The sequence below is a fragment of the Pantoea sp. genome, assembly GCF_028283705.1.
Classification (GTDB): domain Bacteria; phylum Pseudomonadota; class Gammaproteobacteria; order Enterobacterales; family Enterobacteriaceae; genus Pantoea.
In genome coordinates this window covers 230341-461026 of sequence record NZ_JAPWKD010000015.1, presented here as the reverse complement: position 1 = coordinate 461026, position 230686 = coordinate 230341, and the positions used below count along the sequence as shown (strand labels likewise).

197 protein-coding genes and 2 pseudogenes (2 of these 199 running past the window's edge) are annotated in these 230686 nt (G+C 54.7%); 93 read left to right on the top strand and 106 right to left on the bottom strand.

Annotated features, from left to right (window positions below):
* From araC (PW844_RS14840) to PW844_RS14820, 5 genes are all read right to left on the bottom strand, one after another.
* Positions 1-232 carry the 5' portion of an arabinose operon transcriptional regulator AraC gene (gene araC, locus PW844_RS14840; protein ID WP_299453102.1) on the bottom strand. The gene continues 647 nt to the left of window position 1, outside the view, so 232 of the gene's 879 nt are visible here — the first part of the coding sequence; its start codon is at positions 230-232; its stop codon lies beyond the left edge, outside the window.
* 94 nt (positions 233-326) lie between these two features.
* Positions 327-1742 (bottom strand): MFS transporter, encoded by a 1416-nt coding sequence (locus tag PW844_RS14835; RefSeq protein WP_299453099.1) that lies wholly within the window; start codon positions 1740-1742, stop codon positions 327-329.
* On the bottom strand, positions 1739-3778 hold the full coding sequence (locus PW844_RS14830) for a beta-galactosidase (protein ID WP_299453096.1): 2040 nt from the start codon (positions 3776-3778) through the stop codon (positions 1739-1741). The genes PW844_RS14835 and PW844_RS14830 overlap by 4 nt, the downstream gene beginning before the upstream one ends.
* A gap of 189 nt (positions 3779-3967) precedes the next feature.
* Complete coding sequence (locus tag PW844_RS14825; protein ID WP_299453087.1) at positions 3968-4804, bottom strand: alpha/beta hydrolase; 837 nt, start codon at positions 4802-4804, stop codon at positions 3968-3970.
* A gap of 117 nt (positions 4805-4921) precedes the next feature.
* Complete coding sequence (locus PW844_RS14820) at positions 4922-5134, bottom strand: DUF1471 domain-containing protein (RefSeq protein ID WP_299453084.1); 213 nt, start codon at positions 5132-5134, stop codon at positions 4922-4924.
* A 258-nt stretch (positions 5135-5392) separates the two neighbouring features.
* On the opposite strand from PW844_RS14820, the gene PW844_RS14815 reads away from it, so the two are divergent.
* From PW844_RS14815 to PW844_RS14795, 5 genes are all read left to right on the top strand, one after another.
* Complete coding sequence (locus PW844_RS14815) at positions 5393-5944, top strand: NADPH-dependent FMN reductase (RefSeq protein ID WP_299453081.1); 552 nt, start codon at positions 5393-5395, stop codon at positions 5942-5944.
* 188 nt (positions 5945-6132) lie between these two features.
* Positions 6133-6948 carry an ABC transporter substrate-binding protein gene (locus PW844_RS14810; RefSeq protein ID WP_208715070.1) on the top strand — a complete coding sequence of 272 codons (816 nt, stop codon included), beginning with the start codon at positions 6133-6135 and terminating at the stop codon, positions 6946-6948.
* Positions 6949-6972: 24 nt separating this feature from the next.
* Positions 6973-8481, top strand: coding sequence for an amino acid ABC transporter permease/ATP-binding protein (locus PW844_RS14805; protein WP_299453076.1), 1509 nt, complete (start codon positions 6973-6975; stop codon positions 8479-8481).
* Positions 8482-8490: 9 nt separating this feature from the next.
* A complete protein-coding gene (locus tag PW844_RS14800; RefSeq protein ID WP_299453074.1) occupies positions 8491-9213 on the top strand; it encodes a GntR family transcriptional regulator in 723 nt (240 codons plus the stop codon).
* Positions 9213-10049 (top strand): DUF1989 domain-containing protein, encoded by an 837-nt coding sequence (locus tag PW844_RS14795; RefSeq protein ID WP_299453072.1) that lies wholly within the window; start codon positions 9213-9215, stop codon positions 10047-10049. The genes PW844_RS14800 and PW844_RS14795 overlap by 1 nt, the downstream gene beginning before the upstream one ends.
* A 54-nt stretch (positions 10050-10103) precedes the next feature.
* On the opposite strand, the gene PW844_RS14790 is transcribed toward PW844_RS14795, so the two are convergent.
* From PW844_RS14790 to PW844_RS14755, 8 genes are all read right to left on the bottom strand, one after another.
* Positions 10104-10376: a hypothetical protein gene (locus PW844_RS14790; protein ID WP_299453070.1), complete on the bottom strand. Its 273-nt coding sequence runs from the start codon at positions 10374-10376 to the stop codon at positions 10104-10106.
* A 343-nt stretch (positions 10377-10719) separates the two neighbouring features.
* A complete protein-coding gene (locus PW844_RS14785) occupies positions 10720-12060 on the bottom strand; it encodes a hypothetical protein (protein ID WP_299453068.1) in 1341 nt (446 codons plus the stop codon).
* A gap of 171 nt (positions 12061-12231) precedes the next feature.
* Positions 12232-14910: a hypothetical protein gene (locus PW844_RS14780; RefSeq protein ID WP_299453066.1), complete on the bottom strand. Its 2679-nt coding sequence runs from the start codon at positions 14908-14910 to the stop codon at positions 12232-12234.
* A 303-nt stretch (positions 14911-15213) separates the two neighbouring features.
* Positions 15214-15897, bottom strand: coding sequence for a GntR family transcriptional regulator (locus PW844_RS14775; protein ID WP_084874797.1), 684 nt, complete (start codon positions 15895-15897; stop codon positions 15214-15216).
* A gap of 45 nt (positions 15898-15942) precedes the next feature.
* Complete coding sequence (hydA, locus tag PW844_RS14770; protein ID WP_299453063.1) at positions 15943-17358, bottom strand: dihydropyrimidinase; 1416 nt, start codon at positions 17356-17358, stop codon at positions 15943-15945.
* Complete coding sequence (locus PW844_RS14765) at positions 17355-18104, bottom strand: amino acid ABC transporter permease (RefSeq protein ID WP_299453060.1); 750 nt, start codon at positions 18102-18104, stop codon at positions 17355-17357. The genes hydA and PW844_RS14765 overlap by 4 nt, the downstream gene beginning before the upstream one ends.
* A 17-nt stretch (positions 18105-18121) precedes the next feature.
* Complete coding sequence (locus PW844_RS14760; RefSeq protein WP_217621302.1) at positions 18122-18952, bottom strand: ABC transporter substrate-binding protein; 831 nt, start codon at positions 18950-18952, stop codon at positions 18122-18124.
* A gap of 34 nt (positions 18953-18986) precedes the next feature.
* Positions 18987-19883, bottom strand: coding sequence for a dihydrodipicolinate synthase family protein (locus PW844_RS14755; protein WP_299453030.1), 897 nt, complete (start codon positions 19881-19883; stop codon positions 18987-18989).
* A 90-nt stretch (positions 19884-19973) separates the two neighbouring features.
* Here PW844_RS14755 and PW844_RS14750 point away from each other — a divergent pair, with 90 nt between their 5' ends.
* From PW844_RS14750 to PW844_RS14715, 8 genes are all read left to right on the top strand, one after another.
* Entirely contained in the window at positions 19974-22931 is a 2958-nt protein-coding gene (locus tag PW844_RS14750; RefSeq protein ID WP_299453028.1) for an FAD-dependent oxidoreductase, read from the top strand.
* Positions 22924-24156: a M20/M25/M40 family metallo-hydrolase gene (locus PW844_RS14745; RefSeq protein ID WP_299453025.1), complete on the top strand. Its 1233-nt coding sequence runs from the start codon at positions 22924-22926 to the stop codon at positions 24154-24156. Before PW844_RS14750 ends, PW844_RS14745 begins: the two co-directional genes overlap by 8 nt.
* Complete coding sequence (locus PW844_RS14740; protein WP_084874777.1) at positions 24153-24881, top strand: amino acid ABC transporter ATP-binding protein; 729 nt, start codon at positions 24153-24155, stop codon at positions 24879-24881. Before PW844_RS14745 ends, PW844_RS14740 begins: the two co-directional genes overlap by 4 nt.
* Positions 24882-24898: 17 nt before the next feature.
* A complete protein-coding gene (locus PW844_RS14735; protein WP_299452998.1) occupies positions 24899-25831 on the top strand; it encodes a LysR family transcriptional regulator in 933 nt (310 codons plus the stop codon).
* A gap of 200 nt (positions 25832-26031) precedes the next feature.
* Positions 26032-27261: an MFS transporter gene (locus tag PW844_RS14730; RefSeq protein ID WP_299452995.1), complete on the top strand. Its 1230-nt coding sequence runs from the start codon at positions 26032-26034 to the stop codon at positions 27259-27261.
* Positions 27262-27265: 4 nt separating this feature from the next.
* Positions 27266-28765: an amidase gene (locus PW844_RS14725; protein ID WP_299452991.1), complete on the top strand. Its 1500-nt coding sequence runs from the start codon at positions 27266-27268 to the stop codon at positions 28763-28765.
* Positions 28766-28780: 15 nt separating this feature from the next.
* Positions 28781-29128, top strand: a complete 348-nt coding sequence (locus tag PW844_RS14720) for a RidA family protein (RefSeq protein WP_084874769.1) — start codon at positions 28781-28783, stop codon at positions 29126-29128.
* A 4-nt stretch (positions 29129-29132) separates the two neighbouring features.
* Positions 29133-30380, top strand: a complete 1248-nt coding sequence (locus tag PW844_RS14715; protein WP_299452987.1) for an FAD-binding oxidoreductase — start codon at positions 29133-29135, stop codon at positions 30378-30380.
* A 2-nt stretch (positions 30381-30382) separates the two neighbouring features.
* Here the strand turns inward: PW844_RS14715 and PW844_RS14710 are convergent, their stop codons facing one another.
* A complete protein-coding gene (locus PW844_RS14710; protein WP_299452985.1) occupies positions 30383-31297 on the bottom strand; it encodes a LysR family transcriptional regulator in 915 nt (304 codons plus the stop codon).
* Positions 31298-31383: 86 nt separating this feature from the next.
* Here PW844_RS14710 and PW844_RS14705 point away from each other — a divergent pair, with 86 nt between their 5' ends.
* Complete coding sequence (locus PW844_RS14705; protein WP_299452983.1) at positions 31384-32304, top strand: carbon-nitrogen hydrolase family protein; 921 nt, start codon at positions 31384-31386, stop codon at positions 32302-32304.
* 49 nt (positions 32305-32353) lie between these two features.
* On the opposite strand, the gene PW844_RS14700 is transcribed toward PW844_RS14705, so the two are convergent.
* Positions 32354-32722 carry a hypothetical protein gene (locus PW844_RS14700; protein ID WP_299452981.1) on the bottom strand — a complete coding sequence of 123 codons (369 nt, stop codon included), beginning with the start codon at positions 32720-32722 and terminating at the stop codon, positions 32354-32356.
* A 178-nt stretch (positions 32723-32900) separates the two neighbouring features.
* Between PW844_RS14700 and PW844_RS14695 the strand changes: the two genes are divergently transcribed.
* Positions 32901-33518: a DUF3313 domain-containing protein gene (locus PW844_RS14695; RefSeq protein ID WP_299453209.1), complete on the top strand. Its 618-nt coding sequence runs from the start codon at positions 32901-32903 to the stop codon at positions 33516-33518.
* Between the two features lie 63 nt (positions 33519-33581).
* On the opposite strand, the gene PW844_RS14690 is transcribed toward PW844_RS14695, so the two are convergent.
* A complete protein-coding gene (locus PW844_RS14690) occupies positions 33582-34202 on the bottom strand; it encodes a TetR/AcrR family transcriptional regulator (RefSeq protein WP_299452978.1) in 621 nt (206 codons plus the stop codon).
* A 63-nt stretch (positions 34203-34265) separates the two neighbouring features.
* Positions 34266-35936 (bottom strand): DUF4091 domain-containing protein, encoded by a 1671-nt coding sequence (locus PW844_RS14685; RefSeq protein WP_299452976.1) that lies wholly within the window; start codon positions 35934-35936, stop codon positions 34266-34268.
* A 453-nt stretch (positions 35937-36389) separates the two neighbouring features.
* Here PW844_RS14685 and PW844_RS14680 point away from each other — a divergent pair, with 453 nt between their 5' ends.
* From PW844_RS14680 to PW844_RS14650, 7 genes are all read left to right on the top strand, one after another.
* Positions 36390-37655: a sugar ABC transporter substrate-binding protein gene (locus PW844_RS14680; RefSeq protein WP_299452974.1), complete on the top strand. Its 1266-nt coding sequence runs from the start codon at positions 36390-36392 to the stop codon at positions 37653-37655.
* Positions 37656-37730: 75 nt separating this feature from the next.
* Positions 37731-38663 carry a carbohydrate ABC transporter permease gene (locus PW844_RS14675; protein WP_299452972.1) on the top strand — a complete coding sequence of 311 codons (933 nt, stop codon included), beginning with the start codon at positions 37731-37733 and terminating at the stop codon, positions 38661-38663.
* 98 nt (positions 38664-38761) lie between these two features.
* Positions 38762-39544 carry a carbohydrate ABC transporter permease gene (locus PW844_RS14670; protein WP_299453206.1) on the top strand — a complete coding sequence of 261 codons (783 nt, stop codon included), beginning with the start codon at positions 38762-38764 and terminating at the stop codon, positions 39542-39544.
* Positions 39545-39570: 26 nt separating this feature from the next.
* Positions 39571-40695, top strand: a complete 1125-nt coding sequence (locus PW844_RS14665) for an ABC transporter ATP-binding protein (RefSeq protein ID WP_299452970.1) — start codon at positions 39571-39573, stop codon at positions 40693-40695.
* A 15-nt stretch (positions 40696-40710) separates the two neighbouring features.
* Positions 40711-41628, top strand: coding sequence for an ROK family protein (locus tag PW844_RS14660; RefSeq protein WP_299452968.1), 918 nt, complete (start codon positions 40711-40713; stop codon positions 41626-41628).
* Complete coding sequence (gene agaR, locus PW844_RS14655; protein WP_084874739.1) at positions 41625-42395, top strand: transcriptional repressor AgaR; 771 nt, start codon at positions 41625-41627, stop codon at positions 42393-42395. The genes PW844_RS14660 and agaR overlap by 4 nt, the downstream gene beginning before the upstream one ends.
* A 20-nt stretch (positions 42396-42415) precedes the next feature.
* The gene (locus PW844_RS14650; RefSeq protein WP_299452965.1) at positions 42416-43579 is read left to right on the top strand and encodes a Gfo/Idh/MocA family oxidoreductase; all 1164 of its coding nucleotides are present in this window, start codon (positions 42416-42418) and stop codon (positions 43577-43579) included.
* 33 nt (positions 43580-43612) lie between these two features.
* Here the strand turns inward: PW844_RS14650 and PW844_RS14645 are convergent, their stop codons facing one another.
* Positions 43613-44422, bottom strand: a complete 810-nt coding sequence (locus PW844_RS14645) for a DeoR family transcriptional regulator (protein WP_299452958.1) — start codon at positions 44420-44422, stop codon at positions 43613-43615.
* A 248-nt stretch (positions 44423-44670) separates the two neighbouring features.
* Between PW844_RS14645 and kbaZ the strand changes: the two genes are divergently transcribed.
* From kbaZ to kbaY, 5 genes are all read left to right on the top strand, one after another.
* Positions 44671-45951 carry a tagatose-bisphosphate aldolase subunit KbaZ gene (gene kbaZ, locus PW844_RS14640; RefSeq protein WP_299452956.1) on the top strand — a complete coding sequence of 427 codons (1281 nt, stop codon included), beginning with the start codon at positions 44671-44673 and terminating at the stop codon, positions 45949-45951.
* Positions 45952-45964: 13 nt separating this feature from the next.
* On the top strand, positions 45965-47122 hold the full coding sequence (gene nagA / locus PW844_RS14635; RefSeq protein WP_299452953.1) for an N-acetylglucosamine-6-phosphate deacetylase: 1158 nt from the start codon (positions 45965-45967) through the stop codon (positions 47120-47122).
* Between the two features lie 87 nt (positions 47123-47209).
* Complete coding sequence (locus PW844_RS14630) at positions 47210-47446, top strand: hypothetical protein (protein WP_299452950.1); 237 nt, start codon at positions 47210-47212, stop codon at positions 47444-47446.
* A 296-nt stretch (positions 47447-47742) separates the two neighbouring features.
* On the top strand, positions 47743-48912 hold the full coding sequence (locus PW844_RS14625) for an SIS domain-containing protein (protein ID WP_299452948.1): 1170 nt from the start codon (positions 47743-47745) through the stop codon (positions 48910-48912).
* A complete protein-coding gene (gene kbaY, locus PW844_RS14620; protein ID WP_299452945.1) occupies positions 48912-49769 on the top strand; it encodes a tagatose-bisphosphate aldolase subunit KbaY in 858 nt (285 codons plus the stop codon). Before PW844_RS14625 ends, kbaY begins: the two co-directional genes overlap by 1 nt.
* Positions 49770-49842: 73 nt before the next feature.
* Here kbaY and PW844_RS14615 read toward each other — a convergent pair whose 3' ends face one another.
* The 13 genes from PW844_RS14615 to PW844_RS14555 all read right to left on the bottom strand — a co-directional run bounded on the left by PW844_RS14615 (position 49843) and on the right by PW844_RS14555 (position 67399).
* Positions 49843-50625 (bottom strand): CHAP domain-containing protein, encoded by a 783-nt coding sequence (locus tag PW844_RS14615; RefSeq protein WP_299452943.1) that lies wholly within the window; start codon positions 50623-50625, stop codon positions 49843-49845.
* Positions 50626-50657: 32 nt separating this feature from the next.
* The gene (locus PW844_RS14610; RefSeq protein ID WP_299452941.1) at positions 50658-55919 is read right to left on the bottom strand and encodes a CHAT domain-containing protein; all 5262 of its coding nucleotides are present in this window, start codon (positions 55917-55919) and stop codon (positions 50658-50660) included.
* Positions 55920-56056: 137 nt separating this feature from the next.
* Positions 56057-56755, bottom strand: a complete 699-nt coding sequence (gene araD, locus PW844_RS14605) for an L-ribulose-5-phosphate 4-epimerase (RefSeq protein WP_299452939.1) — start codon at positions 56753-56755, stop codon at positions 56057-56059.
* Positions 56752-57612, bottom strand: a complete 861-nt coding sequence (locus tag PW844_RS14600; protein ID WP_299452937.1) for an L-ribulose-5-phosphate 3-epimerase — start codon at positions 57610-57612, stop codon at positions 56752-56754. Before PW844_RS14600 ends, araD begins: the two co-directional genes overlap by 4 nt.
* Complete coding sequence (ulaD, locus tag PW844_RS14595; RefSeq protein WP_299452934.1) at positions 57609-58265, bottom strand: 3-keto-L-gulonate-6-phosphate decarboxylase UlaD; 657 nt, start codon at positions 58263-58265, stop codon at positions 57609-57611. The genes PW844_RS14600 and ulaD overlap by 4 nt, the downstream gene beginning before the upstream one ends.
* Complete coding sequence (locus PW844_RS14590; RefSeq protein ID WP_299452932.1) at positions 58262-59743, bottom strand: FGGY-family carbohydrate kinase; 1482 nt, start codon at positions 59741-59743, stop codon at positions 58262-58264. The genes ulaD and PW844_RS14590 overlap by 4 nt, the downstream gene beginning before the upstream one ends.
* Positions 59740-61035: an MFS transporter gene (locus tag PW844_RS14585; protein WP_299452929.1), complete on the bottom strand. Its 1296-nt coding sequence runs from the start codon at positions 61033-61035 to the stop codon at positions 59740-59742. The genes PW844_RS14590 and PW844_RS14585 overlap by 4 nt, the downstream gene beginning before the upstream one ends.
* Positions 61032-61508 (bottom strand): YhcH/YjgK/YiaL family protein, encoded by a 477-nt coding sequence (locus PW844_RS14580; protein WP_299452928.1) that lies wholly within the window; start codon positions 61506-61508, stop codon positions 61032-61034. Before PW844_RS14580 ends, PW844_RS14585 begins: the two co-directional genes overlap by 4 nt.
* A gap of 14 nt (positions 61509-61522) precedes the next feature.
* A complete protein-coding gene (yiaK, locus tag PW844_RS14575; RefSeq protein WP_299452926.1) occupies positions 61523-62521 on the bottom strand; it encodes a 3-dehydro-L-gulonate 2-dehydrogenase in 999 nt (332 codons plus the stop codon).
* A 283-nt stretch (positions 62522-62804) separates the two neighbouring features.
* On the bottom strand, positions 62805-63638 hold the full coding sequence (locus tag PW844_RS14570) for an SMP-30/gluconolactonase/LRE family protein (RefSeq protein WP_299452924.1): 834 nt from the start codon (positions 63636-63638) through the stop codon (positions 62805-62807).
* Positions 63639-63652: 14 nt separating this feature from the next.
* Complete coding sequence (locus PW844_RS14565) at positions 63653-64753, bottom strand: substrate-binding domain-containing protein (RefSeq protein WP_299452922.1); 1101 nt, start codon at positions 64751-64753, stop codon at positions 63653-63655.
* Entirely contained in the window at positions 64750-65850 is a 1101-nt protein-coding gene (locus tag PW844_RS14560) for an ABC transporter permease (RefSeq protein ID WP_299452921.1), read from the bottom strand. The genes PW844_RS14565 and PW844_RS14560 overlap by 4 nt, the downstream gene beginning before the upstream one ends.
* 22 nt (positions 65851-65872) lie before the next feature.
* Positions 65873-67399 (bottom strand): sugar ABC transporter ATP-binding protein, encoded by a 1527-nt coding sequence (locus PW844_RS14555; RefSeq protein ID WP_299452920.1) that lies wholly within the window; start codon positions 67397-67399, stop codon positions 65873-65875.
* A 325-nt stretch (positions 67400-67724) separates the two neighbouring features.
* Between PW844_RS14555 and PW844_RS14550 the strand changes: the two genes are divergently transcribed.
* Entirely contained in the window at positions 67725-68537 is an 813-nt protein-coding gene (locus tag PW844_RS14550) for an IclR family transcriptional regulator (protein ID WP_084874699.1), read from the top strand.
* Positions 68538-68594: 57 nt separating this feature from the next.
* Here the strand turns inward: PW844_RS14550 and PW844_RS14545 are convergent, their stop codons facing one another.
* The gene (locus PW844_RS14545) at positions 68595-69140 is read right to left on the bottom strand and encodes a YbhB/YbcL family Raf kinase inhibitor-like protein (RefSeq protein ID WP_299453203.1); all 546 of its coding nucleotides are present in this window, start codon (positions 69138-69140) and stop codon (positions 68595-68597) included.
* Between the two features lie 120 nt (positions 69141-69260).
* Here PW844_RS14545 and PW844_RS14540 point away from each other — a divergent pair, with 120 nt between their 5' ends.
* Positions 69261-73829, top strand: a complete 4569-nt coding sequence (locus PW844_RS14540; protein ID WP_299452918.1) for an ATP-dependent helicase — start codon at positions 69261-69263, stop codon at positions 73827-73829.
* Positions 73830-73979: 150 nt separating this feature from the next.
* A complete protein-coding gene (locus PW844_RS14535; RefSeq protein ID WP_299452916.1) occupies positions 73980-79502 on the top strand; it encodes a hypothetical protein in 5523 nt (1840 codons plus the stop codon).
* A 65-nt stretch (positions 79503-79567) separates the two neighbouring features.
* On the opposite strand, the gene PW844_RS14530 is transcribed toward PW844_RS14535, so the two are convergent.
* Complete coding sequence (locus PW844_RS14530; protein WP_299452913.1) at positions 79568-80680, bottom strand: beta-propeller fold lactonase family protein; 1113 nt, start codon at positions 80678-80680, stop codon at positions 79568-79570.
* Positions 80681-80944: 264 nt separating this feature from the next.
* Here PW844_RS14530 and PW844_RS14525 point away from each other — a divergent pair, with 264 nt between their 5' ends.
* Positions 80945-81388: an antitoxin Xre/MbcA/ParS toxin-binding domain-containing protein gene (locus PW844_RS14525; RefSeq protein WP_299452910.1), complete on the top strand. Its 444-nt coding sequence runs from the start codon at positions 80945-80947 to the stop codon at positions 81386-81388.
* Positions 81385-81846 carry an RES family NAD+ phosphorylase gene (locus tag PW844_RS14520; protein WP_299452907.1) on the top strand — a complete coding sequence of 154 codons (462 nt, stop codon included), beginning with the start codon at positions 81385-81387 and terminating at the stop codon, positions 81844-81846. Before PW844_RS14525 ends, PW844_RS14520 begins: the two co-directional genes overlap by 4 nt.
* Before the next feature lie 13 nt (positions 81847-81859).
* Here the strand turns inward: PW844_RS14520 and PW844_RS14515 are convergent, their stop codons facing one another.
* Positions 81860-82759 carry a diguanylate cyclase gene (locus tag PW844_RS14515; RefSeq protein ID WP_299452904.1) on the bottom strand — a complete coding sequence of 300 codons (900 nt, stop codon included), beginning with the start codon at positions 82757-82759 and terminating at the stop codon, positions 81860-81862.
* Between the two features lie 262 nt (positions 82760-83021).
* Positions 83022-83927, bottom strand: coding sequence for a LysR family transcriptional regulator (locus PW844_RS14510; protein ID WP_299452901.1), 906 nt, complete (start codon positions 83925-83927; stop codon positions 83022-83024).
* A 106-nt stretch (positions 83928-84033) separates the two neighbouring features.
* Between PW844_RS14510 and PW844_RS14505 the strand changes: the two genes are divergently transcribed.
* Positions 84034-85455, top strand: coding sequence for an aldehyde dehydrogenase family protein (locus PW844_RS14505; protein WP_299452898.1), 1422 nt, complete (start codon positions 84034-84036; stop codon positions 85453-85455).
* A gap of 36 nt (positions 85456-85491) precedes the next feature.
* Here the strand turns inward: PW844_RS14505 and PW844_RS14500 are convergent, their stop codons facing one another.
* The 5 genes from PW844_RS14500 to PW844_RS14480 form a co-directional block, all read right to left on the bottom strand.
* A complete protein-coding gene (locus PW844_RS14500) occupies positions 85492-86679 on the bottom strand; it encodes a cytochrome c biogenesis protein DipZ (RefSeq protein WP_299452896.1) in 1188 nt (395 codons plus the stop codon).
* Positions 86680-86699: 20 nt separating this feature from the next.
* Entirely contained in the window at positions 86700-87470 is a 771-nt protein-coding gene (locus PW844_RS14495) for an alpha/beta hydrolase (RefSeq protein ID WP_299452893.1), read from the bottom strand.
* Between the two features lie 167 nt (positions 87471-87637).
* Positions 87638-88933: an ATP-binding protein gene (locus tag PW844_RS14490; protein ID WP_299452890.1), complete on the bottom strand. Its 1296-nt coding sequence runs from the start codon at positions 88931-88933 to the stop codon at positions 87638-87640.
* Entirely contained in the window at positions 88930-89670 is a 741-nt protein-coding gene (locus PW844_RS14485) for a response regulator (protein WP_299452887.1), read from the bottom strand. The genes PW844_RS14490 and PW844_RS14485 overlap by 4 nt, the downstream gene beginning before the upstream one ends.
* 91 nt (positions 89671-89761) lie before the next feature.
* Positions 89762-90760: an alpha/beta hydrolase gene (locus PW844_RS14480; protein WP_299452884.1), complete on the bottom strand. Its 999-nt coding sequence runs from the start codon at positions 90758-90760 to the stop codon at positions 89762-89764.
* A 324-nt stretch (positions 90761-91084) separates the two neighbouring features.
* Between PW844_RS14480 and hpaD the strand changes: the two genes are divergently transcribed.
* From hpaD to hpaI, 7 genes and pseudogenes are all read left to right on the top strand, one after another.
* Complete coding sequence (hpaD, locus tag PW844_RS14475; RefSeq protein WP_299452882.1) at positions 91085-92098, top strand: 3,4-dihydroxyphenylacetate 2,3-dioxygenase; 1014 nt, start codon at positions 91085-91087, stop codon at positions 92096-92098.
* Between the two features lie 64 nt (positions 92099-92162).
* The gene (locus PW844_RS14470; RefSeq protein WP_299452879.1) at positions 92163-93389 is read left to right on the top strand and encodes a nitrate/nitrite transporter; all 1227 of its coding nucleotides are present in this window, start codon (positions 92163-92165) and stop codon (positions 93387-93389) included.
* A gap of 26 nt (positions 93390-93415) precedes the next feature.
* A complete protein-coding gene (locus PW844_RS14465) occupies positions 93416-94702 on the top strand; it encodes an FAD-dependent monooxygenase (RefSeq protein ID WP_299452876.1) in 1287 nt (428 codons plus the stop codon).
* A 22-nt stretch (positions 94703-94724) separates the two neighbouring features.
* A complete protein-coding gene (locus PW844_RS14460) occupies positions 94725-95771 on the top strand; it encodes an amidohydrolase family protein (RefSeq protein ID WP_299452873.1) in 1047 nt (348 codons plus the stop codon).
* A 120-nt stretch (positions 95772-95891) separates the two neighbouring features.
* Positions 95892-96767, top strand: a complete 876-nt coding sequence (locus PW844_RS14455) for a fumarylacetoacetate hydrolase family protein (RefSeq protein WP_299452870.1) — start codon at positions 95892-95894, stop codon at positions 96765-96767.
* 2 nt (positions 96768-96769) lie between these two features.
* A complete protein-coding gene (gene hpaH / locus PW844_RS14450) occupies positions 96770-97573 on the top strand; it encodes a 2-oxo-hept-4-ene-1,7-dioate hydratase (RefSeq protein ID WP_299453201.1) in 804 nt (267 codons plus the stop codon).
* A 34-nt stretch (positions 97574-97607) separates the two neighbouring features.
* Positions 97608-98345, top strand: a pseudogene (hpaI, locus tag PW844_RS14445) (4-hydroxy-2-oxoheptanedioate aldolase); the annotation flags it as partial.
* A 108-nt stretch (positions 98346-98453) separates the two neighbouring features.
* Here hpaI and PW844_RS14440 read toward each other — a convergent pair.
* The 8 genes from PW844_RS14440 to PW844_RS14405 all read right to left on the bottom strand — a co-directional run bounded on the left by PW844_RS14440 (position 98454) and on the right by PW844_RS14405 (position 105495).
* On the bottom strand, positions 98454-99275 hold the full coding sequence (locus PW844_RS14440) for a DUF2218 domain-containing protein (RefSeq protein WP_299452864.1): 822 nt from the start codon (positions 99273-99275) through the stop codon (positions 98454-98456).
* Positions 99276-99424: 149 nt separating this feature from the next.
* Positions 99425-99811, bottom strand: a complete 387-nt coding sequence (locus PW844_RS14435) for a RidA family protein (RefSeq protein WP_299452861.1) — start codon at positions 99809-99811, stop codon at positions 99425-99427.
* Between the two features lie 12 nt (positions 99812-99823).
* A complete protein-coding gene (locus tag PW844_RS14430; RefSeq protein WP_299452858.1) occupies positions 99824-101158 on the bottom strand; it encodes a hypothetical protein in 1335 nt (444 codons plus the stop codon).
* A 153-nt stretch (positions 101159-101311) separates the two neighbouring features.
* Positions 101312-102538, bottom strand: a complete 1227-nt coding sequence (locus tag PW844_RS14425) for a DUF3500 domain-containing protein (protein WP_299452855.1) — start codon at positions 102536-102538, stop codon at positions 101312-101314.
* Positions 102535-103395, bottom strand: coding sequence for a fumarylacetoacetate hydrolase family protein (locus PW844_RS14420; RefSeq protein ID WP_299452852.1), 861 nt, complete (start codon positions 103393-103395; stop codon positions 102535-102537). Before PW844_RS14420 ends, PW844_RS14425 begins: the two co-directional genes overlap by 4 nt.
* Positions 103396-103412: 17 nt before the next feature.
* A complete protein-coding gene (locus tag PW844_RS14415; protein WP_299452850.1) occupies positions 103413-103790 on the bottom strand; it encodes a nuclear transport factor 2 family protein in 378 nt (125 codons plus the stop codon).
* Positions 103790-104572: an SDR family oxidoreductase gene (locus tag PW844_RS14410; RefSeq protein WP_299452847.1), complete on the bottom strand. Its 783-nt coding sequence runs from the start codon at positions 104570-104572 to the stop codon at positions 103790-103792. Before PW844_RS14410 ends, PW844_RS14415 begins: the two co-directional genes overlap by 1 nt.
* A gap of 218 nt (positions 104573-104790) precedes the next feature.
* On the bottom strand, positions 104791-105495 hold the full coding sequence (locus PW844_RS14405) for a pirin family protein (RefSeq protein WP_299452845.1): 705 nt from the start codon (positions 105493-105495) through the stop codon (positions 104791-104793).
* 166 nt (positions 105496-105661) lie between these two features.
* On the opposite strand from PW844_RS14405, the pseudogene PW844_RS14400 reads away from it, so the two are divergent.
* Positions 105662-105808, top strand: a pseudogene (locus PW844_RS14400) (helix-turn-helix domain-containing protein); the annotation flags it as partial.
* A 12-nt stretch (positions 105809-105820) separates the two neighbouring features.
* A complete protein-coding gene (locus PW844_RS14395) occupies positions 105821-106237 on the top strand; it encodes a TetR/AcrR family transcriptional regulator (RefSeq protein WP_299453214.1) in 417 nt (138 codons plus the stop codon).
* Between the two features lies 1 nt (position 106238).
* Here PW844_RS14395 and PW844_RS14390 read toward each other — a convergent pair whose 3' ends face one another.
* From PW844_RS14390 to PW844_RS14370, 5 genes are all read right to left on the bottom strand, one after another.
* Positions 106239-106820: a TetR/AcrR family transcriptional regulator gene (locus PW844_RS14390; protein ID WP_299452843.1), complete on the bottom strand. Its 582-nt coding sequence runs from the start codon at positions 106818-106820 to the stop codon at positions 106239-106241.
* Positions 106821-106890: 70 nt separating this feature from the next.
* Entirely contained in the window at positions 106891-108318 is a 1428-nt protein-coding gene (locus PW844_RS14385; RefSeq protein WP_299452840.1) for an efflux transporter outer membrane subunit, read from the bottom strand.
* A gap of 1 nt (position 108319) precedes the next feature.
* On the bottom strand, positions 108320-111481 hold the full coding sequence (locus PW844_RS14380) for an efflux RND transporter permease subunit (RefSeq protein ID WP_299452838.1): 3162 nt from the start codon (positions 111479-111481) through the stop codon (positions 108320-108322).
* A gap of 2 nt (positions 111482-111483) precedes the next feature.
* Entirely contained in the window at positions 111484-112641 is a 1158-nt protein-coding gene (locus PW844_RS14375; protein ID WP_299452835.1) for an efflux RND transporter periplasmic adaptor subunit, read from the bottom strand.
* A 255-nt stretch (positions 112642-112896) separates the two neighbouring features.
* Positions 112897-113556 carry a glutamate racemase gene (locus PW844_RS14370; RefSeq protein WP_299452833.1) on the bottom strand — a complete coding sequence of 220 codons (660 nt, stop codon included), beginning with the start codon at positions 113554-113556 and terminating at the stop codon, positions 112897-112899.
* Between the two features lie 130 nt (positions 113557-113686).
* On the opposite strand from PW844_RS14370, the gene PW844_RS14365 reads away from it, so the two are divergent.
* Together PW844_RS14365 and PW844_RS14360 are read left to right on the top strand one after the other, a co-directional pair.
* The gene (locus tag PW844_RS14365) at positions 113687-114316 is read left to right on the top strand and encodes a LysE family translocator (RefSeq protein ID WP_299452831.1); all 630 of its coding nucleotides are present in this window, start codon (positions 113687-113689) and stop codon (positions 114314-114316) included.
* Between the two features lie 306 nt (positions 114317-114622).
* Complete coding sequence (locus PW844_RS14360; protein ID WP_299453198.1) at positions 114623-115591, top strand: GT-D fold domain-containing glycosyltransferase; 969 nt, start codon at positions 114623-114625, stop codon at positions 115589-115591.
* 84 nt (positions 115592-115675) lie between these two features.
* Here the strand turns inward: PW844_RS14360 and PW844_RS14355 are convergent, their stop codons facing one another.
* The 3 genes from PW844_RS14355 to PW844_RS14345 form a co-directional block, all read right to left on the bottom strand.
* Positions 115676-116308, bottom strand: a complete 633-nt coding sequence (locus PW844_RS14355; RefSeq protein WP_299452829.1) for a DapH/DapD/GlmU-related protein — start codon at positions 116306-116308, stop codon at positions 115676-115678.
* 137 nt (positions 116309-116445) lie between these two features.
* Positions 116446-117699 (bottom strand): enolase C-terminal domain-like protein, encoded by a 1254-nt coding sequence (locus tag PW844_RS14350; protein WP_299452826.1) that lies wholly within the window; start codon positions 117697-117699, stop codon positions 116446-116448.
* A 70-nt stretch (positions 117700-117769) separates the two neighbouring features.
* Positions 117770-118474 (bottom strand): FadR/GntR family transcriptional regulator, encoded by a 705-nt coding sequence (locus PW844_RS14345; RefSeq protein WP_299452824.1) that lies wholly within the window; start codon positions 118472-118474, stop codon positions 117770-117772.
* 284 nt (positions 118475-118758) lie between these two features.
* Between PW844_RS14345 and PW844_RS14340 the strand changes: the two genes are divergently transcribed.
* Genes PW844_RS14340 through idnD form a run of 3 tightly spaced genes read left to right on the top strand, consistent with a single transcriptional unit; the run spans position 118759 to position 121985 of the window.
* Complete coding sequence (locus PW844_RS14340; protein ID WP_299452821.1) at positions 118759-119526, top strand: SDR family oxidoreductase; 768 nt, start codon at positions 118759-118761, stop codon at positions 119524-119526.
* A gap of 48 nt (positions 119527-119574) precedes the next feature.
* On the top strand, positions 119575-120945 hold the full coding sequence (locus tag PW844_RS14335; protein WP_299452818.1) for an MFS transporter: 1371 nt from the start codon (positions 119575-119577) through the stop codon (positions 120943-120945).
* Positions 120945-121985: an L-idonate 5-dehydrogenase gene (gene idnD / locus PW844_RS14330; protein ID WP_299453195.1), complete on the top strand. Its 1041-nt coding sequence runs from the start codon at positions 120945-120947 to the stop codon at positions 121983-121985. The genes PW844_RS14335 and idnD overlap by 1 nt, the downstream gene beginning before the upstream one ends.
* 62 nt (positions 121986-122047) lie before the next feature.
* On the opposite strand, the gene PW844_RS14325 is transcribed toward idnD, so the two are convergent.
* From PW844_RS14325 to PW844_RS14300, 6 genes are all read right to left on the bottom strand, one after another.
* Positions 122048-123454, bottom strand: a complete 1407-nt coding sequence (locus tag PW844_RS14325; protein WP_299452816.1) for an MFS transporter — start codon at positions 123452-123454, stop codon at positions 122048-122050.
* Between the two features lie 149 nt (positions 123455-123603).
* Positions 123604-124830, bottom strand: a complete 1227-nt coding sequence (locus PW844_RS14320) for a M20 family metallo-hydrolase (protein WP_299452813.1) — start codon at positions 124828-124830, stop codon at positions 123604-123606.
* A gap of 18 nt (positions 124831-124848) precedes the next feature.
* Entirely contained in the window at positions 124849-125727 is an 879-nt protein-coding gene (locus tag PW844_RS14315; protein ID WP_299452811.1) for an alpha/beta hydrolase, read from the bottom strand.
* A 10-nt stretch (positions 125728-125737) separates the two neighbouring features.
* Positions 125738-126871 carry a pyridoxal phosphate-dependent aminotransferase gene (locus PW844_RS14310; RefSeq protein WP_299452808.1) on the bottom strand — a complete coding sequence of 378 codons (1134 nt, stop codon included), beginning with the start codon at positions 126869-126871 and terminating at the stop codon, positions 125738-125740.
* A 13-nt stretch (positions 126872-126884) separates the two neighbouring features.
* On the bottom strand, positions 126885-127667 hold the full coding sequence (locus PW844_RS14305) for an SDR family oxidoreductase (RefSeq protein WP_021183342.1): 783 nt from the start codon (positions 127665-127667) through the stop codon (positions 126885-126887).
* A gap of 63 nt (positions 127668-127730) precedes the next feature.
* A complete protein-coding gene (locus PW844_RS14300) occupies positions 127731-128408 on the bottom strand; it encodes a GntR family transcriptional regulator (RefSeq protein WP_299452802.1) in 678 nt (225 codons plus the stop codon).
* Positions 128409-128671: 263 nt separating this feature from the next.
* Between PW844_RS14300 and PW844_RS14295 the strand changes: the two genes are divergently transcribed.
* The 7 genes from PW844_RS14295 to PW844_RS14265 are packed head-to-tail and all read left to right on the top strand — an operon-like array spanning position 128672 to position 134901.
* Entirely contained in the window at positions 128672-129682 is a 1011-nt protein-coding gene (locus tag PW844_RS14295) for an ABC transporter substrate-binding protein (protein WP_299452800.1), read from the top strand.
* A gap of 20 nt (positions 129683-129702) precedes the next feature.
* Complete coding sequence (locus PW844_RS14290) at positions 129703-130533, top strand: ABC transporter ATP-binding protein (RefSeq protein ID WP_299452798.1); 831 nt, start codon at positions 129703-129705, stop codon at positions 130531-130533.
* A complete protein-coding gene (locus PW844_RS14285) occupies positions 130530-131276 on the top strand; it encodes an ABC transporter permease (protein WP_299452796.1) in 747 nt (248 codons plus the stop codon). Before PW844_RS14290 ends, PW844_RS14285 begins: the two co-directional genes overlap by 4 nt.
* A gap of 2 nt (positions 131277-131278) precedes the next feature.
* Positions 131279-132016, top strand: a complete 738-nt coding sequence (locus tag PW844_RS14280; RefSeq protein ID WP_299452794.1) for an ABC transporter permease — start codon at positions 131279-131281, stop codon at positions 132014-132016.
* A 2-nt stretch (positions 132017-132018) separates the two neighbouring features.
* Positions 132019-132756, top strand: coding sequence for a class II aldolase/adducin family protein (locus tag PW844_RS14275; RefSeq protein WP_299452792.1), 738 nt, complete (start codon positions 132019-132021; stop codon positions 132754-132756).
* A gap of 18 nt (positions 132757-132774) precedes the next feature.
* Positions 132775-133629 carry a TauD/TfdA family dioxygenase gene (locus PW844_RS14270; protein WP_299452790.1) on the top strand — a complete coding sequence of 285 codons (855 nt, stop codon included), beginning with the start codon at positions 132775-132777 and terminating at the stop codon, positions 133627-133629.
* A gap of 3 nt (positions 133630-133632) precedes the next feature.
* Positions 133633-134901: an amidase family protein gene (locus tag PW844_RS14265; RefSeq protein ID WP_299452787.1), complete on the top strand. Its 1269-nt coding sequence runs from the start codon at positions 133633-133635 to the stop codon at positions 134899-134901.
* A gap of 521 nt (positions 134902-135422) precedes the next feature.
* Here the strand turns inward: PW844_RS14265 and PW844_RS14260 are convergent.
* The gene (locus PW844_RS14260; RefSeq protein WP_299452784.1) at positions 135423-136538 is read right to left on the bottom strand and encodes an ABC transporter substrate-binding protein; all 1116 of its coding nucleotides are present in this window, start codon (positions 136536-136538) and stop codon (positions 135423-135425) included.
* Positions 136539-136859: 321 nt separating this feature from the next.
* Here PW844_RS14260 and PW844_RS14255 point away from each other — a divergent pair, with 321 nt between their 5' ends.
* From PW844_RS14255 to PW844_RS14230, 6 genes are read left to right on the top strand one after another with little or no spacing between them, the layout of a single operon-like run.
* Positions 136860-138014, top strand: coding sequence for a mandelate racemase family protein (locus tag PW844_RS14255; protein WP_299452781.1), 1155 nt, complete (start codon positions 136860-136862; stop codon positions 138012-138014).
* Between the two features lie 60 nt (positions 138015-138074).
* The gene (locus tag PW844_RS14250; RefSeq protein WP_299452778.1) at positions 138075-139706 is read left to right on the top strand and encodes an ABC transporter substrate-binding protein; all 1632 of its coding nucleotides are present in this window, start codon (positions 138075-138077) and stop codon (positions 139704-139706) included.
* Positions 139703-140728, top strand: coding sequence for an ABC transporter permease (locus PW844_RS14245; protein ID WP_299452775.1), 1026 nt, complete (start codon positions 139703-139705; stop codon positions 140726-140728). The genes PW844_RS14250 and PW844_RS14245 overlap by 4 nt, the downstream gene beginning before the upstream one ends.
* Positions 140725-141630: an ABC transporter permease gene (locus tag PW844_RS14240; protein WP_299452773.1), complete on the top strand. Its 906-nt coding sequence runs from the start codon at positions 140725-140727 to the stop codon at positions 141628-141630. The genes PW844_RS14245 and PW844_RS14240 overlap by 4 nt, the downstream gene beginning before the upstream one ends.
* Positions 141602-142468 carry an ABC transporter ATP-binding protein gene (locus PW844_RS14235; RefSeq protein WP_299452770.1) on the top strand — a complete coding sequence of 289 codons (867 nt, stop codon included), beginning with the start codon at positions 141602-141604 and terminating at the stop codon, positions 142466-142468. Before PW844_RS14240 ends, PW844_RS14235 begins: the two co-directional genes overlap by 29 nt.
* A gap of 19 nt (positions 142469-142487) precedes the next feature.
* Positions 142488-143249 (top strand): ABC transporter ATP-binding protein, encoded by a 762-nt coding sequence (locus tag PW844_RS14230; protein WP_299453192.1) that lies wholly within the window; start codon positions 142488-142490, stop codon positions 143247-143249.
* A gap of 87 nt (positions 143250-143336) precedes the next feature.
* Here PW844_RS14230 and PW844_RS14225 read toward each other — a convergent pair whose 3' ends face one another.
* The gene (locus PW844_RS14225; RefSeq protein WP_299452767.1) at positions 143337-143975 is read right to left on the bottom strand and encodes an RpiB/LacA/LacB family sugar-phosphate isomerase; all 639 of its coding nucleotides are present in this window, start codon (positions 143973-143975) and stop codon (positions 143337-143339) included.
* A gap of 129 nt (positions 143976-144104) precedes the next feature.
* Between PW844_RS14225 and PW844_RS14220 the strand changes: the two genes are divergently transcribed.
* Complete coding sequence (locus PW844_RS14220) at positions 144105-144428, top strand: cupin domain-containing protein (RefSeq protein WP_299452764.1); 324 nt, start codon at positions 144105-144107, stop codon at positions 144426-144428.
* A 42-nt stretch (positions 144429-144470) separates the two neighbouring features.
* Here PW844_RS14220 and PW844_RS14215 read toward each other — a convergent pair whose 3' ends face one another.
* A complete protein-coding gene (locus tag PW844_RS14215; RefSeq protein ID WP_299452761.1) occupies positions 144471-145265 on the bottom strand; it encodes an SDR family NAD(P)-dependent oxidoreductase in 795 nt (264 codons plus the stop codon).
* Positions 145266-145435: 170 nt separating this feature from the next.
* Here PW844_RS14215 and PW844_RS14210 point away from each other — a divergent pair, with 170 nt between their 5' ends.
* Positions 145436-146299 (top strand): NAD(P)-dependent oxidoreductase, encoded by an 864-nt coding sequence (locus PW844_RS14210; RefSeq protein WP_299452758.1) that lies wholly within the window; start codon positions 145436-145438, stop codon positions 146297-146299.
* Here the strand turns inward: PW844_RS14210 and PW844_RS14205 are convergent.
* From PW844_RS14205 to PW844_RS14175, 7 genes are read right to left on the bottom strand one after another with little or no spacing between them, the layout of a single operon-like run.
* On the bottom strand, positions 146266-146844 hold the full coding sequence (locus PW844_RS14205; protein ID WP_299452756.1) for an AAA family ATPase: 579 nt from the start codon (positions 146842-146844) through the stop codon (positions 146266-146268). The genes PW844_RS14210 and PW844_RS14205 overlap by 34 nt on opposite strands.
* Complete coding sequence (locus PW844_RS14200) at positions 146841-147278, bottom strand: PTS sugar transporter subunit IIA (RefSeq protein ID WP_299452753.1); 438 nt, start codon at positions 147276-147278, stop codon at positions 146841-146843. Before PW844_RS14200 ends, PW844_RS14205 begins: the two co-directional genes overlap by 4 nt.
* A gap of 9 nt (positions 147279-147287) precedes the next feature.
* Positions 147288-147557: a hypothetical protein gene (locus PW844_RS14195; RefSeq protein WP_299452751.1), complete on the bottom strand. Its 270-nt coding sequence runs from the start codon at positions 147555-147557 to the stop codon at positions 147288-147290.
* Positions 147558-147616: 59 nt separating this feature from the next.
* Positions 147617-148459 (bottom strand): class II fructose-bisphosphate aldolase, encoded by an 843-nt coding sequence (locus PW844_RS14190; protein WP_299452748.1) that lies wholly within the window; start codon positions 148457-148459, stop codon positions 147617-147619.
* Positions 148446-149813: a PTS sugar transporter subunit IIC gene (locus tag PW844_RS14185; protein WP_208714967.1), complete on the bottom strand. Its 1368-nt coding sequence runs from the start codon at positions 149811-149813 to the stop codon at positions 148446-148448. Before PW844_RS14185 ends, PW844_RS14190 begins: the two co-directional genes overlap by 14 nt.
* The gene (locus tag PW844_RS14180; RefSeq protein WP_084874535.1) at positions 149806-150120 is read right to left on the bottom strand and encodes a PTS sugar transporter subunit IIB; all 315 of its coding nucleotides are present in this window, start codon (positions 150118-150120) and stop codon (positions 149806-149808) included. The genes PW844_RS14185 and PW844_RS14180 overlap by 8 nt, the downstream gene beginning before the upstream one ends.
* A 10-nt stretch (positions 150121-150130) precedes the next feature.
* Positions 150131-151111: a 6-phosphofructokinase gene (locus tag PW844_RS14175; protein WP_299452741.1), complete on the bottom strand. Its 981-nt coding sequence runs from the start codon at positions 151109-151111 to the stop codon at positions 150131-150133.
* A 436-nt stretch (positions 151112-151547) separates the two neighbouring features.
* Here PW844_RS14175 and dld point away from each other — a divergent pair, with 436 nt between their 5' ends.
* Positions 151548-153245, top strand: coding sequence for a D-lactate dehydrogenase (dld, locus tag PW844_RS14170; RefSeq protein ID WP_299452738.1), 1698 nt, complete (start codon positions 151548-151550; stop codon positions 153243-153245).
* A 51-nt stretch (positions 153246-153296) separates the two neighbouring features.
* Here dld and PW844_RS14165 read toward each other — a convergent pair whose 3' ends face one another.
* From PW844_RS14165 to PW844_RS14130, 8 genes are all read right to left on the bottom strand, one after another.
* The gene (locus PW844_RS14165; RefSeq protein WP_299452736.1) at positions 153297-153881 is read right to left on the bottom strand and encodes a YceI family protein; all 585 of its coding nucleotides are present in this window, start codon (positions 153879-153881) and stop codon (positions 153297-153299) included.
* 136 nt (positions 153882-154017) lie between these two features.
* The gene (gene pqqF / locus PW844_RS14160; RefSeq protein ID WP_299453189.1) at positions 154018-156324 is read right to left on the bottom strand and encodes a pyrroloquinoline quinone biosynthesis protein PqqF; all 2307 of its coding nucleotides are present in this window, start codon (positions 156322-156324) and stop codon (positions 154018-154020) included.
* Complete coding sequence (gene pqqE, locus PW844_RS14155) at positions 156324-157466, bottom strand: pyrroloquinoline quinone biosynthesis protein PqqE (protein ID WP_299452735.1); 1143 nt, start codon at positions 157464-157466, stop codon at positions 156324-156326. Before pqqE ends, pqqF begins: the two co-directional genes overlap by 1 nt.
* Complete coding sequence (gene pqqD, locus PW844_RS14150; protein ID WP_084874521.1) at positions 157453-157731, bottom strand: pyrroloquinoline quinone biosynthesis peptide chaperone PqqD; 279 nt, start codon at positions 157729-157731, stop codon at positions 157453-157455. The genes pqqE and pqqD overlap by 14 nt, the downstream gene beginning before the upstream one ends.
* A gap of 5 nt (positions 157732-157736) precedes the next feature.
* Positions 157737-158492, bottom strand: coding sequence for a pyrroloquinoline-quinone synthase PqqC (gene pqqC / locus PW844_RS14145; protein WP_299452729.1), 756 nt, complete (start codon positions 158490-158492; stop codon positions 157737-157739).
* Positions 158489-159415 (bottom strand): pyrroloquinoline quinone biosynthesis protein PqqB, encoded by a 927-nt coding sequence (pqqB, locus tag PW844_RS14140; RefSeq protein WP_084874515.1) that lies wholly within the window; start codon positions 159413-159415, stop codon positions 158489-158491. The genes pqqC and pqqB overlap by 4 nt, the downstream gene beginning before the upstream one ends.
* Positions 159416-159470: 55 nt before the next feature.
* A complete protein-coding gene (pqqA, locus tag PW844_RS14135) occupies positions 159471-159542 on the bottom strand; it encodes a pyrroloquinoline quinone precursor peptide PqqA (RefSeq protein WP_010617686.1) in 72 nt (23 codons plus the stop codon).
* Between the two features lie 150 nt (positions 159543-159692).
* Positions 159693-160718, bottom strand: coding sequence for a dipeptidase (locus PW844_RS14130; RefSeq protein WP_299452727.1), 1026 nt, complete (start codon positions 160716-160718; stop codon positions 159693-159695).
* 178 nt (positions 160719-160896) lie between these two features.
* Between PW844_RS14130 and leuA the strand changes: the two genes are divergently transcribed.
* Positions 160897-162582 (top strand): 2-isopropylmalate synthase, encoded by a 1686-nt coding sequence (gene leuA / locus PW844_RS14125; RefSeq protein WP_299452725.1) that lies wholly within the window; start codon positions 160897-160899, stop codon positions 162580-162582.
* Here leuA and PW844_RS14120 read toward each other — a convergent pair.
* Together PW844_RS14120 and PW844_RS14115 are read right to left on the bottom strand one after the other, a co-directional pair.
* Complete coding sequence (locus PW844_RS14120; RefSeq protein ID WP_299452724.1) at positions 162533-163315, bottom strand: helix-turn-helix transcriptional regulator; 783 nt, start codon at positions 163313-163315, stop codon at positions 162533-162535. The two genes, leuA and PW844_RS14120, sit on opposite strands and share 50 nt — an antisense overlap.
* 4 nt (positions 163316-163319) lie before the next feature.
* Positions 163320-164183, bottom strand: coding sequence for an NAD(P)-dependent oxidoreductase (locus tag PW844_RS14115; protein ID WP_299452722.1), 864 nt, complete (start codon positions 164181-164183; stop codon positions 163320-163322).
* Positions 164184-164402: 219 nt separating this feature from the next.
* Here PW844_RS14115 and pqqU point away from each other — a divergent pair, with 219 nt between their 5' ends.
* Entirely contained in the window at positions 164403-166529 is a 2127-nt protein-coding gene (gene pqqU, locus PW844_RS14110) for a TonB-dependent receptor PqqU (RefSeq protein ID WP_299452719.1), read from the top strand.
* Between the two features lie 85 nt (positions 166530-166614).
* On the opposite strand, the gene PW844_RS14105 is transcribed toward pqqU, so the two are convergent.
* The 3 genes from PW844_RS14105 to PW844_RS14095 all read right to left on the bottom strand — a co-directional run bounded on the left by PW844_RS14105 (position 166615) and on the right by PW844_RS14095 (position 168236).
* Entirely contained in the window at positions 166615-167166 is a 552-nt protein-coding gene (locus PW844_RS14105) for an isochorismatase family protein (RefSeq protein WP_299452716.1), read from the bottom strand.
* Between the two features lie 20 nt (positions 167167-167186).
* Positions 167187-167606: a MarR family transcriptional regulator gene (locus tag PW844_RS14100; RefSeq protein WP_299452714.1), complete on the bottom strand. Its 420-nt coding sequence runs from the start codon at positions 167604-167606 to the stop codon at positions 167187-167189.
* Between the two features lie 84 nt (positions 167607-167690).
* Entirely contained in the window at positions 167691-168236 is a 546-nt protein-coding gene (locus tag PW844_RS14095) for a helix-turn-helix domain-containing protein (RefSeq protein ID WP_299452711.1), read from the bottom strand.
* Between the two features lie 95 nt (positions 168237-168331).
* Here PW844_RS14095 and PW844_RS14090 point away from each other — a divergent pair, with 95 nt between their 5' ends.
* From PW844_RS14090 to PW844_RS14075, 4 genes are all read left to right on the top strand, one after another.
* Positions 168332-169510: a benzoate/H(+) symporter BenE family transporter gene (locus PW844_RS14090; RefSeq protein ID WP_299452709.1), complete on the top strand. Its 1179-nt coding sequence runs from the start codon at positions 168332-168334 to the stop codon at positions 169508-169510.
* Positions 169511-169662: 152 nt separating this feature from the next.
* Positions 169663-170985, top strand: a complete 1323-nt coding sequence (locus PW844_RS14085) for an SrfA family protein (RefSeq protein ID WP_299452707.1) — start codon at positions 169663-169665, stop codon at positions 170983-170985.
* A gap of 2 nt (positions 170986-170987) precedes the next feature.
* Positions 170988-173960 (top strand): virulence factor SrfB, encoded by a 2973-nt coding sequence (locus tag PW844_RS14080; protein WP_299452704.1) that lies wholly within the window; start codon positions 170988-170990, stop codon positions 173958-173960.
* The gene (locus PW844_RS14075) at positions 173957-176320 is read left to right on the top strand and encodes a virulence factor SrfC family protein (protein WP_299452701.1); all 2364 of its coding nucleotides are present in this window, start codon (positions 173957-173959) and stop codon (positions 176318-176320) included. Before PW844_RS14080 ends, PW844_RS14075 begins: the two co-directional genes overlap by 4 nt.
* On the opposite strand, the gene PW844_RS14070 is transcribed toward PW844_RS14075, so the two are convergent.
* The 3 genes from PW844_RS14070 to PW844_RS14060 all read right to left on the bottom strand — a co-directional run bounded on the left by PW844_RS14070 (position 176317) and on the right by PW844_RS14060 (position 177443).
* Complete coding sequence (locus PW844_RS14070) at positions 176317-176580, bottom strand: barstar family protein (protein ID WP_299452698.1); 264 nt, start codon at positions 176578-176580, stop codon at positions 176317-176319. The two genes, PW844_RS14075 and PW844_RS14070, sit on opposite strands and share 4 nt — an antisense overlap.
* A 2-nt stretch (positions 176581-176582) precedes the next feature.
* Positions 176583-177008, bottom strand: coding sequence for a ribonuclease domain-containing protein (locus PW844_RS14065; protein ID WP_084874467.1), 426 nt, complete (start codon positions 177006-177008; stop codon positions 176583-176585).
* A gap of 87 nt (positions 177009-177095) precedes the next feature.
* Complete coding sequence (locus PW844_RS14060) at positions 177096-177443, bottom strand: helix-turn-helix domain-containing protein (RefSeq protein ID WP_084874465.1); 348 nt, start codon at positions 177441-177443, stop codon at positions 177096-177098.
* Between the two features lie 295 nt (positions 177444-177738).
* On the opposite strand from PW844_RS14060, the gene PW844_RS14055 reads away from it, so the two are divergent.
* Both PW844_RS14055 and oqxB read left to right on the top strand, forming a co-directional pair.
* Complete coding sequence (locus PW844_RS14055; protein WP_299452691.1) at positions 177739-178893, top strand: efflux RND transporter periplasmic adaptor subunit; 1155 nt, start codon at positions 177739-177741, stop codon at positions 178891-178893.
* A gap of 18 nt (positions 178894-178911) precedes the next feature.
* Complete coding sequence (gene oqxB / locus PW844_RS14050; protein WP_299452689.1) at positions 178912-182064, top strand: multidrug efflux RND transporter permease subunit OqxB; 3153 nt, start codon at positions 178912-178914, stop codon at positions 182062-182064.
* 102 nt (positions 182065-182166) lie between these two features.
* Here oqxB and PW844_RS14045 read toward each other — a convergent pair whose 3' ends face one another.
* Positions 182167-182652 (bottom strand): Rrf2 family transcriptional regulator, encoded by a 486-nt coding sequence (locus PW844_RS14045; protein ID WP_299452686.1) that lies wholly within the window; start codon positions 182650-182652, stop codon positions 182167-182169.
* 160 nt (positions 182653-182812) lie between these two features.
* Complete coding sequence (locus PW844_RS14040) at positions 182813-184012, bottom strand: MFS transporter (protein ID WP_299452684.1); 1200 nt, start codon at positions 184010-184012, stop codon at positions 182813-182815.
* Between the two features lie 211 nt (positions 184013-184223).
* Between PW844_RS14040 and tus the strand changes: the two genes are divergently transcribed.
* Positions 184224-185153 (top strand): DNA replication terminus site-binding protein, encoded by a 930-nt coding sequence (gene tus / locus PW844_RS14035; protein ID WP_299452681.1) that lies wholly within the window; start codon positions 184224-184226, stop codon positions 185151-185153.
* 38 nt (positions 185154-185191) lie between these two features.
* Here tus and fumC read toward each other — a convergent pair whose 3' ends face one another.
* The gene (fumC, locus tag PW844_RS14030) at positions 185192-186589 is read right to left on the bottom strand and encodes a class II fumarate hydratase (protein ID WP_299452678.1); all 1398 of its coding nucleotides are present in this window, start codon (positions 186587-186589) and stop codon (positions 185192-185194) included.
* A 200-nt stretch (positions 186590-186789) separates the two neighbouring features.
* Here fumC and manA point away from each other — a divergent pair, with 200 nt between their 5' ends.
* The 4 genes from manA (at position 186790) to PW844_RS14010 (ending at position 192693) form a co-directional block, all read left to right on the top strand.
* Positions 186790-187965, top strand: coding sequence for a mannose-6-phosphate isomerase (gene manA / locus PW844_RS14025; protein WP_299453185.1), 1176 nt, complete (start codon positions 186790-186792; stop codon positions 187963-187965).
* A 133-nt stretch (positions 187966-188098) separates the two neighbouring features.
* On the top strand, positions 188099-189598 hold the full coding sequence (locus tag PW844_RS14020; RefSeq protein WP_299452676.1) for a YdgA family protein: 1500 nt from the start codon (positions 188099-188101) through the stop codon (positions 189596-189598).
* A 206-nt stretch (positions 189599-189804) separates the two neighbouring features.
* Positions 189805-190803 (top strand): adenosine deaminase, encoded by a 999-nt coding sequence (gene add, locus PW844_RS14015; RefSeq protein WP_299452673.1) that lies wholly within the window; start codon positions 189805-189807, stop codon positions 190801-190803.
* Between the two features lie 291 nt (positions 190804-191094).
* Positions 191095-192693: a glycoside hydrolase family 19 protein gene (locus tag PW844_RS14010; protein ID WP_299452670.1), complete on the top strand. Its 1599-nt coding sequence runs from the start codon at positions 191095-191097 to the stop codon at positions 192691-192693.
* 47 nt (positions 192694-192740) lie between these two features.
* Here PW844_RS14010 and PW844_RS14005 read toward each other — a convergent pair whose 3' ends face one another.
* The 5 genes from PW844_RS14005 to PW844_RS13985 all read right to left on the bottom strand — a co-directional run bounded on the left by PW844_RS14005 (position 192741) and on the right by PW844_RS13985 (position 198422).
* Positions 192741-193781 (bottom strand): oxidoreductase, encoded by a 1041-nt coding sequence (locus PW844_RS14005; protein ID WP_299452668.1) that lies wholly within the window; start codon positions 193779-193781, stop codon positions 192741-192743.
* 77 nt (positions 193782-193858) lie between these two features.
* The gene (gene araC, locus PW844_RS14000) at positions 193859-194776 is read right to left on the bottom strand and encodes an arabinose operon transcriptional regulator AraC (protein ID WP_299452665.1); all 918 of its coding nucleotides are present in this window, start codon (positions 194774-194776) and stop codon (positions 193859-193861) included.
* 71 nt (positions 194777-194847) lie between these two features.
* A complete protein-coding gene (gene araH, locus PW844_RS13995) occupies positions 194848-195834 on the bottom strand; it encodes an L-arabinose ABC transporter permease AraH (protein ID WP_299452663.1) in 987 nt (328 codons plus the stop codon).
* Positions 195835-195851: 17 nt separating this feature from the next.
* On the bottom strand, positions 195852-197372 hold the full coding sequence (gene araG, locus PW844_RS13990; RefSeq protein ID WP_299452661.1) for an L-arabinose ABC transporter ATP-binding protein AraG: 1521 nt from the start codon (positions 197370-197372) through the stop codon (positions 195852-195854).
* A 66-nt stretch (positions 197373-197438) separates the two neighbouring features.
* Positions 197439-198422, bottom strand: coding sequence for an arabinose ABC transporter substrate-binding protein (locus PW844_RS13985; protein ID WP_208714885.1), 984 nt, complete (start codon positions 198420-198422; stop codon positions 197439-197441).
* 367 nt (positions 198423-198789) lie between these two features.
* On the opposite strand from PW844_RS13985, the gene PW844_RS13980 reads away from it, so the two are divergent.
* From PW844_RS13980 to PW844_RS13965, 4 genes are all read left to right on the top strand, one after another.
* Positions 198790-200475, top strand: coding sequence for a ribulokinase (locus PW844_RS13980; protein WP_299452650.1), 1686 nt, complete (start codon positions 198790-198792; stop codon positions 200473-200475).
* A 12-nt stretch (positions 200476-200487) separates the two neighbouring features.
* The gene (gene araA, locus PW844_RS13975) at positions 200488-201990 is read left to right on the top strand and encodes an L-arabinose isomerase (protein WP_299452648.1); all 1503 of its coding nucleotides are present in this window, start codon (positions 200488-200490) and stop codon (positions 201988-201990) included.
* Positions 201991-202185: 195 nt separating this feature from the next.
* Entirely contained in the window at positions 202186-203964 is a 1779-nt protein-coding gene (locus PW844_RS13970) for a hypothetical protein (RefSeq protein ID WP_299452645.1), read from the top strand.
* A gap of 110 nt (positions 203965-204074) precedes the next feature.
* Positions 204075-205871, top strand: a complete 1797-nt coding sequence (locus tag PW844_RS13965) for a hypothetical protein (RefSeq protein ID WP_299452643.1) — start codon at positions 204075-204077, stop codon at positions 205869-205871.
* A 137-nt stretch (positions 205872-206008) separates the two neighbouring features.
* Here the strand turns inward: PW844_RS13965 and yjfF are convergent, their stop codons facing one another.
* From yjfF to ytfQ, 4 genes are read right to left on the bottom strand one after another with little or no spacing between them, the layout of a single operon-like run.
* Positions 206009-206998, bottom strand: a complete 990-nt coding sequence (gene yjfF / locus PW844_RS13960) for a galactofuranose ABC transporter, permease protein YjfF (RefSeq protein ID WP_299452640.1) — start codon at positions 206996-206998, stop codon at positions 206009-206011.
* A complete protein-coding gene (gene ytfT, locus PW844_RS13955) occupies positions 206995-208011 on the bottom strand; it encodes a galactofuranose ABC transporter, ATP-binding protein YtfT (protein WP_299452638.1) in 1017 nt (338 codons plus the stop codon). The genes yjfF and ytfT overlap by 4 nt, the downstream gene beginning before the upstream one ends.
* Positions 208004-209524 (bottom strand): sugar ABC transporter ATP-binding protein, encoded by a 1521-nt coding sequence (locus PW844_RS13950; RefSeq protein WP_299452634.1) that lies wholly within the window; start codon positions 209522-209524, stop codon positions 208004-208006. Before PW844_RS13950 ends, ytfT begins: the two co-directional genes overlap by 8 nt.
* A gap of 54 nt (positions 209525-209578) precedes the next feature.
* Entirely contained in the window at positions 209579-210535 is a 957-nt protein-coding gene (gene ytfQ, locus PW844_RS13945; RefSeq protein ID WP_299452632.1) for a galactofuranose ABC transporter, galactofuranose-binding protein YtfQ, read from the bottom strand.
* A 672-nt stretch (positions 210536-211207) separates the two neighbouring features.
* On the opposite strand from ytfQ, the gene ydgT reads away from it, so the two are divergent.
* From ydgT to PW844_RS13890, 11 genes are all read left to right on the top strand, one after another.
* Complete coding sequence (gene ydgT, locus PW844_RS13940) at positions 211208-211423, top strand: transcription modulator YdgT (protein ID WP_041525780.1); 216 nt, start codon at positions 211208-211210, stop codon at positions 211421-211423.
* Positions 211424-211531: 108 nt separating this feature from the next.
* Positions 211532-211975 (top strand): DUF2569 domain-containing protein, encoded by a 444-nt coding sequence (locus PW844_RS13935; protein ID WP_299452625.1) that lies wholly within the window; start codon positions 211532-211534, stop codon positions 211973-211975.
* 123 nt (positions 211976-212098) lie between these two features.
* Positions 212099-212680, top strand: a complete 582-nt coding sequence (gene rsxA / locus PW844_RS13930) for an electron transport complex subunit RsxA (RefSeq protein WP_021185190.1) — start codon at positions 212099-212101, stop codon at positions 212678-212680.
* Entirely contained in the window at positions 212680-213258 is a 579-nt protein-coding gene (gene rsxB / locus PW844_RS13925; RefSeq protein ID WP_208714868.1) for an electron transport complex subunit RsxB, read from the top strand. Before rsxA ends, rsxB begins: the two co-directional genes overlap by 1 nt.
* Positions 213251-215317, top strand: a complete 2067-nt coding sequence (rsxC, locus tag PW844_RS13920) for an electron transport complex subunit RsxC (RefSeq protein WP_299452618.1) — start codon at positions 213251-213253, stop codon at positions 215315-215317. The genes rsxB and rsxC overlap by 8 nt, the downstream gene beginning before the upstream one ends.
* Positions 215318-216376 (top strand): electron transport complex subunit RsxD, encoded by a 1059-nt coding sequence (gene rsxD, locus PW844_RS13915; RefSeq protein WP_299452615.1) that lies wholly within the window; start codon positions 215318-215320, stop codon positions 216374-216376.
* Between the two features lie 3 nt (positions 216377-216379).
* Positions 216380-217009 carry an electron transport complex subunit RsxG gene (rsxG, locus tag PW844_RS13910; RefSeq protein WP_299452613.1) on the top strand — a complete coding sequence of 210 codons (630 nt, stop codon included), beginning with the start codon at positions 216380-216382 and terminating at the stop codon, positions 217007-217009.
* Entirely contained in the window at positions 217006-217707 is a 702-nt protein-coding gene (locus tag PW844_RS13905) for an electron transport complex subunit E (protein WP_084874389.1), read from the top strand. Before rsxG ends, PW844_RS13905 begins: the two co-directional genes overlap by 4 nt.
* The gene (nth, locus tag PW844_RS13900) at positions 217704-218336 is read left to right on the top strand and encodes an endonuclease III (protein WP_299452610.1); all 633 of its coding nucleotides are present in this window, start codon (positions 217704-217706) and stop codon (positions 218334-218336) included. Before PW844_RS13905 ends, nth begins: the two co-directional genes overlap by 4 nt.
* Positions 218337-218344: 8 nt before the next feature.
* Entirely contained in the window at positions 218345-219304 is a 960-nt protein-coding gene (locus tag PW844_RS13895) for a zinc-dependent alcohol dehydrogenase family protein (RefSeq protein WP_299452608.1), read from the top strand.
* A gap of 49 nt (positions 219305-219353) precedes the next feature.
* Entirely contained in the window at positions 219354-220991 is a 1638-nt protein-coding gene (locus PW844_RS13890; RefSeq protein WP_299452605.1) for a membrane-targeted effector domain-containing toxin, read from the top strand.
* A 45-nt stretch (positions 220992-221036) separates the two neighbouring features.
* Here the strand turns inward: PW844_RS13890 and PW844_RS13885 are convergent, their stop codons facing one another.
* From PW844_RS13885 to betI, 5 genes are all read right to left on the bottom strand, one after another.
* Positions 221037-221726, bottom strand: coding sequence for a CTP synthase (locus tag PW844_RS13885; RefSeq protein ID WP_299452603.1), 690 nt, complete (start codon positions 221724-221726; stop codon positions 221037-221039).
* Between the two features lie 131 nt (positions 221727-221857).
* Entirely contained in the window at positions 221858-222412 is a 555-nt protein-coding gene (locus PW844_RS13880; protein WP_299452600.1) for a hypothetical protein, read from the bottom strand.
* Between the two features lie 194 nt (positions 222413-222606).
* The gene (betA, locus tag PW844_RS13875; protein WP_299452597.1) at positions 222607-224271 is read right to left on the bottom strand and encodes a choline dehydrogenase; all 1665 of its coding nucleotides are present in this window, start codon (positions 224269-224271) and stop codon (positions 222607-222609) included.
* A 42-nt stretch (positions 224272-224313) separates the two neighbouring features.
* Complete coding sequence (gene betB / locus PW844_RS13870) at positions 224314-225780, bottom strand: betaine-aldehyde dehydrogenase (RefSeq protein ID WP_299452594.1); 1467 nt, start codon at positions 225778-225780, stop codon at positions 224314-224316.
* Between the two features lie 9 nt (positions 225781-225789).
* Entirely contained in the window at positions 225790-226395 is a 606-nt protein-coding gene (betI, locus tag PW844_RS13865) for a transcriptional regulator BetI (protein ID WP_299453183.1), read from the bottom strand.
* Between the two features lie 161 nt (positions 226396-226556).
* Here betI and betT point away from each other — a divergent pair, with 161 nt between their 5' ends.
* Together betT and dtpA are read left to right on the top strand one after the other, a co-directional pair.
* On the top strand, positions 226557-228572 hold the full coding sequence (gene betT, locus PW844_RS13860; protein ID WP_299452592.1) for a choline BCCT transporter BetT: 2016 nt from the start codon (positions 226557-226559) through the stop codon (positions 228570-228572).
* A 544-nt stretch (positions 228573-229116) separates the two neighbouring features.
* Positions 229117-230622, top strand: a complete 1506-nt coding sequence (gene dtpA, locus PW844_RS13855) for a dipeptide/tripeptide permease DtpA (RefSeq protein WP_208714849.1) — start codon at positions 229117-229119, stop codon at positions 230620-230622.
* Between the two features lie 57 nt (positions 230623-230679).
* Here the strand turns inward: dtpA and PW844_RS13850 are convergent, their stop codons facing one another.
* A protein-coding gene (locus PW844_RS13850) for a pyridoxamine 5'-phosphate oxidase family protein (protein ID WP_299452587.1) crosses the window boundary here: on the bottom strand, positions 230680-230686 show its end. The gene runs 833 nt beyond the window's last position; 7 of the gene's 840 nt are visible here — the last part of the coding sequence; its start codon lies beyond the right edge, outside the window; the stop codon is at positions 230680-230682.

Genomic DNA, 230686 nt, shown 5'->3' with positions numbered 1-230686 from the left:
GCATCTCTCCCTGCTGGCAACGGAATTCTCCGTCAGCGTGATGAATAATACCTTCACCTTTTAGCGTGATATTGAGCAGATAACCTTTCATCCCCTGGGGTCGGTGAATAAAGAAGTCGAGCTTGCTGCCGGGGCTGATTGGCGTATATCCCGACACCATAAAGGCGTTAAAGGTGAAACTTTTCACCAGCGGGGAGAAATTCATCATGTCGGCATCGCTCAACTCAACCATCTGCATCATTCCTGCGAATTAGAGTGCGGGAAGTATAACGACGCCCCCCGTCAGAATCGCTGAGCAGAGGGCGCTTTTGCGGCGTGGCGCAACTTTAGTGTTGTAGCGGCTCCCGAACCACCGGCGTCATGACCGGGTTATTTTGCTGATAGCGGCCCGCTGCCAGGTCCTGTGCCACCTGGTGATAGAAATCATCCAGTTTGTAGAAATAAAGCAGGCCGAAGTTGAGTAGCGCCAGCAAGAGCGGGAAAAAGATAAACAGAAACTCGATAGTGTTCAGCACTGACGCTGATTGTACGGCATTGCCGCCGCTGACAAATCCGACTGCGCCAAGCACCCAGCCGACACTGGCGGTACCTAACCCCATGCCCAGCGTCTGCCCGAGGGTACCGGCACTGAACAAAATGCCCTCAATACGTAACCCGGTACGCCATTCGCCGTAGTCAATGGTATCGGCCAGCAAGGCAAACATGGTGGCCCCGATGCCACAGAAGCCGACGCTGCGCACGGCAGTGGCGATGATCACAAACAACGCATCCTGTTTATTCAGCAACGGAATCAGATAGGCGACCGAGCAGACCAGTAAACCCAGCATCGCCAGACGCCGCTTACCCAGTTTTTTCAGTAACAGCGGGATGATCATCAGGGTCAGCAGACCAGGGATGTATTGCGCCATGCTGATATAAGCAATCAGGGAGACATCGCGCAGAATGTATTTCGAATAATATACCCCCACGGCGGAGAGTGCGGTCAGGCTGGTAAAGGTAATCAGCAGATAGAAAAAGATCATCAGCCAGTAACGGTTCGCCAGCATGGAACTCACCACCTGACGTGCATTGATACGCTGGCTGTTGTCACTGCGCACCGGCTGGACACGTTCACGCGTGCCCAACGCCGTCAGGAACAGACAGAGCGCGGTAAAGAAGCCAAAGATGGCAAACACGATGATCCAGGAGGTACTGCTGTTGCCGAAGTGCGCGACCAGCGGCAGGGTGAACACGCCGACTGTCAGCGAGCCACAGGTCGATAGCCCTTTACGGAACACACTCAGGATGCCGCGTTGGTACGCATCACGGGTGATCAACGCCAACAGTGAACCATAGGCGATGTTATTGGCGGTAAAACAAATGTTTGCCAGCAGGTAGGTGATACACACATAAGTCACCTTCAGGCTATCGCTGACGTTCGGCACCGTCGCCATCAAAAAGGCCGACAAACCAAAAGGCAGTGCGGTCCACAGTACCCAGGGACGCGCTTTGCCGAGACGCGAACGGGTTTTATCGATGCGGATACCGACAAAGATACAGATCACCCCATCCAGCACCCGGGCGAAGAACATCAGCGAGCCAATCAGCAGGGCGGAAATTCCAACGACATCGGTATAAAAATAGGCGAGGAAGGTCACCATCAGGGTGTAAGTCAGGTTGGTGCCATAATCACCGATGCCAAAGGCCAGGCGTTCAGCGAGGCCAATGCGTTGCAAGTCATCCGTCGGGGTAGCGGTTTTCATTGTGCCTCCTCCAGTTCAACAATCGCTACATCCCAGTCGGCCAGCGTGAGTGTCTCGCCGCGTTGCCAGTGCCGCTGACGCAACAATTCCCGTCCACGCGTGAATGACAGAGTGACCTGTTGCGGCTGGCTGCTAAAGTTGAGATAAAACAGCACGGTGTTACCGGCACGATTGGTGCCGCGTTTAACCACCACCGGGAAGCGGTGGCCTTCAGCGTCATCGGCCAATCCCAGTCGCTGGCGCAGCGTACATAACACGCTCTTCAGCGCGCCCTCGCTGATGCAGCATCCGATATAGGTGGCGCTGCCACGGCCAAATCGATTGTGAACGATGGCGGCATATTTGCCCCAGTAAGGATGCTGATAACGCGCCCATATTTCCGCATTCGGGTTCTCCGTTTCCAGTAGCTCCATCCAGTGATCAACCCGGGTTGCCTGCGGGGGCAGGTCCAGCACATCCGACTGCAAGGTGACGTCATGCGGTTCGACAAACAACTGATAGCTGGCCCCAATCGCTTCGCGAATCACGCCCGGCTGGCGTTCATGACGCACTTTCAGGTGCTGATTGGCAAAACCTGACTTAAACGAATACAGCACATGACCGCCGTCAGCCACGAACCGGTTTAATCGTTGCAGCACGTCATCAGACACGGCGTACATCAGTGGCGCGATCAGTAACTGATATCGGCTGATGCGCGGGTCGTCAACGGTGAGAATATCTACCTCGATATTCAGCCGGTAAAGGGCATCATAATAGCTGCGGAACAGATCGTTGTACTGATGCTCTTTGTGACGGCCAAACTGGTGTCCCTGATACGGGTGCCAGTCAATGGCGGTCAGGCAGGTGTTGCTGACCAGCAGCGCCACCCGATTCTGTTTCTTTAATCCGGCCAGTTGCGGCGACAGCCGGGACAGTGTCTGACCAATCTGTTGCGCCTCATGGTAAATCGGGTTGGGTTGCAGATCATGGCTGAGCAAGCCCTTCCAGTAGGTTTCATAGGCGTTGTGGAGAGAATGCCAGTGCCAGTAACCGATCATCGCCGCACCCGAGGCAATATGGCTGAACGCCTGTAGGCGCAGCTGCCCGGGATAAGGGGTCCAGTTTTTGAAGGCCTGCGCCTGGGTTTCCAGCACCAGATAATTGTTATCTTTGGTGGTGCGGGCGATATCACCGGCGAAGCCGATTTCAGCGCCGGTCAGCTGATGCTGGCTGGGATGATAGATATCGACGCCGGTAATATCGAGCGCGGCAGAAGCGGCGAAATGATCGACCTCGCCACGCAGTCCATAAGACCAGGTGCGCCATTCAAAATCGAAGTTATGGGTGATGAACTGCTCTGGCCGCCGGTATTCGCTGACAAGTTCAGCCTGCCAGGCAAGGAATTGTTCAACCAGCTGACGCTGATATTGCTGGAAAGCCGCGCCGAGACTGGCATTGATGGTACTCTCCAGCGGCGGGAAGTCTTCCCAGGCGTCGATACGGTTGCTCCAGTAATCCAGCCCGAACTCCGCATTGAGGCGGTCGAGATCGCCAGCAAACCGCTGCTGCAAATGCTGCACAAAATCACGCTGTACATGCGCACCGCAGGTATCGTAATACTTGGTTTCGTTGTCGATTTGAAAACCAATCACTGCGGGGTGCTGCGCCGTGGCGCGCAGTAATGCGCGGATAATCCGTTCGGCGTAACGCAGATAGATGGGGCTGGTAATATCCATCTTCTGGCGATGACCATATTTGTTCACGCCCTGGGGTGTGGTCGCCATCACGGACGGGTGTTTCTTTGCCAGCCATCCCGGTATCGCATAGGTGGGGGTGCCGACAATCACCGCAATCTGGCTGGCATGCATGCGGTCCAGCACGGTGAGCACGCTGGAGAAATCAAATTCCCCGTCGTGCCGTTCGAAAGTGCTCCAGGTACTCTCGGCAATGCGCACCACATTGATACCGGCAGCCTTCATCAGGCGGATGTCTTCATCCAGCCGTTCCTCAGGCAAGTATTCGCGATAATAGGCCACACCATACAACAGCTTATCCATCTCATTTCCTCCACTGCATGCGTTATGGCGCTACGTTAGCGGAATCAGATGGGCCAAAGATAAAATTTGCTGTCACGAACATAGAGAAACTCGCTCCCGCCTTAAGTCCATGAACTGCATCACAAAATGGCAGAAGGGTCGGGAAGGATAAACCAGCCCGGAACGGACTGGTTCAGGAGAGAAGGTCAATCAGGCACGTATAAAGGCAAGCAAATCAGCGTTGATCACATCCGCATGGGTGGTGTGCATCCCGTGGGGAAAGCCGGGATAAATTTTCAATGTGCTGTCCTGCAGTAGTTCATCCTGTAGCAATGCGGCATCTTTATAGGGCACCACCTGATCGTCATCGCCCTGCATCACCAGCGTCGGGACGGTTATCGCCTTTAAATCTTCCGTTTGATCGGTTTCCGAGAAGGCTTTGATACCATCGTAATGTGCTTTAGCCCCGCCAATCATCCCCTGACGCCACCAGTTCTGAATCGTGCCCTGGGAAACCTGCGCGCCTTCACGGTTGAAGCCATAGAACGGACCAGAAGCCACATCCAGATAGAACTGCGCGCGATTCGCCGCCAGCCCAGCACGAAAGCCATCAAACACCTCTAATGGTGTACCCTCGGGATTATCCGGTGTTTTCAACATCAGAGGCGGTACCGCGCTAATCAGCACCGCTTTGGCGACGCGGCCCTGTGGCTGTCCATATTGGGCGACATAACGTGCGACCTGGCCGCCACCGGTGGAATGTCCGATATGCACCGCATTATGCAGGTCAAGATGTTCAGCTACAGCTGAGGCATCTGCCGCGTAATGGTCCATATCATGTCCTTCACTGACCTGATCCGACCGGCCATGACCGCGCCGATCAATCGCGATAACCCGGAATCCTTCTGCCAGAAAGAACAACATCTGATTGTCCCAGTCATCGGCGCTTAATGGCCAGCCGTGATGGAAGACAATCGGTTGAGCTTCTTTAGGTCCCCAGTCTTTAAAGAAGATATTCACGCCATCTTTCGTCGTTACAAAAGCCATAGAACAGACTCCTATCAGTTAAGGATTGTTTTGAGCTGATGAGTAGCGGCACTGAGGGTGTTAACCCCCGCAACAGTATAGTCGCAGGCACGCAGAAACGACGGCGTATGGCGGGGGTTATTCGAGGGTGTAGCTGATCAGTTCAGCAGCAGGCTCGATGTGGTTCACATAACGTGCGCTGTCGATTTTATACGATGCGCCAGCCTCTTTAGACTGCATTACCACGCGAGCCTGGGCATCATCCAACGGTGTGCCGTGGGCTTGTGCAAAGCTTGAGAATGAAAGGAATAGCAGCGTCATGCTGGTGGCAAAAATGTTGATATATTTCATGATAATTTCCTGTGTCGCTCAATTCATGGGAAGCTGATGCTTCGATTGGGTAAATTGTAAGCACATGGCAGGGGGAACTGAATACCTGATCTCTGGCGGAGTCTTTCAGATAATTTGAATGAGGTGTGAGGTAGCGGGTGTGACTTTTTGCTGAAGGATCCATTATATCTTTGTATAGCTATCCATCTGTATAACTTACTTTTTTTTTAATTCCTGCTGATAATCGCTTAGATTTCCCCATTACATAGCGAGTGAACCATGAATAATCACCCTCTGAAGTTTGTCACCCTGACCTGTAGCCTGCGTAGCGGATCGGTCAATGCGGCGATTGCCAGCACATTACCGGAACTGGCTCCCGAGGGCGTGGTTTTTACCGCGCTGGGGTCGCCGGGGGAATTCCCGCATTACAGCATGGACACGGAACTGGAAGGGTTTCCTGCGGCCGTGGTCGCCATGGCAGAACATATCGCCGAGGCTGATGGCCTGGTGATCATCACCCCGGAATATAACCATTCTATTCCGGGCTTGCTAAAGAATGCCCTCGACTGGCTGTCTCGTGTCAATCCGCAACCGCTGGCCGGAAAGCCCGTGCTGATTCAGTCTGCCTCGCCGGGTAAATTAGGTGGGGTGCGCGCGCAGCTGCATCTGCGACAGATCCTCGCCTATTTCGATGCCAAAGTGCTGAATAAGCCGGAAGCGATGATTGGCGATGTCGGCCATAAGGTGGTGGATGGCATGCTGGTCGATGCGGACACCAAACGTTTCCTCGCGCGCCAGTTAGTGGCCTTTGCGGAATTTGCCGGCAAATAACCTGATCCTTTCCTTCCCCGAGCGGGCGATGCTGGTGCATCGCCCGTTTTTTTTGCCCCATTCTGGTTCAATCCATCGTAACAAGATCCTCCCTGCGGCATGTGATCCACTGGAAAATCACAAAACATAATATTGGCACATTTAATGCTTATACATTGTTGAACAAACAACACCAGAGGCTTTCCACTATGAAAACGATGTTACGCATGGCCTGTCTTGCAGCACCTGTGTTCTTCAGCGTCGCGCAGGCTGCCACCCTTGTGCCTGGCAGCCTGACCATTGGCTCGGACCTGACGTATCCGCCGTATAACTTCTTAAAACAGGATAAACCTGCCGGTTTTGATGCCGAGTTTATTGATCTGATCGCCGCGCCGCTGAAACTGAAACCGGTGGTGAAGGACACCCGTTTTGCCAGCCTGATCCTCGGCTTAAAGAGCGATAAGTTCGACGTTGTCGCTTCAACACTCTATGTCACACCAGAGCGTGCACAGCAGGTGGATTTTCTGCCGTATATGAAAACCGGGGGTTCTTTGCTGGTCACCGCCAGTTCCAGCTTTGCGCCTGAAAAGCCGGAAGATCTGTGCGGCAAACGCGTCGCTTCGATCAAAGGCGGTGCCTGGATTGCGCGTCTGAATAAAGTGTCAACGGACTATTGCCAGCCGAAAGGGCTGGGTGCCATTTCGGTACGCGAGTTCCCGACTTCACCGGAAGCCACTCAGGCGCTGCTGTCGTCAGCGGTGGATGTGCAATATGAAGATGCTGCGGTGGCAAAAGCGACGGTCGAAAAGACCGGGCAGCGTCTGAAAATCTCTTCCCACCAGATGATTTATCCGGTAGTGGTCGGCCTGGCGGTAAATAAGGACAACCCGCAGCTGCTGAACGAACTGAAAACCTCATTCGCGCAGAAGGTGAGTGATGGCAGCTATCGTGCGCTGTTGCAAAAGTACAACCTGCAAATGCCGGACGCGGATGAAATCACCAAAGCATTGGCTGGCACGCTGTAAATAACGGATCGCCCTGGAGGAAGCATGCAATTTGACTGGCCTTACCTGATAAGTTTATTTCATTACGCGGACTTCTGGCGGGCCAGTTGGCTGGTGGTACAACTCAGCGTGCTGACCTGGCTGGGAGGGATCGTTCTGGGGCTGGGTGTGGCACTGGCAAAGCAGTCGCGCCATGCGCTGCTACGCAATGTTGCTGGCTGTTATATCTGGCTGTTCCGCAGCCTGCCACTGCTGGTGCTGCTGATTTTTATCTTTAACCTGCCACAAATTTTTCCGGCGACCAGCAGCGTGCTGTCCAACCCGTTTGCCGCTGGCCTGCTGGCCCTGATCATCAGTGAGACCGCCTATATTGCGGAGATCCATCGCGGTGGTTTGTTATCAGTCCAGCGCGGGCAGTTTGAAGCGGGAAGGGCGTTAGGATTAAACACCACCCAGATCCGCCTCAGCATCATTATTCCGCAGGCGTTGCGTATCTCGCTGCCCACCCTGGTGAATGAATTTATTACCATCGTGAAGATGACGTCACTGGTATCGGTGATTTCGCTGTCCGAGATTTTGATGGTGGGCGAGCGTCTGTACACCGACAACTTCAAGGTGATGGAAACCATGCTCGCGGTGGCCTGCTATTACGTGCTGATTGTCACCGTGTTTGAGCGTCTGTTTGGCTGGCTCGAACGCCGCTGGGATGTACAAAATCGGACTCCGGCCGCGTTTGATGCCGAGCAGGCACGCGCCAGCTTACCGACACCTCAGGCACTGACGCGCAAAAGCCACAGCGCATCGGCCAAACCGATTCTGCAATTACGCGGGATCAGCAAAGCGTTTAACGATAAACCGGTGCTGCGCGATATCAACCTCAGCGTGAAACCTGGCGAGGTGATCTCGATTATTGGTCCTTCCGGCTCGGGCAAAACGACGCTTATCCGTACGGTGAACGGGCTGGAGAAACTCGACCAGGGCAGCGTAGAGCTGCTGGGTCAGGCGTTTATCGAGGCAGGACAGCGTGAGAATGCCTTACCTTACCGTTCGCAGATTACCCGTCTCGGCATGGTGTTCCAGGGGTTTAATCTGTTCCCGCATAAAACGGTGCTGGAAAATTTGCTGCTGGCACCGCGTCTGCACAATCTGGACAGCCGTGAGGACCTGCATCAACGCAGCCTGGCGATGCTGGATAAAGTGGGAATGCTGGAACATGCCACCAAATATCCGCATCAGTTATCCGGTGGTCAGCAACAACGCGTGGCCATTGCCCGTACGCTGGTCATGAAGCCTGCGGTGGTGCTGTTTGATGAACCGACATCGGCACTTGATCCCGAGCGCGTCAGCGAAGTCCTGCAGGTGATTGAAAAGCTGGCAGAGGAGGGGATCACCATGTTGATCGTCACCCATGAGATGAAGTTTGCTTTCGCCATTTCAGACCGGGTGGTGTTTATGGAGCAGGGGCGTATTCAGATCGATGCCTCACCCGCAGAGATTCGCCAGATGCGCGATCACCGGATTTCGCGCTTTATCGATGATATGGCCACGGCCTGAGGTCAGCATATGAAAGGAATATCCGGGGAAACCCGAACCTTAACCATTGAAATACCTGAACATATTGATTTATCTGGCTTGCCCGCGTTCGAGCGCATTTCGATTCTGCTGCGGGAAAATATTATCAGCGGCAACCTGGTGGCCGGGCAGGCGCTGGGTGAAATCGAACTGGCGGCGTTATGTGACAGTTCCCGCAATACGCTGCGGGAAGCGCTGCGTTTCTTACACGGCGAAGGGTTGGTGAATTATCACCAGAATCGCGGGGTGTTTGTTCGCCAGCTGGATAAGCGTGATGTACGCGATATTTTCAAAGCGCGCCGCCATCTGGAAGTACTGGCGCTGACCGTGAACAGCCCAGTTAGTGACTTTCATCTGACGCGCATGGCACAGCATCTGGACAAGGCTGCCCAGGCGGCGGCCGGGGAGCAGTGGCGCAGCGTGGGTACCCATAGCCTGCGTTTTCATCAAAGCATCGTACAGATGTTGGGTTGCTCCAGATTTAACGATTTTTTCAGCGTCTTGCTGGCGCAATTACGTCTGCTGTTTTGCAGCGGTGCTGGCGAGCGTGATTTTCAGCTGCCGTGGATTGCCCGTGATCGTCAGATCCTGACATTGCTGGGCGAGCATCAAACCGCAGCCGCATGCCAGGCGCTCATTGATTACCTCGACTATTCCGAACGCCAGCTGACCACCACTTTTAGTCATCCTATTTCTCATGGAGAATCATACTGATGTCGAATTATCCTGCCGCTTACCAGAGCACATCCGGCTCTGCATTAGATGTTGATCGCCAGTTTTATCAGGCACTGGCCGAGGGACCGCGTGAGCTTACCGCCTCCCATTTGATCCCGATTCGTACCGGTTTTGCCTGGGAAGTGCCAGCCGGGCATCTGTTCCGTATTACCACGCCGGAAGGTCCGCAGGTCGGGGATTTGAATATCTGGAACCGCCGCGATCCACGCGAGAGAATGTGGGTGTCCCGCACACGGCAGCTACAACGCGCGCATCTTTCGACTTACGATCGCCTGTGGTCCAATTTACCGTTTATCCGCCCGATGGCGACCATTACCGCCGATTCGCTGGCGGATTATGGCATCGACAGCGATGGTGGCCGGGTGCATGATTTGCTGGGAACGCGTTGCGATCCTTACGTCAACAAGCTGCTAACCGGTGAAGATTTCGATTTCCATTGCCATTCCAATCTGGTGCGTGCAGTGCAGCCGTATGGTCTGACTGAGTTTGATGTTCACGATGTGATGAATGTCTTCCAGTGCACCGGCCTGAACGACAATGACCAATACTTTATGAAAGCCTGTCCGGCGAAAAAGGGCGATTACCTGGAGTTCTTCGCTGAGATTGACCTGCTGTGTGCGTTATCCACCTGTCCGGGCGGCGATCTGTCATTACCGATGTGGGGCGACGAAGCGGAAGATACGCTGAAAGTTTGCCGTCCGCTGGGGGTAGAAATTTACAAACCGCAGGCTGAGTTGCTGGCTAACTGGACATCGCCGGTATCACCGGATTACCGGGGTAACCATGGTATGCAGCTGAAGCCCGTCAGCTGGTAATTGTCAGATAAAAAAACCAGCTGCATCAGCTGGTTTTTTATTACCGGGTCAAAATCAGCTGGCGGTGGCGGCGATTGCCAGCTCATCAGCTTCAATGTTCATGACTTCGCCTGAGGGAAAGGTCAGTGAGAGTTTGGCGTTTCCGGTGAATTTGTCCGCTTGTTGTTTATCTGCCGAGATCTCAATTTTAGTGTTGGCAGGAACCTTAAAGGACGCAACGGATTTGCCATGGCTGATGACGGAGATGGTTTGAGGTGTTGTGCCAGCCAGCGCTGACATGCTCAGCACAAACAGAGAGAATGCTGCCAGGTTTTTGAAGATACTCATTTGTTCATCCTTAATATAAATTGATTTCCACGTTTCGATGCCCATTGCAGGCTTGATGCCTGACACGAAAGGCCAGGCATTGGCTTAAAGACAATCTGTGGTGAGAATAGTTTCCCCTGGTTATCGTTCTTTTCTGTTGCCATACAAAAGTACCTACAATGTATATTATGTTAAATACGTTATCCGCACACGCCCCGGACCGCACCTCACCCGTAGCGGCGTGATTTATCACGCGTGTTTTCCCTCATCATGGCTGGACAATGCGCGATAAATCACGCCGCTACGAAAGCCCCATAATAATTAATCTGGGATTAACGTCGCGACGCCTGTTCGGCGTTGCGGATCAAGCCAGGGACTCATCCTCCACGGCATCCCGGTAGACATAAACTTCCTCGACCATTTCATGCGGGAATGTTTGCACCGATAAAAGCTCATAGCTTTCAGTTTCTTCGCATTTCATCTGTTTAAAAGCATTACGCGCGACTTCATGATTCCCGCCATCATCGTCACAAAACGCGACAAAGAAATCACTCGATTTAACGCCGTGCTGGATGGCGAGTTTATTCACAATATCATTGATGATATCAATCTTAGGTGTTTGAGATGTCAGGTAGACTCTATCTTTATAGCACCACGAACGGGTCTTGCCATCCGGTAACAAAGTAACGTCTTTTTTTGCTGTGCCATCAAAATCAACGCAGCTGTCAGTAAGATCTGCTTTTTCATGCCATAAAGCGCCCGCAATTTCTTTCGTGAATAAAAACTCGACCAACTTGATAAGTGCACCATCAATGAAAGAACGCGATGAAATAAAACCAACATAGGCTCGCCCATCACAAACCGAGAGAAAAATGTCCCGTATGTGTGCTTCTTTATTCTCCGCCGTCTTGTCGAATTCCCTGTCAGCCCACTCTTTGTTGGATATCCCCATAAACCGATGGCTCGCAATACTGATGGTATCGTCGAAATCGAAAAGCAGCACCACCGGTTTATTTTCAGGATTGTAATTCTTAATCAGGTCTTTAATTTCCAGCAGGGTTTGATCCAAAGGGGAATTGCAAAGACCAATAGCATAGGCATCAGGGGTATAGTCTTTCGTTTCGACGCGCAGAAAGTTATCCAGGCAACGGCTTTCCAGATCCCTTAACACTTGCGCAATGGTCTGATCGTCACTCTGACTCAGTGCACGCTTTATCGACTCGATATTAAGCGAGCCTGAACCATAGGAAATAATTTTTTGCATCGTAACGAATAAAGCCACTTCTAGACTCGTTGCATTATCTTTGAACTCTTTTTCATAGTCATTAAACGCATGCAATATTTGAGCAAAGTGTTTTTTAGCTTTATAGTCTGCATAGGTTATTTTTTGGCAGGCTTTTTCAAAACATATCCTGAAGGCTTCGCTGTTTTTATACTGTTGTTCCAGTAAATGAATCGTGGTCAAAAAGGGTGTTTTATGCGTTTCAATGTGGAGAACATTAAGCATAGAGAAGAAAGAAATGACTTTTTTAAAACAATCATTGGGGGAAATGATGGAAGCTGTGGTGGCGACCTGACTAAGAGGTTCAACAACCTCATTTGATATCTCCCTTACTGAAACCTGATTGCCTTTACTACTATCAATTTTCATGGGCGCAATGATGGGATTACCACTGCCAACGACTTTAGCTGTACTGGTTTCCAAGTGTTCACCTCATAACATGATAAATAAATTAGCCGATTTTTTTGTGTAAAGTGCTACCATAGCATATATATACTGATTGAAATTCATCATCATAAAAAACTCATAAAATACACCGGAAATGTTAACATTGCGACGAAATTTATTACGCCACAATGTTACGCTGTATCCGTGCTATTCTTTCCCGTATTTATCAAACTCTCCCTTCCAAATCACAGCGCTTTTTGCATTAGTTGCTGTTTTAATTGGATCAATTCTGAGAGATTTATCAAGACTAGGCGTTTCAACTATAAATACATCCTTGCTATAAGAAACTCGCCAAATATTAGTCCCTTCAGGTAATCTGCTGGTATCAATTTGATAGAGTTTTTTAGCTCTATTTGAACGGCCGCCAAAGCTGTTTGTTCCTATGACTTGTCTGATGATTTCTTCCTCGGTGCTATTTTCTGGTGTGAGAGTCGTAGCGAAAAAACCACCTACTTTGTCAGTATTATGCCCTCTCACTTTATTTGATGCGTTAATATAATTATCGCTGTTTATCATTACCGATGAATCATGCGTTGTGAAATGGATAACTTTCTCAGGCCATTCATGTTTTTGAAGTTTATACTTGATAAATTCCTCCCCTGATTTATTCTTTGCCATAATGACCTGTTCCGGTGCAGATGCAACTGGCTCACCACGTGTGGAGCTTGCACTTGCTCGCGGCCTTCCACTGAACGGAGCATTTAATGCACCTGATGTAGATGTTTTTGATCTTGGTAGTACAGAATGTGATCCACCCTCAGTTAATGCTATCTTTTTCTTTTTCGTTGACGGACCAGCCTCAGAATCAACTTCTATCTTATCCCTTCTGATCTTAGGTTGAACTTGAGATATAGTGTCATGTCCAACAGTTTCCTTAACCGGCTGATATTCTTTTACCCAACTGGCTTCTTTGCCATTTTTCGCGCGGGTCAAAAATGCCCTCATATTTGAAAAAGAATCAGCGCTAGCAGAGGGGATGCTATCAATATATTTATCTAATTGATCATTATCCAGTTTTGCAAAACTCGCGTTATCCTTTTTCATATATTCGCGAAGTTGTTGTTTCTGATAAGGTAACAGATTAAACCCACCCGGAAGGCGCATAGCTCTCCCCGAGGTACGATCAACATGATTGCCATCCCGAAGAAACTGTCCCGTTTCCTCATTAAATTTATAGGTCGGAACACTCTCGTCATTTGTCAAGCCAACATAGATGGTTTTTTTCCCACCTTGTTCGTCATCAACGATCATCGGCCTGACATGGGCTTTTTGCAAATCTTCTGCCGTGGGTTCCAATCGTACAATTTCGGTATCACTATCATCATCCGTAGCAGATTCCAGGGTGAGGCTTGAAATTGCTGCATTAATCTCCTCCTGCTTCTCAAATTCGTTCTGTATATTTTCTGGTAGCTCTTCGATAGGTTCATCACTGACTTTTTTTTCCTCTCTTAATTTCTGTGGATCCTCCATCGCTATTACCAGAGTATTGGAATTTTTAATGGCACCTACGACTATTTCTCTTAAGCCTATAAGTCGGGATAACCCATGAAGTTTAAGTCCTTTTTTCAAGGCGCTATCAATTTCACTCACAACTTTCTCTAATTTTTTTATATCATTTTTAATATTTATTATTTGTATTCCCCTGGTCTTTTCTCGTTCTTTTTCCTGCATCCTTTCCTGTTTTTCTGATTTCATTTCATGATCCATTGATTGTTTAAGTTGGCCTTCAGCAATCAACGTTTCAATATTACATTCTTTAACAAAGGATGTGATTGACGTTACTATGTCAACAAGACCCGCAACATCTCCAGCAAGTTCCATTATGTTAAACGTTTCCTGAGATTCACGATATGCAATTTTGGCTGCATAATCGGCAGCTTTCTCATCCGCCAATGCAGCGTCTCTTGCCGTGCTCTCAAGGTTCTTTAGCCCATGCTCATATAAACCTTCATGCATAATCGTATTAACACAACCCGCTATCGCGCTTGATAATGCTCCTGGTCTCTGCTTGTCAACCTGTCGGTTAATAAGAGATTGCTGATAAATTAATCCTGCTGCCTGATCAATACCTCTCCTTCTCTCGGACATTCTATCTGCATATTTATGAATCTTTTCTTTATACTTCATAAATTCATCAGCCATTTTTTCAGGAGCGCTGTACTTGTCTTGAATGCTTACTCTTTTTGTTGAAGATTTTTTTGCAAAGTTATCTTTCATTAACCCATTAGTAACCAGGATATTGTTGGCATTATTTGCGTGCATTGAGGAATTGGCGCTTCGCTCGGAAATCCTTTGATACGCGGTCATTTTCCTCTGCAAATCAATCACAGCATTAGTTGCATCTGGCATTTCCTCACTTAATTTTTTTATCATGTCTTTTATTGCAATAGGGGAACTTTCTAAACTATCCACCAATAACTTCGCAAACAACTCTGACATAGGCTCATTCCAGCCAGTAAAAACCTCAGGAAGTAATTTTATCAAATGAGATTGCACTTCCATCCCGGAGATTACTTTAGATTGATACATGCTTGCCAAAATATTAACGTAACTCTCAGAAAGTTTAGCCATCGCTGCAGGAAAAGGTGTTCTGATTTCCTTTAGTCCATTTTCAATACGGTTATAACGATTTTGCTCTCCATAAGAAGATAATTCCTCATCCAAGTACTGATAGGCTTGTCGGGGATCAGGTTGTAATTTTTCAATAGCGCTACCAATATCTGTCAGAAGAATATTTAGTTTCTGCTCTTGCTTGGTTGGTGCTGTGATTGTCTGAATATGATCAGCCACAGTAATTAAAGATAAATTCGGTGTGTTAATTGGCATAAATTTAACCTGTTAATAACATGTTGTTTACTGGGTTTTAAAATGCAACGGTTAATCGTTGCAAATGTCCAATGAGCAAGTTACCAGGTTGAGGGAATATTTCTTTTGAAAAACGACAAAAACTTATGCAATTCATCCTAAACACCGAACGACTGGTGACTTTCTCTATCAGGCACGGGGATGAAGACTTTCTTTTGGTACAGGAAATAGGATAGAAGTCATAATCGAACGGTTATGACTTCTATCTTAAAATGGCGGTAAATCCGCGCGATAAATCGCGCCGCTACGGGTGTAAAACAGGGATTACAGCGAAGAAATCACATCATTACGCAGATTAATAATGTGTTTACGAATGGAAGCCAGGCTTTTTTCCCGATCGCCTTCACGCATCGCATTGAGCAAATCAAGATGCTCGGCGTGGTTTTCCTGCTGGCGATGCAGCGGGCTATGCAAACGGAACAAACGTACGTTAACGCGCAAACCTTTTAGCACCTGCGCCAGCACCAGGTTACCGCTGGCTTCGGCAATGGTGTTGTGCAGCTTTTCATCGAAACGCCAGAAAAGATGCTCCTGCGCCTCACCGGCATCAATCAATTCACGCAGCTCTTTAAGCAGGTCATCCAGCGTAGCGGCGCTGATTTTATCCAGTGCTTTACCCACCGCTTCCGCTTCCAGCACTTCCCGCAGCGCCATGGTATCAAGATACTCTTTGATATCGATGGTGCGCACGGTGTAGGAACGTGCGCCACGTCGTTCCAGCAGGTTTTCACCCGCCAGTCTCACCAGTGCCTCACGCATTGGCGTACGGGAAACCTGCAACTCTTCCGCCAGCCGCGATTCCAGCATTTCACTACTTCCGGGAATTTTACGTTCGAGGATTAACTCCTTCAGTAACGTATAAACCTGCTCAGACAGACTGGCTGATTTCATATACAACGGCTTGGCAGCCATAATCGCAGCAAGGGTGTGATCCTGATAGTCAGTCATCTTCACGCAGTGTCCAAAAGTAAAATGGCTAATGAGTTTACCGGATTATCCGCTTATTGGGAAAGGCACCGCACAGGTAAGAAACGCACCATTCCCCGCCCTTCCCTGATATTCACCCTCCGCCCAGACCTTTTCACCGCGCGACAGAGTGATGGCAGGCCATGCCTGAACCTGTTTACCTTCATAAGGCGTGTGATCGGCATTGGTGTGCAAATCGCGATTGTTGATGGTTTTATCGATATCGGTATCCCAGATCACCAGATCGGCATCCGAACCCACCGCAATGCTGCCTTTTTGCGGATACAGACCATAGAGCTTCGCCGGTGCCGTGGCAGTCAAATCGACAAAACGCTGGGCGGAAATACGCTTCTTCAGTACCCCTTCACTCATCAATAACGGCAGACGTGTTTCCAGTCCGGCGATGCCGTTAGGCACCAGATCAAACGAGGCATTGTCGCCATGCAGCTTCTTACCTTGCGGATCATCGAAGTTAAACGGGCAATGATCTGAGGAAAAAATGGTAAAGGTGCCGTTCGCTAACGCATTCCATACTGCATTCTGGCTGTCAGTATCGCGTGGCGGCGGGCTACAAATGCATTTTGCGCCGTGGAAGCTGTCATCGATGCCCAAATCCTCGGCGGTGAGAAACAGATATTGCGGACAGGTTTCAGAGAAGATATTGATGCCCTGACCACGCGCCCAGTAAATCTGCTCAATCGCCGCACGGCTGGATACATGGACCAGCAAAATCGGCACATCGACCAGTTCCGCCAGAGAAATCGCCCGGTGCGTGGCTTCACGCTCGCCAATCGGTGAATGGGCCAGCGCATGATAACGCGGCGCGATTTTTCCCTGCTTTTTCAGCCGCTCAGTTAACCAACTGATGCAGTCATCATTTTCTGCGTGAATCATGGAGATCGCCCCGGCTGCACGCGTCGCTTCCAGCACATTCAGAATATGGTGATCGGTCAGTTTTAACGCGTCATAGGTCATATAGATCTTAAATGACGTGTAGCCCTGCTGGATAACCTGCGGAATCTCGTCAATCACTGCGGTGCTGGCGTCAGTAATAATCACGTGAAACGCGTAATCAATGCAGGCTTTCCCTTCAGCACGCTGATGGTAATCGGCGATCGCATCGTGCAGGCTTTGCCCTTTGAATTGCATGGCAAAAGGAATAATGGTGGTGGTACCGCCACAGGCAGCCGAACGCGTGCCGCTGATAAAGTCATCCGCCCCGACAGAGCCATCAGTGGAAGGCTGGTCGAGGTGACAATGGGCATCAACACCACCCGGCGTGACCATGCGACCTTTGGCATCGATCACCTGCTGCGCCAGCGTTTCATCAAGGACCGCTGCGATGACGCTAATACGCCCCTCACTGATGCCAATATCACCATGATAACGATCGGCAGCCGTCACAATGTCCGCATTTTTAATAATCAGATCAAAGGATTTCATGGTTGCGTCTCCCGGGTGTAAGCGCTGGAAACTTCCTTAAAGCTGGGTTTGACCGGTTCACTGCTGTGCGTGGTGTTTTGATACGCTTTAGCGTAGTGACGTTCGATTTTACGCTGGATAAAGTCCCACAAGGTGGTGAGGAGCAGATAATAGGTGGCGGCCACCATAAACAGTTCCAACACCATAAATTGTTCCTGCATCAATATCTGGGTACGACGCAGTAACTCCTCCATGGAAATGACCGAAGCGATGGAGGTGGTTTTTAATAATCCATTAAAGCTGTTGCCTAACGACGGCAGGATTAGACGCATGGTCTGCGGGAAAATCACGTAACGCGCCACATTCAGCTGGTTAAAGCCCAACGCTTTGGCCGCATTAATTTGCCCTTTCGGCAAGGCCTGCACACCACCGCGAATAATTTCCGCCAGGTAAGCCGCTTCATTTAATACCAGCCCCATCACCACCGCTTCAATCACGCTAAAGCGAATGCCAATCTGCGGCAGACCGGTATAGATAATAATTAGCTGCACCAGTAACGGCGTGCCGCGAAAAATCCAGATATAAGTGCGGGCAATCTGGTTAATCCATGACCAGGGAGAGAGTCTGGCAAAGGCGAGTAATATTCCCAATACCAGCCCGCCAGCCATACCCGCAAGGGTTAACAGGACGGTATTCACCGCCCCCATGAAAATGAAATAGTTGGTGAGATAATGGAAGTACCCTTCCCAGCTCCAGCCCTGAATCATAATTCGCTTTCCTACAGTTACGAGTGGGGACCCTGAACACTAAAGGTTCCGGTGATCATTTTTGCGCCGTACTTGTTAAACAGCGCCGGTAAGCTGCCATCGGCATTCATCTGGTTCAGCACTTTCGCGGTGGCATCAGCCAGATGTGCGTCTTTGAATGCAATAGCAACCGGTGTCGGGTCGATGCCAGAGAGCACCTGCTTAAACATCCCTTTGTGCTGATAATCCGCCGCAACGGCGTCGATGCTGATCACCGCGCTTACCTGCTGCGCGCGTAATGCCTGGAAGGCCACGGTAAAGTTATCAAAGGTATGGATATCAACCGGCTTAAGGCCTTTGGCTTCCAGCTCTTTGCTGATCTTACGGATGGTGGTTTCTTCAAAACCGCCGATTTCCACTCCGACACTTTTACCCGCCAGATCTTCAACTTTGGCAATTTTGCCGCTGTCGGCAGGAGCCACGGAAACACTGATGGCCTGGCTCTCATAGGGGATCAGATACATGATTTTGGCGCGTGCCGGGGTGAAGAAAATGCCGGTGTTGATCATGTCCCAGCGTCCGCCCTGCAAACCCGGTACCATCGCGGAAAATTCAATACGGGTATAGTCCGGTTTCAGGCAAAGACGTTTGGCAATTTCCTCGCCCAGCTCGATGCGCATGCCTTTTAACTGGCCCTCACCATCGACATATTGCAGTGGCGGTAAGGTCGGGTTAGTGGACATCTTTAACTCACCCGCCGTCACCAGGTTTGCACCCTCAATCGGGGTACAGGCCGCGAAGCTGGCTTGCATAAACAGGCTACCCGTAAGAAGACATGCAGCTGCTATCAACGTTTTTTTGGTCATCATTTACATTCTCCGAATAAGCAAAATAGGACGGGTATCAATGCTGAATGCTGTTCAGCACTGCGAGCTTTTCTAATTCATGACGCAGAACCTGGTGCAAATCGCTGGCAAGCGGCAGACGTGGTGCACGCGGGATGCCCACCTCCAGCCCCATCATCGACAGGCCCGCTTTGCTGGCGGCAACATAATGTGGTCCGCCAACCGCACGCACTACCGGCAGGATTTTGTGATACAGCACCAGGGCTTCATTGCGATCAAGGCGGTCCACTGCGGCTTCAAACATTTGCGCACACTGCGATGGCAACAGGTTAGACGCCACCGCCACCCAGCCGCAGGCACCGAGCCAGAAGGATTCGTAGCCGAGGATGCCGGCGAACACATTCATGCGGTCGCCGCACAATTCAATGATGTCGCGCACACGAGTGACTTCCAGCGTGGATTCTTTGATATAGCTGACGGTGTCGATTTCCGATAAACGCGCCACGGTTTTCGGCAGCAAATCGACGTTGGCGGTGGCCGGGTTGTTGTAAATCATGATCGGAATGGAAAGCGCTTCGCCCACCGCACGGTAATGGGCAAACAATTCGTCTTCGTTCGGGCAGCTGTAAAATGGCGGGATGATCATCACGCCATCTGCACCCATCGCTTCGGCTTCTTTACTCAGTTCCACGCATTCCGGCGTCCATTCTGCACCGGTTCCCATCAGCACCGGTACACGCCCTCTTGCGGTGCGAATCACCGTTTCGGTGACCAGCTGGCGCTCCTCGCGAGTCATCGATAAAAATTCACCGGTACTGCCCAATGGGATAAGCCCATGAATACCTTGTTCAATTTGCCAATCAACCAATTTTTCCAGAGCTGGCACGTCAATTGCTAAACCATCCTGGGTGAAAGGAGTAATTAACACCGTATAAGTACCGCGAAACTGCGCCATGTTTTGAGTTCCTTAAGAAATTGCTTGATGCATACCGTTTGTATACCGTATACATAATGTATACACAAGCGTTGTCGGATCACAAGCGTTATGGAACTCAAATCTCCCAACATCATTCCTGCCAGCAAAACTCTGACCATCTGGTTTGATGGCAAAGCCGTCCAGGCCCTGTCCGGCGAAACCATTGCGGCTGCACTCGCGCGGCAAAACATCGTGACTATCCGTGAGACCGATCAGGGCGACAAACGCGGGTTATGGTGCGGCATGGGGGCCTGCTACGAGTGTGTGGTGCAGGTGGACGGCAAAGGATCGCAACGCAGCTGCATGACTCTGGTGCAGGACGGTATGCAAGTGCAGACTCAGCGCGCTCCGCAACCACCGGCCCAACCTCTCGCCCCAACCCCACACAATTTTGCCCCAGAAACACGCGAGTGCGATCTGCTGGTGCTGGGTGCAGGTCCGGCGGGGCTTTCTGCCGCGCGCATCGCCGCCAGAGCGGGTGCGAATGTCATGGTGATCGATGAACGCCCGCAGAGTGGCGGTCAGTTTTTTAAGCCGCTGGCCCCTTCTCATACCCTGCATGGCAAAGTGCCGCAGCAATGGCGTGATGGCGACAGCCTGCTGAAAGAAACCCAGGCTGCCGGGGTAGACATTCTGCAACAGGCCACGGTCTGGGCGGCTTTTTCTGCCCAGGAAATTGGCGTGATCTGGCGCGATCAGACGTTGCTGATTCGCCCGCAACAGCTGATCATCGCCACCGGTGCCTATGAGCGCCCGGTGCCTTTTCCTGGCTGGACCCTGCCCGGCGTGATGACTACCGGCGCAGGCCAGACGCTGGCGAAAGCGTATCGGGTCATTCCCGGTGAGCGAGTGGTCGTCAGCGGCAATGGTCCATTGAATTTGCAGTTTGCCGCCGAGCTGGTCGACAGCGCGGGCAAGGTGGTTGAGGTGCTGGAACGCGCCGCTAAACCAGGGATCAAAATGCTGCGGCAGATCCTGACCATGGCAAAAGTTGCACCCGAGCTGTTGTTCAAGGGACGTCATTACCTGTCGATGCTGAAAAAAAATCGTGTGGCGGTGCGCTGGGGTTATGAAGTGGTTGCTGCGCACGGACAGGATCGGTTAGAACGCATTACCGTTATGGCGGTGGATCAGCACGGGCAGCGCATTCCCGGTTCAAGCCGCGAGATTGCGTGTGATGTGCTTTGTCTCGGCCATGGTTTTATTCCCTCCACCGATCTGGCTCGCTCGCTGGGCTGCAAACAGCAACTTGCTGCCACCCCGTTCAGCACCCCAACGATTAAAACCGATGCAGACGGCGCAACCAGCATCGCTGGCGTTTATGTGATCGGTGATGGTGCCCGGCTCGGCGGCGCGCAGATTGCCCAGACGCGCGGTCAGCTGGCTGGCATCCGTGCGCTCCAGGCGCTCGGCAAAACGGCTGAGGGCATTGATATCCATCAGTTGAAAACACGCCTCGCCAAAGCGGAAGATTTTCAACAGGCGCTGTGGCAGGTCTATCAGGCTCCACCGGTGAGCCTGCAATCGCTGGCGGACGAGACGGTGATTTGCCGTTGTGAAAACATCACTCTTGGCAGCTTGCGCAGCGCCATCAGCGCAGGCATGGATACCCCGGCCGCACTGAAACGTAATCTGCGCACTGGCATGGGGTTATGTCAGGGACGAACCTGTTCTGGCATGGTGGCGCAGCTGGTGACGGAGATGACCGGACGCCAAAAGCAAACCAGCGGATTCTATGCGCCCCGCTTCCCGGTGCGTCCGGTTCCCATCGCCGCGTTGACCTTTGAGAAACAGGAATGGGGCGGCCATAAACCCGCCATCACCCCTAATCTGGCGCGCCCGGTGGAATCAACACCCTTACCCCCGCAGAAGACCGACGTACTGGTGATCGGTGGCGGCGTGATGGGCAACTGCCTCGGTTATTACCTGGCCGAGGGTGGCGCTGATGTGCTGGTGGTGGAGCGCGACGATATCAATTTACAGGCTTCCGGGGCCAACGCGGGTAGCCTGCATGTGCAACTGCTGTCGTTCGATTTTGGTGCCAAAGCCGAACAAGGTGGTGGTCCGGCGGCGCAAACGCTGCCGCTGGGGCCGGTTTCGGTCCGGCTGTGGCAGGAACTGGAAGCCGCCAGCGGTGAGTCGCTGGAAATCAAGATCACCGGCGGGCTGATGGTGGCGGAAACCGAACAGGAGATGCGTTTCCTCGAACAGAAAATGTTGCTGGAGCGCCGCTACGGTATCGAAGCCAGCTTGCTGGATGCGCGTGAATTAGCGCAATTATCCCCCAACCTTTCCCCGCAGCTTATTGGTGCCGAATTTTGCCCGATGGAAGGCAAGATCAACCCACTGCGTGCCACTTATGTGGTGAACCAGCTGGCGCGCGCTCAGGGTGCACGTTTCCAGCGCGGCACCGATGTGATAGCCATTGAGCGGCTTTCCCACGGTGGCTACCGGGTACAAACCAGCCGCGGCGTGATTGAGGCGCAGCGAGTGATCAATGCTGCCGGTGCCTGGGCCGCTAAAGTGGGTGAAATGGTGGGGATCAACGTGCCGGTCAAAGGCGCGCCGCTACAGATGATTGTCACCGAACGTGCCGCGCCGCTGGTGGATCACTTGATTGCACACGCGGGCCGCCATCTCAGCCTGAAACAGACGGCGCACGGCAGCTTATTAATCGGCGGTGGCTGGAGTGCGCAATTTAACCCGGCGATGCGCATGAATCAGCCCTCGCGCGAAAGTATTGAAGGCAATCTGTGGGTGGCAAATAAAGTGCTGCCCGCCCTGAGTGGCCTGCATATGGTACGTAGCTGGGCCGGGATGAATATCAATATCGACGGCGCGCCGATTATTGGCGAAGTGCCCGGCATCCCCGGTTTCTACAACGCCGTGACCTCCAATGGTTATACCCTGTCGCCGGTGGTGGCCCGCAGCCTGGCGCAACTTATTCTTCGTGGCAGCAGTGAGATCAATCTGTCGCCTTACCATATTTCCCGTTTCGATAATCACAGGACTGCTGTCAATGAGTAAACAACGTGTCGCCACATGGATTGAACACCATTTTCCCGACCAGGTTGAGATGCTGAAAATTCTGGTGCAAACCCCGTCGGATAACCCGGCAGGTGATTGCACGCCCCATGCCTTAGTCACGGCGCAGCAGTTACGCGCGCTGGGGCTGGATGTCGAAACCTTCACTGTGCCGGATGAGGTGGTACAGGCTGCCGGGATGCGCAGTGCGACCAACCTGGTGGTGCGTCATCGCTTTGGACCTGGTCCAACGGTAGCGCTCAATGCGCACGGTGATGTGGTGCCACCCGGTGGCGGCTGGAGCAAAGACCCTTACGGTGCCGAAATCGAAGATGGCTGGTTATATGGTCGTGGGGCTGCGGTGTCGAAATCAGACATCACCACTTATGCTTACGCGCTGCTGGCGCTGATCCACAGTGAAGCAAGGCTAAATGGCACTATCGAGCTGCACATTACTTACGATGAAGAAACCGGTGGCGCGACCGGACCTGGCTGGCTGCTGGAGAATGGCATCAGCAAGCCGGATTACGTGGTCTGTGCTGCGCTAAGTTACTTTGTCGTCACCGCGCATAATGGTTGTCTGCATCTGGAAATCGACGTGCAGGGTAAATCGGCGCACGCCGCTTTTCCTGCCAGCGGCCACGATGCCATCGAAGCCGGGAACCGTGTCATGAGCGCGCTATATCACTATCGCGACTCGCTGGCAGCAACACATTCGCAGGTTCCGGGCATTGATTCCCCTACGCTGGTGATTGGTCTGGTGTCGGGCGGCATTAATACCAATGTGGTGGGCGATAACATGGTGATTCGTCTCGACCGTCGCATTATCCCGGAGGAAAACCCGGAGGTGGTGGAACAGGAATTAATCGCGTTGATTGCCAGCGTAGAAAAACAGCTGACCGGCATTACCTGCAAGGTAAAACGCATTTTGCTGGCGCGCCCGTTCACCTCATCCGCCGCGAGCATCGCCCTGGCTAATATCTTCAGCCAGCAGGCAGAAAAAATCCTGCAGGAACCGATCCCGTTAGTCGGGCTGCCGTTGTATACCGATGCCCGTCTGTACAGTGCCGCAGGCATTCCCACCATTATGTACGGTGCCGGACCACGCAGCTTCCTCGAGGCCAATGGGCACCGCGCCGATGAGCGTGTGCATCTTGATGATTTACAGCGTGCCACCAAAATCGTCGCCAATAGTCTGCTTACTCTTTTGCAGGAGAAAAACGCATGATCGCCATTAATAATTTGTCGAAATATTATGGTCAGCTGCCGGTGCTGAAAAACTGCACGCTGAATATTCAAAAAGGCGAAGTGGTGGTGATTTGTGGCCCGTCCGGTTCCGGGAAATCCACCTTAATTAAATGCATCAATGCGCTGGAGCCGTTTCAGCGTGGCGAAATTGATGTGGATGGCATGAAGCTCAGTGATAAGAAAACCAATCTTACCGCCCTGCGTCAGCAGGTGGGCATGGTGTTTCAGTCCTTTGAATTATTCCCGCATATGACGGTGCTGGAAAACCTGATTGTGCCGCAGATGCGTAACCTGAAACGCCCGCGTGCGGCGGCATTAGATAAAGCGCAGGAACTGCTGCAACGTGTGGGCATGGAACGTCACGGGCATAAATATCCGGCTCAGTTGTCGGGCGGCCAGCAGCAACGTGTCGCCATCGCCCGTGCACTGGCGATGAATCCCAAAGTGATGTTATTTGACGAACCCACTTCGGCACTGGATCCTGAAATGGTGGCAGAGGTGCTGGCGGTGATGGCGGAACTGGCTGCCGAAGGCATGACCATGTGTTGCGTCACGCACGAACTGGGTTTTGCCCGTAAGATTGCTGACCGCATCATTTTTATGGATGCCGGGGAAATTATCGAAGACGCCGAGACGGAAACCTTTTTCACCACCCCGGCCTCACCGCGCGCACGAAATTTCCTCGACCAGATTATTCATCATTAAGGTAAAAAAGGCTGAGTATGAAAGCACGCCACCTGCAGGAAAATGCCGTCCGCTACTTTCTGGAAGTGGTTCGCTCGGGTTCACTCAGCCTGGCGGCACAGAAACTGAATGTTGCCGCCTCCGCTATCAGCCGTCAGATTAGCGGCCTGGAAGATCGGCTGGGGGAAACCCTGTTCGAACGGCGTAAGGAAGGGATGATCCCCACCGCCGCCGGGGAGTTGCTGGCGGCCTGGGCGATCCGCACCCAGCTGGAAAGTGAAAAGGTGGTGCATGAACTGGCTGAACTGAGCGGGCTGCGGAAAGGCGAAGTTCGCATCGACAGCTCGGCTGGCTTCAGTGTCGATTTTTTACCGATGATGATCGCCTCCTTTCGTCGTCATTATCCCGATATCCATTTTCGCCTGCATGTCACCCATGCCGAAGAGGTGGTGCGTCGGCTGCGTGAAGGGGAAAGTGACCTCGGGCTGACTTTCAGCCAGATTCCCGGGGAGAATATTCATGTCGCCTGGCGTTTGCAGTCCCGTCTGGTGGCGGTGATGCCGCCCGAACATGTGCTTGCCCGGCGCAGCGGTTTACAGCTTTCGCAGCTGAGTGGCTATCCTCTCGGGCTGCCGGAACGGCCAATTATGTTGCGCCGCCTGTTCGATGCCTGCTGTAGCCGTCAGGGGATCGTCATTTCTCCGGTGTTTGTCACCAACTCCATCAGTGCGTTGCTGGCCTTTGTACGCTACGAACAGGGCGTGGTGGTGGCGTCCGAAATGACGGTGCGGGAATATATTCGTGCACATAATTTGTGCGCCGTCCCGCTGGTGGGACAGGATCTGCACGGCATCAATATCGAACTGAATACGCTGGCGGGCCGCAGCTTACCCAAAGCGGTGACAGCGTTTATTGACCATTTTATTCGTGAAATGGAGTCCACGCCGTTTATTTCCGCTGTCACATCATAATATTCGCTTATTACCCAACACCTGAATCGGTCCCTTTTTCGTCGTTTATGACGGCGCGAAATAATAATGCCTTATCACAACGTGATCTTTGCTGTTTTGCTATGGATAACGTGAAAAAGTTGAAATGGTGATAACCCTGAGCGCATGGCAGGATGAATTTCTGCTGAGAAATTTAATCCTCCGGCTAATAAGGAACTGCCATGCAACCTTCATCGTTTTACCGGCATTGGGTGGTTATTTTGCTGTATATCGCCTGGTGTATCGCCTTTATTGATCGCGTAGTGCTGAGCATGGGTGCACCGGCGCTGACGGCGGAAATGCACCTCAGCCCCACCGAACTCGGCCTGGTGTTAAGCGTGTTCTATTTTGGCTTCTGGCTGATGCAGTTGCCGGGTGGCTGGCTCGCCGACCGCTTTGGCGCGAAGTCAGTGGTGATTATGGCGATCGGTTTTTGGTCATTGTTCACCCTGCTTACCGGCCTGGCATGGTCGCTGGCGTCATTGTTATTTATCCGCCTGTTGTTCGGTCTGGGTGAAGGCGCGTTCCCCTCGGCAGCCATTAAGAATGCGGCGGAAAATTACCGCACGGAACAGAAACCTAAAATTACCTCGCTGCTGGTGTCATCAAATTATATCGGCAGCATGCTCGCCCCGCTGTTAATTGCCCCACTGCTGCTGCATTTCCACTGGCGTCACACCTTTATGCTAATTGGGATTTTGGGATTGGTGTTTGTGCTGATATATAGCCTGACAGTACGCAACACTCCGGCCAGTGACAACGAACAGCGGCAACGTATTAATTTGCAGGACGTGAAAAGCGTCATGAAACATCCGCTGCTGTGGAAGATCGCGGCGGTGTGGTTTGGCCTGAGCCTAATCAACAAAGGGCTGGATTCCTGGATGCCGGTTTATCTGATGACCGAGCGTCACCTCGACCTGAAAGCCGTCGGCGTGCTGCTGCCGATCCCCTATCTGATGGCCGGGATCGCAACCGCCATCGGCGGCTGGGTAATGGTGAAATTCTTTAATGGCCGGGAAAACCTGATGCTGCTGTTCAGCGCCCTGTTTACCGCCATCTCCATCGGTTGCATGTACCGCGCAGAAACGCTGACCGGCGTGATTGTGGCGCAGGCATTCACCTATTTCTTTAAATCGTTTGTGCTGGCGGTGGCCGTGGCACTGCCGACCAAAATCCTCGCGCCGCGTATGGTGGGTTCCGGTATTGGTGTGATCAACTTTGGTGGTCAGGCGGCGGGCTTTATTGCCCCGCTGGCGATTGGTCTGATGGTGCAACACTTCAGCTTTGGCTCCGCGTTCCTGTTCCTGATGGGGGCCGCCGCGTTCTCAACCCTGATGAGCCTGACCATCCGCACGGAAAAAACCGGCACAGCGGCGGTGCCCCCGCTGAAATCATTAACCAAAGAAGGATGATGCGATGGATACGTTATGCGATCTCCCCGCGACTGAAGCCCGTCGTCTGATTGGCGAAAAGAGTATCGCCCCGAGTGAGCTGCTGGAAAGCTGCATCAACCGGATTGAACAGGTTAATCCGGCGGTGAATGCGCTGGTGGCCTGCGATTTTGCTGCGGCGCGCGCCGTCGCCAAACAGCAGGATAATGCGGTGCTGCGCGGCGAACCACTCGGCCCGTTACACGGTTTACCGCTCGGCGTGAAGGATATGATCGACGCCGCCGGCTTGCCGACCACCTACGGCAGCGTGGCAAAACGCAACAACGTGCCACAGCAGGATGAGCGGCTGGTGGCGGTGTTGCGCGCAGCGGGCGCGAACGTTGTCGGCAAAACCAACGTACCGGAATGGGGTGCCGGGGGGAATTCCCGCAACGCGGTGTATGGCACCACCGGTAACCCGTTTGATCCCAGCCGTTCCGCCGCAGGATCCTCTGGCGGATCTGCGGCGGCACTGGCCTGCGGCATGGTGTCGCTGGCGACCGGTTCCGATACCGGCGGTTCGCTGCGTAATCCGGCGGCCTTTAACGGCGTGGTCGGTTTCCGCCCGACGGCGGGTCTTATCCCGGCAGAAAAACGCGGCTGCGCGTGGTTGCAAATTTCCACTCTGGGTCCGATGGGACGCACGGTGGATGACGCCGCCTTAATGTTCAGCGTGATTCAGGGAGAAGATGCGCGTGATCCGCTGTCACATGTGGTGCCGGGACGCCAGTTGCGCCAGCCGCAGGAGTTCTTCCCGCTGGCAGCGATGGACCTCTCCTCGCAACGCCTGGCGTGGAGCCACGACTTCGGCTTCGCCCCGACCGAGCAAGGTGTGGTGGATTGCTTTCACGGCAAAATGCAGCATATCGCCCCGCTGTTCGCCAGCGCTGAACAGGCGACGCCGGATTGTCAGGGGGCGAATGAAGCCTTCGAAACCCTGCGATCGCTGTTGTTCCTCACCGCGACGCGTGAACTGTATCAGCAGCATCCGCAGTCAGTCGGTGAAAACGTGCGCATGAATATTGAAGAAGGCTTGCGCTACAGCGCACTGGATATTGCACGCGGACTGGATTTACAAACCCAGCTGTATCGGCGCTGGGAAGCGTTTTTTCACGACTATGATTATATGGTGTCACCGGCGGTCACCATCAGCCCACGTCCGTGGACCGAACTTTATCCACGTGAAATCAACGGCCAGCCGACACGTACCTATTATCACTGGCTGGCGCTGGCGTATGTTACCTCGCTGGCCGGGCTGCCCTCCCTTTCCTTACCCCTGGGGCGGGATGCGCAGGGCATGCCGTTTGGTTTGCAGATCATCGGCAAGCGTGGTGACGACATTGGCGTGCTGCGGGTGGCAAAAGCGCTGGAACAGAAATTTAGCCAGCATCCGCAACTGGCACGCCCGCAGCCGGACATTGCCGAGCTGCGCCAGGCACCGCCCATCGCCAGCATGGCGGATTTTTATCTCCCTTTAGGTCAGTAAACGAACGAGGACAACATGAATTTACCTTTTTCCAAAGTGCGTCTGGTCGGTGATCAGGTATGGCTCTCGGGTGTGATTGGATTTGAAGAAGATGGCACGCTGGCGGCAGAAGTCAGCCGTCAGACCGAACGCGTGATGCAGACCATTCAGGCCACGCTGGCAGAACAGGGTTGCACCCTGGCAGATATTTTCTCCTGTACCGTGTATCTCACCGACGCCGATTTGTTCGCCCCGTTTAATCAGGCGTATGCCAAATGGTTCAGCGATCCTTTGCCGGTGAGAACCACGGTGCTGGCGGGCCTGGTGTTGCAGGAGGCGTTGCTGGAGATCACCGTGGTCGCGCAAAAACCCACTGCGGAGTAAAGCGATGGCGCATGATGTGTTAGTGCTGGGAGCCGGGATGGTTGGGGTGAGCTGCGCCCTGCATCTGCAGCAGCGTGGTTACGATGTCGCGCTGCTGGACCGCCGCGCCCCTGGCGAAGAAACCTCGTATGGCAATGCGGGTATTATCCAGCGCGAGGCGGTCAATCCTTACGCCTTTCCGCGTGAGCTCAGTACGCTGCTGAGCGTGGCGGGTAACCGTCGGCTGGATGTACGTTATCACCCGCGCGCGCTACCTTCCCTTGCCTCGCCGCTGCTGCGCTACTACGCCAATTCGGCACCGCAGGCTTATGCGCCGATTGCAGCGGCCTATGCTTCGTTGATCGCCCTGTCGATTGATACCCATGAGGCGCTGCTGGATGCGGCGAATGCCCGCCATTTACTCGGTGAACGTGGCTGGTTGATGCTGTTTCGCAGCGATAAACAACGCGATGCAGCCTTTGCCGATGCCGACAAACTGCTGGCGATGGGAGTGAATCATCGCAAGCTGGACGCGGCCCAGTTACAGGCTACTGAACCGGCGTTACGCGCGCAGCTGAGCGGTGCGGTTTACTGGAGTGACCCACTGACGGTGCGTGATCCCGGCGAGCTGGTGAAAGCCTATGCGGCATTGTTGCTGGCTCGCGGAGCCGCCTGGTATCAGGGCAACGCCCAGACGCTGCGCCCGACGGCGGACGGTGGCTGGCAGGTGCAAACCCGGAACGACGAATGGGTGCAGGCACATCAGGTGGTGGTGGCGCTCGGTCCCTGGAGTTCGCAGCTGACCGGTGATTTTGGCTATCGTCCGCCGTTGTTTGTGAAACGTGGCTACCATCAGCATTTCCAGCCGGTGCCAGGCGCTACGCCGCGTCACTGGATGCTGGATGAAGAACGGGGCTACCTGATTGCTCCGATGGCGCGCGGTTTACGCATCACCACCGGGGCGGAACTGGCCGATATTGATGCACCTGCCACTCCTGTTCAGCTTAAGGCGGTGGAACAGGTCGCGCGCCAGCTGGTGCCGCTGGGCGCAGCGGTGGAAGCCGAGCCCTGGAAAGGTGCCCGTCCCTGTATGCCGGATATGAAACCGGTGATCGGAGCGGTCCCCGGTCAGCCGGGCATGTGGTGCGCGTTTGGTCATGGTCATCAGGGATTTACCCTCGGCCCGGCCACCGGAATGTTGCTGGCCGAAATGATGCACGGCGAGCGCAGCAGCATTGCGATGGAGGCGTTTAGCCCGTCACGACGTTTTTAACGTTACGGCTTGCACATCACTTTCAACAACTCACGCAAAATATTCCTCACCCCGGCGACTGCCGGGTCCCTGAGACTGTCGGCTCGCCAGGCCAGTTCTACCGAATATTCTGGTAATTCAATCGGGCAACACAACAGGTGTAAATCGAACATCTCTGCCATCGCGCGGGCGGCGTGGCTGGGCAGCGTCACAATTGACCGTGAACCTTTAATCAACCAGGGCACGGCGGAAAAGTGTGTCGCGGCGGCTTCAACCGTGCGTTTCAGTCCCAGTTCAGCCAATGCTTCGTCGACAATCCCCACCATGCCCCCTGATGAAATCAGAATATGTTGCAGCGTGTTGTAGTCATCGATAGTCAGTTCCGGCGTGGTCGGCACAAAATCCACTACGCAGGCGTAGTCATTCACCCCCACTAACTCTTTACTCAGCGCCGCTGAGTGGCCGCTCCCTGAGGTGACCGCCAAATCGACCATGCGGTTCATCAGCATCCCGGCGGCAATCCGGCTGTGAATTTGCCGGAATATCAGCCGCAGTCCCGGGTATTCCTGCGCCACGCGATTAATCAGTTTGCGCGCCAGCGCGATTTCATAATCATCAGACCAGCCCAGCACCACACTGCGGCCATCGAACGCGGCCTGATCCAGCTGCACCAGTGAAAGACTCTGGCGACAGCGATCCAGCGCTTCACTGACAATCGGTTTTAACTCCTCGGCGCGACGACTCGGTCGCAGACCTCGCCCGGTGCGATCAAACAGATGGTCACCATAAATTTTGCGCAATCTGCCCAGCGCAGCACTCACCGCTGACTGGGTAATCCCCAGCCGTAAAGCCGCCCTGCTGGCGCTGCCTTCTTCGTACAGGGCTTCAAACACTTTGAAGAGATTCAGATCGAGCGCTTCGATATTTATATTGTTCATATCAGATATACGGCTAAGGCGATTGATTCATATCACTATAGCGGGGAGTATCAGTGGTTCATATCTTCGGCAACAGGTAATTAACCATGGCCTCCTCAACTGTGGCAGTGCTGCAAATGGGTTCCGCCCCTGCAGGCAAAGCACAAACCTTAGAAAAGATTCTGTCTTATGAAGAGCAGATCATGGCCAGCGGCGCCCGTCTGGTGGTGATGCCTGAAGCCCTGCTCGGCGGCTATCCCAAAGGGGAAACCTTCGGTACTCAGCTGGGTTATCGTCTGCCAGAGGGACGGGAAACCTGGGCAGAATACTTTGCCAACGCCATTGATGTGCCGGACAAAGAAACCGAGGCGCTGGCGGATCTGGCACGCAGAACCCAGGCGGCGTTAGTGATTGGCGTGATTGAACGCGAAGGCAGCACCTTATATTGCAGCGCGTTATTTTTCGAACCCGAAATCGGACTGGCGGCGAAACATCGCAAACTGATGCCAACCGGCACCGAACGTTTGATCTGGGGTCAGGGCGACGGTTCCACCCTGCCGGTGCTGGACACGCAAGCCGGGCGCATCGGTGCCGCGATTTGCTGGGAAAATCATATGCCGCTGCTGCGTACCGCCATGTACGCCAAAGGCGTACAAATCTGGTGCGCGCCAACGGTGGATGAGCGCGATGTGTGGCAGGCATCAATGCGGCATATCGCCCATGAGGGACGCTGCTTTGTCCTCAGTGCCTGCCAGATCCAACCGTCACCGGCAGAGCTCGGCATTGAAATTCCCGGCTGGGACAGTCAGCGTCCGTTGATTCAGGGTGGCAGCGTCATTATCGGTCCATTGGGTGATGTGCTGGCTGGCCCGTTACGCGGCAGCGAAGGGTTGCTGTGTGCACAGATTGATACCGATGAACTGATTCGCGCCCGCTATGACTTTGATGTGGTTGGACATTATGCCCGCCCGGATGTTTTCTCTTTATCGGTTGACCAAAAACCAAAAAAAACCGTGACTTTCCAGTAAGATAACAGCCAACGCCAGGGCCATGGTAACGGTGCGAAAAATCGCACCGTTACAACACCGGCAACCCCCTATTTTCCGCCATAAACCGTTTCACGGCGGCGCGCACGGCGGCACGTAACGGCATCGCCCGGCTAACCTGGTACTCATAAAGCAGCTGCAAAAACGTCGTGACCATGATTTCTGGCCTGCGGTAGCGCAGTTCACCCTTTAGCATCGCGCCATTGACGACCCACATCACCTGTTCTTCCACTTCTGGCGGGCAACGCGATGCCAGTGCCAGTCTCAGCCCTAATCGATTCAATCTTTTACCTAACGGCAAGCTGGCGTAGCGCAAAGGAAGCGCCATGTTTCCGGCCAGTAATAAATCTGCCTCGTTGCGGCATATGCCATTTTCACCACTGATGATCGTTCTGTGCATCCCCCGTCCCCCCAAAAACCTGCCGCAATATCTGCTTGACAGAAACAGCATAAAACAAGATAACTATACCGTACAGTTTAATTATAGCGTTTTTATACACATTTTTACTTTTTAAGAGGATCGGACAGTGGGGAAATCATTGAAGGGAATTTGTGCGGGATTGACGGGGCTGGTCCTGATGGCGGGCGTGACCGGATGCTCCAGTACCGCGCCGGTAAAATACACCGGGCTGGAGTCATCTTCCCGGCTGAGCGCCAACGCCGGGGATGACAGCGACAGAATCCCCTTTCGCTACAGCGCGCCAGTGGACTGGAAGAAATATGGCAAGGTCATCATTGAACCGGTCAGCATTTATCAGGGCAGTGACGGCCAGTTTAACGATATGGATCAAGCCGATCGCCGCCATCTCGCCGATTATATGCAACAGAAGTTTGGTCAGGAGTTAACCACGCGCTTTCAGAGCGCCACGTCCCCTTCCCCGAATACTCTGCGTCTTAAACTGACGCTGACCGGTGCCGATACCACTACGCAGTTTGCCGGGACAGTCACCAAATTCGACCTTGCCGGCGGACCCTATAATATTGTCCAGTCGATCCGCGGCGGGCGCGGCATGCTCAGCGGCTACGTGAACTATGCGGTTGAAATTCATGATGCCGAAACCGGTGAACTGCTGCTGGCCTATGTCGCAGAACAATACCCTAACGCGATGAATATCGGTGCCACCTTCGGCTCGCTCAGCGCCGCAGAAACCGGCATTGATAAGGGCGCGGAGGAACTGCTGAAAAAATTACAGTAACAGCTCGATTGATGTAGCGGTGCGATAAATCGCACCGCTACCCGTCCGTGCAGCTTTCAAGCGTTACGTGCGGCGGCAGGCACCGACCAGAAACAGGTTCACTGCCGCTGCCACCATCTCGGTGACGCGGCTTTCAGAAAAAGTACCCATCTCTTTTTTCAGCAGCAATTCATCCACTTCGGCTTTCAGCAACGCGGAAAACTGGCGCGCGCGCAGCATCGGGCAAGTTTCCGCCAGATCGCCCTGCTCCATATGGCTTTTCATCAGGCTGGAGAGCATTTCCATACTTTCCCGCACGCCGGATTCATAAAACAACGCGCCGATATCCGAATGACCGGCTTCACCGACCACCACGCGATAAAGTTGCAGTGCCTGGCTGTCGCTCATCAGCACGCTCAGCATACCTTTACCAAAACGGTGGAGTTTGTTTTCCAGGCTGAGTTCGCTGCCATCGTCGTTGAAAATATCCCCGGCGGCTTCGGTCAGATAATGGGTGCTGTAAGTTCTGACTACCGCCTCAAACAGGGCTTCTTTGGAAGGAAAATAGTTGTATAACGTGGCCTTAGAACCGCCGGCACGGCGGGCAACTTCATTCATTGAGGCCCGCTCGTAGCCGTGTTCCTGAAACACGGCAGAGGCGGCGGTCATAATGGCCTGTCTTTTTTCATCGGTAAGTGTGCGCATAACATCCTCTTTGCGGCTGAACGGGCAGCATAACAAAACCGACCGGTTCATTAAACCGCAAGGTTATGCCTTGTTGCTGGCAATGCGCCGGTTGACCTCGTGGCGCAGCCGCAGCAATTTCTCCGCATCAGCAGGCCAGACCTTAAAGGTGATGCGCATTCCCATCATCTCATCCACTAAAGCTTCTACCGCTGCACGTCCCTGCAACCTTTCCAGTAATTGTAACGCCCGCAGATCCTGTAACGCTTCCAGCAGCACCTTCAGACGAATCGAGGGTAAAGGCGTGAAGTCTTTACCAGGATAGACCAGGAAAGGATCGCCTGCCGGAAACGCCTGCAAGCCATCGGTGACCGCGAAGGGATCAATCGCTTCGCGTGACAGCTCGCTGTTATAGAAGTTAAAACCCCAATGTAAAAAACCTTCAATGCGATACAACCACAGCTGCACCCCAAGGATACGGTTGCGCACCGACGGCTGCGCCATAAAACGGTTGGCAACGTCCTGATACTGGGCGCAGCAATAGTAGGTCCATTGGCCGGGCACCTGATTCTCCAGAAAAGGTTCCAGATGATCAGAGGCGGTAACGGGTTTCTCCACCAGGCCGAGTCGATAGAAATCGTAATCGGACAAGGCATCCAGCGTGCGATAGCCGGAGATTAACGGGCGCAGCAGGTCGCTGGCTTTACGATAGTTTTCCAGATGCTGATCGGTCGGCTCATCGGAAATATGGAACCACACACGATCCTGCAATCCCTGCTGAGTAAACCAGGCGGTCAACTGCGGCAGGAAGGCAGTGAGAAAGTGACGCCACTGTTCGCCAAACGCATCGGTATGCCAGCCAAAACGCGCTTCCTGGCTACCGTCCGGCAATTGCACCGCCACATGCGGCGCATGAGCTGCTCCCCATTGGGTGAAAAAGTGGGCGATCTCAAAGTCACGTATCCCCTCTTCCCGGCATAAAGACACCCAGCGCGCCAGGCGTTCAAAACCAAAGCGGTAACCCCCTTGCCCATCATCCGCCACATCAACCAGCTGCACCTCTGTGCGCACCGTGCCCGGTGCGGTATCGAGCGGCGGCGTAAACAGCGGGGTCAGCATCATATTGACGCCATGCGCCACTGCGCTTTGTACAAAGTTTCGCACTGCCTGCCAGTACTCCTCACTGAATACCGGCAGTTGATAGTAATTCGCCAGGCAATCGGTATGAATCCATTCGGTATGGTAAAGCTGCTGCTCTGGCAGCGCATCAGGTAACACCGTCAGCGTCAGTGCGCTTTCGCTTACCAGGCTGCTGTCCTCTTTATCCTGCAAGCACAGGGTAATATTGTGCTGTCCCGGCGGCAAACCGGTGGCCGGAGGTGTCAGGCAGAGCCACAGTGCCCCCTGATAGTTGCAAGTAATTTGCAGCGCAGGCGTAGTCAGCGGCATCAGCAGGTCCGGAAACAGGCCCGGTTCGGTGGTCAGATAATGTTCATCCACGGTGTTGTAACAAGGCAGATGGCCCGGCACTGAGGTGACCTGATACAGCTGCAACCATGGTAGCAACTCACTCTCCACTGACCAGGACAAAGTGCGGCGGGTTTTACGTTCCTGCGAGGGCAGAAAATATTGCGCCTGAAAGGAAAATGTTTCATTGGAAAGAATACTGGCTACCGTCAGTTGCTTTACATCGGTAATTGTTTTTTGGTGGAACATTTTTTCCAGCGACGAAGTCAGCCGCAGATGTAACGTCATGGTTCATCCCTTATAGCGTCAGAAGTTGGGCAATTTAATAGCACGCATACTGAAAAGAAAAAATAGAAAAAAAAGGTAATAAGAAAATAAGATGACGCAGCTCGCAAATCATAATATTTTCCTGCAAACACTGAAAGCCGGGCAGAAATAATGTCAGGACTTAAGTTTTAATTAGCGTTATTAATGTCATATGAACTCTGCCAATCCGTGCAGAAAAAAGCCTTGCTAATTAGATCATTACCGCCTTTCCATTCTTTCGTTTCACTGCTTGTGTTACGAAATGATGCGTAAAACCCTGTCGAAAACCTTTCGATTCCGAAAGATCGAAAGGAAAATCGCCACTCACACTTACACTTTTTCGTTGTTGACAGCCAGATTACGGATGGTTTACAAAATCATTCACCAACACCGGGTCTTTCCAGCGAAATACTTTTTATTGATGAGGGTTGTGTCATGCTGTCTGCAAAAAACAATAAGTCTCATATCAGGCCAGTAATTTCCGGAATCACATTAGCTGTCGCACTTTTAATTCCTGCACTCAGCCAGGCAGCCGATAAAATAACGTTGCGTTACGCTATTTGGGATCGAAATCAACTTCCTGCTGAGCAAAAAATTGCTCAGTCATTCGAAAAGGCTAACCCGGATATCAATATTGATATAGAAGTGGTACCGGCTTCACAGTATTTCGTCAAACTGGATTCTGCCGTCGCCGGTGGTGTGGCACCGGATATCTTTTGGGTGAATATGCCCTACTTTATCCAGTATGCGCAGAACCATGTGCTGGCCCCGCTGAATGGCTACCTGAACGATAAATCGGTCGATCTGAACAACATCGTCGCCAGTTCAGTGAAAGCCTACCAGTTTGATGGCAACCAGCTGGCTATCCCGCGTGATGTGGATGCGATTGCCGTCTGGTACAACAAAAAACTGTTTGATCAGGCTGGTGTCAGCTATCCGAAAAAAGGCTGGACCTGGGATGACCTGAAAACCACCGCCACCGCGCTGAAAACGAAACTGAAAGGCGACGCCTTCCCGCTGTATATGGATCTCAGCAATGACGGCCAGGAAAGCTACCTGAACCTGCTGTATCAGAAAGGTGTGCATATCGTACCAACCAACGGCCAGCCGACCGATATCGCCAGCGATAACGCGATCTGGGTGTATCAGCAATTGCAGCAAATGATGAAAGGTGGCCTGCTGCCGACCGCCAATCAGATGAGTGAACTGAAAACCGACTCGGTGTTTACCTCGAATCGAGCCGCGATGGTGTACGCCGGTTCCTGGCAGGCGGCACCCTTCGCCAGCAACCCACAAATTAACGATCATATTGGCGTGATTGAAATGCCGCGCATCGATAAAGAAGCCGGTGTGGCACACAGTCTGGGCTTTGCCTTGTACGCCAATGGTAAACATAAAGATGCTGCCTGGCGTTATGTCTCCTTTATGGCGCAGAAATCATCGCAGGAGGAGTTGGCAGCTGCGGTCATTCCGGCCAACAAACAGGCGATGCCAGCCTGGGCTGCCAATGTGAAGCAGGTTGACGTCACCGCCTATCTGACTGCACTGGATCACGCCACCGCTTACCCCACCGCCGGGACCAATACACCGAAGTGGCAAAATATGTGGATCAGCAGCCTGAAGAAAATCTTTATGGGCGCAGATGCCAAAGAAGAAATGGATAAGTCGGTGAAGAAAATCAGCCGTGTGATGGAAAAATAATTTTGTAGCAGCGCGATTGATCGCGCTGCTATCCGTTCCCGCGCGATAAATTGCGCCACTTCGGAGCCGATAAAGATGGAAAATATCTCCCCTGCTACCGTTATCCCGCGCGTGAAAACGGTAAAAAATGTCAGTAGTCTGGAACGAGCCGAGCGTTTCTGGGGCTGGATAATGATCGCTCCGCTGGTTATCGGCTTACTGGTATTTTATTTCATTCCTTTTCTCCAGACATTTTTTTATAGCTTTACCGATCTCAATCAGTTTATGAACTGGACCGAGGTCAGTCTGGATAATTATCGTGACCTGTTCACGGATGATGATTTTTATACCGCTACGCTCAATACCCTGTTCTATGTGGTGGTGTGCGTGCCGGTCAGCCTTGCCCTTTCGCTGCTGCTGGCAATCGGTCTGAACCAGCCGATTCGCGGTAAGACGCTGTTCCGCACCCTGCTTTTTCTCCCTGCTATCACCATGCCCGCAGCGGTGGCGATGGTGTGGCAATGGCTGTTTAACGGTGATTTCGGTCTGGTTAACCATATGCTGGGATTTATTGGTATTTCGCAGGTTGACTGGCTCTCCGATCCCAAAGTGGTGCACCTCAGCGTTTCCATCATTATCATCTGGTCATCGCTGGCGTTAAAAATCATTATCCTGCTGGCCGGATTACAAAATATTCCCCGTCAGGTGTATGAAGCCGCCGATATTGATGGCATTGGCACCCTGCGCCGCTTCTTCTTTATTACGTTACCGCTGATGTTGCCGACATTATTTTTCGTGTCGATCATGAGTTTCATTGAAGTGATACAAATATTCGACGTTATCTTTTTAATGTTCGACCGTTCGATGATTGAAAGTGATGCCATGACGGTGACGTTCCTGTTCTATAAATACGCCTTTTATTTACAGGAAAAAGGTTATGCCTCTGCTATCGCTGTGATGCTGTTTTTCGTGACCCTGGTGATCAGCCTGGTGCAGATGTTTATTGGTAAAAAAATCAAGGTTACCTGAGGAAATCCGCCATGAGCACATTCCCCCAATCAGAAGAACTGGCGTGGTTTCGTCGTCAGCATCAGGAAAAAATCCGCCGTCTGACGGTATACGCGTTGATGACGCTGGCAAGCCTTATCTCGCTGGTGCCGTTTATCTGGATGTTGCTGACCTCACTGAAAACCCAGCCGGAAAGCATCCAGATTCCGCTGGCGATTCTGCCTCAGCATCCTTCGTTACAGGCTTATCACCGTATTCTGACTGAGATCCCCTTCACCACCTTTTATATCAACTCGTTTCTTTACACCTTTTTCACCGTCACACTGCAAATGTTGATTGCGGCAATGGCCGCCTATGGCTTCTCGCGCCTGACATTTCGTGGTCGCGACACGGTGTTCATGTTGTGCGTCTCGATTCTGATGGTGCCCGCCCAGGCCTTCCTGATTCCGCAGTTTCTTATCGTGCAGAAACTCGGTCTGGTAAACACCCTGAGTGGTCTGATCCTGCCCGGCATCTTCAGTATTTACGCCACCTTTCTGTTGAGACAGTTCTTCCTTGGCGTGCCGCGCGAGCTGGAAGAAGCCGCATTGCTTGATGGCTACAACCATTTCGCGATTTTCTGGCGCATTCTGCTGCCGCTGATTCGTCCGGGATTGATTGCCTGCATCATTATTAATGGCCTGTGGGCCTGGAATAACCTGATGTGGCCATTAATCGTTAATACCAGCGTCGATAAGTTAACCCTGCCGGTGGGACTGGCGTCACTCGCCAGTCGGGCAGGCGTGCCCTATCCAATGCTAATGGCTGGCGCGCTGATGGCGGTGCTGCCGATGCTGATTTTATTCATCTTTTTCCAGCGCTATTTCATCCAGGGAATCGCCAGCGCCGGAGTTAAAGGGTAATTGCCCCCCAACATGAGGAAGCAGCTATGTCTGGCATTCAACTACATGATGTGAAGAAAATTTATCCCAACGGCTTCCAGGCGCTGCACGGTATTGAGCTTTCGATTCAGGAAGGTGAATTCATGGTGTTTGTCGGGCCATCCGGCTGCGCAAAATCAACCTTGCTGCGCATGATTGCCGGGCTGGAAAGCATCAGTGCAGGTGAAATCATGATTCAAAATCGGTGCGTCAATCAGGTACTACCTAAAGATCGGGAAGTGGCAATGGTGTTCCAGAACTACGCGTTGTACCCACATATGACGGTATATAAAAATATGGCGTTTAGCCTGAGCGGCAAAATGCCACGCGAGGAGATTGACCGCCGGGTACGCGAAGCGGCAGAGAACCTGGAAATCAGCCACTTACTGGAGCGCAAGCCGGGTCAGCTTTCAGGTGGTCAGTGCCAGCGTGTGGCGCTGGGCCGCGCGATTGTGCGTCGTCCACGCGTGTTTTTGTTTGATGAACCGCTATCCAATCTCGATGCGAAATTGCGTGTCTCGATGCGCCTGCAACTGATCAATCTGCATCAGCAACTCAAAGCGGAAGGCTTACCTTCAACCATGATTTATGTCACCCACGATCAGGTGGAAGCTATGACCATGGGCGATCGCATCTGCGTGCTGGATCGTGGCGTGATTCAACAGGTGGACAAGCCGGTGACCCTCTATCATCAGCCAGCAAACAAATTCGTGGCCGCGTTTATCGGCAGTCCGGCTATGAACCTGCATGATGTAACTATTACCACGAATAACGGCCAACCTGCCTTGTCATTTGACGATGCCGGCAAGCTGGTGCTGCCTGCCAGCGTGGCGGCGCGTCTGAACGGCTACAGTGAAGCGCAAATCTGCCTCGGTATCCGCCCGGAGCATGTGCTGATCACCACGGCGGATGCGCCGGGGGCGTTACCGGCGACGGTGCAGACGGTCGAACATATGGGCAATGAAGAGATCGTGCATTGCGATGTGGCAGGCCGCCATTTTGTGGCGCGCTTCCCTTCTTCCCCTGGCTGGGCGTCACAACCGGGCGAGCGCATCGGGCTGCAACTGGCGCTGGACCATGCTCATTTGTTTGATATCACCCATGGGCGTGTGCTGCGCCCGGCAGGCCTCTAATCCCAGGACAACCCTATGCGTTACGGATTTGATATCGGCGGAACCAAAATTGAAATTGCCGCCTATGACGACAGGATGCAGCAGCTGTTTCGCCAGCGGGTGGCAACCCCCGGGGAAGATTACACCGCCTTTCTCAACTGCCTGGTGGAACTCACCCTGGAGGCCGATCAGCAGTTTGGTGGCAAAGGAAAAGTAGGCATCGGCCTGCCCGGTATCACCGATCCGCGCACGCAGCAGCAGTTATCGGCCAATGTCCCCTGCCTTACCGGTCGTAACCTGAAGCGGGATATCGAAACCCTGCTCAACCGGCCGGTGGCGATAGGCAATGATTGCCACTGCTTTGCGCTATCCGAAGCACACTCGCCGCAAACGCTGGATTATTCGGTGGTGTTTGGCGTGATCATCGGCACCGGCGCAGGGGGTGGTCTGGTGGTGAATAAACAACTGTTCAGCGGAAAGCATGGCATGGCGGGCGAATGGGGCCATTTACCGGTGCCTGCACGCCTGATTCAGCGCTATCAGCTGCCCTCATTTGCCTGTAACTGTGGTCTGAAAGATTGCTACGAACGTTATGTTTCCGGACGCGGTCTGCTGGCGCTAAGCCAGCATTTTGGTCATCCGGCCCGCGATCTGCCTGCGTTGATGGTCAGTTTCCGGCAACAGGACCCGCTGGCCCAGCAGCTGTTCAGCATGTTTATCGCGATCCTCGCCAGTGCGCTGGCAGGGTTGCAGATGATGCTGGACATTGACGCCTTTGTACTGGGTGGCGGTTTGTCCAACATTCCTGAAATCTATCCGCGCCTGCCGGATGCCATGCGTGAAGGGTTATTTGCCGTCAGCCCACCGGCGGTGATTCTGCCACCGGTGTTTGGTGACAGCAGCGGCGTGCGTGGTGCTGCGCTACTCAACTCTGTTCAGGAGGAGTCTTTATGATCAATACCGAGCAACGCCGTGAATCGATTATTGAGCAGCTAAGGCGCGAGGGCGTGGTGCGGGTGGAAGATCTCAGCGCCCTGTACAACGTCAGCTCGGTCACTATCCGCAATGACCTGCGCTGGCTGGAAAAAAGCGGCTGCGCGATTCGTGGCTATGGCGGTGCGCAACTTAATCGTCAGTTTGTCTTTGATCGACCGCTGGAAGACAAAGGCAAAATCAATCGCGACGTGAAATTCGCCATCGCCAAAGCGGCTGCCGCACTGATCAATGACGGGGAAGCGGTGATTATCGATTCCGGTTCCACGACCAGCCTGATGACCCGGCATCTGGACAAACAGAAGGATTTGGTGGTGATGACTAACGCCATCAACATCGCTTATGAACTGGCGAGCCGTGAAAACATTCATTTAATGGTGCTGGGTGGCAACGTACGCAGCGCTTCCTGGTCAATCGACGGCCCAACGGCGGAGCAGCATATCCGTCAGTACCGTTTCGACAAACTGTTTCTCGGTGTCGATGGTTTTGACCTGACCTCCGGCATTACCACACCCCAGCTGGGAGAGGCGCAGATTAACCGCGCCATGTGTGATGTCTCACGCGAGATCATTGCCGTGGCCGACTCCAGCAAGTTTGGTCGCACCAGTTTCTGTTTGATCCGCGAGGTGGAGCGTATCCACCGGCTGGTCACCGACAGTGCCATATCCGAGCAGTACGTGCGCGCCCTGGAAAAAATGGGCGTCGAAATCATCATCGCCGATCGCTAATACCGCGGGAGAGTAGCTTCATGAAAGTAGGCATTATTGGATTAGGGTTCCGTCTCGGTTATCTCGGGCATGTGTTCAGTAGCCTGTTGCCAGACTTCACCATCGTGGGTTACGTCGATCCGGCCCCGGCCGGGCTGGCGACCCTGCAACAGCATGGCATCACAGCCGGTGATGTCTATGACACGCCCGAGGCGCTGCTGGCGGCGCATCAGCTCGATCTGTTAATGATTGGCTCTCCCAATCACCTGCACCTGGAACATATCCGCGTCGGGCTGGAAGCTGGCGTGAAAGTGTTTTGCGAAAAGCCGGTGGTGGCAAGCCTTGAACAAAGTTACCAGCTGGCGGAATTGCTGGCGCAGTATGGTCAGGAACAGTTGCTGATTGGCCTGGTTCTGCGCTATGCGCCGATGTACCGCGATGTGTTGCAGGCACGGCAGTCCGGCGCACTGGGTCATATCGTCTCGGTAGAAGCCTCGGAACATATCTACCCGTACCACGGGGCCTTTTTTATGCGCGACTGGCGGCGCTACTCACGCTATTCCGGCAGCTTTATGCTGGAAAAATGCTGCCATGACCTCGATCTCTACAACAGCCTGATTGGTTCCCGACCGATGCGCGTTGCCAGCTTTGGCGGACGGCGTAATTTTGTGCCGGAAAATGATCCGCGCCAGCACGGGGCGGATGATATGACATTGTTTCACCAGAAACCATCTGGCTGGCTGGGAGACGATAAAGTGTTCGACAGTGATGGCGACATCGTTGACCACCAGGTGGCGATTGTCGAATACGCCAACGGTGTAGCGATGAATTTCCATACCAACATCAACGCACCGGACCAGTTCCGCCGTTTCTGCATCATGGGGTCGCGCGGCCAGGCGGAAGGCGATTTTATTCGTGGTTTCCTGTGGGTACATGATGTGATGAGCGGCAGCAAAACCGTGGATAAGCAGTACGCCACCCGTACCGCGCTGTCGCAGCATTACGGTGCCGATGAACAAATGGCGCGTGAGGTGATCGACCACGTGCTGCACGGCGGTCCGCTGCCGGTTTCGCCGCAGGATGCGATTGAAGCCGGGATTCTGGCGCTGGCGATGGATGAAGCCCGTGAGCAGCGTAAGCTGGTGGATTTAGCGCCGGTATGGGAGAAACTTGACCTGCTGCTCACTCCGGCGCAAACCGCCTGAATTTTGATGCGGGCGTATCAGCGCCCGCGATGCTTACTGGCTGACCAGCACCACTTCAATCCCCGCCCGACGCAGCCCTTCGAGGCTGTTCTGCGGAATGCTGTCATCGGTGATGATCATATGGATACGCTGGGTATCGATGATTTTGTGCAGGCTGGAACGGTTAAATTTACTGGAGTCGGTGACCACGATGATGCGTTCTGCCACCTCGCACATACGGCGATTCAGGCGCGCTTCATCCTCGTTATGGGTGCTGATGCCACGATCCAGATCGATGGCATCAACGCCGAGAAACAGCAGGTCAAAATGGTAGTTCTGCAACGAATGATCGGCCTGGTCACCATAAAACGACAGCGACTGGCGACGCAAATGGCCGCCGGTCATCAGCACTTCCACCCCTTCCGCTTCCACCAGGGCGTTGGCAACGTTCATCCCGTTGGTCATGGCGATGACGTTCTGATGCTGGCGCATATGGCGGGCAATCTCAAAGGTGGTGGTGCCGGAATCAAGGATCACCCGATGTCCCGGTTTAATCAGCTCGGCAGCAACGCTGGCGATGCTGCGTTTCGCCGAAATATTCAGCGAACTTTTGTCTTTCACCGAAGGCTCCGCCGTTCCCTGGCCGTTATCACAGATCAGCGCTCCGCCGTATACGCGTACCGCAATACACTGCTTTTCCAGGAACGCCAGATCGTTACGAATGGTCACCGTGGAAACCCCGTAAAGCGCAGCGAGATCATTCACCTGCACGCTACCTTGCTGGCGTAATTTTTGAATAATCTGCTCACGCCGCTCGCTGGTCGCCGCCACGCTTTTTTCCATCGGATTATCAGAATGCTGCATAAGGTTAGCCTGCCATTCATTGCTTTCGTTTTATTTCGATTTGGCTATTAACACCTTTCTTTAGGCCAAATGCAACCTTTGCTATCAGATGCGCATAGGCAAAATGCTTTTCATACTTACGTTATCTTTTTCTTGCCTTTCATTTTGCGCATCTGGTAGCTTTCATTATGTTTTCATCCATCGCCACCCAGCAAAAAAGAAAGATTGTGAAAGATTGATGGGTGGCATCTTACCCTGTGGAGCCGAAAGTGAAACTACTGACTGAAATTATCACCCGTCATCAGCAAGGAGAGCAAAATGGACTCTTCTCCGTTTGCTCTGCGCACCCGTTAGTGCTGGAGGCCGCTTTGTGCTTTGCCCGCGATCGCCAGCAGCCGCTGCTGGTCGAAGCCACTTCCAACCAGGTGGATCAGACCGGGGGTTATACCGGCATGACGCCAGCAGACTTTCGTGATTTTCTCTGGCAGCTGGCGGATACCTGCCAGTTTCCGCGTGAACAGCTGATTCTCGGCGGCGACCATCTCGGCCCTAATCGCTGGCAAAAGGAAGCTGCCGAGGTGGCGATGCAACATGCCGAGGTGTTGATTGCCCATTATGTGCAGGCAGGCTTTAAGAAAATTCATCTCGATTGCAGCATGCCCTGCGCCGATGATCCAGTGCCGCTGACCGATGCAATTGTGGCGCAACGCGCCGCGCGACTGGCGGCGATTGCCGAGGAAACCTGCCAGCAGCATTTCGGCTGCCGTGACCTGGTGTATGTCATCGGCACGGAAGTCCCGGTACCCGGTGGCGCTCACGAAACACTGACCGAGCTGGCCGTCACCACGCCGGAAGCGGCGCAGGCCACGCTGCTGGCGCACCATCATGCCTTTGAACAACAGGGGTTGTCTGAGCTATGGCCACGCATTATCGGCCTGGTGGTGCAGCCTGGCGTAGAGTTTGACCATACGCATATCATTGATTATCAGCCACAAAAAGCGCAGCAACTGCGCCAGTGGGCGGAAGCCGCCGGACGACCGCTGTTCGAAGCCCACTCCACCGACTATCAAACGCCAGAGTCCCTGCGCCAGCTGGTTATCGACCATTTCGCCATTTTGAAAGTTGGCCCGGCGTTAACGTTCGCCCTGCGCGAAGCGCTGTTTTCCCTCGCCAGCATCGAAGAGGAACTGCTCAGTGCCAAAGCCTGTTCCCACCTGCGCACCGTGCTGGAGGATGTGATGCTCGACAAACCCGGCTACTGGCAAAGTCATTATCACGGCGATAGCTACACTCGCCGCCTGGCGCGCGGCTTTAGCTATTCGGACCGGGTGCGTTACTACTGGCCGGATGCGCAGATTGCCGATGCGTTTAATGTGCTGATCCGCAATCTGGCGGATACCCCACTCCCGCTGCCGCTCATCAGCCAGTATCTACCGCTGCAATACAGCAAAGTGCGTCAGGGTCAGCTGCCTGCTACTCCCCATGCATTGTTAATCGATCATATTCAGGATGTGCTGCAACAGTATCACCGTGCCTGCCAGCCTGCTTAAGGGAACCAGAGAAATGGAACAGATTATTCGGGCTCGTCGGCTGTTGTGCGAGGAAGGCTGGCGTGATGAGCAGCAGCTGCACCTGGTGGATGGCAGCATCACCGCCATCCAGCCCATCGCCCCCGGCGAGATGCGACGGGATGTGGATCTGCTGTGTCCGGCCTATATCGATACCCATGTGCATGGTGGTGCGGGCGTGGATGTGATGGATGACGATCCCTCGGCGCTGCTGACACTGGCACAACACAAGGCACGCGAAGGGGTCGGTGCCTGGCTGGCAACTACCGTCACCGCCCCGTTGCCAGAAATCATCGAGGCGTTAAGGCGCATCGCTGCTTATCGCCATCATTCGTCCGGTGCTCAGCTGCTGGGTAGCTACCTTGAAGGGCCATGGTTTACCGCCGAAAATCGCGGTGCACACCTACCCGAATGGTTCCGCGAGCTGGATATCAGCGAAATCGATCAACTGATCGAGGTGGCGCAAGGCACGCTGCGTATGGTAGCGCTGGCCCCGGAAAAACCTGCGGCGCTGGCGGCAATTCGTCATCTGAAAGCACGCGGTATTCGGGTGATGCTGGGGCACAGCGCCGCCAGTTATGACCAGACGCTGGCAGCACTGGATGCCGGGGCCGATGGGCTGGTGCACTGCTTCAATGGCATGCGCGGTTTGCATCATCGCGAACCAGGTATGACGGGCGCTGGATTAAGCGACGCGCGCGCCTGGCTGGAACTGATTGCCGATGGTCATCATGTCCATCCGGCGGTCCTGCGTCTCACCTGCCAATGCGCGCAGCAACGCATCATTCTGATTACTGACGCCATGCGAGCCGCCGGGATGCCCGATGGGTTGTACTCGATTTGTGGTCACGATGTGGAGATGCGGGCGGGTGTGGTGCGCACGGCGCAAGGGGGTCTGGCTGGCAGCACGCTGGCGCTGGATGCCGCGGTACGCAATATGGTCGCCCACGGCGGCGTCAGCAGCCAACAGGCGATTGAGATGGCCAGCCTGCATCCGGCGCGTCTGCTGGGCATAGCACATCAGCTGGGCACCCTCGCGCCGGGGAAACAGGCCAATCTTCTGGCGCTGAATGACCAGCTGTATCCCCAGCAGCTGTGGGTTAAGGGTGTGGCGGTTATGCCGACCGAGCCAATTACCGCACATTTTATTTGATCAATAACATTGATAGTTAAATTTGAACTGAAGCGCTTCAGCTTTTGCCATAGAATAAAACTTCGACAGACAAACTGATTGAAGCCTATGACCATGCATAACGTATTAACCCTGACCGTTGCCGCTATTTGCTCGCTGTTACTTACCAATGGTATCGCGGCATTTCGTACTATTCTGAACGCCACTGACGACGAGCAACGCGAAAAAGTCAAAGTAGGTCAGTTAGATATGACCATGCGTCGTTATATGACGGGCGAAGGTGTCGGCTATATTTTAACGTCTGCCGTAAGTATCATCGGCTGGTTAATGTTTATTTCTGGTTAATGCGGTAAATATTATTACCGCTTTGTTTTTTTTCCGTTAAATACCTCTCTTCGCTATTTTCAGCATTGACCTGCCTTTCTCCTGAATAAAATCCAACACATCTGCACGAATTTGTTGCGACGCGATTTATCGCGTAACGGCGCTCACCTTTCCTTTTCTTTCCTTCTTGTGTTGAAGTTTCATTTCCTTTCTTGTAGATTGCCTTATCCGTTTAAATAACCAAGTGACAGAAAAAAGAAAGGTAGTGAAACTATCGGACTGGCTTTCAGTAACAGCTTAATCTTAAGGATATTGTTATGAATGAAACCCTTGCGGCCAACATATCAGGAACCCAAACCTGGACCGAGGAAGAGATTCGGCAACAACCGGCAAGCTGGATGAGCGCTCTGCAACATCTCGACGCGCAGCGTGGCGAACTGGATGACTGGCTGGCTACCTTCTACGCCCAGCCCAATGGCCGGATTATCCTCACGGGTGCCGGATCCTCAGCCTTTATCGGCGATATCATCGCCCCTTATCTGGCGCGTCAGCTCAGGGCTAATGTGGTCGCTATCCCCACCACCGATTTAGTCACCAATCCGATGGACTACTTTCCGGACGATCAGCCCCTGCTGCTGGTGTCGTTTGCCCGCTCCGGTAACAGCCCGGAAAGCGTAGCGGCGGTGCAACTTGCCAATCAGTTTGTACCTGACTGCCGCCATCTGATCATTACCTGCAACGCCACCGGTGATTTGTATCGTTTTGCCAGTGAGCATGACAACGCCAGAGCGCGTCTGATGCCAGCGGAAACCCATGATCGGGGTTTTGCCATGACCAGCAGCATTAGCACTATGATGCTCAGCTGCCTGGCCATTTTTGCACCGCAGCAGTTCAATACTCCGCGCTTCGGCTATGTTGTCGAGTGCTGCGAAAAGATCATTCAAAACCACGGCGATTTCAGCCAGTCAGCCTTTGGCGATCTCGACTGGCAACGGGTGGTGTATCTCGGCAGTGGCAGCCTGCAAGGCGCAGCTCGCGAATCAGCGCTGAAGGTGCTGGAACTCACCGCCGGACAACTGGCGGCCTTCTACGAATCGCCGGTTGGCTTCCGTCATGGCCCTAAATCGCTGGTTGATGATAAAACCCTGGTGGTGCTGTTCGTTTCCGGCCATCCCTATACCCGCCAGTACGACCTTGACCTGCTGACCGAGCTGCATCGTGAAAAGATCGCGCTGCGCGTGGTCGCCATCACCAGCCAGCCTGCTGCCGAGGTTGCAGCAGGTCCGCATCTCTATTTACCCACTACCCAGACGCTGAACGATATTGAGCTGGCCTTCTGCTTCCTGATCTATGCCCAGATCTTTGCGCTGACGGCGTCGCTGAAGTCCGGTATTACTCCGGATACCCCTTCCGCCAGCGGAACGGTGAATCGCGTGGTTCAGGGCGTGGTGATCCATCCGTGGCAGCAGCAGAAGGAAGCACACTGATGGGCATAATCTCGACCAAATATCTGTTGCAGGATGCCCAGGCGCGCGGCTATGCCGTGCCCGCGTTTAATATCCATAACGCCGAAACCATTCAGGCGATCCTTGATGTCTGCAAGGAAATGCAATCGCCGGTGATTCTGGCGGGCACGCCGGGCACCTTTAAACACATTGCGTTTAAGGAGATCTTTGCACTGTGCGAAGCTTACTCAGCCAGTTACGGCCTGCCGCTGGCGCTGCACCTCGACCATCATGAAACCCTTGAGGATATCGGTAATAAAGTCGCTGCCGGGGTGCGCAGTGCGATGATCGACGGCAGCCATGTCCCCTTTGCCGACAACGTGCGGCTGACGCGTGAAGTGGTGAACTTCTGTCATCGCCACGATTGCAGCGTCGAAGCGGAACTGGGACGCCTTGGTGGCGTAGAAGATGATATGGCGGTCAGTGACGAAAGCGCGTTTCTCACCGACCCCGATGAAGCACGGCAGTTCATCGAACAAACCGGGGTAGACAGCCTGGCGGTGGCGATTGGCACCGCACATGGTCTTTATACCCAAACGCCGAAAATTGACTTTGACCGGCTGGCAAAAATTCAGCAACGCGTCGACATCCCGCTGGTGTTACATGGTGCCAGCGATGTGCCGGATGACTACGTCCGCCGCGCCATCGGGCTGGGCGTGTGCAAAGTCAATATCGCCACTGAATTGAAAATCGCTTTTGCCGGTGCGGTAAAGCACTGGTTTGGCGAGAATCCACAGGGTAACGATCCTCGTTACTATCTGCGGGTGGGAATGGATGCGATGAAAGCGGTGGTATGCAATAAGATTCTGGTGTGTGGATCGGCGGATCGGCTGAAATAGTACCTGATTAGGCACGGCTGAGTCTGCTGATACTCAGTCGTGCTAATAATCTGACGAAACGCAATTTTAGGTCTCAGCTATGCAATATCGGATCGGTTCTGTAAGAATGCAGTTTGAGTTCATGACCATCCAGCGGGAATAGTTTTATATTTACCTCACCGGTATTACGTGATTCATATGTACCACCAGGCAGCTTTTTCCACAGTGGCATTTGGTTTCCTCCTAACACCATAACGCCTCCAGGGGCCTCAGCCACGTAAAAGCCAACATGCCCGAGCCCGGGTTTCGTCTTATGCTGGAAAACCACGATATCTCCACACTTAGGGGTGGTAGTCGATTCTCCCCATTCGCGGTAGGAACTTGATGCTGCACTTTTCGTACTTTTACCCGGAGCCACCTTTTCAATGCAGGTACAAGCAAAAGCAGCACACCATGCCGTTTGATCCCCCACAGGCTTGTGAAGCGTTGTGGCATTGAAAAACTGTACAATTACCGGGTTAGCACGTATTGGCCACTCCTCAGCATAAGAACTGGCTTCCGCACCAAACTGTTGGTTGAATTCACCGCTGCGTAATTGCCAATAATACATTGCCACTTCGAAGGGCGTGGTCCGATTACGACAGTTATCCATAATAAGTTTACTTTTTCTGATCTCTTCCTCATAAGCTTGAGCAACCCCCTGTAAGGTTGGTAAAGAGTCAAGAATTTCCTCCAGTGAGGGCACGGGAACACCGGGAGGAAATACCACGGGGGTATCTATACCTGTTCCTGCAGGAACAGCAATGGCCTTTTTGCCAACGCCACCCAATATAACCGTACCTGCCAGAGCCAATTTCAGTAGTTCTCTACGTTCCATAATGCCTCCGATGTGAATAATGAAATAGCAGATTATTGACCAACAGATGAAACTGGTGCCCAATACATTGGATGAGCTTCACGGGGAGTCGCCGCTTGATTTAATAGCTGCAATTCCGCCGCACGCAGAGCTACGGCGTAATCACGACCAGTCGCGTTACGCATATCTGTGCTTTTTATTGCCTGAGAAAATAAATGTGATGCGGCATGTGAATCGATCGGCCAGTGAGTGACATAAAGGTTACGTGCACCGGCAAATAAAAAAGCACTGGCGAGACCATCAAACGCTTCCCCACTCCCTCCCCAGCCATCACCTAAAGCAGTGTTACAGGCAGAAAGGATGACCAGGTCGGCATTCAGTGACAAATTGATAATTTCACTCGTACCAAGATAGCCATCCTGAAGCCCCTCCTCCGCGGGTGGGCTTAATACCAAACCGGGTTCAGTTACCTCCTTTTCTCCGGTCATTAATCCGTGAGTTGCAAAGGAAATAATGCGATAGCGACGCAAGATATTCTCATCAGAGAGCTGTTTCACCTTATCTTCAGTCGCAGCTGACCCAAGAATAATATTTTCATTATCCCCACCCAATTCTTTTGCCAATGTATGCAACAAACAACCCGTATCAGGCAATGGCTCAACAGAATAGGATGGCGTATCATTAACGGATACTTTCTTCAATCTCAGACGCCTATCCGATACCACGCCATTACACCCATGCGGTTGCCATCCGGGAAAGGCCGGATCACCGAAGCCGATAAATGTTTTATCAGGAGAGACCATAGAATTTACGGGCATTAACAGCGTGACAATTGACGGGACGACTTCAATTGAGTATTGGCGAACCAACCACGGTGCCTGTCTGATGCTTTCTGGAGTCAGCTGCAATTTACCGGGATCTTTCATTAATAAGATTTGAAAAGGTATTGTTGATAACGCGCCATCAGGGACAATTTTCAGGTGTGTCTTACCTTTTAATAAAGGTTCTGCACGGGCAATAAGTTGTTCATACAATTGGTATGATGCCGCGAAATCAAATACATAACTCGTTTCTTCGAACGCGGCCACACCATTTCTGATTCGTTTAATAAGCAGCGAAATTTTTTTAATGTTCAGATCCTGCGTACTTAAATCGAAAAGCCGGGCATCGTCCGCAGTAACAACGTTAAGAAAGATTCCCGCATCACTGATACGATACATAAGTAATGCTTCATCAGGTTTTACCAGCTGGCTTGTGTTCGCAATTTTGGCGGCCGCCATAGTAGCGAACTTAACATACTCCCGATTATTATTACGTACCGCTTTTTTATTTTTTTCCAGAAAGTGACGATAACCCAGCGAAGTATTAATCATTGTGGCAAGTGTATCGGGAGATGCATTACGGTCAACCGCATTGGCCATTTGATCATGTGCTCGCTGCCAGTTTCTGGCAGCAGCATCAATATCCTGTAGCTGCCGGATATTTCCTCCCTCACGTTCCCTGACTGCCGCCTGAATAATTGCAGTAGCCGCCGCACTTCGCTGTGCCATAACCATCACCTCCAGAGCACGTCGGGCAATAACCTTCTGCCTTTCTGGATGTTGTTTCTGCTGTCGTAATAATAAATTTAATAATCCATCAGCAATTGATGGACTAATCAGGGTTAGTTGCTGGGAATGGGTTCTGATGCCATAAGATGGCAGGAATCCAGACCCGGTATTCAGCTGCCGACTCAGTGAAACACCCAGTTCATAGATTTCAACACCAACATCAATAGCCTCATTGTTAAAGCTGTAGCTACTGGTATCTTCAATCTCCTGCAACACCGTTTCAGGCTCCGTGAGTGCCCGAGTGCGAAGGCGATCCGCCCATTGCTGCATGTGCTGTTCATATGAAGTGTTTTTGGTTAACTCACTGATTAAGTCCGCAGCTTGTGCAGATAAAGCAGATATATGAGCGAAAGATGAAACCATCGGCAATATTTCGCTAACCTGCTCCCCGCGCCCATTCTCAGCATAATACCGGGCAAAAGATCCCAGCGAATTTAACTGCGCCGCTAAATCTGATGCAGGTTTGTTGATATCAATAAACTCTCGCAATCTGGTAAAAGCGTTATTAATTTCAACATCACTGGCAGAGGGGGTGTTCATGTCATCCAGGGCTAATTTTATGGCATGGGAAGAGGCTTGCGTATCTGGCAGATTCGCTGTATCAGATGCAATTGCTGATAATGTTGATATACGTGACCGGCGTTCAGTTATCCGCATTGCGATATCTACTGCCTGTTTGGCCCATTTATTTGCATCCAGTGAGGGGTTTTGTTTAGCTACATAAGCAAGAAATTTTGACTTATCTTCTAAGTGTGACAAATTATTTACTAACCTCTCCACTTCAGGCGAAAGATTATCGCTATTTATTGCGGTAATATACGTCTTAACATCCTCCCAATGCCAGTAATCATAGCCATTGGCACTCAGGTAAACAGTCAGTGCTTCGCTACCTGACTCACTCGAAGGAGTTTTTAAACTATTGGCATATTCCAGCGCCTTGAAAGCCATTTTGGTAGAAATTTCTTTACCGCCACTATCCCTGATGTCCTTCAATGCCCTGGTTATGAAATCGGTTTCACCCTGTGCCACCGCAGATTTAATAACCCCAGAAATAGCCAGGTAATAAATATTCAATTCATGATCACTCAGACTGGCATTCTGTGCCTGCATCTCCTCTCGCTGATAATCATTTAGCTCGGAATTATCACTCACCTGCAAAGTTAGTACTCTGGCACGGTTAACCGCTGCACCAAGTCCAATGGTATTGGTCAGCGTTAAAAAAAAGGACTCTGCAACTATATGACGTTCAGTCCTGTTCATTGAAACAAATAATTCCTGGGCACGCTGTACAGCATCATCCGCGGCAGTTTTATTATGCAACTGGTTGAAATTAGTTATAACTGACTGATACCTCATCATCCGAAGTAGTGGATTGGTAATACTTTCTGCAGCAGATAAAATCTGTGCATTATTCTTAACGGCATCAGGTTGTGCGCTTTGCGATGATATAGTATTCACTGATGTGAGCGACGTCATCTGCGCAAATATTGCGTCCCTATTCCAATCATTTTTTTCATTTATTGTTAGATTATGGAGCCAATCTAAAACTTTAGTACCAGGATTGAACTGAGTCAGGGAGCTTATAATCCGATCCCGGCTTAATGCCGAATCCAGGTCTGTTTGATATTTCAATAAACTAATCGCTCCTGTTATATCCCCGGTTTTACACATGGCATCAATCAGGTTTCGGTAAACGCTCTCCGGCCATTTCATGGGGGTAGTCTGATTTTTAAAATAATGTGGATACATTGCTAATGTATAAAGCAGGCTTTCCTCATTTTTTTGCTGTGACACTTCCATGTCATGCCGGAGTAAACGTTGATTCGCACTATCAACCTGTCCAACCAGCATTAACCACTTGATCTCCAGGCCAATAAACTGATCCCAGACAGGTTGTTGCCGAAGTGGATTATCTTTCATTACCTCCTCTATTTTGTTAATAATATGCAGAGCTGGTTGGTTGAGATCATGGTCTGATGCATTAATAAACAACGAGTCACCTTTTATTTCATCTCTGAGGATAATTTGCTTTAACAGTATTGATGCCTGTTGTAATTGGTCTATTTTCTGAAAGCCAAAATCTTCAACCAAAAATTCATCAACCTGTCTGGTGATAATCTCATCTGTATGCGATGAGGCTGATAGGTTTTTACATTCCCTGCCCATAGACACGGTTGCTGATTCCAACCGGAAAATAAAATCTAGTTGCGGATCAAATGCTGCTGCCGTCTTGCCTGCGTTAATACCATACTGTTGTGCCAGTTTTTTGCCGTGTGCGTTAATTCTCTTCATTACTTGTAGCTGCATTAAACCTTCACAGGGTGGCAGGTGAATCACGGTCGGTGATAAAACTTCAATAGCATCATAGAGAGTAGCGGCTAAACCTTTGCTGTTATCGGGCAGAGCATCGAGCTGTTCCAGTAATTTCTGCCTTAAATTAGCCTCCTGCTCGCGATATTTTTCATTTTGGCTCAGGCTGGCAACCACAGAGGAAGCCTGTTTTATAGCCGCGCTGGAATCAGCCTTATTATCAAGAGCAAGTTGATAGCGTTTCATGATGACTTCATAAGTATGATCAGAATCCTCAAGGCGTTGATACATCTGTTCAACTACCTTCAACCGCTGATCCTGAAGTTCGGGGTCTGTAATCAGAAATGCACTGTTGAATAAAACGTTCGCAAGCTGTCGCGCCTGACCTGCTGACTCAGCACGCACAGCGTCGGGATAAGCTGGATCCGTGGCAATATCAATGTCCATATTTGCAAGTGCTTCATTGATGGCTATGACAACAGCATGTTTTGCAGGAAAATAACGGGTAGCTAATTCGTGGGCAAACCGCGTAAGTTGAATGGCTGGATTCTGGCGTGTCCCGCCGATCGGCCCTGATATATTCACTAATTCAGCGATGTTGGTTGCAAATGCGATGGCTTCATAGTCCGGTGTAGCAAGCCTGGCTTGCGCCTCGGCAACTTTCAACGCCAGCATTGAGTAACCAATAGCCTGATCGGTTGCAGAATCTGCCCTTTCCGCTGCGGCAATCCCCATACCGATAACGACCAGACGCCGGGCCAGGCGCGCATCATCATCCGTTAGTTTATTATCAGACTGCATGATGGAAAAATGTTGCAAAAATCGCGTTATTTCGCCGATTTCGTGTTCATCAGGTGTAACCTGTTCCAGCCCATTGTTTAATACATGCAACCGTAAACGTACCACCGAGCAGATTAACGCTGTCATACCAATCGCATTATCTGTTCCACCATACTCTGATTCCGGGCAGACCTGCTGATATGACCGGATAACCTGATTAACGTCAGAATTCTCCTCCGCTCCGGTAAAAACACTGTTATCGGGATCATCAGCCCATGCAAGATTAAATCGCCCTCTGATGAGGAAGTCAGAATCCGTGTGCGCAAAAGTGGTAAGTGCATCTGCCGCCGTTTGTCGATAGTGATTACGTTCCAGCCCCTCACGAGCGGCCTGATCTCCAATCAGATCAATATGATGTAACAAACAGCGGGCCTTAAGCTGTTTATCTGACTCATCATGGCATTGGGATGCGGAAAAAGGCGGGGAGGAACTGATAGTATCGGGCCAACAATTATCAGAATGTAAAAGCAAAAAAATTACCAATGCTTGCCACAACCATGGCAATAAATCAGAACGTTTATGAAAGTATTGATTTTTATTATTTATTATCAGCATAACGAATTGTCCGCAAGCCGGTTTCAACTGAGTATATAGTTGCGGAGTGAAATTTGTTTGCTGTGATAAATAAAATATGTTCGCTATCACACAGACAATGAACGCCTCAGTGAGGCGCTCATGGTACACGAGCCGGTTTACTGCCCGTAATAGGCATTCACCCCGTGCTTCCTGAGAAAATGCTTATCCAGTAAATTCTGCGGCATATCTTTTATCCCCGGCGTCAGCTGGCGCGAGAAAATCCCCATATAGGCAATCTCTTCCAGCACCACCGCGTTGTGTACCGCGTTATCGGCGTCTTTACCCCAGGCGAAGGGACCATGGGCATTGACCAACACTGCCGGGATCGCCGTCGGGCTGATACCGCGCGAACGGAAGGTTTCAATAATGACCTCGCCGGTGTTGTGTTCGTACTGATTGACGATTTCCTGTTCGGTCATCAAACGGGTACAGGGGATGGTGCCGTAGAAATAGTCGGCGTGAGTGGTGCCCCAGGCGGGCAAGTCCTGCCCGGCCTGCGACCAGATGGTGGCATGGCGTGAATGGGTATGCACAATGCCGCCGATATCGGCAAAAGCACGATACAACGCCAGATGGGTGGCGGTATCCGACGACGGTTTCTTGCTACCTTCAACGATGCGTCCGCTTTCCAGTTCCAGCACCACGATATCCTCCACCGTCATGCCGTCATACTCCACGCCGGAGGGCTTAATCGCCACCAGACCACTGGCGCGATCGATGGCGCTGACATTACCCCAGGTAAAGGTGACGAGGTGATGGCGCGGCAACGCCAGATTGGCGTCCAGCACCTGTTGTTTCAACGTTGATAAACTCATAATAATCCCCCTTCCTGCATTTTCTGTTCAATCCAGCGGCGCGCCTGCACGATCTCCGCGACCGGCTCCTCGGCTTTTTCCGTCCACATTTCAATCAGAAACGCACCGCGATAGTTCAGCTGTTTGAGCGTGCGGAACACGCTGACAAAATCGACGCATCCCTGTCCAAATGGCACATCGCGGAATTGGCCGGGCGAATCGGTGGTCACCGGCTGGGTATCCTTCAGATGGATGGCAGCGATACGATCAATGCCCAGCGTCAGTTCGGCGGTGACGTCATTTCCCCAGGCGCTGAGGTTGCCGACATCGGGATAGACTGAGAACCACGGCGAAGCCTGCTGCTGCTCCCACACCTTCCATTTGCTGATGGCGTTGATAAATTCGGTATCCATAATTTCCACCGCCAGCATCACCTGGGCCGCCGCCGCACGTTCCACCGCGCGCGATAACCCGGCGGCAAAGCGTTCCACTGTCCCGGCATCGTGTGGTTCGTAGTAGACGTCATAGCCCGCCAGCTGGATGGTGCGAATACCGACATCCTTAGCCAGCTGGATCGCCCTATCCATCAGGTCATCGGCGCGCTGACGCGTCGCCGCATCGTGGCTGCCGAACGGAAAGCGGCGATGCCCCGACAGGCACATCGACGGAATGGTGACGCCGGTTTCAATCATCGCGTTAACCAACGACAGACGCTGCTCTTTGCTCCAGTCCAGCCGTGCCAGCCGTTCATCGGTCTCATCGACCGACATTTCGACAAAGTCGAAGCCGCAGGCTTTCGCCAGCGCGAGGCGTTCCGGCCAGGTCAGATGGGCGGGCAGCGCTTTCTCATAGATTCCCAGTGGATGCTGGCGTTTCATGGTGTTCCCCAGATGTTGGCAATGGCCTGATGAAATTGGCTGGCGGTCTCCACGCCGGTGACACTGTCACTCAGCGCGCGCCCGGCGATAAACGCCTTTACGTCGATATTGCGAAACTGCGGCAGTTCGCCCGGGGTGATCCCCCCGGTAATGGAAAGCGCAAACCCCATATCCGATAACGCCTGCATTGCATCCAGATCCTGCTGGCTCCACTGCTGACCACTGGCCTGCGCATCGCGGCCCCGGTGGTAAATGGCCTGCGTCAGCCCGAGGCTGCGCCACTGTCGCGCATCGTCCAGCGTCCAGTGTCCAAAGAGTTCGATCTGGATATCGCCCTGATACTCGCGCGCTACCTCCAGTGCGGTGGCGAAAGTCGCCAGTGGCGCGGCACAAATTACCGTCATCCAGTTAGCACCGGCGTCGAATGCCATGCGGGCCAGCGTGGCTCCGGCATCCGCCACTTTAAAATCGGCCACCAGGGTTTTGCCCGGATGCTGCTGGCGCAGACGGCGTACCGCCTCAATCCCCGCGCTGAAACACAAAATGGTACCGGCTTCGATGATATCGACCTGCTGATGCAGCTGCTGCGCGGTGCTGAGTGCGGCATCAAGGTCGGTGTGATCCAGCGCCAGCTGGAGCAAAGGAAGGCTCATGGGGTCTCTCCTTGTACAGCCGCCAGAGCCTGCACCAGCTGCTGATAACGTTGATATTTCTGTTGATAACGGGCGTGTCGGGTACTGTCCGGTTGCCAGGTCACAATCTCCGGGTTAAGCGCCTGCTGCGCCTGTTGCAGCGAGGCATACGCACCGGTGCCGGTCAGGGCCACCAGCGCCGCGCCGAGACAACCGCTCTCGGCGATCTGCGGCACTTCGACTGGCATCCCGCTGGCGTCGGCAAACATTTGCATCCAGGGAGCGGAACGGGTCGGCCCACCGCTCAGGCGCAGGGCGGTGGCGCGCGGGAAACGCTGGCGGATACGGTTGAGATGGGTCAGGTGCGAGAACACCACGCCTTCATAGATCGCCTGCACCAGATGTGCACGGCTATGGCCCGCCTGGAGTCCAAAGAAACTGCCGTGCAGATCGGCTCCGGCGTTGCAGCCATACAGGAACGGCAGGAACAGCAACGAGCTGCTGGCTGCGGGCAATTCCGCCACCCAGTTATTCAGCTGCTGGTAATCCTCAATGCCCCATTGCTGACAAAACCATTCCAGGTTCGCCGCCGAAGTCGGGCTGGCGTCATGAATGATGAACTGGTCATCAATGGCGTAGCGGCCATAGACAAACGGGTAATTCGCTTCATCGATGATGCGATCGGTAATGCCGCTGGTGACTGACCAGGTGCCCATCACCGCGTTCAGCCGGGTTTCATCATGCAACCCGGCACAGACCGCGGTGGAGACCACATCAAACAAGCCACCTACCACCGGGGTGCCCGCACGCAGGCCGGTCAGTGCCGCCGCCTCTGCGGTGACATGACCGGCAATCTGCGTCGGACCCATAATCGGCGGCAGCGCCGGGATGATTTCATCGATGGCTAACGCCTGTGCCAGCGCCGCTGACCAGCTGCCGCTCTGCATGTCATACAGATTGGATTCAGAGATGTTGGTCTCTTCACACGCCAGCTCCCCGGTCAGACAGAAGCGCAGGTAATCATGCGCCATCAGCACGCTGCCGATGGCGGCATAACGCTGGGGTTCATGTTGTTTGATCCAGCGCAGCAGCGACACCGGATGACCGGTCCACAGCGTCTGACGCGTCTGCGGATAAAGCTGTTGCGGCATGCCGTCACGTTGCCACTGCTGCACCAACGCCAGCGCACGCCGGTCGGATGACAGGATGCCATTGCCGAGTGGCTGATGTTGCTTATCCAGCAGGAACAGCCCTTTACCCTGTGCGGAGATACCTATGCCTGCCACCTGCGCCGCATTCTGCCCGCTTTGCGTCAGCACCTTGCGGATCACCGCCGCCGCCTGTTGCCACAGCTGGGTCATATCGCGTTCGGCTCTGCCCGGCTCCGGTACCAGCACCGGCAAATTTTGCCGCGCCACCGCCAGTTCGCGGCCCTGCGCGTCATACAACCCAGCCTTAATAAAGGTGCCGCCGCAGTCCAGTCCTAACCAGCTGTTCATGCAGCCTCCCGCTTCACGGAGTCACAGCGTGCCGGTAACGTCAACGCCAGCACGGAAGCAATCGCCAGCGAGATCGCCAGGCTATAAACTCCGGCATCCTTGCTGTACTCAGCAATCAACACGCCCACCATATACGGACCACAGAAACCGCCGAGATTGCCCAGCGCATTGATCAGACCACGCGCGCCGCCCGCCACTTCCGCATTAAACAGACGCGGCGGAATACTCCAGAACACCCCGGCAGCCGACTGGATAAACACCCCGCAACCCACCAGCGCGGCATAGGACCACCAGACATGAGCCTGCAACAGCACTGACAGCGCCATACACAGGGCAAAACCCGCCAGCGGCAGTGCGACGAAGACCTTGCGGCGACCGCTGGCATCGGACAGCGACGAGAACAGAAACATGCCAAAGATCGCCCCGACATACGGCAGAATCGCCAGCATCCCCACTTTCTCCGCATTGCCGTTGGTTAGCCCTTTGAGGATGGTCGGCAGCCACAGGGTGTAGCCGTAGATCCCGGTCTGATAGAAAAAATTCACCAGAATCAGTCGCCACATCACCGGCTCGCGCATCACCCGGCTCAGCGAGGCTTTGCGGGTGTTCTGGCCTTTGATCATCAACTGTTCGTCATGCAGGGTCTTGATCAGGTACTGCTTCTCCGCCGGAGAGATCCATTTAGCTTCCTGCGGACGGTTGCTGATGGTGAACAGCCACAGTGCCATGACGAATACCGACAGCACCCCTTCAACAAAGAACAGCATGCGCCAGTCCCAGTTGGTGATGATCCAGCCAGACAGCGGCGCGGTAATAATTCCGGCGATCGGCACAAACATAATGACGATGGCATTGGCGCGGCCTCGCTCTTTATCCGGAAACCAGTTACCGATCATCGTCAGCACCACCGGCAGCATGCCGCCTTCCGCCACGCCAAGGGCAAAGCGCAGCGCCAGCAGCTGATACTGACTAGTCGCCAGCCCGGTGAGAATCGAGATCACCGCCCAGGCCAGCAGCGACCAGCCAATAAAACGTTTGCCGTTGCCGTACACCGCCAGCTTACCGCCCGGCACTTGCAGGAACAGATAACCAATAAAGAAGATGCCGCCTGCCAGCCCTGCCATTGAGGCGCTGATGCCCAGCTCGGCATCCATCCCTCCCGGCATGGCAAAAGCAATATTGACGCGATCCATATACGAGATGATGCAGGTGATGAGAATCGGCGGAATGATACGCAGCCAGCGCAGCGACGGTACGCCTTCACGGGTCAGTGCGGTAGACGTCAGACTCATGCTGTCCCCTCCAGTGCGGTAGTCGGGATCTTCACCACCACCTTGCGGATCGCCGCAGGCTGGTGCGGGGCACAGTTAGGGCGGTGAATATCCTGCGGGAAGAACACCGCAAAAGTGCCGGGCACCATGCGGATCAGGGTTTCATCCGGGGCATGCTGATAAAAAATGATGTCGCGGTTCTCATCATAGGGTTGATGGATGCTCAGGCTGGCGGGCTGATTCGCCACGCCAATCACCTCGTCACCTGACACCAGATATTGCACATCAATATGGTGGCGATGGGCTTCCGGGTAGTTTTCCTGCGCCGGGGCGGTTTGCAGATCCAGCACCTGCACCTGCCAGCCGGTGGCGCTGTCTACGTAGCGTCCGGCGGCGATGTTTGCCAGATCGTGGCTGGCGAGATACGCAATCGCCCGGGCGATAGCCGGTGGATAATGACGGGCGTCAGTGTTAGCGATATGTCCGGTAATCATCGGTAGCTCCTCCGTTACAGCGCCTGGATGCGTGTCCAGACACGCTCATCCACCGGGATGCCGAGGCGCTGGTTTTCCGCCCGCAGCACCGGGAATCTTTCGCCCGGCAGACGCACCGCCTGCTGACTATCGGCGCGTTCAGCGCCGGTAATCGACGCGCGAATACGTTGCAGTTTGTGGTCGCGGGTTTCGCCATCGATCAGGCGGTCAACATCAATGGCGATAAACACCTGCGAGATGCCAAATTCGTCCCCGTTGTCTTCGGTTACTTCGGTGACGGATGCGCCGTTGGAGAGCAGCGTGGCGAGCATATCCAGCACCACGGACAGCGCCGAGCCTTTCCAGTAGCCCATTGGCAGGATGCGGCGGTTGTTTTCGATGGTGCCAGGATCGCGGGTGTAGTTGCCTTCATCGTCGAAACCGCCATCCACCGGCAGGGTTTTGCCGGCCAGACGGTTCACCTCGAGCATGCCGTAGGAAAACATCGACATGGACATATCCACCATGGTGATCGGCTCACCAGGCACTGCGACAATCAGCGGGTTGGTGCCGATGGCACAGTTTTTCGCCCCCCACGGCGGCATTACCGCAATCGAGTTAGTCCAGCAAATGCCGACAAAGCCCTTCTCTGCCGCCCGCCAGCCATAGCTGCCGCCACGCATCCAGTGATTTGCGTTGCGCAGCGCCACCAGACCAATGCCGTGATCGCTGGCCAGTTCCATAGCGCGATCCATCATGTTGCGAGCAGTGATATTGCCGATGCCGCGTTGCGCATCCCACTGCTCGATGGCACCCAGCGACAGCACTTTTTTTGCCGTGGCGTCAGCCACGATATGCCCGGCATCCAGCTGCTGAATAAAACGCGGGAACCGATTTACGCCATGAGAATAGACGCCGTTGAGACTGGTTTCGGCAAACATCACCGCACAGTCGGTGGCCTTATCCTGTGGCACCTTGCGGCTTAACAGAACACGCAGGAATTCCTCATACAACTGCTGATAACTGATTCTCATACGGCACTCACTCCCCAGCGCTACGCTTTAAATTTCATATGTTGGAATGTCATTTCAAATAAATCGTATGGGGAAAGCTGTGGAGAGTCAAAGAAATGGGTGGGAATTTTTTACTTAAAAATCAATCTAATAAAAATTTGATCTGCTTTTGTGATCGCCCGCAAACTGGCCGATCTTCAGGCGTGAGGAAGCCGGGTCGTAGCGGCGCGATTTATCGCGCGGATTTTTGCCACAACGCGCATGTGATTGCGCGATAAATCGCGCCGCTACGGAATGTGCCTTATTACCTTCGGATCCGCACCCGATACAACGACGTGGTGGCGGTGATATACAGTTCGTCACCTTCCGGGCCACCGAGCGTACAGTTCGATACCCGTTCCGGCAGCGGAATTTTGCCGATGGTCTCACCGTGCCGGTCGAAGATAATCACCCCGTCGGCGCAGCTACAGTAAATATCGCCATTACTATCGACGCAGAAACCATCAGGAAAACCCGGAGCCACTTCAGCAAAGAACCTCCCCGCCACCAGTTCCCGGCCATCTACCTGGTAAACCCGCAGCTGACGGCGGCCCAGCGTGGGGAAATCCACCACCGACATATCGGCCACATACATCAGGCTTTCATTCGGGGAAAACGCCAGCCCGTTCGGGCGTTGCAAATCGCTGGCCGCAATGCTGAGCTGTCCACTGGCCGGATCGAAGCAGTAGAGATAACAGCCAATCACCTGGCTGTGAGCGTGATACCCCTCTTCATCGTTGATGATGCCGTAAGGCGGATCGGTGAACCAGATGGTGCCATCAGAGCGCACCACCAGATCGTTGGGCGAATTGAAGCGTTTCCCTTCAACCCGTTCCACCAGCATGGTGACGCTGCCGTCATGTTCGGTGCGGCTGATGCCGCGGCGGCCATGTTCACAGCTCACCACCCGGCCCGCCTGATCGCGGGCGTTGCCGTTGGCATAGCTGGAGCTGGCACGCCACAGGCTGAGTTCACCGTTGCGCTGCCAGTGGAACATACGGTTACCCTTCACATCACTAAACACCACCGCATCCTGCTGTGGCAGCCACACCGGGCCTTCGGCCCAGATGGCAGGAGAACAGAGTTTTTCGACCTGCATAATGTTGGCCTCCGTTACTGCACGCCCCAGATGGCTTTGTAGTGACCCTGGTAGTTGTTGGCCGGGTCATAGTTGTTCTGCGGCCCGCCGTCATTGGCGATATTTTCTTTGGTGATCAGATGCGCTGGTGTGACATAACCCGATGACGGCTGCCCGGCAAAGGCACGGTTAAATTCGTCCAGCAATTGCCAACCATGCAGCTTGAGCGGTTCTGCTACCGTAGCAATTTGGCTGTCGTCATTACGGATACGCTGGAAGGCAGAGATGGAACCGTCTCCTGCCGAGATATTAAACGGCGCATTTTTACCGCCTTTGCCAGCGGTTTTCAGTGCCGGTGCCATAAAGTCGAAATAGAGATCATTGATCGACAATGCATACTGGAAATGATCGCCGTATTTCTGCAACAGGCTGAAGGTCATGGAAGGCATGCGGTTGGCGGTATCGGCCAGTGGCGTATCGATAAACTCAACCACCTTACAACCGCTGCATTTTTCAATTTCCTGCTTCATGGTGTTGGCCTTATCCAGCGCGATTTGATAGAGCGAATCGGTAAAGATCAGCACCTGCGCCTTGCCTCCCGAACGCACCACCGCATACTGCGCCGCCAGGCGCGCTACCTCGTTTGAATCCGAAGTGATATTGTCCGTCACGCCGTATTTCTCAATCGGCCCGGGTTGCGGTTCGGCATGCCACGCCATCAGCACGATTTTTTGTTCTTTGGCTTTTTTCAGCGGGATTTTCGCCACGTTCGGGTTCCAGCCACCAATCACAATGCCGTCCGGGCGCTGGGCAATCGCCTGATTCAGCGCCGCGAGCTGATCTTTGACCGAGCCGCCGCCATCGAGGGTTTCCAGTTTCCAGCCCGCAACCTTAGCCGCCTCGCTTAATCCCTGCTGCACTCCCTGCACCCCGCCGTTCTTCATGTCGGACGCGATAAAAATGATTTTCTTGTTGGCCTGCAGTTTTGGTCCGGTGGTCGGCCCATCCCAGGTGCTGGAACTGGCGGTGGCTTTTGCCACTGCCGCGGTCGCCTGGTCGAGGTAACTGTCTGCGTGCGCGGTCACTGATGCCACCAGCATGGCGGCAAATGTCAGACCCAATGCCTTATTTTTCATAATGAATTCCCTGGTGTGATGGTTTTTTGTTTATGGTCAGGTGCAGAGGCAGGCGCGCTTTGGCTGCGCACCACCGCTTTTTGGTTCAACATGCGGCGACGCTGGGCGTAACCGGCAAGGGTAATCGACAGCAACAGCGTGGCCCCGTTGAACAACGGTTCGACCCAGAAGTCACCGCCAAACTGCTGAATACCGGCAATACCAATGGCGAGGATCGTAATACCCACCACGGTGCCCCAGACGTTCACCCGTCCCGGACGGATGGTAGTGCTGCCCAGAAACGCCCCGACCAGCGCAGGCAACAGATAATCCATCCCGACGCTGGCCTGGCCGACACCCTGTTCGGCAGCAATCAGTACGCCACTGAAACCGGTGAGGACGCTGGAGGCGATAAAGGTGCCGATGATGTATTTGTTCACCGCGATACCATTCAGGCGTGCCGCAGTAGGATTGCCACCGACCGCATACATGCAGCGTCCGAGCGGGGTGTGTTCGGTAATCAGCCACAGCACGATTGCCACTGCCAGCACATAGAACGCGCCAATCGGGATACCAAACAGCTCGGTATGGTGCAGCGCGCTGAAAGCATCGGGCAAATCGCCGACAATCTGGCGTCCACCGGAGTGCCACAACGCCACCGCGTACAGCACGGTGCCGGAACCGAGGGTAGCGACAAAGCTATCAATATCCGCTAACGCCACCAGAATGCCGTTAAGCAGGCCATACAACGCCGAGATCGCCAGCACCGTCAGCACCGCCATCTGCCACGAGAAGCCATATTCCACCTGTAAGGTGATGGCGAGGATGTGCCACAGCACAATACCGAAACCGACGTTAAGGTCGATCTTGCCGACGATCATCGGCAGCGTGGCCGCCAGCGCCAGCAGGGCAATTTTGGCCTTGCTGGCAAGGATTGCCTGTAACGTCAGCATGGTGGCGAACGACGGTGATAATACGGAAAACAGCAGGGTCAGCAGCACGCACAGCAGCAGCAGGCCATAGCGGGTCATAATCTGCATCGACCAGGGGGCAAAGCCATGCTGAGCCAGGTTTACCCGCTGCTCCAGCGCGGTGGATTTTACGGATGTTTTCGACATAATTTTTCTCCTGCCTTCCTTTTCAGACGGTGGTTAATGGGGCAGCGCTGCTGGCAGAGGCCAGCTCCAGCAAACCGGCAAAGGTCACCTGTTCATTTTTTAATTCACCCACCACCTGGCCACGGTTAAACACCAGTGCGCGGTTACAGATATGGGCGATCTCTTCGAGGTCGTTGGAAATCACCAGCACCGCGATGCCGTCAGCCAGCGCTTTATTTAGCAGGTGATAGATCTCTTCCCGCGCACCGACATCCACACCGGCAGTCGGATCTTCCAGAATCAATAACGGGGCGTTGAGGTGCATCCAGCGCGCCATCACCACTTTCTGCTGGTTGCCGCCGGACAAGGCGCTGATATCGAGATTGACGTCTTTAGGCCGGACATCGAACAGCTGCACCTTCCACCAGCTGGCACCGATTTCGGCGCGACGTCCGTAGCGTGACAGCAGCCGATGGCCACTGGCGCAGGGATTAAGAAACAGGTTTTCACGCATGCTCATCGACATCACCAGGCTTTCACCGGTACGGTCGCCTGCCACCAGCGATACGCCAGCGGCCATTGCCTGCTGCGGAGTTTGTGGCTGATAGGGTTGATCGCGAAAGTGGATGCTGCCTGCGGTGGCCTGACGCAAACCAAACAGCAGGCGGCCAATCTCCTCCTGACCCGCACCGCGTAAACCTGCCAGCGCCAGCATTTCACCGGGTTGCAGGCTAAAGCTGACCGGCCCCACTTCATCAATGCACAGCTGGTCCAGCACCAGCACCGGTTTTTGCGCGTCGGGTAACGGCTGTCGCTGATTTCCTTCCAGTGCTTCACCGACAATCATCTCCACCAGATCATGCAGCTGGTAGTCGGCGGTGTTGCCTTCCGCCACATGTTTGCCATCGCGCATCACGCAGATACGGTCGGAAATTTCGATCACTTCGTCGAGGCGGTGAGTCACGTAGATCATGCCGACCTTGCGGCTTTTCAGCCGGTTAATCACATCAAACAGATGGCGCACATCATTAGCGGGTAAGGAGGCGGTCGGTTCATCCAGCACCAGCACTTCCGCATTGACCGCCACGGCACGCGCAATCGCCAGCAATGACTTTTCGGTACGCGACAGTTCGAACACCCGGGCGTCCGGGTCCAGTACGATGCCCACTTCCTCCAGCGCGGCCCGTGAACGTTCACGTACGGCACGCCAGTCGATCAGCCCCAGACGACGGGTAAACCCCATCACCAGCGCCATATTTTCCGCCACCGTCATCCATTCGATCAGACCGAGATCCTGATGAATAAACGCAATCGGCTGGTGCGTCGCCGTTTTCAGGCTGGCGGCAGAGCCGATACTGGTTTCGTGAAAACGGATATCCCCTTCATCACGGTTGTAGACACCGGCCAGCACTTTAATCAGGGTGGATTTTCCGGCGCCGTTTTCTCCCAGCAGGGCAAGGACTTCGCCGGGATAAACCGCCAGGCTGACATCATTCACGGCGGGGTTGCCGCCAAAGCGTTTGGTGATATGGCTCAGAGTAAGAACCGGTGTTCCCGGGCTATGCTGCATTACAGCCTCCTGCAAACTCCTGGTGAGCATCAACAGCGGCGACAACCTGAAAACACCGCTAAATTTCAACATGCGAAATACGATTCCAAAAAATACTATTCCTGACGCGCACGAAAAGCAAAGAAGTGAGCGGGATATAATTCATTAATAAACAGGTAGTTATATTTTCTGTTGCGGAATTGTGATGCATCACTCACTTCCAGCGGGGGTGGATTTTCGCGAAAAGTCACACTAAAACTGGCGAAGGATTCCCAGGCTGAAGTGTCTGAGTTAACATCTGGCGACTGTTCTTTTACCGGAGCAGGAAAACTGAGAGGAAGCGTGGATGGTGGTTAAAGTGGATAAAGCAAAGGAAGAAAAGAGTGACAAGCCGCTGGGGACACAGAGCCTGTTTCGTGGATTGCAACTGATTGAACTGTTAAGCAATTACCCCAACGGGTGTCCGCTGGCCCATCTTTCTGAGCTGTCCGGCATGAACAAGAGTACCGTGCACCGCCTGTTGCAGGGGTTGCACAGCAGTGGTTATGTCACCCAGGCCCCCTCGCCTGGCAGCTATCGCTTAACCACCAAATTTATTTCTGTCGGGCAGAAGGCACTCTCCTCGCTCAACATCATCCATGTCGCGGCCCCGCATCTGGAAAAGCTGAACTTAGAAGTGGGAGAAACGGTCAATTTCTCCAGCCGCGAAGATGACCATGTGATCCTGATTTATAAGCTGGAACCCACCACCGGGATGATGCGCACTCGCGCCTATATCGGCCAGCATATGCCGCTGTACTGCTCGGCGATGGGCAAGATTTTTATGGCCTGGGGCAGTGAAGATTATCTGCCCGAATACTGGCAAAGCCATCAGGACAGCATCCAGCAACTGACGAAAAACACCATCACCACACTGCCGGAAATGATGGAAGAACTGAAAAACATCCGCCAGCAGCAAACGGCGATGGATCGCGAAGAGAATGAGCTGGGCGTGTCATGTATTGCCGCCCCGGTGTTCGATATCCAGCAACGCGTGCCTTACGCGGTATCGATATCGTTACCCACCGCCAAGATGCAACAGATCGGGGTGAAAAAGCTGATGGGGCCGGTGGTCGCCACCGCCCGAGCCATTTCTGAAGAACTGGGATACAACACCTGACGGAAATTTGGTAGCGGTGCGATTTATCGCGCCGCTACGGATCCGTGCGGTGGGGAGTTATTGATCGTTAGTAAATCGCCCGACGATGGTGGCGGCCCCCAGCGCATGCCCTTTCAGCTTCGCCACCAGCGCATCATGGGTTAACCCCGCCGGTAACTGGTCAGGCGGTAAATCGGTAGCAACCAGCACAAAGTTGTAGTGATGCACGCCGCTTCCCACCGGCGGACACGGGCCGTAGTAACGGGTGGTGCCGGGAGAGTTCTTGCCCCCGGTGTAACCGGTACCTTTTGCCAGTTCTCCCTGGGCAAACGAAGTCCGATCAGCGGCGATGTTATAGGCCACCAGATGCGTGACGCCCAGCCCCTTTCCTCCCACCGGATCGGTGATCATCAAGGCGAAACTGCGCGTCCCGGCGGGCGCGTTGGACCAGCTCAGAGCTGGGGAAACATTGTCACCGGTACAGGAAGGATTGCCTTGCGCGTTACCGGCAAATGCCTTTTCCAGCATCGCGTTATCGGTAAAATCGGATGATTGCAGGGTAAAAATCGGGGCGGCCAGCACTGAGGCCGGAAATAGCGCCAGCCATAGCGCGCGCTTCAACATAACCATCATTCACTCCTGTTGATGAAGAAACCAACCAAAGAAACAAGTATATACCCTGATTTTCCTCCTTCGACTTCGCTAAACTGAGAAATGCACCGATTACGCAATCAGGGAATCCGGATGTCAGATGCAGCGCTCAGTCATTTCTTACCCGCGACACAGCAATGGTTTCGTGCTGCGTTTCGGGCCCCGACTCCGGTCCAGGCCGAAGCATGGCAGGCCATTGCCAGCGGGAAAAACTGTCTGGTGATCGCCCCTACCGGCTCCGGTAAGACGCTGGCGGCTTTTCTGCATGCGATTGATGCCTTGTTTCGTGAACGAAGCCAGGCAGCATCCGTCGAACGTAGCCACAAAACCCGCATCCTGTATATCTCCCCGGTTAAAGCGCTGGCCGCTGATGTTCAGCGCAATCTGCAAATGCCGCTGGCGGGCGTTGAAGCACAGCGCCGCCAGCAAGGCGAGCCGGAGATCGCGCTGGCGGTGGGGATGCGCTCCGGTGACACGCGCAGTGCCGAGCGAGCGCAGCTGCAACGACGTCCACCCGATATTCTGATTACCACGCCGGAATCGCTGTTTTTGCTGCTGACCTCCAAAGCACGCGAAACGCTACAGGGCATCTCAACGGTAATTGTCGATGAAGTCCATGCGGTGGCGGGCAGCAAACGCGGCTCTCATCTGGCGCTCAGTCTGGAACGACTCGATGCACTGCTGGCCCAGCCAGCCCAACGCATCGGTCTCTCAGCGACGGTGCGCCCACCCGAGGTGGTGGCACGTTTCCTTGGTGGTGCGGGTGAAACACGGGTGGTCAACCCCGACGCAAAACGCCCCCTGCAACTGACCATCACCGTCCCGGTTGCCGATATGACCGATATTCAGCAGCGTCCCGATGCGCGCGCTGCTCAGGATGCAACCCTGGCCGCCGGGTCGATCTGGCCGCATATCGAAGCCGGGATCCTCGACGAAGTGCTGCGCCATCGGGCCACGCTGGTATTTACTAATTCACGCGGTCTGGCGGAAAAACTCACCGCGCGCCTCAACGAACTCTACGCGCGGCGGCTGGGGGAACAACCAACAGAACCGGGAGAATCCTTCGGCTACGGATCCTTCACTGGTGGCACCGAAAAACGTGTGCAAACGCCTGATACCTTTATCGCCCGCTCGCATCATGGCTCAGTGTCGAAAGAGCAAAGGCTGGAAATTGAAACCGCCCTCAAGGCGGGAGAGCTGCGCTGCGTGGTGGCAACATCGAGTCTGGAACTGGGCATTGATATGGGTGATATCGACCTGGTGATGCAGGTCGGCGCACCGTTGTCGGTCGCCAGTGCGCTGCAACGTGTGGGTCGCGCCGGGCACCAGGTTGGCGGCACCCCTAAGGGTATTTTCTGGCCGCGCACGCGCCGGGACCTGGTGGATACCACGGTGACGGTGAATGCCATGCTGGCCGGTGAGCTGGATGCCATTGCCCCGCCGCATAACCCGCTGGATGTGCTGGCACAGCATACGGTGGCTGCCGCCGCGATGGATACCTTGCAGGTTGATGGCTGGTTTGAGCGGGTCCGGCGGGCCGACCCTTTCCGCACCCTGCCGCGTACCGCCTTTGATGCGGTGCTGGATATGCTGGCCGGGCGCTATCCCTCCGATGAGTTTGCCAATTTACGCCCGCGCATCATCTGGGACCGCCACAACCACACCCTCAGTGGCCGTCCTGGCGCGCAGCATCTGGCCGTCACCAGCGGCGGGACCATCCCGGATCGCGGTATGTTCAGCGTCATGCTGCCCGAAGGCGAAGAACAGGCGGGCGCGCGACGCGTGGGCGAACTGGATGAGGAGATGGTGTACGAATCGCGGGTCAATGACATCATCACCCTCGGAGCCACTTCCTGGCGCATTCAGCAAATTACGCATGATCAGGTAGTGGTGGTACCTGCTCCTGGACGTTCGGCGCGTCTGCCCTTCTGGCATGGCGAGGGGGTTGGCCGCTCTGCAGCACTCGGTGAGGCCATTGGGCGCTATCTGCGCGCCATTGATCAGGGTGCTTCCCCGGGCGATACCCTGGATGAATATGCGCGCCATAATATTCAGACGCTGATTGCCGAACAGCACCAGGCAACCGGCACCTTGCCAACTGACCGCATCTTACTGATTGAACGTTGCCGCGATGAAACCGGTGACTGGCGCGTGATTTTGCATTCGCCGTACGGCCAGCGCGTGCATGCTCCCTGGGCACTGGCAGTGGCAGAACGCATCAGCCGGATAATGGGTCTCGATCCTGCCGTGGTCGCCAGCGATGATGGCATTGTCGCGCGTTTTCCGGACAGTGAAGGCCGTGTACCCGGCGCTGAAATGTTCCTGTTTGCACCTGATGAGCTACAGCGGGTGGTGACTCAATCCGTCAGCCAGTCGGCGCTGTTTGCCGCCCGGTTTCGCGAATGTGCGGCGCGTGCGCTGCTGTTACCACGACGCAATCCCGGTAAACGTTCGCCACTCTGGCAGCAACGTTTACGTGCCGGGCAGTTACTGGAAGTTGCCCGCCAGTTTGAAGATTTTCCCATCCTGATTGAAACCGCTCGCGAATGTTTACAGGATGTCTATGACTTACCCGCCTTGCATCATCTGATGTTGCGTCTGCAACAGGGAGAGATTCAGCTGGTGGAGGTCAGTACCGATTCGCCCTCACCGTTTGCCGCCCCGCTGCTGTTTGGTTACGTAGCGGAGTTTATGTATGCCAGCGATGCCCCGCAGGCGGAGAAACGCGCCTCCATGCTGGCGCTGGATAGCAAACTGTTAAGTGACCTGCTGGGCCAGGTCGATATGCACGAACTGCTGGCTCCCGAGGTGGTCGCCCGCGTGGAGCAGGAATTACAACGCACGCTGCCTGATTATCACGCCAGCAGTCGCGAAGCACTGGTGGATTTGCTGCGTGAACTCGGTCCCCTTTCAACCGCGGAACTGGCGATACGCTACAACGGTGAAGAGGCACTGAATACCGGTTTAACGGCGCTACAGCAGGCACAACGGATTTTCCCGGTCAATATGGCCGGTGACACGCGCTGGACAGTGACTGAGGATGCCGCGCGGTTGCGCGATGCATTGGGAATCAGCGTGCCCGATACCTTACCCGCCGTGCTACTCCAGCCGGTAGCACGTCCGTTATACGATCTGATCAACCGCTTCGCCCGCACTCACGCACTGTTTACGGCATCACAAATGGCCCGGCATTTCGGGCTGGGGCGTGCCGTCGCCGACGATGCGCTGGAGGTGCTGCGCCAACAGGACAAGGTGCTGAAAGGCGACTTTGCCGCAGCCGACAGCGATGAACCGCAATGGGTGGCGGAATCCGTATTCCGTCGTCTGCGCATCCGTTCGTTGCAGGCGGCGCGCGAAGCCACTAAACCGGTGAACCAGGCGGTCTATGTCACCCTGTTGCTGGAGCGTCAGGGCGTATTGAGCGATGCCGCCGCCCGTCAGGCCCAGGGCGCATTTAGTGGCACCAACGGCGTGCTGCGGGTGATCGAACAATTGGCAGGCGTCGCATTGCCCGCTGCGCTGTGGGAATCACAAATCTTTCCTGTCCGGGTACGTGATTACCAGCCCGCAATGCTGGATGAACTGCTCTCCAGCGGCGAAGTGATTTGGAGCGGGCAACGCGCTCAGGGGGCCAGTGAGGGGTTGGTGTCATTGCATTTAAATGACTACGCCGCTGAAACGCTGCCTGCACCAGACGAGGGGAGAACCGTGGCACTGACACCGCTACAACAATCGATCCTGACGCTGTTGCAGGACGGCAGCGGCTGGTTTGTGCGCCAGCTGTTACCGCGTCTGATGGATGAAACGCCTGATTCCTCACTGGTTTACGAAGCAATGTGGGATCTGGCCTGGCGCGGTTATCTCACCACCGACACCTGGTCAGCACTGCGCACCCTGAACAGCCAGAGCAGCACGCCGCGTTCCCGTCCCAGTCGCCCCCGGCTCGGACGCATTAGCTATAGCGCGCCCGCTGCCCGTATCAGCACCGGCCCTACCCTCAACAGCATGGCGGGCCGCTGGTCGCTAATTATGCGCCCGCCCCTTGCCGATACCGAGCGCGCGCTGGCGCTGACAGAAAATATGCTGGATCGCTTTGGCGTCATCAGTCGCGGTGCCGCCATCGCAGAACAGGTGCCCGGCGGATTCCCAGCGTTACAACCGTTGCTGCGTGGCCTGGAAGATGCCGGACGGTTATTACGCGGGCGGTTTGTTGCCGGGATGGGAGCCGCGCAGTTTGCTGACCATACGGCGATTGACCGTCTGCGCCAGCTCGCCAGCAGCCCACATAGCGGCTCCAGTCCGGTGGCTCTTGCAGTACTTGATCCGGCCAACCCTTTTGGCGTGCAACTGCCGTGGCCATTGAGTCTGAGCGGTAATCGTCCCACGCGCCGCAATGGCGCGCTGGTGGTGATTGCGCAGGGTCGGGTGATGCTTTATCTGCCACAAGGTGGCAAAGAGTTGATGACTTTTGCTACCGGGTCCGGTCATGAAGAGTTACATGCCGCGATACTGGCGTTGGGTGTGGCTCTCAAACGCGAGAAGCATCTCAGCTTTACGCTGGAGCGTATTGATGAGACACCCGCCGGGCAATCGCCGCTGCTCCCGGCTCTGAAAGAGATCGGATTTTCCCGTGTGCCACGGGGATATAGCTGGTATGGGTAAGCAGGCTTCCTGGCTGGCGCATACGGGGTAAACTCAGAAATTTTTCATCATTTCATCATGTTGGCTTCCTTGTAAAAACGGGAAGTCGTATCCAGGTTTTAGCCTCCTGTTGATGCTCTTATCAATAATTCACAATCCAGGGAGGTTCTTTTGACGGATGCAGCTCATATTTTCTCACCAACCGCAGGACATGCAGCGTTACAACCCACCAGCAGAACGGCATTTTCATTCGGCAGAATATGCCGGACCCTGAGCAACAGCCTGACACGACTCTCCAGTAATCACCGGTTGCCACGCTCAGCGCCTGAAGTGGTGAGGCAGAGTCTGAGCAATCTCAATAGCTATTTCGCTTCACTGATCCGCTCCAGTTCTTACGGAATGGAAAGGCCGGTACTGGCCGCTGCACAACTGCTGCTGCATTGGTCGTTCTGCCAGCTACAGCAGCGGGCACTCGATCAGGCACACAGTGAGCTACCCAGGCTGCTGCTGACCACATCGGACAACGCTGGGTTGAATGAGGAGTTGTATGCGCTAAACCAACTGATGCTTTCCGCCTCAACGGCTGAAGGTGCCAGCGTGGCATTGCAACGTGTCGAAGAACATGTTGCGGAGCGAGAAGAATGGCTGAATAGCCTGACAGAAGAAGATCGTCACCTTTACCGCAAGTTTGAGCAGAAACTCAAAGACTGCCTGGAAAAGATGGCATTCTGGCACCCCCGTTCAACGCTGATGCTCCCGCTGATCAATGCGCTGGCACCTTATGTCAGCGTTTATCTGGATACTACGCTGCCCACCCTCGGTGCGTCCTCTGCGACAACGGCACCCGGGCAGATGTTGAATGCCAGTTCAGTTATCATTGGGGACACATCACCCGCCGCAGAATTATGGTTCAAATCCATCATCAACCTGCCTGCCGACATTTCCCTGCCACCGCTGCTGCTAAGGCAGGGACAGTCGGTTTGCCTGCGTATTCCCAAATGTCCCTCGGATAGGGTGAACAGGTTTGATAACCAGACCTCAGAGATTGAAATCGCGGGTGTAGGTATTGAAGGCAATCTGGCAACACAGGTTTGTATTAGTAATAACAATGGATTAGATCTTGAGATCGGCCGGGAGTTGAATACCGCCACGACAGGATATTCTTCTGCACTTTACCGTCTCCCACTACAAATCGATGGGGTGAGCGAGTCAATTAACAGCGGTATCTGCCCTGCTGCCAACCCCGCACGGAAAACATTGGCTGCGCCGCTCTCAGGCTGGAATCTCCTGCCCGTCGCTGGAGCACAGGATATTCAGCCTGAGGTGATTGATGAAAATGACCTCGATCCATTTGGACCCATGGCCGGTTTTGATGAATGGCCATTTTACGACTACGGCGAAACGACCGCGGCGCAGGCTTTATCGTCAACGCCAATGCTGTCTGCTGAGCAGGTTGACTATGCGCTCAACCTGTTTGATCGTCATAAAAGGGTGTTAATGTTATATCCCTTTACCTTCCCCAGAAATCCCCCTACAACCGCTGCCCTACCTGGTAGCACTACACCGCTGCCTGCGGTCACTCAGGATAGTCTGACGCACTTATTTGGTCCGTCTGAAACAGCGAAACCGCAGGGGTCGTGCAGAATAAAACGCCCCCCCCTTATTGCCCGCGATCTTGATGACATGCTGGTACAGGCACAGCAGTGGCTCAGCCAAATTCCAGCGACTCAGATTGAAGACAAACTTCATGTTTATTTGCTTACCCTGCCTGAATCCGTCACGTCGCAACTTACTCCGCTGGAAAAAATCGCCATCATCATCAGAAAATTAGTGATAAATAATAACCAGGACTGTGCATATGACGAGTCAGAGGCACTCAAATTTGTCACGTCACTGTTTGAGCGCTCACCCTTTGCGAATAATAAAGAATTACTGAATGCCTGGGTACAGACTCCGGAGGGAAAACATCATCTGACCGATATCCTGCTCTATGAGATCGACCGTCTGATACCCGATCCGGGGAAATTACTGTCCGCAACCTTTAATACTATTTTGGCGATGGTAAAACCCGTCAGCACTAAATTTTCAGCGCTGGAAAATCTGGTCATTGAACTGCAAAATGGATTTAAAAACAACCTGCTGGCCTCCGTGATAAATGCTGATGAAGCACTACCCGCTTTTCTGGAAAGTGAGGCGATCATTGAAAAAATGCAGTTTCTCCACCTGGAATTCATTAAAAATCATCTTCCCTGCTTCCGTCTGATAAACAAAGACGATGTCAGTGACGAAGCCGTGCTTTCTACCAATGGCGTACTTTTAACCGTTGCTGCGGGCATCATTGCCAATGACAACAAACTGAATCTACTTACTGGAGATAAGTTAAAAAAGTTTGGAATGCAATCTCTGCTCCGTTTCTCAGATGATTATTTATTAAGAAAGTTTTCCCGCTATGATGACCTGCTTAAAAAAAGCACTTACAGGCTGAGTGATTATCTCAATCATCTCGAAGTGGAAGGCCGGTTGCTGGTACATGCTTTGTATCTCAATCATAAAATTTACCACGATCTGCAACAATACAGAGAGCAGATCACTCATCTTAAAAGCGATTATCAGGCTTTAGCTGATGTGGAAAAACAACTCTGCCGCCTGGCTTTTGAACAGATTCCTGCGGTCGACCAGGATTTTTTTCTGTTTGCTTCGCAGGAGCCGCAGGGACTGGAAGTTTATTTCGTCACGTCAGAGAATGCATTAGATCCCGTTAAAAACCGCCATTTTATTGGTTTTATTGTGACAGCAGACTTCGAGCGTATCAGGCGTTGCTATTTCATTTCTGAAATCCCGGTGCTAAATAATTTTTCTGCACCCTTAGCCTATGATGATTCCGCACATTTCCACACCAGAGATCATTACGCTAACTGGCTTAATCAGCAGGGTAAAACCGCTTTTGTGGCACGTTTATCTGCCCAGGGTGTCAATCAATTGGCGCAAACCACGTTTTTTGTCAGCGACAAAAAATCCGTTCCTGCCGCTAATGAAAGGGAAAACTGGCAGATATATATGCAACGCTTAAGTCAAAGTATTATTAATATACGTTTCCCTGAAATCACCACGGTCACAACATCATCACCGGGAACCTGGGATGTTGTGGTTGATTTTTCCGAAAACTTAGCCACGCAGTTCATTCCGGTTGAATCGTGCAAACAGGCACTGAATGATATTACTGCCGGACCAGACACCCTAAAGAAGGTTTTGCTGACCCTTGAGGATGCGGCAATATGCCTTTATGATGCAACCCCTGAAGGGGAAGGCAGCAAACTGGTAAAGTTTTCCGCCACGGTTGCGCGTTCTGTTGTCGGAAAGATCACTGAAAATATCAGAAAGGAAACCAAACACGCTTCCTCACAGGTAAGCCTGAACCCAACTGATGCATCGCATGTGAAGGAACAAATGTATCTTGAGGATAGTCAGGTAAGGAATTATCTGGCAAATTCGACACTATTTAATACCGATTTAGGCTGGATGTTACATAACAGTTCTCTTAATATCCTACAGCTTCCTGCTCAGATGAAAATTCTTGATGTTCGCTGGAACATCGTCACAGACCAGATTTATTGCAGAACTAACGCCCCCCAGGGTATAAAAAACTATCGGCTTGATCAGAAAAATTTATTCCTTCTCCCTGCCAACTATGAAGTGGTTCGCTCTGAACCGCATAATCAGGAATTAGTCATAAACGTTTCTGAATTCTTATCTCATATCGCAAGCGGTACGCTTGATGCATTAAAGACCGAACGAATGGAACAGGATATGCGTACTTCCGATAAATATGGAAAAGTGTTTTTTAAAAAAGAATTCTCAGAGATTAATTTTAACAACGCAAATATCTCTGATGCCTTTTTCAATAATTTAATCACCTATCCTGGATGGAAACCGGTGCGCCTTTGGGTTAAGAGAGACGATGGTGACATGATAATCATCGAATGGAAAGATGAAAAAAAACGCATTCAATTTCAACAACTGTGTGAGTTTAATGACATCTTTATCTCCTGGCATGGTGATCCCATTAACGGTAGCAGTGCATCGATTCGGGTGAAGCGTAATGCCTCCACAAAAGCCCCGTTCTATACCGATATGATTAGTCCACTGACATATGGTTACATGGCATTAAATCCCTATGAGGACTATCAGCGCAAAGCAGCGATGCAGAATTTAATTAAGGAAGGTAGTCGGCTTCCAGACCCGCCCCACTTTGCTGAAATAGCATGCCGAAATATGATGAAAGAACTGGGAATGATCCTGCCAGTTGATTTTATACGAGGGAAATATCCTGCAGCCAGTGAATTTATAGAGAAGTTTGCAAGATGGGAAATACCTGCAACAATTAATTCAGGATTTAAAAGATTTTCACGGGCAATTGCACTATTCCACAGCACATATCCGAATGAAGACATTTTTTACCCGAAGGCGGATAATTTCATAAAGGCATTCGAAAAACTGGACCAGAAAACAAAAGTTTTCAATTATCGTAACCGGGAGTTTAAAGATAAAGTTGCCGTCTATTACAAACAGTTTCCCGAGCGTGAAATCAAGGCTAATCGATGGATAAATAAGATTCTCGACAAAATATCCCCGCCGGATGTTCAGGATGATCCAAAATACACACTAAAAACAAAAAGTAAATATGACATGGAAACAAAATATCCTGAATTTCTTAAACAACTCAAAGTCAATATAAATGAACTCCATTCTCAGGCCCGGATGATTAGCGACCTTTTCAATAACAAACTACACCCGGGGCTAATGAGTAATATCCTTTCGGAGTTTACAGGAAAAACATTTACTGATGATGAAGTGCGCTCATTCACTACCGATTTCCGAAGATTACAGAATAACATCCTGGCAGTCACCCCCGATCGGTTCCGGATTTTTGAGGAGAGATATGCTAAAGATGGCCAACTGGTTGGCGGTTGTTTTAAAGATGATGCCGAAAAATTACTTTTTAGTCCCGGAGACATGGCTTTTACGACTACCGATGATAAACATAAATTTATTTACACCCAAAAAATACCCAACGATGATATATTTAAACAGATCGCCATACATGAATCCGATCATATTAATAATGGTTTAGACTTTGCTTACACGCCCCCTGAAGTGTATATTGAAACCTACAATACAATAAAAAAATTTACTTTCCGTGGAATCGAACAATATGGCAAAGAACTTTTATCGGACAGAAACCATCTGGTTGATTACCTGATGCGTGACTCTGAATTTCTTGAACGTTTCTGCGACCAATTAGCGAGACACACTCAGGATTTTATCCACAGAGATAAAATCTGGAAATTTGTCAGTCAATATTTAGGGGGGAATTCTCATCGCTATCACAATCGGTTTAGTGATGAAGCGACAAAAAAACGTATTGAATTACGCTCACTAATGGACATTGCCTATAACAATCATAAATTCCTGCTTTATTTCCTGAAGCAAAATGCTGATTTTATGGTCAGCCTCTGGCATCGGGTAGCTGAGGTCGCACATGAATATCTGGAACCGAATCAGAAAATCGATAAAGATGCGCTCATTAAATTTGATTTATTAAAATCGATTGTATTGCAGGCAGGTACTGCACTGTTGGATGAGGTGAATGCGGGTGCTTCAACTTCGAAAAAAGATTCAGCCGACTCAGGTTAAAACACGGGTAATTCGTCGCGGCACGATTTATTGCGCCGCGACATTATGTTATCAAAATGACATCATCAAAACGTCACCACCGTCACCCAGTTCGCATCACCACCGGCAGGGGCGCTACCTGCGCGTTTCAGCACCCCGCTGCGTGAATTGATGGCATAGCTACCCGTCACATTACTTTTCTCTCCACTGGCAATCAGCCACTTACCATCAGGCGAGATGGCTATGCCGCGCGGCTGTTTTTCCACCTGCCAGCTGCCAATTAACGTTAATTTACCGTCATTTTTATTCACGCGGTATCCAGTCACCGTGCTACTGGTGCGTTCCGTCACATACAAAAAACGACCATTGGGCGTAATGCGAATATCTGCTGCCCAAATACGTGGTGTCGGATCGTTGTAATCTGCCGGACGTTCACGACCATGTTGCAACTGATACTGCGCCGCGACTGCATTGGGCCATTCAGCGATCTTATCCAGCGCACCATTTGGCTGGCGCTTAAATTGCGTAATGACGCCCCCCATCTCACCCACGTTATACAAATAACGGTTATCCGGTGACATCACCGAATGGCGCGGTCCGTTATCCGCAGCAGTCTCCACATAACCCTTACCAATCGGTGTCAGGCTGCCGTCCGGGGTTAAATTGAGTTGCAACACGCGGTCAGTGCCAAGATTGCCGACATAGACCGAGTGCCCGGTCGCATCGGTGATCACAGAATGCGCCACATGGCCGGTTTTATACGCCGCAACCGGAGGTGCTTCCACTTTACCGTTACTCGCCAGGCGATAGACATGAACCACATCACCATCATACGAGGCACCTAACAGGAAACGCCCGCGACCATCGACGCTGATATAAGGATAACTGGCCGCGGCTGCCACCTCGGCCGCCTGTGTCAGGTCACCGCTGTGCGCATCAATCGCCCAGCTCACCAGCCGCAATGGCTGGCTGCGAATTGCAGCATATAAACGGTGATGATCAGGGCTGAGCGCCATCGGCATCACTTTACCGCCTGCCGATGTCTGGCCCAGTAAGGTCAGCGCCCCGGTTTTATCATTCAGGGCATAGCGGGCAATGTTGCCATCACTGGCCTCAGACACATAGACGAAGGTTTGTGCCATCAGTGATCCACTGAAAGCCAGGGCAGAGAGTAACGCCAGACGCATAACATTTTTCATTATTTTTCTCCACAGGTCAGGGTCGGAGCAGCGTATCTGGCGTGAATCCGGGCGGTAAGGTGTGATTGCCCGAGACAGTTTGGGCAAATGTCCAGATAGTATCCACTTTCAGTGGGTTAGCACGGAGTGGCCGAAAAAGTTTTATGTGGGATTGTGCGCTGGCTCACTGGTGCCGGACAGCTCAACATCTTAAGCAGCCAGCGTTGCTCACCTTGCACACCACCACCATATGGTTATAATGAATTAACCAAATGGAGGTGCACAATGAAGCAATTCACACTCCCCGCCACATCCCGCGAACCGGAACGTTTATGGCAATTTGCCGGATTAAACAGTGCCGATGGCGTGTTGCTGATGGGGCAGATTGACGCAGGTCTGGAGGGTTCCGTTGCCAGCCGTATCGTATCATGGGCGCGTATCACCCAGGCCGATCTGCGCCATATGACCGGCATTCCCGGCACCACCTTTACTCGTGGATTGAAAAATCGCTTTACCTCAGAACAAAGCGAGCGTCTGGTTCGCTTTATCCGGGTGATGGATCGTGCCGTAGAACTGTTTGAAGGCGACAGAGAAAAGGCGCTGCAATGGCTGAACGAACCCGTTCGTGCGCTCGGCAACCAGAAACCCGGTGACCTGGTCGCCTCAGAAACCGGTGCCTATGAAGTGCTGAAACTGATCACCCGTCTTGAGCATGGCGTCTATTCGTGAAGCTTTATCGGATGACCAAAACCCGCTTTCTGAGTTCAGCATGGAGCGGCTACGGTGCCAGGGAGGGTGGCGGTCGCTGGAACAGCATCGGCGTCTCCATGGTTTACGCCTCCGAAACGGCCTCCCTCACCATGCTGGAAACCCTGATCCATCTGCAAAGCGCCAGCATCCTCGATTTCTTCACCCTGCTGAGTATCGAAGTCCCAGATGATTTGATCCAGTGGATTGATGTCGCACAGTTGCCGCAGGACTGGGCGGCGGCGCAGGCACCTGCGGCACTGCGCCAGTTTGGTGATTTCTGGAGCGAGAGTCAGACCTCGGTTGCGTTACGCGTACCCAGTGCCCTGTCACCGGTTGAGTTTAATTACCTGCTCAACCCCGAACATCCACAATTCAGTCTCCTTGCGCAGGATGCCGTGGCGATCCCCTTTCGTTTCGATGAACGTTTTGCTCGCTAATGTTTAGCGATGGTTATTTATAAAGTATCCCAATCTCATCATTGTGATTTAGCATACAAACATCCCGGCCATGTTGCTTGCCGTGATACATCGCCTTATCAGCAAACGCGATAATATCTTCCAGTGAACAATCTTTTTTAGCCGGAGAAATACCAAAGGTCACCGTAATATTAATGATATTATCTTCATAAAAAAACGTTTCACCCCGGATCTTTATCATCAGTCGTTCAATTATTTTCTTGATGGCGTAAAGATTTTCACCTTCAACTAAAATCACAAATTCCTCGCCACCATAGCGGTAACACTTTTCATCTTTACGCATTGCACCCAGCAGGAGATTAGCCAGACCTTTAAGCACCGTATCGCCGCCATTATGACCATATCTGTCATTCACACATTTAAAATGATCGACATCCATAATAATCAAATAAAGGTCTTTATCACTCTGCGCACATCGTGCCTGTAAACGTGGAAAATCATTTATCAGTTTGTTACGCATAGGTAATTCGGTCAATGCATCATAAGCACTGCGGTTTGCCAGCAGCCTGGATTTGTAAGCATCTACAGCATCGAGGAAATTTTTCTGCTTATAAAAATACTCCTTTAGTTGCGAGTGGGTAAATGCATTCACTTTAATTGCCGCTATGATATCCCTGACCGTTTGATGCATTTTGATATGAGAGTCAGAAATGCGCAGTAAATCGTTTTCGTTAAAGTCATATTTGATAAGTGCAGCATCGATCCACTTACCAAAATCGCAATAACCGTGAGAATTTTTATCCTCTAATGATTTATCGAAATCGCCGCCAAACAAACTGATCTCCAGTAGCCTGTTTGACCATTCATAATGATGTTTGATGGCATGATTCAAATTCCTGATATCAACATCGATATCGTAGATGGTCCTTTGCATTATTCCTCCACAGTTAAAAAACTATGGACAAGATTACAAAAACAAAATTATAGATTTGATTGTTTTTGTAAAAAAGAATCATCCTGGTGACTAAGTTTATTTTTTGTGAGCAAAGCAACGTTATGTCACGCAACATATTGTTTTAACTGCCGGGATGGCAATTAAATTATAGAGGTTATGTTTTATTTGTCGCGAATATGAGGCAGATGTTAAATATCCACATCAAATATATGTAAAGTAATATGCACGATACATCGCGCCACTACAGGTCCGTCGTGGTCATCACTTCCCGAATAAATTCCGTCAGCGCTTTTAATGTGGGAGGGACTAAGCGATGACCGGGATAGTACAGACACAACGCGCCGAGATTGACTTGCCACTCCGGCATCAGCTGTATCACCCTGCCCGCCTGCACATCTGCCGCAATATGACGCTCTGACATACAGGCAATCCCCAGTCCTCCCACTACCGCTTTCTGCGCCGAAGCCAGATCATTGACGGTGAGCAACGGTTCCACCTGCACCTTATAGTTTTGCTGCTGATGGCTCAGTTCCCAGCGGTAAATACTGCCGTCAGCCATACGCATACAGATACAGCAATGCTCACTAAGCTGTTCAGGCTGTTGCGGCGTCCCCGCGCGGGAAAGGTAGTCGGGCGACGCGACCAGGATCATGCGCAACGGCGGCGTCAGTTTTACCGGGATCATATCGGCCGGAATATCATCCTCCAGGCGAATGCCCGCATCATAGCCCGCGGCAACAATATCCACCTTGTCCTTCTGGCTATGGATATCCGCCCGGATACGAGGGTAGCGAGCAAGAAATGGCAGCAGAATTTCGTCATACCACAACGCACAACTTTCCGGCGGGACATTGATGCGCAGTGACCCGGCAGGATCGGCTGGCAGGCTGGCAACCTCCGCAGACGCGCTGCGGATCATCTCGACCGCAGGCGCAATCTTCACCATAAAACGCCGCCCGGCCTCCGTTAACCCGACACTGCGCGTAGTTCGGTTGAACAGACGCACACCCAGCCGTTTTTCCAGCCCTGCGACGGCATTGGTCACAGCAGAGGGAGAGATTTCCAGCTCACTGGCTGCACCGCTGAAACTGCCGCGCCGCGCCACTGCCAGCATGATTTCAAGTTCACTGATACCGGTTCGATTCATCAATTATTCCGTTAAACGCAATACCCTTTGCAGGGTCAGGCGGATTATAGCGACATCGCGTGCGTGCTACTTTTCTTTGCATAACAGCATTACAGGAGAACAGCCCATGCGCTCAATCGAACACATCTACATCAATGGTCGCTTTGTCATCCCGGCAGGTACCGAATGGCTTGATATTATCCGACCCGCAGACGGCAGCGTGATCAGCACCGCCCGGCTGGCCAACGAAACCGACGCACTGCAAGCCATTGCCGCCGCCAAAGCCGCCTTCCCTACGTTTGCCGGTTATAGCGTCGCGCAACGACTGGCGCTGCTGGAAAGTATGTTCCACGCATTGCAACAATGTGAAGAGGAACTGCACGAGGCGGTGCGTGAAGAATATGGCGCACCGTCTTCACGTTCGCAATGGATGGCCACCTATCCTGCTGATGTCATCAAACAGGTGATGACGGAGTTGCAAACCTACCCGTTTCAGCAACAGGCAGGACGCGCCAGGGTTCAAATGCTGCCGCTCGGGGTGGCCGGACTGATCACCCCGTGGAACAGCAATGCCGGCTTTATCTGCCATAAACTGGCTACTGCCATTGCTGCCGGTTGTACCACGGTGATCAAACCGAGTGAGTTCAGCATACTACAAACTGAGGTGGTCACCAGGGCGTTGGATCGCGCCGGATTACCGCCCGGTGTCTTTAACATCGTCACCGGTCGTGGATCGACGGTGGGTCATGCCATCAGCACCAGCCCGGATGTGGCAAAAATCTCCTTTACCGGTTCAACCGCCACCGGCAAAGCCATCCTGCGCAGTGCCGCAGACAGTTTTAAACGCGTTACGCTGGAACTGGGAGGCAAATCCCCCACCCTGATTTTGCCCGATGCCGATGCCGCACGTGCAGCCGAACTTGCGGTGCAGGCGGGTTTTATCAATAGCGGGCAGGCCTGCATCGCCGGGACGCGCATTCTGGTGCCTGAGCAGCGTAAAGCCGAGTTTGAGCGTGCATTGACTGCCGCCGTACAACGACAGATATCCGGCGATCCGGCTGATGTCAGCACCACCATTGGCCCGATGATTAACCAGCAGCAATGGGAACGTGTTCAGCACTACATTGAGATGGGTACGCAACAGGGTGCGCGTCTGCTAGCCGGAGGCGGCGGCCGACCAGAACCTCTGACCCGGGGCTGGTATGTGAAACCAACCTTATTTACTGATGTTCGCAACGATATGCGCATTGCGCAGGATGAAATCTTTGGCCCGGTACTTAGCCTGTTAACCTACCGTGATGAGAAAGAAGCGATCGCTATCGCTAATGACACCCAGTATGGACTCTCAGCATTGGTGATCGGCGAAGATGAAGCCAGAGCCCGTCAGGTTGGTGAGCAGATTCTGGCCGGAAGAGTGATGATTAATACCCTGGCGCATGAACCGCGCGCGCCCTTTGGTGGGTTCCGCAGCTCCGGCATCGGACGGGAAATGGGCCAATGGGGGATTACCGCGTTTCTGGAACCACGCGCGTTAACCTTCGCACGGTAACGCAATAAAGTGCGCCGCTACGGTCGCGGCGCTGTTTTACGCTTTAGCTTCCTGCAATAGCTGCTGGATCACCTTCTCCTGCCCGGCGTAATCGCCTTCACCAAACGCGGTGTAACGCAGCTGGCCGTGGGCATCGAAAATATAATGGGCGGGCCAGTACATATTGCCGAAGCGATTCCAGATGCTGTAGTTGTTATCCGCCACCACCGGGTATGGCAACCCCCATTGTTTGATGGCCCGGGCGACCGCCGCCGGATCCCGCTCCCACGGATATTCCGGGGTATGCACACCGATCACCGTCAGGCCATCCGCCTGGTATTTCTTTGCCCAGTCACGGACATGCGGCAACGTATGCTGGCAGTTGATGCAGTCATAGGTCCAGAAATCAATCAGCACCACTTTGCCCTTTAAATCTGCCCGGCTAAGAGGTGTGCTATTGAACCAGGACGTGCCGCCCTCCAGCCCCGGCAGGGCACTTTGTGTCTGTTCAACCACCGGCACCGGGGTTATTTTCGGCGTGCTGGCTGGCAGAAAGTGGCTGAGGCGCTGCTCAAGGTTTTGTGCCAGCACTGGAGCCGCCTGCAACGCCCCCTGCCTGCCGCTGGCAAGCAGCACCACCGACGCCAGCATCAATACCCCGGCTCCCTGGCGCAAACGCGTCATCATTGCCAGCCCGGGACGCAGACGAATGAGTAATTCGTGCCCGGCATACCACAATACCCCCAGCATCAACGCACACCCGGCACCGTAGGCCGCCAGCAGCAGGCCAACTGAAAAGGCATGCTGACCGGTAACCGCCAGGCTAAGAATGGCCCCGAGTACCGGCCCTGCACACGGCGACCACAACATACCGATCGCCATCCCGGCCAGCAACGCTGCGGTCAGGCCAGTACGCTGGTTGCTGGCGTTGTTGATACGGTTGCCCAGCAGCATAAAAGGCGTGGTGATAAAGTGCGCCGCCCGCGTGGACAACAGCGTGATGGCGGTCAGTGCCAGGAACAGCAGGGCCAGCCAGCGCCCTGCGGCCGTCACCTGGGTCACCCAGCTACTTGCCACCGAAATCAGCAGGGAAACAACGGTGAATATCAGTATCATACCCGCCAGCAACGCCACCATCTGTCCTCTTTTGCCGCGCACGCTGGCAAAAACAAACGGCATGACCGGCAATGTGCAGGGACTCAGTAACGTCAGCATCCCCGCCAGAAACGCAATAATTAACGACATGGCTCACCTCCAGACAGTGATTATTGAGCGTTCACGCCGTCAACGGCACGGGTAATCACCTGAGCGACACTAGCCGGGTGGCTCAGCATTGAGGTATGGCTGGCCGCCACACTGCTGACGCTGGCGTGAATGCGCTGCGCCATCGCCCGCTCCAGATCCGGGTTAATCATCCGGTCTTCCGTGCTGACCAGATACCAGCTCGGTTTTTGCGTCCAGGCTGCGTGGCTCACTTTGTCGCCAAAGGCCGCAGCGCGAATCGGCCCCTGGGTCACGGTGAGGAGTTTTTGCTGGCTGGCGGGCGAATCCTGGGCGAAATCCTGCGCCACCGTTGGCGCAGGCAGGTAAAGGAAACCATCCGGCGTTTTGGCAATACCGGCACTGCCTGGCGGGGATGGGTAGCTTCCGGCCAGATCCCCGGTCGATTGTCCGGCGGAAGGCGCGAAGGCGGCGACATACACCAGGCCCTTCACACGCGGATTATTGCCCGCTTCAGTGATGACGGTACCGCCCCACGAGTGCCCCACCAGCACCACATTGCCCGGGGCGCGGTCGATGGCGCGCTGGGTGGCGGCAACATCATCCTGTAAGGAGGTCAGTGGCAGTTGTACCGCAATCACCTTGACGTGATGAGATTGCAGCAGCGGAATCACCCGATTCCAGCTACTGCCATCCGCGAAGGCACCATGCACCAGCACCACGGTGTTGACCGCGGGATTTTCCTGCGCGGCGAGAGAGGCAAAAGAAGCGGTAAGTGTGACAGCAGCAAGGGCACTAAACAGAAACTTTTTCATCGGAAACCTCGTGAATGTGATGGAGTGAAATGAACCACTGCGTTATCTGGCAGTGCGCTTATTTAACCCAGCAGATGTGTTCACGACGTTTCCGCAATCCCCCCTTTTTGTCTCAGTAAATATCCGGTGGTGGTGTTGATACATAAGGCTACAAAAGGGGGACTTTTTTACTCACGCAACAGGATCTGCACATCAAGCCCGCCCTGCGACCGGTTACTTAACGTCAGGCTTCCGGCCATCTGGCTGACCAGCTGCGCGGCGATAGCCAGCCCCAGGCCGGTACCCCCGGTATGACGATTACGTGAATTCTCGACGCGATAGAAAGGTTCCAGCACCGCGTCCAGCTCCGCTTCCGGGATACCTGGCCCGTTATCACGCACGTGGATCGCCATACTGCCATCCGCGCCGTTCAGCAGTAACACCTCGGCCTGATGACCAAACTTCAGCGCATTATCAATCAGATTGGTCATAATGCGCCGTAGCGCCTGCTGACGAACATTGAAGTTATCTTTGCCGCTACAGGGCAAAAAGGTCACGGCTTTGCCGACATCCTGATAATCACAGGCGATGCTATCGAGGAACGCATTGAGGCTCACCCGCAGTGGCGTTTCATCCGGTATCTGTGCCGATCGCGCATAATCGATGCCTTCACGTACCAGCCGGCTCATATTATCTAAATCACCCAGCAGCTTATCGCGCAGTTCCGGCTGTTCCGACATTTCTACCCGTAGCTTCATACGGGTAATCGGAGTTTGCAAATCATGAGAAATGGCGGCCAGAATCTGCGCCCTTTCCTTCAGATGATCCTGGATGCGCAGCTGCATGGCGTTAAAGGCACGTGCCGCCTGCTGCACCTCTGCCGGGCCGCTTTCAGGCATGATGCTGGCGTGAGTTGGTTTCAGCCCTTCAACTGCCTGGGTGAAGCGCATAAAAGGCCGCACCACCTGCCGCACCGCGATCCAGGCACAGAATGCCAGCAGCACCAGTTGAGCAAACAACACCACCGGCAACCAGCGGGCAATGGCAGGCATGCGTGGCCAGAGATCCAGTGTTAGCGGTGCGCCATCATGCAAGGTGATATGGGCCTGAATATGCAACTTCGGTCCGGGGATATTGCTGAAGGTTAAGGGATATTGCCCACCGAGCGTCTCCTGCAGCGAACGGATGGCATCGCGCGCGCGCCAGCTGTCAGGCCAGGGGCCAGCCTGACCCGGCGAAAGTTCATAGCGATAATTACCGCGCGCCAGTTTTGCCAGCCAGCCCGGTCGTTCTGAGGGTGAGAGATGATCGAGAATCGCTACGCTGGTGGCAACATCATACTCAAGGTTGCCGAGCATCACGGTTTTGGCGCTGCTCATGCGCTCAATCATCAGGCTGACCACCGTCATCCCGTTCGCCAGCACCAGTCCCAACAACACGATCAGCACCAGCCGGGACAACAACGAACGCGGCCACAGCCTCATAGATTGACCTCTTTAATCATCACCGGTGACGCCAGCACATAGCCTTCACTGCGCACCGTTTTGATGTAGGCGGGTTCGCGCGCATCCTCACGTAAACGCTGACGCAGGCGACTGACCAGCAAATCGATGGAACGCTCGAACAACTCGGCATCACGTCCCTGCGTCAGGTTCAGTAGCTGGTCACGGGTTAATACCCGCTGGGGGTGATCGAGAAACACGCGCAACAGGCGATATTCTGCCCCGCTCAGCGCCACAATCACCCCTTCGTTATCCAGCAGATGACGCGCCGAGGTATCCAGCTGCCAGTCACCAAACGCTATCAGGCGACCGGTCTCGGTGATTTGCAGATTCGGCGGCAAAGCTCGGGTACGGCGCAGAATCGCTTTGATCCGCGCCAGCAGTTCACGGGCGACAAAGGGTTTGATCAGATAATCATCCGCGCCCATTTCAAGCCCAAGAATGCGGTCGCTGTCTTCACTGCGTGCTGTCAGCATCAGAATCGGCAGATTACGCTGCGGATCGCTGCGTAACTGACGACATAAGGTCAGGCCATCGTCGCCGGGCATCATAATGTCCAGCACCACCAGATCAATCGCATTGGCCGCCAGCAGCGCGCGCATTTCCCGGCCATTGGCGGCTCCGGTGGCGCGATAGCCGGATTTGATCAGATAGTCGGTGACCAGTTCGCGGATATCCCGGTCATCATCAACAACCAGGATGTGATCAATATGCTCCAAAACAACCCCCTGTCATCAGTCAGCTTAAAAGGATGAATGCAAAAAAGACCGGTACAAAATACCGGTCCGAAAACAAATTATTACCACAAAATCACATCTTTGCGGCATCAACCACCGCTTTGACAAAATCCTGCGGATCTTCTGCCGGTGGATTGTGTCCAATATTGCCGCTAAAGGTGCGATGTTCATATTTGCCGCTGAATTTGGCCCGATAAGCTGCCGGGGCCGGATGCGGCGCGCCGTTGTTATCCCCTTCAATGGTAATGGTCGGCACGCTGATGACCGGCAGAGTGGCCAGTTTTTTCTCATACGCCGCATATTGCGGTTCGCCTTTCTCCTGCCCGATACGCCAGCGGTAGTTGCTGACGGTGACGGCCACCTGGTCCGGATTATCCAGCGCCTGGGCGCTCTGGTTAAAGGTAGCATCGCTGAATTTCCAGCCCGGCGACGCCTGCTGCCAGATTAATTTGGCGAAATCATGGGTATTTTTCGCATAACCTTCACGGCCACGTTCAGTGGCGAAATAGAACTGATACCACCATTGCAGCTCGGCCTGCGGGGGCAGCGGTTTTTCACCAATCTGCTGGCTGCTGATCAAATAACCGCTAACGGAAACCAGGGATTTGACCCGCTCCGGCCACAGTGCCGCCACGATATCCGCCGTGCGTGCGCCCCAGTCAAAACCGGCAAACACCGCCTGTTTAATGCCCAGCGCATCCATCAGCGCCACCGTATCGGCAGCCAGCGCTGAGGGTTGTCCATTACGCGGCGTGCTGGCAGACAGAAAACGGGTAGAACCATAACCACGCAGATACGGCACGATAACGCGATAACCACGCGCCGCCAGTTGTGGCGCGACATGGTCGTAGCTGTTGATGTCGTAAGGCCAGCCGTGCAGCAGAATCACCGGCTGTCCATCGCGCGGACCGATATCAACATAGCCAACGTTCAGCACCCCGGCTTTCACCTGATGGATGGTGTGAAACGCCTGCGCATAATCGGCTTCGGTCGGGGTTGCCGCAGCGGCATGGGTGGCAGCAAACAGGGCAGTCGCGGTGATCAATGTAGCCAGCAAGGGTTTACGAAACATGGCGGTATCTCCAGAAATTTGATTGATGAGTGACAACGCCTACATAACACCATGCCGATGTATTGAGGTTGTTTCTGACAACCCGGTTTTTTGCCTCGCGATGTATTGGTGAGCGACGCAGATACAGTGCGATACAAAACGCCTGAGCCAGAGCGCGTTGCCGTAAAAAATGCGCGATAAATCGCGCCGCTACAATTTTCCCTTCGAACTGTGCGCGCGATCTCCTATCGCGGCAACATTATGAGATATATCTATTAACACGATATATCTAAATTTATTACAGCAGCGCTACCCTTGGTTTAATCTGAAAGAGAGAACATACCCATGCCACAGATCGACGAGTTGGTTCTGGAGCCACCTTTCAACGTGACGCGTGCCAGTCATGTTGTCCTGAACGTTCGCGACCTTGAGGTCAGCAAACAGTTCTATACCGACCTCATCGGGTTGGTGGTCAGTGACGAGGATGATTCCAGCGTGTATCTGCGCGGACTGGAAGAACGCGGCCATCACAGCCTGGTGTTAAAAAAATCGTCGGATGTTCACTGTGCTCGCATCGGTATGCGGGTGCGCAGCGATGACGATATCTACAAAGCGGAAGACTATTTTGCCTTACAGGGCCGGGAAACCGCCGTGGTAGAGCTGCCTTATCAGGGACTGACCCTGCATGTCACTGACAATGTCGGCGTGCCGCTGGAGTTCTGCGCGTCCATGGCACCTTGTGAGCGGATGCTGAAACAGTATCAGCATTACCGTGGTGCCAGCGCCCAGCGTCTTGATCATTATCAGCTCCAGACCAGCGATGTGCGCCAGGCCTGGTCGTTCTATCAGCCGCTGGGTTTTCGCGTCAGTGAATATACCTGGTCTCAGGTTGAGCAGGATCAGCATTTGTGGGGCGTCTGGCTGCAACGCAAGGGTAATCCGCACGATATCGTCTTTACCCAGGGGCCGGGGCCGCGCCTGCACCATTTCGCCTACACCCTGCCCGATACCAACGACATGATCCGTGCCTGCGATGTGGCCGGGGCTCTGGGGTACGCACCACAGCTCGAACGTGGTCCGGGCCGCCACGGCATCAGCGGCGCGTTGTTTGTCTACTTCCGCGATCCGGATGGACACCGTATCGAGCTGTTTAATACCCATTACCAGCACATCGATATTGAACCGGCCCTCGGCTGGAATCTGGCCGATCCCAAACGCGCCGATCAGTGGGGATTACCGGCGCAAAACAAATGGTTTACCGAAGCGACGCCCTTCGCCCACGTCCCGGTTATTCAGCCGGAAATCCCCGTCGATCCGCCTACGCTGGAGCGCTTTCTCGCCCTTGCCAATGATGGTTAGGCCTACCGGCCATACCCGGTAAACCCTGAGCACGTTATGAAATCAGCCATTGGGAGAAAGGATCGTGAGTACATTCATTCAAAATCCGCTGGTCAGAATTCTGGTCGCCTATGCGCTTGGCGTGATGGCGGCGATGACCGTCAGTGAAGCCGTCACCGAGTTAGGTTCCATCGCTAAAGAGTTCCAGGTATTTGAACACAGCCAGATCGGGCTGATTATGTCGCTGCCGTCATTGATGGTGGCGCTCGGCGCACTGCTGGCGGGCTACATCGTTGACCGAATCGGTGACCGGGTGGTGTTACTGGCAGGTGCGGTGGTGATTGTCGCAGGCGATATCTGCGTCGTCGCCGCCCCGGCCTTCAATCTGTTGCTGGCCGGACGCATCATCACCGGTATCGGCTATGTGTTAACCGCCGTGGCAGCGGTGACCCTGTTGATCCGCATCACCACCGGCAAGCAGCGCAATATGGCGATGGCGCTGTGGTCTACGTTTGTTCCCGCCAGTTTCCTGCTGCCGTTTCTCTCGGCGGGCCTCGCCGAACATTTTGGCAGCTGGCGTGCCGCCTTTGTGGCGCACTCGGCTCTCACCCTGGCGCTGGCGTTTGTCGCCACCGTGAGTCTGCCACGCCGTACCGCCGAGGAGAAAGCGCAGTTCTCCCGTACCCGGGGTTTACGTGCAGTGCTGAAAAGCCCGTTGATCTATCTGCTGGGCATTTCATTCGGTGCTGACGCCTTTTTGCAAACCGGCATTATCTCCACCCTCGCGCCTTATCTTGCCAAACGCTACAGCGTGCCGGTGCGGGAAGTGGCGCACTGGAACGTGGTGGCAATGGTGTGTAACGGCATCGGCTGCCTGATGGTCGGCGCGATGCTGAACCGGGGCGTGAAAGCCGCCGCAATTGGCGTGGTCGGCCTGATTCTCACCGGCGCGCCCGCTCTGGCGATCTACACCCTGCCGCTCGGCTTTATGGTTTCCATCGCCGCCTCGTGGGTGTTTATGTTTGGCAGTGGCCTGCTGGTGGGCATGTGGGCACTGGCCCCGGTGGTGGCACCCTCACGCGAAAGCATTGGGGCCACCAGTGGGCTGATCACCCAGCTGACGCTGGTCGGCGTGTTCTTAGGCCCACCGCTGTTTATCGCCGCGCAAAGCAGTGAAAACCCGCAGTCGCTGGCGATGCTGGTGATCGCCGGGCTGGTGGTGTGTCTGGCAGGGCTGCCGATCTGGCTGCGCGATGTGCATCGCCAAACCCATCACGATCTCAAAACCAACACCCTGAAAAGTCATAGTTGAACGCTGAATAACAAGAGGAAGTCATCATGTTGGATATCGTCATTATTGGTGCTGGCCCGGCCGGACTGGCAACCGCTCTGCGCCTGCATCAGCAGGGCTTTCGCCCCCGCCTGTTTGAAGCGGTAGCCGAGATTAAACCGCTGGGCGTCGGCGTTGATATCAAGCCGTACGCGGTAAAAGAAATCACCGAGCTGGGCCTGTACGACGCCTTTGTTGATATCTCGGTAGAAGCCAAAGAATCGATTTTTTACACCGGCTACGGTCAGCAAATCTTCGGCGAGCAGTGCGGCAAACATATGGGCTACGAATACGACCAGCGGTTTGTCCATCGCGGCCATCTGCAAATGATGCTGTACAAAGCGGTCCAGCAACGCCTGGGCGCTGACGCCATCACCCTCGGCTGTCGTTGCAGCCATTTCGAGCAGGATGATAGCGGCGTGACCGTCCATTTTGATACCCGCTTAAACCCCAATGCGCCGAACAGCGTGCGTGCCGATGTGGTGATTGGCGTGGATGGTATCCGTTCGGTGGTACGCAGCCAATTGTTGCCGGAATCCGCCCGCAGCCACTTCTCCGGTCTGACTCTGTATCGCGGCGTCACCGTGATGCCGCCGTTCAAAACCGGCGGCAGCATTCTGCACATCGGCGACCCGATTCGTCAGGGCACGCTGATCGTCTATCCGATTCAGAACAACGTCGATGGTCAGGGCAATCAGCTGGTGAACTGGGTGATTGAACAGGACGAGAAACCGCAAACCGAAGAAGACTGGAACCAGGAAACCGGCGTCAAAGAGATCGAACACGTGTTTGATGACTGCCAGCTCGATTTCCTCGATGTCAGCGCCATGATCCGCAACGCCCGCGAATGTTATCTGTTCCCCTTGATCGATCATGACCCATTGCCGCAATGGTCGTTTGGCCGCATCACCCTGCTCGGTGACGCCGCGCATGCCATGTATCCGCGCGGTGGCAACAGCGTTTGCCAGGCTTTTGTCGATGCGCGCGTGGTGGCGGAGAAACTCGCCAGCATCAGCGACCCGGTTGCCGCCTTGCAGGCTTACGAGCTGGAACGGCGCGAAAAAGTGAACTGGCTGGTGCTGGCGTCACGCGGCGAAGGCCCGGAAGTGGTACGCCGTATCGTCGAGGAGCGCAGCGGCGGTAAGCCGTTCGACGACATCGAAAAAATCTTTCCCCACGAAGAAGCCCTGTCGATTTTCAGCGAATACCACGCCAAAGCCGGTATGCGCATTCCGACAGAAAAAGAGACCGACCAACCGACGAAATACTCATCGGTTTTTGCCACCCATAAATAACTGTGACAGAAAGGAACTGACTATGAGCAAGATCATCGATGCCAATATGCACTGGCTGCCAGGCGAGCTGTTTTCTGACAAGAAGCTGCTGAATTCATTTCTCGACTGTGTGCCGAAACAATATGGCGTGCATACCCGCGTAGAGAAAATTGAAGGCAAAGAACTGAGCCAGCTGATTATCGAGCAGCCGAAAGGCTTCGTTAACCTGAACTACGCTGAAGGGCAATACACGCTGGAAAGCCAGCTGGCCGATATGGAAAAAGCCGGGGTTGATCACGCCATTTTCCGTCTGCCGGTGTGGCAGGAATGGCTGGACCTGGAGACCTGTAAAGAGGTCAACACCCGCATGGCCGAATACGTGCAACGCAGCGAGGGCCGCATGTCGGCGCTGGCGGTGGTGCCACCGTGGGGCACGGAAGATTGCCTGCGCGAAGTGGATCGTTGCCTGAATCAGCTGGGCTTCCGTGGCGCGCAGATCGTAGCTCACTACGGCCAGATTTACCTCGACGATGTGGCATTCCGTCCGTACCTGAAATTCCTCAATGATCTGAGCGTCCCGGTGGTGGTACACCACACGCCGCTGCCGGTGGATTTCAACTCGGTGCTGCCTTACACCAACCAGCGTCGTCAGTTTGGCCGCTGCATTGACCAGGCGACAGCGGTCGGCCGTGAGCTGTTCAGCGGCATGTTCGATGAGCTGCCGAACCTGCGCTTTATCCACTCAATGCTGGGCGGCGCGTTTTATGCCTTCGCCGATATGCTGGTTCCGCCGCAACATCAGTTCAACGATGCTGTCGATCGTTTCCAGACCGGCACCGGCAATCTGCGGGCGCAGCTCGGCAACAACATTTTCTTCGACACCTCCGGTGCGCCGCAATGGGGTAAAGCGCAGCTGGAGGCCGCGGTGAAAGTGATCGGCGGCAAAAATATCCTCTACGGCAGCTCCTATCCGATCCGTAAAGACTGGTTCTTCAAAGGCATTGAAACCATCGAAGGTCTGGATATCAGCGCTGAGGATAAAGCCAATATTCTGGGCGGCAACGCCGCGCGCATGTTTAACCTGGCATAACGCGCCACGGCGCTGCGTCAACGCCGTAAACCCTCCTGTGTCTTGAACACTGCTCAGCCACCATGCTGGGAGCGGCGGGCTTCTGCTCGCCGTATTTTTGCCAAAAGAAGGAGAAAACCCGTGGAACGACCGCAATTTATCCGTTTTTCGGCCCACCGGGGCCAGGTGCAGGGATATGGTTTGATCAGCGGTTCCGGTGTGATCGATCTTACGCCACGCTTTGGCGCACGCTGGCCAACGCTGGATGCGGTGATTGCCGACCAGGCGTTGGTGTACCTGGCGACTGAGGCGCAAAATCTGCCAGTGGATTACGCGCTGGCCGATATTCAGTACGAAGTGCCGCTGAGCCAGCCAGGTAAAATCCTGTGCATCGGCGTCAACTATCCCAACCGCAACGCGGAATATAAAGACGGGCAGACGGTACCGGATTATCCGTCGATGTTTGTGCGCTTCGCCGAATCACTGACCGGGCATCAGCAGCCGCTGCTGCGCCCCGCCGAGAGCGAGCAACTCGATTACGAAGGTGAAGTGGTGATCGTGATAGGCAAAGCCGGTCGCCGCATTGCTGAAAGTGAGGCGCTGAACCATATCGCCGCCATTACCGTCGGTAACGAAGGTACGGTGCGCGACTGGGTACGTCACAGCAAATTTAACGTGACCCAGGGTAAAAACTTCTATCGCACCGGAGCGATCGGCCCGTGGCTGGTACCGTTCAGCGATGCGGCACAGCTGGCCGATATCCGTTTAACCACCCATGTGAATGGCGAGCTACGTCAGGACGATCGTACCCGTCATATGACCTTCTCGTTTAGCTGGATCATCGCCTATATCTCCACCTTTATTCCGCTCAATCCCGGCGACATCATCTTTACCGGCACCCCCACCGGGGCCGGAGCGCGTTTTGATCCCCCCATCTGGCTGAAACCGGGCGATGTGATTGACGTGCATGCCGAAGGTATCGGCACCCTGCGCAACGTCGTTGAGGATGAGGTGTGATGATGCTGAGCCAGAGCGAATTATTAACCGCAGTGGCGGCGCTCGACCATGCCGAACGCAGCCGCAACCAGACCAGATTGCTATCGCTGCGCTTTCCGGCGATGACGCTGGACGATGCTTACGCGGTGCAACAGGCGTGGGTCCGGCAAAAGATTGAGGGGGGGCGCAAGGTGATTGGCTGGAAAATTGGCCTGACCTCGAAAGCGATGCAATACGCCCTGAATATCGACACCCCCGACTCCGGCGTGTTGTTCGACAATATGGTGTTTGACGATGGTGCCACCATTCCCGCCAATCGTTTTATTCAGCCGCGTATTGAAGCGGAGCTGGCCTTTGTACTCAAGGCACCGCTACAGGGACCGGATGTGGATGTCGAAGCGGTGCTGGCGGCGACTGCTTACGTGTTACCCGCGCTGGAAATTCTGGATACCCGCATTGTGCGCAGCGATGCCGCCAGTGGTAAAGCACGCACCATCGTCGATACCGTCTCCGACAACGCCGCCAATGCCGGTGTGGTACTGGGCAGCCAGCTATTTTCCCCGGAAAACGTCGATATGCGCTGGCTGGGAGCGATTGTGTCGCGTAACGCCACCGTTGAGGAAACCGGGCTGGGAGCTGGGGTGCTGAACCATCCGGCACGCGGCATTGCCTGGCTGGCAAACCGGCTGGCGCAGTATGGCGACCACCTCGCCGCCGGACAGATTGTGCTGGCCGGTTCCTTTATCCGCCCGATTGAAGCCCGTCATGGCGATACCATCCATGCTGACTATGGCCGTCATGGCTCAGTCAGCTGCTACTTTGCGTGAGGCAACGATGTCCGCACCGATCAATGGTTTTAAACAGGCCTTGCAACATAAACAGGCGCAGATTGGCCTGTGGCTGGCACTGGCCAGCCCCTACAGCGCCGAGATCTGCGGCGCTGCCGGTTTTGACTGGCTGCTGCTGGATGGCGAGCACGCCCCCAATGATGTGCCGTTGCTGATGAGCCAGCTCCAGGCGCTGGCGGCAGCACCGGCACATGCCGTGGTACGTGCACCGATGGATGCCCCCTGGCTGATAAAACAGCTGCTGGATATTGGCGCGCAGACGCTACTGATCCCGATGGTGGAGAGTGCAGAACAGGCGCAGGCGCTGGTGAAAGCGGTACGTTATCCGCCGCATGGCATGCGTGGTGTGGGTGTGGCGCTGGCACGGGCTTCGGCCTTTAACCGTACGCCGGATTATCTGACCACCGCCAATGCGCAGATTTGTCTGCTGGTGCAGGTTGAGAGCCGTGCAGGTCTGGCGCAGCTGGATGCAATTGCCGCTACTGAGGGTGTCGATGGGGTGTTTATTGGTCCGGCCGATCTGGCGGCAGATATGGGCTATCCGGGACAACCCGCCGCCGCTGAGGTACAGCAGGCGGTAGAAGCGGCGCTGGTGCGCATTCAGTCACATGGCAAGGCGGCGGGGATTCTGAGTGCCGATGCGAAACTTTGTGCGCGTTATCTGGAACTGGGTGCCACTTTTGTCGCGGTGGGCAGTGATGTCGGGCTGCTGGTGAAAGCGACCTCGGCACTGGCGGCGGATTTTCGTTAGCTGCACGGCCCTGTAGCGGCGCGATTTATCGCGCGCCTTTGACCTTTACGGTGGCAAAAAACGCACGATAAATCGTGCCGCTACGAAAACGTGCGATTATTTGCCCTGTCAGGCTGGCTGCCACACCACTTCCAGCGTTTCCCGCACCGCAGCCTCTTCCAGATGACGCACCAGAATATGTTGCATCTCAATCAGTTTTTCGTCATTCAGCGCGGTTAAAGTGACACGGAAGATGCCGTCCAGTGCTTCCATCCGCACCTCGCCCATACTCATGCGGAAGTGGCCGCTGTTTTCATCCATCACCACCGGCGTGCGATGCTGGAAATGGCTGCCGAGGCGGCGCAGAAAGCGCTCACCGTTGGGGGTGACAATATCGGCCACACATTTTGCCGCCGCGTCGCTGAGCATGGGTGCATTGAGCAGGGCTTCGATCTGGTTGGCCGCGACGTGGATAATCTCTCCAATACGCGTCACCACCTGCTCTGTTACCGGTTCCATTTTGGCGCGCAGGCTGAGTGCACGTTTCAAATGGTCCATCGCCTCCACAATCGCCTGCGGTGACTTGCCGTGCCCTTGCCCCTTCGGCACCACGCGCGCCACCAGCATATCAATCACGGTTTTATTGGCGCTGAGGAACGCGTTTCCTTCGTCGGTAATGCTGTAGCGTTTGCGTCCACCTTTCTCTAAATCGATTTCGGCGTAGCCGCGATCGTAGAGCCAGGTTAAGGCCGGGTAGAGCACGCCCGGGCTGGGTTTATAGGTGCCGCCCAGCCGTTCGTTGACTTCATGAATCAGTTCGTAACCATGGCTGGGCTGTTTGGCGATAATTGCCAGCAACAACAGACGTAATTCGCCATAATCAAAGGCACGCGCTCGGCGACCCGTTTTGCCACCCGCAGGTTGCGTGTCCAATTCGCTCTGTCCGACCATGTCTGCCCCCGCGCTGTTACCTGAATAACCACACAAATCTCACTGAATTTAAATATATCGAAATTTCCGATATAGTCCAGATGGATATGACTCACAGGCAATATAGAGAAAGCGGCGGGCAGATACAAATACTGCCCGCTATCAGGGGATTAGCGTGCCAGCACGGCAATAAAGTCGCACTGAATTAAGGTATTACCGCTGAAGTGCCCCTCCAGCGCGTGGCGCGCCGGACGTGAATGTGGCTGCGGGAAAACCTGTAGCCAGTAGCGGTTCACCACTTCGCGCTGGGTTTTATCCTGCATCCATAACGTGACCTTGATGACGTCTTCCATGCTGCCGCCTGCCGCACAGACGATACTCTCCATATGCCGGAACATCAGTGCACACTGCTCGCCCAAATCGGCGGGCACCTGCTGCGTCTGCGGGTCCCGGCCATAAATCACCCCGGAATACAGCATCGATCCCACCCGGCACGCAGCCGGGATCGGATTAGCATGGGGAAAAGCGTCGATATAAATGCTTTCGCGTGTAGCCATATTGCCTCCTGATTAATAATCATCATCCGCCATTTTCGCGCCAAAGCGATACACCAGACGCAGGCGCTCGGCGTGATAGTTGCCCGTCACCTCATTGGGTGAATGGACATAGTCAAACTCGAACTCCAGATGCAGGCGTGGCGTGACGTTGTAACCGAGAATCATAAAGGCCGCGTTGATATTCTCGGCAGGCAGCGGATAGTAAATGCCGCTGGAGTCTTCCAGTTCCAGCCGCGTCAGCCCAAACACTCCGAGGTACTTTTCGTCGTGGTACGCATAGCGTAAAGCAAAAGCCTTACCGGGCTGGTTGGTGGTGACCATAGAAACCAGCGGTTGCCCGCTTTCCAGCGGGGTGTGATCATAAATGCCGTAGCTATACGGGGCAAAGAAACCGCCGCTCAGGAAGGCATCCTCTTTGCGTGGCACGTAAGTCGCGGCGAAATAGAGATCGTGATTGCGCGTTTTCATGCCGATGCGCCCGGAATAGAGGTCGGTATCGATGTTGTGATAGGGATACGCCTGATCGCTGGCGTCCCATTCATGCAGATATTGCGCCCCCCAGTACGGCGTCCAGTTGCCAAACTTCAGCGCGGAGACCGGCAGTTGCACCCCGCCATAACCCAGCTGGGCGCGTTTATCGAAGTTGTAGTACCAGGCTTCGGCGAGGGTGTTCCACTGCTGTCCATAGCGCAGGCCCACGGTGGTGAAGCCGTTGCTATCCACCGATGGCATGCTGGTGTCTTCAATTTCAGGAGCACCGGCATCGCCTTTGCCAAACTCATCCGAACTTTCGGGTTTGAAACGATAAATGCGGTACGCATTCAGCCGGAAGTCACCCGTGTCATTCAGGGCATAGCTGCCGCCAAACCCTTCATACAGTGCCGGAATCATGGTCCAGCCTTCACCTTCATTGGCAAAGGGCGTGTCCAGTCCAATACGTCCGCCCTGGAGATCAAAGCCATATCCCTGATAGCGCAGGAAGGCCTTGCCCAGCACGGTCACGTCTTCGGATGGCAGATAGATCTCGGTCTTTTCCGCATCGTCATTATTCAGGCCGAAGTTATAGGCACCATAGACCCCCAATCCCACGCTAAATCCCGCCGCCTGCGGGCTGCGGTACTGGATATCCCCTCCGGCCGAGCTGGTGCGTTTATTGGGCAGAGTGCCGCTAAATTCTTTAAAGAAGGTCATGGTTTTGAGCTCGCCCGAGATATTGCCTTGTGTGAGCCAGTCGTTAAAGCTGTCGGAGTCCGATGCAGGTGATGCCTCCGCAAAGCAGTTACCGCAGAACAACGCCAGAGGCACTACGGTTAATGCAGCAATTTTGGTTTTTTTCTGAACATGCATTGCCTGATAACCTCGAATAATGTGTAGCGGCGCGATTTATCGCGCAGCGAAGCCGCCCGCGTCCCGTAAGGGAACGGTCAATTGACACTTGGGGTTACCCGGGCAAAACGACGTCACCCGGTACGACAGGAGTTCAGGCTTTGCAGCCTGAGATTACTTCTGCAACTGCGACAGCAATGCCTTGCCGTAGTCGTTGCCGTTAGGTATGCGGGTGATGGTGTGAATGTGGAAACGCGCCGGGTGTTCATTGGTCAGCCACATGCCACTGTGATGATCAAACTCCAGCATCACCACCGGGCTTTGCAGGCGGTAATAAAACACATCGTCATCACCGTGGCCGCCAATCCAGCTCCACCAGCTTTCCTCCAGATGATCTTCGATTTGGCGCAGACGCCAGGCTCGCGGGCCATCCGGCAGAAAATCGAGAAATACCGCCACCAGCGCCATCAGACTGGCGCGCTGTGCCGGGGTAAACTCCGCCACGCACACTCCTTCCAGCGGGATCACCCGGTTATCCTGAAACGCGCCACCAAGATGGCGCTGATCGGCAAAATTGAAGCGTTCGGCAGGCATCAATGGGTCTTCCATCAACGCATAAAGGGTGGCGCGTTGGCGCTGCCCGGCGCTGAGGGATTGCATCAGCGCGAGACCGAGCTGCTCCTCTTCACGGAACAGCACACAATCGCTGGCATCACCCCGTTCGATCACATTGGGTTCGACGCCAAAAAAGGTCGGCGCAATCACCAGTTGCCTGCCGCTGATAAAGCAACAAAATGCCACATGATGACCGTAAATCGACCAGCCCCACGGCTGCGTGGTCGAAGGGGTGCCGAACAGTAAAAAGTGGAAACTCCAGCGATTCATGATGTGGGTGAGATCGTAGAGTTCGCCGAGAAAATGGTTGGCATCCATCACATGCTGCACTTTGCGGAAACCGCGTGCGCTGGTGCAGCTTTGCAGTAATGACCAGAACGCCTCGCGGGTTGATGCGGCGGTTTCATCCAGCCGGACACCATAATCATTGAAGGGAATTTCCGGGTTGTACCAGGCACGCCACTGTTTGGCGTCGATGGCATAACTCACCTGCTGCTGTTGCGCGCTATCCAGCGTGGAAAATAATGCCTGTGCCGCCCTGACCGCCGCCTCCACCGCAAACCCTTCATCGCGCAGGGCAAACAGATCCGGCTGCACTTCACCATTGCTGGTGATGCCGCGAAAAGTTTCATCCAGCATTGCCTGCCAGTGCGCCCTGAGTTTTTGCGCTTTGTCAGTGGCCAGCATCCGCGCGCCATAGGTTTGCAGATCGACACCGCGCGCCAGCCCGATACGTTCGGCATCCGCAGGCATCAGGTAATCACGAAAGTTGTCACGGGTCATCATGCCTCCTGGCGGGTTTCGGCAACCACGGGATTCTCGATATGACCGAGGCCTGCAATCTCCAGCCGCATCACATCGCCGGGTTGTAAAAAGCGTCCGGTCGGCGCACCGATGCCGGAGGGCGTGCCAGTCGCCAGAATGTCGCCTGGCTCCAGCGTCATCACCGTCGAGAGATAGGCTATCTGGGCATAGATGTCGTAAATCATGTCCCCGCTGTCGGCATGCTGACGCAGCTCGCCATTCACAAACAACTTCATCTCCAGTTGCAGGGGATCGGGGATTTCATCGGCAGTGGTGATCCACGGCCCGATCGGGCCATGGGTATCGAAGGATTTACCCAGTGTAAAGGTCGGTGATTTATGCAACCAGTCACGCGCCGAGACATCGTTGACGATCAGATAACCGGCAATCACGCCTGCCGCCTCACTGGCTTTAACGTGACGGCAGCGTTTGCCGATCACCACGCCCAGTTCGATTTCGTAATCCACTTTGTCGCTGGCATCTGGCTTTACCACCGGTGCGAACGGCCCGTTGATGCAGGAAACCTGTTTGTTAAACCACAGCTGGCTTTGCGGAATCGGCATGCCTGCCTGACGCGCTTCTTCCGCATGTTTGCGGTAATTCATGCCAATGCCGAGAAATTTCTGCGCGTCCTGAATCGGCGCTTCCAGCTGTACCGCAGTTAAGGCAAAGGCCGGTGAACGTGCCGCTGCCAGTCGTGGGCGCAGCGGCGTTAATCCTGCCAGCAGCTGGCGCATGGAATCCCCCACGCCAGGCACGCCAGAGAGGTCTATTACCTGATCACCCACCACTTTGCCAATGCGGGTGCGGCCCTGTTCGGTAAAACGTACCAGTTTCATGCTGTTTTCCTTTGCTGTCAGACCTGATGAGGAGTTAACTGCGAAAGCAGAATTTGCCAGCCACCGGCGGTGCGACGCAGTACCAGTGTCGAGAAGCCATAACGTTCTGCTTCTTCACCGGTTTCCAGCCGTCGCACCCGGTTACGGGTGTTGCCAGTCAGGATGGCGATATCACCTTCGACACGGATATCCGGCGGCTCACGTTGAATGGACACAAAGCCCCCCATCCGTTTCACATGTGCCAGAAATTGCGCCTTGTTATGCACCATGCCGGTACTGTGGATATGGATAAGATCCGCTGCCAGCATGTTTTCCAGCGCGGTTAAATCCGCTTCGATGAGCGCGCGTTGACGCTGCTGTTCAAACGCCAGCAATTGATGAATCAGCTCAGTCATCAGATCAACCCCGGATAGGAGCCGCCATCCAGTTGCAGGTTCTGACCCGAAATAAACCCGGCCTGCTGGCTGCACAGAAACGCACAGGCGGCTCCAAATTCAGCCGGTGTGCCGTAGCGTCTGGCGGCAATGGATTGCACATTCCTCTGGCGTGCCTCTTCGCGGCTGATGCCCTCTTTGGCGATCAGGCGCTGCAGCATAAATTCCTGGCGTGGTGTATCGATCCGCTCCGGCAGCAGGTTATTTATGGTGACGTTGTCACGCACCACGTCCTGGCTAATGGCTTTGCACATCGCTGTTAACGCCGCACGCGCCGCGGTGGAGAGTCCCATCATGTAATGCGGCGTTTTCACCATCGCCGAAGTGATATTGATAATGCGGCCAAAGCCCTGTGCCTGCATGGCAGGCAGCCAGGTGCGGATCAGCTGAATCGCGGGAATAAAGTTGGCTTCCATTGCCTCACGCAACGCGCTCGCTTCCCAGTCCGTTAACGCTCCGGGCTGCGGCCCGGCATTGTTGGTAACGAGGATATCGACCTGCGGTAAAGCGCTGATGATGCTGCTACGCCCGGCCTCGGTGGTTAAATCCGCGCAGATATAGCTGATTTCCGCCGCTGGATTCTCCTCACGTAACCGCTGAGCAGCGTCCTGCAATTTGGCTTCATGGCGTCCGTTCAGCGTGACGCGTACCCCTTCTGCCGCCAATGCCTGGGCACATGCCAGCCCCAGCCCCTGTGACGACGCGCAGACAAAAGCGATTTTACGGCGTATGCCCAGATCCATGATTTCTCCCTGCATTGATGGCGTGGATGACGGTGCGATAACGAATAATTAGATATATCTAGTATTACGATATGTCAGAATATTGCACGGCTCGACGCTGCAAAACTAAGAGGCGGGTCACGGATCGTTAACAGGATGTGAAAATGAGAAGTGTTTTGATCGGGGGGAATGTGCGGTTATCAGCATTCTTGCCAACAACCGCACTCAGCGCGCTATGATTATTGCCCGCTGACGGTACCGTTCAGCACCGCGGGCGCGTCGGCTTTCACCAGGAAACAGATCAGCGTGGCATCACGTTCTCCGCGAATATCCGGCAACGATGCCGCATCGCTGACCGCATCACCTTTATGCAACCGCTGCTCACCAATACGCACCACCCCCTCCAGCAGGGTGATCCAGACGGCAAAGCCCTCACGCTGAGGCACCTGAATTTGCTGGTCTCTTTCCAGTTTCAGATCCCAGGCATACACCGCCTGACGTAACGTCAGCGGAGCATCACTGCCTTCCGGTCCGGCCAGTAATGTCCAGTCATTCACTGCCGCGCCTGCTGGCCGGGTGAATTGCTGCACACGCCCTTCACCACCCGCGCTGGCGGGCCGGATGTAAGCCTGCAACATTTCGGTTTCGATCAGCGGTGCCGATTCTTCATGACGCAGACCGTCACCGGCATTCACCACCATCACGCGTTTGGCGTTAAGCGGCGTGCGTTCGCCATCTTCATGCTGATGCTGGGAGGAACCGCGCCAGACGTAAGTGAAGATTTCATCATTCTGATGGCTGTGCATCGGTACGCGTGCGCCGGTTTTCAGCGTCATCTGGTCCACAATCGCCAGCGGCCCAAACGCCTCGCCAGGACGCTGGCGGCGAATGGTAAAAGGACCATATTCAAACAGCTGGTCGCGCTGTGCACGTAACACGTTCATTATCAGCCTCCACAAAATCAGTTTATGGCAACCATGATAGTGACTGGAAAATTGCACACCAGTAGGGGGATTTGCTCGGTTAAATCAAATTTTTTGACAATTGATCATTCGCCATCGTTGCGGAAATTACGTAAAATAAGCGCTTACTTTCCGCAGGCCATACATAATGAATCGGACAGAGCAAATTCTTGCCGCAGCAGAACAATGCATGCGGCTTAAAGGCTTTCACCAGACTTCAATCCAGAATATTGCCCGTGAGGCAAATGTCAGCGTGGGTTTAATTTATAAATATTTCACCAATAAAGAGTCGATTATCGAAGCGCTGGTGTTCAACATCACGCAACGTTTAAAAGAACGCTTAAATGATGATCTGGAAAAAATTGCCAAATCAGGGGGCCAGGCACGCCTGCCTTTGTTTTCCGCTGGGTTGGTACCACGTGAAGTGGAAAATGATATTGTGTTATTAATGGAAATATCGTCTGAATCGATGCGTAACCCGCGCATTATGCAAATCATGACCAATGCCTGGCAAAATCTGAAAGATAATTTTATTGCTAAAGAACAGGCACTTCATCCTGAGAAAGACAGCAATATTATTCATACCCGCTTATATGTGCTGTCACTGATTATTGACGGCATTATTATCCGCCGCAGCATGAAACAACGCGAAATTGCACCGTCTTTTGTGCCATTTTTTGACGGCATTATCAACGATGTGAACAATACCGTTATTAAACAATAAATTAAGGTAATAAATGCTGACTGAGAATTGTGCTCAGACGCGCCAGTTCCTGTTGATCTAAACCATCATCAACAAAAGTACGACAGGCCACACCATCAATCAGCAGTAACAAAAAATGGATCTGATTAAAACGTTGCTCCGCAGTCGCCTGGGGTTCCCGTTGCTGAAATACATTATCCAGCATGGCAATTAATTGTTGCTCTTGCTCAGCGAGAATGTCTCGCACACTGGCATTACGTGAAGCCTCAGAATAGACTTCCAGCAATAAACACTGGTCCTTAATTGACCATCCCTGCCAGAACACCGAATCCCTGTCAATAATATCCGACACCTGCGGTTGCTGGCTGAGTTTATTTTCCAGAAAAGTGCGCCATTCTGTCGCGATGACCTTTACCGTTTCAATCACCAATAATTCTTTGCTGCTGAAGTAACGATATATTTGTGCAGCACCCAGCCCACTTTCAGCACTCATCTCTGCCATGCTGGCACCATGAAAACCAGAACGACTGAAACAGACTTTCGCCGCCGCAATAATCAGCTGTTTGCGCTGGTGCAAAAAATCTTCAAAGTCTTTCCTGGTCAATTTGAAACCCCATCAAAAAAAATGTACGAATTCGTCACCGTGGGCCGATACTTAATCGGCCCACGGGATTTTACAGCTTGAGTTCCGACTCTTTCAATGCGGTCCCGCCACCCATCACTTTGTAGAAGGTGATGAGATTCAGGTAATACGCCTGTTGGGTGGTGACCAGGCTGGTGCGCGCGCTATACAGCGTGCGCTGCGCGGTCAGTGCATCCAGGTATGTATCAATACCGTTGCGGTAACGCAGATCTGCCAGATGGTAGTAAGTCTGCGATGCCGTCACGTTATTACGCTGGCTGGTTAACTCGTCGTTAATGGTGCCACGCCGTGCCAGCGCATCCGCCACTTCCTGGAACGCCGTTTGCACCGCTTTCTCATACGCCGCGACGTAGTATTCCTTCTCCGCTTTGGTGTATTTCAGCTGCGAAATATTGTAGCCACCGGTGAAAATCGGCAGCGAGATGCTCGGCGCAAACGACCAAATCCCGGCACCGTTTTTAAACAGTGAAGAAAGGTCAGAACTGCCCACACCACCGCTGGTGGTCAGCGAGATGGTGGGGAAGAAGTTGGCGCGCGCCGCACCAATACTGGCATTGGCTGACTTCAGGTTATGTTCCGCTTCCAGTACATCCGGACGATTCAACAGCGCGTCTGACGAAATTCCGGCAGGCACCTCACGGAATGCCTGCCCCAGCGCATCAATACCCTGCGGCAACAGGTTATCCGGCACGCTGCGTCCCACCACCAAATCCAGCGCGTTTTTATCCTGTGCGACATCCGTGGTGTAACTGGCCACATCCGCCATCGCCGAATGATAAGTGGTTTCGGCAGAGGAGAGATCCACCATTGAGGCGGTGCCATGTTCCATCTGCTTGCGCGTCACTTCCATCGACTGACGGGCGCTTTCCGCCGTATCTTTGGCGATCGCCAGATTGCTGCGATCGGCCGCCAGCTGAAGCCAGTAATCCGCGGTGTTGTACAGCACCGTCAGGCGCGTACTGCGTGCGCCCTCCAGCGTACCGAGATAAGTTTCATACTGCTCGCGCGTCAGGCTCTGATTCTTACCAAACAGATCCAGCTCGAACGAACTGACGCTGCCTTCGGCTGAATAACTGTTGCTGATCGCCGTCTGATTACCTTCTCCTGTCAGGGCGCGCGAACGGGTGCCACTGACGCCAGCATTGATGGTCGGGAACAGCTCTGAACGTTCCTCACCATACTGGGCGTGGGCGGCTTTGACGCTGGCGACGGCTTCACGCAGATCGCGACTGCTATCCAGCGCCATCGCTACCACCTGACGCAGCTGCGGATCCAGGATATAGGTCTGCCAGCCAATATCACGATAATTGGCCGCCTGCCCCCCCTGCAATGAACGATAAGCCTCACCGGAGGGCATGGTTTTGCTCACCGGGGCTTCCGGACGTTTATAGTCCGGGTCGAGTGAGACACAGCCCGCGAGGAAACAAGGTAAAAAGATCACTAAAAGTTTTGCTGACATGTTATTCCCCCGTCTTCGCAGCAGTTTCAGTGTGGCTTGCATGGCTATGCGGCATCCCAGGGAATACGCGACGGACCAGCACAAAGAACAGCGGGACTAAGAAGATTGCCAACAGCGTGGCGGAAATGGTACCGCCGATAATGCCGGTACCGATGGCAATACGGCTGTTAGCACCCGCACCGGTCGATATCGCCAGCGGCAATACCCCGGCAGTAAACGCCAGCGAGGTCATAATGATCGGACGCAAGCGCATCGATGCCGCGTGCATCGCCGCTTTCACCAGGTTTTCCCCCCTGCGGTAGTTATCTTCAGCAAATTCCACGATCAGGATGGCGTTCTTGGTCGACAGGCCAATGATAGTCAGCAGTGCCACCTGGAAATAAACATCGTTTTCCAGACCGCGCAGTGTAATCGCCAGCAGGGAGCCAAACACGCCCAGCGGCACCACCATCATTACCGAGAACGGCACCGACCAGCTTTCATACAGCGCCGCCAGACACAGGAATACCACCATCAGCGAGATGGCATACAGCGATACCGCCTGGTTACCTGCCAGTCGCTCCTGGTAGGACAAACCGCTCCACGCAAAGGTGGTGCCTTGTGGCAATTTGCTCGCCAGTTTCTCCATCGCCGTCATCGCATCACCGGAACTTTTGCCACTTGCCGACGACCCCTGAATTTCATAGGACGACAGACCGTTGTACCGGGACAGCACATCCGGGCCATAAGTCCAGTGCGAGGAAGAGAATGACGAGAACGGCACCATTGTGGTGTCACCATCGCTGTCAGTACCCGTGACAAACCATTTATCGATATCCTCTGGTTTGCTGCGGAACGCTTCATCACCCTGCATGTAGACCTTTTTCACCCTGCCGCGATCGGTGAAGTCATTGACGTAGGTTCCACCAATGGCGGTACTCAGCGTGCTGTTGATATTACTGATGGTCAGACCGAGCGACTGGGCTTTCTCGTCATCGATATCCACCTGCAACTGCGGCAGATCTGGCAAGGTATTGGCGCGCACGCTGCTCAGCACCGGGTCCTGATTGGCTTGCGCAATCAACTGGTCGCGGAGCTTCAGCAGTTGGTTACGATCGGTGGTGCCACGTCCCTGCAATTCGAAGGTGAAGCCATTCGACTGACCCAAACCTGAGATGGACGGCGGCGACAAGACAAACACCTGCGCATCACGAATACCGGACAGGTTCATCATGGCGCGTCCGGCAATGGCGTCAGCGGTATTGGCCGCGCCCTTACGTTCGCTCCAGTTTTTCAACGAGATAAAGCCCACACCGGCGTTCTGCCCGCTACCGGCAAAGCTGAAGCCGTTCACCAGCATGCTGACGTTGACGTTATCTTTTTCTTTGGTAGCGAAGTATTGCTGGATCTGACGACGGACTTCGCTGGTGCGGTTTTCCGTGGCACCCGGAGCCAGCGTGTACTGCACCATGATGTAGCCCTGGTCTTCAGTCGGCAGGAAGCCGGTCGGCAGACGCAGGTACATAAAGGCACAACCAATCAGCAGCACCGCGTACAGCAGCAGGTAACGCACCGAGCTGTGAATCACATGCCCGACTTTATCGTGATAACGCGCCTGGATTTTCTCGTAGCTGCGGTTAAACCAGCCGAAAAAGCCTTTCTGTCCGCTTTCATGATCGTGCGGTTTCAGCATGGTGGCGCACAGCGCCGGGGTCAGTGTCAGAGCGACAATCACGGACAGCACCATCGAAGACACAATGGTGATGGAAAACTGACGGTAAATAACACCGGTTGAGCCGCTGAAGAAGGTCATAGGCAGGAACACCGCCGACAACACCAGCGCAATACCGATCAGCGCACCGGTGATCTCCTTCATCGATTTTTCGGTCGCTTCCCGTGGCGGCAGATGTTCTTCACGCATCACGCGCTCAACGTTTTCCACCACCACGATGGCGTCATCCACTAATAGCCCGATGGCAAGCACCATCCCAAACATCGTCAGGGTGTTAATCGAGTAGTTAAACACCGCCAGCACACCAAAGGTGCCGAGTAACACCACCGGAACAGCAATCGCCGGGATCAGCGTGGTACGGATGTTTTGCAGGAACACAAACATCACGATCACCACCAGCACAATCGCCTCAACGAGGGTTTTTACCACCTCTTCAATCGAGATCTTAACGAAGTCGGTACTGTCGAGCGGATAGGCGATGTCGTAACCGGTTGGCAGGCTGCTACGGAACTCATCTACCGTAGATTTCACGACCTCAGCGGTGGACAGTGCATTGGCACCGGATGCCAGCTGAATCGCGATACCTGAGGCCGGATGACCATTAGCCAGCACGTTGGCGCTGTAGTCGTCATCACCCATTTCCACCCGCGCGACATCGCTCAGATGCACCACTGAACCATCCGTCTGGCTTTTCAGTACGATGTTGCGGAACTGCTCTGGCGTTTGCAGACGCGAACGGGAACGCACGGTCGCCACCAGTTGCTGCTCTTTACTGGCGGGTTGCGCCCCCAGCTGCCCAGATGATACCTGGGTGTTCTGCGCTTCCAGCGCAGTTTCCACGTCAGAAGGCATCAATGAATAGGAAGCTAATTTCGCCGGGTCCAGCCAGATACGCATCGCGTATTCCGCACCAAACACCTGCACGCTACCCACGCCCGGCAGTCGGGCCAGGGTGTCTTCCATGTTACTGACCAGGTAGTCAGCCACATCCGCTGAGGTGCTTTTGTTGTTTTTATCGTACAGCGCCATGATCAGCAGGAAGTCGCTCTGCGCCTTCTCGACGGTCACGCCCTGCTGGGTCACCGCGTCCGGCAAGCGGCTTTCTGCCTGCTGCACTTTGTTCTGTACCTGTACCTGAGCGATATCAGGGTCAGTGCCCTGTTCGAAGGTCACGGTGATTTTGACCTGGCCGGTGGACGCAGTGCTGGTAGACGAGAAGTACAGCAAGCCGTCAAGACCGGTCAGCTGCTGCTCAATCACCTGGGTCACGCTGCTTTCCAGCGTTTCCGCTGACGCACCAGTATAGGTCGCCTGAATACTGATTTGCGGCGGTGCCACATCAGGGTATTGCGCAATCGGCAGGTTTTTGATGCTGAGGAGACCGAACATCATGATGCAGATGGCAATCACCCAGGCAAACACCGGTCGGCGGATAAAGAACTGAGCCAACATAATCAGTTTCCTCCGGCGGTATTCGCAGGGGTATCAGTCGTGGTGGTGCCTGTTTCTACCGCTTTCACGGTCTGGCCTGGCTGCACTTTGCCTGTGCCTTCGACAATCAGCTTGTCGCCACTTTGCAGGCCACTGTCGATCAGCCATTTGTTGCCAATCACCCGATCGGTCACCACTTCGCGGCTTTCCACTTTGTTGTCTTTATCCACCACCAACGCGGTGGCATTGCCTTTCGCATCACGGGTAATCCCCTGCTGCGGTGCCAGGATCGCATCATTTTTCACACCATTGGTGACACTGGCGCGGACATACATGCCAGGCAGCAGTTGGTGATCCGGGTTGGGGAAGATAGCACGCAGCGTAACGGTACCGGTCGATTCATCCACGGAGACTTCGGTCAGTTCCAGCTTACCGGTGCGATCGTAAGTGGAGCCGTCTTCCAGCTGCACCGTGACTGGCACCTCATCGCTGTTCTGGTTCAGTGACGCCTGCTGGCGTTTCAGCTTCAGCAATTGCACGCTGGACTGGGTCAGATCGACATAAATCGGATCGAGGGCGCGAATCGTCGCCAGCGCCGTGGTCTGCTCGGATGTCACCAGCGCGCCAGGTGTCACCGATGAAATACCAATACGGCCGCTGATCGGCGCTTTGATCTGGGTGTAATTCAGGTTAATACGTGCACTTTCAACCGCCGCTTTGTACTGCGCAACCGAGGCAATATTCTGCTGGTAAGTGGCTTCCGCATCATCGGCATCCTGACGGGAAACACCGTTCTCTTTCACCAGCGCCGCATAACGTTCGGCTTTGAGCTTGCTGCTTTTGACTACCGCGATGGCATTTTTGAGTTGCCCGACCGCTTCGTCATAACTGGCCTGATAACTGGCCGGGTCAATCTGGTAAAGCACCTGACCGGCTTTAACCTCATCGCCCTCAGTGAACAGGCGTTTCTGGATAATCCCTCCCACCTGCGGACGTACATCTGACGTCATGGTACCGGTGACACGCCCTGTCAATTGACTGGTCAGTGTAACCGGTTCTGTTTGCAGCGTTTTTACGCCAACTTCCGTGACCATTGCCCCGGGTTTGTTCTCTGCACTCTGGTCGCAGGCGACAATCAGAAACGCCAGACCTGCAATGACATACCGCTGAAAAACCATCATGGTTAACCCTATAGTGAACGTTCATTCTCAGCGCGAAAGTCTAACAAACAACCGTTGATGGTGTATGTAAGTAAAGTGAAAAGATCGAACGTGCCGCATGATCGGCAACGTTGCGGGATTTCCGGGCGATAACTGATAATTGAACCCCGCAGTGAAATATCGCACCGGATTGTTGCGGCGCAATTTATTGTGCGGGGTTTACCGGCACGGTGCACAGAATTGCGCGATAAATCGCGCCGCTACGGCCCCGTGTGGTTATTGGCCTGGTTGCGACAAGCCAGTTCGATTTATCGCGCAACGCAATGCCAGCTGCGGGCTGGTTAACGGGCGCTGATCTTCGCTGAAATCCTGCGCCGCAATCGCCATCGACACCTGCGCCAGTGCCACATTCACCGCGCCCTGCTGACGCGCCAGCTCCACCGCTTCCTTGATCAGCCGCCGATACCCCAGTTGATCACCGGCTTTAAATGTTGCCCAGGCATCGGGGATCAGGCGCACTTCCGGCTGTTGCCCGTCCCGTGCAGGCGGGCAAAACAAGGCAGTGGTCGCTGCCAGCGTCGATTCCGCCGCGCACAGCACCACGGATTGACCTTCCCGACGGTGTACTTCATCGGCCAGCATGCCGTCAGTGCGCCAGACAACGCAGCCGTTGGCATCGTTGTGGAAACGATCCGCTACCGGCCCCAGGGTAGAACAGGTAATCAGAATCGCATCAAACCAAGGTGTCAGGCTATGCAGCAACGCGGTAAGACGTGTTTGCTGCTCAGACGTCATACCGCCACTCAACTCGGCTTCGGCCAGCAGATGAGGCATCACCAAATGGTTTAAAGCCGTGGATGGCATGCCGAGGCTGGCGGCGGCTTGATCAAAAATAGCGATATTGCTGGCGGCGGTATGTAAACAGGCGATGGTCATAGAAAATCCTTTTTGTGATTATTGGCGGATACTTATCACTATCCTGCTTAGCCACATTGCATTAGTCACGAATTTTCATCAGAATTATTTTACATTGCCATCAGCAGCTTATCGCCCGTCGCTTGCCATTATGGATTCGAATCTCGTTGCGTTTATTATCGCCATCCTGCCGATCGCCTTGTCACCCGGGGCCAGCTTCACGCTGGCGATTAACAATACCCTGACGTCGGGTTACCGTGGTCTGACAGCGATTATTATCGGGACCACTCTGGGTATCTATACCCATGCGCTGTTGATTGGTTCCGGGATCAGTGCCCTGCTATTACGCTCCCCGGCTATTTTTACCCTGCTCAGTTTCGCCGGAGCCATCTATCTCTTCTGGCTCGGATTACAGCTGATTAAACGGGGGCGTAATGTGGCGTCACCTTATGTTTCCCGTCGTCCCCGACAAACCACCCTCTTCGATGCCTGGCTGGCCAATGTGCTGAATCCCAAAGCGGTGATGCTTTATCTCACCGTGGTGTCGCAGTTTGCCGGTAAACAGGCGGCATTGAGTCACTTTCTGCTGTTAGCCACAGTGCATATCCTGATCATGAGTCTGTGGCTGGTGGTGGTATGTTGTGCCCTGCTGACCTCAGCCAGGCTCATCAACATCCAGAAAATTGGTTACTTCATTAACGTGGTGGGGGGTGCGGTGCTGGTGATTTTTGCCCTGCAAAACTTCGTGCAGCTGCTGCTGAAATTGCTGGGATTATCTTAACGCCGCGATAACCTGAGCGGAATACCCGGAGAACGGTGCCCGCGCGCAGCAATTACCCTTATTCATCAAATGAATTTATTTAACCGGTGGTAAAGATGACGATAAGGATTATCCTGGGTAAAATAATAGAACCTCACGATTTTATAGGTTTTTTATTTTTCTGCTGCATAGTTTTTATTTCTCAATGATAAGAAACCCTGCAACGCTGTTAATTTGAGAGTTTCCTCAGACACCAATAAACAACATGCCATGTTATAAGTCACGCGACTGCTCTGCGGTAAGCCCGCCTATAACAGAAGGTTAATGATGATCAGCGCTAATTCAATTTATCGCAAATTACGCTTTCCGTTTAAACTCACCCATGCAGCTTTCAAATACCCGCGGGCTAATGCGCGTGTAAAGCAATACCGGGTGCTGTCTCCCGAGCAGACCATTGACCTGTTGCTGAAAAACGATCACCTGTCTATCAGCCGCTATGGCGATGGCGAGCTGGAGATGACGTTATTCAAAAATATTGGTTTCCAGGCTTTTGATGAGCGCCTTTCCGTTCGTTTAAAAGAAATTATGCAGCGTGGTGTTAATAACAATCCCAGCTGCTTGATTTGTATGCCTGATGCATTTCGTGGCACGGGGAATATGCGGTTCGGTTCGGCCCTGTTCTGGTTTTTCCATAAAGCATTTTGTTTTCTGCGTTATGAGCCATTATTAAGTAGAAAATATCTGTATGGAAATACCTCCGTGACCAGACCGTACCATGATTATAAAGACAAGGCTTTATCCGCAGTGATGTTTGCCAAATTTAAACAGCTCTTTGAAAGTAAGAAAATTTTAATAGTGGAAGGCAGTGGCACGCGTTTAGGTATGGGTAATGACCTGCTGGCCGGGGCGGCAGAAATTAAACGTATCACCACGCTGAATCGTAATGCTTTTTCACTCTACAACGATCTTTACAGTGCCGTGCTGGCACACGGGCGCGATTTCGACCTGGTACTGATTTCACTTGGCCCTACCGCGACGGTGCTGGCCTATGATCTCAGCCAGCAAGGCATTCGCTGCATTGATAGCGGCCATATCGATATTGAGTATGAGTGGATGCGCAGCGCAGCGCGCGACAAAGTGAAGGTCGCCGGAAAAAATGTTAACGAAGCTGGCGTGTTGCTGAGCGATGAGGTACGCGACAATGATGAATATTACCGCAGCCAGATTCTGTTGCATGTGGGGTTGAAACCGGAAGCCGTGCCGACAGCCCAGCCGCTGCGCCAGCCGATGATGTGAATAACTGGGCGGCATATTTTCACCGCAGGCAATCTCAAAAATGGATGATATTGCGATTGCCTGCGGTTAGTGGAATGGATCGCCCTACTTACCGTGGCGCTGGCAAAAAGCGTCAATGTCGCCGGACTGAAAATCCGCCAGATGCGCCATAATCTTCTCCAGCGGCCAGTGCCACCAGGCGATCGCCTGAAGCTGCGCGGCTATGGCTGGCGTAAAGCGCACGCGAATTGGCCTGGCCGGTACGCCGCCTACGATGGTGTAAGGTGGCACATCTTTGCTCACCACTGCCCCTGCCGCCAGCACTGCCCCATCACCCACCGTGACGCCGGGCAATACAATCACCCCATGACCAATCCACACATCATGGCCAATGACCACCCGATCGGCACGGCGATTGGCAAAGAAGGAAGCATCGCGTTGCGCCTGGTCGTCATAATATTCCGGACAATAAGTAAAACGATGCTGTGAAGCCCGATCCATCGGATGATTCGGTGCGCCAATGCGTACCTGATTGGCAATGGCCGTGAAGCGACCAATTTGCGTATCAGCAATACAGCAGTGCTCACCTACGTAAGAGAAATCCCCCAGTTCGCAATATTCAAGGTAACTGTGTGCGAGGATCTCACACTGCTGACCAATGCTGGTCTCACGCATACGCACGCTGGGATCGATGACGGTATGTTGTAATTTGGCCGGTTGCACAGCAGCGAGTGCCATAGCGAAAACTCCGTAGTGGTCAGATGTCTGGATAACCTGGCTGCCACAGGGCAGCGACGAGACATCAATTTAACCGGCCAGGATGACAGCCAGATGGCAAGCAACACCATCCGGACAGAGTCGCTTCTTCACGGATTTTACGGGCGAGCGGCTGTGCCATCCGGCAAACGGGCATTGGTCCAATCCGGGATGCCGCCGGAAACCGGATATTTCGCTGCCTGTTTGAGGTCGATATCCACGCCGAGTCCCGGACGGTCACTCAAATAGGCATAGCCACGATCAATTTCAGGACAACCGGGGAAGACCTCCTGTAATGCCTCATTGACTGGCGTGTATTCCTGAATGCCCAGATTGGTGATACTCATATCGATATGCAGATTGGCCGCCACACCGACTGGTGAGATATCGCCAGGGCCGTGCCAGGCGGTTCTGACACCGTATAACTCGGCAAAAGTCGCCAGCTTTTTCGCCGGAGTGATGCCGCCAATGGTGCTGACATGACAGCGAATATAATCAATTAACTGATGCTGGATCAGCGGCTTCCACTCGTTGATCTGAGTAAAAAGTTCCCCCATCGCCACCGGTGTGCTGCTCTGGGCCCGCAGTTTGCTTAACCAGTCGATATTTTCCGGGGCCACCGGATCCTCAAGGAAGAACAGCTGGTAAGGTTCCAGTGATTTTGCCATCTGCACCGCTGCAATCGGCGTGATACGTTCATGCACGTCATGGATAAATTCCACACCAAAACCAAGCTTGTTACGCAGATGATCAAACAGACGTGGCACGGCACGCGCGTAGGCATCGGGGTCAAAATAGACGCCATGCGTCTGGCTACGTGGTGACACTTTGGGCTGAATATTTTTCGCACGCGACAATTTTCCCGCAATCAGGCGCAGGTCATCAGTACCGGCTCCTCCGTACATCCCCATCTGGCAACGCACGTACTGGTAACCCTCTTCCATACGCGCGCGGATATTGTCCTCCACTTCGATCTCATCCGCGCCGTCGCAGTGGCGATAAAGGGCGATGCCGTCACGACATCTACCGCCCAACAACTCATACACGGGCAGGTTAGCGAGCTTTCCTTTCAGATCCCACAACGCCATATCCATACCCGACAGTGCGTTGTTCATCACCGGGCCATTACGCCAGTAACCACTCACGGCGGCAGATTGCCACAGGTCTTCAATACGCGACGGGTCTTTGCCAAGCAAAAAAGGCTTGATGTAACTCTCGATAGCGGCGGCCACGGCATATATACGCTGGGTGAAGGTCGCGCAACCCAGGCCGTACAGTCCCGGTTCGCTGGTTTCGATTTTCACCACTACCAGATCAATGCCACCGGGAGCCGTGAGTATGGTTTTGACGTCAGTAATTTTCAGCTCACTCATGAAATCCTCACTTATCCTGTATGATGTCCTACATGTTGAATGAATTAAAAAGCCCGCAATGGGCTTTTTTTTAAGCGTTGTGACGCACGTCTTCGATGGCATGCACGTTATGCGTCATGGCGCTGTTTAATGTCTCCGTCGCCAATGCAGCATCGCGATTTTTAAGCGCCATAAACACCTTGATATGGGCCTCTACGCTTTCAATCGTAATGCCCAGCACCCGGTTCAGTTCCTCAAGATAATGCACGTATATCCCTTTCAGGGATTCCATCACGTGAATAAAGACTTTGTTGTGGGATGCCTTAACAATCGCCAGATGAAAGTCATAATCAGCCAGTGAGTATTTTTTATAATCGTCGCGACTAATCAGCATCCGATTCAGCGCCTTTTCCAGCGTCTGGACATCTTCATCGGTGGCGTTCTTTACCGCCAACTCCATACAGCGGAACTCGACAGTCTGGCGGAACACCCGCATATCGTCGAACTCTTCCTGTGACAGATGCAGGATGGGCGCGTTGTCACTGAAGGCATCATAGCGCGCCAGATCGCGGGTCACATACGTCCCCTTTCCCTGATGCGTCACCACCACACCCAGATCACGCAGTTTCTGCACCGCGCTCCTGACACTGACCCGGCTCACCTGAAATGTTGCGGTCAGCTCCGCCTCAGAAGGCAGCTTACAGCCGGACTCCCAGACGCCGTTCTGAATGTTTTGCTTCATCTGCTCATAAATAACGTCAACGACATTATGTTTTTGGATACTTTCAAGACTCACCGGGCGCTCTCACTTGTCCTACATGTGTCAGGTTTTAACGTTTCAGCGCCCGCCTGACAAGGAAAAATTATTCCCCCTTCGGCATAGCATTTTATTAAATTAACTATTTTATGATTAATTTCAATTAGTTAAATATAAATCCTTGTTTCCCATCCTCAATATTACTCAGCAAAAATGTGACTCATCCTGCAATTACTCGCCATCGGAATTGCTGTCGATTATCGCTTAACGTACAACGTCACCATACAACTTGTTAGTCATGTTACATCAGGGAATAAATTTCTATGCAAAGCTTATTTAACCTCAGCGGCAAAACGGCACTGATCACCGGCTCTACCCGCGGTCTGGGATTTGCCTACGCACAGGGGCTCGCCCAGGCGGGTGCCAGCGTCATCCTCAATGGCACCCGTGAAGAACATATGCATCATGCGCTGGAATCTCTGAAGGCACAGGGCTACGAGGCACGCGGATTTCTGTTTAACGTGGCCAATGAAGCAGAAATTGAAGCGGTTTTCGCCCGGCTGGATGCCGAACAGATTGCCGTTGATATCGTCATCAATAACGCTGGCATCCAGTTCCGCAAACCGATGCTGGAGCTGGCGCTGGCTGACTGGCAGCGCGTACTGGATGTCAATCTGACCAGTGCCTTCCTGGTCGCTCGCGCAGCGGCCCGTCGTATGGTGGCTCGCCATCGCGGTGGCAAAATCATCAATATCGGCTCTCTGACCAGTGAAGCGGCACGCGCCACGGTTGCGCCTTACACAGCCGCCAAAGGGGGCATCAAACTGCTGACGAAATCCATGGCGGCCGAATGGGCGGCATTCAATATTCAGACCAACGGTATCGGGCCGGGCTACATCCTCACCGATATGAACGCGGCATTGGTCGATAACGAAGAATTCAACAAGTGGGTGTGCAGCAGCAACCCTTCCGGCCGCTGGGGCAAGCCAGAAGAACTGGTGGGCACCGCAGTGTATCTGGCTTCTGCCGCCTCCGATTATGTTAACGGCCAGATGATCTACGTGGATGGTGGCTGGCTGGCCACGTTATAAACCCCTCGTCACTTCACCGATAAAAACCCTTCACGGTAAAGGCTGAATATGAAACCGACCCGTACCCGACTTTCTGTTCTGGCAATGCTATTTGTTGTCACTGCCATTAACTATATGGACCGTGCCAACCTGTCCGTTGCCGGCTCTCACATCCAGGGAGAATTCTTCCTGTCAGCAACCCAGCTGGGATTGTTGTTTTCCATGTTTACCTGGTTCTATGCCATGAGTCAGATCCCGGTCGGCTACCTGCTCGACCGCATTGGTTCACGCTGGCTGTACGGCAGCGCCATTGTGCTATGGAGCCTCTTCACACTGTTAATGGGGCTGGCGTCTCATCACTTTTTCACCACAGCCACCGCATCATTTATGATGTTACTGGTCTGCCGTGCCCTGATTGGTGTTGCGGAAGCGCCCTCTTTTCCCTCCAATACCAAAATCATTGCCACCTGGTTTCCCGATCATGAACGCGCCCGCGCCACGGCCACGTATTCCAGTGCGCAATATATTGGCCTGGCACTGTTGACTCCGGCGCTGTCATTTATCGTCAGCCAGTGGGGATGGGAGATGTCGTTCTATATCTCGGGACTGATCGGTATCGTGTTTGGCATTTACTGGCTGGTCGCCTATCGCGATCCGCAGCACAGCGTCCGTGTTAACCAGGCGGAACTGGAAGTGATTCGTCAGGGGGGCGGCTATGGTTCCTCTGGTCAGCTGAGTCAAAACCCCAGCGTTAACTGGCAATCGGTGCGTTATATTCTGCGTCAGCGTATCACCTGGGGGCTGTTTATTGCCCAGTTTGCCGCCTCCTCAACCCTCTACTTTTTCCTGACGTGGTTTATCGTTTATCTGGAGAAAGGGTTGCACCTGTCGATTGATAAAGCCGGTATCGGTGCCATGTTTCCTTATCTGATGGCAATGGCCGGTGTGCTGTGCGGGGGGACGCTGAGCGATATGCTGCTGAAACGCGGCCACTCCCGTACCTTCTCGCGCAAACTACCGGTGATGGCCGGTATGCTGCTGACCTGCTCTATCGCCCTGGTGAACTTCTTTCAGGATCAGCCGGTGATCGCCATCGCCATTTTGTCTATCGCCTTCTTTGCCAACGCGTTTTCTAATCTTGGCTGGGTGGTGTGCAGCGATGTCATTCCCCGTCACCTGATCGGCACCATTGGCGGCTTCCTGAATATCTTCGGCAATCTCTCCGGCATTGTGAGTCCCATCATCATTGGCGTCATTCTGCAGCGGACCCAGAATTTCCAATACGCGATGTGGTATATCGCCGCCGTTGCGCTGTGCGGCTTTCTCGCTTATCTGCTGCTGGTCGGAAGAATTGAAGTACTGACGCCGCCCGCCGAACAATCGCAGGACAAGGCAGAAGAACATTTTGATACCCAATCCAACGTACAGAGAGAAGCATGATGCAGCAGAAAACAGTTAAAGCCGTTGTCGTCAGCGGCGCACATCAGGTGCACTGTGAAAACCGTGCTATTGAGTGGCATGACGATCAGGTACTGGTGCGTGTTGAACGTGGCGGGATTTGCGGTTCAGATATCCATTATTATCAGCATGGTCGCGCCGGGATGTCAGTGTTGAAAGCACCGATGGTGCTGGGGCATGAATTTGTCGGCATTATCGATCAGGCACCTGCGGAGAGCGGTTTACGGCCAGGTCAGCGCGTAGCGATCAACCCCTCGCAGCCCTGCCAGCAGTGCGCGTTGTGTCTGGAGGGTAAACAGAATCTGTGCCGTTCGATGCGTTTTATGGGCAGCGCGCAGTTTTTTCCCCATGTGAATGGGGGATTTGCTGAATATGTTGCCGTCAATCCGGTGCAGTGTGTGCCTTACGACGCCAGCGTGGCGGCGAAGGTCATCGCATTTGCGGAACCGCTGGCGGTGTGTATCCATGCGGTGCGCCAGGCGGGCGACCTGACCGGCAAACGGGTGCTGGTCACCGGTGCGGGTCCGATCGGTTGTCTGGTGATTGCTGCGGCTCTGGCCTCAGGTGCGACCGAGGTGATGGCGACCGACATCAGTGAACGTTGTCGTGAGCTGGCACATCAAATGGGAGCCTCGCTGACGGCAGATCCGCGCGTAACGGACATCACCGCTGGCTGGACGGAAAATGGCGGTGCCTTTGATGTCTGCTTTGAGGCCTCCGGCGCAGCCTCGGCCGTCGCATCTGCCGTCAGCTTTACCCGGCCCGGCGGCATCATTGTCCAGCTCGGAATGGGCACCCCTGAAGTGAATTACCCTGTCGGCCCGCTGCTGGTCAAAGAAGTCCAGCTGCGCGGTTCTTTCCGCTTTACCAGTGAGTTCACTACTGCCGTGCGCTGGCTGGAATCAGGCAAAATAAAGCCACTGCCACTGCTCACCGCCGAAATTGCAATGACGGAAGCGGTTAGCGCGCTGGATCTGGCCGCCGATAAAGAGCGGGCAGCCAAAGTGCAGCTGGTGTTTTAATCATCTGATAGCGGATTTTAATCTGTGAAAGAATCGCGCCGCACCAACCGGGCGCGATTCTTTTACTGTTTCAGCAGTTGCTGCCCGGCATTCTTTTCCAGCCGATAGACATTGAACAGCGAACAGGCCACCAGCAATGACACGCCGATAAAAGCCACGTTCACATCCGTCTGGCCTGGCACGCTACTCTCCCGCCATCCCATTGAGATACGCATCAGCAGCGCGGCAATCGCGATCCCGGCACTCATGCTGAACTGGAAGAAGATACTGAAAATTACCGACGCATCCGCCATCTTTTCCTGCGGTACATCGGCGAATCCGAGGCTGTTATAGCAACTGAACTGCAGCGAGCGCGTCAGGCCACCAATAAACAGAATGGTGGCGATGGCGAAATAGCTAAGTGAGGGGCTGAGCAGCACACAGCTAAGAATCGCCAGCAGACTAATCAAACCATTCCACAGCAGGATGCGGCGGAAACCAAAACGATTCATCAGCCAGGTGGTGGCAGGCTTCATCGCCAGATTACCGGCAAACACCCACAACACCATCGATCCTGCCTGCACCGCACTCCAGCCAAAACTCAACTGAAACAGCAGCGGCAGCAGGAAGGGAATGGCGTTGATGGAGGCACGGAAATACGATCCGGCAATCGCCGTACTGCGGAAGGTTGGAATCGACAGCGTGCCGAAAGGCAACAACGGTGTCGGATGGTGCAGACTGTGGCGGTAGGTCAGTACCGCACTGACGATACCCACCGCCATCAGCAACAATCCGCTGGTCAGCTCGCTGTGTCCCAGCAATTCCAGCCCGGTGACCAGTGCAACACAGGCTAACGCGGTATAAACAAAGCCGAGGCCATCAAACGGTCGCGCTGAGGTGTTATGGGTTTTCGGTACCAGCCTGAAGGTGGCCAGCAGCGCCAGTATGCCTAACGGGATATTCAGCCAGAAGATCCACGACCAATGGCCATAAGTGACGATAAAACCACCCAACGGCGGCCCCAGCACCGGCGCAATCAAGCCAGGCCAGGTAATCACCGCGATAGTTTTCACCATGTGTTTTTTCGCCGTGACACCCAGCACCACCATACGCCCAACCGGCACCATCAAGGCACCACCGATCCCCTGCAACACTCGGCTAAAGGTGAAGAATGGCAGATTGTCGCTGACGCCGCACAACACCGACGCCAGGGTAAACAACAGAATGGCGGCAGCAAACAGATTACGCGCCCCGATGCGTCCCGCCAGCCAGCCGCTGATCGGGATAAATATCGCCACCGCTAACAAATAGGCGCTGATGCCGACGTTGAGCGCCACCGGGCCAACGGCAAACTCATGTGCCATTTGCGGTATCGCGGTGACAATCACCGTGGCATCGAGGTTTTCCATAAAAAAGGTCAGCGCCACCAGCAGCGCCAGCCAGAGCGGACTGCCTGCTGTTGAGGGGGTTTGCGACGAGGGGTGAGACATTCCTGCGGCATCCTGTTCAGGTACAAATTGCGTGAAGAATCCACAGGATAGCCGTAGCGGCGTGATTTTTCGCGCTCTTTTCAATATGCAGCCGCAAAAACTGCGCGATAAATCGCGCCGCTACCGGTCCGTGCCAAAATTGGCCTGTGTTATCCCCCCAGCCACTTCACCGCCACATCCAGCAACACCTGTGCCCCGGCACACACCTGTTCTGGCTCAGACCACTCCTCGGGGGCATGACTGATCCCCGCCCGGCAGGGAATAAAGATCATCGCCGCAGGACAAATGGCCGCCAGATAGCGCGCATCATGACCGGCCGCTGAGAGCAACGGAATGGCCGGATAACCCCGCTCGCGGGCAGACCCGGCGATCATCTGCTGCAAGCGGGGATCAAAGGTATTTGGCACAGCCTCGCTCAGCCGGGAGATTACCACCTGGCAGGGTGCCGCCAGCGCATTCATGATCTGTTCGATTTGCGCTGCCAGCGCTGTCAGCATCGGTTCCTGTGGATGACGCAAGTCGATGCGAAACGTCAGGTTATCCGGGATCACCGAGGGCGCATTGGGCTGCATCTCGACCCGCCCGATGGTAAACATCACCTCAGGATCAGCGTCGCCAGTTACCTGATAAAGTTGCTGAGCAATGCAGGTAAAACTGCGCAGCACATCCCGCCGTTCTTTCATCGGGACGGTACCCGCATGGCCGCGTTCGCCGTGTAGCGTCACTTGCCAGGTGACTTTTCCCTGAATCCCGCTCACCACGCCGATGGTCGCTCCGGTTTTTTCCAGTACGGTTGCCTGCTCGATATGCGCTTCGAGGTAAGCCGCAGGGGGCCAGCTGCCGCGCCAGACCGGCAACAGCATCCTTTGCCGGATGGCCGCCAGCGCTTCACCCACCGTCACCCCACTGGCGTCGGCGACGGCGTGAATCGCCGCCAGATCACGCGCCCCGGCGAACCAGGAGGAACCCATCATACCGGGTGCAAAGCGCGACCCTTCCTCATTCATCCAGGAGACGGCTACCACATCACAGCGCGATTGCCAGCCGCTTTCGCGCAGTACCGTCAGCACTTCCAGCGCTGCCAGCACGCCGTAAACGCCATCAAAGCGTCCACCCGTGGGCTGACTATCAAGATGACTGCCCAACAGCAAAGGCGCTGCCTGCCGGTCAACCCCCGGTAAAACCACAAACAAATTTCCTGCCGCATCGCCGCAGGTTTCCAGCTGGCTTTCCTGCGCCCAGTGCTGCATCAGCTGCCAGCTCTCCTCCTCTTCCCTGCTCAGTGCCTGACGATTGACGCCCTCACCAGGAATGGCCCCGATTTGTGCCATTTGCATCAACCGCTGCCACAGGCGTTCACCCGCAATTTTCATCATCTCTCCTGCCAGCCGGTATCAGTCGGTACGCATAATCTGCGCCGGATTGGCGCGCGGATCGCGCTCGCCCCAATTGCCGCTCTCCACCTGGGCAAAAAACTCCGCCAGCAGTTGATTAAACAACTGCGGTTCTTCCAGGTTGAGGGTGTGGCCGGTTTTTGGCAGGATCGCCAGCCCGGCAGCGGGCAGATGCTTTTTCAGGTACAGGCCTGGTTGCAGGCAGTGGTCGTCCTCGTCCCCCACCATAATCAGGACGGGCAACTGCAACGCCTGAATCTGTGGCTCCAGCTGGTAAAAGGCCGGACGACGCGCCTGCACCCCACGCATGGTGAGCGATGCCCCGAGCGAGTCATGCTCTGCCAGCCGATCGGCAAAACGCTGCCAGCCCAGCGGATCTTTATTCTGGAACTGCACACGGCTGGCACCCAGCGCATAGGTCGGCGCAAACTTTTTAGCGCCCTGACTGGCAAAGTTTTCCCCCACCTGGAGCGAGACCTGACGAAAATAGGCTTCGGTTTCCGGCTCACAACCGTAACCCGCCCCGGCTATGGTCAGCGACAGCGCACGCTCAGGCGCATTCAGACCAAAATGCAGCGCCGCAAACCCGCCCATCGATAAACCGACAACGTGTGCCTGCTCAATACCCAGACCATCGAGCACCGCCAGCGCGTCTTCCACCGCACGTTGTTGTGAGTAGGCCTCTAACTGCATCGGCACCGAAGAAGGCGGATAGCCACGTGCCGCATAAGTGATGCACTGATAACGACGGCTGAAGGCATGGATTTGCGGCTGCCAGCTATCGTAGTTGCCGCCAAATTCGTGGATAAAAAGAATCGGCAGGCCTGTACCGGTACTTTCGACCCACAGCTGAACGTCATCATTGGTGGTGATAAACATGGTTCGATCCTCAGAAGGGTTGACGGAATTCCTGCTGTTGCGCGGCCTGCACCACCATTTCCGGCAACAGTGCAGCAAACTTCTCTGCCCAGGCAGCGGGAACCGTGGTGCTGACTTTGATAAAGCGATCGCCAAAGGTTGCAGTGTGATAACCGCCGTGACGGATCTGAATGCCCTGTTGCAGATAGCACTCCACCAGCGCTTCCGGGCGAATGTCTGCGCCGGTGACATCGATCACCAGGAAGTTACCACCGGAGGGATATACCGGCAGCGACAAACCGGGTATTGCCCTGACCGCTTCAGCAATCAACGCCTTATTGTGGTGATCGGCCGCCAGTAAGCGGGCCATCCATTCCTCTTTCACCTGAAGCCCGGCTTCGGCCGCACGTTGTGCCGGTACACTGGCCCCCAGCACGCCGCCGTTGTACGGAGCCAGCTCTGCCAGCAATTGCGGTGCGGCGATCAACGCACCGACGCGCAACCCTGCCAGTCCCAGCCATTTCGAGAAGCTTACCGACATCACCACCTGCTCGCTATCCAGTCCCAGCGCAGCAACATGGTCCGGAGCGAAATCGCGATAAGTGCAGTCATGAATCAGCAGTGCATTGTGGCGACGGGCAATGGCGATAAACGCCTGCAACTCTTCACGGCTGTAGTGAATACCCAGCGGGTTATTCGGATCGACGAGATAAATCAGGGCGGTGTTGTCATCCACCGCCGCCGCCAGTGCTTCAGGGGTCAGGCGATAATCACAAGCCGCATTCCAGATAGGGATTTGAATCACCTGCGATCCCATCTGCTGCGCAAACTGGCATGGCCATTTCCAGCTGGGATCGGTGGTGACGAAGGTGGTGCCGGGACGGCAGCGCGCACGGCACAGTGTCGCCAACGCATTCACGCCACCATCGGTTACCATCGCTTCGACACCGGCGACGCCAATGTCATTGACAATGGCGCGGCGCAGCGATTCAAAACCGAGCGGCGGCGCATAGGCGTTAAACTCGGCGGCCGCCACCGACGCTTGCAGCGCCGCCAGCACCGCCGGATGTGCAGGTAAATGGTTGGTATTTTGCCCCATCCAGATCAGCCCTTCGGTGGCAAATAACTGATCAAACCAGGCGTTACGGGTATAGATATCTGACATGCTGCGCTCCCGGTTAGATGACCGATCCACGCGCAGCAATGCCGCCGTCGATAGTGATATTGGTGCCGCTGATATAACCGGCGCGATCGGAAGACATAAACGCCACCAGGTCCGCCACTTCTTCTGAAGTTGCCGGACGCTTGCCCGGATAGAGCGCGAACAGCTCCTCCCAGCGCGCTTCGTCACCCAGCATATCAATCGCTTTGCGCTTCATGATTTTCAGCATGCGATCGGTCGCTACCGGACCTGGGTTGATGCCGATAACCCGGATGCCGTCATCAAGACTGCGGCCACCCAGCGCTTTGGTAAACGACATCAGCGCTGCGTTGCCGGTGCTGCCAGCAATGTAGCTGGCGTCCCAGTTCTCGCCGGAGTTGCCAATCACATTGATGATCACGCCACTTTTGGCGGCTTTCATTTGCGGATAATAAAGACGGCACAGCGAGATATAGCCGAAGACTTTGAGATCAAAACCGGCGCGCCAGGCCTGATCATCAACGATATCCAGCGATCCGGCGGGAATATCACCGGCGTTGTTGACCAGAATATCGATGGCCCCGACTTCTGCCGCCAGCGACTCCATCGCCGCAGTGGAGCTGAGATCTTTTTCATAAACCGAGACGCTGACGCCATATTCCGCTATTAACGCCTGCTGTAAATCGCGCATCGCCGCGCCATTGCGCGCCGCCAGATGTAAGGTGCAACCTTCCGCAGCCAGCACCCGTGCTGTCGCTTCACCAATCCCTTTTGATGCGCCAGTGATCAGCGCGCTTTTGCCATTCAGATTCAGTTTCATGTTGTGCTCTCCGTGTTAGGTATACAAAACAAAGCAATTTGCATACCAGGAAAGCAAATTTATTTATCCGGCGAAACCCGCGATAAAATCCACCAAATCGTCACCCAGTAAAGTCAGATGCTTACGCATCGCATCGTGTGCGGCATCAGCATCGTTGCGGGCAATGGCTTCGACAATCGCACCGTGCTCCTCCAATGTCTTATTCACCCGGCCCGGATGAAAGGTGACCCGGCGGCGATACACGCCCACACGATTACGCAACGCACGCGTCTCCTCCGCTAAAAACTCATTACGGGCAAAGGCATAGATTGCCTCATGAAAGCTGAGGTTCATTTCATAGAACGCAGCGGGTGAGATCGAGGTGCCCTGATCTGCCATCTGTTGATGGATCTGGCGTAGCTGGTGCAACTGATCCGGCGCGATCCGCCGCGCTGCCAGTCGGGCGCAGAGTCCCTCCAGCTCAGCCATCACCTGAAACATCTCCAGCAGCGTATTCATGCCGAGCGCCCGGACCATCACGCCCTGGCGGCCATTCAGATCCACCAGCCCATCCGCTGCCAGCAGGCGAAAAGCCTCACGTACCGGGGTGCGTGAGACATCAAAGCGTGCGGCAATTTCCTTTTCGTCCAGACGCTTACCGGGTTCCAGCACACCGCTGGCTATCTCTTTTTCCAGGCTCTGCTTCAGGCCATCCGCCAGCGATGTTCCCGCCAGGCGGGAAAGACTTTTTTGCTCACTCATGGTGCTTTTTGCTCGTCAGGTTGCACTGATATGATCCTTTTTGCATACCTTTAATTAATTTAGGTATACATCCATTTCGCCACTACATAATGCGTATTGTCGCTGATTTCTGGCGCGGGTCAATGCCCTTTATCGAAGCTGGCACACATCCTGCAAGTCCGGTAATGCATCACCGTAATTTTATAAGCGATGATATGTATACATAGATTAAGTACCTAAGACATGACCAGGCTATTTGACACCCGAGACCAGAGGATAAACCAATGCCAGGATTCACCTCACCGTTCGCCCGCCGTTGTCTGACCGGATTACTCTGCACCGCGTTGCTCGCCAGCGCCGCGCAGGCTGCCACGGAGAAAGTTTCAGTCCGCCTGAAATGGCTGGCGCAGGCGCAGTTCGCCGGTTTTTATGTCGCAAAAGAAAAAGGCTTTTATCAACAACAGGGGCTGGATGTCACCATCAATCCCGGTGGTCCGAACATCAACGTTGAGACCTTAGTCGCTTCCGGTGCCGATACCTTCGGCCTGGCGGGCGGCATGGAGAGCGTACTGGCGGCACGGGAAAAAGGCCTGCCTATTGTCGCACTGGCAATGTCGCAGCAGCGCACCCCGTTTGCTTTTGTCACCTATGCAGATTCCGGTATCAACAGTTTCAAAGATTTTAAAGGTAAGAAGGTGTCAGTGTGGTTTACCGGGGTACAGTATCCCCTGCTGGCCTCGCTGGGTGCCGCTGGCCTGAAGAAAGACGATATCACCCTGCTGCCGCAATCAGTGTCGCTTAACCCGTTTATTGATAAGCAGGTCGATGTCGCCACCGTCACCCTGTACAACGAATACAACACGCTGAAAGAGAAAGGCGTGACCAATCTGAAGCTGATCTCGCCGGACGATGTCGGCGTCACCACTCAGCAGGATGCGCTGATCACCTCAAAAGCCATGGTGGAAAAAGATCCGGCAAAAGTTCAGGCGTTTGTGGATGCCACGCTGGAAGGCTGGAAATACGCACTCACCCACCGCGCTGAAACCATCGATATCCTGATGAAAACCAACCCGAGTCTCGACCGTAAACACCAGGTGGCGATGCTCGATACCATCGCCACACTGATGTACCCGCAGGGTTCACCGGGACTGGGCTACGTCGATATGCCGAAGGCAGAGAAGATGATGAAGCTGCTGGTGCAATACGGCGCGCTGAAGCAGCCGGTAGACGTGAATCAAACCTTTGATCTGAGTTTCTGGCAGAAAGTCCCGGCAGCAGACAAAACCCTCAACTAAAGCCCGCGCGGAGAAGCCTGATGACCGTTGCACCCAAAAACTCACTGCCCCTGTTGCAGCTGGATAATTTATGGAAACGCTTTGGCGATGCGCAGAAGCCGGTGGTCGCCGTCTCTGGCGTCAACCTGACGGTGAACGAAGGGGAGTTTGTCACGCTGGTTGGTCCTTCCGGTTGCGGCAAATCGACGCTGTTCAACATGATCGCTGGCCTGATCAATCCGGACAACGACGGTGCCATCCTGTTTAAAGGCCAGTCACAGCAGGATGACGAGTTGCTGGGCAAAGTGTCGTTTATGCCACAACGCGATTTGCTGCTGCCGTGGCGCACCATTATGGATAACGCCATTCTGGCACTGGAATGTGAAGGCATTGCGCGTAAGGACGCGCGCAAACGGGCCGAGGCGCTGTTTCCCAGCTTCGGTCTGAGCGGTTTTGAACAGAGTTACCCCCATCAGTTATCCGGCGGTATGCGACAACGTGTCGCCCTGATGCGTACCTTCCTGTTTCAGCGCGATCTGATGCTGCTGGATGAGCCATTTGGCGCGCTGGATGCGTTGACGCGCACGCTGATGCAGCGCTGGCTGCTCCAGCTGTGGGAACAGCATCGCCGCACCATTCTGTTTATCACCCACGATATTGACGAAGCGATCTTTCTTGGCAGCAAAGTGGTGGTGATGAGCGCGCGCCCTGGCACAATCAAATGCATCGAACCGATTGACCTGCCTCGCCCACGTACCGCGGATATCGTGACTTCTGCTGAATTTATCGCCATCAAAAAGCGCCTGCTCGATGCGATCGAAGAAGAAAGCATGAAGTCGTTCCGCTTTACCCAGCTTGAGGGGCAATCATGACGAAGCGCCTGCTGACTCATCCGCTACTGGTCACGGTGCTACTGGTGCTGCTGTTCTGGCAGGGCAGCGTCACGCTGTTCTCCATCAGCCCGCGCTACCTGCCGTCCATTCTGATGGTGGCGCAGGATATCCAGGCGAATGCAGCGCAGTTGCTGGCCAGCACCGGACGCACCGCGCTGGAGACGCTACTGGGCTTTGCGATCGGCACCGCATTTGGCGTGGCTTGCGGCATCCTGTTTTTCTACGTCAGCTGGATCGATCGCGCCTGGTTTCCGCTGTTTGTCGTTTCGCAAACCGTACCGGTGATCGCCTTTGGCGCGCTGGTGGTGATCTGGTTCGGCAATACGCTGTTTGCCAAGGTGATGATTGCCTTTTACCTGACGTTTCTGCCGGTCACGCTCAATACCAAACGCGGGCTGCAAATGGTGGACCCGCTGCATATCAGCCTGCTGCGCAGCTTCGGGGCCAGTGGAATGAAACGTTTTCTGGTACTGCACTTCCCCGCTGCTGCCCCCTCGATTTTCGTCGCCCTCAAGCTGGGCATTTCCCTGAGCCTGGTCGGCGCGATAGTCGGCGAGTGGTTTGGCGACACCATTGGACTGGGCGTACTGCTAATCCAGTCAATGTACAACGAAGATGTGGTGCGCATGTGGACGTTAATCGTCATTTGCGGGTTAACGGGGGCGCTGCTGTATGCCGTGGTGGAGCGCTGTGAGAGAAAATTAGCATGGTGGGGAAAATAGCCGTGATACGCCAACTTCTGCCGCCAATATGCGGCGTGCTGAGCCTGATCCTGCTGTGGGAAGGCAGTATCTGGCTGTTTGATATTCAACCGTTTGTTTTGCCTTCGCTGCACAGCATCGTGCTGGCAATCATCAGCAGCGGCAGCAGCCTGTGGTTATCGATGGGCTGGACCCTGCTGGAAGCACTCAGCGGCTTCGCGCTGGGCCTGCTGGCCGGATTGCTGCTGGCGATGCTGATGACGGTTTTCCGCCCACTGGAAGCCATTCTGATGCCGCTGGCGGTGGCGATTAACTCAGTGCCTACCGTGGCCTGGATCCCGCTGGCGCTGATCTGGTTTGGCATGGGGGCCATGTCAAAAATCGTGCTGGTGGTGCTGGCCGTCAGCTTTGTGATTCTGGTCAACAGCCTGCATGGGCTGAAACAGGCTGACCCGCAGATGATCAACCTGATGCGCAGCTTCGGTGCCAGCCGCGTCACCATCATGCGCAAGCTGCAACTGCCTGCCGCCTTACCCAACATTGTCAGCGGGCTGCGTGTTGGCCTGGTGCGCAGCATCATCGTGGCCATCGTTGCTGAGATGTTGGGGGCATATCAGGGCATCGGCTGGACCATCTTCCAGTCCACTCAGCAGGTGGATCTGCTGACCGTGTGGGCGGCCGTGGTGGTTTCTTCACTGGTCAGCATCGCGCTGTATGGCCTGCTGGCCTGGATCGACACAACCTTTATCTGGTGGAAATAATCATGACGCAAACCGAGCAGCAACTTCGTATTCAGCTTGCCGCCTGTTATCGGCTGGTGGCGCATTTCGGCATGGATGACCTGATTTACAACCACATTTCTGTGCGCCTGCCGGGGCCGGAACACCACTTTCTGATCAACCCGTATGGCCTGTTTTTCCCGGAGATCACCGCTTCCAGCCTGATCAAAATCGATCTGGAAGGCAATGCGCTGGAACCGAGTGACTATGAGGTCAACCGCGCCGGATTTGTCATCCACAGCGCTATCCACGCGGCCCGTGAAGACGCCATCTGCGTATTGCATACCCACTCTGACGCTGCCACGGCAGTTTCCGCGCTGGAAGAAGGCTTACAGCCGGTGAGCCAGTTCGCGATGCATTTCTGGAATCGCCTCGGCTATCACGCCTATGAAGGCGTGGCGCTGGACACCGACGAACGCGCCCGGCTGGTGCGTGACCTGGGTCCGCATCAGGTGATGGTGCTGCGCAACCACGGCATCCTTGCGGCCGGTCGCACCATTCCGGAAGCCTTTATGCTCGCTTACTACTTTGAACGCGCTTCGCGCATTCAGTTGATGGCACAGGGCAGCGGCAGCAAATTGCTGCTGCCACCGGAAGCGGTCTCCGAGAAAGCCGCCCGTCAGTTTAATCAATGTGAAGGGGATATCCGCCTGCGTGGTGAGCGCGAGTGGCCCGCTTTTATCCGTCTGCTGGACAAACTCGATCCCAGCTATCGTCAGTAAACATTCAGGAGGTTACCGATGTTAGAGTTACGCCCGTTAACAGATCATATCGGCATGGAAGTACTGAACATCGATGCGACACAACCCATTGACCCGGCGACATTTGCTGCACTTCGCACCGCACTCAATACCCACTCCGTGCTGCTGTTGCGTAACCAGCCAGTGACTGAAGCACAGCATGTCGCGTTTGCGCGTGAATTCGGTGAGCTTCAGGTGCATGTGCTGAGCCAGTTTCTGACCACGCCATACCCTGAGTTGTATGTGTTATCGAACGTGAAACAGGACGGCAAACCCATTGGCAACCATAAAGAGGGCTGGAACTGGCACTCTGACTGGTCCTACTACGAAGTGCCCTGCTTTGGCTCGGTGCTGCACGCGGTGGAAGTGCCGCCGGTGGGGGCTGATACGCTATTTTCCTCGATGTTTGCCGCTTATGACGCGCTGGATGACGACACCAAACGCCTGATTCAGCCGCTGAGCGCCGTGCATTCGTATTCTACCTACTACGCTAAAGCCTTTGCTGACCGTGAACCACTCAGCACCGAGCAAAAAGCGGCGACCCCGGATGTCGTCCACCCGCTGGTGCGCCGCCATCAGGAGACGGGACGTCCATCGCTGTTTGTCGGGCAGGACATCGTGAAAGAGATCGTCGGCCTGGAACCGGAAGAAAGCGAGGCGCTGCTGGCGCGCCTTAACGCCCACGCCATCAGTGAAACCTTTACCTACCGCCATAAATGGCAGGCTCACGATCTGCTGATCTGGGATAACCGCTGCACCATGCATCAGGCCACCCCTTATGATGATGTTGCTTACCGCCGCGTGATGCATCGCGCCACGGTAAAAGGCAGCGAACGCCCGCAGGCGATGGGGTAAATCATGGCGCAATCCGGTGAACGACTGCATCGGGCGTTGTTGCAGGCTTATAAACAGCGCCATCTTAATAGCCTGAGCTGGCTGGCGACGGAGCCTGCTTTGGTAGCGGCTGCCGCGTTAAGCACCGGCACAGCACCGCTCGCCGGTTTGCCTCTGGTGGTCAAAGACAATATTGATGTGGCAGGGATGCCGACCAGTATCGGCACCGCATTGCTGGCGGAGGAAAACGTCAGCCGCAACGCAGAGATCATCACCCGCCTGCAACAGGCAGGGGCCATTATTATCGGTAAAGCCAGTATGCATGAGCTGGCTTCCGGCACCAGCGGGTTGAACGCTGCTCAGGGGGATGTGCTGCACCCTTTTCTCTCCGGGCGCGTGGTGGGTGGCTCCTCCAGTGGCAGCGCGGCTGCCGTGGCGGCAGGGATCGTCTCTGCCAGCATCGGCACCGATACCGGGGCCTCTGTCCGGCTGCCCGCTTCATTTTGCGGTTTGATCGGTTTTCGCCCTTCACTGTTGCGCTATCCGCAACAGGGCATCGCGCCCATTTCGGCCAGTCGCGATACCGCTGGAATTCTGGCGCAACGCATCGACGAGGTGATCGCGCTTGATGCCGCCATTAGCGGTGAGTCTGAACTCCCCGCCGTAACGTTTGATGGTTTGCGGTTAGGGGTACCGCGCGCGCATTTCTGGTCCGGTTGTGAACCTGCGGTGGTGCAGGCAGCGGAGCCGGTATTGCAGCGCCTGCGTGAACGCGGCGTCACGCTGATTGAGGTGGAAATCGCCGACGTGGCGGAACTGGCGGTGAAAGCCGGCTATCCAATGGCCTCCTATGAAATGCTGCGCGATCTGCCACATTATCTGCAACAGCGCGGCAGCCAGTACAGTTTTGAGCAACTTAAGCAGGCGGTAAAAAGCCCGGATGTTCAGGCGTTGCTGGTGGATGCCGCCACCGTCAGCGCTGAACAATATCAGGAAGCCTTAAGCCACTGGAAACCATTGCTCACCGCACGCTATCAGGCGGTTTTTCATCAGCATCAACTCGATGGCCTGATCTTTCCCAGCGTGCCGTTGCTGCCACCGCTGATTGCGCAGGCCAACACACTGTTTCGTCAATTGATTGCCAATTGCGAACCGGCAACTGTGGTGGGCCTGCCTGGTATTAGCCTGCCGCTGGCGCAAACGCCGAATGGCATTCCGGTCGGGATCGAACTGCAATTTGCCGCAGGCGACGATCGCCGGTTGCTGGCTGCCGCCGCCGTCCTGCTGGCGTAGCCACGAAAAAAGGCGGAGTGGTTAGCTCCGCCTTGATTCAAGTTCCGATCAGTGTGCCTGACCGGTCAGTTGCAAAAGGGCAACGATGATCTGCAAGATGACGCGGACTAAATCCAGCAGCAATCTAATCAGTTCCATCACTTTCCTTCTCCTCTGCAGGAGCGCGCCTTCCGGCATCCGGGACTTTGACTCCACCCGCCGAACGCCTGAGCACATCTGTGAGGAGTGCTGAGCGACGCTCATTGTGAAAGCCACAGGCCAGCACCACCTGGTACCTGCCGGGATTTGACAATCCGCGCCCCTGGGAGTCATCAGAAAACAATGAAGCGACGCCCGACACTCAACACCTGTACAACCATACAGTAGTTGAGCCAAACTTGAAATCTTTCTCTGCACATTTTATGATTCGTTTTGTGAGGAGTGCTGAGCACCCCGTTCACCACCCGGTTACCAGCCGACGTGTGAACAGAAAAAAAGGATTTGGCGTTGCCGCCAAATCCTTTTTTATTGCCTGCGATTTATCAGGAACGATCCGCGGGCAGTGTCACCCAGTAACCTGGCTGATAAGGCAGCGGCAGGAACTTTTCATGGAACTCGCGGAAAGTGGCGTCCGGATCGAGATCGGCAAACAATTCCGGGTGCAGCCATTTTGCCAGCGCCTGAATGGCGACAAACTGATATGGGCTGTCGTAAAACTGATGCCAGATCGCATGAGCATTGCCGTTATGCGCCACCGGCAGGGTTTTAAACGCATCACGCATCATCAGGGTACGCAGGCGCGCTTCGGCCTGCTGGGTATCGGCACCCGGTCCCACGCCGACCCATTTGCCGACGGTGTTGTAGTTTTTCCAGTTAGCGCCGGTGACCACCACCACATCCGGCTGGCTGGCAATAATCTGCTCCGGATTCAGGGTGCCAAAGGTGCCAGGAATCAGATCCTTCGCGATATTCCTTCCCCCCGCCAGCTCGACCATCTGGCCGAAGTTCTCGTTACCGAATGACATGCAGCATTCATCGGTATAACCACCAGCACGATCAATCATCACTTTTGGCTGCTTGCCGTTAAAATTTTTCAGGCGATCTGTCACCTTAGCAATGGCAGCGCGACGAAATGCAATAATCTGCTCTGCGCGCTGCGGATTGTTGACCAGCTCACCCATAATGCGGATGCTTTGCTCGGCATGTTCCATCGGTTTCTCGCGGAAATCGATAAACACCACCGGAATCCCCACCGCCTGCAATTTCTCGATCAATTTACCTTCGTCAGTCGCCGCTTTCGATTCGAGATTCATCAGCACCAAATCGGGTTTCAGCGTCAGCGCCTGCTCAACATTAAAAGTGCCATCTTTAGCTCCACCAAAGGTCGGCAACTGCTTAATCTGCGGATAACGTTTTTCATACGCCATGTAGCCGTCGTAATCCGCTTTGTGGAAATCATCACGCCAGCCAACCACACGCTGGAACGGTGCCTGGGTGTCGAAGGCTGCCAGCAGGTACATCTGCCGCCCTTCACCCAGAATGATACGTTTTGACTCCTGTGCCACCTCGACCTGCCGCCCGGCCACATCGGTAATGACTTTGGCGGATGCACCACAGGCAACCGTCAGCAACCCCAGCGCTAACATCCATTTCTTCATGTGATCTAACCCTACAAATGATAATGATTATTATTAATGCATTTCGCGGCGTCACTATTACCTGGCGGCAACAAAATGAAAAGCCCTTGGCGACACATTTTTTTACATTCCGCCCGCTGTGTCGCCGCTCACAAAACGCCCTCCTTTCGTGAAAACGCTCACAGCCCGCCATGCAATTGCCCAATTTATCGCCGGAATAATCCGCGCTTTGGCTAATGCGTTAACAAAAGGTGAAGACTAAATTACGAAATGAAACACCGTTTTAATTTATTGATAACGCCCGCTCCCGGGCATGGACATGTGTTTATCGGAGGAGTTGCCGTGAAGATCAGCGCCATTGATGTCACCCTGTTTACCTACCCTACACGCCGCGTATCCGACAGCGCCGGGCATTCACATCCCGGTGCAGAAAGCGACGCCCAGCTGGCGTTGCTGACCCTGACCAGCGAAGACGGCCATTGTGGCTACGCTTTTGCGCCCGCCGAGGTGATCCGCCCGCATGTGGTGAATGCTTTCTTTCGTAAGGTTTTGCTCGGACAAAACGCCTTTGATCGTGAGCGGCTGTGGCAGGATTTGGTGCACTGGCAACGCGGCAGCGCCCATCAACTGACGGAACGTGCGCTGTCGGCGGTGGAGCAGGCGTTGTGGGATCTGATCGGGCGTAAACTGCAACAACCGGTACACAAGCTGCTGGGTGGTTATCGCGAAAAAATTCCCGCCTATGGCAGCACCATGTGCGGCGATGAGCTGGAGGGGGGATTATCGACCCCGGATGATTACGCCCGTTTTGCCGAACAGCTGGTGACGCGTGGTTATCGTGCCATCAAGCTGCATACCTGGATGCCACCGGTGTCGTTTGCCCCCAGCCCGGCGATGGATATCAAAGCCTGCGCCGCCGTGCGTGAAGCGGTGGGACCGGATATCGCCCTGATGCTGGATGGCTACCACTGGTACAGCCGCAGCGACGCCCTCACCATCGGCAAGGCGCTGGAAAAACTCAACTTCACCTGGTTTGAGGAGCCGATGGAAGAAGAAAGTATGGCGTCCTATGCCTGGCTGGCGAATAACCTGAGCATTGATGTGCTCGGCCCGGAGAGCCTCGGTGGTAAACACCACAGTCGCGCCGACTGGGTACAGGCTGGTGCCTGTGACATTTTACGTGCCGGTGCCAACGGCGTCGGTGGGATTTCCGCCACACTCAAAGTCGCCAGTCTGGCCGAAGCCTTCGGTATGGATTGCGAAGTGCACGGCAATGGTGCCGCCAGCCTCGCCGTGGTGGGTGCCATCCGTAACTGTCGCTGGTATGAGCGCGGCCTGCTGCATCCTTTCCTCGATTATGAACAGCCCCCGGCCTATCTCCACAGCCTGACAGACCCGATGGACAGCGACGGATTTGTCCATCTGCCGACCCGTCCCGGACTGGGGGAAGACATCAACTTTAGCTGGATTGAGACCCATACCCTGAATCGCTGGTGATAACCCGACACAAGCAGTACGGCAAACAACAATAAACCTCTGACCTGCTGGACTTTGCTTATGAACCTCTTTACCCGTTGCACAACGTGCTGCGTCGCGTTGCTGCTGCTGACGGCCAGCCTCGGTGGGCAGGCTGCCACGCCCGACGATCAGCTGATCGTCGGGATGAATATGAACAACCTGCTGACCCTCGATCCCGCCGCCATGACCGGCAATGAAGTGGTGGGTATTGTGGTTAACCTGTATGACGGCCTGGTCGAGCTGGACCCGCATCAGTTGACCAACGTCCGTCCGGCGCTGGCGCAACGCTGGGAAATCAGCCCGGATAATATGCAACTCACCTTCCACCTGCGTGACAACGTCACCTTTCATTCCGGTAACCCGCTCTCCAGTGCCGACGTGGTGTGGTCGATGCGTCGCGTGCTGCACCTGAATCTGGCGCAAGCCTCAGTGTGGAAATCCTACGGTTTTAACAAAGACAATGTGGACCAGCTGATTAGCGCCCCGGATGCAGGTACCGTGCAGATTCGCCTGCCCACAGCCAACGATCCGCGACTGGTGCTTTATTCGCTGGCGGCACTGGGCAGCATGGTGGTGCTCGACAGCAAAACCGTGCAGGCCCATGCCAGCAACGGTGACTGGGGCAATCGCTGGCTGACCACTCACGAGGCCGGTTCCGGCCCGTTCCGTCTTGATGTCTGGCAGGCGAAAGACGTGCTGCGTATGAATCGCGCGGATAACTACTGGCGCGGTGCGCCGAAGCTTGCTCGCGTGGTGTTCCGTCATTTACAGGAGTCGCAAACCCTGCGGCTGATGATGGAAAAAGGTGATATCGATATTGCCAGCAATATGGAGATCCCCGATGTCAAAGCGCTGCGTCACGACCCGGACCTCACCATCGATGCCGTGCCAAAAGGCACCCTTTATTATCTGGCGATGAGTATGAAGGATGACCACTTCGCCAACGCCAAAGTGCGTGAGGCGGTGCGTTACCTGGTGGATTATCAGGGGATCAATCACACCCTGATGGCCGGCTATGGCGAACTGCATCAACGCCCGATTCAGGCCGGTATGCCCGCCACTCTGCCGGACCCCGGCTACAAACTGGATATCCCACGCGCCAAAGCCTTACTGGCGGAAGCCGGTTATCCCCACGGCTTTGATACCACGCTGCGCGTATTGGCTGACCAGCCGTTTCTCAATATCGCCATCGCCATTCAATCCACCCTGATGCAGGGCGGCATCCGCGCCAAAATCATTACCGGCACCGGTAACCAGATCTACGGGGCGATGCGCGAACGGCAGTTCAACCTGCTGGTCGGGCGAGGTGGCAGCGGCGTGGAACCCCATCCCCACTCCAGCCTGCGTTCGCTGGTGTACAACCCGAATAACGCCGACAGCGCCCGACTGACCAACTTTCAGGGCTGGCGCACCAGTTTCTACGATGCGCAGCTGAATCAGATGATCGATCAGGCGCTACTGGAGCGCGACAGCGCACGTCAGCAGCAGGATTACTTCGCAATCCAGCGCCGTTATGACCAATTGATCCCGGCCCTGATGCCGATTTCCCAGATGGTTGATTCAGTGGTGGTCAACAACCGGGTGCAGGATTATGTGCCGCATCCCTCGGCGACCACCTTCTTACGTGACGTATGGAAAACGCCGGACAGCCTGGCGGGAGGTGCGCAATGAAACTGACGCGAAGCCACTGGCGCAAACTGCGCAGCCGTGGATGGCAGGTGCTGATCACCCTCACGGGGCTGCTGTTGCTGACTTTTTTTATTGGCCGGGTGATGCCAGTCGATCCCGTGCTCGCGATTGTCGGCCCGGACGCCGATCACGCCACTTATCAGCAGGTTTATCACCAGCTCGGTTTTGATAAACCGCTGTGGGTACAGTTTGGTATCTACCTTAACGGTCTGCTGCACGGCAATCTCGGCCAGGCGCTGCTGACCGGGCAACCGGTGATCAACGATATCCTGCGTGTCTTCCCGGCCACGGTGGAACTGGCCACGCTGGCAATTGTGATTGGCGCCGGACTGGGTGTGCCACTCGGCGTCTGGGCAGCGGCACGCCGCAACGGCCTGGTGGATTATATGGTGCGCATCATCAGCCTTGCCGGTTATTCCACACCGATCTTCTGGGTTGGCATGGTCGGCCTGTTGCTGTTTTATGCGCATCTCGGCTGGGTCGGGGGAGCCGGACGAGTGGATTTCAGTCTCGATGGCGTGGTGCCGTGCCGTACCGGTTTGCTGCTGGTGGATGCTTTGCTGGCCGGTAACGGCTCGGTCTTTGCCAACGCGCTAAACCACCTGATTTTGCCCGCCTCGCTGCTCGGCTTCCACTCTCTGGCTTACATCAGCCGCATGACGCGCAGCTTTATGCTGGCGCAGCTGTCACAGGAGTTCATTCTGACCGCGCGTGTCAAAGGGTTGACCGAGTGGCAGGTTATCTGGCAACACGCCTTTCGCAACATTCTGGTCCAGCTGCTGACGGTGGTGGCGCTGGCTTACGGTTCACTGCTGGAAGGCGCGGTGCTGATTGAAACGGTATTTTCCTGGCCGGGATTTGGTTCCTATCTCACCGGCAGCCTGATGCTGGGCGATATGAATGCGGTAATGGGCTGCGTGCTGGTGGTCGGCCTGATTTTTGTCCTGCTCAACCTGGTTTCTGACCTGCTTTATCAGGTATTCGACCCGAGGACCAAAGTATGACGATTTCGCTGGAGACACCTTATGCCAGCGCCACGCGCGAGCGCCTGGAACGCTGCCGCCGTCTGGCAGCCCGTACCGGCCAGTTTGTCTGGCGTATGGCCTGTAATCCGCTGACCGCCATCGGCGGCGCGATCATCCTGCTGCTGTTGGTGACGGCGCTGTTTGCACCGTGGATTGCACCTTATCATCCGCTGATTCAGGACCTGAATAACGCCCTGAGTCCGCCCGGCGCCCAACACTGGTTTGGCACCGACGAATTTGGTCGTGATATTTTCAGCCGCCTGGTGTGGGGCGCGCGCATCACCCTGTATATCGTGTTGCTGGTATCGGTCACCGTGGGGCCGATTGGCCTGCTGCTCGGCGTTACTGCCGGGTATTTCGGCGGTAAGGTCGATAGCGTGCTGATGCGCGTCACCGATATTTTTATCTCCTTCCCCAGCCTGGTGCTGGCACTGGCGTTTGTTGCAGCACTCGGTCCCGGGCTGGAGCATGTGGTCATCGCCATCACCCTGACCGCCTGGCCGCCGATTGCGCGTCTGGCCCGGGCCGAGGCGCTGTCGCTGCGTCAGGCGGATTTTATCTCGGCCGTACGTTTGCAGGGCGCTTCCCCTGTGCGTGTAATCTGGAAGCATATTGTCCCGCTGTGTCTGCCATCGGTGATTATCCGCATCACCATGAATATGGCGGGCATCATCCTGACCGCTGCCGGGTTGGGTTTCCTCGGTCTGGGGGCGCAGCCACCGGATCCCGAATGGGGAGCGATGATCGCCAGCGGCCGCAGCTACATGCTGGAGTGCTGGTGGGTGGTGACGGTGCCAGGTCTGGCGATTCTGGTGAATAGTCTGGCGTTTAACTTCTTAGGAGATGGCCTGCGTGACATCCTCGATCCCCGTAGCGAATAACCCCCGCCCCTTGCTTGATGTGCAGGATTTGCAGGTCAGCTTCGTCAATGGACGCCACAGCACCCCGGCGGTACGCGGCGTCTCTTTTCAGCTCGGCCAGGAAAAACTGGCGATTGTTGGCGAATCGGGATCCGGCAAATCCACCGTGGGGCGCGCCCTGCTGCAACTGCACCCGCGTAGCGCGCAGGTCACCGCCCGGTGTATGCAGTTTGCCGGGATCGACCTGTTAAGTGCCACCCAGGCTGAGATGCGCGCCATTCGTGGCAAACGTATTTCGATGATCATGCAGGACCCGAAATATTCGCTCAATCCGGTGGTGCGTATCGGCGAACAGATTGCTGAGGCGTGGCGCAGCCACCACCCCGGACAGCGCGATGAAGCGCGACAACGGGCGCTGGCGATGCTCGATGTGGTGCGCATCCGCGATCCCGAACGGGTTTATCAGCTCTATCCACACGAAATCTCCGGTGGCCAGGGGCAACGCATAATGATCGCCATGATGCTGATCACCGATCCCGAGCTGGTGATTGCCGATGAACCGACTTCGGCGCTGGATGTGTCGGTGCGGCTGCAGGTACTGACATTGCTGGATGAGCAGGTGAAACAACGTGGGCTGGGGCTGATTTTTATCAGCCACGACATCAACCTGGTGCGCCACTTTTGTGACCGGGTGCTGGTAATGTACGCCGGTCGCGTGGTCGAGTCATTAGCCGCTGCGGAGCTGGGCCAGGCTCAGCATCCCTATACCCAGGGCCTGCTGGCTACGTTACCCGATATGGACCAGCGTCGCCCGCGTCTGCCAGCACTGCAACGCCAGGACAGCTGGCTGCAACCTTAAGGAGAGAGACATGAAACAGATGATCGGGGTACGTAATCTCAACCTTAGTTTTGGCGAAGATGAGCAGCGTCATCAGGTGCTGTTCGACGTCAACCTGGCGGTACGTGCCGGGGAGATTTTTGGCCTGGTGGGCGAATCCGGCTCCGGGAAAACCACGGTGCTGAAATGCCTCGCCGGGTTGTTCACCCACTGGCAGGGCGAGTTGATGATTGATGACCAGCCACTGGCCCATCGCATCGCACGGAATCTGTGCCGCAAGGTACAAATGGTGTTCCAGGATCCTTACGGTTCACTGCATCCCCGCCATACCATCGGCGATATTCTGGAGGAACCGTTGCAGATTCACGGCATCGGTCAGCGTCAGCAGCGCGTGATTGCCATGCTGGAAAAAGTGGGGCTGAACCGTGCCTGGCAGACGCGTTATCCTCACCAGCTGTCTGGCGGACAGCGCCAGCGCGTGGCGATCGCCCGCGCCCTGATCCTGGAGCCTCGCGTGTTGTTACTGGATGAACCCACCTCCGCGCTGGATGTGTCAGTACAGGCTGAAATTCTGAATTTATTGAGTGATCTGCAACAACAGCAAAACCTGACCTACCTGATGGTGACACATGATTTGGGGGTGGTGGCACATCTGTGCCATCGCGTGGCAGTGATGCAGCACGGCAGGGTTCTGGAAACGCTGGAAGTGGATGCGCTGGTGGCGGGTAAAGCGGCGGTGCCCTATACCCGGATGCTGGTGGAGGCAAGTCGGCATCCGCAGGTGCGGTCCGTAATGGCGTGATGTCATACGCGATAAATCGCGCCGCTACGGTTCTTCACAGGTTGTAGCGGCACGATTTATCACGCGTCGTTTATGGAAAAACCCGAATCAGGCCACAACCTCACGCACAAAACGCACGATCTCGTCGTTTTGTCCATGTTCGAACAGGCAGTGCTGGAGACGCGGACCGCTCAGGGCAGTTTTCACCAGTTCCGGGTCAATGGCGCGCAGTGTATCGAGATAATTTTCCTTGTTCACTGCCGCTTTTACCTGGTTCAGCACCCCGGCGTTGCGCACCTGCGGCTCGCGGCGCTCTGGCGGGTAGCCCAGCCCTTTCGCACCGGTAAAGGCTTTTTCGAAGATGAAATGCAGGTTGAGTTCCGCACCCCAGCCAAAGCCTTTGGCGAACGGCAGCGACAACGCATTACCGTTGTTGATTTGCGCAAACAGCCAGGCGTCGGCCGGATCAATACAGTAGCCGCACACCACGCCAGGATGGATATTCAGCGACATCAGTGCGCCCTGCCCGGTCCCGCAACCGGCGATAACAAAATCCACCGCGCCGCTGTTCAGCAGTGCGCTGGCCATGATACCGAGATGAATATAGGTAAGATGATGGTCCTGCTCGTCGCTCATACCAACGTTAAATACCTGATGGCCCAGCGGCTGTGCCACTGACTCCAGTTCTTTCAGTACGATAGCGTTTTTCGCTGCCTGGCTGTTTTCCATCATTAACGCAATTTTCATGATCCATCCTTCATATTAAATTGAAACACCGTTTCATTTTAATCAAAGGACGCTAAAATGCAGCAGTGAAAACCCTTTTTAGTTGTGAGATCGCTCACACAACAGCGAGACAATACGCGAGGAGCAACCATGTTTATCTACCGCGATGCCACACAGGTTGAGGATTTGGGTAACGGTGTCACCCGCCGGGTGCTGGCGCACGGCGGCCGCATGATGGCAGTTGAGGTGAGTTTTGCAAAAGAAGCCGTCGGCCCACTGCATCAGCATCCGCACGAGCAACTGACCTATGTACTTTCTGGTCGCTTTGCTTTCACCATCAATGGCGTCACTAAAGAGGTCAGTGCCGGAGATACATTGTATAAAGCACCGGATGTGGTACACGGCTGCGTCTGTCTGGAGGCAGGCACGCTGCTGGATACCTTTACCCCGCAGCGTGAGGATTTTCTCAGTTAATGGAATCGTATGATTATGCGATAATCGCGCGGGTTTTATGGACTACACAATATCATCCACCACGCCGCCATCGACACGCAGCGCGGCACCGGAGGTGGCTGATGCCTGGGTAGAACAGACATACACCACCATATTCGCCACCTCTTCGACGGTGGCGGCACGCTGAATCACCGAACTCGGTCGCTGGCTCATCACAAACTCTTTTGCCAGCGTCTCCAGCGATTTGCCGGTGCGTTTCACCTCTGCTTCCATCATGGTGGCAAAGCCGTCGGAGAGGGTCGGGCCAGGTAATACGCTGTTCACCGTCACCCCGGAACCCGCTACTACTTTCGCCAGCCCGCGTGCCAGCGACAGCTGTGCGGTTTTGCTCACGCCGTAATGCACCATGTCGGCCGGAATATTGCGTGCCGATTCTGACGAGATAAATACCACGCGACCCCAGCCTTTTTTCACCATATCCGGCAGCAATGCCCGCGACAGTCGCACACCAGACATCACGTTGGTCTGCCAGTACGCTTCCCAGGTGTCGTCGTCGGTGGCAAAAAAATCTTTTGGTCCGTAAATCCCGGCGTTATTCACCAGAATATCGATGGCGGGTAATCCTTTCAGCAAGGTATCGACACCCTGCGCACTGCCCAAATCGGCGATAAAAGTATGGACTTTGGCCCCCACCACGACAGCATTGAGTTTTTCCCGCGCCCGGCTGACGGATTCCTCACTGCGTCCATTCAGCACCACTTCTGCCCCGCTCTCTGCCAGGCCCTGAGCGATGGCAAAACCAATGCCGCCGGTGGATGCGGTGATTAACGCTGTCTTGCCGTGTAGATCGATTTTCATAACCTTCTCCATGTTTGACGATATATCGGGTGAACTGAGATCAGCATCACAAAAGCCTGGTGGATGCTGGCGTATCTGCATTGACGAAACATGCTTTGTAACCAAAGAGTGACGTCCGTCAGACCAAAATACAGCCACACTCAATTCTTTAACTCCCGTGAGATCACATCATGAAAACCCTTGCCTTTGCCGCACCGGGTGCAATGGGCGCGGCAGTTGCGGCAGTGCTGACCCGGCACGGTGCCCGCGTCATCAGCCCGTTAAGCCAGCGTTCTGCCGATTCCCAACAACGCGCGCGTGCCGCACAGATCAACGATGCCAGTGAAGCCGCGCTCTGCGAGGCGGATATTATTTTTTCCATCCTGCCGCCGGAATCGGCTCTCAGTTGGGCGCAGCAGATGGCACCACATTTAGCCGCCGCCACCCATAAGCCGTTGTATGTCGATTGCAATGCCATCAGCCCGGAAACGCTGCTCCAGGTGGCAGCGGTGATTGAGGCCACCGGCACACCTTTTGTCGATGGCGCGATCATTGGTCTGCCACCGGGAGAGAACAATCCCGCCGGGCCACGCTTCTGGTTTTCCGGTCCGCATGCCAGCCAGTTAGCAGCACTGAGTGATTTGGGCCTGCGGGTGCGGATCATGACTGCGGAAAACGGTGCCGCATCGGCGCTGAAGATGTCTTACGCCGGGATCAATAAAGGCATCACCCTGCTCACGTCGGCGATGCTGATAAATGCCAGCCGGGTTGGCGCGGCCGATGCGTTACGTGAAGAGATGGCAGAAAGCCAGGCAGCCATGCTGAAAAGGATGGAAAAAGCCGCCCCGGATATGCTGCCAAAAGCCTGGCGCTGGGCGGCGGAAATGGATGAGATTGCCACGCTCAACCAGGGTGAGCTGGCAACCGATCGCCTCTATCAGGCACTGGGGGATATTTGTCGCCAGCTGGCGGCGGACCGCAAAGGCGATCAGCAACTCAGCGCCTTGCTGGCAAGCTTTTTTCACCCGGATACCGATAGCGAACGCGCAGGCTGACGCTGCAACTGACGCTGTAACCACGCCTGTGCAGCGGCCTCGTCCGGTGCGCAGGCATCCAGCTGCAACACCGGACCCAGCGCCATCGGCTGCGCGCGTTCAGCCAGTTGCCGCAGCTCGGGTAAGTATTCTGCCCCCGGATGCCCCGGCATTCGCTGTGCCAGGCGCGCCTGATAGCGCGCCACCACCTCATCCGGTGAGATTGCCATCCATAGCTCCAGCACCCGCGTCACCCCTGCACTTTGCAACCCCTCCTCCAGTACCGCTTTCGGCTGAAAACCAAACCACGCATCAATCAGGTAAACACAGCTGGCCGGTGCCTGGGCGACGATCTTCCAGATCGCCTGATAGGCCGCACAGCCAAGTTGACGATTACGCAGGCGATCCACCGGCGCAAAGCTGGCCATAAACGGTTCCTTCAGACTATCCAGCGTCAGCACCGGTAAGCCAAAGCGCTGCGCCACACTGCGCGCCAGGGTGCTTTTGCCGGAAGCCGGGATGCCGTTGACCAGCACCACACATTTCTCTTCAGTGAGCGTCGTCATAGGATATCGATGACCTCCGCGGCACTGGCGGCCTTGCGCAGCCTCACCAGCGTTTCTTCGTCCTCAAGCAGGGTAACAATGGCGCGAATCCCCTCTTCGATATGCGCGTTGCTATCGCGCGCACCGAACATGATGACAATATCCGCCTTGTCACTCCCGGCAAAGGATATCGGTTCCTCCAGCACCATCAGGCTGAAACAATCCTTCAGCACGCCAGTTTCCGGTCGCGCGTGGGGGATAGCAATCCCCTCTTCAAACACATAGTACGCACCGTGCGTCAGGGTGTTGGCGATCACCGCCTCCGGGTAGGAGGCTTTGACATACCCCCCGCTGACCAGTGGCTGTGCAGCCAGCGTAATCACCTCACGCCAGTCGCGGGCGTCAATGCCCACCTGAATAGCATTCGCCTCCTGCAACAGTTGTTTGATGCTCATGCCTCCTCCTTAAATCGATTTGCGAATGGTATTGCGCAGCTCATCGATTTTGACGAACAGCGGATCAATCTCCTGACGAAAACGGCGGCTTTTGGCAAATAAACTTAATGCCCGATTATATTCCAGCATTAATTGTTTTTGCGTTTCACCCGCGCGCGGATTATTTGCCAGTTCCTGCTCCAGCGTGGTTATTTTCTCGCTGATGCTTTCAGCCTGACGATCTATTTCCTGTTCGTCCGCCCCTTTATTCTCAGAGGCCTTTTTCCTGAATCCAAACATAGCGTCTCCTGCCCCGAATGGTGCCAGGGCACCTCAGGTTAATACGTCATGAAAGATACTCAGCGGAACAACTGAATTTTTTCGACCAATACATCAGTAACGGCATCGTTAGCGGGCACCAGAAAATTGCGCACGCTGTCGTTTACTTTGCCCTTTTCGAACGTCTGTTTACAGCGCGCCACCCATTGCACGTTCATTTCTGTGCCGACGTTCACTTTTTCAATGCCGCTGCGCACCGCCAGACGCATATCTTCATCACTGACGCCGGTGCCACCGTGCAGCACCAGCGGTGTATGGGTCGCTTCGGTGATATCTGCCAGGCGCTGATGCTGGATATGCGCTTTACCGGTGTAGAGACCATGCACCGTGCCGATGGAGATGGCTAACATATCGACGCCGGTTTCATCCACAAAGCGTTTGGCATCGTCGACCGTGGTGAAAGAGGTTTCGTTCATTTCCACCGATTTACCATCTTCTGAGCCGCCAATCGCCCCCAGTTCCGCTTCGACCGACACATGTAACGGGCGCGCCATATCAATCACTTTACGCGTATTGGAAATATTCTCTTCAATCGGCAGATGCGAACCGTCATACATCACTGAACTGAAACCCGCATCCAGCGCTGTCTGGATCGCATCAAGATCAGAACAGTGATCGAGATGCAGGCAGGTAGGTACATTTTTACTTTCTGCCAGTGAGCAAATCGCATCGACCAGCAATTTATGACCGAGATATTTCGCCGTACCGGTGGAGATCTGAATCATTAATGGGCTGTTGGTTTTTTCTGCCGCTTTAAAATAAGCCGGTAACATTTCCAGACAGTGCAAATTAAAAGATCCGAGCGCTTTAAATTCACGTTGTTTAGCCACCTGTAACAGATCGGTAAAGTTATAAAGTTTCATGAATATTTTCCTCGTGAGGTTTCGTAGATTTTCCGTTAACAAACCAGGCGATCAGGGTGATGAAGACAATAAACAGGGCGACGAACAGCCAGTTATTCTGGAACGCATGACCGAGTACCAGGCCGGTACTGATGACATCCGAATCGCTGAAGGTCACGCCGGTAAAACCGTAGCTTTCCAGCATCGGCACCAGAATCGCGGGCAGCAGCGTAATAAACAGGCCGTGGACAAAACCGCCGATCATCGCACCACGACGGCCGCCGAGTGCGTTACCAAACACCCCGGCCGTGCCACCGGCAAAGAAGTTAGTCAGCAGGCCGGGCAAAATCATCGCCAGACCAAACATCGGGAACACCAGCATGCCGACGACGGAACCCAGGGTAGTGGCAAGGAAGCCGACGATCACCGCGTTTGGCGCATAAGGGAACATCACCGGGCAATCGAGCGCCGGTTTGGCATCCGGCACGATGCGCATGGCGATGCCGCGAAATGCCGGGACCAGCTCATTCAGCAGCAGACGCACGCCGCTATACAGCACAAACACCCCGGCCACGAACTGAATCGACTGCATAAAGGCATACATCAGGTAGTTCATACCGTTGCTGTACTGGGCGATAAATGCCGGGCCTGCTGCTACCGCTGGGATCAGGTACATCGGCACCATCACCACCGCCATCGACAAATAGGTGTCCTGGAGAAATTTGAAGTTATCCGGCAGCTTCAGGTCTTCGGTAGAACGCGATCCTTTGCCCACCACCTTCGCCACCGCCGCCGTCACCAGATAGCCAATGGTGCAGAAGTGGCCGAGGGCAACGTCGTCCGAGTCGGTAATGCGTCGCACCACGGGTTGTGCCAGCGCGGGCATCACCACCGCCATTACGCCACCAAAAATGCCGCCGGTAAGGATCAGAGGTAAGCCTGTCAGCCCCGCTTTGTAGCCGATCACCGCACCGATGGTCGCCATCCACAGCAGCGCCTGTCCGGTAAGGAAGATGTATTTGAACGGTGTCAGACGGGCAATAATGATGTTGACGATAAAGATCACCAACAGCGTCAGCGCCACTTCTGAACCCAGCTCGCGGTTCGCTAACCCGGCAATCGCAGCAACGTCGGTGATATAACCCTGCATGCCAAAGCCGTGGGTAAAGATGGTGTTGAGGAAGGTCAGCGTGCCAACAATAATGTTTATACCGGCCATCATAATTAAGAAACCGAGCAGCGTTTTAAAGGTGCCTTCCACCACCTTGCCTGCTGATTTTTTTTGTAGTAACAAACCGACCAGGGCAATAAAGGCAATCAGAATCGATGCCTGCCCCAGCAGATCTTTTACCAGGAAGTTGATCACACTATTCATGGTTAGCAACCTTCATGTTGTGCTCTTTCATAAATGCCACGATTTTTTGCTCAATTTCCGCTTTATCCGTTAACCGGTTGAGAATAATCACCCGCTTCATTTGTTCCGGGCTGGCATCGGCATTTAATACATCGGCAAATGCTTTCTGGGTTAAAATGATGTCGGATTTAAATGCGTTAGCTTCGGAAATGGTGGTGTGATCAATATCCGCCTCGATTTCCAGCTTTTTTAATACTGCTTTGGCGCTCATTTCGATGGCGAAACTGGATCCCAGACCACATCCGCATACACATAATATTTTCAGCATGGCTATCTCCTCACAGAATATGCAGTTGTTTAGCGAGTTTGTAATGATGCCCTTCGGTGTCGACCAGGCGTTTTTTCATGCTTATTAAATCAATGGGTATCGGTTTATTGCTGCCATTAATAATGACCGCTTTATTGCGCATTCCCGACTGAATACAACGCGCGACTTCACTGGCCATAATGGTCCCCTGGTAAATTTCCTCACAGGTGGGATCGCCATTACGCAGGCCATAACCGATGATGGTTTTACGGATACGCACGCCAATCATCGGTTCCAGTTGTTTAATTAAGGTATCAATCGCCCCCTGAAACCCCGGTGAATATTCACGGGTGTAGGCTTCAGAGCACAGCATCACCACGCTATTCTGTTCCGCCAGACGCTGCGAGACGCGCTGCGCCAGCTCCTGCAACGGAATCTGACATTCCGGGATCAGAGCAAAATCCGCATTCGATTTAATCGCCGATTGCAGCGTTAACTCACCACAGTAGCCCCCCAGCAGTTCCACCATAAATACCCGCCCCGGCAAACCACGACCGGTATTACGTAACTTCGTGACTTCTTTTAATACCTGTTCGCAGGCGGTGGAAAAACCAATGGTGTAATCGCTGCCGAATACGTCATTGTCAATTGTCATGCCGACGCCAAAACAATTCACACCAAATTCACTCAGCGTATGCAGAAATTGCAGTGAACCATCACCACCCGCCATAATCAGCACATCAATACGCAGTGATTTAAGTTGTTTGGCAATAGACTCATATTCTGGCCGAATGAGTTTCCGTGTCGGCCTGCCCGACTGCATTACCGGAATGGCAGCGATGGCATAATCCACTAAATCACGTTGCGCCATCTCCTGATGTTTATTTTCCAGCAACCCCGGAATGCCGCCGTTAAATAACACCATCTCTGCCTGCGTTAAACGAGAAATCTGAAAAATAAAATTATTTATGCCGGTTACATCACCACCACTGATCACCATGCCAATTCTCATTGTTCCCACTCCTCACGCTGTGCTTCTGTGATTCATTCTTCCGATGAAGAGGGATTATATTTGCAATGAAGATCACATTTTCACTACGTATTTATTCACTCAGATCATTGACACAGTGCTTTGAACGCCGATTTTTGTGATATATATCACATGATAAATTATTCCCCACACCGGTAATTATTATATTTTTCATGGTGTTATATTTATTATGGCTATCAAAATGGCTGGGGATATTTAACCCTTAGTGGGTCTTTTTTCTTTAAATCTATTTTGTGATAACCCGCGCATTTTTATCGCTACGCTGCGGTTTTTCCGTGGAAGATAAAGGGATAATGCTTCCGTGCGTTATTTTAACGTCAGTGCCGATCAATCATTGACATTCCGCCATCTGCGCCTGTCCAATAACCCAGCAGACACATGACACAGAAGAGAAAACATGACATCCCCGCAGGAAATGTTGCGTCAACTGAGTGACGTGGTAGGTGAAAAACAGCTGTTAACCCATTCTGATGATAAAGCCTGGTACACCAAAGGATTCCGCGTTGGGCGCGGCGAGGCGCTGGCCGTGGTGCGGCCCCAGACATTATCGCAACTGTGGCAAATTCTTCAGGTATGCGTGGCGCATAACGCCATTATTCTGATGCAAGCGTCGAATACCGGCGTGACCGGCGGCTCTACGCCAGATGGCAACGATTATGATCGTGAGGTGGTGATTGTCAGCACGCGCCAGCTGAAAGGTGTACAGGTGATCGACGAGGCACGTCAGGTGATTGCCTTCCCTGGTACTACCCTGACGGAACTGGAGCAGACTCTGCAACCGCTGGGGCGCGAACCGCACTCGGTGATTGGTTCTTCATGCATTGGTGCGTCTGTGGTCGGCGGCATCTGCAACAACTCCGGCGGTTCGCTGATTCGTCGCGGTCCGGCATTTACCGAGAAATCACTGTTTGCTCGCATCCATGACGATGGCCGACTGGAGATAGTCAACCATCTGGGTATTGACCTCGGTGACACGCCGGAAGCCATGCTGGACAATCTGACCCGCCAGCAGTATCAGACCGGCGAGCAGCCGGACTGGCAGGGAAAAATCTGGGCGGAGGATTACGCCGAGCGCCTGCGTGACGTCACCGCCGACAGCCCTTCACGCTTTAACGGTGATATTCGATACCTGCATGACAGCTCCGGCAGTGCAGGCAAAGTGGTGGTCTTTGCCGTCCGTCTCCCCACCTTTGAAGCCAGTGCAGGCAGCGACACCTTCTATATCGGCACCAATGATGAAGCGGTGCTGGTGGCCCTGCGCCGCTATTTGCTGACGCAGATGAGCGAGTTACCGGTGCAGGCGGAGTACATCCATCGCCACGCCTTTGACCTCACCGTGCGCTACGCCAAGCATATGTATCTGGCGATTCGTAAGCTCGGTCCGCAGGCTCTGCCGCGTCTGATGGCGAATAAAGCCAAATGGGATGTGCGCGTCAGCCATCTGAAATTTCTGCCACGCAATTTTGTTGATCGGGTACTGCAATTCTTCAACCAGATCACGCCGCGCTTCGTGGCACCGCGCATCATGGATTACCGCAGCGAATATGAACATCATCTGATGATTAAGGTGGAATCGGCACAAACCGCTGAATTGCAGACCTTGCTGGAAACGTTTTTCGCCAGCCACAGCGGCGGCTTTTTCCACTGCGATGCCCGCGAAGCGGCGGATGCCTTTCTGGTGCGTTTTGGCGTGGGCGGCTGCACCATCTCCTATTGTGATGCCCTCGGTTATAACCCGAATGAGCGTCTGGTGGCATTCGACGTGGCGCTGCGCCGTAATGACGATGCATGGCGCTTAACCCTGCCAGACCATCTGGCTGAGCAGGTGCAGATCGATTCCTGCTGCGGGCATTTCTTTTGCTACGTTAATCATCAGGATTATGTGCTGAAGGCGGGTGTGGATGCGAAGGCGTTCAAAGAAGCGGTGAAAGTGTATCTGGAGCAGCGCGGGGCGAAGTATCCGGCAGAACATAACGTCGGCCATTTGTACCACGCATCCTGCGAACATGTGGAGCACTGGAAACAGCTCGATCCCACCAACACGTGTAATCCGGGCATCGGCAAAACCAGTAAGAAGAAGTTCTGGGCGGAATAAGCACTACACCAACCTGTAGCGGCGCGATTTATCGCGCCGCTACAGTATCAATTATTTGGCATAAGCTTCGGTCGAGATGGTCAGAGTGACATCGTCGCTGACTGCCGGCACGTATTTATCCAGCTTAAAGTCAGAACGCTTGATGGTGCCGGTGGCATCAAAACCAATCGCCTGTTTCTTCACCATCGGATGCTCGCCCTGCTGGTTCAGCGTGGCGTGCAGCGTTACCGGTTTGGTGATGCCTTTCAGGGTCAGATTCCCTTCCACATCAAACTTGTTGTCGCCCTTCGCCACCACTTTGGTGCTGTGGAATACCGCTGAAGGATATTTCGCGGTATCGAAATACTCTTTGCCGAGGAATTCTTTGGTCAGTGCCGGGACGTGGGTGTCGATCTGGCTGACTGGCAGCGTAACGTCAACGCGTGACTGCGTCGGATGGTCTTTATCAAACACCAGGGTGCCTTTGCTGTTTGGGATATCCGCAGTCGGATGCGAGAAGCCGAAATGGGTCCAGGTCACAATCACTGATGTGTGTTCCGGGTTCAGATCGTAGTGCATAGCCGCAGCCTGTGACAGCGGTGCATACAGGGTGGCAGCGGCCAGCAGGGGCAGCGCAAAGCGGGTAACGTTTTTCACCAGTTGTTCCTCTTGGTTCAGAATATACCAGAGAGTGTCCGGGATTATGCGGCGCGGGAACAGTGAAGAGTTTTGGACGAAATTTTCAAAAAAATTCAGCAATATCAATATGAAACAATTCACACCAGGGACAGTTTCATGGCTGGCCTATCGCCAATAAAATCCGCCAGCGCCGACGTTGCCGCAGCAGGCGCTGATGCAATTGCTGCAATTGCGCCCTTTCCAACTGGCGGATCGCCGTGCTGGTCAGTTCGGGTAAACCCTGCTGCTGACGCAGCGCACTCAGTGCAGCATCCGCATTGTCACTCACAACACATTGTAGCAGCAGCGTCTGCTGCAAAGCTTCAAATGGCGCGGCAGAGATATCCAGCGTGCGCAGAAAGCGTTTGCAATGGCCAAGCAGTTCCCGCCAGGGAATATCGGGCGACTGCAACGCCAACAGGATGCCATCAACATCTGCCACACGCTGATAACGCGCCGTCACCACATAACCGATCTGCTGCTCCACGCGTAACTGCTGAAAAAAACGCGGTTCATAGATCAACGCCAGCGCGCGTAATGCCGCCAGCGCGTCATCATCAGCCTCGCTCAGCGGGATAAACACCAGCAGCGCCTGATCGCTGCCTGTGCACGGGATGGCTGTCACACCATGGTTTAAGCGAGGTGCCGGGGAGGTCGCTCCCTCCGGGAGATCACTCAGCGCCCGCGCTACACCAGCACGCAACGCGGTACTTTGGCCGCACCACGCAGCCTGCCAACGCGCTGAGGATCGCGGGGTGATCAACTGCTGCGGCAATGCCGATAATAACTGGCGAATCGCAATGCCCTCCGCAGCCCTGACGGGTTGAGGTTCAGAGGGCATATCGAGCGCCTGCACCGCCTGATCCACCGCCGCAAGCGCAGCATTGTCATCGTTGGGGAGGTGCATGACCAGTTGCCAAATGCCCTGTATCAGCTGCCAGCTGCCACGCCCGCCTGCATGACGTAGCGCAGCCAGTACCGGACGCAGCAAACGCTGCCGCGCCTCGCCATCTTCATCGCTGCAAGGCAGGTAAAACGCCGGACGCAGCAGCAGGGTCTCCTGCGGCTGAACCGGGTCCACGTTCAGTAACGGAAAGACACGGTCAGGCAGCGCACGGGAAGCCTGCGCCTCTGCCTGCGGATAAAACCAGAACGGCAAACTTTCTACATGCTCGCTGACCTCTGCGGGCCAGTCAGCAACCGATACGCTGAATCCCTGGGTTTGATGCGATTTAGCCGCCAGCTGGCGTTGCGTCAGCAGCACCAGCGGGGGCGTCTGTTGCAAGGCGTTAAGCACGCGGGAAAAGTCACAGGATGCATCCGGCGCAAAACCCAGCGCGCGACCGCGCAGTTGTTCCAGCGGTGACAGTTGGCTGAAATCCTCCCGTGCCAGCTGTTGGTAATGCTGACGCTGCGCCGAACTGGTTTGCGCCAGGGCGCGCAGATGCTGGCGGAAATGATGCTGGATATGCCGTGCCTGCTGCGTTGTGAGGGTTTGCCCGGTGAACTTTAACGCCAGCCAGCTGTGCTGTGCATCGCGCCACAGCCACTGGATGCTCAGATCTTCACACAACCCCGCAGCACGTAATTGCGCCAGCAGGCTGCCGGGCGCTTCATCCAGCCAGAAACGACGTAACTGGCTGATTTCATCACGCAACGATGCCATCTCACCCGGCAACAGCAGCGTCAGCCAGCAGCTTTCGCTGCCAGGCAACTGAAGCAGACGCTGACGCACCGCTGTCGGTTGTGGGGATACTGGCGACGCCTGCAACGCGCCAGGTAACAGCTGCTGACCATAACGTTCCGCCAGCGCCGCCAGATCATCCAGCGTTTGCGGCCCCTGCAACCACAACGTCATATTGCCCGCGACATAGAACTGCTGATGGAAGGCGCACAGCGCCTGACGCAGCCTGGTGACATTGTCACAAAAAACTGCCTGACTCCCGACGCGAAAACGCTGAAATTCGTGGGGGGCAGCCAACATATCCAGCAATGCTGCCTCACTCAGGGTTTCCACATGCCGCTGCAACAAGCGATACTCGGCGTCGATCACCGCGCTTTCCTGCATAATCGCTGCGGGCGTCAGTAACGGTGCCTCCAGCATAGCCACCAGCCGCGCCACGCCCGCTTCCAGTTCACTGGCCGCAACCTGAAAGAAAAAAGCGCTCTGACTGAGCTGCGTGGTGGCATTGACCTGACCGCCCTGCTGCTGCACCCAGGGCATCAGGCGCTGGTCGTCTGTGATGCCCTCACTGCCACAAAACAGCAGATGCTCCAGCAGATGCGCCAGCCCCGGCCAACGGTCCGGCTCCTGCAAGCTACCCGCCTCCACGCGCAGCAGCGCTGCGGCGGCGCGGGCATCGGGCTGATGATGTAAATGGCAACACAGGCCGTTCGTCAGCCGCAGGCTGCGCGTGGTCATCACAGAATGCGCTGCTTGTAGATCAGCTGTGAATTGGTGCGGTTGCGGAATTGCAACTGGGCGATTTTGATATCGCTACAGCTGGCTTCGCGCCGGGCTTCGAGGATTTTGTCATGATGCGGCGACTTGCTGCACACCGGGTCGGCGTTGTCGGCATTGCCGGTCAGCATATAGGCCTGGCAACGGCAGCCACCAAAATCCTTCTCTTTTTCGTCGCAGGAGCGGCACGGCTCCGGCATCCAGTCATAACCCCGGTAGCGGTTAAAACCAAAGGAGTTATACCAGATATCATCCAGGCTGCGCTCCAGCACGGACGGGAATTCCACCGGCAGCTGGCGCGCGCTGTGGCATGGCAGTGCCGTGCCTTCCGGCGTGACGCTGAGGAAGATCGATCCCCAGCCACCCATGCAGCCTTTCGGACGCTCTTCGTAATAATCCGGCGTGACGAACAGCAGATTGGTGAGATTGCCGCTGGCCTCCATCCGCTGGCGATACTGCGCCACGATGGCTTCCGCTCGCGCGATTTGTTCACGCGTCGGCAGTAGCCCCTCACGATTGATGTGCGCCCAGCCATAAAACTGGCAGGTAGCCAGCTCCACGTCATCCGCTTCCAGCTCGATACACAGATCGATAATTTTATCGATTTGGTCGATGTTGTGGCGATGCAGCACAAAGTTCAGCACCATCGGGTAACCGTGCGCTTTCACCGCCTTCGCCATTTCCAGTTTCTGCTGGAAGGCTTTTTTCGAGCCAGCCAGCGCCGCATTCAGCGTCTCATCACTGGCCTGGAAACTGATCTGGATATGGTCCAGACCGGCGTCCGCAAAGGCATCGAGCTTATTCTGCGTCAGACCAATGCCTGAGGTGATCAGGTTGGTGTAGAAACCGAGATCGCGCGCGGCCTTAATCAGCTCCGGCAGGTCTTTACGCGTCAGGGGTTCGCCACCGGAGAAACCGAGCTGCACGCTGCCCATCGCGCGTGCCTGACGGAACACTTCAATCCACTGTTCAGTGGTCAGCTCTTTTTCCTGCTGGGCAAAATCGAGCGGATTCGAGCAGTACGGACACTGCAATGGGCAGCGATAGGTTAGCTCGGCCAGCAGCCACAGCGGCGGCGTAATGCCGGGTTTATTCGGGTTCACGACACTGGATCCATTTCTGTTCAACGGCTGACTGCAAAAACGCTTTCACGTCTTCATCCACGCCACCCGCCTCCGGGAAGCGTGCGTTCAGCGTGGCAATGATAGCGGCGACATCCTGTTTGCCCGTCACCAGCTCCAGAATGGCAGTGGCGGTTTCATTCAGCTTCGCCATCCCTTCCGGGTAGAGCACCACGTGGCTCTCCTGCGCGGGTTCCCATTGCAGGCGATAGCCGCGGCGGAAAGCAGGGATCAGGTTATCTTTCATGTTTGTTATACCAGTCTGGTGGTGTGCCAGGCCGCCTTGTCGGTGACCGTATGGTAAGGCGGACGCTGCAACGCATAGGCCATGGTCATGGCATCAAGCATGGTCCACAGGATGTCGAGTTTAAATTGCAGAATCTCCAGCATCCGATTCTGTTGCTCTGCGGTGGTAAAAATCTCCAGCGCCAGCGCCAGACCGTGCTCCACATCGCGATTCGCCTGGCTCAGGCGGCTGCGGAAGTAAAAATAACCTTCCTCTTTAATCCACGGATAGTGCTGTGGCCAGCTGTCGAGACGCGACTGGTGGATCTGCGGTGCAAACAGCTCGGTCAGCGAACTACAGGCCGCTTCCTGCCAGTTGGCCCGGCGGGCAAAGTTGACGTACGCATCCACCGCAAAACGCACGCCAGGCAGCACATGCTGCTCTGACAGCAATTCTTCACGCGTCAGCCCCACCGCTTCGCCCAGTTGCAGCCAGGCTTCAATGCCGCCTTCATGACCGTTGCTGCCATCATGATCGAGAATACGCTGCACCCATTTGCGGCGTGTTGCCGGGTCCGGGCAGTTCGCCATGATCGCTGCATCTTTCAGCGGAATATTGGTCTGGTAATAAAAACGGTTCGCCACCCAGCCTTTGATCTGCTCCGGCGTCGCTTCGCCATTGTGCATAGCGATATGGTACGGGTGATGAATATGATAATAGGCACCTTTGGCGCGCAGTGCCTGTTCGAAGGCGGCTGGCGTCAGGGCTTCAGTAATAATCACGATGAAGACTCCTGCAGATGAATCGCCATTCCATCCCAGCTCACTTCAATGCCCTGCTGCGTCAGGAACTGGCGCTGCGGTGACTGCTCGTTCAGGATGGGATTGGTGTTGTTAATATGAATCAAAATTTTGCGTTTGGCCGGTAACGACCCCAGCAGCGCCATCATGCCCTGGGCTGAGGAAAGCGCTAAATGACCCATGGCTTTGCCGGTATTTTTACCGACGCCGGTGGTCAGCAGCTCGTCATCCTGCCAGACGGTACCGTCAATCAGGAGGCAATCGGCTTTTTGCAGCCACGGCATAATCACCGCATCCGGTTCACCGAGGCCCGGCGCATACAGCAGCGTCTGACCATTGGCGTGGTTAGTAATAAACAACGCCACGTTATGGCCCGGCAGCGGACGATCGCGGAATGGCGAATACGGCGGCGCATTGCTCAGGATCGGGATGGCGGTGAATTCAAGATTGCGGCAGACATCAACGCGGAACGGTTCCAGTGGTGTCAGCGCGTGATGCTGCAACCCCCCGTTCCAGTGTTGCAGCATGGTGAAAATCGGGAAGCCGCTGGTGAGATCGGCGTGCACTTCAGGCGTGCACCAAACCTGATGCGGGCAACCTTCACGCAGGCTGAGTAAGCCAGTGGTATGGTCGATCTGGCTGTCGGTAAGAATGATGCTGCCAATCGCCGTGCCACGCAGGACGCCCTTTTTATTCAGTTCTGGCGTGTGGGCAATCTGCTGGCTGATATCGGGAGAAGCGTTACACAGCACCCAATCTTCACCGTTATCGCTGACAATAATCGATGACTGAGTGCGTGCCTGAGCCTGGATCGTGCCATTGCGCAGGCCGCTGCAATTGGCGCAGTTACAGTTCCACTGCGGAAAACCACCGCCCGCCGCCGAACCGAGAACTTTAATAAACATGAGAAATGACCGGAGAAGGAAAACAAAATGCCCGCGCAGGTGGCGGGCAGAAGTCTTAGCGGTTGGAGATGTACAGAGTCACTTCCAGGCCCAGACGCAGGTCAACAAATTCAGGTTTTTTCCACATAATATTCTTCCTCTAAGTCTCATAACGCAGAGCGAACTCTGCATGGAATGCTTGCACCAGGATTTGTGATCCCGATCGCAATACACAACGCGGGCTGATGTTGCGCCAATGTGACGAACAGATCAACCCCGATTAGGTAAGGGAATTGTGTTATTCCCCCCAAATCTGTTTCAGCACCCGCTGCCAGTTGCCCCAGGTAATTTGCTCAAGTATCGCCTGATCATAGCCATTTTCACGCAATAACGCGCAGAGCTGTGGCAACCCGGAAACATCTTTCAACGCCTCTGGCGCGCTGATGCCATCAAAGTCGGAGCCGAAAGCCACATGATCGCTGCCCATTATCGCGATTAAATGATCAACATGTTTAACAATTTCGATCAGTGGCGTGTCGGTGTCGCGTTTGCCATCGGCACGCAGAAAAGCATTACCAAAATTGACCCCCACCACGCCGCCGCTGTCGCGGATGGCGCGCAGCTGATCATCGGTGAGATTGCGCGGCTGCGGGCACAGCGCATGGGCATTGGAATGCGTCGCCACCAGCGGCGCAGAGGATAAACGCGCGGTATCCCAGAAAGCGTTAGCGTTCATATGGGAGACGTCAATCAGCATGAGGTGCTGATTCGCAGCGGCAACCAGCGCTGCACCATCCGCGGTTAAACCGGGACCGCTGTCCGGCGAGCCCGGAAAGTTACCGGTGACGCCCACGCCAAAGCGGTTGGGCAGATTCCAGAACGGCCCGATACTGCGCACGCCAGCCTGATAAAACGCGGCCAGCGCGTCACCGTCGCCATCAAAGCCATCGGCTCCTTCGATATGCGCCACCATCGCCAGCACTCCTTGCGCCCGGCAGGCAGCGATATCGGCGTGGGTCAGACATAAGCGGGCACGGCCCTGCGATTCAGCCACCAGCGTTTTGAGGATCGCCAGCTGCTGCCAGAGAATCTCCAGCGGCGACCAGCGCTCCTGCGCGCGCTGGGGCGCAACCTGCTCGATATAGCGTTGCGGCGGGACGAATAGCGCAAACAGACCACCAGCAAAACTGCCCTGCTGCATACGCGGGAAGTCGAGGTGGCCATTTTCTATAGCGGAAAAAAAGGCGTCAGCAGGATTGTCACGGTGATGCAACCACAGGTTAAGCAGCAGGTCATTATGACCATCGAAAATTGAAAGAGACATAGGCTGATAACAACGAAATAACATCGTTCTATGCTACGCGTCCGCCACGCTTTCGCCAAATCGTGGCGCACAAAGGGTGCAGGTTTTTGTCAGTTTTGCACGGGTGGTTGTCAGCAATGGGCGAGCCGCAGCGCTATGACTTCAGCGAGACTGACAGCAGACCCTAAGGAGAACACCCATGCTTAGCCAACCCGCTGAAAAATATCGTCCTTATCCGGTGATTGACCTGCCGGAACGCCAGTGGCCTTCACGCCAGCTGACCCAGGCACCACGCTGGCTTTCCACTGATCTGCGCGACGGCAATCAGGCCCTGGCGACACCGATGGACAGCGCACGCAAGCTGGAGTTCTGGCAACTGCTGGTGCGCTGCGGATTTAAAGAGATTGAAGTGGCTTTTCCTGCCGCCTCGCAAACTGACTTCGACTTTGTGCGCCTGCTGATTGAACAGCACCACATCCCTGACGACGTCGCCATTCAGGTGCTGACCCAGGCACGCGCCGATCTGATCGACCGGACGTTTGCGGCGCTGCGTGGCGCACCGCGCGCCATCGTCCATCTTTACAACGCCACCGCCCCGCTGTTTCGTGAGCGCGTGTTTCGCCAGAGCAAAGCAGAAATTATCGAACTGGCCTGCGCCGGTGCACGCCAGATACGTGCCCGCTGTGAAAGCCAGCCGGACACCGCATGGACCTTCCAGTACTCGCCGGAAACCTTCTGCTTTACCGAACCGGAATTCGCCCTGGAGATTTGTGAAGCGGTGGCGGCCATCTGGCAACCTGGCGCGCAGCGACCGATGATCATCAACCTGCCCGCCACTGTTGAAGTGAATACGCCGAATGTCTATGCCGACCAGATTGAATATTTCTGCCGCCACTTCAGCCAGCGTACGCAGGTGAGCATCAGCGTGCACCCACATAACGATCGCGGCACTGGCATCGCCTGTGCCGAGCTGGCGTTACTGGCCGGTGCCGATCGGGTTGAAGGCTGCCTGTTCGGTAACGGTGAACGCACCGGTAACGTGGACATCGTCACCCTGGCGTTGAATCTGTATACCCAGGGGGTCGCCCCGCAACTCGATTTCAGCGATATCCAGCAGGTGCTGGAAGTGGTGACGCGCTGCAACCAGTTGCCGGTGCATCCACGCCACCCTTATGCCGGTGAACTGGTGTTTACCGCGTTTTCCGGCTCGCATCAGGATGCGATTCGCAAAGGGTTTGCCGAGCGTGCTGACCGCGAAGAAACGATTTGGCAAATGCCGTATCTGCCGCTCGACCCGGCAGATATCGGTTGCAGCTATGAAGCGGTGATCCGCGTTAACAGCCAGTCCGGTAAAGGCGGCGCGGCCTGGCTGCTGGAGCAGAACCACGGCCTGCAATTGCCGCGCGGCCTGCAACAGGACTTCAGCCGTATCGTGCAGCAGCAGACCGATGCGCATGGTCAGGAGATGACCCACCACGCGTTGTGGCAACTGTTTTGCGAACACTACGGTTTGACGCAACCGACACGGCGACTGCTGGAAGCGGAAAGTCATAGCGATGACAAAGGAGAAACGCGCCTGAAAGCCCGGCTGCAGCAAGGGACACAGCAGGTCAGTCTGGAAGGCAAAGGCAACGGGTTGCTGTCCGCCGCGGTCACCGCATTACGCCAGCGCTATGGACTGACGCTGAGTATTGAGGATTATCATGAACACACCCTGGGCAAACGCAGTGACAGTCGCTCCGTCACCTACCTCAGTTGTGTGAATAGTCGTGGCGAGCGCGCCTGGGGCGTGGGTATCGACAATGACGTAGCGCGTGCCTCGTTGCAGGCATTGCTTAACGCCGCCCACGCTTTTCTGCCGCAGGAAAGTAGTTCGCTGGCGTAACCCCGAGTAAACGGCGAAACATCGCACTGAAGGCGTCCGGGCTTTCATAACCGAGGTCCAGCGCCACCGCCAGCACCGTGTCGCCCTGCGCCAGTCGGGTTAAAGCGACGCTGATGCGCACCCGCCGCACCCAGTCGCTGAACTGCAAACCGGTTTCGCGACTGAAGTGGCGCGCCAGGGTGCGCTCCGCCACGCACAGTTCTGCTGCTGCCCGTGCCAGCGTCCAGTTTTCGCCGGGCTGCTGCTGGATCTGCTGGCACAACGCCAGCAGACGTGCACTTTCCGGCCAGGGGAAACCGAACGGCAGCACATCCATCACCCGGATTTCATCCAGAATCAGTTCGTAGATCCGCTCGGCGCGGCTGCCCGCTGAGTAGCTTTCAGGCAAGGCAATCGCACTGACAATCAGCTCACGCAGCAACGGGGAGATCTGCACCACCTGGCAACTGGCAGGCAGATCGGCCCGTGCCAGAGGATCAACAAACAGAGTACGCGCCGCCACCTGACCCACAATCTGCAACGCATGCCGCGTACCGGCGGGCAACCAGACACCGCGACTGGGCGGTACAATCCAGTTGCCGTGCTGAGTCTCCACTTTCACCACACCGCTCAGGGTGTGAATCAGCTGGGCGCAGTCATGGTAATGCCACGGCTCTGCATCGCCGTGGGCATAATCATGGGCATAGGGCACCAGCGGACGGCTGGTAAAATCGAAGTTCAGCACCGCCGTCATCGTTTTACGGCTTCAGGAACTGATAAACCGCTGCCAGATCCTGTTCGCCATAACCGGCGTCCACCGCCTGCTGCCAGACATCCACGATGTTCTCCAGCGCGGGCAGTTTGGCGTCACCGGCGGCATCCAGCGCCAGACGCGCATCTTTCAATGCCCAGACCAGATGCATTTGCGGTGTGAAGTCGCCGCTGGCGATCATACCGAGTTTCATTTTGGCGTAGGGCGCGGCCAGCGGACCACCGTCCAGCACTTTCCACAGGTCATCAGTGTTGAAACCAAACTGCTCCGCCAGACGGGTACTTTCCGCCAGGCTCTGCATCAGACCAATCAGCCAGCTGTTAACCACCAGCTTCATGCGTGAGCTGGCCCCGGCAGCACCAAGCCATTGGGTGCCCTTGCCAATCGCCGCAAACACTTGTTCTGCCGCCTGGGCTTTGCTCTGATCACCGCTCGCCATCACCAGAATCTGCGCATTTTCCGCTGGCGCTTTAGTACCGGAAACCGGTGCATCGATAAACATCACATCCGGACGCGCTTCTGCCAGCTGCGCAATCAGCACATCGGTCGCTTCTACCCCAATGGTGCCCATCTGGCACAGCGTGGCACCGTGATTTAACGCGCCTTGCGCTTCACTGATGACCTGGAGCGTCGTCTCACCGTCAGACAGCATGGCAATCACCACGTCCGCCCCATCCACCGCCTGTACGGCGCTGTCACTCAGGAGCAGTCCGGCAGACACTAAATCTTCGCCACGGGCGCGTGTGCGGTTCCAGCCCTGTACCACAAAGCCTTTCTTCAACAGGTTAGCGGCAAAGGCATGGCCCATTGCGCCCAGCCCCAATACCGCGACTACGGGTTGCTGACTCATCTTCATTCCCTTCTATGGTTTCGGACAAAAACGCTAGCCTGACAGGAATTCAGCTGCACAGCCAGGCCAGAGGTGCGGTGAAAAAACATTTTTAAACCTGAGCGTTGGCAATAACCCGTCATACTATTTACGCTTTTCAAACAACGGATAAAACTATTAACATATGCGCCATAATGTTCCGTCCGGTACATTTCACTTCTTTTGTTACGGTCTTTCATAATGAAAATAGCTTTACTGCGTCAGGGGCTGTGGCTGGCGCTGCCTGCGGTGTTTCCCTTACCGTTGCTGGCAGCGGATGACGCCAGCAATACCATGGTGGTCAGCGCCACTCCCGCCGGTTCTGGTTTGTCCGAACTGGATACGCCAGCAGCGGTCAGCGTGGTTTCTGGCGAGGATATGCGCCATGCGGCACCGCGCGTTAACCTGTCGGAAAATCTTTACGGGGTACCCGGTCTGCAAATCCAGAACAGGCAAAATTATGCCCAGGACTTACAGATTTCGGTGCGCGGCTTTGGTTCACGCTCCACTTATGGCCTACGCGGCATTCGCATGTACGTGGATGGCATCCCGGCCACCATGCCGGATGGTCAGGGCCAGACCTCAAACGTTGACATCGGATCGATCGACCACGTTGAAGTGCTGCGCGGCCCCTTTTCCGCGCTGTATGGCAACTCGTCCGGCGGCGTGATCAATGTCGAAACCCAAACTGGCCAGCAGCCCACCACGCTGGAAGCCAGCAGCTGGTACGGCAGTTACGGCAGCTGGCGCAACAGCATTAAAGCCAGCGGCGCGACCGGCGACGGTACCCATGCCGGGGACGTGAACTACACCATCTCCGCTTCACGCTTTACCACGCACGGTTATCGCGACCATAGCTCGGCAGAGAAAAATCTCGGTAACGCGAAGTTGGGCGTACGTATTGATGATGTCAGCACCCTGACGCTGCTGTTCAACAGCGTTCATGTGGATGCGCAGGATCCGGGCGGATTAACGGAAGCACAGTGGGAGCAAAACCCGCGCCAGGTGGCGAGCAATGTCACCTTGTACAACGCGCGTAAAACCGTCGATCAAACCCAGGGCGGTCTGCATTATCAGCGACAGATGAGCGAAAACGACGACCTGAGCGTGATGATGTACGCCGGTGTGCGTGAAACCACTCAGTATCAGTCTATTCCGGCCAGTGCGCAGACCAACGCGGCACATCCGGGTGGCGTGATTTCCCTTACCCGTCATTACCAGGGTATCGACACTCGCTGGACCCATCGCGACACCCTGTTCAGCATTCCGCTCACGGTAACCGGCGGCCTCGATTATGAAACCATGACCGAACGCCGCAAAGGCTATGAAAACTTCACCACCAGTAACGGCGTAACCGATTACGGCGTGATGGGCGATATGCGTCGTAATGAACGCAATCTGATGTGGAATCTGGATCCTTATCTGCAAACCGCCTGGCAACTGACGGATAAGTGGTCGCTGGATGCTGGCGTGCGTTTCAGCACCGTCAATTTTGACTCCAACGATTTCTATATCACGCCTGGCAACGGTGATGACAGCGGCAACGCAACTTACCATCGTTGGCTGCCTGCAGCGTCATTGAAATATGCCATCGACGATAGCTGGAACGCCTATGTTTCCGCGGGGCGTGGTTTTGAAACCCCGACCATCAATGAGCTGTCTTACCGCTCTGACGGGCAGTCAGGACTTAATCTCGGTCTGAAACCCGCCACCAGCGATACCGTTGAGCTGGGTACTAAAAAACGTATCGGTTACGGTCTGCTGACCGCCGCTATTTTCCAGACTGATACGGATAATGAAATCGTCGCGGATAGCAGCAGCAACGGACGGACCAGCTATAAAAATGCCGGACAAACCCGTCGTCGTGGTCTGGAACTGGGCCTGGATCAGCAGTTCGGTGAGAACTGGCGGCTGAAAGCGGCATGGACCCTGCTGGATGCGCGCTATCGCAGCAACGCCTGTGGTACGGACAGTTGCGACGGTAATCGCATCCCAGGTATTGCGCGCAACATGGCGTACGCCGGATTGTCATACGCGCCTGAATACGGCTGGTATGCCGGAGCCGATGTGCGTTATATGAGCGATATCGCTGCTGATGATGAAAACGATGTGAAAGCCCCGGCTTACACCGTGGTGGGTCTGAACACCGGCTACAAGTGGCAAGTCCGCGAAAACTGGACGCTGGATGCGTTTACCCGCGTCGATAACCTGTTTGACCGCAACTATATCGGTTCGGTGATTGTTAACGAGAGCAACGGTCGCTATTACGAACCCGCACCCGGTCGTAACTACAGCGTGGGCCTGACCGTAAGCTACGCCTTCCAGTAATTAAATTTGCGCGAAAAAATCGCGCCGCTACGAATCAAGTGCACCCAATCGTAGTGGCGCGATTTATCGCGCTTTTTTTCGGGAATTAGCCCAGCAGAGCCAGCACATCCGCCGTTGAACCGGTTTCACCGAGGCGCGGGAAAATACGTTCGACGCTGTTCTGATGCGTATCCGCATTCAGGCAGGTCATGGCATCGGTGGCCAGCGTGACGTTGTAACCTAATTCATACGCCTGGCGCGCGGTAGATTCCACCCCGATGCTGGTCGCGATACCGCACACTACCACCTGAGTCACACCGCGTTGTTGCAGCTGCTCGTGCAGGCTGGTGTTGTGGAATGCACCCCAGGTTTTTTTGGTGATGCTGATGTCGCCCGGCTGCGGCGTCATTTCCGGCACCAATACCGCCCAGTCTGCTGGCAGCTCGCCGCTGTGGCGCGCCTGCTCATTACGACCCGGCGCACCGCCAGCCACGTTAACCAGCACGACTGGCAGATCTTTGGCGCGGAATGCATCAGTCAGGCGCGCACACTGTTCGATCACCACTTTCGGATCATGCACCACTGGCAGCGCCACAATCCCATGTTGCAGGTCAATCACAATCAGGGCGGTTTTGGCGTCGAGTGTCGTTAAAGCCATGTTGAGTCCTCTCAGGATTATTAGTCGGCAAGTCGTTGCAGTAAGGGAATAGCGGCCAGCAGCGTTTGCTGTTCCTGCGGGCTGAGCGTCGCCATGCTTTTCACCAGCCAGTCATCACGCTGAGCACGATTAGTTGCCACCAGCTCACGACAGGCTTTGGTTGGATAGTAGCGGGTTTTTCGACCGTCATGCGGATCGGCTTCACCCAGCACCATGCCTGCCGTCAGCAGACTGGCGACTGTCGCCCCCATTGATTGGGTACGCACCCCTTCGGCCTGTGCCAGCTCCGTCACGGTCATCGCGCCATCACGCACCAGATAGCCGAGTACCGCCACCTGCGACCAGGTGAGATCCCCCGGTGGTGCCGATTCACGCAAACGCCTGGCCAGTTTGCCGTTGACGCTACGCAGCGCTGCGGCGGCGCTGTTCAGATCGCTCATGACGACATCTCCCTTACAATGAAACGCGAGTATATAAATACGAAGGTAAACTGTGTAGTTTACCTTCGTATCAATTTGTAAGCCTTATGGCCGACGCGGATAGTGGATCAGGCTGTGAAAGCGCAATGGCGTGCTCTGTGGATTGCGGTAGCTATGTGGTTTATCACCGGCAAACTGGCTGGCTTCACCCGGCTGTAAACGGCGCCAGGTCCCCTCAACCCCCAGCAGCAACTCGCCTTCGATCACGACCACCTGTTCAATCACCCCCTCTTCATGCGGCGAAGAATCACTTTGCGCCCCCGGCGCTAACGTCACCTCCAGCAGATCAAAACACAGCTGCGCATCGTAGGGCAGCAAGGATTTGGCGTGCATCTGTGCATTGCTCTGGCTAAAGGTTGCCGCCATTCCCGGAGGCTGTTCGCTGCGCTGGATAAAGAAGGAAAAAGGGACGTTAAAGCCGGTGGCAATTTTCCACAACGTCGCCACGGTAGGACTGGATTCACCGCGTTCGATTTGGCCAAGCATCGCTTTGCTGACGCCAGTGCGTGCAGCCGCCAGCGTTAAACTCCAGCCATTGGCCTGCCGCAACTGTTTTAGCGCCAGGCTCAGGTGTTGATGCAGATTTTCCATGGGATCTCCTGACAAGCTCGCGCGCAGTGTAGCACTTGTGCGCTATAACGTCCCATGCAACAATGTGCGCTATAACGCACAAAGGACCGCCCTGCATGATAAGCGCCACCACCCGCAGCTCGTTTTCGCTGCCCATACTGATTTCAGGCCTGGTTGCCGTACTGATTGGCTACAGCAGCTCGGCTGCCATTATTTTCCAGGCAGCACAGGCCGCGGGGGCAACACCGGCGCAGATTGGTGGCTGGCTGTCGATGCTGGGAATTGGCATGGGCGTCGCTTCGCTCGGTCTGTCCTTATGGACACGCATGCCGGTGCTGGCGGCCTGGTCAACACCGGGAGCGGCGCTACTGGCAACCAGCCTGCACGGCCTGACGTTGCATGAAGTGGTGGGCGTCTTTGTCTTCACTAACGTGCTGATTGTCCTGTGCGGTGTCACTGGCCTGTTTGCCCGTCTGATGAAATATATTCCGCAATCACTGGCCGCCGCCATGCTGGCGGGGATCCTGTTGCGCTTCGGCCTGAATACATTTACCGGCTTACAGGGCAATTTTGCGCTGTGCGGCAGCATGTGCCTGGTATGGCTGTTCAGCCGCCTTTGGCTGCCGCGTTACGCGGTCATCCTGGCGTTGTTCGCCGGTGTGCTGGTGGCGCTGGGTCAACACACCATCGCCATCCCGTCCCAGGCATTGAGCATCAGCGTGCCACAATGGATTACGCCGCACTTTACTCTCGCGGCGCTGATCGGTGTCGGCATACCCTATTTCCTTGTGACGATGGCGTCGCAAAATGCGCCGGGTATCGCCACGCTTCAGGCGCATGGTTATCAGCCGCCGGTGTCTGCACTCACCGGCTGGACCGGCGCGATTGCGCTGGTGCTGTCACCGTTTGGTGGCTTTTCGGTGTGTATTGCTGCCATCACCGCCGCCATTTGTATGGGTGAAGAGGTCGATGCCGATCCGTCCCGTCGCTGGATGGCGTCGGCACTGGCCGGATTCTTCTATATTCTGACCGGTTTTACCGGCGCGCTGATCGCTATGCTGCTGAGTGCGCTGCCACAGGTGTTGATCGCCACGCTGGCGGGTCTGGCGCTGCTGGGCACCTTGTCCGGTAGCCTGCATCGCGCGCTGGCAGAACCACAACATCGCGATAGCGCAGTGATCGCGTTTCTGATCACCGCCAGCGGCGTATCGATACTCGGCATCGGTTCCGCCTTTTGGGGCCTGGTCGGCGGTATGCTGACCTGGCTGGTGCTGTCGCCGCGCTCCCGCGCTTAAATTTTCCACAATTTATCGCCCAGCCGGGGAAAACCGCCCTGTTTTCCCCCTTATTTCCGCCGTTTGATTCGCCCGCATTTGGCTTAAGATCACCACCATCGCTAATCACACACGATTTTCTGCCTCAGACATTCACCGATAAGGGCCAACGAGTGGCAAAAACTTTTCTGCGTAGCGGCAATCTCGACGCGGTACTGGCACTGGGTGAGAACGGCCAGCCGGTCTGGGCCTCAGCCCTGCAAATTCGCGAAACCCTGCGGTTGCGCCGCCAAACCACGCTGGCGAACTGCCTCGCCATTCCACAACCCAATGAACGCGGCGATCGCCTCGACTGGTACGCGCCGTTCAGCGGCAAAGTACGTTCGTGGCTGGCGGCCAGCGACCATGAACGTCGCCAGGCACTGGAACAACTCACCCTTAATCAGCAGGATCTCCAGGCGCTGAGCCAGCGCGCACGCGACACTGAGAATCCTGCCATGCGCCTGTTTGGCGCGTTGCTGAGTAAAACTCTGCAATTCCCCGATCAGCAATATGTCTATCTGGTGGATGGCAAACCCGTGATTACATTCTGGGGCTTTGTCGATCCACAGGCGCGCACGCGTGATGACGCGCTGGCCTGTCTGCGTGACAGCCTCGATGAGCAACTGCCGCCACTGTTGCCGGAACCGCCGCCGGTGCTGGATACGCCGTTGCGGGTGGCAGAACCTGAACCCGAAGCCATCGCCACCGAAGAACTGTTGCCGGAGATTGTCGCGCCAGAACCGGAGCAGGCAGAAATCATCCCGCCACCGCCTGCGGCACGCTCATGGCGTCCGTGGTTACTGCTGCTGCCGGTGGCCGTTGCTGCCACCGCCGGTGTGGCATTCTGGCTACACAGTTCGCCGGAAGCGGTACCGCCTGCGGTCGTCCAGGCTCCGGCTCCCGTGGTCAGCAAAGCTATTGCTCCGCCTGCGGTACTGGTCCAGGCAGAAAAACTCGCCACCACCCTGCCACAGGCCAGCGCCACGGTCGTCGCCCCTGAACCTGTGCCAGTCGCAGCGGTGCCGCCGCCGGCCCCGGTGGCTGTCGCTCCGGTTCCTACCGCACCGGCACAAGCCGACGATTTGGTGATCACCGCAGAAGATGTGCGCGTCGGTTCGGTGCGTTTCCTTGATGGCCGCTGGCGTGTCACCTTGCGCCAGACCAATCTGCCCACCGGCAAGCCACCGAGCCTGCGTTATCAGATCAGAAACGGCAAAGGCACCGCACTGATTACCCAGGGCGATGGTATTCGCTGTAAGGCCGACGTCACCGCTGCCATGACCAGTGCGGGCACCATGGTAGTTCGCAGCCGATACACCGCCAGCTGTAGCGACAAATCGCGCTACCGCATGCCGGAACTGGTATGTAAACAGGGCGATGGTATTGCCAGCTGTGACGCGCAATATGGCGCGGATCAGGTTTTCCCGTTGACGATCAAGCGTGAGAGTAAATAACCATGTTGGCACCCCTCATCGATGACAAACAAAAAATCACGCTGATTGAAGATAGCGGTGTGCAGTTTCTCGATTTTGGCCTGCGTCTGCCTGCGTTGCAGGCGCGCCGCCAGTTTGTGCGTCAGACAGCCAATGGCCCGCTGCTGCGCCTGAACGTTGACGGCAACAGCGGCAAGTTTTTGCTGTATCCGGAAGATGGCAGCGCACCGGAAGTGGTACGTCCCGAATCCGATATTGCGCTGTCCGATTCACTAACGCTGCTCGCCAATCAATGGCTGCCATTACCGGTGCTGCGTTGCACCAGTGGCCGTCGTTTTATTGGTGGCCCGGAAAACTGGGCACGTCTGCACCTGGCTCAGCTGTCACAGCCGGATGTCGCAGGCAATACCCATCGCATCACCCTCGCCTTTGACACCCGACTGGTAGCAGAAAGCGAGGGTGGCGAGCAACTGGGTCTGAGCCAGGCCGATGCGCAGAACGGCGTCAGTTTTGCCCTCGCCTGGCACAACTATGAACTGGGTGAATTCCTCGATCACACCTGGGTTGATGGCTGGCTGCGCGAAACCTTTAGCCAGCAGGTCAGCGCGCTGGAATCACGCCGCGAGCAGGAACTGAATCAGGCGCTGCGCGAATTCGAATATCAGGCACATTACCTCAACCTGCTGGAATTGCTGGGTGAACAGCTCGATTTGGCGGAAATCACCATTCAGGCGGCATCACCCCAAACCCCGGCGGTGAATGTCGATATCATTCTTGATGTCGGCAACTCCCACACCTGTGGCATCCTGGTGGAAGACCACCCGGAAGAGAGCAACGGCCTGCGTCAGACCTATGAGTTACAACTGCGTGACCTGTCTCAACCCCATCAGGTGTACAACGAACTGTTCGACAGCCGTCTGGAGTTCGCCCAGCCCCGCTTTGGCAAAGCCAATTTCTCGCTGGAAAGCGGGCGTGAAAACGCCTTTATGTGGCCGTCACTGACGCGTGTTGGCCGCGAAGCCAGTCGCCTCGCGCTGTTGCGTGCCGGTACGGAGGGCAGCACCGGTCTCTCCAGCCCACGCCGTTATCTGTGGGATGAAGCGCGCTATCAGCCAGGCTGGCGTTTCAACGCCAACGGCAGCGGCGACGAGCCACAGGCTACCGCGCTGCCCTTTACCCTGCTGCTGAATGATGAAGGCCAGCCACTGCATGCGCTGGCGGCGGATGACCGTCTGCCGGTATTTTCCGCCAGCTACAGCCGCAGCTCGCTGATGACCTTTATGCTGTGCGAATTACTGGCACAGGCGATGATGCAGATGAACAGCGTGGCACAACGGCAGCGCATGCCGCAAAGCCAGACGCCGCGTCAGCTGCGCCATGTCATCCTCACCCTGCCTTCCGCGATGCCGAAACCGGAGCGTGAAATTTTCCGTCGCCGCATGCAGGAAGCCATCGCACTGGTGTGGAAAGCAGAAGGCTGGCACCCGGCGGAAGAAGCCTTTACCGCCGAGACGCAGGCCCAAAGCCTGCGCCCGGTGCCAGATGTGCAAATGGAGTGGGATGAAGCCACCTGCGGTCAGATGGTGTGGCTGTTCAACGAAACCCAGGTCAACTTTGCCGGTCGCGCCGAAGATTTCTTTACCAGCATGGCCCGCCCCGATCGCCCGCGTGAAGCCGATGAGCTGCCGGGCAAAAGCCTGCGCATCGCCTCGATTGATATTGGCGGCGGCACTACCGATCTCGCCATCACGCAATATCGTCTTGATGACGGCCAGGGTAACAACGTCAAAATCACCCCACGCCTGCTGTTCCGCGAAGGTTTCAAGGTGGCCGGAGACGACATCCTGCTGGATGTGATCCAGCTGTGGATCCTGCCCGCGTTGCAGCAGAGTTTGCAGAAAGCTGGTCTGCTGCTGCCCGAACCGCTGATGAATAAATTGTTCGGCCACGACAGCCGCATGGATGGACAGGCCACGCTGCGTCAGCAGGTCACCCTGCAACTGTTTATTCCGCTGGCGCAGGCGGTGCTGGAGCGTTATGAAAACTGGAACCCGCTCGACAGCCACAGCGAGATCAACGCGCTGTTTGGCGAGCTGGTGCCGCAAAAACCGGGCAGCGCTGTACTGGCGTTCGTCAACGGTGAAATTCAGCGTACCCTCGGCGGTGATAGCCGCTTTGACCTGCTGGAAGTGCCGCTGGTGGTCAGTCTCGCCCAGCTGCATGGCGAATTCCTGCAACATCGGATGGCGATCATCCCGGCGCTGCGTGCCATGTGTGAAGTGGTATCGCTGTATCAATGTGACGTACTGCTGCTGACCGGCCGCCCGTCGCGTTTCCCCGGCATCCAGGCGCTGGTACGCCACCTGCAACCGCTGCCGGGCAGCCGTATTTTGTCGCTGGAAGGCTATCACACCAGCGACTGGTATCCGTTCAACAAACAAGGCCGTATTGATAACCCGAAATCGACCGCTGCAGTCGGGGCCATGCTGTGCCTGCTGGCGCTGGATCTGCGCCTCAGCAGTTTCTGGTTCCGCGCCGGGGATTTCGAACCTTACTCCACCATCCGCTACCTTGGCGTGCTGGATGAAACCCAGGCGCTGAGCGATGACAACCTGTGCTACAGCGAGATCGATCTCGATAACGGTGCCTTCGCGCTGGATCGTAAGAGCAGCTTCCGTATTCGCGGTAACGTCTGCCTCGGCTTCCGCCAGTTGGAAAACGACCGCTGGCCCGCTTCGCCGCTTTACAGCCTGAGCATCACCGACCCGGCGTTAGCGCGCAAAGTGGCGGGTGAAAGCGTGTTGCGGATTAAGCTGGCTGTGCAACCCGGCCCGGATAATGCCGGTCCGGAACGTCTGGTGCTGAGCGAGGCGCGTCTTGATGATGGCAGCCGTATTCCGCTGGAACAACTGAGCCTGAAACTGAACACGCTTTCCGCCACGGGCAATGCGAATGCGCAATACTGGATTGATAGCGGGAGCGTCTGCAAAAAATGAGAACCGCCAAAAAACAGCCGCCAGCCACGCTGGCAAAACGCCTGGGCCTGCTACAGGAAACCCTCGATGGTGCCCTTAACTGGGTGGAACAGCAGCAACCGCACTCCACTCGTCTGACGATGGAAGGCGATACTCTGAGCCTGCAACTGCGTCGCGCCAGGGTGGAAAGCCATGCGCTGGCGCGTCAGCTGGCGCGGCCGGTGACGCTGGCGTTATTTGGTCAGTCGCAGGCGGGTAAAGCCTGGCTGCTGAGTGAAATGGTCGGCGACGCGCAGGGGCAACTGATGGCGCGTCTTGGCGACAAAACCCTGAACTATTTTCAGCATATCAATCCCGGCAATCTCGATTTTGCCAGCGCCACTCGTTTCAGCCACCAGCGGGAAACCTCATCCAGCGCCTGGCCGCTGGAGATAACCTTGCTCAGCGAGTCAGAACTGATCCGCCTGATGCTGGCTTGTGCCACCACCGAAGCGCAGCCGGATACCGCCACTATCGATAGCGCTTTGCAGCGTCTGCAACGCCATCGTCTCAGTGAACCAGAGCCGGGACTGGAGAGTGATGCGCTGGTCACGCTGTGGGCGTGGAGCCGTCGCTATCATCGTCATGCCGAGGTGCTGGATCGCCACTTCTGGCCGCAGGCGGTCGCCCTCGCCCCGTGGCTGAACGTGGACGACCGCGTGCAACTGTTCGCGTTGCTGTGGCCGGGACAAACGGCACTGAGCGAAAGCCTGCGCAGCCTGATGCACCTGCGTCATCAGCTGCGCCACGCGCCGCGCGTGCTGGCCCCGCTCAGCCTGCTGGTGGATGATGCATCACTGCCCGCTGAGAAACTGATTGCCAGCGATGCCGACCTGCTGGAGATGATCGAGGTGTGCCCGATCGTCGCCAATCGCGTCGGCAAAGCGCAGCAGGTGCCACTTGGCTTACTGGCCCTGCTGACGCTGGAAATCACCATCCCGCTCAGCTCGACGCCACGTCAGGCGTTGTATGATGAAGCCGATATGCTGGAGCTACCGGCACCCGGCACGCCAACGGACCGTGCGCAGCTTGACGATCGCCAGCGCCTGCAAACGCGTGATGCACTGCGCGCCAGGTTGCTGGAACAAAAGCGCGCGCTGCTGCCGGGTTTTTACGCTGCACGGCAGGATATCGACCTGTTATTGATTTGTACCGCTGCCAGCCAGCGCCAGGATGCCGATCTCGCCAGCCAGGCATTGCGCGAATGGCATCTGCACCAACCGATCCCTGCCAGCGGTGAGAAACCGCGCCTGATCTGGGCCATCACCCCCTACGATGCCCGCCATCAACAAATCAATGTGGATGAAGCAGTGCAACGCCAGATTGGTCAACCCGGCCAGAGCTGGGGTTCGATGCTGGCGCTGGATCGTGCTGGTGTTGATCGCATGGGCAGCTGGTTGCAGGATGAAATGCAGCCGGACGCACGTCGTGACCGCCTGGCGTTGCAACTCAGTGCGCTGCAACAAAAACTGGTGGATCGCCTGCAACCCTGGACGGAAGCCAGTGCCACGCCAGAACAGGCAGCACGCAAACAAACCATCGCCGATACGCTGCTGAAATGTCTGCAACATCGTACCGGTCTGCATGGTGAATTGCTGGAGCGTCTGCAACCGTCACGTGACGCGGTGCGTCAGCTGTGGCTCAGCCAGAACAGCGACGGCACACAGCAAAAGACGCAGGCCACCCCTGCCGGACAAAGCTATTTCGGTATCGGATTTGAGTTCGATCTGTTTAAAGACGAGCCGGTCACCGCCAGTGAACCACGTCATCACAGCAGCCCGAACGATAAGCAATTTCCGCAGCAGGTCTTTGCGTTGTGGCTGGATCACCTGCGCCAGTTGCCGGAAAGTCGTAGCCTGCTCGCACTGCTTAACGTCGATAAACCTACGCTGGAGTTGCTGGTGGAGGAGTTGATCACCGCCAGCTTCCGTCATCAGATGCTGAGTAAGCTACAGACGGCACTGAATGAGCCGGATGCACAGGCCAGCGCACATGAGGCGCGTACCGATCGTCAGGTTTCGCGTGCCATGACGGTGTTAGGGGATTTTGTCGCCTGGCTGGGCTTTTTACAGCGCCCGGAAGCGGAGCGTCCGGCAAGCCGGGTCAATCGCGGCCAGACTATTTTTGCCCGGCCGCCCGCGCCCAGCGTCAGTTTCTCGTCAGGTCAGCGCCTGACGCGACTCTCTGCCGCACCGGCTAACCACACCGCCTATTACATTTATGACTGGTTGGTAGGGCTGAACAGCGTGATTGTCGAGAATAATGGCTACACCGGCGGTGGCGACTTACCGGCCAGCGCCCGCCAGACGCTGGCTATTATGTTGTTGCCACTGCACGCTTAATCGCGCACCAGGCGCAGCTCACCTGCCAGCTGCGCCTCAGCCTCTTCCAACACCGCCAGCACCGGCGCAAATTCCATACTGGATGCATCGAAATGGCGTAAATGCAGCGTCGCGGGCAGCGCCATGCCGCCCGTCAGCCAATCCCATAACGCGTCGAGATTATTACCGAAGGCAAACGGGCAATGAGTCTGGTGCGCCAGCGCGTGATAGAACGCCTGACGATCGGGCAGTTGGTGGAAATCAAAGGTCAACGTCAGCATTGTCAGGGTACCGGCTTAAAGCTGCGATAGTGATCGGTGGTGAGAAAGATCAGGCCATCTGAAGAGTAAAGCAGGCGATCGGCATCACGGTGGCCGCAATCGTAATTCACATCGGCTTCATACCATTGTCGTCCGGCTTGCTGCGGCAGCCGCTGCTCACGGTTACCAAAACGGTCACCGCCAATCGCCCGGCCTGGCAGCACATCGCACAGATTTCCTTTGGCCGGATTCCAGCCCTGACGGCGGGCTTCACTTTTGGTGATGTAGAGATCAGGCAATTTATGATGCTGCTGTAGCCAGCGCGCCACGGTTTCGGCATCGGTCTGCTGCGCGATATCGGTTTTTGGTGCTGCGGAGAAATGCGGTTTTAGCCCGGCCCAACTGGCGACCAGCGCAATAATCAATCCAATCCAGAGTTTCTTTGACATAGTGCCTTCCTGAAGTTCAGGAGGCCGATGATAGCAGGCTTTTCAGGCGGGAAAAACGCGGGCCAGCAACGCTGGCCCTGGCGGAGTTTATTGCATTACGCTTGGCTGGTGCCCTGCATGACGACGCCATGCGCCGGGTGCCACACCATACTGGCGTTTAAAGCTGCGGTTGAATGACTGTTGTGAGTCAAAACCCAGCGAAATCGCCACATTGAGGATCGGTTCGTTAGTGGTGGTCAGTCGGTCCGCCGATCTTTTCAGTTTCTCAGCCCGGATGTATTCCCCCAGCGGATAGCCGGTGTGTTCTTTGAACATACGTTGCAGGTGCCATTTTGAGTAACCGGCGCGACCCGCTACGGTGTCCAGATCCAGACGTGCTTCAATGTTGTTATCAATCCAGTCGATCAGATCGTGAATAAATGCGTCGCTCATCATTCCATTCTCTCCCGTCGCCGTGGCGATCAGTATCAGTATCTATTGCAGTTACACTTTAAGGGTACTGACTATGCCACTTAATGCAAGTTTTATTATTGCATTAAATGCCGCACTTCTCGTAGGGGTATTCCCTGCATGATCCGTTGCGATCAAAACCGCACATAAAGTGTATCAGATATTCTTGCAGATGCAGTTTACACAAGCCTACACTCATCACGTTTTAATGCAACCGTCAAAGTTGCAAAATTTTTTGTACAAGACCTTTCAATTTTTTGACTAACGCGGAATAACTACAATGCATCTGCAGACATATGGGGTTCGTCTGGGCGTAAGCCTGTCAGGAGTGGTGCTGCTGGGAAGCCTGCTGGCCGGTTGTGATCGGGGGGTGGCAAAAAGTGCCCCACCGCCACCGCCCGAAGTGAGTGTGGCGCAGGTGGTACAGCAGAAAGTCAGCCAGTGGGACAATTTTAATGGCCGTATCGAAGCGGTGCAGAGCGTACAGCTGCGCCCGCGCGTATCCGGCTACATCGACCAGGTTAACTATCGCGAAGGCGATGAAGTGAAGAAAGGCCAGGTGCTGTTCACTATCGATGATCGCACCTACCGCGCGGCACTGGAGCAGGCGCAGGCTGAACTGGCGCAGGCACGTAGTCAGGCGGCGCTGGCACGCAGTGAATCGGCACGTACCGATAAGCTGATTGGCACGCTGGCGGTATCGCGTGAAGAGGCGGAACAGCGCCGTTCCGCCGCCAGCCAGGCACAGGCTTCCGTGCTGTCCGCGCAGGCGGCGGTGGATATGGCTCAGCTCAATCTCGACTTCACCCGTGTTACCGCACCGATTGATGGCCGAGCCAGCCGCGCGATGATCACCATCGGCAACCTGGTGACCGCCGGAGACAGCGCCAGCGTGCTGACCACGCTGGTCTCACAGGACCATGTCTACGTCTATTTCGACGTGGATGAAGGCACCTTCCTGCGTTACCAGGCCATGGCACGTAAGGGAGAAAATCGTGGCGCTCTGCCGGTGGAAATTGGCTTGACCGGTGAACAGGGCTATCCCCATGTCGGTAAAGTCGATTTCCTTGATAACCAGCTGACAGCCAGCACTGGCACCATCCGCATGCGTGCCACGCTGGATAATCAGCAACGTCAGTTCACTCCCGGCTTGTTTGCCCGCGTGCGCCTGCCCGGCAGCGCTGATTTCAACGCCCTGTTGATCGACGATAAAGCCGTGCTGACTGACCAGGATCGTAAATACGTTTACGTGGTGGATGCCAGCGGCAAAGCGCAGCGCCGTGATATCCAGCAGGGTGACCTGGCTGATGGCCTGCGTATCGTGCAGAGCGGCCTGAAACCTGGCGACAAGGTGATTGTGAACGGTTTACAGAAAGTCTTTATGCCCGGCATGCCGGTCACCGCGCAACCGGTAGCGATGCGCACCGCCCAATAACTATCGAGACTGCCTGTTATGGATTTCTCCCGCTTTTTTATCGACCGGCCAATTTTTGCGGCTGTGCTGTCGATTTTGATATTTGTCACCGGGCTGATCGCCATTCCGCTGCTGCCGATCAGTGAATACCCCGATGTGGTGCCGCCCAGCGTGCAGGTACGCGCAGAATATCCCGGCGCCAACCCCAAAGTGATTGCTGATTCGGTGGCAACGCCGCTGGAAGAAGCGATCAACGGGGTGGAAAACATGATGTATATGAAATCAGTGGCCGGTTCTGATGGCGTGCTGGTCACCACCGTGACCTTCCGTCCGGGTACCGATCCCGATCAGGCCCAGGTACAGGTGCAAAACCGTGTGGCACAGGCTGAAGCGCGTTTGCCGGATGCGGTACGCCAGCTCGGTCTCACCACGCAGAAGCAGTCACCTACTCTGACGCTGGTGGTGCATCTATTCTCACCCCACGGTAAGTATGACTCGCTCTATCTGCGTAACTACGCCACGCTGAAAGTGAAAGATGAGCTGGCACGCCTGCCGGGTGTCGGCCAGATTCAAATCTTCGGCGCGGGTGAGTACGCGATGCGTGTCTGGCTCGATCCGAATAAAGTGGCCGCGCGTGGCCTGACCGCATCGGATGTGGTCAGCGCGATGCAGGAGCAAAACGTGCAGGTGTCTGCCGGTCAACTCGGTGCGGAACCGCTGAAGAAAGAGAGCGACTTCCTGCTGTCGATCAACACCCAGGGACGGCTGGAAAGCGAGCAGCAATTCGGCGATATCATCCTGAAAACCGCCGATGACGGTTCCCTGGTGCGTCTGCGCGACGTAGCGCGTATTGAGATGGGGTCCGGCAGCTATGCCCTGCGTTCGCAGCTCAATAACAAAGATGCGGTAGGTATCGGTATCTTCCAGGCACCGGGTGCCAACGCCATCGATCTTTCCAATGCGGTGCGCGCCAAAATGGCTGAACTGGCCACGCGCTTCCCGGACGATGTGCAATGGGCTGCGCCTTACGATCCAACGGTGTTCGTACGCGACTCGATCAAAGCGGTGGTGCATACGCTATTGGAAGCAGTGGTCCTGGTGGTGCTGGTGGTGATTCTGTTCCTGCAAACCTGGCGCGCCTCGATCATCCCGCTGCTGGCAGTGCCAATCTCGGTGGTCGGGACCTTTAGCGTGCTGTATCTGCTGGGCTTTTCACTCAATACCCTCAGCCTGTTTGGTCTGGTACTCGCCATCGGAATCGTGGTGGATGACGCCATCGTGGTGGTGGAGAACGTCGAACGTAATATCGAACAAGGACTCTCGCCGACAGCGGCGGCACATCAGGCAATGCGTGAGGTATCCGGCCCGATTATCGCTATTGCGCTGGTGCTGTGCGCGGTGTTTGTGCCCATGGCCTTCCTCTCCGGTGTGACCGGCCAGTTCTATAAACAGTTTGCGGTCACCATCGCTATCTCAACGGTGATTTCGGCCATTAACTCGCTGACGCTGTCTCCGGCGCTGGCGGCAAAATTGCTGAAGGATCACCATGCGCCGAAAGACATGGCGACGCGGTTGATCGATCGTTTATTTGGCTGGTTGTTCCGTCCGTTTAACCGTTTTTTCCAGAGCAGTGCCGATGGCTATCAATCGCTGGTGGGCAAAACATTGCGTCGTCGCGGAGCGGTATTTGGTGTTTACGTGCTGTTACTGGCAGGCGCAGGCTGGATGTTCCACAGCGTACCCGGCGGCTTTATCCCGACGCAGGACAAGTTGTACCTGATTGGTGGCGTGAAGATGCCGGAAGGATCCTCGCTGGCGCGTACCGATGAAGTGATTCGCAAGATGAGCGAAATCGGCATGAACACCGAGGGTGTCGCTTACGCAGTGGCCTTCCCCGGCCTTAACGCTTTGCAGTTCACCAATACGCCGAATACCGGCACGGTGTTCTTTGGACTGAAGCCGTTTGACCAGCGTAAGCGCACTGCGGCGCAGATTAACGCGGAACTGAACGCTAAAATCAGCAAAATTCAGTCAGGCTTCGGCTTCTCCATTATGCCGCCGCCGATCCTCGGTCTGGGTCAGGGGTCCGGTTATTCGCTTTATGTGCAGGACCGTGCCGGTCTTGGTTATGGCCAGCTGCAAACGGCGATCAATACCCTGTCAGGAGCGGTGATGCAGACGCCAGGCATGATGTTCCCGATTTCCTCCTATCAGGCTAACGTGCCGCAGTTGGATGTGCAGGTGGATCGTGATAAAGCCAAAGCACAGGGTGTGTCGCTGACCGATTTGTTCAGTACGTTGCAGGTTTACCTGGGTTCCGCGTATGTGAATGATTTCAACAAGTTTGGTCGTACCTGGCGCGTGATGGCGCAGGCTGACGGGGATTTCCGCGACAGCGTGCAGGATATTGCCAATCTGCGCACCCGCAACGATCGCGGCGAGATGGTGCCGATTGGCAGCATGGTGAATATCACCACTACCTATGGCCCGGATCCGGTGATCCGGTATAACGGTTATCCGGCGGCAGACCTGATTGGTGACGCCGACCCGCGCGTGCTTTCTTCTTCGCAGGCGATGGCCAAAGTGGAAAGCATCGCGAATCAGCTATTGCCGAATGGAATGAATATCGAATGGACTGACCTGAGCTACCAGCAATCCACTCAGGGTAACGCAGCTTTTATCGTCTTCCCGGTGTCGGTGTTGCTGGCATTCCTGGTGTTGGCGGCGCTGTACGAAAGCTGGACGCTGCCGCTCGCGGTGATCCTGATTGTTCCGGTGACCATGCTGTCGGCACTGGTCGGCGTGTGGCTCACTGGCGGTGATAACAACGTGTTCGTGCAGGTCGGTCTGGTGGTATTGATGGGGCTGGCGTGTAAAAACGCGATTCTTATTGTCGAGTTTGCCCGTGAACTTGAGATGCAGGGCAAAGGGATTGTCGAAGCCGCGCTGGAAGCCTGTCGTCTGCGTCTGCGTCCCATCGTGATGACCTCCATCGCCTTTATCGCCGGGACTATCCCGCTGATTCTCGGTGAAGGTGCCGGTGCCGAAGTGCGTGGTGTCACCGGTATTACGGTGTTCTCGGGGATGCTGGGTGTGACGCTGTTTGGTTTGTTCCTGACCCCGGTGTTTTATGTGGCGCTGCGTAAGCTGGTGACACGTAAACAACCGGAAGGTGAAATGCAGACGGTGTGATTGCTCTGACTTTCCAGAACAGTGCAAAATCCGGGCTCCAGGCCCGGATTTTTTTGCGTGTGAAGAAATGTGCAGGGAGCGCATTGATGCGCTCCGGGAAAATCAGCGGGATTTCTTACAGAGGTCTTCGATTTCGAAGTCTGGCAGGGGTTCGCAGTTGCTGGTATCGCGTTGTTTCAGTTCCGCAAGAGCATCCGCCACGGTGCGTTTTTCCAGCACGTTAAGGGACGCCTGTTCAGCCTCATCGGCTATCGATTTGAAATACCAGCACAGGTTGGCACTCACCAGGCAACGCGGCGCAACATCCGGGCGCGAGGCCCACAGTTTTTTGTCTTCAATCACCGAGGTATAAATATCGCGCAGGGTGATGTCGCCAGCCGGACGGCCCAGATGAATGGAGCCGGTACGGCCTAACGTCGAGACGATAATGCCATCGCGTGTGAGCGGAACCATGAGTTTCCTGATGAAACTGGGGTTCGCTTCCAGGCCATAAGCCAGAATGGCACTGGTCGAGCGTTTACCCAATTGCTCCGCCATCGCTACGCTCAAAACCATCTGCAAAGCTGTCGGGAAGCGGTAATCAAGCATTTCTTTAATCCTGAGTTGCGGTCTATCTTGTTGTTTTCATGCCGCGGTAGTGAGTAATCATTGAGCAATAAATATAACAAACACTGTTGCTTTTTAGAAGCGAGGGTCTGTGATCAAGGCACGTATTCATCATTTCCTCAGACATAAGCGCACAGGCTGCTTAATTTACCACTCCCCTTTCCGGTTGCGGGAGAATAGCCGGTAATTTTTGCTTCAGCACCACGACCAGCAGCACGTTAATGAGCGCCAGCAGGCAAAGTAACCACAGCGTGGCACTCGCACCAAGATGCTGAAAAACGTAGCCGCCAACCAGCGGTGTCAGTGCCTGACCAATCAATGCCGGACGCGCCATGCGCCCCACTACGACGGCGTAGGCTTCTGGTTTGACCATCACCAGCGGCAAAGTTCCACGCACAATGGCACGTAAACCATTCCCGGCACCGTACAGTACCATGCTCAGTAGCGCAAACTGTGGAAAACAGGCCAGCAGCAGTAAGCCTATCGCCACCAAACCAACCGAAAAAAAGGTGGTCCAGATGGGATGACCGCGCTTAAAAGCGATGTCAACAATACGCGATCCGACCTGGCAAGGCCCCAGAATGGCGCTGATCGCCAGCGCGGCGGTTAGGGAATGACCGCTTGCCTGTAGCAGGGTAATCAGCTGCACCGAGATAGCGGTCATAATCACCGAAGCCAGGGTGAAAATGCTGCATAACAGCCAAAACAAACCGGGTGACAAATCGCTTTTTACGGCAACTTTCGGATATTTCCCGCTGCTCTTTTTACCTGCCGTAGCGGGAAGCGCATAGAGATAAGCGGGCAACACGCCCACACACAGCAGCAACGCGATGGCAAAACAGGCACCGCGCCACTCCAGCCAGTGGATCAGCAACGCGGTACCCGGCCACACCAGTGTGGTACAGAAGCCGGAAATCAGCGTGATGCCGGTAATCGCCCCGCGCGCCTGCCCTCCATATAAAGTACCCAGGGTGGCAAACAACGCATCATATAAGCCCATAGCCATACCAATGCCGATGATCACCCAGGCAAAAAGGAATAACAGCAGGCTGTGGCTCGCGCCCATCATCACCAGGCCGATGGCCATCACTGCCCCGCTCGCGGCTAACAACGAACGACCCCGGGCGCGGGCAATCAGACGGCCACTCAACGGCGCAAGCAAGCCGGAAACCAGAATCCCCAGCGACAACGCACCGTAAACCCACTGCTGTGACCAGCCGGTTTCTGCGACTATCGGACCAGCCATCACCGCCATCAGATAAAACGAACCTCCCCAGGAGAGGATTTGGACCAGCCCTAAGGTGATGATGGCGGGAACGCCGGGCTTCGCGTGTTGCTCCACAAGAATATTCCGTTAGCAGGCAAAGCAGTTGTTATAACACGTTAATCTATTGTGAAAAATGCTAAAGCCCTCTGCTTAACAGAATCCTTACGCCGTTGTGGCAGGCCTGCGCTGATAATTATTGCTTCTGGTATGTTGTAATTACAAACCGCACTTGCCAGTGATTCGTTTCGCTGCCACATTTGGTATGTTGTAACTAGGGAGACATCGCATGGCTCGTTACGATTTGATTTCCGACCTGCATGCCTGCGTTAACGCGCTGGAGCAGAATTTAGCGGCGTTACGCCAGCAGGTTGAGCAACAACCGCTGCTGATTGCCCGGGTGTTCAGTCTGCCTGATATCGAAAAAGGCCATGAACATGACGAGATTTCGCGCATCAAAGTGACCCAGCATCTGGGGGATGCAGCACGCGAAATGGCACTCGCTCACTACTGCCGGCTGTTTATGCAGCATCAGTCGGAGAAACTCAGCACCAAAGCCGCGGTACGGCTGCCTGGTGCTATCTGCATTGAAGCCGATGAAGCCAGCCGCGACGCCATCACCCGGTTAGTCGCGGAAATTAACGCCCTCAAGCTGCGGCTCGAACAGCTGATCACCGTGGAGTCTGGCCTGCCTGCCGAAGCGCGTTTCGAGTTCGTTCACCAGCATTTACGTGGTTTGATCACCCTGAATGCTTACCGCAACGTCACTGTGCTGGACGCGCCCGACAGCCTGCGCTTTGGCTGGGCCAATAAGAACATCATCAAGAACGTCAAACGTGAAGAGATTATCGAGCAACTGGAACGCAGCCTGAAAGCCAATCGGGCGCAGGCCCCGTGGACGCGAGAGCAGTGGGCAGAGAAAGTGCAGCAGGAACTGGAAGCCATACGCGATCTGCCGGTTAACGCCAGGCTGAAAATCAAACGACCGGTGAAAGTCCAGCCCGTCGCGCGGGTCTGGCGTGCAGAGGAGAAGAAGCAAACTCAGCTCGCCTGCCCTTCCCCGCTGCTGGTGCTCTGTCGCGATCGCAGCCAGGTGCCAGTGCTGGGGGAGTTGCTGGATTATGACGCGGATAACGTGGCGCATCGCTATAAGCCACAGGCGGAACCTTTGCATTTGATCATTCCCCGCCTGCATTTGTGGTGCGATCGGCTGGCATAAAAAAGGCCAGCATCGCTGGCCTTCCCTTCTCGTGCAGCTTACTGCTTCAGGCTGCCGACCATATCTTCCGGTCGGACCCAGGCATCGAACTGTTCTTCGGTCAAATAGCCGAGCTTCAGCGCCGAACCCTTCAGGGTCAGCCCTTCTTTATGGGCCTTTTTGGCGATTTCTGCCGCTTTGTCATAACCGATATGGGTATTAAGCGCAGTGACCAGCATCAGTGATTCGTTCAGCAGTTGCTCAATACGATCGCGGTTCGGTTCAATGCCAATCGCGCAGTGATGATTAAAGCTGTCCATGCCGTCAGCCAGCAGACGGATGGATTGCAGGAAGTTGTGGATGATCATCGGACGGTACACGTTCAGCTCAAAGTTACCCGATGCGCCGCCGACATTCACCGCCACATCATTGCCGATAACCTGGCAGCTCAGCATGGTCACCGCTTCGCACTGCGTCGGGTTGACTTTACCCGGCATAATGGAACTGCCCGGCTCATTTTCCGGGATAGAAAGCTCGCCAATGCCACAACGCGGGCCAGAAGAGAGCCAGCGCACATCGTTGGCAATCTTCATCAGCGAGGATGCCAGACCTTTCAGCGCACCGTGCGCGTGTACCAGCGCATCGCAGGTCGCCAGCGCTTCAAATTTATTCGGAGCCGTCACAAACGGCTGTTTAGTGAGTTCCGCCAGCGCCTTAGCCACACGCACCGCATATTCGGGATGGGTGTTGAGGCCAGTGCCCACCGCCGTGCCACCCAGCGCCAGCTCCGCCAGGTGCGGGATACTGTGTTCGATATGTTTGAGGCTATGTTCCAGCATCGCCACCCAGCCAGAAATCTCCTGGCCCAACGTCAGCGGCGTGGCATCCTGCAGGTGAGTACGGCCAATTTTGACGATGTCTTTGAAGGCAATCGCTTTGTCGTTTAAGGTTTTTTTCAGTACCTGCAATTGCGGGATCAGCTGTTCCTGCACGGCAATAACCGCAGCCACATGCATGGCAGTGGGAAATACGTCATTGGAGCTTTGACTTTTATTCACATCGTCGTTCGGATGCACCAGACGCGACATACCACGCTCACCGCCGAGAATTTCACTGGCGCGGTTAGCCAAAACCTCGTTCATATTCATGTTGGTCTGCGTGCCGGAGCCCGTCTGCCAGATCGCCAGCGGGAACTCTTCGCTGTGTTTATCGGCCAGCACTTCGTCAGCAGCCTTCATAATCGCATCGGCACGTTCAGCCGGTAACAGGCCCAGATCGCGGTTGACCTGAGCGGCGGCACGCTTGGTCAGCGCCAGCGCGTGCACCAGCGCGACCGGCATTTTCTCGGTCGATATACGGAAATGCTCCAGCGAGCGCTGTGTCTGCGCTCCCCACAACTTATCTGCCGGAACTTCGATCGGACCCATTGAGTCTTTTTCAATGCGATGGGCTGCCATGACTGCGTCTCCTTAACTCATATTTTTGAGGTTTACGCCCAGCATCCTCTTGCTGCAAGGCCAACTGAGCGGGCAAGATTGTCACTTTTCAGAATTTTACATTATGAGAGTCATTCGCATTTATTGCACTGGTTGATGTATTTTCAATGGCACTTTATGCCTTAAAATGCTTATAAGCCTATCGTTACTGGGGACAAATGATGCAAAAATTGAACAATTCGTTGCAAAACTACGCATGGGGCAGCAAAACCGCACTGACTGAACTCTACGGCATCGCTAACCCGCAGGGGTTGCCGATGGCGGAACTGTGGATGGGCGCACACCCGAAAAGCCCCTCCACCGTGGAGATCAATGGTGAAAGCCGTTCACTGCGTGACGTGATTGATGCCGACAAAACCGCCATGCTGGGTGCCGCTGTGGCGGATCGCTTTGGCGAACTGCCGTTTCTGTTTAAGGTGCTGTGCGCCGACCAGCCGTTATCCATTCAGGTACACCCTAGCAAAAGCGCGGCTGAAGTGGGCTTCGCGCGTGAAAACGCTGCCGGGATTCCGCTGAGCGCTGCCGAGCGTAATTACAAAGATGCCAACCACAAACCCGAGCTGGTGTACGCACTGACACCCTTTCAGGCCATGAATGGCTTCCGCGAATTGCATGAAATCGTTTCGCTGCTGGAGCCGGTGGCCGGAGCCCATCCGCAAATTGCCCATTTTCTGGAAAATGCTGATGAAGACAATCTGGCCAAACTGTTCGCCACCCTGCTGTCACTGACCGGTGATGCCAGGTCGCTGGCAATTGGCGTGCTAAAATCGGCTCTGAACGCCCGTGAAGGCGAACCCTGGCAGACCATCAAAGCCATCTCTGCCGATTATCCCGACGACAGCGGCCTATTCTCGCCGCTGCTGCTGAACGTGATTACTCTGCAACCGGGCGAAGCGATGTTCCTTTTTGCCGAAACCCCGCATGCTTACCTGAAGGGCGTGGCACTGGAAGTGATGGCGAACTCGGATAACGTGCTACGTGCTGGCCTGACGCCGAAATTTATCGACATCCCTGAGTTGCTGGCAAACCTGAAATTCCACGCCAAACCCGCCGCTACGCTGCTGACCCAGCCACAGCAACAGGGAGACGCCCTGAATTTCCCGATCCCGGTCGAGGATTTTGCTTTCGCCATTCATACCCTGCACGCTCAGCCCCAGGCGCTGGCCCAGCAAAGCGCCGCATTGCTGTTTTGCATCGAAGGCCAGGCAATCATTGAGAAATCAGGCGAGCAGCTGGTATTACAGCCGGGTGAATCCTGCTTTATCGCGGCCTCTGAGTCACCGGTCACCGCAGCAGGCACTGGCCGTCTGGCACGCGTATTCAACGCCCTCCACTGAAGCGGCTGACGCCCGCATCGTTAACTGCTATCATTTTCAAACTATTAATTAAAAACGCCTGCGGGCGTTTTTCTTCACCCGTCGCGCACAGGCCAGCAGCGTATGCGGACGCAAGGATAAGGACGACTCAGCGATGAAAAAGACCAAGGTTGCCGTAGGTGTGATTGTGGCTCTCGGGGTAATCTGGACCGGTGCCGCCTGGTTCACCGGCAAGCAACTGGAAAGCCATATTGATCAGATGGTGCAAAACGCCAATGCGCAGCTCAACGCTTACGCGCCGAACAGCCGCCTGACGCTCAGCTATCAGGATTACCAGCGCGGCCTGTTCAGCAGCAAAGCCCGACTGGTGTTGCAGGCCAGTTCGCAAACTGAAGACAACCCGTTACTGAAGCCGGGTCAAAGCATTGTGCTGAACACCGTTATCGATCACGGTCCCTTCCCTTTTTCACAGCTGAAGCGCGGCGTTTTCCTCCCGAGTATGGCATCGGTACATAGCGAACTGGAAAACACCGATGCGGTGAAGAAACTGTTTGAACTGACCAACGGCAAATCACTGGTCAGTGCCGATACCCGCATTGGCTACAGCGGTGCCACTGACACCGCCCTGGCGCTGTTGCCGGCCGATTATCAGGACGCACAGAATGGCGTACGTCTGGCGACTAACGGCGGCACGCTGAATATTAGTGCCGATGAGAAAGGCGACAATATTGGCCTGCAGGGCGATTTTTCCAGCATTGCGTTCGCCAGCAAGAACGAAGTTAATCAGCCGGTGCTGTTTACCCTTAACGGCCTGAAGGTGAATGGCGACACCCACCTTAGCCCGGAAGGGGTACGCGTAGGCGATCAAAGCATTGCGCTGGATAAGCTGACAGCCAGTGTGAATGGTCAGGAAGGTCTGACGCTGGAAAAAATGAACGGGACTTCATCGTTCGACAATAAAGATGGCAAGATTGGCGGCCAGATTGACTATCAGGTCGGCAATATCAGCCTGCAAAAACAGCCATTCGGCGAAGCTAAGATCACCATGAAACTGGCGCAGTTTGATGCCCAGGCAGTGAAAGCTTTCTCCGATAGTTATAACGCGCAAATTCAGGATTTGCTGAGTCAGCCGGGGCTGATCGATGATCCGATCCGCTATCAGGAAGGCGTGCATACCATCCTGATGAAGAACCTGCCGACGCTGCTGAAAGGTTCACCAACCCTCAGCATCGCACCACTGAGCTGGAAGAACGACAAAGGCGAAAGCACCTTTAACCTGAATGTTGGCTTTAACGATCCGGCCAGCGTGACCGGTGACGTGCAGACACTGAGTGCCGCAGTCGATCGCGTGCTGAAAACCCTGGATGGCAAACTGGTGATCAATATGCCGATGGCAACGGAAGTGATGCGCCATGTTGGCCTGGCGGAAGGTTATCAGAGCGATGATGCGCAGAAACTGGCAGATCAGCAGGTGAAAGGGCTGGCGGCGATGGGCCAGATGTTCCGTCTGACACAGCAGCAGGATGACAACATCACCACCAGCCTGCAATACGCCAATGGCCAGGTCACCATGAACGGTGACAAACTGACGCTGGAGCAGTTCCTTTCACGTTATATGCTGGGCAGCCAGACCAGCGAAGGCATGCCTGAGTAATCCACCTTAAAAAAGCGGCTGACCAGCCGCTTTTTTTCATTTACCACGTTGCGACAACCCGACAGAAATCCGTAACAACATCCGATATTTCAGCCTCGATGCTGCTTTATGCAGCATCCGCCCACGCATTTGCGCAAATTGCTGGCGCTGTTGCGCAAGAAGTTTTTATAATGCTCTGCACTTCACAATAACTCAGCGAGTGCGCCATGTTTGATTCCAAAATTCCTCTTACCGACATTCACCGCCACCTTGATGGCAACATCCGGGCGCAAACCATTCTTGATTTAGGCCGCCAGTTTAATCTCAGCCTGCCTGCCACCAACCTTGAAGCGCTGCGTCCGCATGTGCAGGTCACGGAAAACGAGCCGGATCTGGTGAGCTTTCTGCAAAAACTGGATTGGGGCGTGAAGGTGCTGGGCGATCTTGATGCCTGCCGTCGCATTGCGCTGGAAAACGTCGAGGACGCGGCCCGTGCCGGGATCCATTACGCCGAACTGCGCTTTTCACCCGGCTATATGGCGATGACGCATCAGCTGCCGATTGCCGGTGTGGTGGAAGCGGTGATTGATGGCGTGCGCGCGGGTGTTAAGCAATACGGTGTGGATGTCCGCCTGATCGGCATCATGAGCCGTACCTTTGGCGAAGAAGCCTGTCTGCGTGAGCTGGAAGGTTTGCTGGCGCATCGTGATGGCATCACTGCGGTGGATCTGGCAGGTGACGAGCTGGGCTTCCCGGGCAGTGAATTCCTCAGCCACTTTAACCGCGCCCGCGATGCAGGTTTCCGTATTACCGTGCACGCCGGTGAGGCGGCAGGTCCGGAAAGCATCTGGCAGGCGATTCGGGAACTGGGGGCCGAGCGTATCGGTCATGGCGTGAAGGCGATTGAAGACCGTGCGCTGATGGATTTTCTTGCTGAGCAGAAGATCGGTATCGAATCCTGCCTGACGTCCAACATTCAGACCAGCACGGTCTCCTCCTTCGCCAGCCATCCGCTGAAAGCCTTCCTCAATCACGGTATTCTCGCCACCATCAACACCGATGATCCGGCAGTTCAGGGGATTGAGCTGGCACATGAATATCAGGTCGCGGCCCCCCAGGCCGGACTGAGTGTGGCGGAAATGCGCCAGGCGCAGGAGAATGGCGTGACCATTGCGTTTTTGACCGAAGCGGAAAAATCTGCGTTGCGCACACGCGTGGCAGGATAAACATTTCCTGCATCTTATCTCAGCGGTGCTGGCTTTATCAGCACTGCTGATTTCTCCATGCTGTCAGATATCACATAATTTTCTCAAATCAATCAGTACCCAATATCCCCCCACAGGACATTTCTTTTTTAATCCGAGAATCCATACGTTAAAAATTCAATTTGATATTAAACAACATTTGAAGATATTCAGGATGGTCTCATTCATCCCCTGGTTACAGCGCTAACCAAACCACCTTATTACGTTAATGAATGAGATTATTAAGTGAAAAATAAGCACAGACTCCATGGGATGGCATTGTCCCTGCTTACCGTCAGCATGTTGGTATCATTTCAACTCCATGCCTATGACAAATACGATATCAACAAAGCCTATACCGGCGGAGCGAAAGTAACCTGGCAGGGTGGGGATTTCGAGGCGCAATGGTATGCCAACCCAGGTGAAACACCGAACCCGACGATCACCCACAACTGGGAAAACGTATGGAAAAAAATCGGCGCGGTACCCGATATCGATCCCGAACCGACACCGGATCCTGAACCAACACCACCTGCTCCCCCTGAAACGGGGCCGTCTGACTATCCGCAATATCAGCCTGGCAAACAATACAAAATGGGCGAGATTGTCAGTAACCACGGTAACGATTATCAATGTCAGGTCGCTAACTGGTGCAGTGGAGAATCTTCAGTCTATGCACCGGGTGAGGGCTGGGCATGGGATTCAGCATGGAGTCTGCACGGTGGCGCATCTGAACCAGATCTGGAGCTGAGCCAAAAAGCGCTGGATGAACATGAAGCCGCCCTGACCAACACGGAACAACTGATTGCAGTAAAAAAAGCCATTCGCACACTGAGTAACGATCAGGTTGAGCAGATTAAGCCGGGCGCGTCAAACAATCCGGCCAACGTGAAACGCGTAGAAGCGCTGGTAACAGCCGCTAAATGGGACACATTCTTCCCGCACCGCGCTCCCGCTTACACCTATGAAAATTTCCTGAAAGCAGTTGGTAAATTCCCGGTTCTTTGTGCGGATAGCGAAAATGGGCAGGATGCGGAAGGGATTTGTAAAAAGACTCTCGCCACCATGTTTGCGCACTTTGTGCAGGAAACCGGTGAGCATGCCAGCGAGAGTGACGTTGCTCAGTGGCAACAAGGATTACATTGGGTCAGGGAAATGGGCCTTGACGAAACCAGCTATGATAAATACACAGGCGCAACCTGTGATCCCACCACCTGGCAGGGCAAAGCCTGGCCGTGTGCTAAAGACAGCCAGGGCAATGCGCTCAGTTATTTTGGGCGCGGCGCTAAACAGCTAAGTTATAACTTTAACTACGGCGTCTTCTCACAAGCCATGTATGGTGATGTGAATGTGTTACTGAAAGAACCTCATCTGGTCGCTGATACCTGGCTCAACCTCGCCAGTGCGATATTTTTCTATGTGCAACCGCAACCGCCTAAGCCAAGTATGCAGGCCGTGATGGACGGTAGCTGGCAGCCAAATGCGGCAGACAAAGCCAATGGACTGGTTCCCGGCTTTGGTGTGACCACCCAAATCATTAACGGGGGTGTCGAATGTGGTGGCAGCGTAGAAATCCAGCAGTCGCTAAATCGTATCGAGTATTACAAAGCCTTTGCCAAACAGCTGGGTGTATCCGTACCGGACAGTGAAGTGTTGGGTTGTAAGGGTATGAAACAATTCAGCGAAGAGAGTTCAGCGGCGATGCCTTTATTCTGGGTGAAAGATGACAGCTATGTTGCCGAAAACCCAGGCGGGAAGTCCTATGCATGTAAACTGGTTAACTGGCAGGAAAACGATTTTAGCGCGTTAACCAAGGGTGATTATACTCGCTGCGTTAAAGCGAGTTTCCCGGATGTGGTGATTAAAGATTAATTGTTCCTGCACGAAGACTCTCTCCCGCTGGCGGGAGAGAGTAACGATTATTTCAACGACATGGTCTGGCGTTGCTCTGCCGATTGCAGGCCCAGCTCAATCAGCTCCATCACCTGAATCGCCTCTTCCGCTGTGACCGGATTCGCACCGGTACCGGCGATGGCATCACGCACTGCTGCATAATAAGCCGGATAGTTGCCTGGCAGCGTCAGCAGGGCTTTTTCCACCATCACGTCACCATCGGCCAGCGTCAGCACACCATCACGCATATCATAACCCCACTCCTCCTTCGGTGGACGTTCGCCCGCCTTCAGACGATCTTCCTGAGGATCGAGACCAAATTTCACATAGCTGCCGCGCGTGCCGTGCACGATAAAACGCGCCGACTCCGCCGCCGCCAGCATACTGGCGTGCAGCACCACGCGGCGTTGCGGATAAGTCAGCGTGGCATGGAAATAATCGGTGGTTTGCGCACCGGTACGCAGTTCAGCCATATCGACGTTGATGGCAACAGGCGCACCGAACAGCTGCAACGCCTGGTCGAGCACATGCGGCCCCAAATCAAACCAGATACCGCTACCCGGCCCTTTCATCTCACGCCAGCGCTGACGAACTTCCGGGCGGAAGCGGTCAAAATGCGACTCCAGATAACGGACTTCACCGAGAGAGCCATCAGCCAGTAGAGACTTCAACGTCAGGAAATCGCTATCCCAGCGGCGGTTATGGAACACCGACAGCAGCAGACCTTTCGCTTTTGCCAGCGCATCCAGTTCACGCGCCTGCGACAGGGTGACGGTAAAAGGTTTATCCACCACCACATGCTTGCCCGCGTTCAGCGCGGCTTTAGCTAACGGGAAATGGGTATCATTCGGGGTAGGAATTACAATCAGGTGCAGAGTCGGATCGTCCAGCAGCATCTGAGGATCGGCAACCACCTGCACCGAAGGCCAGTCCGCATGCACTTTTGTGGCGTCGCTACTGGAGACCGCCGCCAGTTCAACGTCTGGCGTACCGGCAATCAACGGTGCATGGAAAGTTTTGCTGGCAAATCCGTAGCCTATCAGGCCGACACGAAGTTTATCGCTCATTATCATTCCTCTTGTTCGTTACCTGACTGATTTAAGACGAATCAGTCAGTGAGGACAAGAAGGAATCACCTGAAAGCTCAGAAGATCGCACTCCTTGCAGGTTGCCAGCTTTCCTGGGCCACCAGCGCATCCTGTGCATCCTGGCTGCGACGCCGGAAATCACTGGGGCTGACGCCCACGCGTTTACGGAATACGCGCGAAAAATACAGCTGGTCATCATAGCCCACTTCGCGACCCACTGAGGCAATCGGCTCCTGGGTGGTCTGCAACAGCAGTTTGGCACGGATCACCCGCTGGTCTTCACGCCAGCGCAGCAGGTTGATGCCCATCTGCTCGCGGAACAAATGCGCCAGACGTGAGGGTGACAGACAGACATGGCGCGCCACCTCCTCAATTTTCACCTCACTCGCCAGATGATTAGTGACGTACTGGCAGGCTTCAATCACGCGTGGATCGCGGATTTGCTGATGGCTGCGTGGATCTTCTTCCACCGCGCGCAGCAACAATCGTTCCAGCAGGTTCATCGCCAGTTCTTCGGCAAAACGCCGTCCGGAGTTATGCGTCTGTTCAATACTGGCAAACAGACGATCAAATTCTGCACGCTGGGCTTCCGGCAGACGCAGACGCCCCACCCCCTGGGATTCGTCCTGCCATTGCAGCCAGTCAGTCCAGTAGGCACGCGGGCGGAAATAGACCCAGCGATGAAACCAGCACGGGCTATCTGGCGCACGGCCATAGTAATGCGGGGTTTTCGGCTGGAACAGCAGCATATCGCCAGGCAGGCAGTCGAATGCCTGTTCACCATCAAACACCCGACCTTCGCCTTTAATGGTCAGATTGAGGATATAGCCTTTCATTCCGAGCGGACGGTCGATAAAGAAATCGAGCGGGCCATCGGCGGTAATCGGCGTCAGCCCGGCCACCAGCCAGGCATTAAAGGGGTACCCCGGTAATAACGGGTTTTGCTGGGCCACGGGGGGTTCGCGGTGGTACATAATGCCCTCACTTTTCGCGTGATTGATAACCGAAACGGAACGGCTGTTACCGTTCCGTTGTTGTCACCGACTCAGGCGGCTTTATTTTTCTGTTTGTAACGGTCAAAAATCACCGCCGCTAACAGTATCAAACCGCGCACCACATACTGTGAGAAAGGCGATATATTCAGGAGATTCATCGCATTCTCAACCGTACCCAGGATTAATACCCCGGCCACCACGTAAGAAATTTTACCGATACCGCCTTTCAGTGACACCCCACCCAGGACGCAGGCAGAAATCACGATCAACTCGTAGCCCAGAGAGGTCATTGGCTGGCCGCTGGTCATACGCGACGCCAGAATGATGCCCGCCGCCGCCGAGACTAACCCGGAAAGGATAAAAATGATGATACGGGTACGCACCACCGGCACGCCGGCCAGACGCGCCGCTTCCTCGTTGCCACCAATCGCCAGCGTGTTACGGCCAAAAGTGGTTTTATTCAACAGAAACCCGAACACGATCATCGTGGCGATAGTCAGCCAGATCGGGGCTGGCAAGCCAAACCAGTTGGCATAGCCGAGGGCGAAGAAACGTTCATCTTCGATACCCACCGCTTTACCGTCTGAAAAGATATACGCCAGACCACGCACAATCTGCATCGTGGCCAGTGTGGTAATCAGGGCATTGATCTTCAGCCGGGCAATCACGAAACCGTTAACAAAACCGGTCGCCATACCCAGCAATAAACCGGCCGCCACACCAATCCACAGGCTTTCGGTCATGTTGATCACTACCGCAGTGACCACGCCTGCACAGGCGATCACTGAGGCGACCGACAGGTCAAAATCCCCGGAGGCGAGACAGAACAGCATGCCACACGCCACCATGCCCGACATCGACATCGCCAGCCCCAGCCCTTTCATATTGATAAAGGAGCCAAAGTTGGGGACAAAAAGGGTACAGGCAATAAACAGCAGTGCGAACACCACCAGCATGCCGAAGTTATCCCAGATACGTCCCAGTTGCAGGCCGCTGCGCTGCGCCGGTGGCGTATTAGAAGTGGTAGATGAAGCCATAATTGCTCTCCTTTACATCAGGCCACGGCGGCCGCTTGAGTCGTTTTCGGCATCGCCAGGCCCAGCGTCAGCTGCTCCGTGGCACGGTCGTGTGGCAGTTCACCGGCAATTTCGCCTTCACGCATCACCACGATACGGTCGGCCAGGCCCATCACTTCGGGCAGATCGCTGGAGGCAAACAACACGGCAATACCTTTGTTTGCCAGTTGATAAATCAGGTTATAAATCTCGTGTTTCGCACCCACATCAATGCCACGAGTGGGCTCATCCAGCAGAATCACGTTCATCTCCTCCGACAACCAGCGGCCCAGAATCGCTTTCTGCTGGTTACCACCCGACAGATTCATGATCAGCTGCTGCGCATGCGGAGTTTTGATATTGAGCGAGCGGATATGGCTGTCGGCATTTTTCGCCTCCCAGCCGGGTTTAATCAGGCAACCGGCGGTGAGATTATGGCGACGCGCGCTGATGTTGATGTTGTCGCGTACCGAATGCACCGGGATGATGCCCTCCGCCTTACGATCTTCCGGGCACAGCATAATGCCGGCACGGATCGCATCGATCGGCTGGCGAATATTGAGTTTTTTCCCATCCAGCGACACACTGCCGCCACGCAGGCGGGTGGCACCGAATAACCCTTTCATCAGTTCACTGCGCCCAGCCCCGACAAGGCCGAATAGCCCGACAATTTCGCCAGCCCGTACTTCTAGCGAAATGGGCATACGCACACCCTTCGCCTCCACCTGGTCCAGCTGCAAACGCACGGGGCCCAAATCACGCGGCGCGTAACCATAGATATCCCCCAGATTGCGTCCCACCATCGCCTGTACCAGGTCTTCATGGTGGGTGTTTTTCATGTCCGTGAAGGTGCGCACGTAGCGGCCATCTTTAAACACGGTGATGGCGTCACTCAGCGCAAAAATTTCTTCCATGCGATGCGAAACATACAACACGACCCGGCCCTGCTCGCGCAGCTGGCGGATCACGCGGAACAGATGTTCGATTTCACGCGCCGACAGCGAGCTGGTGGGTTCATCAAACGCGATAATGCGCGCGTTACGCGCCAGCGCTTTGGCAATCTCCACCATCTGCCACTGGCCGAGCGACAGGTATTTCAGCGGCATATCCGGGTCGATATCCATGCCCAGATTTTTCAGCTGTAAACCCGCCTCAAAGCGCAGCAATTTACGGTTGACCAGGCCATGACGATGCGGAATCTGACCGAGGTAGATGTTCTCCGCCACACTCATTTCCGGCACCAGGTGCAGTTCCTGATAAATGATCGCCACCCCGGCATCCAGCGCCTCGGTGGTGTGATTAAACCGTACCGGCTGGCCTTTGATGTGGATCTCGCCCGCGGTGGGCTGATAACTGCCGCTGAGAATTTTCAGCAACGTCGATTTGCCTGCGCCGTTCTCACCCATCAACGCATGCACTTCACCAGCGCGGCAGTTGAACGAGATATCCTGGAGCGCTTTCACACCGGGGAACGTCTTGCTGATACCATGAAACGACAGAAAGTCAGAATCAGTGTTCATGGGAACTCCATATCGTGGTGAATAAGGCGCTCTGTCCCCGCGAGGCACAGAGCGCACGCAACGGGATTACATCAGCCCTTTTTTCGCCAGTTCGGTTTTGAAGTTATCGCGGGTGATCAGCACCACGTCGGTGACTTCAGTAAACTTCGCAGGTTCCTGTCCTTTGGTTACCCACTCATACAGCATCTGGCTGCTTTTATAGCCGTGTACGTCCGGGCTGGGCAGCAGCGATCCGTAGAAACCGGTCGGTTCCCCTTTGGAAAGCTCGCTGACCGCATCCACGCCGTTGATGCCAATACCGATCACATCCGGTGCCTTGAAGCCCTGGCCTTCAGTGGCGCGCACGCCACCCAGCACGGTGTTGTCATTCATGCCGAGGATCAACCAGTGTTTCACTTTCGGATGTTGCACCAGCAGCGAGTTACCGGCATCGAAAGCACCCGGGATATCGTTAGATTTGGTGGGGACCTGATAAATCTGAGCCGCCGGGAAACCTGCCGCTTTCAATGCATCCATCGAACCGGTGGTGCGGCGACGCGCGGTATCCAGCTCGTTGGCGGTGATCGCCATCACGCCGGTCTCTTTCACATCCCAGCCGCGTTTCTGCATTTCTTTATACAGTTCCTGGCCCTGACGCTCGCCGATTTTGGTTGCCGCCATCATCACCAGTGGCACGGTGTCCATCGGTTTGCCTTTGGCGTTAACAAACTGATCATCGACCGCAATCACTTTCAGGTCATAGCTACGGGCTTTCGCCATAATCGCCGATCCCAGTTTCGGGTCCGGGGTACAGATCACAAACCCTTTCGCACCGCTGGCCGCCAGGCTGTCGATGGCGTTCAGGGTTTTTTCGCCGTCGGGTACAGCGATTTTGATCACTTCAAAGCCGAGATCTTTGCCCGCTTTATCGGCAAAGCGCCACTCAGTCTGGAACCAGGGTTCCTCCGGTTGTTTGACGAGAAAACCGAGCTTCATGGTCTCGGCGATAGCGGAATGTGACATAAGCGCGGCGAGACCAATTGCCGCCAGCGTTTTAGTGAATTTATGCATGATGCTCTCCGGCACAATGATGTTTTTAGCGAGCTTTAAACGAATCGGTGTAAGCGCTACCACACTGACTTCTCTTACGGGTACAGCGTAAAATCAGCGCGTTAGAACAAGGTTTGTACAAAGGCTGTGCAAACGCTGGGCTAGTTGTAGCGGGAAAAGGTGAGAAAAATGTAGAGCGGTATCACATCCCGGAACGACGACAAAATTCTCCATATATTCAGCAAAATTAACCGGTCATTAACTTTTGCAGTGGATCACGAAATACCTGTTGATGGCAGAAAAGTGCATATTCTCAGCTGGGGATGACTAACCGCTCCAGCCCACCCATTCCAGGATAAGCGCAGATAACTGACACAGGAGAATTTCAATGGGCGCTGGCGCTATTACCATCGGGCTGGATTTTGGCAGCGATTCCGTCCGGGCTCTGGCCGTGGACTGCCACAGTGGCAAAGAACTGGAAAAAGCCGTGGTCAACTATCCGCGCTGGGCTAAAGGGCTGTTTTGCGACGCACATGCCAACCGCTTTCGTCATCATCCGCAGGACTATATAGACGCGCTGGAACAGGCGCTGGTGACGGTGGTGCAAAAACTCAGCCCGGAACAACGTACCGCCGTGGTGGGGATTGGTGTGGACAGCACCGGATCAACGCCGGCACCGATCGACCGCGATGGCAACGTGCTGGCGCTGCGTCCTGAGTTCGCCGATAACCCCAATGCCATGTTTGTGTTGTGGAAAGATCACACCGCAATAGAAGAAGCGGAGGAGATCAATCAGCTGTGCCACAGCGGCCGCTTCACCGACTATACCCGCTATATCGGCGGCATTTATTCGTCGGAGTGGTTCTGGGCGAAAATTTTGCACGTTTCCCGTGAAGATGCCGCAGTCCGTGACGCCGCCGTTTCCTGGGTGGAGCTGTGTGACTGGGTGCCAGCCCTGCTGAGTGGCACCACCGCGCCGCAGCAGTTGCGTCGTGGCCGCTGTGCCGCCGGGCATAAGTCCCTCTGGCACCCGGACTGGCAGGGTCTGCCTCCCGCTGAATTCCTTAATGCGCTCGACCCGCTGCTGACCGAACAACTCGACTCTCCGCTGTTCAGCGATACCTGGACTGCTGATGTGCCAGTCGGCACCCTGAGCGCCGAATGGGCGCAACGTCTCGGCCTGTCACCCCAGGTGGTGCTGTCTGGCGGCGCGTTTGATTGCCATATGGGTGCCGTCGGTGCCGGAGCACAACCCTATACGCTGGTGAAGGTGATCGGCACCTCAACATGCGACATCCTGATTGCCGACAGCGAAAAAGTCGGTGACCGCGCCATCAAAGGTATTTGCGGCCAGGTCGATGGCAGCGTGGTACCGGGTGCAATTGGCTGCGAAGCTGGACAATCCGCTTTCGGCGATATCTACGCCTGGTTCAGCCGCCTGCTCGGCTGGCCACTGCAACAGGCCGCGCAGCAACACCCTGAGCTGCAACCCCAGCTGGAGCAGCTGCAAAAAGATCTGATCCGTCAACTGACCGATGCCTGGGCTGCTAATCCGCAACTCGATCATCTGCCAGTGGTGCTGGACTGGTTCAACGGTCGTCGCACTCCTGATGCGAATCAACGCCTGAAAGGCGTGATTACCGACCTCAATCTCGGTACCGATGCCCCGGCGCTGTTTGGCGGCCTTATCGCTGCTACTGCCTTTGGCGCGCGCGCCATTATGGAATGTTTCGAACAACAGCAGATTCCGGTGGCAAGCGTGCTGACTCTCGGCGGCATTGCACGTAAATCCCCGGCCATCATGCAGGCCTGCTGCGACGTGATGAACCGACCACTGGATATCGTCGCTTCTGACGAATGCTGCGCACTCGGTGCGGCCATTTTTGCCGCGGTCGCCGCCCAGGTTTACGCCGATGTCCCGGCGGCACAGCAGGTAATGGCCAGCCCGATCGACGTGACCTTACAACCGGATAGTCAGCGCGTGGCGCGCTATCAACAGCTTTATCAACGCTATCAACATTGGTGCCAGGCCGCTGAACCGCAGTATGCCGCACGCACCGTTTCCGCTAAGTAAAGGAGTGGTTTTATGGAACAGCACAACACACAACAGGTGTGGTTTGTTATTGGTACGCAACACCTCTACGGGGCGGAAACGTTACGCCAGGTGGAACAACATGCGCGCCAGGTGATGGATGGCTTGAATCAGGCGGGTAGCCTGCCGTTGCAACTGGTGCTCAAACCGCTGGTGAAATCGCCGGACGAAGCGCTGGCACTGTGCCGCGAAGCGAACCACGCCAATGAATGTGTCGGCATCATTACCTGGCTGCACACCTTCTCACCCGCCAAAATGTGGATCGGCGGGTTAAGTATCCTGAATAAGCCACTGCTGCAATTCCATACCCAGTTCAATGCCGAGATCCCATGGGACAGCATGGATATGGACTTTATGAACCTCAACCAGACCGCCCACGGTGGCCGCGAGTTCGGCTTTATCGGTGCGCGTATGGGCCTGCAACACAGCGTCGTTACCGGCCACTGGCAGGATAAAGAGAGTCAGCTGCGGATTGGCCGCTGGATCCGTGCTGCCCAGGCACGTCAGGCCAGCCAGCAACTGAAAGTTGCCCGTTTCGGCGATAACATGCGCGAAGTGGCAGTCACCGAAGGCGATAAAGTGGCGGCGCAAATTCAGTTTGGTTATGCGGTAAACGGCTGGGGCGTCGGTGATTTGGTCGAGGTGGTGAACAGCGTCAGCGATGGCGACGTCAATGCCCTGATTGATGAATACGAAAGCCACTATCGCTTTACCGAAGTGGCGGCAGTGAATGGTGAGAAACGCCAGAACGTGCTGGACGCAGCACGCATTGAATTGGGACTGAAACGCTTCCTTGAAGCTGAAGGCTGCAAAGCCTTTACCACCAACTTCCAGACGTTACATGGTATGACGCAGCTGCCGGGTCTGGCGGTGCAACGCCTGATGGGTCAGGGCTACGGTTTTGCCGGTGAAGGTGACTGGAAAACCGCTGCGCTGCTGCACATCCTCAAAATACAGGCAGGCAATCGCCCCGGCGGCACTTCATTTATGGAGGATTACACCTACCACTTCGCACCAGGTAACGATCTGGTGCTGGGTTCCCATATGCTGGAAGTGTGCCCGTCCATCGCCAAAGAAGAGAAACCGCTGATTGATGTACAGTTCCTTGGCATTGGCGGCAAAGCCGATCCGGCCCGCCTGATTTTCTCTACCCCAGCCGGACGTGCGGTGAATGCCAGCGTGATCGATCTCGGCGACCGCTTCCGTCTGCTGGTCAATGTGGTCGATGCCATTGAGCAACCGAAACCGTTACCGAAGCTGCCGGTGGCGCGTGCCTTGTGGCGTGCACAACCGTCACTGGCAACGGCATCAGAAGCCTGGATTCTGGCCGGTGGTGCACACCATACGGTGTTCAGCCAGGCACTGGATCTTGATGACCTCTATCTTTATGGCGAGCTGAACGGTATCGAAGTGCTGGTGATTGATGACGAGACGCGGTTACCGGCGTTCAAAGATGCGCTGCGCTGGAATGAGGCTTATTACCGCCTGATGCGGTAATTACTTTTCCTGTTTTCTCAGGTCGCGATTTATCGCGGCCTTTTTTATGTTAGAAAGAAAAAACTGCACCGCAATACATTCAGAGATGCATTGCGGTTTTTCTCATGAAAAAATCCCAGCGCCCTCAGGAAGGAATAATGTTTAATGCCATAGCAGGCTCACAAAAGAACTGCGTCCTTCAGGAGAGAGTTAAATATGGACCCTATTGGAAATATCGCAGGCGCACTCCTTCAGGTTGAAGGGACACAGGCCGCTCCATCCCCCACCATCAATATAAGTCAGTTGGCAAACCGCGAAAATTATGACTTATCCTCGTTTTATATTGATAAAAATAGGCCGATAAACTTTCAACAGATTGATTTCAATGATTTATCGTATAAAAAATCATTTGATAGATTCTGCCGCGATGCGTTGGAAGTTATGCAAGTTAACTTAAAAGAAAAATATCAGAACAATACTTACCCTCATGCTACGATCGATGAATATATCAAAGCCAAAAAATATCCTTCTGCACGCGGCAAAGATTTTTACCGTTCGGAGTTCGATTTCAACGGTAAAAACGTGATGGCGCACGGCGCTAATCTGGCGGTAGTTTTGTATTCCGTGATCAACTGCAATCTGAAAATTGTCCCCGCCATTAAACAGCTGAAATTACTCGGCATGATCCATCCTTATATTAAACTCACTAACGAGGAAAATTTTTATCAGCTTTGCTCTCAGGTACAAGTCAGCCTGCTAAATATGAGAAACTGCTCATTCCAGGATGTGAAGCTGCTTGCTAATCAGACAGCGCAGAATAACGATGCGTTTTTTGACTCAATACCGGTGGTTATTATTGGCAATGGCACCGGGCAAGGCGAATTCTTCGCCAATATGGATGCGCAGGGCACCACGAAATGTCTCGATATCCGTATACTGTCATGTCGGGACAATAAAGATAAAGACATCATACTCAACTGCCTTCAGCAAATTTATAACGTGACAAAAAATGACAAAATAAAAGCCATCCGCGTCTGTACCTATGCTGAACTCGATAACACCTTATGGAAAAAAAATGCCCGCGGATGGCCAGATATCGGCTATGTTCTGGCAAGCAGCGATACAATAGACACGCATGCAAAACCGGCATTGAATTTGAGTCATATTGAAAAAGATACAGCCGGTCTATTGGCATTATTTCATATAGATAAAAGCACACCGATCTCATTTGAAACACTGAATTTTAATGATTTCCGCCACAGAACACTTTATGAAGAATTTATGAGGGTTGATCTGGAGGAAATACGCCAGGAATTGGTCAGAAAATATGGCGGCGACCGATTTCCTTATAAAACAATACAGGAGAATCTTGCCTACACCTCCCCACCTGAACCCGACGATATTGATTACCGCCCGGAGGCCTTTTATCCGTATGCGGAGAATAATGTTGCCCACGGTACGAATCTGGATGTAGTAACCCATGCCATTATTAACTGTGGCCTGCAACTGGTGCCGGGTATCACCCAGCTTCTGCTGCTGGGCAAACAACATGACATCACCTTTAAAGCCAACCCGGAATTAACCTGGCTGCTGAACGTGGCGGTTCGTGCGACGTCACTCAGAGCCTTACACAGCAATTTTCGTGATGCTGAGCAATTCGCCCTTGATGCTACAAAAGAATCCACCAATCTCCTCAGTTCCATACCGGTGATGGTAATTGGCGAGGGCGTCAATGAACGCGATATGTATGCCGGTCTGAGTAATGAATTCGCTTACGCCAGAGTGAATATCTGGATTCTGGCGCTTAAGGATGAAATGGATAAAAGAATCGTGATGGAATGGTTTAAGAAAGTTCGCGATAGGCTGGGTATTGAAGAAATCAATTCATTAATGTTTTGTACCCTTAAAGATATTAGCGATTGCCGCAGGAGAACAGGTCGCGCAACGCGCCCCGACCTTGCTGCACTGATGGAAAAAAGTCATACCCTTGCATAATTGATTGCATCAATTCGTCGCGGCGCGATTTATCGCGCATTTAACAGCGTTGCCGATGGTAAAGAACGCGCGATAAATCGCGCCGCAACAAAATCAGGAGAACGTAACCGATGGACGTGAACAGAAATACATCAACCCTGGTCAATCAGTCGATCATTGAATCAGTAGCTGGCACATCCCAATCGACAATCAATATCAGCCATGCCACAAACCAACCCACCTATGACTTATCCTCATTTTATATTCCTATGGACACCCCCATCACATTCGATAATTTTAATTTTAATGATCTGTCGTACCAAAATATGTGGGCTGGGGGATGGCGCGAGGATATGGCCGCAATACGCCAGCATTTAAAAGAAAAGTATGAGGGTCAACCCTATCGCGACGCTAACGTGGGCATTTATCGTCAGGCAAAACATTACCCCGCTGGCAACAGCATTGATCACCGCCCGGCGAAGTGGATTCTGACCGGCAACAATAGACTGGCACATGGCACCAATGCTGCGGTGGTTCTCTATTCCGTTATCAATTGCAATCTGCAAATTGTCCCGGTCATTAAGCAACTGAAGTTGCTGGGCATGGAGCATCCCTATATTAAAACTCTCAGCGAGGGTAATTATTATAAACTTTGCAAGGGTGTCAGAGCCAGCCTGTTATCGAGTATATGTAGTTTTCGTGACGCACAGGAACTTGCAAAAGCAGCAGCACAAAATAATGAAGCTTTTTTTTCATCTATGCCTGTGGTTGCCTTTGGTGATGGTATTGAAGCAGGTCGTCTATATCAAAATGCTGATAACCAAATAGCGACGAAGAGATTGAACATCCGCGGGTTGGCATGCAGAAATAAACAGGAAAAAAACATCCTGCTGCAATGCCTCAAAGAGATTTATGACACAACAAAAAATGAAACAATCAACGAAATACGGGTTTGTACCTTTGATGTTCTCGTCAACACCATTCTCAAAACAGATAGCCTGGGAAGACCCGATCTCAACTATGTACTGGCCAGTAGTGACACGATAGAAACATTGTCACATCCCACGTTGAATCTGACCCATATTGAAAATAATCAGGAAAGCTTATTTGCTGATTATTATATTGCCAAAGATACCCCGATCTCGTTTGAAAGTTACGATTTCAATAATGATGCTGCTCTCCTCCGTTTTCCGCCAGGGCATATCAGAGACGAAATGGAGACGATCCGTCAGGGTTTAATCAGACAATTTGCCGGGGGCCATTTCCCTTATAAGACAGTGGGCGAATATCTTGTCCGTGTACGTGATCCCCAGCCCGGCACCGTCAATTACCGTCCTGCCGCCTTTAATCCTGATGCTGAGAACAACGTGGCACATGGTACCAATCTGGATGTGGTCACCCATTCGATTATCAACTGTGGTCTGCAACTGGTGCCGGGTATCATGCAGCAGTTGCTGTTGGGTAAACAGCATGAATACACCAGCAAAGCCAACCCCGAATTGACGTATCTGCTCAGTCTGGCGGTTCGCGCGACCAAGCTTAGAGGCACACACAGCCACTTCCATGATGCCGAAGAATTTGCCCGCAAAGCCGCCCAGGAAACCACTAACCTGCTGAGTTCCATGCCGGTGGTGGTAATTGGCGACGGCATCGATCAACGCAACATGTATGCCAATCTGGATAATGAGTTTGCTTTCGCCAGAGTCAATATCTGGTTGCTGGCATTGAAAGACGAGACGGACAAAAGAATCGTGATGGATTGGTTCCGCGCAGTCAGAGAAACGCTGGGCATTGAAGCGATAAATCAATTGATGTTCTGTACCTTCGATGACATTGACAACTGTCATTGGGAAAATGGCTATCCGGTGCGACCGAATCTGGCGGCGCTGATGGCAAAAAGTCACACCATTACCTGGATTGCGCGATAAATCGGGCCGCTACAGATACACAGACACGGAAAAAACAGGAGGCCCGGTTGGGCCTCCACAACGGTGTTTCACAAAGATCGTCGCAGCGGACGGTATTCCAGAAACATCGTCACAACTTTCCCTGAGGTGGTGCAAGGCTACGAGGATGATAACCGTTTTACTGGCGCGTTCTGCTGGCGATCCCACATCACCGTCAGCAGGCGTTGTAAGGCGATAAAGGCAAACAGCAGAATGCCGATGGCGATTTTGGTCCACCAGGAACTCAGGGTGCCGTCGAAGTTGATCCACGTCTGGATCAGCCCCTGAATCAACACGCCAAACAGCGTGCCGAGTACCGTACCTACGCCACCCGACAGCAGCGTGCCGCCGATCACCACCGAGGCGATGGCATCGAGTTCCACCCCTAATCCTGCCAGCGCATAACCCGCCGAGGTATAGATAGAAAACACAATGCCTGCCACCGTCGCCAACGTGGTCGATAACATGTAGATTTTGATGGTGGTGGCACGGGTCGGGATCCCCATCAGCTGGGCTGAGGTCAGGTTGCCGCCGATGGCATACACCTGATTACCAAACCGCGTACGGTGCGCCAGCAGGATGCCGCCAATCACCACCACCAGCATAATGACCGCCAGCAGGCTCAGACGCCCGCCACCCGGGATTTTCCATGCCAGGCTCGACAGCGTGGTATACAGCGGATGGTCGATGGGAATGGAGTTTTCCGACACCAGATAGCTGCAACCGCGCAGGAAAAACATCCCAGCCAGGGTGATGATAAACGCCGGGATTTTCAGCGCATCAATCAACCAGCCCATCATGGCACCAAATGCCGCGCCCAATGCCAGAATCAGCGCAAACGCCAGCAGCGGATCAACATGATAATCCCCGATCAACCGGGCGAGAAACACACCGGTAAAGGCGATCACCGCGCCCACTGACAAGTCAATCCCGCCGGACAGGATGACAAACGTCATCCCGACGGCAATGATGCCAAGAAAGGCGTTATCGGTCAGGATATTACAAATCACCCGCGTTGAAGCGAAGCCGGGAAACTGGCTGAGACAGAACAGATACCCGGCGACAAACACCAGCAGGGTAATCATCAGGGGAAGATGGCGTTTAATCATGATGGACGTCTCCGTTTCAGCATAGCGATAAAGCGTGGTGACTGAATCAGCAACACGCACATCACCACAATCGCTTTAACCACCTGGTTCAGTTCGGGCGGGAATCCTGACAACAAAATCCCGGTATTCATTGACTGAATAATCAGCGCGCCAATCAGCGACAGCACCAGATTAAAACGCCCGCCCATCAGCGATGCCCCACCAATCACCACCGCCAGAATCGCATCCAGCTCCAGCCACAGACCGGCGTTGTTGGCGTCCGCGCCACGGATATCTGCGGCGACAATCAGACCCGCCACCGCCGCACAGACACCGCTGATAACGTAAGTGGACATCACCACCAGCCAACCGGTGACACCGGCATTGCGCGCCGCACGCAGGTTGATCCCGACCGCTTCGATAAACAACCCGAGCGCGGTTTTGCGCGTCAACAACCACACAGCCAGCGCCACTACCAGCGTTATCCACACCGGCACCGGCAACAGCCACAATGACCCGCTGCCAAACCACGCCAGGTTGTCATTATCGAAGGTGACGATTTGCCCCTGGGTGATCAGCTGCGCGACACCGCGCCCCGCCACCATCAAAATCAGCGTGGCGACGAACGGCTGGATACGTAACAGTGCCACCAGCACCCCGTTCCACAAACCGCATGCCAGACCGGTGCCGAGCGTCGCAAGAATCACAAAGGATAAACTGTGTCCTGCCACGGTGAGCGTTGCCGCCGTGGCCCCAGCGATTGCCATCACCGCACCCACCGACAAATCAATGCCCCCGGTGGCAATCACCAGCGTCATCCCCACCGCCAGCAACGCCACTGGCGCTGCGCGGTTGAGAATATCGATCGGGCTGCCAAACAGGCGGCCATCTTGCACATGCACAGCAAAAAAGTTATTGGCGACCAGGCTATCCACCAGCAGCACCAGGATCAGGGCAGCGATTTGCGGCATACCGGGAGGTAGTTTCGGTTTACGCCGATTGGTTTTTTCAGACGTCATATCGGATTCAAGCATGTTGTGCTCCTCCGTGGGCGATGGCGTTGACAATTGACGCCACCGACAGCTGCTCGAGTGGGATTTCCGCCACCTGTTTCAAATCACGCATAATCAACACGCGATCGGCGTAGCCCACCAGTTCTTCGAGTTCAGAGGAGATAACCAGCAGCGCCAGTCCATCGGCGCACAGGGATTCAATCAGACGAATAATCTCGGCATGGGCACCGACATCGATACCACGCGTCGGCTCATCGAGTATCAGAAACTGGGGTTTAGTCACCAGCCAGCGAGACAGCAACACTTTCTGCTGATTACCACCGGACAATAACTCAACCGGTTGATCGGCATTCGGTGTCCGTATCCCCAGACTTTTAATAAAGCGATCGGCTATCGCCTGTTGTTCACGCTTTTTAATCGGACGCAGCCAGCCGCGCTGCGCCTGCAACGCGAGGATAATATTTTCCCGTACCGACGCCTTACCAATAATGCCGTCGGTCTTGCGGTCTTCCGGGCAGAACCCCATGCCCAGTTTGGAGGCTTTTGCCGGGGTGCGAATCTGCTGCACTTTGCCTTTGATGGTGGCAGTACCGCGATCGGCACGGCGGATACCAAACAACACTTCGGCGGTTTCGGTACGCCCTGAACCTAACAGCCCGGCCAGCCCGACCACTTCTCCCGGCCGCACCTGCAAACTGAACGGCTCGATGGTGCCCTTCTTACCGTAATCTTCAAACGCCACCACCGGTTGATTGCTGCGTAAGGTACTGCCCTGACGTTGCAACGCCGTTTCCAGCAGTTCACGCCCCAGCATCAGTTTGATCAACTCAATACGCGGCAGTGAGGCGGTATCACGGGTGGCGATAAACTGCCCGTTACGCAGCACCGTGATGCGGTCGGTGATGCGATAGACCTGATCCAGAAAATGGGTGACAAAAATCAGGCTCATCCCTTTGGCTTTCAGTTGCGCCATCAGGGCAAATAACATTTCGACTTCGCTGGCATCGAGGCTGGCGGTGGGTTCATCGAGGATCAACACCTGCGCCGAGAGATCTACCGCCCGGCAAATCGCGATAATCTGTTGCATCGCCACCGAGTAATGGCCCAGCTGCCGTGTCACATCCAACGCAAAACCGTATTTACGCATCAGCGCATCGGCATCGCGCACCATGCGCTTGCGATCGATCATGCCAAAGCGACGTGGTTCGCGACCGATATATAAATTATCCGCCACCGACATGTTCGGCAGCAGGTTCACTTCCTGGTAAACAGTGCCAATCCCCATCGCCTGCGCATCGCCGGTATTGTGCGGCGCGATGGTCTGACCATTAAGGGTAATCACCCCGGCATCGCGGGTGTAAACACCGGTCAGCACTTTAATCAGCGTCGATTTACCGGCACCGTTCTCTCCCAGCAGCGCCATAATTTCGCCTTTACGGATGCTAAAAGAGACGTTATCCAGCGCCTTAACGCCCGGAAAACCTTTGCTGACGCCGCTGATGGTCAGCAGTGCTTCTTCTTGTGATGTACTCATACGGATCTGCCTCGCCTTACGTCATGAAAACCGCCCCGAAGGGCGGTGCGGGGATCAGTAACCCATGCCTTTTTTCTTATCGAGTTGCGCCTGAGCATCAGCAGGCAGGAAGAGTCTTGACTCGGTGCGAATGATTTTCGGCGGCTGGGTGCCGTCTTTTTTCAGTTTTTCCAGCGCATCGAAGGCCGGGCCTGCCATGTTTGGCGTCAGCTCGACGTTTGCGTTGGCTTCACCGGCCAGCATCGCTTTGTAGATATCCGGTACGCCGTCAATTGAGCCTGTCAGGATATCTTTGCCCGGTTTCAGGCCCGCTTCTTTAATGGCCTGAATAGCACCGATAGCCATATCGTCGTTGTGTGCGAACACCATGCAGATGTTTTTGCCGTTGTTCTCAGCCTTGATAAAGCTCTCCATCACCTCTTTACCTTTACTGCGGGTAAAGTCACCGGACTGCGAACGGATGATCTTGATGTTGGGGTGTCCGGCGATCGCTTCAGCAAAGCCTTTCTTACGATCAATGGCCACACTGGCACCCACCGTACCCTGCAATTCCACCACGTTACACTGCTTGCTGCCGATGGTTTTCACCAGCCAGTCGCCGATCAATTTACCTTCCAGCACGTTATCCGCGGTCACTACTGACTCATACAGTGACTTGTCATTCACGACGATGGCACGGTCGAGCAGGAAGACCGGAATTTTGGCATCTTTGGCTTCTTCAAGAACGGGTTCCCAGCCAGTTTGCACCACCGGCGCGATAAAGATGGCATCCACACCCTGAGCGATGAACGAACGCACCGCTTTGATTTGATTCTCCTGTTTCTGCTGACCATCAGCGATCTTCAGCGTGATGCCACGCTTTTGCGCTTCACTTTTTGCCACGTTAGTTTCCGCTGAGCGCCAGCCGGATTCCGAACCAACCTGTGAGAATCCTACTGTCATATCAGCAGCCAGAACCGGGGCGCTGATGGCGGCGCTCACCATGGCAGACAAGAGTAAACGTTTCCACATAATTTCATTCCTCTGAAGGGAGTGTGCTGTAGGGGGTACAAACGCGGTTTAAGCCTGGCGTAAAAGTGCGTCGCTGAGAGCGACCTGCTTCACAAAATAGAGTGAATTAAAGGGGTTACGATGAGATAACAGGCAAAATCCTGGTTGGAGTTATGGACAAAACGCCTGGTGTTTTTCGTCAATGCCGTTAAATAAATGTAATAAAGAGAATCGCTTATGCTGCATTATGCTGGAAACGATTACAGACACCGCGTAAATAATGGTTATGCTGCCTGGGGGAAAGGAATTGATCGTTTTGTGACTGCCCGCACAGTTCGAGATGTATGGTTTCAATCTGTGTACATAAATTTATCGTCCGGTCGATAATAATCCGCAAATTCAGTTGAGTGGCTGGCAGGAAATAGCGTTATAAAACGCAAATAATAACGCTGACTATTTTCTGCCATTCTGAAGGATGGCTTTACTCCATCGCCTGAATAACCAACGTATATTGGGTTTAATTGCACCATAACGAGGCGCATTTAATTGTGTAAACGGTAAAAAAGTGTCTTTTGGTGCGCGGAATGGCTTACTTTGTCTGATTTTTGCATTTTTTTATGATTGGTGTATGGACTCTGGCACCGTGCTCCCTATACTTGGCGCTTCCCTGTTCTTTATTTTTTAATGGCAATCATGACTGCGCTCGATTACCTGCTGAAATTCCGTAAAGTGAATAATCTTGAGAGTCTGGAAAAACTCTACGACCATCTTAACTATTCACTGACTGATGATAACGAAATCATCAATATGTATCGTGCTGCCGATCACCGTCGCGCCGAACTGGCTTCCGGTGGCCGTCTGTTTGATCTGGGCCGCGTGCCTAAATCTGTCTGGCGCTACGTGGTTTAATACGTTTCAACTTCCTGCTTTCCGTTACTATTGCTTTGTCCAGGTCGGGCGTGCCCCGTTTGGACATGATACGCTTACGGCCCTAATCCCGGTAACTGGACTTTTTCGATGACTGAACAGGTGAATCCACCACGTATTGCTGGCTGGTTATTATTTCCGTTGGCGTGGCTGATTATGACCATGCTCACCAGCGCACTGGTGGTGGCGATGTATCTCAGCCCGTTATTCAACCCTGAACTGCGCACCACATTATTCTCGCACGGCGGCATCCTGCTGACGCAATGGTCGGTTTCACTGCTGACTGCCGGGCTGGTGTGGGCTTACAGCATCTGGGTTTGCTGGATTTTCTGTAAACGCTCACAGCGTTTGCCGCGTCACTACATTCTCTGGCTGCTGATGACGGTGTTGCTGGCAGTAAAAACCTTCGCTTTCACGCCGGTATCCGATAGTAAAGCAATCCAGACTTTACTGCTGTCGCTGCTGGCAGCGGCAGTATTTGTACCCTATTTCAAGCGTTCTAAACGTGTGAAACAAACGTTTATCCAGCCGTAATGGCGCAAGTTTCGTCAGGAATTTAATTCTGAGTGCTCTCAACCCCACTGTAAACGCCGCCTGGGTTGAGATGCAGCTCTCAATTCCGGATAATAGACGCCTTTCGGCTTCCCAGGTTTCGTCATGACCGATTATTTACTGCTCTTTATTGGCACCGTGCTGGTGAACAACTTCGTATTGGTAAAGTTCCTTGGACTTTGCCCGTTCATGGGTGTGTCAAAAAAACTGGAAACGGCCATCGGCATGGGACTTGCCACCACCTTCGTGATCACGCTGGCCTCCATTTGTGCCTGGCTGGTTAACCATCTGATTCTGGTTCCGCTCGATCTGGTTTATCTGCGTACCATGGCCTATATCCTGGTGATCGCCGTCGTGGTGCAGTTCACCGAAATGGTGGTGCGTAAAACCAGCCCGTCCCTCTATCGTCTGCTCGGTATCTTCCTGCCGCTGATCACCACCAACTGTGCGGTGCTGGGCGTGCCATTGCTGAGCGTCAACCTGAACCACACCTTTTTGCAGGCTGCACTGTATGGCTTCAGCGCCTCACTCGGCTTCTCGCTGGTGATGGTGCTGTTTGCCGGTATTCGCGAACGCCTGGTGCTGGCCAATGTGCCCACCCCGTTTAAAGGTAACTCCATCGCCCTGATTACCGCTGGCCTGATGGCGCTGGCGTTTATGGGCTTTAGCGGTCTGGTGAAATTCTGATGACCGCGATTTGGATAGCTATTGCCGTATTAAGTGCCCTGAGCCTGGTATTTGGCGCTCTGCTCGGTTACGCCGCGCGTCGTTTCGAGGTCGAAGAAGACCCGATTGTTGAACAGATTGATGCCATTCTGCCGCAAAGTCAGTGCGGCCAGTGCGGCTACCCTGGATGCCGTCCGTATGCGGATGCCGTCGGTAACAACGGCGAAGCTATCAACAAATGCGCGCCCGGTGGCGAACAGACCATGCTGAAACTGGCTGCGCTGCTTAACGTCGAGCCACAACCACTGGACGGCGGTGAAGAGGTACTGGCCCCGGTGCGTACCGTTGCCTGGATTGATGAAGCCAACTGTATTGGCTGCACCAAATGCATTCAGGCTTGCCCGGTAGATGCGATTGTCGGTGCCACCCGTGCGATGCACACCGTGCTGAGCGATGTCTGCACCGGTTGCGACCTTTGCGTTGCCCCTTGTCCAACTGATTGCATTGAGATGCGCCCGGTTGCCACCACCACGGCCAACTGGAAGTGGGATCTCGAAACCATTCCTGTACGGGTGATCCCGGTAGAAAGTCATGCTTAATTTGCTCAACCTGTTCCGCAAAGAGAAGCTGTGGGATTTTCAGGGCGGCATCCATCCGCCTGAAATGAAAACACAGTCAAACGGTACGCCGCTCAGTCAGTTACCGCTGCCTGAACGTTTTATCATTCCGCTAAAGCAGCATATCGGCCATGAGGGCGAGATCTGTGTCGCACCTGGCGATCGTGTACTGCGCGGTCAACCGCTGACCTTTGGCAGCGGACGTATGCTGCCCGTCCATGCGCCGACTTCCGGCACCATTGAAGCTATTGCGCCGCATATGACTGCGCACCCGTCTGGCCTGTCTGAGCTGTGTATCTTTCTCACTGCCGATGGTGAAGATCGCTGGACTGCGCTCGACCCACAGCCTGATTACCGTTCCCTGCCACGCGAAGAGGTGGTGAAACGCATTTTTGATGCCGGGATTGCCGGGCTCGGCGGTGCGGGTTTCCCGACAGCGACCAAATTGCGCGGTGGTCTGCGTGGCGTGAAAACGCTGATTATTAACGCTGCCGAGTGCGAACCCTATATCACCGCTGATGACCGCCTGATGCAGGATTGCGCAGCGGAAGTGCTGGAAGGCTGCCGTATCCTGGCCTGGCTGTTACAGGCCGAGCGGGTGCTGATCGGCGTGGAAGATAACAAGCCGGAAGCCATCGCGGCGCTGAAACAGGCACTGGGCGGTGAACGCGATATGCAACTGCGGGTGATCCCCACTAAATACCCGTCCGGCGGTGCCAAACAGCTAACCAAAATTCTCACCGGGCTGGAAGTGCCGCATGGCGGCCGCTCTACCGATATCGGCGTACTGATGCAAAACGTCGGCACCGCCTGGGCGGTGAAACGCGCCATCATCAACGGCGAACCGATTACCGAACGCGTGGTGACGGTGACTGGCGAAGCGATCGCCCAGCCACGTAATGTCTGGGGTCGTCTTGGTACCCCGGTTAGCCACCTGCTGCATCATGCCGGGTTTACCCCAGGCGCGCGCCAGATGGTGATTATGGGCGGCCCACTGATGGGCTTTACCCTGCCGTCGCTGGATGTGCCGGTGGTGAAAATTACCAACTGCATTCTGGCTCCCTCGGCTGACGAGATGGGCAGCGATCAGGATGAGCAATCTTGCATCCGCTGCAGCGCCTGCGCCGATGCCTGCCCGGCAAAACTGTTGCCACAGCAGTTGTACTGGTATAGCCAGGGCGGCGATCATGACAAAGCACGCGCGCATCATATTGATGACTGCATCGAATGCGGTGCCTGTGCTTATGTCTGTCCGAGCAATATTCCGCTGGTGCAATATTATCGCCAGGAGAAGGCTGAACTGCGCGCCATCGACCTGGAAGCGAAACGTACTGCCGAAGCCAAAGCGCGCTTTGAAGCACGCCAGTCACGTCTGGAACGGGAAAAACTGGCGCGTGAAGCACGCCATGAACAGGCAAAACAGCGTGTTGCACGTAGCGATCAGGGTGAACTGGATGCTGCTGTCGCGCGCGTCAAAGCACGTCAGACCATTACGCCTGAACAGGCCGCCGCAGAAAGCGAAGCGCGCCATGCTCAGGCGCTGGCTCGTCAGGCGGAAACCCAGGCCGAAACTCAGGCACTGAGCCGTCAGGCTGGCGATCCGCGCAAAGCCGCGGTGGAAGCGGCGATTGCACGCGCCAAAGCGAAAAAAGCTGCCGCTGCTCCGCCGGAGCCCGTGAGCGAGACACCCGCTGAACAGGTTGATCCCCGTAAAGCCGCCGTAGAGGCCGCCATCGCCCGTGCTAAGGCGAAGAAAGCCGCTGCGGCGCAGCCAGCGATTGCCCCTGTTGAAGCACCTGCCGCAGAGCCGGTTGATCCACGCAAAGCCGCAGTAGAAGCCGCCATTGCCCGCGCTAAGGCAAAGAAAGCCGCTGCCGCTGCGCAACAGGCTGACGCCTCTGCCGCTGTTGATTCCCCGGAAACGGAGGCCGCTGCGTCTCCTGACTCCGCCGACCCACGCAAAGCGGCAATTGCCGCGGCGGTCGCCCGTGCCAAAGCGCGCAAACTCGCGCAGCAGCAGCCTTCGACGTTTGAGGATTAAATGGCTTTTCGTATCGCAAGTTCCCCTTATACCCATAACCGCCGCAGCACTGGCAATATCATGCTGCTGGTGGTGTTGGCTGCGCTGCCAGGCATGGCGGCACAATGGTATTTTTTTGGTGTTGGCTTTCTGATTCAGGTGGCGCTGGCGATTATCACCGCATGGGCAACTGAAGGCGCGATTCTGCGTTTACGCAAAACCCCGGTAGTGCCGACGCTGGCCGATAACTCGGCATTGCTGACCGCCCTGCTGCTGGGTATCAGCTTGCCGCCGCTGGCCCCCTGGTGGCTGGTGGTGATCGGTACGGTGTTTGCCATCGTGATCGCCAAACAATTGTATGGTGGCCTTGGGCAGAATCCGTTTAACCCGGCGATGGTCGGTTATGTGGTGCTGCTGATCTCCTTCCCGGTGCAGATGACCAGTTGGATGCCGCCGGATGCGCTGCAAACCATTAAACCGGGTCTGCTTGATTCCCTCAGTATGGTTTTCACCCATCACACGCTGGCCGGTGAAACCATGCAACAGTTGCAACTCGGTGCGGATGGCATCAGCCAGGCCACGCCGCTCGACACCTTTAAAACCGGTCTGCGCGCCGGACACAGCGCCGAACAGCTGCTGGCAGAGCCGATTTATCACGGCGTGCTGGCTGGATTGGGCTGGCAGTGGGTCAATCTGGGTTATCTGCTCGGCGGCCTGTTGTTGCTGGCAAAAAACGCCATCCGCTGGCATATCCCGGTCAGCTTTCTGCTGTCGCTGGCATTCTGCGCCACCCTGGGTTGGTTATTCTCCCCGGAATCGCTGAACTCACCGCTGATTCACTTGTTCTCTGGTGCAACCATGCTGGGCGCATTTTTTATCGCCACCGATCCGGTGACCGCCTCCACCACCAACCGCGGACGCCTGATCTACGGTGCATTAATTGGTTTGCTGGTCTGGCTGATTCGCAGCTTTGGCGGTTATCCCGATGGCGTTGCTTTTGCGGTATTGCTGGCCAACATCTGTGTGCCGTTGATCGATTACTACACCCAGCCGCGCGTTTACGGCCATCGTAAGGATTAACCGATGTTCGAAACTATTCGTAAGAATGCGCTGACGCTGGCAATTTTCGCGGTCATCACCACCGGTATCACTGCGATTGTGAACTTTGTTACCAAGCCGACGGTGGATCACCAGACCGCGCTGCAACAGAAAAATCTGCTGGATCAGGTGGTGCCGACCGATATGTACGACAACCATATTCAGCAGGAATGCTATGTTGTCACCGATCCGGCCCTCGGGAACGGCAAGCCGCATCATCTTTACCTGGCGCGTAAAGGCAACACGCCGGTGGCTGCCGCGCTTGAGACCACCGCGCCAGATGGCTATTCTGGTGCGATTGAGATGCTGGTCGGTGCCGATTTTCACGGTAAAGTGTTGGGCGTGCGTGTGATTGAACACCATGAGACGCCGGGACTGGGTGATAAAATCGAGCTGCGCGTCTCTGACTGGATCAATAGTTTTAACGGCAAAGTAGTCCACGGTGCCGATGACAAGAATTTTGCGGTGAAAAAAGATGGCGGTGAGTTTGATCAGTTTACCGGTGCCACCATCACCCCGCGCGCGGTGGTCAATGCCACCAAACGAACTGCGTTACTGATTGAAACCCTGCCAGCGAAACTGTCATCGCTGCCCGATTGTGGAGAGGCAAAATGAGTGAAGCGAAAAACTTACTGATCGGCGGTCTGTGGAAAAATAACTCCGCGCTGGTCCAGCTGCTCGGACTCTGCCCGCTGCTGGCGGTGACATCTACTGCCACCAATGCCCTCGGTCTGGGCCTGGCTACTACGCTGGTGCTGACCATTACCAACAGCGCCATTTCCGCCTCACGTCGCTGGGTGCCGGCCGATATCCGTATCCCGATTTATGTGATGATCATCGCCTCGGTGGTGAGCTGCGTGCAGATGCTGATCAACGCTTACGCCCACGGTCTGTACCAATCCCTCGGCATCTTTATCCCGTTGATTGTGACTAACTGCATCGTGGTTGGTCGCGCGGAGGCTGTTGCGTCGAAAAGCAGTATTCCCCTTTCGGCGCTGGATGGGTTTGCTATTGGCATGGGAGCCACCTGCGCGATGGTGACGCTCGGCTCGATTCGCGAAATCATCGGCAGCGGTACGCTGTTCAACGGTGCCGACCAGCTGCTTGGTCCCTGGGCCAAAGTGCTGCGTATTGAAGTGGTGCATTTTGATTCGCCGATGCTGTTGGCAATGCTGCCACCGGGCGCATTTATCGGCCTCGGCATGCTGCTGGCGGCCAAATATCTTATCGACCAGAAAATGAAGCAACGTGCAGCCAATCGCGCGACGGCACCTGTGGCTGAACCTCAGGGCCAGGCGGAGAAAGCAGTGTGAATCAGGACAAACGCGTACAAATTCTGACGCGCCTGCGCGATGAAAATCCCCATCCCACCACCGAACTGAACTTCACTTCACCGTTCGAGTTGTTGATTGCGGTGCTGTTGTCGGCGCAGGCTACCGATGTCAGCGTCAATAAAGCCACCGCTAAACTTTATCCGGTGGCAAACACCCCCGCCACCATCCTGGCGCTGGGGGTGGATGGCGTTAAAGAGTACATCAAAACCATCGGCCTGTTTAACAGCAAAGCGGAAAACGTCATCAAGACCTGCCGTATCCTGCTGGAACAACACGGCGGTGCCGTACCGGAAGATCGGGCCGCGCTGGAAGCGTTACCCGGTGTCGGACGTAAAACCGCCAATGTGGTACTGAATACCGCCTTTGGCTGGCCAACTATCGCCGTCGATACCCATATTTTCCGCGTCAGCAACCGCACGCGGTTTGCCCCAGGCAAAAACGTCGAAGAAGTGGAAGAAAAGCTGCTAAAAGTGGTACCGAAGGCTTTTAAAGTCGATTGCCACCACTGGCTGATCCTGCACGGTCGCTACACCTGTGTGGCACGTAAACCGCGTTGCGGCTCCTGCTTAATTGAAGATCTCTGCGAATTCGACGCCAAAACTGAGTAAGGGATGCCATGACCACGGCTGAAAATGTCGCGTTAACTTTTCGGCAGTTTGGCAATCCCCTTGATGTTCTCGCCTGCGAAAATCATCCCCTCGCGCCACCAACGGCAAGCACGTTACTGCGCGTTCAGATGCAGTTTGCTCCGGTTAACGCCTCCGATCTCATCCCCATTACGGGTGCCTATCGTCATCGGGTAACGCCGCCCCGGGTGGCCGGTTATGAAGGCGTCGGTACGGTGATCGCCGCCCCTGCCGCCTGGCAACATCTGCTCGGGAAACGGGTATTGCCGCTGCGTGGCCCTGGCACCTGGCAATGCTATGTCGATATCGATCCCACCCTTGCCGTACCGGTACCGGATGATATTGATAGCCCGCTTGCCGCTCGCGCCTATATCAATCCGCTGGCGGCGTTACTAATGTTGCAACACTGGTCCCCTGCCGGAAAAAATATTCTGCTGACTGCCGGAGGTTCGACCTGTGCACAGCTGCTGGCACAGTGGGCACATAAACGTGGGGCGCGTCGTGTCACCGTTATTTATCGCGCACCTCAACATGCGCACACCTTGCAACGGTTGGGTATCCACGCGGTGCAGCAGGATAGTCAGGATGAGATCCGCCAGCTGGCAGCAGGAACCGATTTGGTATTTGACGCAGTCGGTGGGACGTTGGGTCAGTTGATCTGGCAGACATTGCCTGCTGAGGCGCATTTCATCGCCTATGGCGTGCTGACCGGTCAGCCGGTGCGCGTCAATACCTCCCTGCCCGCTTTACACTGGTTTCATGTGCGACATTATCTTGATGCGCTGTCAGCGCAGGCCTGGCAGCAATTGTTTGTCGAAATCTGGTCACTGTTGCGTGTGAGTGAATACGGGGAGGTCACAGTTTTTCCGCTTGAACAATGGCAGAATGCGATCGCCTTTTATTACCAGTCTGGTCGTGAGAGAAAACCGCTACTGCAAATGCAGCTCTGACGTCAGACACTTAGTTTGTGCTTCCTGATAAAAAGAAAGGATCTCTTTTATGGAAAACAATCGTATTGCGCTTTTACGCTCAGTCACACCAGCATCCTCACCATTACCCCCTTCGATTCAGCGACCGTTGCTCGTCACAGCCGCGAGAAGTCTGACCAATCTTCAGCTACAGCCCTCATCTTCCAGTCCGCGGTCGTTCTCTGCCAGAATGGATAACCCCCTGCTGCGTCGGGAAAATTCTGCTGGTTTGAGCCGCGCAGCAACACGCCCCACGGCCATTAGTTCTCTGTCGCCACACATGTCGACGAGACCTACCCCCACCGCCCGCATCAGCCTGGTGCGTCCCTCACAGCACAGCCCTGTTAGCCCCCGGCAAATTTTACCCACCCAATTAATGAGTTCCACCCGGCGTAAAGAGCCGCAATGTATTAGCCCCAGCGCCAGACTTACCCCACTACCCACTATTATTGCGGAGCCAACAACCTCTTCTGCCCCAGCGAAGATGCATCAATTTAACCAGGCTGATTACGAAGTCCCTGAACAGAACCGGGAAATAATCAGTAAATTAATGGATGAAAAACGAGGACTTAGCAGTGAATACTCTGCGAGTGACGAATCAGAACACAAGGTGAAGATGGCATTCTTTGCGGCCAGAGATCATTTGTTAAAAAATGCGGAGACTCATCTCACCGGCATCGTCGCCACACAAACAAGACCGGAAATACCAAAGCTGGCCATAAATGACTCACCGCATAGCTGGATAAAAAAAATATACCAAAAATCTGATGGTATAGTTCTGGGGGAATTTCATGGTGATGTCGGGAGTAAAAAGTTTCTGATTAAAAACATGTCATTTTTAAAGCGTCATGGTGTTAAGACGTTGTATATGGAGCACCTACTTTCAGACCAACATCAGAACGACCTCGATCGCTGTTTTTCTCCTAAAATTAAACAGATACCTCCCGAACTGAGACGATATCTTGAACATCTGAATTGGGGTTTTAACATTGAGAACAAATATAATTTCCTGTCGTTAATCGAAACAGCAAACGTCAATGGCATCAAGGTGGTGGCGATTGATGCGGTGGCAAGTTATCATGTTGAAAAAAAGAGTTCTGTTAAAAACTGCAGAATTAGCATGATGAATTATTATGCCCAGGGTGTTATTCATCACCACCAAAAGGAACCTGGCAAATGGATAGCTTTAGTTGGCAACCAGCATGCCAATACTTTCGAAAATATACCCGGCCTTGCTGAGCTGACCGCAGGAATTGGAATCAGAGTCAAAGAGACACGCTGTAAAACATCCGTCATCAAGCCGGATAATGGCGAAATATTACTCTCGGCGTCCTCGGATGGTCCAGCTATGGAATATAATTTTATCAAGTCAGATTTCGTACTGACAACTCCCGATAAAAAAGGCTATAACACCGTAAGTAAAACAGATGAAATAGAAAAAAGACTGAAGACTGGATTCTTTACTATCGATACTGAACGATTGATGTTGAAGCATCGTTCGCGAGAGGGTTCTGTGATAAATACGCCCCTTAACAAAGAGTTAGACGGAGCGTGGTTTATTACCAAACCCGAATGGCGAGAAATTAATAATAAGCGCTACACGTTTATTCAGGATTTGGTAAACGATCTGAAAACAACCATGGGTATGAATCTGATATACAACCCGTAATGATGCAAATGCGGCGCGATATATCAGACATCGCGCCGCCAGAAATTAACCCATTGCTGCCTGCAACCACGCCACCACCAGCGGTGACAGACGGTTTTGCAGCGCTGCGCGTTCTGACTGGAACAACGTGGCAATAAAGAACGGATGATCGTTCAGTTCAATACCACGGACATCCCCCTCAAGATCCCATGAGGTGATTTGCAGATGCTGCGTTTCCAGCGCCTGGCTGAACTCCGGGTTAACACCAAAATTGCAGTGATAACCCTCATCACTTTGCAATGCATCGTAAGCCCGGGCAATACGCGAACCTGGTTTAAAGGTCACTTCACCGCGTTGCTCCACCAGTGAACAGCTGAGGGGAGCAATCACCCAGCGCCCCTCTTTATCCGTTTCCGCATGGGCAGCATCGTCCCAGCCCAGCACATTACGGGCATACTCAATGACCGCATACTGGAAGCCACCACAGGAACCGAGGAAAGGTTTGCCGTTTTCACGCGCCCACTGAATGGTAGCAAACACACCGGCGTCGTTTTGATATGGACTGCCCGGTACGACCCAGATCGCATCGTAGTCGGCGAAGGCAGGTATATTGATCTCGGGAGTTGCGATCCAGTCGGCGGTGACGTTGAGGTTAAGGTGTTGTGCGGCAAGCTGAACGGCGGGAGGAATGGCCTGGTGCGCGACGGCACTGGCACGGTAATCGCCAACAAGGGCGACACGAACTGACTGCGTCATGGTAACGTCCTTTCGGGGAAAAAAGGAGGTTACAGTAATGTTCCTGATTTGTCGATGAAAAGTGATGTCTGGCCGCGACCACGACCGGGAAGGTGAAGTTACCTGATCACGCTTAACATTACGTCTGTTGCTTAGACAGAATTAGCAATAAACCTCAATGACCAGACTATTTCCCGGGCAAGCACATGGCGTCGTCTATCCTCACCTGCATCATCAATACCTTCGTTAGCGGCAAGAAATTGAATAAAACCTTCATTCTGTGCGAAAAGGTTCGCCATTATTTCCCTCGCTCGCTCCGCGTAGGCATCCTGGTTCTCAGGTGTATCAGGAAGCGTATTAATATCATTGAGAAGATTCTTTAAACTTTCATATTGAATAATGACAACCGCTAAAAATAGATCTATATCAGGATAATTTTCCTCCCTCATTAACTCTGGCACCTGAAAAAGATAGGAATGAACCGCAATCTCAGCCTGAATAAGCTGTATCTTTAGCGTCGGTGGCACCTCAACATTCAGCTGCGCCAATAATGACGGTCCCTCTTCGTCTGGTTGATTTGCCACCGGCAGCGCTTCAGGGTTATTTCTGACAAAATGTAAAGCGTTGACCAATGAGGAAAGACCTCGACTGACTCCATCGGTAATAAACTGATACGTTGGTAAGAAAATATCACGAATCACATCCATCGTTATTCCTCCAGGATGACATCACATTTATTTTTTATAACGGTGAATTTACTCCCCATGACAGTAGCAGAACAGGAGGAAAGAGGTATTAACGGGACATGAGTAAAACCTGAAATTTGCCTGTGTTTAGCCCGCCGCCAGCCGGGCAGCGGGTATTTTTAGGTTGCGAAATGCAGTGCAGATGGGTCGATAAATCAGGACACTGCTGCCTCATCACGTTCCAGTACGTAATAATCCGCAGCCGAACGCGCTAGCGGCGTGCGCCCACGGATCGCATCAGCGATTTTTTCCGCCATCATCACCGTCGGGGCATTCAGATTCCCGGTGGTGATTTGCGGCATAATCGAAGCGTCAACCACGCGCAGCTGTTGCATACCATGCACGCGCCCCACGTTATCCACCACATCCATTTCGCCGTACCCCATGGCACAGCTGCCACAGGGATGGTAGGCGGTTTCGGCATGCGAACGGATAAAGGCATCGATCTGCTCATCACTTTGTACTTCCAGGCCAGGCTGAATTTCGGCACCGCAATATGCCGCCAGCGCTGGCTGGCGCATGATTTCGCGAGTCAGCCGTACCGCAGCACGGAATTCCTGCCAGTCACGATCTTCTGACATGTAGTTAAAGAAGATTGATGGCGCAGCATAAGGGTGTTTCGAGGTCAGTTTCACCCGGCCGCGACTCATGGAACGCATCGGTCCGACGTGCGCCTGGAAGCCGTGCTCCTTCACCGGGCTGCTGCCGTTGTAGTTAATGGCCACCGGCAGGAAATGATATTGCAGATCCGGCCAGTCCGGCTGGTCGTCGCTGCGAATGAAGCCTCCCGCTTCAAACTGATTGCTGGCTCCTACCCCGGTGCCTTTCAGCAGCCATTCGGCTCCGATTGCCGGTTGATTCCACCACTGTAACGCCGGATAGAGGCTGATAGGCTGCTTACAGCGGTACTGCATATAAATTTCGAGGTGATCCTGCAAATTACGTCCCACGCCCGGTAGCGCGTGCACCACATCAATATCCAGCTCGCTCAGCCACTCTGTTGGACCCACGCCGGAACGCTGTAAAATCTGCGGTGAAGCGATAGCACCCGCACATAACAACACTTCGCGCTGCGCCTGGGCTTCGTGCGGCTGGCCTTTCACCTGCCAGCGCACCCCGGTCGCGGTTTTGCCATCGAACACAATATGATCGGTTTGTGCATGGGTGATGATGGTTAAATTCGGGCGCTGCTTCGCCACATCCAGATAACCTCGTGCGGTACTGGAACGACGTCCCTGCGCCGTGACGGTGCGATCCATCGGGCCGAAACCATCCTGACGATAGCCATTGAGATCGTCGGTTTCATGGTGTCCGGCCTGTTTAGCCGCATCGATAAAGGCACGGTACAGGCGATTGTTACCCGCTTTGGCGGTGGTGACGCTGAGATAACCCTCGCCCCCATGATAATCATTCGCCCCGATGTCACGCTTTTCCGCCTTGCGGAAGTAAGGCAGGCAATCGGCATAGGACCAATTCTCCAGCCCCGGCTTCTTCGCCCAGTTGTCATAGTCAAGCGCATTGCCCCGGATATAACACATGCCGTTGATCAACGACGATCCCCCCAGCCCTTTACCACGGCCACATTCCATGCGGCGGTTATTCATGTTGGGTTCCGGGTCTGTCTCAAAAGCCCAGTTATAACGCTTACCCTGTAACGGATAAGCCAAAGCGGCTGGCATTTGGGTACGAAAGTCCCAGCGGTGATCGCGTCCGCCTGCTTCCAGTAACAGTACCGATACGTCAGCATCCTCGGTTAAACGGGTTGCCAGCACGTTGCCAGCGGAACCTGCGCCAATAATGATGTAATCAAATTTCTGCATTCAACCTCCAGATAACACCGGCGGCGCACCGCCGGTCACAACTCAAAATGCGCTTGGGTAGTCACCCAGTTCAATCAACACCGATTTGGTGCGTGTGTAGTGTTGCAGCGTGGTAATGCCGTTTTCACGGCCGAGCCCCGATTGCTTATACCCGCCAACCGGCATCGGAGCAGGGGATTCCCCCCAGCTGTTAATCCAGCAAATACCCGCTTCCAGCTGATGAATCACGCGATGGGCGCGGTTCAGGTCGCGGGTAAAAATCCCGGCGGCCAGCCCCAGCTCGGTGTGGTTGGCGCGGGCAATCACTTCATCTTCGTCGTCAAAAGTAAGAATGCTCATTACCGGGCCGAAGATTTCTTCCCGCACGATGCGCATATCATCGCGACAATCACTGAACACCGTCGGTTCGATGTAACAGCCGCGCGCCAGCGGGCCATCAACCACGCGATGGCCCCCGGTCAGCAAACGAGCGCCCTGCTCTTTACCTAAGCGCAGATAGCTTTCCACCTTGCGACAGTGCTGCTCGCTCACGAGCGGACCAAAATTCACTGTAGCGTCCGTGGGATCGCCCATGCGGATGCCCTGCATTTTCTCCAGCAGACGCTGCTCAAACGCGGCCTGCAAACTGCGCTGCACAAACACGCGGGTGCCGTTGGTGCATACCTGGCCGCTGCTGTAGAAATTCGCCATCAGCGCGCCATCCACGGCACGATCGAGGTCGGCATCGTCAAACACGATTAATGGAGATTTGCCCCCCAGCTCCATCGTGACTTCTTTCAGATTTGCCAGCGCGGCATCTGCCATCACTCGCTTCCCGGTATTCACTTCCCCGGTAAAGGAGACTTTGTCGATACGCGGATGCTGACTCAGCGCCTGGCCCACTTCGCCCGCGCCCTGCACCACGTTAAACACCCCATCCGGCAGCCCGGCTTCGCTGTAGATTTTCGCCAGTTCCAGCGCGCTGAGCGGCGTGACCTCGCTCGGTTTAAACACCATCGCGTTACCCGCCGCCAACGCCGGAGCGCTTTTCCACAGCGCGATCTGAATCGGGTAATTCCATGCGCCAATACCGGCACAAACGCCGAGCGGCTCGCGCCGGGTGTAGACCAGTGCGGTTTCGCGCAGGGGGATCTGCTCGCCCTGTAACGCCGGGGCGAGGCCCGCATAATATTCGAGCACGTCGGCACCGGTGACGATGTCCACCGCCGCCGTTTCGCTGATTGGCTTGCCGGTATCTGCGGTTTCCAGCTCGGCCAGCACCTGATTGCGCTCACGCAGTAACGCCACCGCTTTCAGCAGCACCCGGCTGCGCTCCACCGGGGTGTAACCGCGCCAGATACGCTGCCCCTCGCGCGCAGTGGCGACGGCACGATCCACATCCTCGCCACTTGCCGCGGTGATTTCCGCCAGCACCCGGCCGTTCGCCGGGTTGATGCTGGTAAACAGCGGCCCGTTACCAGGGCACTCCTGACCATTGATATATAAGCCACGGCGCGGGATATCAGCCATGCGTCCTCCTCAGGATAGGGTTGCCCCTGCGGCGGCCAGCCACAGGGTAAGATTCTGATAACAGAGCTGACGGGCATGTGTCAGGCCCTGCTCCATCGGCTGCGGTGCCAGCGTCATGCGTAGCCACAGTCCATCAATTAATGCCGCCAGGCTGCTTCCTGCGGCCCTCGCCTGCTCGTGCGGCATCACCCGGGCAAACTGCGCGGTAATATTCGACCACAGTCGTTTGTCGTTAATACGCTGCAAACGTTGCAAATTGTCGTGATGCAGGCTGTTGGTCCAGAACACCAGCCAGGTGGTGAGCACAGGCCCTTCCACCTGCGACAAATCGAAGTTGCCATCGATGATGGCGCGGATCTGCGCTTCTGGCGTGTCTGCCGCCAGCCGTCGCTGCCGTTCTACCGCCAGATAAAGATCGGCAAGGATTTGGCGCATACAGGCGTCAAGCAGACCGTTTTTGTCGCCAAAGTAATGGCTGACGATGCCGGTCGATACCCCGGCTTCTTTGGCAATCACCGCGATGCTGGCATCTGCCAGCCCCACCCGGTCAATTACCGTTAAGGTCGCCTGAATCAATTGCGCCTGGCGAATGGCTTTCATTCCCACTTTTGGCATGGTGTTCATCGGTTTTATCTATTGAATGTGAAGAAGTGTAGTCTTTTTATATTGAACGTTCAATCAATAAAAACTACACTTTCTAACAACCGGGTAACAAACCCGCGTCACTGACAGGGATTTTTTGCATGGAAGCTTCATCGCAATTTTGAGGAAGAGACATGCTGGGGATGCAGGACCGGCTCGACAATCAGCCGGTCAGACTCAATAACGCGGTATTCTGGGGTGCCGCACTGATTATCGTGCTGTTTTCATCGGTGGTGCTGCTGTTTCCAGAGCAGGCCAGCGCCACGCTGGGACGGGCGCAGAGCTGGGCCTCTGCCACCTTTGGCTGGTATTACATGCTGGTCGTGGCGTTTTATCTTGGCTTTGTGCTGTTTATCGCCCTGTCGCGTTATGGCGACATCAAGCTGGGGCCGGATCACGCACGACCGGACTTCAGCTACGGCACCTGGGCAGCGATGCTATTTTCCGCCGGCATCGGTTCCGAGTTGCTCTTTTTCGGCGCATCTGAGCCGCTTGACCACCTGCTGCAACCACCACAGGGCGTCGCCGGTTCAGCCGATGCCGCGCGTGATGGCATGGTGCTGACCATGATGCACTGGGGTCTGCATGGCTGGGGGATTTACACCCTGGTGGCGATGGCGCTGGCTTATTTCGCCTATCGCCACAATCTGCCGCTGGCATTGCGTTCGGCGTTTTATCCACTGATCGGTGACCGCATCAATGGCCCGATTGGTCATGCGGTGGATATCTTCGGCATCGTCGGTACCCTGTTTGGTCTCGCCACCAGCCTTGGGATTGGTGTGATGCAGATTAACTCTGGCATCAGCTGGCTGACCGGTATCGCCCAGTCACACACTATGCAGGTGGTGTTGATCATCATCGTAATGGGAGCGGCGACACTTTCCGCCGTGAGCGGGGTGGATAAAGGTATTCGTCGTCTGTCGGAAGCCAATATGCTGCTGGCACTGCTGATGTTTGGCTTTGTGCTGTTTGCCGGACCCACCGGGCATCTGCTGAATACGCTGGTGCAAAACTTTGGTGACTACTTCACCAGCCTGCCGCGTAAAACCTTTGATCTTTATGCCTACAGTGGCAGCAGTAAAGATGACTGGCTCGGCAGCTGGACAGTGTTTTACTGGGCGTGGTGGATTGCCTGGTCACCGTTCGTTGGCATGTTTATCGCCCGTATTTCGCGTGGGCGCACCCTGCGTGAGTTTGTGATTGGCGTATTGCTGATCCCGATGGGGTTTACCCTCGCCTGGCTCTCCGTGTTCGGTAACAGCGCGCTGTTGCTGTTCCAACAGGGGATGAAAACTCTCGGTAATGTGGCGCTCAGCGATCCCGCTCAGGCGGTGTACCACATGCTGGCGACCTACCCGCTGGCGACACCGGTGATTGTGCTGGCGGTGGCCATCTGTTTCATCTTCTTTGTTACCTCAGCCGATTCCGGCGCACTGGTGGTGGCTAACCTCTCCTGCATGGGCGACAACAGCGGGGAAGATGCCCCCAACTGGCTGCGTATTTTCTGGGCCGCTGCGGTTTGCATCTTAACCCTGTCACTGCTGTTCGCCGGTGATTACACCGCGCTGCAAACCGCCGTAGTGCTAAGCGCCCTGCCGTTTTCGCTGGTGCTGGTGTTGTATGTGGTGGCAATGTATCGCGCGCTTCATCATGAAAAACAGCGTGACCGTAGCCGCTCCGTCGCCATTGCCGCGCCGATGATTAACGATCGTTATCGCCCCGGCCACACCAGCAGCTGGCGTCGCCGTCTCAACCGTGCCATCAGCTACCCCTCACGCGACACCGTGTATCGCTTTATGGATGATACCGTCCGTCCGGCACTGGGTAAGGTCTCGGCGGTTTTGCAGGAAAAAGGGCTGGAAGTGGAAAGCGATCTGTCACCGCAGGATTTCACGCTGGGCATACGCGTGGCGCATGGTGATGAAGCGCCATTCCACTATGGCGTGCAAATGATTGGCTATGCCACCCCCACCTTTATGCGTGCAGGCAAGCATGTCAATAACGCCGCCAGCCGCTATTACCGTGCTGAGGTGCATCTGTGGGAAGGCAGCCAGGAGTATGACCTGGTAGGTTACAGCGAAGACCAGATTATCAATGACATCCTCGATCACTATGAGCGCCATTTGCAGTATCTGCATTTAGTCCGTTGATCCTGTCGTTCTGTATGCAAGTCGCCGTCATGGCGACTTTTTATGCGCTTTAATTCACCGCCGCAAACGTTTTCTTCTTTTTCGTGTTTAATTAATTGGTATTTTTGTGCGCAGGATCAACAAATTAGCGTTCTGGCTCCTTTAGGTGGCTTTTTGCGCTCAATAATCAATCTATTGTGCTCAATAATCATACATATGCAGACTAATTTTTTGTTTATGTTTTATACAACAGTGATATGTGCTAAAAATAGGAATAATCGCAGTTTATATCATGAAAATGATCCCCAGGATCTGCAAACCAACCGATTATCCTGATATAATGATTTTGCTCGGGATTTAACACTAATTAACAACTTTTTATTATTGCTTTAACCCTACCCTTAGCAGGTATTTCAGCGTGTAAAAAGTACTTGCCCTGCTGGTCTGATTCAGCCAAATTAGGCGCCGTTTTTCCTTTCTAATAACAATGTTGCGCAGGATTTACCCAGCCTGACGCAGACTTAATTCCTGTCAAAAAACAGGCTATGTATAAACTGAGGTACTCGTGTCAACTGCAAACAAACACACTGATGAGGCAGTCAGCCTCAACGCGTTCAAGCAACCGAAAGCGTTCTATCTGATCTTCTCGATCGAACTGTGGGAACGTTTTGGTTACTACGGCCTGCAGGCCATTATGGCGGTTTACCTGGTGAAACAGCTGGGGATGTCTGAAGCAGACTCCATCACCCTGTTCACCTCGTTCAGCGCCCTGGTTTACGGCCTGGTCGCGATTGGCGGCTGGCTGGGTGATAAAGTACTGGGTACCAAACGCGTGATCGTATTGGGCGTGATGGTACTGGCGCTGGGTTACGCGTTTGTCGCGTTTTCTGGTCATGACACCACCATGGTGTACGTCGGTATGGCGACCATTGCGGTAGGTAGCGGCCTGTTTAAAGCCAACCCGTCTTCGCTGCTGTCAACCTGCTACGAGAAAGACGATCCGCGCATCGATGGCGCATTCACCATGTTTTACATGTCGATCAACATCGGTTCGCTGTTCTCGATGATGCTGACGCCATGGCTGGCAGCGAAATACGGCTGGGGTGCGGCTTTCTCCCTGTCTGTGGTGGGTCTGGTGATCACCCTGCTTAACTTCCTGTTCTGTCAGCGTCTGGTCAAAAGCTACGGCTCAAAACCGGACTTCGCGCCGCTGCAAATTAACAAACTGCTGATGACGCTGGTTGGCGTCGTGGCACTGGTGGCACTGGCAACCTGGCTGCTGCATCATCAGAGCATTGCGCGTATGGCGCTGGGCGCGATCGCCATTGGTATCGTGCTGGTGTTTGCCAAAGAAGCCTTTGCCTTGCAGGGTGCGGCACGCCGCAAAATGATCGTCGCCTTCCTGCTGATGGTCGAAGCCATTGTGTTCTTCGTGCTGTATATGCAGATGCCGACCTCGCTGAACTTCTTCGCGATTCGTAACGTTGAGCATGCCATTCTCGGCATTACCTTCGAACCGGAACAGTTCCAGGCACTGAATCCATTCTGGATCATGCTTGCCAGCCCGATTCTGGCTGCGGTGTACAACAAGATGGGCGATAAACTGCCAATGCCGCACAAGTTTGCCATTGGTATGGTGCTGTGTTCAGCCGCCTTCCTGGTGCTGCCGTTTGGTGCCAAATTCGCTAACGATGCCGGTATCGTGTCAGTGAACTGGCTGATCATCAGCTATGCGCTGCAGAGTGTCGGTGAGCTGATGATTTCTGGCCTGGGTCTGGCGATGGTGGCACAGCTGGTGCCGCAGCGTCTGATGGGCTTCATTATGGGTTCCTGGTTCCTGACCACCGCAGGCGCAGCGATGATCGCCGGTAAAGTGGCTAACCTGATGGCCGTGCCGAATGACGTGACCGATCCACACACATCACTGGCGGTGTACAGCCATGTGTTCCAGCAGATCGGCATCGCCACCGGTGTGATTGCTATCCTGATGCTGATCACAGCCCCGCTGCTGAATCGCATGACTCAGGATGATGCCCAGACGGAATTGCAGCGCGCTAACGCGAACTCATAATCCGTCGGTCAACTCCGGAAAAACGATTAAGCCGTCATCCCTCGGGTGACGGCTTTTTTATGGC

What these genes read in the sequence shown, in the direction of transcription:
- PW844_RS14600 (WP_299452937.1), bottom strand. Translation starts at nt 57,612, where the DNA reads ATGAAACGCCAGCATCCACTGGGAATCTATGAGAAAGCGCTGCCCGCC.
- araH (WP_299452663.1), bottom strand. Translation starts at nt 195,834, where the DNA reads ATGGCTTCATCTACCACTTCTAATACGCCACCGGCGCAGCGCAGCGGC.
- hydA (WP_299453063.1), bottom strand. Translation starts at nt 17,358, where the DNA reads ATGAAATCCTTTGATCTGATTATTAAAAATGCGGACATTGTGACGGCT.
- PW844_RS13985 (WP_208714885.1), bottom strand. Translation starts at nt 198,422, where the DNA reads ATGCATAAATTCACTAAAACGCTGGCGGCAATTGGTCTCGCCGCGCTT.
- PW844_RS14665 (WP_299452970.1), top strand. Translation starts at nt 39,571, where the DNA reads ATGTCTGGCATTCAACTACATGATGTGAAGAAAATTTATCCCAACGGC.
- PW844_RS14265 (WP_299452787.1), top strand. Translation starts at nt 133,633, where the DNA reads ATGGCGCAATCCGGTGAACGACTGCATCGGGCGTTGTTGCAGGCTTAT.
- araC (WP_299452665.1), bottom strand. Translation starts at nt 194,776, where the DNA reads ATGTACCACCGCGAACCCCCCGTGGCCCAGCAAAACCCGTTATTACCG.
- rsxG (WP_299452613.1), top strand. Translation starts at nt 216,380, where the DNA reads ATGTTCGAAACTATTCGTAAGAATGCGCTGACGCTGGCAATTTTCGCG.
- PW844_RS14410 (WP_299452847.1), bottom strand. Translation starts at nt 104,572, where the DNA reads ATGGATCTGGGCATACGCCGTAAAATCGCTTTTGTCTGCGCGTCGTCA.
- PW844_RS14625 (WP_299452948.1), top strand. Translation starts at nt 47,743, where the DNA reads ATGAATGAAACCCTTGCGGCCAACATATCAGGAACCCAAACCTGGACC.
- PW844_RS14290 (WP_299452798.1), top strand. Translation starts at nt 129,703, where the DNA reads ATGACCGTTGCACCCAAAAACTCACTGCCCCTGTTGCAGCTGGATAAT.
- PW844_RS14120 (WP_299452724.1), bottom strand. Translation starts at nt 163,315, where the DNA reads ATGACGGCGGTGCTGAACTTCGATTTTACCAGCCGTCCGCTGGTGCCC.
- PW844_RS14380 (WP_299452838.1), bottom strand. Translation starts at nt 111,481, where the DNA reads ATGTTGGCTCAGTTCTTTATCCGCCGACCGGTGTTTGCCTGGGTGATT.
- manA (WP_299453185.1), top strand. Translation starts at nt 186,790, where the DNA reads ATGCAAAAATTGAACAATTCGTTGCAAAACTACGCATGGGGCAGCAAA.
- PW844_RS14805 (WP_299453076.1), top strand. Translation starts at nt 6,973, where the DNA reads ATGCAATTTGACTGGCCTTACCTGATAAGTTTATTTCATTACGCGGAC.
- fumC (WP_299452678.1), bottom strand. Translation starts at nt 186,589, where the DNA reads ATGGCAGCCCATCGCATTGAAAAAGACTCAATGGGTCCGATCGAAGTT.
- PW844_RS13905 (WP_084874389.1), top strand. Translation starts at nt 217,006, where the DNA reads ATGAGTGAAGCGAAAAACTTACTGATCGGCGGTCTGTGGAAAAATAAC.
- PW844_RS14760 (WP_217621302.1), bottom strand. Translation starts at nt 18,952, where the DNA reads ATGATGACCAAAAAAACGTTGATAGCAGCTGCATGTCTTCTTACGGGT.
- PW844_RS14765 (WP_299453060.1), bottom strand. Translation starts at nt 18,104, where the DNA reads ATGATTCAGGGCTGGAGCTGGGAAGGGTACTTCCATTATCTCACCAAC.
- PW844_RS14670 (WP_299453206.1), top strand. Translation starts at nt 38,762, where the DNA reads ATGACGCTGGCAAGCCTTATCTCGCTGGTGCCGTTTATCTGGATGTTG.
- PW844_RS14185 (WP_208714967.1), bottom strand. Translation starts at nt 149,813, where the DNA reads ATGAATAGTGTGATCAACTTCCTGGTAAAAGATCTGCTGGGGCAGGCA.
- PW844_RS14220 (WP_299452764.1), top strand. Translation starts at nt 144,105, where the DNA reads ATGTTTATCTACCGCGATGCCACACAGGTTGAGGATTTGGGTAACGGT.
- PW844_RS14190 (WP_299452748.1), bottom strand. Translation starts at nt 148,459, where the DNA reads ATGAAACTTTATAACTTTACCGATCTGTTACAGGTGGCTAAACAACGT.
- leuA (WP_299452725.1), top strand. Translation starts at nt 160,897, where the DNA reads ATGCTTAGCCAACCCGCTGAAAAATATCGTCCTTATCCGGTGATTGAC.
- PW844_RS13880 (WP_299452600.1), bottom strand. Translation starts at nt 222,412, where the DNA reads ATGGATGTGATTCGTGATATTTTCTTACCAACGTATCAGTTTATTACC.
- PW844_RS14300 (WP_299452802.1), bottom strand. Translation starts at nt 128,408, where the DNA reads ATGAGTGAGCAAAAAAGTCTTTCCCGCCTGGCGGGAACATCGCTGGCG.
- PW844_RS14200 (WP_299452753.1), bottom strand. Translation starts at nt 147,278, where the DNA reads ATGAGCATCAAACAACTGTTGCAGGAGGCGAATGCTATTCAGGTGGGC.
- PW844_RS14010 (WP_299452670.1), top strand. Translation starts at nt 191,095, where the DNA reads ATGGCATTGTCCCTGCTTACCGTCAGCATGTTGGTATCATTTCAACTC.
- PW844_RS14130 (WP_299452727.1), bottom strand. Translation starts at nt 160,718, where the DNA reads ATGTCTCTTTCAATTTTCGATGGTCATAATGACCTGCTGCTTAACCTG.
- PW844_RS14720 (WP_084874769.1), top strand. Translation starts at nt 28,781, where the DNA reads ATGAATTTACCTTTTTCCAAAGTGCGTCTGGTCGGTGATCAGGTATGG.
- PW844_RS14550 (WP_084874699.1), top strand. Translation starts at nt 67,725, where the DNA reads ATGGTGGTTAAAGTGGATAAAGCAAAGGAAGAAAAGAGTGACAAGCCG.
- add (WP_299452673.1), top strand. Translation starts at nt 189,805, where the DNA reads ATGTTTGATTCCAAAATTCCTCTTACCGACATTCACCGCCACCTTGAT.
- PW844_RS14795 (WP_299453072.1), top strand. Translation starts at nt 9,213, where the DNA reads ATGTCGAATTATCCTGCCGCTTACCAGAGCACATCCGGCTCTGCATTA.
- PW844_RS13965 (WP_299452643.1), top strand. Translation starts at nt 204,075, where the DNA reads ATGGACGTGAACAGAAATACATCAACCCTGGTCAATCAGTCGATCATT.
- PW844_RS14465 (WP_299452876.1), top strand. Translation starts at nt 93,416, where the DNA reads ATGTTGGATATCGTCATTATTGGTGCTGGCCCGGCCGGACTGGCAACC.
- PW844_RS14060 (WP_084874465.1), bottom strand. Translation starts at nt 177,443, where the DNA reads ATGATGAGCGACGCATTTATTCACGATCTGATCGACTGGATTGATAAC.
- PW844_RS14045 (WP_299452686.1), bottom strand. Translation starts at nt 182,652, where the DNA reads ATGCTTGATTACCGCTTCCCGACAGCTTTGCAGATGGTTTTGAGCGTA.
- PW844_RS14820 (WP_299453084.1), bottom strand. Translation starts at nt 5,134, where the DNA reads ATGAAATATATCAACATTTTTGCCACCAGCATGACGCTGCTATTCCTT.
- PW844_RS14075 (WP_299452701.1), top strand. Translation starts at nt 173,957, where the DNA reads ATGAGAACCGCCAAAAAACAGCCGCCAGCCACGCTGGCAAAACGCCTG.
- agaR (WP_084874739.1), top strand. Translation starts at nt 41,625, where the DNA reads ATGATCAATACCGAGCAACGCCGTGAATCGATTATTGAGCAGCTAAGG.
- PW844_RS14675 (WP_299452972.1), top strand. Translation starts at nt 37,731, where the DNA reads ATGGAAAATATCTCCCCTGCTACCGTTATCCCGCGCGTGAAAACGGTA.
- araA (WP_299452648.1), top strand. Translation starts at nt 200,488, where the DNA reads ATGGAACAGCACAACACACAACAGGTGTGGTTTGTTATTGGTACGCAA.
- PW844_RS14825 (WP_299453087.1), bottom strand. Translation starts at nt 4,804, where the DNA reads ATGGCTTTTGTAACGACGAAAGATGGCGTGAATATCTTCTTTAAAGAC.
- hpaH (WP_299453201.1), top strand. Translation starts at nt 96,770, where the DNA reads ATGCTGAGCCAGAGCGAATTATTAACCGCAGTGGCGGCGCTCGACCAT.
- ytfQ (WP_299452632.1), bottom strand. Translation starts at nt 210,535, where the DNA reads ATGTGGAAACGTTTACTCTTGTCTGCCATGGTGAGCGCCGCCATCAGC.
- PW844_RS14525 (WP_299452910.1), top strand. Translation starts at nt 80,945, where the DNA reads ATGAAGCAATTCACACTCCCCGCCACATCCCGCGAACCGGAACGTTTA.
- PW844_RS14430 (WP_299452858.1), bottom strand. Translation starts at nt 101,158, where the DNA reads ATGCATGTTCAGAAAAAAACCAAAATTGCTGCATTAACCGTAGTGCCT.
- PW844_RS14350 (WP_299452826.1), bottom strand. Translation starts at nt 117,699, where the DNA reads ATGAGTGAGCTGAAAATTACTGACGTCAAAACCATACTCACGGCTCCC.
- PW844_RS13895 (WP_299452608.1), top strand. Translation starts at nt 218,345, where the DNA reads ATGACCACGGCTGAAAATGTCGCGTTAACTTTTCGGCAGTTTGGCAAT.
- PW844_RS13935 (WP_299452625.1), top strand. Translation starts at nt 211,532, where the DNA reads ATGACTGAACAGGTGAATCCACCACGTATTGCTGGCTGGTTATTATTT.
- oqxB (WP_299452689.1), top strand. Translation starts at nt 178,912, where the DNA reads ATGGATTTCTCCCGCTTTTTTATCGACCGGCCAATTTTTGCGGCTGTG.
- PW844_RS14285 (WP_299452796.1), top strand. Translation starts at nt 130,530, where the DNA reads ATGACGAAGCGCCTGCTGACTCATCCGCTACTGGTCACGGTGCTACTG.
- yiaK (WP_299452926.1), bottom strand. Translation starts at nt 62,521, where the DNA reads ATGAGAATCAGTTATCAGCAGTTGTATGAGGAATTCCTGCGTGTTCTG.
- PW844_RS14510 (WP_299452901.1), bottom strand. Translation starts at nt 83,927, where the DNA reads ATGAATCGAACCGGTATCAGTGAACTTGAAATCATGCTGGCAGTGGCG.
- PW844_RS14700 (WP_299452981.1), bottom strand. Translation starts at nt 32,722, where the DNA reads ATGCACAGAACGATCATCAGTGGTGAAAATGGCATATGCCGCAACGAG.
- PW844_RS14800 (WP_299453074.1), top strand. Translation starts at nt 8,491, where the DNA reads ATGAAAGGAATATCCGGGGAAACCCGAACCTTAACCATTGAAATACCT.
- PW844_RS14080 (WP_299452704.1), top strand. Translation starts at nt 170,988, where the DNA reads ATGTTGGCACCCCTCATCGATGACAAACAAAAAATCACGCTGATTGAA.
- PW844_RS14175 (WP_299452741.1), bottom strand. Translation starts at nt 151,111, where the DNA reads ATGAGAATTGGCATGGTGATCAGTGGTGGTGATGTAACCGGCATAAAT.
- PW844_RS14630 (WP_299452950.1), top strand. Translation starts at nt 47,210, where the DNA reads ATGACCATGCATAACGTATTAACCCTGACCGTTGCCGCTATTTGCTCG.
- PW844_RS14230 (WP_299453192.1), top strand. Translation starts at nt 142,488, where the DNA reads ATGATCGGGGTACGTAATCTCAACCTTAGTTTTGGCGAAGATGAGCAG.
- PW844_RS14835 (WP_299453099.1), bottom strand. Translation starts at nt 1,742, where the DNA reads ATGAAAACCGCTACCCCGACGGATGACTTGCAACGCATTGGCCTCGCT.
- pqqB (WP_084874515.1), bottom strand. Translation starts at nt 159,415, where the DNA reads ATGTTTATTAAAGTTCTCGGTTCGGCGGCGGGCGGTGGTTTTCCGCAG.
- pqqD (WP_084874521.1), bottom strand. Translation starts at nt 157,731, where the DNA reads ATGAAAGATAACCTGATCCCTGCTTTCCGCCGCGGCTATCGCCTGCAA.
- PW844_RS14100 (WP_299452714.1), bottom strand. Translation starts at nt 167,606, where the DNA reads ATGAGCGATCTGAACAGCGCCGCCGCAGCGCTGCGTAGCGTCAACGGC.
- PW844_RS14210 (WP_299452758.1), top strand. Translation starts at nt 145,436, where the DNA reads ATGAAAACCCTTGCCTTTGCCGCACCGGGTGCAATGGGCGCGGCAGTT.
- PW844_RS14710 (WP_299452985.1), bottom strand. Translation starts at nt 31,297, where the DNA reads ATGAACAATATAAATATCGAAGCGCTCGATCTGAATCTCTTCAAAGTG.
- PW844_RS14740 (WP_084874777.1), top strand. Translation starts at nt 24,153, where the DNA reads ATGATCGCCATTAATAATTTGTCGAAATATTATGGTCAGCTGCCGGTG.
- PW844_RS14425 (WP_299452855.1), bottom strand. Translation starts at nt 102,538, where the DNA reads ATGATGACCCGTGACAACTTTCGTGATTACCTGATGCCTGCGGATGCC.
- PW844_RS14745 (WP_299453025.1), top strand. Translation starts at nt 22,924, where the DNA reads ATGAGTAAACAACGTGTCGCCACATGGATTGAACACCATTTTCCCGAC.
- PW844_RS14715 (WP_299452987.1), top strand. Translation starts at nt 29,133, where the DNA reads ATGGCGCATGATGTGTTAGTGCTGGGAGCCGGGATGGTTGGGGTGAGC.
- PW844_RS14095 (WP_299452711.1), bottom strand. Translation starts at nt 168,236, where the DNA reads ATGGAAAATCTGCATCAACACCTGAGCCTGGCGCTAAAACAGTTGCGG.
- PW844_RS14705 (WP_299452983.1), top strand. Translation starts at nt 31,384, where the DNA reads ATGGCCTCCTCAACTGTGGCAGTGCTGCAAATGGGTTCCGCCCCTGCA.
- PW844_RS14225 (WP_299452767.1), bottom strand. Translation starts at nt 143,975, where the DNA reads ATGAAAATTGCGTTAATGATGGAAAACAGCCAGGCAGCGAAAAACGCT.
- betI (WP_299453183.1), bottom strand. Translation starts at nt 226,395, where the DNA reads ATGCCAAAAGTGGGAATGAAAGCCATTCGCCAGGCGCAATTGATTCAG.
- PW844_RS14610 (WP_299452941.1), bottom strand. Translation starts at nt 55,919, where the DNA reads ATGCTGATAATAAATAATAAAAATCAATACTTTCATAAACGTTCTGAT.
- ydgT (WP_041525780.1), top strand. Translation starts at nt 211,208, where the DNA reads ATGACTGCGCTCGATTACCTGCTGAAATTCCGTAAAGTGAATAATCTT.
- PW844_RS13890 (WP_299452605.1), top strand. Translation starts at nt 219,354, where the DNA reads ATGGAAAACAATCGTATTGCGCTTTTACGCTCAGTCACACCAGCATCC.
- PW844_RS14460 (WP_299452873.1), top strand. Translation starts at nt 94,725, where the DNA reads ATGAGCAAGATCATCGATGCCAATATGCACTGGCTGCCAGGCGAGCTG.
- PW844_RS14055 (WP_299452691.1), top strand. Translation starts at nt 177,739, where the DNA reads ATGCATCTGCAGACATATGGGGTTCGTCTGGGCGTAAGCCTGTCAGGA.
- PW844_RS14730 (WP_299452995.1), top strand. Translation starts at nt 26,032, where the DNA reads ATGCAACCTTCATCGTTTTACCGGCATTGGGTGGTTATTTTGCTGTAT.
- PW844_RS14565 (WP_299452922.1), bottom strand. Translation starts at nt 64,753, where the DNA reads ATGAAAAATAAGGCATTGGGTCTGACATTTGCCGCCATGCTGGTGGCA.
- PW844_RS14405 (WP_299452845.1), bottom strand. Translation starts at nt 105,495, where the DNA reads ATGAACGTGTTACGTGCACAGCGCGACCAGCTGTTTGAATATGGTCCT.
- PW844_RS14495 (WP_299452893.1), bottom strand. Translation starts at nt 87,470, where the DNA reads ATGAAAAAGTTTCTGTTTAGTGCCCTTGCTGCTGTCACACTTACCGCT.
- nagA (WP_299452953.1), top strand. Translation starts at nt 45,965, where the DNA reads ATGGAACAGATTATTCGGGCTCGTCGGCTGTTGTGCGAGGAAGGCTGG.
- PW844_RS14365 (WP_299452831.1), top strand. Translation starts at nt 113,687, where the DNA reads ATGGATTCGAATCTCGTTGCGTTTATTATCGCCATCCTGCCGATCGCC.
- tus (WP_299452681.1), top strand. Translation starts at nt 184,224, where the DNA reads ATGGCTCGTTACGATTTGATTTCCGACCTGCATGCCTGCGTTAACGCG.
- PW844_RS14090 (WP_299452709.1), top strand. Translation starts at nt 168,332, where the DNA reads ATGATAAGCGCCACCACCCGCAGCTCGTTTTCGCTGCCCATACTGATT.
- PW844_RS14420 (WP_299452852.1), bottom strand. Translation starts at nt 103,395, where the DNA reads ATGAAACTGGTACGTTTTACCGAACAGGGCCGCACCCGCATTGGCAAA.
- PW844_RS14310 (WP_299452808.1), bottom strand. Translation starts at nt 126,871, where the DNA reads ATGTCAGATATCTATACCCGTAACGCCTGGTTTGATCAGTTATTTGCC.
- PW844_RS14775 (WP_084874797.1), bottom strand. Translation starts at nt 15,897, where the DNA reads ATGACTGACTATCAGGATCACACCCTTGCTGCGATTATGGCTGCCAAG.
- PW844_RS14650 (WP_299452965.1), top strand. Translation starts at nt 42,416, where the DNA reads ATGAAAGTAGGCATTATTGGATTAGGGTTCCGTCTCGGTTATCTCGGG.
- PW844_RS14440 (WP_299452864.1), bottom strand. Translation starts at nt 99,275, where the DNA reads ATGGTCGGACAGAGCGAATTGGACACGCAACCTGCGGGTGGCAAAACG.
- PW844_RS14755 (WP_299453030.1), bottom strand. Translation starts at nt 19,883, where the DNA reads ATGGCGCAGTTTCGCGGTACTTATACGGTGTTAATTACTCCTTTCACC.
- PW844_RS14815 (WP_299453081.1), top strand. Translation starts at nt 5,393, where the DNA reads ATGAATAATCACCCTCTGAAGTTTGTCACCCTGACCTGTAGCCTGCGT.
- betA (WP_299452597.1), bottom strand. Translation starts at nt 224,271, where the DNA reads ATGCAGAAATTTGATTACATCATTATTGGCGCAGGTTCCGCTGGCAAC.
- ulaD (WP_299452934.1), bottom strand. Translation starts at nt 58,265, where the DNA reads ATGAGCCTTCCTTTGCTCCAGCTGGCGCTGGATCACACCGACCTTGAT.
- betT (WP_299452592.1), top strand. Translation starts at nt 226,557, where the DNA reads ATGCTGGGGATGCAGGACCGGCTCGACAATCAGCCGGTCAGACTCAAT.
- pqqF (WP_299453189.1), bottom strand. Translation starts at nt 156,324, where the DNA reads ATGACCACGCGCAGCCTGCGGCTGACGAACGGCCTGTGTTGCCATTTA.
- PW844_RS14660 (WP_299452968.1), top strand. Translation starts at nt 40,711, where the DNA reads ATGCGTTACGGATTTGATATCGGCGGAACCAAAATTGAAATTGCCGCC.
- PW844_RS14580 (WP_299452928.1), bottom strand. Translation starts at nt 61,508, where the DNA reads ATGATTACCGGACATATCGCTAACACTGACGCCCGTCATTATCCACCG.
- PW844_RS14645 (WP_299452958.1), bottom strand. Translation starts at nt 44,422, where the DNA reads ATGCAGCATTCTGATAATCCGATGGAAAAAAGCGTGGCGGCGACCAGC.
- PW844_RS14690 (WP_299452978.1), bottom strand. Translation starts at nt 34,202, where the DNA reads ATGCGCACACTTACCGATGAAAAAAGACAGGCCATTATGACCGCCGCC.
- PW844_RS14530 (WP_299452913.1), bottom strand. Translation starts at nt 80,680, where the DNA reads ATGAAAAATGTTATGCGTCTGGCGTTACTCTCTGCCCTGGCTTTCAGT.
- PW844_RS14615 (WP_299452943.1), bottom strand. Translation starts at nt 50,625, where the DNA reads ATGGAACGTAGAGAACTACTGAAATTGGCTCTGGCAGGTACGGTTATA.
- PW844_RS14435 (WP_299452861.1), bottom strand. Translation starts at nt 99,811, where the DNA reads ATGGCTACACGCGAAAGCATTTATATCGACGCTTTTCCCCATGCTAAT.
- PW844_RS14490 (WP_299452890.1), bottom strand. Translation starts at nt 88,933, where the DNA reads ATGAGGCTGTGGCCGCGTTCGTTGTTGTCCCGGCTGGTGCTGATCGTG.
- araD (WP_299452939.1), bottom strand. Translation starts at nt 56,755, where the DNA reads ATGAGTTTATCAACGTTGAAACAACAGGTGCTGGACGCCAATCTGGCG.
- PW844_RS14295 (WP_299452800.1), top strand. Translation starts at nt 128,672, where the DNA reads ATGCCAGGATTCACCTCACCGTTCGCCCGCCGTTGTCTGACCGGATTA.
- PW844_RS14725 (WP_299452991.1), top strand. Translation starts at nt 27,266, where the DNA reads ATGGATACGTTATGCGATCTCCCCGCGACTGAAGCCCGTCGTCTGATT.
- PW844_RS14735 (WP_299452998.1), top strand. Translation starts at nt 24,899, where the DNA reads ATGAAAGCACGCCACCTGCAGGAAAATGCCGTCCGCTACTTTCTGGAA.
- PW844_RS14005 (WP_299452668.1), bottom strand. Translation starts at nt 193,781, where the DNA reads ATGAGCGATAAACTTCGTGTCGGCCTGATAGGCTACGGATTTGCCAGC.
- PW844_RS14270 (WP_299452790.1), top strand. Translation starts at nt 132,775, where the DNA reads ATGTTAGAGTTACGCCCGTTAACAGATCATATCGGCATGGAAGTACTG.
- rsxB (WP_208714868.1), top strand. Translation starts at nt 212,680, where the DNA reads ATGACCGCGATTTGGATAGCTATTGCCGTATTAAGTGCCCTGAGCCTG.
- PW844_RS14325 (WP_299452816.1), bottom strand. Translation starts at nt 123,454, where the DNA reads ATGTCTCACCCCTCGTCGCAAACCCCCTCAACAGCAGGCAGTCCGCTC.
- PW844_RS14020 (WP_299452676.1), top strand. Translation starts at nt 188,099, where the DNA reads ATGAAAAAGACCAAGGTTGCCGTAGGTGTGATTGTGGCTCTCGGGGTA.
- ytfT (WP_299452638.1), bottom strand. Translation starts at nt 208,011, where the DNA reads ATGCTTGAATCCGATATGACGTCTGAAAAAACCAATCGGCGTAAACCG.
- PW844_RS14585 (WP_299452929.1), bottom strand. Translation starts at nt 61,035, where the DNA reads ATGAGTCTGACGTCTACCGCACTGACCCGTGAAGGCGTACCGTCGCTG.
- PW844_RS14790 (WP_299453070.1), bottom strand. Translation starts at nt 10,376, where the DNA reads ATGAGTATCTTCAAAAACCTGGCAGCATTCTCTCTGTTTGTGCTGAGC.
- PW844_RS14590 (WP_299452932.1), bottom strand. Translation starts at nt 59,743, where the DNA reads ATGAACAGCTGGTTAGGACTGGACTGCGGCGGCACCTTTATTAAGGCT.
- PW844_RS14335 (WP_299452818.1), top strand. Translation starts at nt 119,575, where the DNA reads ATGAAACCGACCCGTACCCGACTTTCTGTTCTGGCAATGCTATTTGTT.
- dld (WP_299452738.1), top strand. Translation starts at nt 151,548, where the DNA reads ATGACATCCCCGCAGGAAATGTTGCGTCAACTGAGTGACGTGGTAGGT.
- PW844_RS14205 (WP_299452756.1), bottom strand. Translation starts at nt 146,844, where the DNA reads ATGACGACGCTCACTGAAGAGAAATGTGTGGTGCTGGTCAACGGCATC.
- PW844_RS14370 (WP_299452833.1), bottom strand. Translation starts at nt 113,556, where the DNA reads ATGACCATCGCCTGTTTACATACCGCCGCCAGCAATATCGCTATTTTT.
- yjfF (WP_299452640.1), bottom strand. Translation starts at nt 206,998, where the DNA reads ATGATTAAACGCCATCTTCCCCTGATGATTACCCTGCTGGTGTTTGTC.
- PW844_RS14415 (WP_299452850.1), bottom strand. Translation starts at nt 103,790, where the DNA reads ATGACTGAGCTGATTCATCAATTGCTGGCGTTTGAACAGCAGCGTCAA.
- PW844_RS14180 (WP_084874535.1), bottom strand. Translation starts at nt 150,120, where the DNA reads ATGCTGAAAATATTATGTGTATGCGGATGTGGTCTGGGATCCAGTTTC.
- PW844_RS14500 (WP_299452896.1), bottom strand. Translation starts at nt 86,679, where the DNA reads ATGTCGTTAATTATTGCGTTTCTGGCGGGGATGCTGACGTTACTGAGT.
- PW844_RS14195 (WP_299452751.1), bottom strand. Translation starts at nt 147,557, where the DNA reads ATGTTTGGATTCAGGAAAAAGGCCTCTGAGAATAAAGGGGCGGACGAA.
- PW844_RS14360 (WP_299453198.1), top strand. Translation starts at nt 114,623, where the DNA reads ATGATCAGCGCTAATTCAATTTATCGCAAATTACGCTTTCCGTTTAAA.
- hpaD (WP_299452882.1), top strand. Translation starts at nt 91,085, where the DNA reads ATGCCACAGATCGACGAGTTGGTTCTGGAGCCACCTTTCAACGTGACG.
- PW844_RS14515 (WP_299452904.1), bottom strand. Translation starts at nt 82,759, where the DNA reads ATGCAAAGGACCATCTACGATATCGATGTTGATATCAGGAATTTGAAT.
- PW844_RS14780 (WP_299453066.1), bottom strand. Translation starts at nt 14,910, where the DNA reads ATGCCAATTAACACACCGAATTTATCTTTAATTACTGTGGCTGATCAT.
- PW844_RS14245 (WP_299452775.1), top strand. Translation starts at nt 139,703, where the DNA reads ATGAAACTGACGCGAAGCCACTGGCGCAAACTGCGCAGCCGTGGATGG.
- PW844_RS14105 (WP_299452716.1), bottom strand. Translation starts at nt 167,166, where the DNA reads ATGGCTTTAACGACACTCGACGCCAAAACCGCCCTGATTGTGATTGAC.
- PW844_RS14070 (WP_299452698.1), bottom strand. Translation starts at nt 176,580, where the DNA reads ATGCTGACGTTGACCTTTGATTTCCACCAACTGCCCGATCGTCAGGCG.
- PW844_RS14355 (WP_299452829.1), bottom strand. Translation starts at nt 116,308, where the DNA reads ATGGCACTCGCTGCTGTGCAACCGGCCAAATTACAACATACCGTCATC.
- PW844_RS14810 (WP_208715070.1), top strand. Translation starts at nt 6,133, where the DNA reads ATGAAAACGATGTTACGCATGGCCTGTCTTGCAGCACCTGTGTTCTTC.
- PW844_RS14240 (WP_299452773.1), top strand. Translation starts at nt 140,725, where the DNA reads ATGACGATTTCGCTGGAGACACCTTATGCCAGCGCCACGCGCGAGCGC.
- araG (WP_299452661.1), bottom strand. Translation starts at nt 197,372, where the DNA reads ATGAACACTGATTCTGACTTTCTGTCGTTTCATGGTATCAGCAAGACG.
- PW844_RS14555 (WP_299452920.1), bottom strand. Translation starts at nt 67,399, where the DNA reads ATGCAGCATAGCCCGGGAACACCGGTTCTTACTCTGAGCCATATCACC.
- PW844_RS14250 (WP_299452778.1), top strand. Translation starts at nt 138,075, where the DNA reads ATGAACCTCTTTACCCGTTGCACAACGTGCTGCGTCGCGTTGCTGCTG.
- PW844_RS14315 (WP_299452811.1), bottom strand. Translation starts at nt 125,727, where the DNA reads ATGTTTATCACCACCAATGATGACGTTCAGCTGTGGGTCGAAAGTACC.
- rsxC (WP_299452618.1), top strand. Translation starts at nt 213,251, where the DNA reads ATGCTTAATTTGCTCAACCTGTTCCGCAAAGAGAAGCTGTGGGATTTT.
- PW844_RS14340 (WP_299452821.1), top strand. Translation starts at nt 118,759, where the DNA reads ATGCAAAGCTTATTTAACCTCAGCGGCAAAACGGCACTGATCACCGGC.
- pqqU (WP_299452719.1), top strand. Translation starts at nt 164,403, where the DNA reads ATGAAAATAGCTTTACTGCGTCAGGGGCTGTGGCTGGCGCTGCCTGCG.
- PW844_RS14320 (WP_299452813.1), bottom strand. Translation starts at nt 124,830, where the DNA reads ATGATGAAAATTGCGGGTGAACGCCTGTGGCAGCGGTTGATGCAAATG.
- PW844_RS14385 (WP_299452840.1), bottom strand. Translation starts at nt 108,318, where the DNA reads ATGTCAGCAAAACTTTTAGTGATCTTTTTACCTTGTTTCCTCGCGGGC.
- PW844_RS14260 (WP_299452784.1), bottom strand. Translation starts at nt 136,538, where the DNA reads ATGAAGAAATGGATGTTAGCGCTGGGGTTGCTGACGGTTGCCTGTGGT.
- PW844_RS14275 (WP_299452792.1), top strand. Translation starts at nt 132,019, where the DNA reads ATGACGCAAACCGAGCAGCAACTTCGTATTCAGCTTGCCGCCTGTTAT.
- PW844_RS13970 (WP_299452645.1), top strand. Translation starts at nt 202,186, where the DNA reads ATGGACCCTATTGGAAATATCGCAGGCGCACTCCTTCAGGTTGAAGGG.
- PW844_RS14215 (WP_299452761.1), bottom strand. Translation starts at nt 145,265, where the DNA reads ATGAAAATCGATCTACACGGCAAGACAGCGTTAATCACCGCATCCACC.
- PW844_RS13950 (WP_299452634.1), bottom strand. Translation starts at nt 209,524, where the DNA reads ATGAGTACATCACAAGAAGAAGCACTGCTGACCATCAGCGGCGTCAGC.
- PW844_RS14570 (WP_299452924.1), bottom strand. Translation starts at nt 63,638, where the DNA reads ATGCAGGTCGAAAAACTCTGTTCTCCTGCCATCTGGGCCGAAGGCCCG.
- rsxD (WP_299452615.1), top strand. Translation starts at nt 215,318, where the DNA reads ATGGCTTTTCGTATCGCAAGTTCCCCTTATACCCATAACCGCCGCAGC.
- PW844_RS14750 (WP_299453028.1), top strand. Translation starts at nt 19,974, where the DNA reads ATGGAACTCAAATCTCCCAACATCATTCCTGCCAGCAAAACTCTGACC.
- PW844_RS14115 (WP_299452722.1), bottom strand. Translation starts at nt 164,183, where the DNA reads ATGAGTCAGCAACCCGTAGTCGCGGTATTGGGGCTGGGCGCAATGGGC.
- PW844_RS14685 (WP_299452976.1), bottom strand. Translation starts at nt 35,936, where the DNA reads ATGACGTTACATCTGCGGCTGACTTCGTCGCTGGAAAAAATGTTCCAC.
- PW844_RS14505 (WP_299452898.1), top strand. Translation starts at nt 84,034, where the DNA reads ATGCGCTCAATCGAACACATCTACATCAATGGTCGCTTTGTCATCCCG.
- rsxA (WP_021185190.1), top strand. Translation starts at nt 212,099, where the DNA reads ATGACCGATTATTTACTGCTCTTTATTGGCACCGTGCTGGTGAACAAC.
- idnD (WP_299453195.1), top strand. Translation starts at nt 120,945, where the DNA reads ATGCAGCAGAAAACAGTTAAAGCCGTTGTCGTCAGCGGCGCACATCAG.
- PW844_RS14540 (WP_299452918.1), top strand. Translation starts at nt 69,261, where the DNA reads ATGTCAGATGCAGCGCTCAGTCATTTCTTACCCGCGACACAGCAATGG.
- PW844_RS14545 (WP_299453203.1), bottom strand. Translation starts at nt 69,140, where the DNA reads ATGTTGAAGCGCGCGCTATGGCTGGCGCTATTTCCGGCCTCAGTGCTG.
- betB (WP_299452594.1), bottom strand. Translation starts at nt 225,780, where the DNA reads ATGGCTGATATCCCGCGCCGTGGCTTATATATCAATGGTCAGGAGTGC.
- PW844_RS13980 (WP_299452650.1), top strand. Translation starts at nt 198,790, where the DNA reads ATGGGCGCTGGCGCTATTACCATCGGGCTGGATTTTGGCAGCGATTCC.
- PW844_RS14695 (WP_299453209.1), top strand. Translation starts at nt 32,901, where the DNA reads ATGGCGGGCGTGACCGGATGCTCCAGTACCGCGCCGGTAAAATACACC.
- kbaY (WP_299452945.1), top strand. Translation starts at nt 48,912, where the DNA reads ATGGGCATAATCTCGACCAAATATCTGTTGCAGGATGCCCAGGCGCGC.
- PW844_RS14560 (WP_299452921.1), bottom strand. Translation starts at nt 65,850, where the DNA reads ATGTCGAAAACATCCGTAAAATCCACCGCGCTGGAGCAGCGGGTAAAC.
- PW844_RS14480 (WP_299452884.1), bottom strand. Translation starts at nt 90,760, where the DNA reads ATGTTTCGTAAACCCTTGCTGGCTACATTGATCACCGCGACTGCCCTG.
- PW844_RS14830 (WP_299453096.1), bottom strand. Translation starts at nt 3,778, where the DNA reads ATGGATAAGCTGTTGTATGGTGTGGCCTATTATCGCGAATACTTGCCT.
- PW844_RS14680 (WP_299452974.1), top strand. Translation starts at nt 36,390, where the DNA reads ATGCTGTCTGCAAAAAACAATAAGTCTCATATCAGGCCAGTAATTTCC.
- PW844_RS13885 (WP_299452603.1), bottom strand. Translation starts at nt 221,726, where the DNA reads ATGACGCAGTCAGTTCGTGTCGCCCTTGTTGGCGATTACCGTGCCAGT.
- PW844_RS14375 (WP_299452835.1), bottom strand. Translation starts at nt 112,641, where the DNA reads ATGATGGTTTTTCAGCGGTATGTCATTGCAGGTCTGGCGTTTCTGATT.
- PW844_RS14305 (WP_021183342.1), bottom strand. Translation starts at nt 127,667, where the DNA reads ATGAAACTGAATCTGAATGGCAAAAGCGCGCTGATCACTGGCGCATCA.
- PW844_RS14065 (WP_084874467.1), bottom strand. Translation starts at nt 177,008, where the DNA reads ATGTCAAAGAAACTCTGGATTGGATTGATTATTGCGCTGGTCGCCAGT.